Consider the following 166160-nt stretch of genomic DNA (forward strand, 5'->3'; position numbering starts at 1 on the left):
ATTGGAAAGAGCGACTGGCCGTTAATTGCTAACTCCCAATCAGCCAATAGATCTTCGCGGCGAATTTCGATCCATGCCTGAACTAGACGTACTTTAGATATAGGAATTTCTCCACTGAGGACGGAGCCATCGAGAATAGAGAATGAGGCTGTTTGCCCCTGATATTTTGCATGAATATGGGGTAAATTATGACGCTCATTATCATAAAAATACAGGCTTATGATAATTCCATAAAACATACTGATGGTGGGCATAAGCAATACCCAGTGAATAAAAGTATGTAGAGCCATGTTGGGTTACGCAGTCATCCAACATGGCCCACACAGATAGCACACCATCAAAAAACTGCCACATCCCCGCAAAACGGTAAAGCCCTTATGGCCGAATTATTTCGGCTTGCGTGCAACCCGAGCTGCGCGGGTGCGGCAGAACCAGCAGGGGCGTTAGGGCAATTCAAAAGTCAAGCCTAAAGCGGCAGGCTAGACGTTAGTTCTTTTTCCAAATAATACCCATGTTTTTGAAGGCACCATCGGCCCCCATATAACCGAAGTACAACTCTGCATTAAAGTATTCAGCAATGGCTTGGGGTAAGCCGGTAGGAATACGGAAAGAAGTTTCCGCCGTGGTGGGGGTTTGGTTAATTTTGTAGGCCACCGATAGAGGATTGGGTGAATTTTGCTGCATCCATCCAGTGGGTGTGAAAAAGAACCACTCCTCTTCATCATTCATATAAGGAAAGCTGGTCTTAGGCAGCAAAGCAGCAATCCAGAAATTGGTTTTGTTGGTAGCTACCAATTCAGTGTCAGGGCGCTTCAGTTTGAAGTTGATGACCAAATTTCCAGCGGTATCGGCACTGGGCACATTGTCTAAGATTTGTGCAGCATTGGGATCGGCTGGCTGCAAGGTGAGAGTCTCTTCTTTATCACCACAGGTAATCTTGACTGGGGTTTCGGTAGCAACGGTGCCTGTAACACTAAATTTAGCCGTTTGGCCATCGGAGGGCTGTGACAGGGTGACCAAGGGGCTATTGCTGCTGCAATTGGCAGGCAAGGCGGGGTTGTTGGTGCCCACTGGAGTGACGGTAATTGACCCACTGTTAGTGCCAATTTTCCAAGTGCTGGGAGACAGCATAATAGCTGTGAGTGTAGGCCCTACAGGTATAGTGCCTTCCTCCACGGGATCACCGTCGGCCCCAAAACTTGGGGTTAAAGCATTATAAGCAGTTCTATATTGATCGTGATTCACCTCATAAATAGCACCAAGATTTTTCACAGAGGCTTGATTGATAGCACGAATATATAACCACTTCCCCGTAGTTAGTGGAGAGCTAAGTCGAGCGATTCCTGATAAACTAATAGCTCCACTTCCGTCATGAACAAAAATTTTTTCTTGGCCCGCTAAAAGCAAATTGAAATCTGTAAATCTATTTTGGGTGCTTTTGTTGGTTTGATACTCTTCTGCCGTAAGGGCTGTAGTTCTAGTCGGAGGGCTACCAAGCTTTACTGCGACAGCATATTCCGCTGATTGGGGAAGATAACCAGAAGCACCAAAAAATGTAGTGCCAGCAGGGATATAAATTTTGAATTCTGGATACGAACTATATCCATTTATAATAAATCCAGCACCCCCGTCAACTGTTTGGCACTTATCACGAAATTCTGGATACCCCATAACACATGGAATCACCCCTCCAGCACCAGTTGCAGTAGGATTATATTGATCTTTAAAACCAATCAACGGGCTCGTTGTTCTAAAAACCAATTGTCCACTAGCATCTAAAGAAGATCCGATGTTGTAAACTAAGGGAAATTGGTGAAGCGATAAAAATTCAGCATGTGCTAAACCTGTAGCAGTCAACCCAGCTGCTAACGAGATTTTTAATAAATATTTATTAATTTTTTTCATCAAAATCACTCCAAAAAAAAGCGAGGACAGTTTAAACTATCCTCGCTCTTACATTTACATCAAATCAGCAATCAACGTGCGCTGGTGGCGTAAGCCCAAGTGAACTTGTTAGCAGTTTCATCTTTTTGCATATAAGTAGCAATGGCAGGAACACCAAGGCGTCCTACGTTAGTGCTATCTGCAGGTGTTACAACTTGCGCTACAGCAGCAGTGGCAGCATCAAATGTCAGGCGTGCCCAACCTTCGGTGAAGTGATTAACCCCATTGTCGGTAAGAATATCAGAACCAAAGACCAACCATTGGAACTCTTTCAAGCACTTGTTGGCAGGCAGAGGCGAAAGATTGATAGGCAGGGACTCTTCAGAGTTATTGAAAACTTCAGCACTGACGTTAGTGCAAGAATTCTTCCAGTTGTCGGCAGGAGATTCTCTGAAGGCGTACTGGCCGTCTTGACGGTTGTTGTAAGTCAGCTTGGTGGGGAAGGTGAAAGTTACCAACGACAGCTTGTTATCGCCCACAACGTAAGGCACAGCGATGTTGTTAGTCCACAGAGCTTCCTCTACATCAGCGATAGGGGTGCGCTGGGTAGGCAAGTCAAAACCAGAAACGTTACCAACAGCAATTTTGTTGTTGTTGTTGTAATCAGCCAAGGCCAGCAAAGGCAAAGTAGCGGCACCCATGCCAGGGGCGTGGGCAGTCACAGAACCTGTCAGCACGTTGGGAGTTGCATTGACGGCAACCAGTTCAGCAGCAGCTTCGTGTGCGAGAACGATATTTTCTTTCTTGACACCCGGCTTGAAGGGGGTCACATCGTAAGCGCTACCCATCAGTACTTCAACGTAACCTTGGTTAGGCAAGGGTTGACGGCCAGTGGTAGCCAACTCATTGACAATCTCGACAGGGTTAGTGGCCGAGGCAAAAGTGTTGCTGTTGACCAACTGGATGCTGTCATCAGCACTGGTGATCACAGACTTAACGCAGGTACCTGCTGCATCTGCTGTTTCGCACGACATAGTGCCAGTCCAGACATCGCTAGGGGACAGATAAATCAAAAAGTCCAGCAACTCGGCAGAACTGGTTTGATCACGGAAAACCACTTTGGCAACTACAGACTGAGTCTTGCTGGTGTTAACAACCTTCAGGTCGGTGGTCATACCGCCACCGATAAAGTAAGCGGGGGCAATCAGCAAGTCGCCTGTGCCGTCGCGGCTGACTTCAACTGCATGGGCTGCACCAGCCATAGCCAAGGCGCAGGCAGCGGCAGCAACAACTCGTTTTTTAAACATTCGTTTCTCCAATGAAAAAATTAAACACCACCACGTGGCAATGACCCAAACAGGCCCACAACCCCGAGCATCACTTGAGGATTCGGGTTGTTTTAATAGTAGCAGAGAACACTTCCAGCGCCCCTACCCTAGCAAGTGGACAGGCTTCTGAATGCTAAGAAATCAGCAATTTGTTGCACCCATGCCACAACCTCTGTTCGTTCCGGGCCAGATGGTACCCGATTGTGGTCGTTTAGCATAGCCAATTGTCTTAATTCTCCAACGCTACCAAGGGAGCTGGATGCCGAAACAAGACTTCGGGTATGTGGGCATGGGCCAAGCCTGACAGGGATGCTGGTGCAGTCTCTGCCCACTCGGCTTCTACACGATGAAGTACATAGAACTGCTGCGCCAGCTCCGGCAGGGGCACAGGTGGCGCAGGGTTGGCATAGCAGCGCATAGACGGTGCGGTTTCTGCCAGGCTACGCTCAAAATCAGCGGTCAAAATTTGAGCCTGTGGGTGTTCGCGTGCTACGGTGAACAGCGTTTGCACCGCTCGGAATGCCAGCACTGCACCTTCAGGGAGGTGCAAATGGTAGCGCGCACGGGTGGCAGGCCGTTGGCCAGGGCTGCACAGGGCTTCAACTTCAGCCAGTGGAACCGTGCGTACCCGTTCGTCTAACTGCTGAAAATCGCTCATCGCTTGGCGTAATGCCACCGACGGTTGGGGCGTTTCCAGCAGCACCAGCTCCCAGCCAGCATAAGTTTGCCGCACCAAAGAGAAAAAAGTATCCGTCAGGGCAGATACATTGCGCGGAGCCAACACCACCGAGACAAATGGGGCTTCACGGGCTGGCGTGGCCAGCGTCCGAACTTCGCTAGAGCTTGGCATCTCATCTGGTACTGGTACTGGTACTGGTACTGGTACTGGTACTGGTACTGGTACTGGTACTGGTTCAGGTTCAACAACCATCGGCAGGGATGGTGGGACAGCGGCAGTAGCAGCATCTGCCTGTGCACCATAGCGCAAACGCCGCAGTGCTTGCCACACCGAGGTGGGCAACACGGTACGCGACAAGCCAGTAACACTCAACCAAAGATGGGTTTGCCAACTTAGTGGCGGTGGCGGTGGCGGTGGCGGTGGCGGTGGCGGTGGCGGTGGCGGAGGTTCCGGAATAGTTTGAGGGTAAAACTGGGCAAAATAGCGTGAGCGGTCTTGTGCCACCACATGCTGCTCTAACATCGCAGCAAGGCGCTCGCGCAATTCGGCATTTTCTTCTTTCGCTGCCAGCAGTTTGCGCTGGTCGTCATGACCTGCTGCACTACGGCCAGTGCCATTGGCAGCCATCCCGACAGTGCTGGTCTTGGGCGGATTGATGACAGCCACCGACACACCAGCGGCCAAGGTGCGTAGTTCGTGCGCTGGTAAGGCATCCAGCGCTGCCAAAATAGCGGCATCGCCTGCGTCGGGCTGCCCTTGGCTACTGCGTAGCAAAGCGGCCAGCACGTCCCCCAAGGGGGTCTGTTGTAACAGCACACGATGCTCAGGCGCTATGCGGTCTAAATACACACTTAAGAACCAGCTCAATGACCATTTGGGGTGCTGGTAAGCCTCTACACCGCTCCATTGGATGTCAAAATCACGGAACCAATGGCGCAGACCGGTTTCGGTGGCGTTGTAAAAGTGGTGTGGATAGCCATGTTCGGGTTGCAAAAAAGCGGTGTCGATTTTGGCGATGCCGCCCGGTTGCAGCACGCGGCGGATTTCTGCGGCGGCCCATTCGGGGTATTGCAGATGCTCAAACACGGCTTGGCTGATCACGGCCTGAAAGGCATTGTCGCGGAAAGGCAGCCGGTCTGCCGTGCAGACCACATCGGTCATGGGAAAGCGGAAGATGTCAATCTGGATGACGTTGTCCCAGCGTTGGTGCTTGCCACCAGCGCCCAAATCCAGTACCCAGCCGTCACGGTGGGTTTCGATGATTTCTAACGCCGCTGGGCTGTAAGGATGGCGCGAGACCGGGTCGTCGGCGGAGACCGTGCCCACCCCCGGCTCTTGCATACTCTCGGGCAGCAAAATAGGCACACCAGCGCGCACTGGATAGACGGCAGCGCAGCCACTGCATTGCAGCGTTTGGGCTACTGGGGTTTGGGCGCTCAGTTGTAAGCCACTGCCACAACGCGGGCAGGCCAGCAGAGGCAAAAGAGCGGCCAAACGGGCGGGTGGCGGATGCAGTGCAGTAGGGTCGTCAGTGGTCGTCATGGGATGGCGATGGGTTCAGGGTTGCAGGCGTGCCGCGCCACGTGGCGGCCAGGCCAGCGAGAAGTCTTCGGCATCCATCGTGAGGTTGGGGTTGTAGCAGGGGTCGTGCGCCAACAAATGCGGCCAGCGCGCTTGCAGGGTGTCAATCTCGCGCTTAAAGCGTTGTTGCTTTTCGGGGGTGTCTTCGTAGCCACGCGAGACCGATTCGTGGTGAATCAGCTCGGCATAGGGGGTCCAGTGGTTGCGGTAACCAGCTTCATGCACCCGCAGGCAGAAATCCACATCGTTAAAGGCGACGGCCAAGCTTTCGTCCAAGCCGCCCACTTCTTCATAAATGCTGCGCCGCACCAACAGGCACGCCGCCGTAACAGCCACAAACTCTTGTGCCAGCACGGCCCGGCCCATATAGCCATGCTGGCCGCGTGGCAGGTATTTGTGCGCGTGTCCGGCCACACCGCACACCAACACCACGCCGCCATGTTGCAAGCGACCATCGGGGTACCAAAGGCGCGCACCGACGCAACCCACGCCGGGTTCCATCGCTGGGCCGACCATTTCATCGAGCCATTCTGGATGGGTGATTTCAATATCGTTGTTCATCATCAGGATGAACTCACCTTGGGCCGCTTGGCGAATGCCGTGGTTGTTGATGGCCGAGAAGTTAAACGGACTGTCGTCACGGAAGACGCGGATTTGGCCGATTGTTTCCCGCTCGGCAAAGAAGGCCAGCGCATCCGGGTCATCGCTGCCGTTGTCCACCAAAATGACTTCGTAGCGCGGATAGCTGGTCTGGCGCAGGCTATCCAAGCACTGGCGCACCAAGGCTTGGCCATTGCGCGTCGGGATGATGATGCTGACCAAAGGCGGGTTGCTGGGCCGTTGCCAGCGGATGCGGTACATGCCGCCCGCTTCGGGGGCTTCTGCTACGCTGCCTTGTAAGCCCCGGCGCTGCAAATGTTCGGTCAAGGCTTTTTGTCCGGCCAAGAAGGCATAGGATTTGTTGCCGTGACCCGAGGCGGTGCTACCAACGGCGGTGCGCCAGTGGTACAAAATTTGTGGGATATGCACCACGGCGCCGGGACAATCGCGCAGGGCATCGACGGCGCGCAGGGCTTGGTCGTAGTCTTGTGCGCCTTCAAAGCTGGGGCGCGGGCCACCGATTTGGTTTAAGAAGGCACGCTCATAGACGGCAAAGTGGCACATGTAGTTGTGCGAGCGCAGTAGCCCCAAGTTGAAGTCGGGCTTAAAGTAGGGGTCAAAGCGGTTGCCAGCTTCGTCAATTTTGTCTTCGTCAGAGTAGAGGACTTTGGCTTGTGGATGGCTGGCAAAAGCCTCTACGGCACACAGCAGGGCGTGGGGGCGCAGTTCGTCGTCGTGGTCTAAAAAGCCAACATACTGCCCTCGGGCCAAGGCAATGGCGGTGTTGGTAGCGTGCGAAATATGCTGGTTCTGGGCATGGAAGGCCAGTTTGATGCGCGGCTCGGCGGCGGCAGTGGCTTCTAATAAAGAGCGCGTGGTGGCATTGCTGGAAGCATCATCACAAATGCACAACTCCCAATGCGGATAGAGCTGGGCTTGCACCGAGGCAATGGCACGTTGCAAGTCACGCGCCACCGGGTTATAGACCGGCATCACCAAGGAGACCAAGGGCGTGGCCGATAGCTGGGCTACGCGCTGGCGCAGGTTTTCTAGGGCGGCAGCATCCAGGGTGTCGTATTGCTGCACCCAGCGGGCATAGTTGCGCTCGTTGCTGGGGGCTGCTGGGGGGATAAGGCTTGTCTCGGTGGTGGTGGCCGCAGATTCTGGCGCGGCGGCGGGTGCATAAGACGGTGTCTGTAGCAAACGCCCCGCGCGCTGGCGCACGCCCGCCAGCCCCTCGCGCTGATAGACCTCGGCGGTACGGCGTAGCACTTGGCCTATGCCCATGCCGCGCTGGCGCGCTACCCCTAAGGCCGCCCAAGTACGGCGCACGTCGCGTACCAGCTTACCTGCTACGCGCACCGGCTTGGACACTTGCCACGAAGTGCTGGACAAAATGGCCTGCACATCGTTGCGGCTGGCATCCCAAGAGCGTTGCAGGTGGGCGGCGTGGTTGTACGTCAGTTGCAGCTCGGTTTGCAGGCGGGCTACTTCTTGCGCCAATTGGCCGGTGGTGGCTTGGGCTTGGGTAAGCTCTTGCTCGGTACGGGCGTGGGCTTGTTCGATATGGGCGCGCTGCTGCTCGGTGTGTAACAGGGTTTGGGCTTGGGTGTTGAGCTGCTGTTGCAAGCGCTGGCGTTCTTGTACCAATTGGTCGTGCAGTTGCTGTAGGTGGTCGCGTTGCTGTTCGACTTGTTGGTGTGAGTGTTGCAACACGCTTTGCTCTTGCTGCAGTTGGGCGCATTGCTGCTGTGCTTGATCGCGTTGCTGCTCGACTTGCTGGTGTGAGTGTTGCAACACATCGCGGTGTTGTTGCACTTGGTCGCGGTGGGCGCAGGCTTGTTCGTGCGCTTGGCGCAGGTGGTGCGCTTCTTGGCGTGCTTGGTCGGCAGCTTGCAAAGCGGCCAAGGCTTGTTGTTGCTCGGCTTGCAGGGCTTGGTTGAGGCTGTGGGCCTCTTGGCCTAGGCGCTGGCACGTTTGCTGCCAATGTGCGGCTGCTTGAGCTTGGTAGGTCAGTTGGCGTTGGAGGCGGCGGCGCTCGACGGCGCGCCCAATCAAATCTAAAAAACCCGACTCGGAGAGTTGTACGCCCCATTTGGCATACAAACGCGCTGTTGCTTGGCGTGATTTTTCTGGTTCTACCTGCACCCCGGCACCGGCAGTGGCATGGATACGGTAGGCCGCCGAGACTCCCGGCACAAAAATAAACGGCGTGTGGCGCTCTAGTTGTAACCAAAAATCCCAGTCTTCGTACAGGTCAAAACTCTCATCGAGCAGGCAACCGGCTTGCACCAAGGAGCGCGCAAACAGCACGGCGTGGATGGGCATAAAGTTGCCATAACACAGCTCGCGCGGGGCATAGGCAAAGTCAAACACCTCGCCAGCGGGTTCGCCTTGGTCATTGACGCACTCTACTGCCGTGTGCGCGGCTTGGGCCGTGCTGCTTTGGCGCAGGCATTGCACCAGTTTGGCGATATGGTCGGGGTAGAGCCAATCGTCATCGTCCAAAAACAGCAGGTACTGGCCGGTGGCTGCTTGCAGGCCCACGTTGGCAGCGCGGGTGCGTTGCAGCCGCTGCCCTTGCGAGACCACGCGCACCGCCAAACCTTGGGTTTCGGGCGGCAAGGTGGGCAGCCCAGTACCAGCGGCATCTACCAACAAAACCTCTAAGTGGCGGTAGGTTTGCAGTTGCAAAGAGTGCAAAGCCTTGCCCAAGGTGCTGCGCCCCAAAGTACGCACTATCACCGAGACCAAAGGCATATCTTGCGGCAGCACTGCGATGGCTTGGGAGAGCAGGCGCAGGCGCTCCGAGCCAATCATCAACGGGCCACCGGCGCGCAAATCCGTTGCGTTGTAGGCTTCAAAGGCTTCGGCCACTTGGGTGTGGGGCTGCAAAGTCAGGGTACGCAGGTGGTTGAGGGCCGCGATGAAACTGCCATAGGGCAGCTTGGCTTCTTGGCTGGCAAAGGCCGCCATCGCTTGCTGCTTGAGAGGCCACACCGCAGCAATGTCCAGTAGCCGATTGGGGCGCAAGGCGGCGCTTACTTCGTACAGGTACAGGGCGCAAGGCTGGTTTTGCAGACGGCGCACGGCTTCTAGCGCGGCCATCGACGTGGCCACATGGTCGGGGTGCAGCTCCCACGGCGACGGGGCATAGACCAAATCGGCCTGCCAAGTTTGTATCGCCTCTAGCATTTGCGCGATGAGGGGTTCGCCATACACCACGCCCCGGTCGGGCAGGTACCAGCATTGCGGCGCTGGCAAACCCAGCACGCCCGCCGCCGCTGCCGATTCTTGCAGGCGGTTTTGGCTATAACTGCCTTGTGGCCCCTGTGCATCGCCGTGGTCGCCTGCCGTGAGCAAAATCACTTGGACTTGGTGCCCCGCTTGCACATGCAGGGCGATAGCACCGCCACAGCCAAAGACTTCATCGTCGGGGTGCGGTGCCAGTACCAGCACCTTGCGTACATCAGGCAGGGGGGAGGCGCTGTAAGGGATTAGGGTGGCCTCGCTGGGATGTATGCTCACACTCATAAGAAATCAGGCCGGGGAGGGCGAAGGGTCAATGGCGCGCAGGGCGGAAAAAAGCCGCCAAGGGGTGGCGGCAGTGCGGGTGTCACGGTCGGTGGCGTGGGGCCAATTCTATCGCTTAGGGCCACCGAGAGTTTAGGCGGCTTGGTGCAGAAACAGGGCTTGCAAATCGCTTAAAAAATCAAAGCCGCGCTCGGTGGGGCGCACGCGCAACAAATCGCGCTCAATCAGGCCCTTGCTTTCTGCTTGCGCTAGGCCACGGGCAATGGCGGTCAGGGGCAGGCCAGTGCGCTCGATAAAATCTTGCAACGCAAAGCCTTCGCGCAGGCGCAGGGCGTTGAGCATGTATTCAAACGGCAAGTCGGCGCGGCGCACTTCGTCGTCTTGGGTGATGGCTTGGCCCGCCAAAGCCTGCTGCATATACAGCTGTGGCTCCCGAAAGCGCACTTGGCGCACGATGCGGTGGGCAAAACTCAGTTTGCTGTGGGCACCGGCACCAATGCCCAAATAATCGCCAAACTGCCAATAGTTGGTGTTGTGAAAACAGGCATGGTCGGCGCGTGCATAGGCGGACACCTCGTAGCGCTGCAAGCCGTTTTGCCCGGTCAGTTCGGTGATGCGGTCGAGCATGGCATAGGCATCGTCGTCTTCGGGCAGCGTGGGCGGGTGCTTGGCAAACCAAGTGTTCGGCTCAATGGTTAGGTGGTAGATGGACAGGTGCGGCGGTGCCAGCGCCAGCGCGGTGTTTACATCTTCGTCCAACTCGGCCATGCTTTGCCCCGGCAGGGCATACATCACATCGAGGTTAAAGGTGTCAAAGGCTTGTGCGGCTTCTTCTACTGCTGCCAAGGCTTGGGCGCGGTTGTGGACTCGGCCCAAAGCTTGCAGATGGCGGTCGTTAAAACTTTGCACCCCTATGGATAAGCGCGTGACCCCAGCGGCACGAAAGGCGCGGAAACGGTCTCTCTCAAAAGTGCCGGGGTTGGCCTCTAGGGTGATTTCGCAGCCCGGCTCTAGCCGCAGGCGGGCGCGGATAGCGCCCAATAAGTGGTCAATCGCCTCTGGCGAGAACAAACTGGGGGTGCCACCGCCGATAAAAATGCTGTGGACTTGTCGCCCCCAAATCAGCGGCAAAGCCGCTTCTAAGTCGGCCATCAGGGCCGCTATATAACGCTGCTCGGGTAGCGCGCCTTGGCCCTGCGCCCAAGCGTGCGAGTTGAAATCGCAGTAGGGGCATTTTTTCAGGCACCACGGCAGATGCACATAGAGTGACAAGGGCGGCAAGCTGCTCAGTTGCAGCAAGCCGGGGCGCATGTAATGCTGAATATCGCGCTGCACCGCCGCTTCAGCGGGCGCGGCTGAAGCCACAGGAATTACGACCGCCATCGCTTACAACCAGCGCTCGCGCAGCAAAGCCAGCATCTGCTGGGTGGCACGGCCCCGGTGGCTGTGGGCATTTTTGACCTCTAGCGGCAATTCGGCAAAGGTTTTGCCAAATTCTGGCAGGTACATCACCGGGTCAAAACCAAAACCATTGCTGCCTTGCGCTTGCTGGGTGATTTGGCCGACTACGCGGCCCACGGCAATCAAAGGCTCAGGGTCTTGCGGGCTACGCACCGCCACCAGCGTGCTGACCATCGCGGCGCGGCGGTTGGCTTGTCCTTGCAGTTGCTCCAGCAGGGCGCGTACATTGTTGGCATCGCTTTTGTCGTAGCCAAATTGGGTACAGTAGTGGGCGGTATCCACCCCCGGCAGGCCGCCAAAGGCATCCACGCACAAACCCGCATCATCGGCCAGCGCGGGCAAGCCGGTATGGGCCGCCGCAAAACGGGCTTTGGCCAGTGCATTTTCGACAAAGGTGCAATGAGGCTCCTCGGCTTCACCCACACCCAAATCGGCTTGGCGCAGCAGCTCTACCCCCAGCGGGGCCAACATGGCTTGCAATTCGGCCAGTTTGCCTTGGTTATTTGAGGCCAGAACAATTTTCATAAAACAACAAAAAAGATAAAAAACTACGCCTTGCGCGCTGCCGAGCGCCGAATGGCCTCGTTGATTTCGGCGATGGAGCGCTCAATCGCTTCTTCGTCCAAATCATCCACGGTACTCTCAAAATTATTGAACGGGCCAGCTTGGATGGTCGAGGCAAACATATCATCGCCAATGCTATCGGTAGAGATGCCTTGGGTGGATTGGAAGCTATCCGGCGTTTCCCACTCCATCGCGACCACCGTCACGTTGTCGCTGCTGGCACCGGCTTTACGCAGAGCAGCTTCTACCAAATCGGGCACAGCCTGCGATACCGGCGCACTGCCCAATTGGCGCGTAATCTCGGCATCTTCGATGCTGCCCCAGAGGCCATCAGAACACAACAAAAGGCGGTCGCCTTGTTCTAGGGGCACTGGGCCAGTCATGTCATAAATCGGCTTGGTGGGAGAGCCTAAACAGGTAAACAGCACGTTGCGGTTAAAGCGCTCGCCCGCAGAGGGGGGCGCGCGGCCCAGTTCAGAAAAAGAATGGTCGCGGGTGCGTGTCAGCAACTCGCGCGCGCGCACCATGTACAGGCGCGAATCGCCACAGTGAATCCAAGTAGCGCCACCGTTTTGCAGCACCGCCGCCACCAAAGTGGTGCGCGGCGAATCCAGCATCGCCTTGTCGCTGGCATACCGCAAAATTTGGTGGTGCGCCGCCAAAAGGGCCGAAGTCAGGAACAGCTGCGGGTCGGGCACGGTAGGCTTGGCTTGGGCTTGAAACTGGGCTGACACGGTTTGCAAGGCAATTTGTGCCGCCACTTCGCCTTCGGGGTGCCCGCCCATGCCATCGGCCAGCACAAACAAGCTGGCCTCGCGCGTGTAGCAATAGCCCATGCGGTCTTCGTTTTTTTCGCGACCACCGCGTCGGCTGATTTGAAAAACAGAAAACTTCATGAGGGCTTGGCTCCAATGCCGGTGGGTGCAGCCGCAATTTTTTGTACGTTTTTGCGCGTATCCGACACCAAAGAATCAATCTGCATCCGCATTTTTTCGGCCACTGTCAGCTTGGTGTAGCGGCGCTCGCCCTCGCGGCTGAGTTCTTTTTGCAAGGCAAACACCGATTGCGGGCGCGACAACGGGTCTAGCGCCATGCACCACTCCACCACCTCAATCAGGTTGTCGGAATAGACACCGCGCAGTTTGCCCAGCGCCAGCGTCAGGCGGTCTTTGTCTTGGCGTTGCGGCGCTTCGGTGGGCGGAAAACCCTGCATACAGGCGTACATGCAGGCCCCAATGGCGTAAATATCCGTCCACGGCCCCATCGACGAATCGCGCCGGTACATCTCGGGGGCGGCAAAGCCGGGCGTGTACATGGGGCGGATAAAGTTGCCTTCTTTGGATAACACCTCGCGCGCGGCACCAAAATCAATCAGCACGGCGCGGTTATCGTCGGTGACGAAAATGTTGGCGGGCTTGATGTCCAAGTGCAGCATTTTGTGCTGGTGCACGATACGCAGGCCGCGCAAAATTTCGTCAAACAAGGAGCGGATGGTGGACTCGCGAAACACCTTTTCGCGCTTGAGGTCGCGCGCCGTGACAATGAAATCCTGCAAGGATGCGCCTTCCAGGTAGTTCATCACCATATAGACGGTCTCGTTCTCCCGGAAGAAATTGAGCACACTCACCACCGACGGGTGCGAGATTTGCGCCAGTGCGCGCCCCTCTTCAAAAAAGCTTTTCAGCCCCAAACGGTAGAGCGAGAGCTTTTCGGGCGGAACCTTGGGCGTAAGCTCGCCCGGTGCGCGTGCGGCCAGAGACGAGGGCAGGTACTCTTTGATAGCCACCTTTTGCCCATCGCCATCAATGGCTAGATAGACCACCCCAAAGCCACCGGCGGCCAAACGGCGTATCACACGGTAGCCACCCAAGGGGGTATCGGGCGATAAGGGCGCTGGTTTGATTTTGGACATATTTTTTGCAGAAAACGGGCCAGTCTGTACATAAGCCGGATAATCCCGTGCATTGCAAGCAACCCACCAAAAGCCTGATGCCAGTTTATAGCATGACCGGATACGCCAGCGCACAGCTGGGTTCCCCCCAAGGCCACAGCGCCACCGAGTCGGTAGCAGCAACGCCCAGCCGCCGCTTGGGTTTAGAAGTTCGCTCAGTCAACAGCCGTTTTCTCGATTTATCCTTGCGCCTGCCCGACGAGCTGCGCGCCCTAGAGCCGGTGCTACGCACCTTGGTCACGCAAAAAATCAAGCGTGGCAAGGTCGAAGTGCGGGCATGGCTAGAGCAAACCGACACCGCTGCCCTGCCCGATGTAAACCCCCGGCTGTTACAGCGTTTGGGCAGTTTGCAAGATGCCGTGCAGTCTTGGATGCCACAAGCGCGCGCCTTGTCGGTGGCCGAAGTCTTGCGCTTTTCTACCGGCCCCAGCGCTGCCCCAGAGGACTGGAGCGGCCCCATCACCACGCTGGCCCAACAAGCCTTGGCCGCCCTGCTGCAAGCACGCGCCCAAGAGGGTGCCCGTTTGGCCACCATGCTGCACGAGCGGGTAGGACAACTGCGCGCACTGGCCTTGCAAGCCGTGCCCTTGGTGCCGCGCTTGGTAGAGCAACAACGCCAGCGTTTTATGGAACGCTGGAAAGAAGCAATGGGCTTGGCCGAAGGCAGCGCCACCCCCGAGGCCGCCCAAGACCGCGCTCTGTCCGAAGCCACCGCCTTTGCCATTCGGATTGACGTGGCCGAAGAAGTCACGCGGCTGCAATCGCACCTGGACGAAATTGAACGCCTGTTGCAACAAGGCGGCGACATCGGCAAACGGCTAGACTTTTTGATACAAGAGTTACACCGTGAAGCCAATACGTTTGGCTCCAAATCCGCCGCGCTAGAGCTAACGCGCATCAGTGTCGATATGAAGGTGCTGATTGAGCAAATGCGCGAGCAGGTACAAAACATCGAATAACCGCACCCCCTTCTGTTTATGGATTACCCCGGAAACCTGTTTGTGATTGCCGCCCCCAGTGGGGCAGGCAAATCGAGTTTGGTCAAAGCCCTGCTGGCCCAAGATGGGCAATTGCGCCTGTCGATTTCGCACACCACACGCGCCCCACGCGGCCAAGAGCAGCATGGGCGCGAATACTTTTTTGCCTCGCCCGCCGAGTTTGATACCTTGGTGGCACAAGATGCCTTTGTCGAGTGGGCGCATGTGCATGGGCAGCGCTACGGCACCTCTAAGCAAGGCATTGAGGCGCGCATGGCCCAAGGCAGCGATGTGCTGCTAGAAATTGACTACCAAGGTGCGCTGCAAGTGCGCCAAACGTTCCCCAATGCGGTGCTGATTTTTATCCTGCCTCCCAGCTGGGAGGCTTTGCGCGCCCGCCTGCAAGGCCGGGGCGAAGACAGCCCCGAAGTCATGGCCCTGCGGATGCACAACGCCCGCACAGAAATGGCCCAAGCCCCACAATTTGACTTCGTTATAATCAACGATTCTTTTGACCGGGCAGTGCAAGACCTTAGCACCATCGTCCATGCCCAGCGCCTGCGCTACGCCGCGCAACGACGCGCCCAAGCCGCCACCTTCGCGGCACTCGACATCCTCTAAAGCATTCATCCCCCCTTTTCCCCCGGAGAAATCATGGCCCGCATCACCGTAGAAGATTGCCTAGAGAAAATCCCCAACCGCTTCCAACTGGTGTTGGCGGCCACCTACCGCGCCCGTATGCTCAGCCAAGGCCATGCGCCGCGCATTGACAGCAAAAACAAGCCCGGCGTTACCGCCCTGCGTGAGATTGCCGCTGGCAAGGTAGGGCTAGAAATGCTAAAGAAAGTGCCTAACTGAATTGCTGGCCAGAGATAGCCTGCACCCGTGCGGCATGAATTGCTGCACCCACCGCTTGGCCCTGCTGGCCGCGTGCCGCTGCCAAAGCAGCGACCTCTGCGGTGGGCACTGATAACGCCGCTTGCAGCACGGCATGGAGCCGCTGGCGTTGCGGGTAGGCGGTTTCGGTAAACCCCAAACGGCCACGGGCATCGCATTCGCAGGCTTGCAAAATTTCATCGAAGCGGGCTGGTTTGCGGATAGCATCACAGCGCTCTAGCAAGCGCAGCAGGGCAGCAGCAGCCAAATTTTCACTGCGATGGATGTTGCCATGCTCGCGCGCCACCACGTCGGCCAGCTCTTTGCAGTCGGTGGGCACGCGCAAACGCTGGCACAAGCCTTTGAGCAATTGGGCGCTGCGCTGCTCATGGCCGATATGGCGCGGCAGCATATCGGCGGGTGTCGTGCCTTTGCCCACATCGTGCGTTAGGCAGGCAAAGCGCACCGCCAACGGCGCTTGCAGGCGCGCTGCCATGTCCAGCACCATCATCAAATGCACGCCGGTATCCACCTCGGGGTGGTATTCGGCCCGTTGCGGCACGCCCCACAGACAATCTACCTCGGGCAATACCACACGCAGCGCGCCACACTGGCGCAACACCTCGAACATGCGCGACGGCTGTGGCTCCATCAGCCCCCGGCTGATTTCTTGCCAGACACGCTCGGCCACCAAATGGTCGGCTTCGCCATGTTCTACCATCGAGCGCATCAGCGCCAGCGTCTCTGGCGCTACCGAAAAATCGGTAAAGCGGGCCGCAAAACGGGCCACGCGCAAAATACGCACCGGGTCATCGTGGAAGGCATCGGTCACATGGCGCAACACCTTGTCGCGCAGGTCTTGCACGCCACCATAGGGGTCTATGAGGCTTTCCGGGGTGATGGGGTCTGTGAGCGAGGCAATCGCATTGATGGTCAAATCGCGCCGCGACAGGTCTTCTTCTAAGGTCACATCCGGCGAGGTTTGCACCACAAAGCCCCGATAACCGCGCCCACTTTTGCGCTCGGTGCGCGCTAGGGCGTATTCTTCGCGCGTGTGCGGGTGCAAAAACACCGGAAAATCCCGCCCCACCGCCAAAAAGCCTTGGGCGACCATTTGCGCGGGCGTAGCCCCCACCACCACCCAATCGTGGTCATTGACCGGGCGGCCCAACAGGCGGTCACGCACTGCGCCGCCGACCATGTAAATTTTCATGCCCGCAAGTGTAGAGCGTCCCCTGTCGCCATGCACCGTCGCACAGGCTTTATATTGGCAGATAAATTTTAAATGGCACTGATATGGCAAAAACAAAAAAATCTTCTGCACAAGCGACTTTAATCCCTGAAGCTCCCGCAGCACCCAACGAGGGCCTGACCCAGCTCAAGGTGCAAAAAGCTGGCGCGCACCAGCTCACCCCCGCACAGAAACGCTTTAACAAGCTGCTGGCACAGGTGGAAAAATTCAACCAGCAAGTGCAGCACATCGAGCGCTTAGAGCTAGAGGTACGCACGCCGCATTTAACGCGCATGGCGGCACTGCACCAGCAGGCCGACCAAGCCCAATCAGAAATGTTATTTTTTCTGCACGAGCGCTTGCAACACAAGGGCCTGACCGCCACGCAACAAGCCACCGCGCGCGAGATTGTCAGCAGCTTGGTAGAAACCTTAGGCCGGGACAAGGAAGACCCAGAGTGGGAACAGCTGCGCGCCGAGTACCTGTCAGTGCCACCAGAAGATGCCGAATCCTTGGACGACATCAAGCGGGCGATGCTCAAAGACTTGGAAGACACCTTGGGCACCAAGCTGGATATGGGTGATGCAACCCAGTTTGCAACCCCAGAAGAAATGCTGGCCGCCGCCATGCACCACCTCCAAGAACGCCACCAAGCCGAGCAAGCTGAACAAGCGGCACAAAAGGCCCAGCAGCCCCTGTCCGACAAGCAACGCAAAGTGCAAGTGCAGGAACAAGATGCCAAAACGGCCCTGCGTACCATTTACCGCCAACTGGCCAGCGCCCTGCACCCCGACCGCGAAACCGACCCGACCGAACACGCCCGCAAAAGCGCGCTGATGAGCCAAGCCAACACCGCCTACGAGCGCGGCGACCTGAGTACCTTGCTGCGCTTGCAGCTGCAAGAGCAACAGCTAGACCCGGCCAGCATTGCCAAAATGGCCGATGAGCGCCTCGCGGCGCTGTCTTTGCTGCTCCAAAACCAGATAGCCACGCTACAACAAGAGGTTTTTCAGGCCGAAATGCGCCTGAGCCACGAACTGGATGTGCCTGTGCGTGCCACCATCAAAGCGCCACAGTTAAACCGGCTGCTGCGCGAGGAAGAGCAAGAGTTCGCCGCACTGGTCAAAACCCTGCAACAGGACTTAAAACGGGTGCGCCACGACGATGCCGGACTCAAACGCTGGCTACGCGAGCAAGCCACGCTGAACCAACAACAAGCGCAGTTCGAAGCGGAAATGGCCAAGCTGCATAAGCAGCAGTTTGGTGCCCATTTTGAATAAAACCTCTTACACCGGCCAAACCACGCCATTGTCGTTCAGGATGGCATCCAATGGCAGGTCGTGTGCCTCTGGCTCAAAATCATCGACATAAGCATGGGTATAGCCCAAGCCTACCGTAGTCGGGCGTGGCTGCAAGGTGGCCAGCGTGCGGTCGTAAAAGCCGCCGCCATAGCCCAATCGGTAGCCACCGGGGCCATAGCCCACGCAGGGCACGAACAGCAGCGTGGGCACAATCAACTCGGTGTCCTTGGGCTTGGGAATGCCGTAGGCATCTTCTTCCATCGGACAGCCGGGGTACCAGGCATGGAAGGTCAGGGTTTTGTGTTCCTTGTTGATGACGGGCAGGCCAATGCGGCGGCGCTGGGGCTGCTCTAGCAGCTCGCCATCTTCTTTCCAGCGGTGCAGTGCTGGCAGCGGGTCAAACTCGCCCTTGATGGGCCAATAGGCTCCAATCACCGTATCGGGCTGCTCTAGCAACCAAATACGCATCACCTGCTGGAGCTGGTCGGCACGTTGTAGGCGATTGGGTAGATTCAGGCGCTCGGCAATTAGAGCGCGACGCAGGGCTACTTTGTCCATCAGCAGATAATTCCTCTATGCAATTGCCCAAGATTTTGACACCCTTCGCTGCCAGCGCCCTGTTGGCCTGTACCACACCGCTGGCCAGCACCCCCACCGACGCTGGCCCCATCCGTGTTGCCAGTGCCTTGAACAGCATCGAGCAGCCTAGCACAAGCAGCGCCAGCGGCGACGAAGTTTTGCGCCAGATGCAGCAAGCCTTTCGCAAAAATGAGCGCAAAAAATTAACCCAGCTGCTGCCCGCCACACGCGGCCATATCCTAGAGCCTTGGGCGGCCTATTGGGAGCTGCGCGCCCGCTTGGACGAAGCCAGCACCGAAGAAATTACCGCCTTTTTGCAACGCTGGGCGGGCACCTACCAAGAAGACCGCTTACGCAACGACTGGCTGCTGCTGCTGGGCCAACGGCGCGACTGGACGCGTTTTGCCCAAGAGCATCCCCATTACCGCATGTCCGATGACCGCGAAGTGCGTTGCTACGCCTTGACGGTAGATTTACTGCGTGCCAGCCAAGCACCGGCAGCCATTGCCGCAGAAGTGCGCCAACATTGGCACAACGCCCGCGATGCCGATGACGGCTGCACCTACGCCGCCAGCGAGTTGTTTGCCGCGCGCCAATTGCCCGCCTTGGATGTCTGGCGCGAAGCACGCCTGAGCATGGATGCCAACCGCCTGCGTGCGGTACGCAATGCCGTCCTTATCGTGGCCCCCGAAGCCGTCGGCCAGCTCAACGCCCTGTACGACAAACCAGCCCAATTCCTGCAAAGCCGTGCCACCGCTGCGGGCCGCCTGCGCCAAGAGCTGGTGGTGCTGGCGCTGATTCGCTTGGCCGCCAGCAACCCCGACAGCGCTGCCGAACAACTAGAAAACAAATGGAGCGTCCACCTCAGTGCCGAGGAGCGCCATTGGGTTTGGGGCGTGATTGGCAAGCAAGCCGCTTTTCGGCTTTCACCCCAAGCGCCAAGCTACTTTGACAAAGTGGGCCGCCACCAAGACCTGAACGACGATTTACTGGCTTGGAAAGCGCGCACCGCCCTGCGTGCTGGCCAATGGAAAGCTGTGCGCCACGCCATCGAGGCCATGAGCGCCGAAGCACGCCAAGACAGCACCTGGGTTTATTGGCAAGCCCGCGCCCTGCTGGCAGGCAAACCCACCGAGGCCGAACGCAGCCAAGCGCGCAGCCTGTTAGAGAGCATCGCCAGCACGCGCGGCTTTTATGAGCAACTGGCCAGCGAAGACTTGGGCCGCCCCATTAGCGTGCCGCCCGCCCCCCAAGCACCCACGCCCGAAGAAAAAGCCGCTGCCCGTGCCAACCCCGGCTTGCAACGCGCCCTGTACGCCATCCAAATCGGCCTGCGCCCCGAAGGCACGCGCGAGTGGAACTACAGCACCAACCTGCACCAACCCGGCGGCATGAGCGACCGCCAATTGCTGGCCGCTGCCGATTTAGCCTGCCAACGCCAAGTGTGGGACCGCTGCATCAACACCAGCGAGCGCACACGCAGTTTTATGGATTACAGCCAGCGCTACCCGATGCCCTTCCAAAGCAGCGTGATAGCCCGTAGCCAAGGCATTGGCCTAGACCCGGCTTATGTCTATGGATTGATTCGGCAAGAAAGCCGCTTTATCATGGATGCGCGCTCGGGCGTGGGTGCCTCAGGGCTGATGCAAGTCATGCCCGCCACGGCACGCTGGACGGCCAAAAAAATCGGCCTAGAAGGCTTCACGCCCGAGCAAATCAACGACCGCGACACCAACATCACCATCGGCACCGCCTACCTCAAATTAGCGCTGGACGATTTTGCTGGCTCGATGCCGCTGGCAGCTGCGGCCTACAACGCCGGGCCGGGTCGGCCGCGCAGTTGGCGCAACGGCCCGGTATTGGATGCCGCCATCTGGGCCGAAAACGTCCCCTTCACCGAAACCCGCGACTACGTGAAGAAAGTATTGGCCAACACCACCAACTACGCCGCCCTGATTACCGGCCAGCCGCAATCACTCAAGAGCCGCTTGGGCACCGTGGGGCCACGCGAAAGCGCCACCCCTGCGCCCAATAAGGACCTGCCTTAAATGGCGGCTTAAATACCTTAAATGCGGTGGTGCGCCCGGTCTGTGCTACCGCGCAAACGTGTAATCAATGCGGGCGCAATTTGGTTCAGGGGCAAGACCTCGTCCGCTGCCCCCTTGGCAATCGCCTCGCGCGGCATACCAAACACAATGCAGCTGGCTTCGTCTTGCACATAGTTATAGCTGCCCGCATCGCGCATCTCGCGCATCGCGCTGGCCCCATCGGCCCCCATACCCGTCAGCATAATGCCAAAAGCATTGCGTCCCACCACGGCTGCCGCAGACTTAAATAAAACCTCCACCGAGGGTTTATGCCGATTTACCGGTGGGCCATCATCGACCACCGCCACATAATTGGCCCCACTGCGCTGAATAGAAAACTGCTTGCCGCCCGGTGCAATATACGCATGGCCGGGCAAAATACGCTCGCCATGCACCGCCTCTTTTACGGTAATTTGGCACAAACCATTCAAGCGCGCGGCAAAACTGGTGGTAAAACCGGGTGGCATATGCTGGGTAATCACAATCGCCGGACAATCTGCGGGCAATTGCACCAAAATTTCTTTAATTGCCTCGGTGCCGCCAGTCGAGGCACCAATAAAAATGAGTTTCTCGGTCGATAAGCGCCCCAATAAACTGGTAGCAGCAGCTGGAGCTGGGGCAGCACCCGCTTTACTGGAAGCACTGACCGGGCGCTGCATACGATGCACATGGGCCACTGCCGCTACACGGATTTTATCTACAATCTGACCGGCCAAATCCTGCAAACCACTGGCCAGCCCGACACGGGGTTTGGCGACAAAATCAACCGCGCCCAACTCTAGCGCCTTCATGGTTACTTCGGCACCGCGTTCGGTCAGGGTAGAAACCATCACCACCGGCATCGGGCGCAAACGCATCAAACGCCCCAGAAAATCAATACCATCCATGCGTGGCATTTCGACATCCAGCGTAATCACGTCAGGATTCATTTCTCGAATCATTTCACGGGCAATCAGGGGGTCATGGGCCGTGCCAATACATTCCATGTCATGTTGGCGATTGATAATTTCTGCCAGCAAACTACGCACCAACGCAGAATCATCGACCACAATCACCCGAATCTTTTTGCTCATCAGCCAGCTTTCTTATTTTCAAAATAAATCAACAGAGCCACCCGCCGTTTTTTTGACCACCGTAGCCACATTGCCACGTTTTTCTTGCGCCAAAATATCTGGATGGGCATGGGCCAAGCGCTTGACCATCGCTTTACCCGTCACAGGAAAAAAAACCACTTTACGCGGATAAATATCCAATACGTCTTCAGAAACAATCGGAATGCGCTCGGTGCGTAAATAATTAATGACAAATTGGGTATTGCGTTCACCCACATTCATGGTAGTGAAATTACGCATCACTTGGCCGCCACCAAAAATTTTGGCCTGCATGGTTTCACGCCTTGCTCCCATTTTTTGCATCTCATTGATCAGCAATTCCATCGCATAAGAGCCATAGCGCCCCGAAACATCAGCGGCATCGCCCTCGGGCAGCATAAAATGGTTCATGCCACCCACTTGCATTCGGCTATCCCACAAACAGGCCGCAATGCAAGAGCCTAGCACCGTCATGATGATAATTTTTTTATCCGAAACAAAATATTCACCGGGCAAGACCTTCACCGCATTGTGCTGAAAATGCTGGTCAAAGAAAAAGAAGTTGGCCTGCCCCGGTCGGCGCGCTTGCAGTTTCAGGGCCTCTAAAGACACTTCGCGCCCCGTATCATGCGCCGCGAACACCCCTGCGGCTGAGGTTCTGGCCACCACAGAAGCAGGGTAAGGGCTAGAAGAGAAAGTAGCCATGCATTAATCTATTTTATCAGCGGCGCTCGTACACCGTTTTACCTCGCAAGGTAAATAAATCGCGTGATTCGCTAAAATTCTCTGCGTGCCCCACAAACAATAAACCACCCGGCTTGAGTACCCTATAGATGCGTTCTAACACGCTGCGTTGGGTACTGGCATCAAAATAAATCATGACATTGCGGCAAAAAACGGCATCAAACGATTCACGGAACGGCCAATCATCGCGTATCAGATTGACAATCATAAATTCTATCATTTGGCGTAATTCTGGTTTGGCACGCAACAAACCGGCATTGCTGGATTTTCCACGCAAAAAGAAGCGCTGCAAATGCTCTTGGCGCAAGCCTTTGGTGGCTTCCATGCGGTAAATTCCTTGGCCAGCAGTCGCCAATACGCGCGAGTCAATATCGCTGGCCGTGAGCTTAAAATTGGCCCGCTGGCCCAAAGTTTCTAGGGCGGTAATAACGATAGAATAGGGTTCTTCGCCGGTAGAAGCCGCACTACACCAAACCCGCCACGGGTGTCCAGCGGGTTTAGAACGCAAATATTCCGCCAGAATCTCAAAATGGTGCTGCTCCCGAAAGAAAGCCGTTAAATTGGTGGTCAGGGCATTGATAAACTCTTGCCACTCTGCCCCATCGTGTTTTTCTAGCCAATCAAGGTATTCTTTGAAGCTGGTATGTCCGGTTTCGCGCAAGCGCCGCGATAAACGGCTGTACACCATCGCGTGCTTGCCGTCGTGCAAACTAATACCAGCACGCTGGTAAATCAGGGCCTGCACGCGTGAAAAATCCGCATTCGACCAAGCAAATTCACGCCCTTGTTCTAAAGGCCCAGTCGTGTCTAGCGTGGCCGATAAATAGGCATCGCCAGCGGCCACAGGGTTAGAGGCAGAAGATGGTTTGGTGTGGCGCATAGAATATCAAGAGAAAATCATTTTATTTTTCAAGGCCACACCCTCTGCACCCGCCAGTCTGGCAAAAAAATCCACTGAATTAATCACCCATAGAAACCAAACCCATGTCGGTACTGGACATCAATTTTTCAATATCCAGCAAAATGAGCATACGGTCACCCACGGAACCCAATCCTAAAATGCAGCTATTGTCAATCACGCTGTCAATATCAGGGGCGGGGCGAATGCTTTCGGACGATAATTCCATCACATCACTGACCGAGTCCACCACAATACCCACCACCCGATGGCGTAGATTAAGAATAATCACCACGGTAAAGGTATTGTATTCTGCCTGCGAGCAATTAAACTTGAGCCGCATATCCACAATGGGAACAATGGTGCCGCGCAAGTTTACTACGCCTTTGATAAAATCGGGGGCATTGGCAATGCGCGTGGGGGCTTCGTAGCCGCGTATTTCTTGCACCTTCAAAATATCAATACCGTACTCTTCTTGGTCTAACCGAAATGTGAGATATTCACGCGCCCCAGACAGCTTACCTTCCGCCGATTTCCCCATTACGCTCATGGTCAATTTCCTTTTATGACATACTAAACTGGCACGCGGCAATAACGCGCACCTGTGTATTAATCAATAGCGCGCCCGGCGAACCAGACCACCAATATCTAAAATCAGGGCTACTTTGCCATCGCCTAAAATGGTGGCTCCAGACACATTGGGCACCTTGCGATAATTGCTTTCGAGGTTTTTGACCACCACTTGGTGCTGCCCCAACAATTCATCTACCAACAAAGCCACACGCGAACCATCGGCTTCTACCACCACCATAATGGTGCTGGTTTTCTCTTGGTTATCGCGCGGCACTTGGAAGGTGCGCTCCAGGGCTATGACGGGCATGTATTCGTCACGCACTTTGACCAGTTGTGCGCCTTGGGCTACGGTACTGACATCATCGCGGTTGACTTGAAAAGATTCGACCACCGAAGACAAAGGCAGAATATAAACCTCATCGCCTACCCCTACCGACATACCATCCATAATGGCCAGCGTGAGCGGTAGGCGCACCGACACTTTCATGCCTTGGCCTTCAAAGGATTCAATTTCTACCGTACCATTGAGTTCGGCAATATTGCGCTTGACCACGTCTAAGCCCACGCCACGGCCTGAAATATCGGTAATTACGTCAGCGGTAGAGAAACCGGGGGCAAAAATCAACATCCAGACTTCTTCGTCGGGCATGTTGTCATTGACATCCAAGCCGCGCTCGTGCGCTTTGCTCAAAATCTTTTCACGCGATAGGCCCTTGCCATCGTCGCGCACTTCAATCACGATAGAGCCGCCTTGGTGCGATGCCGACAAAACGATGGTGCCGTTTTCGGGCTTGCCCTTGGCCAAACGCTCGGCGGGCATTTCAATGCCGTGGTCACAGCTGTTGCGTACCAAGTGGGTGAGCGGGTCAGTGATTTTCTCTACCAGCCCTTTGTCCAATTCGGTGGCTTCGCCGTGCGTGACAAAATCGACCTTCTTGCCCAGCTTTTGCGCCAAATCGCGCAACATGCGTGGAAAGCGGCTAAACACCACCGACATCGGAATCATGCGAATCGACATCACCGACTCTTGCAAGTCGCGCGTGTTGCGGTCCAAATCGGCCAAACCGGCCAGCAGTTGCTGGTACAGCGCGGCATCCAAGCCCCGGCTGTTTTGCGCCAACATGGCTTGGGTAATCACCAGTTCGCCCACCAAGTTGATGAGCTGGTCCACCTTGTTGACCGCCACGCGGATGGTAGTGGACTCCATCTGCGCTTGGCTGCTGATTCTGGGGGCGCTGCTGGCAGCAACTGGCGCGGGTGCTGGTACAGGGGCGGCCACCGGCGCAGGGGCGGGCACAGGGGCCGCAACGGGTGCAGGCGCGGGTGCTGGGGCAGCGGCTGATTCGGTAAATAAACCATAGGGGTTTTCTGCACCAGCAGCGGGGCTGGGTGCAGTATCTGCCGAAGTGGCTCCAGCGGGCTGTATTTGCACCTGCTCTTTCGAGACATGGAAGGCAAATAAATCGAGCAAATCATCGTTGGTGGACGATGTTTCTACCGCAAATAAACGGGTATCCGATTGATTGCAGGGCAAATCGCTGATGGTGCCCAAGCCCGGAATATCGCGGAACAGCTCTTTGACCGCATCGGCCTGCTCGACCACCGCCAGCGGGCCAATGCGAATTTCTAGGCGGCGCACACCGGGCGGCAAAGGCTCGGCAGCTACCGCCGCAGGTGCTGGGGCAGGTGCCGCTGGAGGAGGCGGCGGTGGTGGCACGGGTGCTGCGGGTGCCACGCCCGAGACCAACTGGCGAATGCGCGCTACCAAATCGGAGGTAGATAATGCCTCGCCTTGGCCACCCGCTTGGTGCCGTGCCAACAGACTGCGCGAGGCATCGGCAGACTCTAGCAGCACGTCAATCATGGGCGGGATGAGTTGCAACTCGTGCCGACGCAGCTTATCGAGCAGCGATTCCATCTGGTGCGTCAGTTCGGCCACATCGGCAAAACCAAAAGTGGCTGCACCGCCCTTGATGGAGTGCGCGCAACGGAAGATACCATTCAGGTCTTCATCACTGACGGCGGCGATGTCTAGCGCCAGCAGGATGCGCTCCATCAAGTCGAGGTTCTCGCCGGCTTCCTCGAAAAAGATTTGGTAAAACTGGGTAAGGTCAAAATCTGCCCCTGACCCTGTGCCTTCTTGATAACTTTCACCCATGCGGGGCTCCTGTGTACGTGCGGTAGCGGTGCATCACGATTAACGAATGACTTTGCGGATCACTTCAATGAGCCGGTTGGGGTCAAAGGGCTTGACCAGCCAGCCCGTGGCCCCAGCACTGCGCCCGGCTTGCTTCATCTGGTCACTCGATTCCGTCGTCAAAATTAAAATGGGCGTGGTTTTGAACTGGGGTAGTTCGCGCAATTTGCGTGTCAAGCCCAAACCATCGAGGCGGGGCATATTCTGGTCCGCCAAGACCAAAGCGATGTCTTGCTCTTGGGCTTTTTCGTAGGCATCTTGGCCGTCCACCGCCTCTACTACATGGTAGCCCGCCCCAGTCAGGGTGAAAGCCACCATTTTTCGCATAGATGGCGAGTCATCAACGGCCAGAATCGATTGCATGTAAAGCTCCCACAGTATTTCAGAATGTTCGTGAATAGATTGAATCGCTTAGATTGTGCCGTTCAAAAGCGCTTAAAACAGCTCTACTGAACCAGCATCCATCTCGCTTTGCGTAACGGGGTTAGGGCGTTCAGGCTCTAGCCCAGCAAACGAGGCGGCTTCTTCGCCTTCCTCATCGCCCATCGTCTCGGCAGCCAGCCGAAACGCGCAGGCTTGCAGCACCTTGGTGGTGTGCCCAATCAGTTGCGAGGCCATGTCCTGAAACTGTAACTCAGTCACAGCCCGGCGCAAGGCAGTACGCGCTTGCGTTACCTCTTCGGACTCGCCCAAGGCGGGGTCATTGAGGGCATCATTGGCTTGGCTAAAATTTTCGAGCAGCTTGTCTGCCGCATGGCTGAGCAAGCCCTCTAGGCGGTGCAAATCGTGCATTACCACCATCAGGGAGTCTTGCAGATCGGCAGCCACCATCACAGGCACTTGCACGCCAGGCACTCCGGTTTTTGTGAGGGTCGATTGCATGATTTCTCCGTGGCGGCCTTGGATGGTTGTATTGCACCTGCGCTGCACTATCCTATAGTGGTATGACACCTGTTTATCACTATTGCAGCACACTTTTGGCTGTTTAAATTGCGTCCTATGATAGCGTTACCTACGGCCAACCACGATGGCGAGCCACAAGCCCTGTGCATTTTGCACCTAGAAGACTCTCTGGCCGACCACCGTTTAGCGCTCCTGACACTGCGCCGCGCCGGCTTGGTGTTTACCATGCACCATGCCGATTCGCTAGAGGGGTTTGCCGCACTCATGGCCACAATACCCGCAGTGGATGTGATTTTGGCCGATTACCAACTGCCCGGTTTTACCGCGATGGACGCTTGGCAATGGTTACAGCAGCAAGCCCAGCAACCGCCGTTTATTTTGCTCTCGGGGGCAATTGGCGAGACCGCAGCGGTGGACGCTATCCGTTTGGGCGTGGCCGACTACGTACTCAAAGACGACATGGCGCGCCTGCCCCATGTGATGCAGCGGGCTTGCGAGGTGCATGAATCGCGGCGCTTGCGCGAACAGGCGGTGCAAGAGTTGGCCGCCTCCCAAAAACGCTTGGCTGAATTGACCGAGCATTTGCAAAGCTCGATTGAGCAAGAGCGCGCTGCCATTTCCCGAGAAATTCACGATGACATTGGTGGAGCCTTAACCGCCATCCGCTTTGATTTGGCCTGGATAGGCCGCCACAGCAGCCAAGACGGTGTGCGCGAACACGCCCAAGCGGCCACCAGCATGTTGCAACATGCCATTGGGGCCAGCCAACGCATCATGATGAACCTGCGCCCGCCCATTTTGGACCAAGGCTTGGTCGCTGCGGTGCAGTGGCTGGCCGAAGATTTTGAGCGCCGCACCAATGTGCCGGTGCGTATGTTGGCCAGCGCCCCCAGCATCGTGTTAAGCGATGCGGTGCAATTGGTAGCCTACCGCACCGCCCAAGAAGCCCTGACCAATATCTCCAAATACGCGGCCCCCACCCAAGTACGCATTGATCTGTCAGACTCCGAGGGTATGCTGACCTTAGAAGTCAGTGACAACGGCAAGGGTTTCAACCCGCAAACCCTCGAAAAGCCCAAGGCTTTTGGCCTGAGGGGTTTACAAGAACGGGCCAAAATGGTCGATGGCTGGCTAGACATCAGCAGCCGCCCCGGACAAGGCACCTCGCTGATTTTGTCGGTGCCGCTGGCACTCCCAATTCCCCCTGCACAGGAGACAAGCAAAGATGATCCATGTGGTACTGTGTGATGACCATGCCGTGGTGCGCCGTGGTATTCGCGATACCTTGGCCGAAGCCGCAGACATCCAAATTAGCGGCGAAGCTGGCAGTTACCCCGAGTTGCGCGAAGTGCTGCGCGCCACCCCTTGTGATGTGCTGCTGCTAGACATGAACCTACCGGGGCGCAGTGGGCTAGAGGTACTCAGCAGCCTGAAAGAAACCGACTCGCACATCAAGGTGCTGGTGGTATCCATGTACCCCGAAGACCAGTATGCCGTGCGCTGCCTGCGTGCCGGTGCCCAAGGTTACGCCAACAAGGCCGCAGACCCGATGGCGCTGATTGATGCGGTACGCACTATTTTTCAGGGGCGCAAATACCTCACGCCCGAAGTGGCGCAAATGCTGGCCGAGAGCGTCTCGGAGCGCACGCCCGAGGCACCCCACACTGCCCTGTCAGAGCGCGAATTGCAAACCATGCTCAAAATTGCCAGCGGCAAACGCTTGTCAGAAATTGCCGAAGAACTCACGTTAAGCCCTAAAACCGTGAGCGTCTATCGCTCCAGAGTATTAGAAAAGCTAGGACTCTCCAACAATGCCGAACTGACGGTGTATGCCATCCGCAACCAGCTGGTTTAGGGCCGAAGGCGGCTGTATGGCATAGCGCTAGGCTAAGGCTAATGCTGCACAAATTGCATCTCGGTGCCTGCCAACTCTAGCAGGTCGCCGTGGTGCAAAGGTACTGGGTCGGTGCCAATATGCGCCCCATTGTGCATGGGGGTGTCAGGGCCTTCTACATGCGCCAGCACATAGCCATGTTGGCGCCGGGTAATAGAAGCTACGGCAAAACCGGGCTTGCCGATGGTGGTGACCACTTTGGTCAGTGGCACTTCGCGCCCTACGGCAGCACCCGATAGCACCCGAATACAGGCATTGCTCAAATCAGGGCCGGTAGGGGCATGGTAGCCACTATGACCGGCCACAGGGGAGGGCGCATGGGTGGCGGCGGATGAGGTACTAGGCGGACGGGCCGTGCGTGCGGGCAAGGCCGGGGGCACCATGCCGGGCTTGAAGACCATCGTTTTGGCGTAATCTTCGGCCTCGTTTTCGTCTAGAAAACGAATTTTGTATTTGCCCAACTCAATCACGTCGCCACCGTGCAGCCATTGGCGCTGCACCGCCTTGCCATTGACAAAGGTGCCGTTGGTGCTGTCCAGGTCTTCTACCTCGACTCCACTGGGGTGCATGTGCAACACGGCATGTTCGCCACTGATGGCCAAATTATCAATCACAATGTCATTGTAGGGGCGGCGTCCCAGTGCAGTACGATCTTTGGTCAGCTGCAATTCTTTAATGACTACGCCGTCGATCGAGACGATCAGTTTGGGCATGGCCTGTTCCTGCGGTTGGTAATGGATGGTTGTAGGTTAATTGAGAAAAATGTCACGTCTTTGGGCGGACGGCGCACGGTTCTAATCTGCATCAGCTGCCTAGCAAACGAGAGACCAAGCTGCGCTTGCGCTGGGCGGTCGGGCCATCGGCATACACCAAGGCCACCGTGATATTGTCACGGCCACCGTGGGCGTTGGCGGTATCGACCAACTCTTGGGCCTTGGCTTCTAGCGTGGTTTCGGTGCTGAGCAGATTCAACAAGTCTTGCTCACTGACCATCTCGCTCAGACCATCTGAACACAGAAGGTACAGGTCTTGTGCTTCCACTACAAATTCATTGCTTTCTACCTGCACCAGCTCTTCTACGCCCAAAGCACGGGTAACTAGGTTGCGCTGCCCCGATTGTGCCGCCTGTTGGGGTGTAATCAAGCCCGCATCCATCTGCTCTTGCAGCCAAGAGTGGTCGCGCGTGAGTTGCAACAACTGGCCCGCGCGCAAACGGTAGCAGCGCGAATCGCCCACATGGGCCAGCATCAGTTTGTCCTCCCACCAGACCCCGGCCACCACAGTGGTGCCCATGCCCGAGTATTGCGGATTGGTATGCGCGGCATGAAAGATGGCTTGATTGGCGTTTTCGACGCAAGACTCAAAAACCAAACGCATCTGTGAACTGGGTGGAGGCTGGCGCGTTTGCGCCAGCCAACGGGCCATTTCGGTGCGAATCAACTCGGTGGCCATGTGGCTGGCCACCTCGCCAGCGTTGTAGCCGCCCATGCCATCGGCCAGCACGACGACTTGGGCTTGGTGGTCGATACTGACGGCATCTTCATTGTTGCTACGCACTCGACCTTGGTCGGTGCAGGCACTGAACGCATATTTCATCTTGTCTGCTGGTAGGGTATTGCCCAAGGTTCAGGCGAAGCCGAAGCGGTTGGTGTAAGAACACAAGGGGCTTAATGATAGTCCAAGCGGACCAGCATTTAAGCGCTCGAACCCGCAGAAACAACAAAGCGCCTGAGGCACGCAGACCGCAGGCGCTTGGAGGGTGCAGCCACCGGCACTAGGCTAGGCCGGTAGCTATCAACAGGGCGCAGCTTACTTCAGTTGTGCCTTGAGCAGTTTGCCCAGTTCAGAGGGGTTGCGGGTAATGACGAAGCCGCATTCTTCCATGATGGCCAGTTTGGCATCGGCGGTGTCGGCACCGCCAGAAATCAAAGCACCTGCATGGCCCATGCGCTTGCCGGGAGGTGCCGTCACGCCAGCGATAAAGCCAACGATAGGCTTTTTCATGTTGGCTTTGCACCAGCGGGCGGCTTCGGCCTCGTCGGGGCCACCAATTTCACCAATCATGATGACGGCATCGGTGTCGGGGTCGTCGTTGAAAGCCTGCATCACGTCGATGTGCTTGAGGCCGTTGATCGGGTCACCACCGATACCCACGGCGGTCGATTGGCCCAGACCGACTTCGGTCAGCATAGCCACGGCTTCATAGGTCAGGGTGCCGGAGCGCGACACCACACCAATGCGGCCCTTGCGGTGGATGTGACCGGGCATGATACCGATCTTGATTTCATCGGGGGTGATGATGCCGGGGCAGTTGGGGCCAAGCAGCAAGGTCTTCTTGCCACCAGCGGCTTCCTTGGCCTTCATCTTGTTGCGCACTTCCAGCATGTCCTTGACCGGAATGCCTTCGGTGATACAGATGGCCAAGTCCAAATCGGCCTCTACGGCTTCCCAGATGGCCGCCGCAGCACCCGCTGGGGGCACGTAAATCACCGACACGGTAGCGCCGGTTTGGGTAGCGGCTTCTTTGACCGAAGCGTAAATTGGGATGTTGAAGATGGACTCGCCAGCCTTCTTGGGATTCACACCGGCGACGAAGCAATTTTGGCCGTTGGCGTATTCTTGGCACTTTTCAGTGTGGAACTGGCCAGTCTTGCCCGTGATACCTTGGGTGATGACCTTGGTGTCTTTGTTGATATAGATCGACATATTGTTTCCTCTGCGGGCTTACTTAACGGCGGCCACGATGGCGGTTGCGGCTTCGGCCATGGTGTCGGCAGAAATGATAGGCAGACCCGAGTCGGCCAGCATCTTCTTGCCCAGCTCGTCGTTGGTGCCCTTCATGCGTACCACCAGTGGCACAGACAGGTTCACGGCCTTGCAAGCGCTAATCACGCCGCTGGCGATGGTGTCGCACTTCATGATGCCGCCGAAGATGTTGACCAAAATGCCCTTGACGTTTTCGTTCTTGAGCATGATTTTGAAGGCTTCGGTGACCTTCTCGGCGGTAGCGCCACCGCCCACGTCCAAAAAGTTGGCTGGCTCGCCGCCAAACAGCTTGATGGTGTCCATAGTGGCCATCGCCAAACCAGCGCCGTTGACCAAGCAGCCGATGTTGCCATCGAGGCTGATGTAGGCCAAATCGAACTTGGAGGCTTCGACTTCGGCTGGGTCTTCTTCGTCCAAATCGCGGAAGGCCACGATTTCGGGGTGGCGGAACAGCGCGTTGGCATCAAAGTTGAACTTAGCGTCCAAGGCGATGAGGTTGTTTTTGCTGTCGCGGTTGAGCGGGTTGATTTCGACCAAGGACGCATCGGTGTCCATGTAGCACTTGTAGAGCTTTTGGAAGATGTCAACTGCTTGGGCGGTGGATTCGGCGGGCAGGCCGATGCCGTTGGCAATCTTGGTGGCTTGCTCTTCGCCCAGACCGGTCAGCGGGTCAATGAACTCGGTGACGATTTTTTCGGGGGTGGAGTGGGCTACTTCCTCGATGTCCATGCCGCCTTCGCTGGAGGCGATGAACGCCAGCTTTTGCGTGGCGCGGTCGGTCACGATGGAAACGTAGTATTCCTTCTGGATGTCGGCACCGTCTTCGATGTAGAGGCGACGCACCTTTTGGCCTTCGGGGCCGGTTTGGTGGGTCTTGAGCTGCATACCCAAGATTTCGCCAGCAATGCGCTTGACATCATCAATGGTTTTGGCAACCTTAACGCCGCCACCCTTACCACGGCCACCGGCGTGGATTTGGGCCTTGACCACCCACACGGGGCCGCCCAATTTTTGTGCCGCTTCGACGGCCTCTTGTACGGTGAATGCAGGAATGCCACGGGGAACGGGCACACCAAATTGACGCAAGATTTCCTTGCCTTGGTATTCGTGAATCTTCATGAGGTCTCGTCTCTCTCAGGAAAGGGATTTCACCCGCTTGCCGGGCGGTATGTCTGGCGGCGGGCTGGGGACATTTCAATTGCCAAATGTATCATGCTGTGGGGTCTCATATCTTATGGCGAACTTACAACTAAACGATAGTGTGTAGGGCAGCCCATCATTTTTTGCAGGAGCATGACGATGTCTAGCGTTTTTATTGATGGCGAAGCAGGAACCACAGGGTTACAAATTCGCGAGCGTTTGCAGGGTTTGACGCAGGTCCAGTTGGTCAGCATTGACCCACAACGGCGCAAAGACCCCGCTGCCAAACGCGAATTAATCGCCGGGGTGGATTTGGTGGTGTTGTGCCTGCACGACGATGCCGCGCGCGAGACCGTGGCGATGGTCGATGCGATTACGGCAGAGACTGGGCGCAGCATCAAAATGGTGGATGCCTCTACCGCGCACCGCACCACATCGGGCTGGGTGTATGGTTTTCCGGAATTGTGCGTGGGCCAAGCCGATGCCGTGCGCGCATCCAACCGGGTGAGCAATCCGGGTTGCTATGCCACTGGGGCGATTGCCTTGTTGCGCCCACTGGTCGATGCCGGGCTGCTGCCCAAGGATTTTCCGCTGGCGCTGCCCTCGGTCAGTGGGTATAGCGGGGGCGGTCGCCCGATGATGGAAGCCTACGAGGCCAGTAAAGCGCCCCCTTACGAAGCCTATGCGCTGGGTTTGGCGCACAAGCACATCCCCGAAATTTTGCATTACACCGGCATGACACGCCGCCCGGTGTTTATCCCAGCGGTGGGCAATTTTGCCCAAGGGATGTTGGTGCAGTTGCCGCTGCATTTGGATGAGTTGCCCGGTGCGCCCACAGCAGCGGACTTGCACGATGCCTTGGCCGCCCACTATGCGCGCACCAACACGCCCGAGCAGTGGGTCAAGGTGTTGCCCCCCACCGAAGATTTGAAGCTGGCTGCGGATACTCTGGCGGGCACCAATCAACTGGAATTGCGCGTGTTTGCCAACGAGCAGCACCGCCAAGCGGTGTTAATTGCACGCCTAGACAACTTGGGCAAGGGGGCCAGCGGCGCGGCGGTGCAAAACATGGGGCTGATGCTGGGCTGGTAGAGAACGCTTTACGGTTGGGGGGATACGACCTGTTCATCCAGTCTTAAGCTGGGGTTTGCAAGATGCAGGGCATCGAGAGATGCCCATACCGCAGGGCTTTTTGCGGACACCCCCAGGAGAACCCCCCATGTCCCGTAACGATAGCTACGACAACGATAACGACAACCGCCGCTCTGACCGCAGCCAAGACCAAGACCAGTACCGCTTTGACATCCGTGATGGCTTGGTGGTAGGGGTGCAAGAATGGGACGATGGCCGCTGGAAAAATGAGCGCATCGATGCCGATGAAACCTACACCCTCGATGGCCGGGATGTGCTAAAAACCGAGTGGGAGCATGGCTATAACGAAATCACCCGTTACAGCGACCCCGAAAACGATGGCCTGTACGTCGAAGTGTCTGAAACCAGAGTCAACCCAAACACCAACACCAACACCAACCCACGCCCGCCATCACACGACACAGACGACAATACCAGCTATGGCAGTTATGGCAATGAGCGGATTGAAGTTCACGCGAACCAAGCGCCGGTTTTTGGCGGTGCAGGGGCCGACACCTTTGTGGTGCGCGATTTAGGCCATGTGGTGATTGGTGATTTTCACCACAACCAAAATGACCGTTTGGTGTTTGACACCAACACCGGCATCCATTCTTTGCAAGCCTTGGCGCAGCGCCTGACCGATTTGCGCTGGCAAGGCGACGACCTGGTGATTGAGCTGGGTGAACAAGCCTCGGTGACGCTGCTGGGTGTGCGTATCAACGGTATCGGTTTGGAAGATATCGACACCCTGAGTTAATCAACGCGCCTCTGGCTTAAGCGCAAAGCGAAAGCTCAAACGAGGCATCTTCGGTGCTGGGTTGCAAGGATTGCCCATCGGGCTGCCATTGCAACATCCGCACCGACACCCGCAGCCGGTTGCCACTGATTTCTGGCACCAACCCCGAGGCGCGGTCCAGCGCCAAGCGCATCAACTGAAAATTACGCCCTTGGGGCAAGTTTTGCAAAAAATTGCCTTGCAGCGCCATCATTTTTTGCGGCACGCCGGTATCGCGCAACAATTGCATCAGCAAATAAATGGATTCGGCCAAGGGGGCCAAGGTAGCCGTCCATTCTTGCAATGCCTTTTGGCGCACGCTGGGCTCGGTGCATTGCCAAGCGTGGTAGCTGGGCAAATCAAAATCACTGGTGCCGCCCGGAATACCCATGCGGCTACGCAAAGTCATCAGCCAGTCGTTGTCCATTAGCAGTTGCCCGGTACGGCCCGTTTGGACGTTCAGGGCGGTAAAACAGCGTTCTAACTGCCCCAACACGACATCGAGGGCTTTTTCTGAAATAGCCGGATTGCCCCGGTAGCTTTCGAGTAATTGCTTTTGCTTCTCAATATCTTTCAGAATATCGGTTTTAAGGTCGGAGCGCGCGCCCACCTCCATGATTTCAAAAATGGTGGATAAAGCAAAATGGTGATCGAGCGCATGGCTACGCGGAATCAGCTCGCCCAAACGGCGAAAAAGCTGCTCCAGCCGCAGATAGGTGCGAATGCGTTCGTTGAAGGGATATTCGTAGAGAATCACGCTGCCGGTTTTTTCGGAGAAAGGACGCGCATACCACCTGTGCAGCCCTAAGGCAATACAAGGCTAACTTTTTGTCATCAGCCCAAGGCGATTGGCCAGAGCATAGACTTTTTGTTGCAGTGCAGCAAGCGAAAGGCCGTCATTGTAGAGCACCATATCGGCGTGGGCCAATCGCTGTACCCGGCTGGCTTGGGTGGTCAAAATACGCTCGATGGCAGCGCGCTCTAAACCATTCCGTGCCATCACCCGGTTAATCTGGGTTTCTGGGGTGCAATCGACCACTAACACCGCATCCAGCTGGGCTGGCCAGTGGCCAGACTCTACCAACAAGGGAATATCCAACACCACCAAGGCCGCCGCGTCGGCCAGTGCGGCTTGGGTGCGCTGGCGCATGGTGCTGCCCACCAGCGGATGGATGATGGCTTCGAGCTGCTGGCGCGCTGCGGGCTGGGCAAAGGCGTGGGCGCGCATTTTGTCGCGGTGCAGTGCGCCTTGGGCATCGACAAAATCAGCACCAAACTGCTGGACAATGGCGGGCATGGCCGCCCCGCCCGGTGCCGTGAGGCTGCGCGCGATTTGGTCGGCATCAATCAGCACAGCACCACATTGGGCCAGCAGCTGCCCAACGGTACTTTTACCGCTACCGATGCCACCCGTGAGGCCCCAACGTCTGCCTTGCTGGCCGGAGGGTTGGCGATTCATCAGGCCAAGCCCAAGGTGGCAAAAATCGTTTGCAGCACCACTTGCGGCCCCCAAATCAAACCAATCAGGCCAGCGCCGACCAAAAACGGCCCAAACGGCACATAACCCCCTTCGCGCAAGGAGCTGGCGAACTTCATGCCAATACCCACCACGGCCCCGACCACCGAGGCCAGCAAAATCAGCGGCACCAAGGCTTGCCAGCCAAACCAAGCGCCCAAGGCGGCAAACAGTTTGAAATCACCGTAGCCCATGCCCTCTTTGCCGGTGGCCAACTTAAAGCCCCAATACACCGACCACAAGGACAAATAACCGGCCACTGCCCCCAGCACGCTATCGAACAATGGCAGCGCCAGCCATTGCAGCGCCGAGGCCAATAAACCCGCCCAGAGCAAGGGCAAGGTTAAATCATCGGGCAGCAGGGTGGTGTCCCAGTCGATAAAGGCCAACGCCACCAAGATGGCCGAGAAACCACACCACGCCAAACCGGTGGGCGTGAGGCCCCAGCGTTGGGCGCAAAAGAAGAACAAGCCCGCCGTGAGCAGCTCCACCAGCGGGTAGCGCACGCTGATACCGGTTTTGCAGCCAGAGCAGCGCCCGCGCAGGGCCAAATAGCTTAGCACTGGGATGTTTTCGTACCACTGCACCTGGTGCCCACAAGAGGGGCAGCGCGAGCGTGGTGTCCAGAGATTGAACTTGGCGGGCGCGGGTGCCGCCGCAGTGGCCGCTGCACCCACCGCACCCGCTGCGGGTGACAAGCTGGCCGCATAGTCGGCGCATTCTGCCGCCCATTGCTGCTCCATCATTTTGGGCAGGCGGTGAATCACTACATTGAGGAAACTACCCACCAACAAGCCAAGCAAGCCGAGCAAAGCGGCATCTAACCACGGTTCGAACCCCATTAGACCACCTGTCCCAATTTGAAAATAGGCAGGTACATCGACACCACGATGCCACCAATCAGGCCGCCCAAAAACACGATGATGATAGGCTCCATCAGGCTAGACAGGCCGGCCACCATTTCATCGACTTCTTCTTCGTAAAAGTCAGCGGCTTTGCCCAACATGTGGTCAATCGAGCCAGATTCTTCACCAATCGCGCACATTTGTATCACCATCGATGGGAAGATATTGGCATTGGCCATCGCCGCAGTGAGGCTGGTGCCGGTGGAGACTTCTTGTTGGATTTTGTCGGTCGCCATCGCATAGACCGAGTTACCCGCCGCACCGCCCACTGAGTCCAGCGCCTCGACCAGTGGCACACCGGCTGCAAACATGGTGGACAGGGTGCGCGTCCAGCGCGCTACGGCAGATTTTTCAATCAAGATGCCAAAAATCGGCATTTTAAGCATGGCGCGGTCCATGAACATTTGCACCGCTTCGCTGCGCTGCCAAGCCTGCATGAAAAAGTAAAAACTACCGCCAATCACGCCAAAAATCAGCCACCACCATTTGACAAAAATCTCGCTGATGGCCATCACGAACAGCGTAGGCGCAGGCAAATCGGCCCCAAACGAGGTAAAAACCTCTTTAAAAGCTGGAATCACAAAAATCATAATCACCGTGACCACGACAAAAGCCACAATCACCACCGAAATCGGGTACATCAGCGCTGATTTGATTTTGCCCTTGATGGCCTCGGTTTTTTCCATGTACATGGCCAAGCGGTCGAGCAGGGCTTCCAAAATACCAGCTGCCTCGCCAGCCTCGACCAAGTTGCAATACAGGCTGTCAAAGTAGAGCGGGTATTTGCGAAACGCCGCATTGAGCGAGGTGCCGGTTTCGACATCGGCACGAATATCATTGAGCAGCTTACCGACGCTGGGGTTGGTGTTGCCGCGCCCGACAATGTCAAACGCTTGTAGCAGCGGTACGCCAGCCTTCATCATGGTGGCCATTTGGCGCGTAAACAGGGCGATGTCTTTGGGCTTGATTTTTTTGCCCGAACTCATGCGCCGTTTTTTGATTTTGCTGGGCAAAACCCCTTGGCGGCGCAGCATGGCTTGCACCTGGTTTTCGCCAGAGGCACGGGTCTCGCCGCGCACGATTTTGCCGTGGCGGTCTTTACCCTCCCATTCAAAAACGAAGTCTTTGATTCCTTGTGATGCAGCAGTCGCCATGGCGCTCCCTTGCTTGTGCAGTGTTTTACAGGTTGGTGACGGCCAGCACCTCTTCTAGTGAGGTCAGCCCCACTTTGACTTTGTGCAGCCCGGATTCCCGCAAAGAGCGCACCCCTTCGAGCTTGGCTTGGGCCGCAATGTCCATCGCGCTGCCGTCGCGCAGGATGATGCGCTGAATTTCTTCAGAAATGGGCATCACTTGGTAGATACCTACCCGTCCTTTGTAACCGTTGTTGCAAGCTGAACAACCCACGGGCTTGTACGGTGCCCAAGAACCGTCTAAATCTTCATCGCTAAAACCGGCTTCGAGCAGGGCTTCGTGCGGGATGTCGGCGGGTGCTTTGCATTGCGGGCACAAGCGCCGCGCCAAGCGCTGGGCGGTAATCAAGATGACGCTGGAGGCGATGTTAAATGGGGCAATGCCCATGTTACGCATCCGCGTCAGGGTGGTGGGTGCATCGTTGGTGTGTAGGGTAGAGAGTACCAAGTGGCCGGTTTGGGCTGCTTTAATCGAGATGTCTGCCGTCTCCAAGTCACGAATTTCACCCACCATAATGATGTCGGGGTCTTGACGCAAGAAAGATTTGAGCGCAGCGGCAAAGGTCAGGCCGGCTTTTTCGTTCACGTTGACCTGATTCACGCCCGGCAAGTTGATTTCGGACGGGTCTTCGGCGGTGGCGATGTTGACACCCGGCTGGTTGAGCAAGTTGAGGCAGGTGTAAAGCGAGACGGTTTTACCCGAGCCAGTAGGCCCAGTGACCAAAATCATGCCGTAAGGGCGGCCAATGGCGTGCATTAAGCGCGCCTTTTCTTCTGGGTCATAGCCCAGCGCGTCAATCCCCATTTTGGCACTGCTGGGGTCCAAAATACGAATCACGATTTTTTCGCCAAACAAGGTGGGCAAGGTACTGACCCGGAAGTCAATGACACGGTCTGGCCCGACTTTGAGCTTCATGCGGCCATCTTGCGGAATGCGTTTTTCCGAGATGTCTAGGCGCGAGATGACTTTGATGCGCGAGGCCAGCTTGTCTTTGATGGCAATGGGTGGCGAGGCGATTTCGCGCAATTCGCCGTCAATCCGAAAACGCACGCGGTAGGTGTGTTCGTAGGGTTCAAAATGCAAATCGGAAGCGCGCATGTTGAAGGCGTCGATGAGCATTTTGTGCAAAAACTTGACGATGGGCGCGTCTTCGACTTCAGCGCCGGTGTTTTCTTGGTTTTCGGGTGCGGCTTCTACCGGAACATCGTCAAATTCAAAATCACCGCCGCCGCTCATGGCATCGAGGGTTTCGGCAGCGCTTTTGCTGCCCGCATCGACCATCGCGCTGAGTTTGTCGTATTCGGCAATCACCCAGTCCACGCCCATTTGCGTGGTGAACTTGATTTTTTCTGCGGCTTCTTGGTCGGTCGGGTCGGCCGAGGCAATGATGAGCCGGTTGCTGCGCTTGGCCAACACCACCACCCGGTAGGCGCTGCAAATTTTGGCATCGAGCAGGTCTTTGGGCAGGCGCAGGCGGTCGATGGCGTTGAGGTCTAACAAGGGCGCGCCAAATACCGAAGACACCGCATGGGCCAAATCGGCCGCAGAAATAGCGCCCGAGCCAGTCAGTTCAGCGATGAAGCTGGTACGGCTGGCTTGTGACTTGCGATAGATGTCTTCAGCTACTTTTTGCGTCAGCTTGCCCGCAGAAATCAATGCCCGGCCCAAGCCTGGCAGGGCAACGGTTGCCGGGTCTTTGAGGGGGGTGTCAACAGCAGCCATGAGAAAAACCGAAGGGTGGTGAAGCGTAAGCAGTCATGGTAGCACTGGCTTGTTGGGGCAATGGAGCAATCAAGGGGGTGGGGGTGGGGCTTTTGGAGGCTCTTTTTTGCTTTGCACTGGGACAAGGTAGCACAGCTGGTTGGGTTGCCCCGGAGGCAGCAGCTGAAAATACTGCGCGTAGCGAGCGAAAAATGTTTGTGTTTTGGTGTTTTTGCCAAGAATGCCCGCCTGGCGCAACAACGGGACAGACTGGGACAAAAGCTGCGGCCCTTGGTGCAGCGCGGGCACGGCCTGCAAAACGCGCACCACATCTTCTGGCAGTGGCTCAGGGCGTTTTGCTGGGGGCGGTGGCTGTGGTGGCGGTGCAACTTTGGTCGCTGGGCTGCTCTGGGGGACTGGGTTTGCTGGTGCAGTAAATAGAGCTAACTGGGTCACGGGGGGCTGGGTGGCCGGTGCAGTGCTGGGGGACTTCGCCACGGACGGTTTTACAGGCGCGGCTGTGCTGGCAGTGGACTGCTTGACGGTTGCAGCGGGTACAGGTGCCGGTATAGATGCCGGTTTTGGTACTGCAATGCCTACTGGTGGCGAAGTTGGCGTTGGCGTTGGCGCAAACGTGACTACACGGTCATAGTAAGCACGCGCCCCAGCAAACAAAATGCCTTCTATCGAAAAGCACCAGACTTCGCAGCCCCATTCGCGCAGGCGCACCGCCAAAGGGGCAAAATCAGCATCGCCCGACGCGATGGCAAACAGGCGTGTGCCGTGCTGAAAATGCAGGGCCACGGCATCGGCAATTAACGCGGCATCGGTGGTGTTTTTGTCGATAAACAAATTGGGAAAGGTGCGCGCCCCCAAGGTGCGCCATACCGTGGCCATAGACTGCAAACGCGCAGAGCTGCCATAGGCGCGGCAAACTCCCACCCGTCCAGCGCGGGCTTTGAGTTGCGCCCAAGCCGCATCAATCGCCACCGCATCGGCAAAATTATCTGCATCTATCAACAGAGCGGCCTGCAAGCCACTCTGCGGAAGTGTGCTGTCTAAGCCCATCACGTTGTGGTTGCAATCAGCCGCCATGCCAGCGCCTCGCCCGCGCGCAGGGGCTTGAGTTGGGCCTCGCCGAAAGCAAAACTTTCGGGCGTTGTCCAGCTTTCGCGTTGCAGGGTGATAGTGCCTTGGTTGGGCGGCAAACCATAGAAGGCTGGGCCGTGGAGGCTGGCAAAGCCTTCGAGCTTGTCGATAGCACCCGCGTTGTCAAATGCCTCGGCATACAGCTCCATCGCGGCATGGGCGGTGTAGCAACCAGCGCAGCCGCTGGCATGTTCTTTCAGGTGGGCTGGATGGGGAGCGCTGTCGGTGCCTAAGAAAAATTGGGGCTGGCCGCTGGTGGCCGCTTGCACCAAGGCCAGGCGGTGGGTTTCGCGCTTGAGTACCGGCAGGCAGTAGTAATGCGGACGAATGCCACCGGTAAAAATGGCGTTGCGGTTGTAGAGCAGGTGGTGCGCGGTGATGGTGGCAGCGGTGTAGGGGCCGGCTTCGGGCACGTACTGGGCGGCTTCTTGGGTGGTGATGTGTTCCATCACGATTTTTAGCGCGGGAAAATCGCGGCGCAAGGGGATGAGTTGCGTGTCGATGAACACGGCTTCGCGGTCAAACAGGTCAATGTCAGGGCTGGTGACTTCGCCATGCACCAGCAGCGGCATTCCGGCGCGCTGCATGGCTTCGAGGGTGGGATAAATGTTGCGTAAATCGGTCACCCCCGCATCGCTGTTGGTGGTGGCCCCTGCGGGGTAGAGTTTGCAAGCTACCACGCCAGCTTCTTGGGCGCGGACAATTTCATCTGGGGGCAGATTGTCGGTCAGGTAGAGCGTCATGAGTGGCTCAAACTGCACGCCAGCGGGCACGGCAGCCAGAATGCGCTGTTTGTAAGCCAGTGCCTGCGCTGCCGTGGTCACGGGCGGCTTGAGGTTGGGCATGATGATGGCACGGCCAAACTGGGCAGCGGTGTGCGGCACCACCGTGTGCAAAGCAGCGCCATCGCGCACATGTAAATGCCAGTCGTCGGGGCGGGTCAGGGTGATAAGGGTAGGGGCAGTGGTAGTCATGCTGCCATTTTCCCATTGATAGGATGGACCAAAAAGCCAGCTTATTGCCGCCAATACCCAGCGATTAAAAATCGTGCTTTCGCTTATCGTTGCATGGGTACATGACGGGAGACGCGCAATGCACAAAAAATTCCAAGCTGGGTGGCTGGCGCTGGCCTTGGCCCTAACGGCTGGAGGCATGGCCCCTGCACAAGCTACCACCCTATTGGCCGAGCCTACGGCGGCCATTCAACCCGATACCGCTCTAAGCGATGGGCCATCGGCCCTCTCTACCCTGCGCGCCTATGCCGAAATGGGCCATATTTTGGCGCAATACCAATTAGCCCAGCGCCACTACAGCGGCGATGGCGTGCCGCGTGACTTGGCCTTGGCGGCCATGTGGTATCAACGTGCTGCCGATGCAGGCGAGCCACGCTCCCAATTGGCACTGGCACAGCTGTATGCCAAAGGCGAAGGCGTGGCCCGCAGCGAGCGTTGGGCCGCCTATTGGATACGCCAAGCCGCAGAAAGTGGCTTCCGCGAGGCCCAATTGCAACTGGGTCGCCTGTACGAGCGCGGCCAAGGCGTGAGCAAAGACGAAGCCGAAGCCTATTTTTGGTATTGTTTGGCCAGCGATGGCGGCTGGAGTGGCGACGATGCCCTGCGCGAGCGCGAACGCCTAGGCCCCCAACTGACGCATGTGCAGCGCACTTCGGCGCGCTATGCGGCCTTCCATTGGCGGCCACGCAACAGCACTGGTACACATTGATACGGTAGCTAACGCCTATCGGCGCTTGAACGGCCATTTTCTGGTGCCACAATGGCGGCATGAGCCAAAAAACCGTCCCCCAGACTTCCGCCGACCGTCCCGCCGCCGCTGCTGGCGTGGACGCGCCTCCTGTTCCACCCACGGCCACGGCAGCCACCAAGCCCGCGCACGCCAGCAAAACCACCCGCTCGCGTGCCGCCAAGCAAGGCGACACCGTGCCCACCTTAGAGACTGCCGCCGTAGCGCACTATGTGTCGCAAGAAGCCACTTTAGCCGCCCAAGACCAGCAACAGGTAGCCTTGGCCGATTTACTCGCCAATGACAAACTAACCGCCAAGCAACGGGCCGCCGGGCTGCGTGCCACGCTAGAGGGTGCTTCAGAAGATGATTTGGCCGTATTGCGCCAAATGCTGCTCAGTAGCACCGCACCGGCCAGCAGCGTCGTCACCAAAGGCCATCCTGATGACCAATTAGCCGCCGATTGGCGCGAAGGCGGTTATCCTTACAAAAACTTGATGCGCCGCTCTACCTACGAGGCGCAAAAATACCAATTACAGGTCGAGATGCTCAAGCTGCAAGCCTGGGTGAAAGAGACCGGCCAGCGTGTGGTAGTGATTTTTGAGGGGCGCGACGCCGCAGGCAAGGGCGGTGCCATCAAGCGCTTTATGGAACACCTCAACCCGCGTGGTGCCCACGTGGTAGCCCTGGAAAAACCCAGCGAAGTCGAGCGCGGCCAGTGGTATTTTCAGCGTTACATCAAGCACCTGCCCACCGCTGGCGAGATGGTGTTGTTTGACCGCAGTTGGTACAACCGCGCGGGCGTAGAGCATGTGATGGGCTTTTGCTCCGATGCCGAATACCACGAGTTCATGCGCCAAGTGCCCGAATTTGAGCGCACCTTGGTACGCAGTGGCATCCATTTGGTCAAATTTTGGTTTTCGGTCAGCCAAGCCGAGCAGCGCCGCCGCTTCAAAGAGCGCGAAGTGCATCCACTCAAGCAATGGAAGCTCAGCCCGATTGACTTGGCCAGCTTAGACAAGTGGGACGAATACACCCTCGCTAAAGAGGCCATGTTCTTTGGCACCGATACCGCCGATTCGCCTTGGACGGTGGTCAAAAGCGATTGCAAAAAGCGCGCACGCCTCAATGCCATGCGCTACGTGTTGCACAAGCTGCCCTATACCAACAAAGATGTCAACGCCATTGGCAAGCTAGACCCGCTGATTGTGGGCCGCGCCCATGTGGTCTATGAACGCGGCGAGCAGCCGGGTTCCTTGTTGTGAGTGCAGCGCAGCGCGGCCACACAGCGGCAGCTTTGGCCTGCCCCTGTGGGCAGGTGTCGCCACGCGGCCAGCCAGTCGCCTATGCGGATTGTTGTGGGCGCTATGTTGACTATTTTGCAACAGTAGCCGCCCCCGATGCCGAGCGTTTGATGCGTTCGCGCTACAGTGCTTTTGTGCGTGGGCAGGTGGCTTATCTGCTGGCCACTTGGCACAGCAGCCAGCGCCCGGCTACGTTAGCGTTAGACAGCAAAGCGCATTGGCTAGGGCTAGAGGTGCGCCAGCACCAGCTTACCGATGCCCACCATGCCGAGGTGGAGTTTGTCGCCCGCTACCGAGTAGCCGGACGCGCCGTGCGCCTGCACGAGCGCAGCCGCTTTGTGCGCGAAGAAGATCGTTGGTATTACGTCGATGGCGATCAGTATTGAATCCTGTTGTTAAAAAATTTTGAATTCACAGCCATGACGTTTGAAGCCGTTTTATTCGATTGCGATGGCGTGTTGGTCGATAGCGAACCCATCACCAACGGCGTACTGTGCCAAATGCTCAACGAAGCCGGTTGGACGCTCAGCGCGCAAGAATGTATGCGGATTTTTTTAGGCAAAACCGTTCGCAGCGAGGCCGCACGCATCCAAGCCCACACGGGCCGCCCACTCACCGATGAATGGATGGCCACGTTTTACGAGCGGCGCAACGCCAAGCTCAAGGCGCAGCTCAAACCCATCGCTGGTGCCGTAGCCGCCGTGCAGGCAGTGCATGGCTTGCTGCAAGGGCGCATTGCCTGCGCCTCGGGCGCCGACCGCTTCAAGGTAGAGATGCAGCTGGCCCAAGTCGGGCTGATGCAGTATTTTGAAGGGCGCATTTTTAGCGGCCACGAAATGCCCGCCACCAAGCCAGCCCCCGATGTCTATTTGGCAGCGGCGGCCGCGCTGAATGTGCCACCGGCACGCTGTCTGGTGATTGAAGACACCGTTACCGGCGTGACCGCTGGCGTAGCCGCCGGGGCCACCGTGATTGGCTACAGCCCAGCTGGCCCCGGCCACAGCAGCGCTGTGGCTTTACGTGGTGCGGGTGCGGTCGAGGTCCTGACCCAGCTGGCTGATTTACCCGCACTGCTGGGCGATTGAGCTTTTCCGCCATTTGAACCACAGGTTTTTCCTTGGAAGCCGAGTTACACCACGTTATTTACGCCCTGTCCGATGCACTGGATTTGGTGGGCGTAGATGACGTTGCCCACGGCAAACGGGTAGGCGTTATGGCCTCGGCCTGCGCCCAAGCCTTGGGCTGGCCCGAAGCAGGCTGTGACTTCATGTTTGAGTTGGGCATGTTGCACGATATTGGCGTGTCCTCGACCCGAATGCACCAACAGCTGGTGGCCGAGTTTGACGGCGAAGGCGTACACCTGCACGCCATTTTGGGACAACAATTGCTGCTGGGTTTTGCGCCACTGGCCAAGATGGCCTGGCCGATACGCTACCACCACACCCACTGGCAACAGTTACAAACCTTGGCCTTGCCGCAAGATGTGGCCCTGCAAGCCAACCTCATCTACCTGACCGACCGTGTCGATACCTTGACCGCGCCCTACTACGCCAGCAACACGGTACTGTTCCATCTGGACAGCATTCGCGCCGAAATCGCCCGCCGGGCCGAGAGCTACTTTGCGCCGCAGCTTGTGCGTGCCTTTATGGAGATTTCGGACACCGAAGCCTTTTGGCTACGGCTAGAGCCTCGGGCGCTAGAGCAGTGCTTGCAGCAGCAATTGGCCCATGCCCAACCGATTCCAGCGTCGGGGTATGAGATTCGCCAAGTGGCCGATTTGTTTGCGCGCATTGTGGATGCCAAAAGCCCCTTTACCGCCGAGCATTCGCATGGCGTAGCGCGGCTATCGCGCTTGCTGGCCCAACACATGGGTCTGACAGCAGCGCAATGCGACAAAATTGAAATAGCCGGTTTGTTGCACGATTTGGGCAAACTGCGCGTGCCCGACGAAATTTTAGAGAAACCCGGTGCCCTGAGCGCCCAAGAGCGCCAAATTATCCACACGCACAGTTTTGAAACCTTCCAGATTTTGCGTAGCATTTTGGGCTTTGAAGAAGTCGCCCTGTGGGCCGCCTACCACCACGAGGAGCCGGGCGGCAGCGGTTACCCGTTCCATATTGATGGCGATACCTTGCCCCTAGAGGCGCGTATTTTGCGTGTGGCGGATATTTTTCAGGCGATGGTGCAAAACCGCCCTTATCGCACAGGATTGACGGGTGCCCAAGCGCTCCATTTCATGCGTGGCTTGCAAGCGCAAGGGCGCATGGAAGCGCAAATTTTGGATGTGCTAGAACGCTATTTAGATGAAGCGATGGTTGCCGCGCACGGCTAAAAAAACCGAAGAAGCCCTTTTTAACCCCCTTGGCGCGCACTGCGCCGAAACTCAGCAGGTGATTGGCCCGTCCAGACTTTAAAGGCACGAATAAAACTCTTGTCATTGCTAAAGCCACTCTCGTGGGCCACCTGTTTGATGGGCCGCTGGGTACGGTGTAGCAGGCTAATAGCGCGCTCGCGCCGCGCTTCGTCTTTCAGGGCCTGCAAGGAGGCCCCTTCTTCTTTCAACTGCCGGTGCAAAGTGCGCGGTGACAGGTGCAAACGCAGCGCCAGCGCCTCGGCGCTGTGGTGGGCCGCTGGGTCTGCGGCCAGCACTTGGCGCACCCGTTGCACCAACAAGCGGTCGCGCCGGTATTGCAGCACTGTCAGCGGTAGGGCGCGTTGCAGCATTTGGCGCAAGGCGGCCTCATCGCGCGCCAAAGGCAAATTGAGGTAACGGGCATCAAAGCGCAAGCAAGCCGGACTACTGCCCCAATGCACCGGCCCCGGAAACAACAGCGGATACACCTCTTGGTGTGCTGGGGCGGCCAACGGAAACTGCACCCCCTGCAAGGGAATGCGCGAATCAATCAACCAACAGGCCACGCCGTGGGCATTGCGTAGCACCGAGACCAAACAAAACTCGCGCAGCAGGCCCAAATCTTGCCGCTCCGTGAGGGACAAGCTGGCCAGCCCATCGCGGGTTTCTAACTTCAGAGCGATAGCCTCGGTCAGTAAGTTATGGTGGCGACACCAACGTTGCAAGGCTACCCCCAAGGTGGGCGAACTGATGGAAGCGCGCGCCAACATGCCATAGCTGCCCCAAGGCAGGCGGCGCTCAAACCAGCCCAAAGCTTCATCGTCCAAAGCACGCATCGCCAAATCGGACAGGCGCTCAAACTGCCAAGCGGTGATGCGAGCATCAGGGTTTTCCAGTTGGCTTGGCGCAATTTGTGCCTGTTGCAGTAGCGGAATAGGGTCTAGTTTGGCCTGTTGACAGGCATAAACAATCGCTTGCACAAAGGCTATTGGCGTAGCGGCAGGCCCGCTATGTAGCGACAAGGGCGAGGCAGCAACAGCAGCGGAGCAAATCAAAGGTTTCACGCCTGCCAGTGTGGCCTAGCATGGCGCAATTTGCAACCCTGCTGGCAACCGTAGCACCGATAGAGGGCGTATTCTTGCCAGCTATACCGTTTCCTTTTTCGCCCGGAAAGACCTCCATGCCCGTTTTGCAGAGTCAACTCAACGCCCGCTCGGCCGACTTCCAGACCAATGCCCACGCTATGCGCGCGCTGGTGGCCGACCTGAACGCGCAAATTGCCAAAATTTTTGCCGGTGGTGGCGAAGCGGCGCGCGCCAAACACACCGCCCGTGGCAAGCTGCTGCCGCGCGAGCGCGTGCAAATGCTGCTTGACCCCGGCACCCCGTTTTTAGAGCTGGCCCCCTTGGCCGCGCTGAACATGTACAACAACGATGCCCCCGGCGCTGGTGTGATTGCGGGCATTGGGCGCGTCAGCGGCATTGATTGCATGATTGTGTGCAACGATGCCACCGTGAAGGGCGGCACTTACTACCCCCTTAGCGTGAAAAAACACCTGCGCGCGCAAGAAGTGGCGGCACAAAACCACCTGCCCTGCATTTACTTGGTGGACTCGGGTGGTGCTAATTTGCCCAACCAAGACGAAGTGTTCCCCGACCGCGACCACTTTGGCCGCATCTTCTACAACCAAGCCACCATGAGCGCTGCTGGCATCGCGCAAATTGCCGTGGTCATGGGCAGTTGTACCGCCGGTGGTGCTTATGTGCCCGCCATGAGCGATGAATCCATCATTGTGAAAAACCAAGGCACCATCTTTTTGGGCGGCCCGCCCTTGGTGAAAGCCGCTACCGGCGAAGTAGTGACTGCCGAAGACTTGGGCGGTGGCGATGTGCATACGCGCCTGTCCGGCGTGGCCGACCATTTGGCACAAAACGACATGCACGCGCTGGCCTTGGCCCGCAATGCAGTGCGCAACCTCAACCGCAGTAAAACCCCCCATCCAGCCGATACCGCTCCGGTTCCACCTTTGTTTGAGGCAGAGGAGCTGTATGGCGTGATTCCAGCAGATACGCGCAAACCGTTTGATGTGCGCGAAATCATCGCCCGCATTGTGGATGGCAGCGAGTTTGACGAATTCAAAGCCCGCTACGGCACCACCTTGGTCACGGGCTTTGCCCGCATCGAAGGGATGCAAGTGGGCATCATTGCCAACAACGGCATCTTGTTTTCCGAGTCGGCCCTCAAAGGCGCACACTTTATCGAGCTGTGCTGCCAGCGCAAAATTCCGCTGGTGTTCTTGCAAAACATCACCGGCTTTATGGTGGGCCGCAAGTACGAAAACGAAGGCATCGCGCGCAACGGGGCCAAGATGGTGACGGCGGTAGCCACGGCCAGCGTGCCCAAGTTCACTATCATCATCGGTGGTAGCTTTGGCGCAGGCAACTACGGCATGTGTGGCCGCGCTTACAGCCCACGCTTTTTGTGGATGTGGCCCAATGCGCGCATCAGCGTGATGGGGGGCGACCAAGCCGCAGGCGTGCTGGCGACCGTCAAGCGCGATGGCATCGAGGCCAAGGGCGGCACTTGGAGCATGGAAGAAGAAGAAGCCTTCAAAGCCCCGATTCGCCGCCAATACGAAGACCAAGGCCACCCCTACTACGCCAGCGCCCGCCTGTGGGACGATGGCGTGATTGACCCCGCCGACACGCGCCGCGTGCTGGCGCTGGGCCTATCGGCCACGCGCAACGCACCGATAGAAGACACCAAGTTTGGCATCTTCCGCATGTGATAGGGGGGATTGAACATGAGCGCCCTCTCTATCACCTACGACGGCCCCCGTGCCACCATCACCCTGACCCAGCCCGAAGTCCGCAACGCCTTCAGCGATGAAGTGATTGCCGACATCACCGCCGCCTTCACCGAAGTAGGCCGCCGTGACGAGGTACGCGTGGTGGTGCTGGCCGCCGAAGGCCCGGCCTTTTGTGCCGGGGCCAATCTCAATTGGATGCGCCGCATGGCCGACTACACCCGTGGCGAAAACCTGCAAGATGCAGGCAAACTGGCCCAAATGCTGCGTGTGATTTACGAATGCCCCAAACCCACCATTGCGCGTGTGCAGGGCGATGTCTATGCCGGTGGCATGGGCTTGGTAGCGGCCTGCGACATGGCCGTGAGTGTCGATAGCGCCGGTTTTTGCCTGAGCGAAGTCAAGCTCGGCCTGATTCCGGCCACCATCAGCCCCTATGTGATTCGCTCTATGGGACCACGCGCGGCGCACCGCTACTTCCTGACTGCCGAGCGCTTTGACGCTGCCGAGGCGCTGCGTATTGGTTTTGTCCACGCCGTGGTGGCCGCTGAGGGCTTGGATGCCAAAGTGGATGAACTGGCCAAGGCCATCACCGTAGCCAGCCCGAATGCCGTGCAAGCCTGTAAAAAATTGCTGCAAGACGTGGCCGAACGCGATATCAACACTGAACTGATTGCCGCCACCGTAGAAAGCATCGCCGACATCCGCGCCAGCAGCGAAGGCAAAGAGGGCGTGCAATCCTTCTTACAAAAACGCAAACCCCGCTGGTTGGCCTGACTTGTTGAAAGAACACCCATGTTTAAGAAAATCCTGATTGCTAACCGTGGCGAAAACGGCTGCGTAGCAGACGTTTCATCAAATTGCATGGCACGCGTAGCGTGTGCAGGCGATTTCAACGCGGAGAACACCCATGTTTAAGAAAATCCTGATTGCTAACCGCGGTGAAATCGCCTGCCGCGTGGCTGCCACTGCCCACCGTTTGGGCGTTAAAACCGTGGCCGTGTATTCCGATGCCGATGCCCATGCCAAGCATGTGGCCGCTTGCGACGAAGCCGTGCATATCGGTGGCAGCGCCCCCAAAGACAGCTACCTGCGCTGGGAGCGCATCATCGAAGCGGCCAAAGCCACGGGCGCACAGGCCATCCACCCCGGTTATGGCTTCTTGAGCGAGAACGAAGAATTTGCCCAAGCCTGCGCTCATGCCGGTTTGGTCTTCATTGGCCCGCCCGCCTCGGCCATCCAAGCGATGGGCTTGAAGGCCGAATCCAAGCAATTGATGGAAAAAGCCGGTGTGCCCTTGGTGCCCGGCTACCACGGGGCCAACCAAGACCCAGCCCTGCTGCAAGCCGAAGCCGACCGCATTGGCTACCCGGTGCTGATTAAAGCCAGCGCCGGTGGTGGCGGCAAAGGGATGCGCGTAGTCGAGCAAAGCCAAGACTTTGCCGCCGCATTGGCTTCCTGCCAGCGCGAAGCCATCAACAGCTTTGGCGATGATGCCGTGCTGATTGAAAAATATGTGCAGCGCCCACGCCACATTGAAATCCAAGTATTTGGCGACACGCACGGCAACTACGTCTACCTGTTTGAGCGCGATTGCTCGGTACAGCGCCGCCACCAAAAGGTACTGGAAGAAGCCCCTGCCCCCGGCATGAGCGCCGAAATGCGCGCCCAAATGGGCTTGGCCGCCGTATCGGCAGCCCGTGCCGTCAATTATGTGGGTGCGGGTACGGTGGAGTTCATCGTCGAGCAGCGCCCCGATGGCAGCATGGCCTTCTTCTTTATGGAGATGAACACCCGCTTGCAGGTAGAGCACCCCGTCACCGAAGCCATCACCGGCCAAGACTTGGTGGAATGGCAATTGCGCGTGGCCGCTGGCGAGCCACTGCCGCTGTTGCAAGAGCAACTGCAAATCAGCGGCCACGCCATTGAGGCCCGTATCTGTGCCGAAAACCCCGAAAACCAGTTCTTGCCCGCCACTGGCACACTGGCCGTGTACCGCAAACCCGCTTGCACCAGCTTTAGCCGGGGCGAGGTGCGCTTTGACGATGGCGTGCGCGAAGGCGACACCATCAGCCCGTTCTACGACCCGATGATTGCCAAACTCATCGTGCATGGCGACACACGCGAGCAAGCCTTGGCCCGTCTGGACGAAGCATTGGCCCAAACCCACATCGTCGGGCTGGCGAACAACGTGCAGTTTTTGCGCTTGGTGGCACGCAGCCCGTCGTTTGCCACAGCGCAACTCGATACCGCTTTGATTCCACGCGAAGCCGCCGTCTTGTTCGGCCAAGAAACCGTGGGCCTGCCGCTGGCTGCCGCTGCTGCCGTGGCCCAAACCCTGCTGGCCGAACGAACCCTAGAGGGCACCGACCCGTTTAGCCGCCGCGATGGTTGGCGCTCGCATGGCCGCACCCAGCGCAGCTTTGCCTTTGAGTTTGGCGGCGCACCGGCCAGCGCCCAACTCACTTACTTGGGGGGTGGTGCATTGCAATTGGCGGTACAACCCGGCCAAGGCAGCAGCGCCAGTGCCGCCAGCGGTGCTTTGAGCTTCCAAGCGCTGGGCAACGGCCAGATTGAATTGCAGTTTGCCGAAGAACGTGCTTTGGTCAACGTGTATGCCCAAGGCGAAACCCTGCAAGTGTTTGCCGCACGCGGGGCCACGCAGATTGTCGAAATCGACCTGCTGGCCCATGCGGGCGAAACCCAGGCTGAAGGCGGCCGCCTGACGGCCCCGATGCCGGGCAAGGTGGTCTCGTTTGCTGTGCAAGCGGGCGACAAAGTGAGCAAAGGCCAACCCTTGGCGGTGATGGAAGCCATGAAAATGGAACACACCATTGCTGCCCCTGCCGATGGCGTGGTGCTGGAGCTGCTCTATGCACCGGGCGACCAAGTGAGCGAAGGCGCAGAACTGTTGCAATTGCAAGTCGCCGAGGCCGCCGCATGAGCCTGCACCAACTCCCCAGCCGCGTGCGGCTGATTGATGTCGGGCCACGTGATGGCCTGCAAAACGAAAAAACCCCGGTGCCTGCCGACATCAAAATCGGCTTGGTACAACGTCTGCAAGCCGCAGGACTGCAAGAGATTGAAGTCACCAGCTTTGTCAGCCCCAAATGGGTGCCACAAATGGCCGACAACGCGCAGGTCATGGCGGGCATCCAACGCCAGCCGGGGGTGCGTTATTCCGTCCTTACGCCCAATCTGCAGGGCTACCAAGCGGCGCTGGCCTCGCAACCGGACGAAATCGTCGTTTTTGGTGCGGCCAGCGAAGCCTTTAGCCAGAAAAACATCAATTGCAGTATTGCCGAAAGCATCGAGCGCTTTGCGCCGGTCGTACAAGCCGCTTTGGCGGCGGGCATTGGCGTGCGTGCCGCCATGAGCTGCACCGTGGGTTGCCCCTACGAGGGCGAGATTGCCCCCGAGCGGGTCGGCTATCTGGCAGGTTTGCTCAAGCAAATCGGCGTGCAGCGCGTGGATGTGGCCGACACCATTGGCGTGGGCACACCGCGCAAGGTGCAGGCCGCCATTGAGGCCACTTTGCAGCACTACGCTATCGACGACATCTCGGGCCACTTCCACGACACCTACGGCCAAGCCCTGTCCAATACGTTGGCGGCGCTGGAAATGGGGGTGTGGAACTTCCAATCCTCGGTGGCTGGTTTGGGCGGTTGCCCCTACGCCAAGGGGGCCACGGGCAATGTGGCGACCGAAGATGTGGTCTATATGCTGCACGGCATGGGCATAGACACCGGCATCGACTTGGACAAGCTGATTGACGCAGGCAGCTACATCAGCGATTTTCTGGGGCGCAAATCGCATTCGCGCGTGGCGGTGGCGCTGCTCAATCGCCGGGCGGGATAGGGCGCATAAGCACTGAGGGTGCCAGAGGGTTCTGGCCTCTAGGAAAATTTAGGTTGTGCTAAATGAAAAACTATCGTTTTTCTCTAGGTTGCGGTAGCATGGTGCGTTTTTATACGACGGCCAGCTAGGATGGGGCTGTCGTCTAATCCTAGTTAGATGCTTTGCTGTGCGCACAAATTTCGTGCCAGAAACAAGACTGTTTGTTTTCTTAAATCGAACCTAAAATTTCTTTGCGGAACTCCATGGAGGAATATTTTGAAAAATTGGTTATTTCTGGCTACGGCCATTATTTTTGAGGTCATTGCAACCTCTGCGCTCAAGTCTAGTGAGGGCTTTACTAGGTTAGTACCGTCTTTTATCGTCGTAGCGGGATACGCTGCTGCTTTTTATTTCCTGTCGCTGACACTCAAATCGATTCCTGTTGGAATCGCCTACGCAGTTTGGTCGGGCCTCGGGATCGTCTTGGTCACTGCGATTGCATGGGTTTTGCATGGTCAAAAAATAGATATGTGGGGATTTGTTGGTGTCGGCTTCATTATCAGCGGCGTTGCTGTGCTCAACTTGCTATCTAAGGCAAGTGTTCACTAAAACGGTCGCATCTAACCATTCCGTCGAGAGGTACCGCCCACAAGCTGCGCTTGCGGGTTCCCTTCGCGGCTTCGCCGCTACGGTGGCCCCTCACGTCAAACGTTAGAAGGCTTAAGGAAATGAGCAGCTTCAAGCATCACAGCGCATTCCCCAAAGAAAAGAACATTCAGTCCTTTCTTTTTCCATTTGCCTGTTTCAATTGCAATAAATCCTTCAAGAAACCGCACTCCGAAGAGCCGAGAAAGTGCCCCAAGTGCCACTCGGAAATGACCAGATCGAGCAGAAAATTTAAGCCGCCTAAAAAAGCCTCGTAGGTTGGGTTGCACGCAACCCAACATCACCATAACAGGTACACAATTTTGTTACGGTAGGTAGGTGTTGGTCTTGAAGATGTTGGGTTACATCCGTAACCCAACCTACGCTCTACGCCATCCCATTACACACAAGAAGCCTTTGGGAAAAAAACACCTCTTGCGTTAAATATTGTAGGTGCTTTATTAAGTACCTGAATCCGTGACCCAAAAAGCACCTCCCGGCCACCCCGGCCTCAGCCGATTTTTTCTGCAAATATGCACCCGCATTGCACCCTGATGCCCTCCTGCGCCGCTGTTCGCGTGCTTTTTGTCGCTCCAATCGCACCACAAAGCGGGTATTTTGGCTGTCTAGGGCGCAAGCGGGCAGGCGACCCCCTCGGAGAGGCTCTCCGCTTTGCATCGGTGTTTGATTGAATACATTGTTTACTTGCTTGCTCCCTCCATCGGTGGGACTGGCTTACGCCGTGTCGTCCAGTTGCCGCCAGTGGCGCTCAAACACCGTAAAGGCCGCGTCGTTTTTACCCAGCCTCGTAGCACGCAACCCAACATCACCATAACAGGTACACAATTTTGTTACGGTAGGTAGGTGTTGGTCTTGAAGATGTTGGGTTGCATCCGTAACCCAACCTACGCTCTTCATTGAGTAAGTCAGGAAAAATCGGAAATCAGATTGCAATTATTTCCATACTGGCTGTTAAAAAGCAGCCAAACTCAAGCCTGCATAGCTTGCTGTGCTGCCTTAGCCAAAAAACCCGAACGTGTCATATGGCGGGCATTTGCCCAAGCATCAATCTGCTGCACCAGATTGGAGGGCAGGCTGATGTTCAGACGTACTGGCTTGGTTTCGATACGGCTTAGATCAATGTCGGCCAACAGCCAAATACCACCTTGATAATCAGGACTATTGACGAGCTGATCCAATGGGGTAGGGGCGGGCACCGCATCAGGCTCACCGTGAAAGTGCGCCTCGACAGCTTCCTGAATGGCTCCGGGCAAACTAGCCCAGTCATCAGCCGCCGAAAAACAGCCGGGGAAATCGGGAAAAACAACGCCGTGGGCTTGCTGCTCATTACCCACATGTACATAAACGGGATACAGCATAGTTGCGCTCCAAAGGGCCCTTAGAGGCCCGCTTGCTTGAGGATGCTGCGCACGGTGGCAATCAGCAGGTCTTTCTTGGGATGAGGCACCGTCACCTTACCGGGCTTGCTGGGGTGCTTGAACTGGTGATGTGAGCCAACCACATGCACCAGATACCAGCCATCAGCCTTGAGTTGTTGGATGACTTCGATGCTTTTCATTTCGAAATTATACACATGACTACACAAAACAACAGTGCAAAAAATTGGGGTCAGATTATCATGGCACAAAGATAAGCCCCGAGGCAAGAATTTGAAGGTGGGCTGACACCCAGTACGGTGGTAGGCTGAAGTTGCAAAACCAAACAGCAAACCACCAAGGAGTCAGCCCGCATGAAGGATAACCAATCTAAGCATTTTGATGAGGCGCATTTGCTGCGCCAGCAGTTTACCCAGTACCCTGGCGGTGCCTTCGAGCAAGCACTCAGCGCCGAGCAAATTTGCTCTGTTGTCGAGCAACACTGCCTAGCCACCGTGCGCCAACGCCAGTATCCGCCGCTCAAGACCTTGCGCCTGTTTGTCGGGCAAGCACTGGGCAGCGATGGCTCGTGCCAGAATGTCGTCGTGCGCCAGCTGGCCCAGCGCCTGAGTGCAGGATTGAGCGCCGCCTCGCCCAACTCGTAAGCCTCGTAGGTTGGGTTGCACGCAACCCAACATCACCATAGCAGGTACACAATTTTGTTACGGTAGGTAGGTGTTGGTCTTGAAGATGTTGGGTTGCATCCGTAACCCAACCTACGTTCTACGTTCTAACTAACGTTTCCTCTCTCACCACATCTGAATTTAGCCACATAAATAGCATGAATCAAGTTCCGCAATACGATCTTCTTATCAACCCGCTGTTTCAAGCGCTCAAACAGCTTGGCGGATCTGGTTCGATTGAAGAGATTTATGCTAAAGTCACGGAAAACTTGAATCTTCCCGAAGAATTTTTGAACATTCCGCACAATCCTGACAAAAGCAATCAAACGGAAGTGGAATATCGACTTGCATGGGCGCGTACTTATTTGAAAAAATACGGTGTTTTAGAAAATTCAAGTCGCGGAATTTGGGCTATCGTGCCCGAGAAACGGCACATTGAAAAAATTGACCCTCGTGAAGTTATTCGCGTTGTACGCGAAATAGTAAAAAAAGAAAAACCTAATCGAAAACCAAAAGAAACGAACGGTGGCATCAATGATGAAGAGTTGCCGGAAGAAGCGCGCACTTGGAGAGAACATCTTCACCACATCCTGACGCAGGAGATGGATCCCTCTGCATTTGAGCGTCTTGTAAAGCGACTCCTGCGTGAATCTGGTTTCGTGCAGGTTGAGGTAACTGGCAGAAGTGGCGACGGCGGCATTGACGGCAAAGGTATCGCCCGGATTAATGGATTATTAAGCTTTCATGTAATTTTTCAGTGCAAAAAGTACCAAGGTTCCGTTTCATCCAGCGATATACGCGATTTTCGTGGAGCTATGGTTGGCCGTGCCGACAAAGGATTATTTGTCACAACAGGAACATTCACGAGAGATGCCGTAAAAGAGGCTATTCGTGATGGCGCTCCACCGATTGATTTAGTGGATGGTGACCAGCTCGCAGACAAATTAAAAGAATTGGGGCTGGGCATTACGACAAAAGTCGTCGAGGAGATCAGCGTTGATCCAAGTTGGTACAAAACCTTATGAGGAAAAAACTCAAACAAGCGCCAAGAAAAACCAAGGTTAGATTTTAATTATTTCAACCAGACACCCCCAAGCGCTGGCTAATTTCTTTTTACCCCCATTTCCACGACAATCCCAACCATGAGCCAAACCTACCGTATTGCCCCCTCCATCCTCTCCGCCGACTTTGCCCGCTTGGGCGAAGAGGTGCGTAACGTCATTGCTGCCGGTGCTGACTGGATTCACTTTGACGTGATGGACAACCACTATGTGCCCAACCTGACCTTTGGGCCGATGGTGTGCCAAGCCCTCAAGCCCCATGCTGTCACCCCGGCGGGCGTTGCCGTGCCGGTGGATGTGCATCTGATGATTCAGCCGGTGGATGCGCTGGCCGCTGCTTTTGCCCAAGCCGGGGCGGATTTCATCAGTTTTCACCCCGATGCCTCTGGCCACGTACACCGCAGCATTCAAGCCATTCAAGCCCAAGGCGTCAAGGCCGGGCTGGCGTTCAACCCCGCCGAGCCGCTGGACGTGCTGGACTGGGTGATTGACGATATTGATTTAATTCTCATCATGAGCGTCAACCCCGGTTTTGGCGGCCAGAGTTTTATTGATTCGGCCCTGCGGAAGATAGAAGCCGCCCGCAAACGCATTCAGGCCAGCGGCAAAGATATTCGCCTCGAAGTGGATGGTGGTATCAAGGCCGACAACATTCGCTGCGTGGCCGATGCTGGTGCCGATACGTTTGTCGCGGGCAGCGCCATTTTTGGCAAGCCCGACTACCGCAGCGTCATCGACGCGATGCGTGCCGCCTTGGCTTGAGCAGGTAGCACCGATGTTGCACTTGCCTTTGCAGCCGGGGGCTTTCGATGCCGCGATAGTTGACTTGGATGGCACGATGGTGGACACCTTGGGCGATTTTGTCGAGGTATTGCGCCGCATGTTGGCCGATGTGGGCCTGCCGCCAGTCACTGCCACCGAGGTAGAGCGCATGGTGGGCAAAGGCACCGAGCATCTGATTGCCTCGGTACTGCACCACGTATTGGCCGTGCAGCAGCCCGAGCCAGCAGTCCGGCAAAGCGCAGTGGATGTTTTATTCCCCCGTGCTTGGGACAGCTACCAGCAGCATTACCCCCCAGTCAACGGACAGTTCTCGCGCGTCTATCCGGGGGTGTTAGAGGGCTTGCAGGCTCTGCGCGGCTTGGGGCTGCCACTGGCCTGCCTGACCAACAAGCCGACCGCCTTTGCCGTGGCCCTGTTGCAAGCCAAAGGCTTAGAGGGCTACTTTGCCCAGGTGTTTGGTGGTGATGCCTTTGCCCGCAAAAAGCCCGACCCGCTGCCGCTGCTGCAAACCTGTGCCGCTTTAGGTACTGCGCCAGCGCGCACCCTGATGCTAGGCGACTCCAGCAACGATGCCCAAGCCGCGCGCGCCGCTGCTTGCCCGGTGTTGCTGGTCACTTATGGCTACAACCACGGCCAGCCGGTGCAACAAGTCGATGCCGATGGCTGGCTAGACAGCTTGGCGGCTCTGGGGGCCGTGCTTTAACGGGCTAAACGCAAAGCCCGGCTGTTGTGGGATGATGGTGCAGTCTGGGCGCGCTGCTGCCCTTGCAGCTTAAACACCGACACCACTTGCACCAAATCTTCGGCCTGGGCGTGCAGGCTGTTGGCAGCAGCGGCCATTTCCTCCACCAAGGCGGCGTTTTGTTGTGTCGCTTGGTCCATGTGGGCTACGCCCTCGGCCACATGGGCCACACCAGTCGATTGCTCGTGGCTGGCAGCGCTGATTTCGCCCATGATGTCGGTCACGCGGCGGATGCTATCGACCACCTCGTTCATGGTGGCCCCCGCTTGATCGACCAGTGCCGTACCCTGCTCTACCCGCTCCACGCTGGCATTGATCAGGGTTTTTATCTCTTTGGCTGCTTCGGCACTGCGCCCGGCCAAACTGCGTACCTCGGAGGCCACCACGGCAAAGCCGCGCCCTTGTTCGCCTGCGCGTGCCGCCTCAACCGCTGCATTCAGGGCCAAAATATTGGTTTGGAAGGCAATGCCATCAATCACGCTGATGATGTCAGAGATTTTGCGCGAGCTTTGGTTAATTCCTTTCATGGTCTCGACCACTTCAGAGACTACCTCGCCACCACGCACCGCCACGCTAGAGGCACTCAAGGCCAACTGATTGGCTTGGCGTGCGTTGTCGGCATTTTGCTGCACGGTGCTGCCCAATTGGGCCATCGAGCCGGAGGCTTGGTTGAGGGCGCTGGCTTGGGTTTCGGTGCGGCCTGATAAATCACTGTTGCCGCTGGCAATTTGCGCGCTGGCGCTGGCCACTGCACTGGCCCCTTGGTGAACTTGGCCCACCATCAGGGCGATTTTGTCGCGCATGGCCTCAATGGCGTGCAGCAAATTGGGCTGGCTGGTATCCCGGATTTGGATAGGCACCGACAAATCGCCCTCGGCCAAACGGTGGGCAATTTGGGCTGCATAGGCAGGCTCCCCCCCCAATTGGCCCAAAATGCTGCGGCTGATAAACCAACCCAGCAAAATCAGCAGACCCGCCAGCAACAAGGCCCCTACAGAAAACGATACCATGCGCTCTTGCACCAGCGTTTGCACGGTGTCTATATAAACCCCTGAGCCAATAATCCAGCCCCAAGGGGCAAAGCCTTTGACATACGATATTTTGGGCACTGGATCATCTTGGCCGGGTTTGGGCCACATATAATCGACAAAGCCTGCGCCATCGGCTTTGACTTTACTGACCATTTCTTGAAAGAATAACTTGCCCGTAGGGTCTTTAAATTCGGATAAGCGCTGACCGTCTAAAGCTGGTTTGAATGGATGCATCACCATCGTGGTATCCATGTCATTAATCCAGAAATATTCATCGTGGCTATAACGCAAAGCCTTGAGTGCGGCCATAGCTTGTTTTTTGGCCTCGGCCTCTGATAGATTGCTGTTGATTAAGCCGTGGTAATAATTTAACAAGCTGTGGGCAGTTTCTACCGTTTGACGCACGCCATTTTGGCGCTCTTGCATAATCAAACGATTTTCCGAAAATAAAAACACCGTTGCCAAAGACAAAATGCCCAAGGCTGCTGCAAATATCAGGGCCAGTAAACGCCTAGAAACGGTATAAGAAGACAATTGAAACATAGTGGCCACCCCTGACTGAAAATTACGCTACCCACCGCAGCAACGCGGAACCCAGCTGTGCAGCCTGCCCATGCTACGTATTCTGAGCGGTTTCTTTTTGTTACACATTAGGGTTTTTGCTAGGAAACTCAAAATTACACGGCCATCTTATCGCCAGCTTGGCAGTAAAACCGGCATTTGCTACGGTTCGTATTTGTAACAAAAAAAACCAAGCCGTGCGGCGTGGCTAGTCTGGTTTGCTACACTTTGCCCATGTTCATCCACCGCGTGTTCATCGCAGGTCAGTCTGACCGAGGGGCCTGGCCCTGGCGTCGCTCTGTTGACTACCGCGCCTGATGCGTGCGGGTATGGCCTTGCGCGCCCTCCGTGGCCTCCCCTTGTCCCCTGGTGGGGGCCGATTGCCTGAACACTGCGGCACGGCGTTTTTTTACGCCAAACCATGCCGCCCCAGCAGGGATTTACCCCCGTGATTACAGAACTTGAATTTAACCAGCTGGCCCAACAGGGCTACAACCGCATTCCGCTCATGGCGCAAGCCTTTGCGGACTTGGAAACCCCGCTGTCGCTCTACCTGAAGTTGGCGCACAGCCAAGCGGGCGGGCAGCACAGCTTTTTGCTCGAATCCGTCGTGGGCGGTGAGCGCTTTGGCCGTTATAGCTTCATTGGTCTGCCCGCACGCACTCTGTTGCGCGCCAGTGGCTTTGGCCATGCGACCAAAACCGAGGTGCTGACCGATGGCGTGGTGGTAGAAAGCGCCACGGGCAACCCGCTGGACTTCATCGCCCACTACCAGCAACGCTTCAAGGTGGCGCTGCTGCCGGGCTTGCCACGTTTTTGTGGTGGCTTGGCGGGCTATTTTGGCTACGATGCCGTGCGCTATATCGAGAAAAAACTCCAAGCCAGTTGCCCCCCCGACACTTTGGGTTGCCCCGACATTTTATTGTTGCAATGCGAAGAATTGGCGGTGATTGACAACCTATCGGGCAAGCTGTCCTTGATTGTCTATGCCGACCCCACCCAGCCCCAAGCCTACGCTCAAGCCCAGCAACGCTTGTTGCAGCTCAAACAGCGCTTGCAAGCGCCCGTCGTGGCCCCGGTGGTACACGCCAGCACCAGCCATCCGGCCCAGCGCAGTTTTGCCAAAGACGACTACTTGGCCGCTGTGGCCCATGCCAAAGAGTTGATTGCCGCAGGCGACTTTATGCAGGTGCAAGTGGGCCAGCGCATCCACAAAACCTACACCGAATCGCCCTTGAGCCTGTACCGCGCGCTGCGTTCGCTCAACCCATCGCCCTATATGTATTTTTACAATTTTGGCGATTTTCAGGTGGTGGGTTCGTCGCCCGAGATTTTGGTGCGCCAAGAGCAAACCCCCGAGGGGCAAAAAGTCACCATCCGCCCCTTGGCCGGCACGCGCCCACGCGGGGCCACACCCGAGCAAGACAAAGCCGCCGAAGTCGAACTCATCAACGACCCCAAAGAGCGCGCCGAACACGTCATGCTGATTGACTTGGCACGCAACGATATTGGCCGCATCGCCCACATTGGCAGCGTCAAAGTGACCGAAGCCTTTGTGGTAGAGCGTTACAGCCATGTGATGCACATTGTGAGCAACGTGGAAGGCATCCTCAACGAAGGCATGACCAGCATGGATGTACTCAAAGCCACCTTCCCCGCAGGCACACTGACGGGCGCACCCAAAGTCCATGCGATGGAGCTGATTGACCAGTTGGAACCGAGCAAACGTGGCATCTATGGCGGTGCCTGTGGCTACCTGAGTTATGCGGGCAATATGGATTTGGCGATTGCCATCCGCACCGGCATCATCAAAGATGGCACGCTGTATGTGCAAGCCGCTGCCGGTGTGGTGGCCGACTCGGTGCCCGAATTAGAGTGGAAAGAAACCGAACACAAGGCCCGCGCCCTGTTGCGCGCGGCAGAACTGGTAGAGGAAGGCTTGGAATAATAATGACCCGCGCCATCGACAACGTGCAGCACTGCACCACCATGCAGGACGTGCGCCGCCATATAGATGCTTTAGACGATGTGCTGGTGCCCTTGCTGGTACAACGCACCGGCTACATGACCCAAGCCGCGCGCATCAAGCAAGACCCTGCCCAAGTGCGCGACGAAGCGCGCATCGAGGCCATTGTGGCGCGTGTGCGGGCCAGCGCTGCCCTGCATGGCGGTGTGCCCGACATGATAGAGGCCATTTACCGCAACGTCATGGAACATTCCATCGCCCACGAACACCAAGAATTTGCCCGCCTGCGTGCGCCCCAAGGAACGCAAACCGATGCTTAAAAACACCACCACCATCGTCAATAAACTGGGCCTGCACGCCCGCGCTTCGGCCAAACTGACCAAACTGGCTGGCAGCTTCCCGTGTGAAGTTTGGATGAGCCGGGGCAGCCGCCGTATCAACGCCAAAAGTATCATGGGCGTGATGATGTTGGCCGCCGGTATTGGCTCCGAAGTAGAACTAGAAACCAACGGCGAACGCGAACAAGAGGCGATGGATGCCTTGCTGGCGCTGATTGCTGATAAATTTGGCGAAGGCCAATAAAGCGGTTGTAACCCCAGTGCCACCCGCATAGCGGCCTGTGCCAAGACCAGAGAGGCAGATTTTTCATGACATTTTCCGTTCCGGGCTTGGTGGTGGCGCGTGGCATTGCCATTGGGCGTGCTGTGCTGGTGGGTTCTAGCCGCGTCGAAGTCGCGCACTACTTTATCGAGCCAGCGCAAATTGAGTCCGAAATCGCCCGCGTGCGCCAAGGCCGCGATAGCGTGGCCGAAGAATTGCAACGCTTACTCGACACCATGCCCGCCGATGCGCCGCACGAGCTGGCCGCCTTGCTAGAGGTGCATTTGTTGCTGCTCAACGACGAAATTTTGAGCAGCGGTGTCAAGCACTGGGTGACCGAGCGCCTCTACAACGCCGAATGGGCGCTGACCACGCAGCTAGAAGTCATCTGCCGCCAGTTTGACGAAATGGAAGACCCCTACCTGCGCGAGCGCAAAGCCGATTTAGAGCAAGTGGTAGAGCGCATTTTGCGTACCATGCAGGGCGTAGCCCAGCCCGTAGTGCCGCCCATAGCGGGCACCTCGCGGCGCAAAACCCAGCAAGATTTGTTGCTGGACGATGGCATGGATGTGCCCTTGGTGCTGGTGGCGCATGATTTGTCGCCCGCCGATATGCTGCAATTCAAAACCAGTGTGTTTGCCGGTTTTGTGACCGATGTGGGCGGCAAAACCTCGCACACCGCCATTGTGGCGCGTAGCATGGATATTCCGGCGGTGGTCGGTGCGCGCATGGTCAGTCAGTTGGTGCGCCAAGACGACTGGGTGATTATTGATGGCGATGCGGGGGTCGTCATAGTGGACCCCTCGCCCATCATCTTGGCTGAATACGGTTACCGCCAGCGCCAGCTGGAGCTAGAGCGCGAGCGCTTATCCCGGCTACGGCATACACCGTCTGTCACGCTAGATGGGCAAAAAATCGAGCTGCTGGCCAACATCGAACAACCCACCGATGCCGCTGCGGCTGTGCGCGCTGGTTCGGTAGGCGTGGGGCTGTTTCGTACCGAATTTTTGTTCATGGGCCGCTATGGCAACCTGCCCGACGAGGAAGAACAGTTCCAAGCCTACCGCACCGCCGTCGATGGAATGCAGGGCCTGCCGGTGACCATCCGCACCATTGATGTCGGGGCCGACAAGCCCTTAGACAAAGCGCACAAAGACGACCACCTCAATCCAGCTTTGGGCTTGCGCGCCATCCGCTGGAGTCTGGCCGACCCGGTGATGTTCCGGGTGCAATTGCGCGCACTGTTGCGTGCCGCAGCGCACGGCAAAATCAACCTGCTGTTTCCCATGCTGGGCCATGTGACAGAAATTCGCCAAACTTTGGCCCAAGTCGCGCTGGCCAAAGCGGAACTCGATGCGCGTGGCCAAGCCTATGGCCCGGTGCGTTTGGGGGCGATGGTCGAAGTGCCAGCGGCGGCGCTGATGGTGCGTACCTTTTTGCGCTATTTTGACTTTCTGTCCATCGGCACCAATGATTTAATCCAATACACCTTGGCGATTGACCGCGCGGATGAATCCGTCTCGCACCTCTATGACCCGCTACACCCGGCTGTGTTGCGTTTGGTGGCCGAGGTGATTGCCGAATGCCAAGCCCAAGGCAAAAGTGTCTCGGTGTGTGGAGAGACGGCGGGTGATGTGGGCATGACGCGCTTGTTGTTGGGCTTGGGGTTACGCAGTTTTTCGATGCACCCAGCACAAATTTTGGCGGTCAAGCAAGAAATTTTGCGTGCCGATACCCGCAAACTGGTGCCGTGGGCGCAGCAGGTGCTAGAAGCTGAGGAACCCGAGCTGCTCTTAGGCCACTAAGCCCGTTGGGGCTGTCAATACGCCCATAGAAAAGACACTTCACTATGCAACCACACTCGACTATCACGCTTCGTATCTGGGATTTGCCCACCCGTCTGTTCCACTGGCTGTTGGCCGCTTGCACCATCGGTTTGGTGGTGAGTGCCAAGGTGGGCGGCAACGCGATGGTCTGGCATTTTCGGCTGGGCTATGTGGTGCTGGCGCTGTTGTTGTTTCGGCTGGTGTGGGGCTTTGTGGGCGGCTATTGGTCGCGCTTTAGCTCCTTTTTTTACTCCCCGGCGCGGATTTTGCGTTACATGCGCGGCCAAGGCGAGGCACAAGACCACGTTGGCCACAATCCACTGGGGGCGTTGTCGGTGTTTGGCCTGCTGGGGATGCTGGTGTTGCAGGTGCTGACCGGCCTGTTCAGCGATGATGAAATCGCCTTTGCTGGCCCCCTGACCCGTTTTGTCTCTGGTGATTGGGTCAGTTGGGCCACGGGCTTGCACAAAGAGGTCGGCCAGTATTTAGTGATGGCGCTGGTGGCTTTGCATGTATTGGCGATTGTGTTTTACACCGTCGTAAAAAAAGAATCCTTGGTCGGCCCGATGATTAGCGGCGATAAAACCCTGACCACGCCAGTGCCTGCTGCGCGCGATGATGCCGCCGCGCGCGTGGGCGCTTTGGTGGTGCTGCTGCTGTGCAGCGCACTGGTGGCTTGGATTGCCAGTTTGGGAGGGTAAATACGATGGAGATAGAGGACGACGACAGCTTAGAGTTTCGCCCCTGTGTCATGCTGTCAGAGCTTGGCACGGCCCCACACGAGCTAGAGGGTGCCCGTGCTTTGTTGCAAGAGTATGCCGCCAGCTTGGACATTGATTTGTGTTTTCAAGATTTTGCGGCGGAGCTGCAAAGCCTGCCCGGTGATTACGCCCCACCACGCGGGGGCTTGTTGCTGGCATGGGTAGATGGTGCCTTGGCCGGTTGTTGCGCCCTGCGCCCGCTGGATGCAGCCGATTACCCCAATGCCGCCGAAATGAAGCGCCTGTATGTTCGCAAGGCGTTTCGCGGGTTTGGGCTGGGCCGCCAGCTGACCGAAGGCATTTTGGATGTAGCACGCCAAGCCGGTTATGCCTGCGTGCTGCTCGATACCTTGGACGAGATGGAATCGGCGCGCGCCCTTTATACCGATTTGGGGTTTGAGGAGATTCCTCCTTATTACCACAACCCGATTGCTGGGTCACACTACCTCAAAGTGAACATCTGAGGGCCAGAAAGGCTGCTGGTTGGTGAGTAGTTCTGTACAACCGATAGGGATTTTTTGCCGCTTTCCTAGTCTATCCTTTTGTAGCAAATTCCACGGCGATTACGCGCATTTACTTAATTTCTTCCAGTAATTCTGGGTGTTTGTTCAGCAATTTGAACAGCATCACCATCGCCTTATGTGGCTGCGTTTTGTTGCGCTCATACTCAGAAAATGCCGATGCACCGCCACCAAACAGCCGTCCTGCTTCTGCTTGGCGTAGGCCCAACTTTTTGCGTGTGGCGCGTATGGCGGCAGCACGTTGCTCATTGGCTTTGACCCGCAGGGCAGCCAATGCCTGAGCATACCGTGTGCCTTCACCGGCATCAAACTCGCACTCCCCGCACACCGGGCAATGCCAGCCGCTCACTTGTGCCACGTTGTCCACATACTCATCGGCATGGATGCGTAAATCGCGCCGCTCATGCACTAGCAGCGTGCCATCGTCGCATTGCAAACAGAAATGCTTCGTTGTCATGTTATTTCTCCTTGAACTGAATCACGGTAGAGCCAGCCTGAAGCGTGACCTTGATGTAGGCCATCTTTCCATTAGGACAGGGGGCGTGGTACACATCCTGCCAAACACGATGATCTGCATGGGTAGTCATGCTTTTGACCAGCCTGCGCCGATTTAGTCCCAACACCATATTCACGGCTTCGTTGAGGGATAGCCCCATCTCACCCATGCCATGCAGCGCGGTACGGGTGAAGGCATCAGCCCCACGCGCTGCCACATCGGCTTTGATGTCTTGCAATGGGTAATGGGGTGAATTTTTCTCCATTGCTAAAATTATATGGAATCCATAAATTAAAGGATCCTCCGGTGAGGCAAAAACCGTTTATTTTTGCAAGTAACGCGCCACGTCGCGGGCAAAGTAAGTCAGCACGCCATCGGCACCAGCGCGCTTAAAGGCCAGCATGGCCTCCATCATCACGGCATCGTGGTCTAGCCAACCGTGCGCGGCCGCCGCCTTGAGCATGGCGTATTCGCCCGAGACTTGGTAAGCAAAGGTGGGCACCCGAAACTCGTCTTTGACGCGGCGCACAATGTCCAAATACGGCATACCGGGCTTGACCATCACCATATCCGCGCCTTCGGCAATATCGAGTGCCACTTCGCGCAGGGCTTCATCGCTGTTGCCGGGGTCCATCTGATAGACGTTTTTGTCTGCCTTGCCCAGTGCGCCACGGGTGCCGACGGCATCGCGGAAGGGGCCGTAAAAGGCGCTGGCGTATTTGGCACTGTAAGCCATGATGCGGGTGTGGATGTGGCCTTGGGCTTCTAGGGCTTGGCGCACCGCACCGATGCGCCCGTCCATCATGTCGCTCGGGGCCACAATGTCCACACCGGCTTCGGCATGGGCCAAGGCTTGTTGCGTCAAAATTTTGACGGTGGCATCGTTGATGATGTAGCCGGTCTCGTCCAACACGCCATCTTGGCCGTGGCTGGTGTAGGGGTCTAGGGCGACATCGGTCATCACGCCCAATTGCGGAAACTCTTGCTTGAGGGCGCGCACCACGCGCGGAATCAAACCATCGGGGTTGCTGGCTTCTTGGCCGTCGGGGGTTTTGAGGGCCGGGTCAATCGCCGGAAACAGCGCCAGCAGCGGGATGCCCAGCTTGACGCAATCTTCGGCCACCGGCAGCAACAAATCCAAACTGAGCCTATCGACACCGGGCATGGACGGCACTGCCTGATGCACGCGCTGGCCCTCATGCACAAACACGGGGTAGATTAAATCATGCACGCTCACGGCGTGTTCACGCACCAAATTGCGCGTAAAACTGTCGCGGCGCAGGCGCCGGGGCCGATTGGCCGGGAAGGGGGTAGGGCTAGAAAGATGCATAGGGAAAATTGTGCCCCATTAAACTGCCACCATGCTTTGGATTAAATCTTTTCACATCATCTTTGTGGCCAGCTGGTTTGCCGGTCTGTTCTACCTGCCACGCATTTTTGTCAATCTGGCCATGATTACGCCCGGTTCGGTGGCCGAGCGCGAGCGTTTGCTGCTCATGGCGCGCAAGTTGCTGCGCTTTACCACGCTGCTGGCGGTGCCAGCGGTGGGCTTGGGTGTCTGGCTGTGGATGGGCTATGGCATAGGTTGGGGACCGGGCAATGGCTGGATGCACGCTAAATTGACTTTGGTGGTTTTGGCCTTGGGCTACCACCATGCTTGCGCCGTGCTGCTACGCAAGCTGATAGCCAACACCTGCCAGCGTAGCCACCGGTGGTTCCGCTGGTTTAACGAGATTCCGGTGCTGCTACTCACGGCCATTGTGGTGCTGGTGGTGGTCAAGCCGTTCTAGGTTGGCTGTGACCGTATCCGCCGCACATAAAACGGTGGCCTGGCCACTGGCGCAGGTGTATGCGGCGCTGATTGTCTTTGCCAGCTTGTTTCCGTTTAGTGGCTGGCGCGCCCAAGGCATCGCCCCCGAAGTGTTTTTGTGGGCGCGCTTGCCGCCGCCCTACTGGACGCGCTTTGACGTGGCCATCAATGTGGCGGGCTATGCGCCGCTGGGTTTTTTGCTGGCGCTGGCGCTCTTGCGTACCGGCTGGCCCCGTGGTGCCTTGCCGCTGGCGGCGCTGGGCGGCGGCTTGCTGTCGTTGCTGATGGAGTTTTTGCAGATTTACCTGCCCGAGCGCGTGCCGTCTAATCTGGATTTGCTGCTCAATGCAGGTGGGGCCTTGGTGGGGGCTTTGTTGGCCACGCTGATGGAGCGCCTCGGGGCCATTGACCGCTGGGGGCGTTTTCGGGCGCGCTGGTTTGTGCCAGATGCCCGTGGCGGCTTGGTGCTGCTGGCGCTGTGGCCTTGGGCGTTGTTGTTTCCAGCGGCTGAACCGTTTGGGTTGGGCCAAGTGTTAGAGCGCCTAGAGGCGGTTGCGGTGCAAGCGTTAGAAGACTCTGCCTTTCGCGATTGGCTGCCCGAGCGGCTGGAGCCGCTGCAAGCGCTGTCGCCTGCCGGAGAGCTACTCTGCGTGGCCTTGGGCTTGTTGGTGCCGTGTTTGCTGGCCTACTGCGTTATTTTGCACCGAGGGCGCAGAGCAGTGGCTGCGCTGCTGGGTGCGCTGGTAGGGGTGGGCATCACCGCACTATCGGCCGCCCTGAGCTACGGCCCCACCCATGCGTGGGAGTGGCTCAACACCCCGGTAGTGGCGGGGATTGGGTCGGGTTTGGTCTTGGCGGTGGTTTTGTTGTGGCTGCCCCGGCGCGTCTGTGCGGTGGTGTTGTTATTGGTGCTGACCTTGCACCTGAGTTTGCTCAACCATGCGCCCACCAGTGCCTACTTTGCCCAAACCTTGCAAACCTGGGAGCAAGGGCGTTTTATTCGGTTTTTTGGTTTAGGCCAATGGCTGGGCTGGCTCTGGCCTTATGTCACACTGGTGTATGTGTTATTGCAAGCGGCACGCAAAGACAGCAGTTCCTAAAATGCGTGCATGAGTACCTCCATGATGCCCTCCAGGCCCGGCTATTTTGCCCGGCATATCTTTTTTTGCTTGAACGAGCGCGACAACGGCCAAGCCTGCTGCGCCCAGCACGGCGCGCAGGCCGCATTTGAGCATTGCAAAGCCTTGGTCAAGCAGGCCGGTTTGGCTGGCCCCGGCCAAGTGCGCGTCAACAAAGCCGGTTGCCTAGACCGCTGCGCCGCTGGCCCGGTGGCGGTGGTCTATCCTGAAGGCACTTGGTACAGCTATATTGACAACAGTGATATTGAGGAAATTGTCGAATCGCACCTGAAAAACGGCAAAGTGGTCGAGCGCCTGCTGGTTCCGGCAGAACTGGGGCGCTGATAGCTTGGGCCGCATGAAATGCGTGGACGTGTTTGCCGGTTGCGGTGGTCTTTCCTTGGGCTTTGAAAAAGCAGGCTTCGAGGTGGCCGCCGCCTTTGAATACTGGCAGCCCGCCATCGAGGTGTATCGGCAAAATTTTGCCCACCCGATTTTTCAGCAAGACCTGTCCAACGAGGCAGAAGCTATCGACAAGATTCGAGCTTACCAGCCAAACCTCATCATGGGTGGCCCGCCTTGCCAAGATTTTTCTAGTGCCGGAAAACGTGATATTACCCAAGGGCGGGCAGATTTAACCTACCATTTTGCCAACATCGTTTGTGCCACCCAGCCCGAATGGTTTGTGATGGAAAATATAGAGCAAATCAAAAAAAGCCATATCCTTGCCGAAGTGGTTGAACAATTTAAACAATCGGGCTATGGATTAACGGCGGTTATTTTGAACGCCTCTTTTTGTGGCGTACCGCAATCCAGAACCCGTTTTTTCTTGATTGGCCAACTGCACGCCGCGCACCAGCAGCTCCACGGCATTTTGCAGCAAAATTTAGCCAACCAGCCCATGACCATCCGAGATTATTTGGGCGATAGTTTGGGGCTAGAATTTTATTATCGCCATCCCAGAAATTACAACCGACGCGGAATTTTTACCATTGATGAGCCTAGCCCTACGGTGCGCGGTGTCAATCGGCCTATTCCAAAGGGTTATAAAATCAACAGTTGCGATCCAAAAAACATTGATTTGAATCAAGTGCGGCCTTTAACTACCATTGAGCGCAGCTATCTGCAAACCTTCCCCCCAAATTTTCAATTTTCAGGCACCAAAACCAATTTGGAACAGATGATTGGCAATGCGGTTCCAGTCAATTTGGGAACTTTTATCGCCCAAGCCATCCAAGAGTATGGCAAAAATGGCTCCGTCAAAACATCGCTGTTTGATGAATCCTTGCCTTTCCAGTTACCCGATAGAGTACTTAGCCGAACCGATTCCAAATGAACGCCCATACTGAACGCCTGACCCTGCAAGGCACAGCCGGTGCCATCCAAGCCCTGCGTGACCCTGCCCACCTGGCCGCCGGACAAACCCCGCGCGGCGTGGCCATCATCGCGCACCCGCACCCGCTGTTTGGCGGCACGATGGACAACAAAGTGGTGCAAACGCTGGCGCGCGCCTTTGTGCATTGCGGCTGGACGGCGGTGCGCTTTAACTTTCGGGGAGTGGGCCAAAGCGCTGGCACGCATGACCACGGCGACGCCGAAGCGCAAGATTTTCTCGCCGTGGTGCAGCAAGTCGCCCCCGATGGCCCCATCGCCTTGGCTGGGTTTTCTTTTGGCGCTTTTGTCACCAGCCATGCCTTGGCGGCTTTGTGGCCGCAGCGCCCAATTGAGCAAATTGTGTTGGTGGGCACCGCCACCAGCCGCTTTGCCGTGGCCCCAATTGCGCCAGAAGCCCATGCGCGCACCCTGATTGTTCACGGTGAACGTGACGATACCGTGCCCCTGTCCACGGTGATGGACTGGGCGCGCCCCCAAACCTTGCCCGTCACGGTGGTGCCGGGTGGCGGTCATTTCTTTCACGGACAATTGGGGCTGTTAAAAAACTTGGTGGTACGCCACCTGCACAGCCACCCCTGAGGACGCTGCCCGCGCTGGCTTGGTTTGGCCCGCCTTGGCGTGGGCCATTTTTCTTTGAATTTCCCCACCCGCCTTATGAAACCCTTGCTCAATACACTGCGCTCTTTGGCCTTGGCCGCTGCGCTGGCCCCCGTCGCGCTGCTGGCACAAATCCCCACCCCACAACCGCCCGAAATTGCCGCGCGCAACTACATGCTGGTCGATGTCACCTCCAACCAAGTGCTGGCGGCCAAAGACGTGGACGCACAAATCGAGCAAGCCTCCCTCACCAAGCTCATGACGGCTTATTTGGTGTTTGATGCCCTGCGCGCCAAAAAAATTACCTTGCAACAAAAATTGCCGGTGAGTGAGCGCGCTTGGAAAATGCCCGGCTCACGCATGTTCATTGACCCCAAAATGCAGGTGCCGGTCGATGATTTACTCAAAGGCATGATTATCCAATCGGGCAACGATGCCACGATGGCACTGGCCGAAGGCGTAGGCGGCACGGCAGAAAATTTTGTACGCTTGATGAATGAACAGGCCAAAGCCCTGGGCATGAACAACACCAGCTACAAAAACCCCGAGGGCCTGACCGAACCCGGCCACTTAACCACCGCGCGTGACCTGAGCATCCTGGCCACGCGCCTGATGGGCGACTTCCCCGAGCATCTGCATTACTACTCCACCAAACAGTACCGCTACGAAGGCACGCCCGCCTCCAACAGCAACAACCGCAACCTGTTGCTGTTCCGTGACCCGACTGTCGATGGCCTGAAAACCGGCCACACCAACGCCGCCGGTTACTGCTTGGTGGCTACCGCCAAGCGCGATTTTCCCAACGTCGGCCAGCGCCGCTTTGTCTCTATCGTTTTGGGCACCAGCAGCGAAAACGCGCGCGCCAACGAAAGCCAAAAGCTGCTCAACTGGGGTTACACCGCCTACGATGCTGTAAAACTGTTTGACGCTAACCAGGCCGTGGCCACACCCACCGTCTGGAAAGGCACGAGCAACAGCGTCAAGATGGGCCGCCCTGAAGGCATTGTGGTGGCGGTACCTTCGGGCAACTCTGGCAAAATCAGTACCCAAATTTCGCACCAAGACCGCCTGATGGCCCCACTGAGCAAAGGCCAAGAAGTAGGCACCCTCAAAGTCTTGCTAGGCGAGCAAACCGTGCGCGAAGTACCGCTGCTGGCCCTCGATGGCGTAGAGCAAGCTGGCGTGCTGGGGCGTGCTTGGGATGCCATCCGTCTGTGGATTAAATAAGCAGCGGCCAGCAGTGGGCAAGGTTTTTTGCTTGCCTTCTGGGCGCGAGGCTGCTACATTGGAAGGCTTTTCGGAAATTCCGAAGGGATTCACGTTTTCGTTTTACGTTTAGGGACGACATTCATGCCAACGATTAACCAGCTCGTGCGTCACGGGCGCGAGGTCGAACAGACCAAATCCAAGAGCCCGGCGATGGAAAACTCGCCACAACGTCGCGGTGTTTGCACTCGTGTGTACACCACGACCCCCAAGAAGCCTAACTCCGCTTTGCGTAAGGTTGCCAAGGTGCGCCTGACCAACGGTTTTGAGGTCATCTCCTACATCGGCGGTGAAGGCCACAACCTGCAAGAGCACAGCGTGGTGCTGGTGCGCGGCGGTCGTGTCAAGGACTTGCCCGGTGTGCGTTACCACATCGTGCGCGGTTCGCTCGACTTGCAAGGCGTGAAAGACCGCAAGCAATCGCGCTCCAAGTACGGTGCCAAGAAGCCTAAGGCCAAATAAGCCTGGCCCTTGCCAAAAACAATCGGTGTTTGTGCGTCTGGCAGACGTCCAAACAGAGTGACCCCAAGCGCAAATGTTTTGCGTGGGTCGAGTAAGTGGGAGTCCTGATTGGCTCTCGCGGTATCTGAAAAGATGCCAACTGAAGCAAATTTAGAGGTGCAAAATGCCACGTCGTCGCGAAGTCCCCAAACGTGAAATTCTGCCGGATCCAAAGTTCGGTAATGTAGAGCTGTCCAAATTCATGAACGTGATCATGGAAGGCGGCAAAAAGGCAGTTGCTGAGCGCATCATTTATGGTGCCCTGGAACTGATCGAGAAGAAGAACCCCGACAAAGACCCGCTGGAAGCCTTCGTGGTTGCCATCAACAACGTCAAGCCGCTGGTCGAAGTCAAATCCCGCCGCGTCGGTGGTGCCAACTACCAAGTTCCAGTCGAAGTGCGTCCCGTACGCCGTCTGGCCCTGTCGATGCGCTGGATCAAAGAAGCGGCCCGCAAGCGTGGTGAAAAGTCGATGGCCCAACGTCTGGCCAACGAACTGCTCGAAGCCACCGAAGGCCGTGGCGGTGCCATGAAAAAGCGTGACGAAGTTCACCGCATGGCCGAAGCCAACAAGGCTTTCAGCCACTTCCGCTTCTAAACCATTGACCTGACGTCTCGGTCAACACACAAGGCTGCTGGCATTTTTGTCCGCAGCCTTGTTCTGGTTGAGGCAGTCACAAAATTTTCGGGCTGCGATGCAACCATGTGTGGCCTGATTTCCCTGTAAAAACGTCCCCATCAAGGATTCATCATGGCTCGCAAGACCCCTATTGAGCGCTACCGCAACATCGGTATCTCGGCCCACATTGACGCCGGTAAAACCACCACCTCCGAACGTATCCTGTTCTACACCGGCGTGACCCACAAGCTGGGCGAAGTGCATGACGGCGCCGCCACCACCGACTGGATGGAACAAGAGCAAGAGCGTGGCATCACCATCACCTCCTCGGCAGTGACCTGCTTCTGGAAAGGCATGGACCTGTCGCGCCCTGAACACCGCATCAACATCATTGACACCCCCGGCCACGTGGACTTCACCATCGAGGTGGAGCGCTCCATGCGCGTGCTGGACGGCGCCGTGATGGTGTACTGCGCTGTGGGTGGCGTGCAGCCCCAATCCGAAACCGTGTGGCGCCAAGCCAACAAGCACAAAGTGCCGCGTCTGGCCTTTGTCAACAAGATGGACCGCACCGGTGCCAACTTCTTCAAGGTTGTCGAAGGCATGAAGCTGCGCCTGAAGGCCAGCCCGGTGCCTATCGTGGTGCCGATTGGCTCTGAAGACAAGTTCGAAGGCGTGGTCGATTTGATCAAGATGAAGGCCATCTACTGGGACGAAGCCTCGCAAGGCATGAAGTTCGAGTACCGCGACATTCCCGCCGACTTGGTGGATGTCTGCAACGAGTGGCATGAAAAGATGGTGGAAGCCGCTGCCGAATCTTCCGAAGAGCTGATGAACAAGTACCTCGAAGAAGGCAGCTTGTCCGAAGCAGAAATCATCAGTGGTATCCGTCAGCGCACCATCGCCTGCGAAATCCAGCCCATGCTGTGCGGCACCGCGTTCAAGAACAAGGGTGTGCAGCGCATGTTGGATGCCGTGCTGGACTTCCTGCCCGCGCCCACCGACATCCCTGATGTAGCTGGTACCGACGAAGACGAAGCCCCCATCACCCGCAAGGCCGATGATGGCGAGAAGTTCTCCGCCTTGGCCTTCAAGCTCATGACCGACCCCTTCGTCGGCCAGCTGACTTTTGTGCGCGTTTATTCCGGTGTCCTGACCAAGGGCGATACCGTGTATAACTCGGTCAAGGGCAAGAAAGAGCGTATTGGCCGTATCGTGCAGATGCATGCCAACGAGCGCCAGGAAGTTGAAGAAATCCGCGCCGGTGACATCGCCGCTTGCGTGGGCCTGAAAGATGTCACCACCGGCGAAACCCTGTGCGACATCGGCTCGCCCATCGTGCTGGAGCGCATGGTGTTCCCCGAGCCGGTGATTTCGCAGGCTGTCGAACCCAAGACCAAGGCCGACCAAGAAAAAATGGGCATCGCCCTGCAACGCTTGGCCGCTGAAGACCCCTCCTTCCGCGTGCGTACCGACGAAGAATCGGGCCAAACCATCATTTCCGGCATGGGCGAGCTGCACTTGGAAATCATCGTGGACCGCATGAAGCGCGAGTTCGGCGTAGAAGCCAACGTCGGCAAGCCGCAAGTGGCCTACCGCGAAACCATCCGCAAGACCATCGAAGAAGCCGAAGGCAAGTTCGTGCGCCAGTCCGGTGGTAAGGGCCAGTACGGTCACGTCGTGCTCAAGATTGAACCCAATGAACCCGGCAAGGGCATTGAGTTCATCGACGCCATCAAGGGTGGTGTGGTGCCCCGCGAATTCATCCCAGCGGTGGAAAAGGGTATCAACGAAGCCGTCACGCAAGGCGTGTTGGCCAACTACCCCGTGGTCGATGTCAAGGTCACGCTGCACTTCGGTTCGTACCACGATGTGGACTCGAACGAACTGGCGTTCAAGATGGCCGCCATCTTCGGCTTCAAGGAAGGTTGCCGCAAGGCCAACCCTGTCATCTTGGAACCCATGATGGCCGTGGAAGTGGAAACCCCCGAAGACTACGCCGGCAACGTGATGGGCGACTTGTCCAGCCGTCGCGGTATGGTGCAAGGCATGGACGACATCCCGGGCGGCGGCAAAGCCATCCGTGCTGAAGTTCCGCTGTCCGAAATGTTCGGCTACTCCACCACGCTGCGCTCGGCGACCCAAGGCCGCGCCACCTACTCGATGGAATTCAAGCACTACAGCGAAGCACCGCGCAACGTGTCTGAAGCCATCATGGCTGCCCGCTCTAAATAAGCCCTTGGGGACGGGGCCAGCTTGGCTGCTCTGTCCCCTCTGAACAAGCTCCGCAAAGTTTTTTGCAATCTGCGATTCGATGCCCTCCCGTTGTCCTGTGCGGGAAGATTCAGCAATCGGATGCAGACGTTAAACCCGCACACAGGCATTGCTCTTTGGAGAATTGAAAAATGGCAAAAGGTAAGTTTGAACGCACCAAGCCCCACGTCAACGTGGGCACCATCGGTCACGTGGACCACGGCAAGACAACCCTGACGGCAGCCATTGCTACCGTGTTGTCGGCCAAGTTTGGCGGCGAAGCCAAGGCTTACGACCAAATCGACGCAGCCCCCGAAGAAAAGGCACGCGGCATCACCATCAACACCGCCCACGTTGAGTACGAAACCTCTGGCCGCCACTACGCCCACGTGGACTGCCCCGGTCACGCCGACTACGTCAAGAACATGATTACCGGCGCAGCCCAAATGGACGGCGCTATCTTGGTTTGTTCCGCCGCTGACGGCCCCATGCCCCAAACCCGCGAACACATCCTGTTGGCCCGCCAAGTGGGCGTGCCTTACATCATCGTCTTCCTGAACAAGTGCGACATGGTAGACGACGAAGAGTTGCTCGAACTGGTCGAAATGGAAGTGCGCGAGTTGTTGGACAAATACAACTTCCCCGGCGACGATACCCCCATCATCCGTGGTTCCGCCAAGCTGGCCTTGGAAGGCGACAAGGGTCCTCTGGGTGAAGAAGCCATCATGAAGCTGGCCGAAGCCCTGGACACCTACATCCCCACGCCCGAGCGCGCTGTCGATGGCGCTTTCCTGATGCCCGTAGAAGACGTGTTCTCCATCTCTGGCCGTGGCACCGTGGTGACTGGCCGTATCGAGCGCGGCGTGGTGAAAGTCGGCGAAGAAATCGAAATCGTGGGTATCCGCGACACCGTCAAGACCACCTGCACCGGCGTGGAAATGTTCCGCAAGCTGCTCGACCAAGGTCAAGCAGGCGACAACGTTGGTTTGTTGCTGCGCGGCACCAAGCGCGAAGATGTCGAGCGCGGCCAAGTGCTGTGCAAGCCCGGTTCTATCAAGCCCCACACCCACTTCACCGCTGAAGTGTACGTGTTGAGCAAGGACGAAGGCGGCCGCCACACCCCCTTCTTCAACAACTACCGTCCCCAGTTCTACTTCCGTACCACGGACGTGACCGGTGCCATCGAACTGCCCGAAGGCAAAGAAATGGTGATGCCTGGCGATAACGTGTCGATCACCGTCAAGCTGATCAACCCCATCGCGATGGAAGAAGGTCTGCGTTTCGCTATCCGCGAAGGTGGCCGTACCGTCGGTGCTGGCGTGGTTGCCAAAATCATTGCCTAATCATTGCAAGCACAAGGAAAATAACCATGTCCAAGCAAAAGATTCGTATCCGCCTGAAGGCTTTCGATTACAAACTGATCGACCAGTCTGCCGCCGAAATCGTTGACACCGCCAAGCGCACCGGTGCTATCGTCAAGGGCCCCGTGCCTCTGCCGACACGCATGAAGCGTTTCGACATTCTGCGTTCGCCCCACGTCAACAAGACCAGCCGCGACCAGTTTGAAATCCGCACCCACCAACGCCTGATGGACATTGTCGATCCTACCGACAAGACCGTGGACGCGCTGATGAAGCTCGACCTGCCCGCTGGCGTGGATGTCGAAATCAAGCTGCAATAAGCCCTTTATCTTGGGTGCCACACGCACCAAATAGGTAAAACCCCAACGCGAACTTGCTTGCAAAGGCAGTTCGCGCTATACTTTATGGCTTCGCCCTTGGCATTGCGCTAAGGGCGGAGTTTTATCAACCGTCTTTCATGCACTTGTGTGCAACGCCCTGGCCAATTGAAGTCGCGGCGGTGGAAGTTTTGGAGAAACAAATGAGTCTGAGCAACTCCCTGGGGTTGCTGGGCCGCAAGGTGGGCATGATGCGTCTGTTCACTGATGATGGGGACGCAGTGCCCGTCACAGTGGTAGATGTGTCTAACAACCGCGTGACCCAGGTTAAAACCCAAGAGAACGATGGCTATGTGGCTTTGCAAGTCACTTTCGGCGCGCGTAAAGCTTCGCGTGTCACCAAGCCAGAAGCTGGCCACTTGGCCAAAGCCGGTGTCGAAGCCGGTGAAATCATCAAAGAATTCCGCGTTACCGCTGAAACCGCTGGCAAGTATGCCGCCGGTGTCGCTGTGCCGGTCACTGATGTGTTTACCGTAGGCCAGAAAGTGGACGTGCAAGGCACTTCCATTGGTAAGGGCTACGCCGGTACCATCAAGCGCCACAACATGGCCTCGCAACGCGCGTCGCACGGTAACAGCCGTTCGCACAACGTGCCTGGTTCTATCGGTATGGCACAAGACCCCGGTCGCGTGTTCCCCGGTAAGCGCATGACCGGTCACCTCGGTGATGTCACCAAAACCACGCAAAACCTCGATGTCATCCGCATCGACGAAGCGCGTCAATTGCTCTTGATCAAGGGCGCTATCCCCGGCTCTAAGGGTGGGTTCGTGACTGTGCGTCCCGCTGTCAAGGCCACCGCTGCCAAAGGAGCGAACTAATGCAGCTCGAACTCCTGAATGACCAAGGCCAAGGCGCATCCAAGCTGGATGTCCCCGAGACCGTATTTGATCGTCCGTACAACGAAGATCTGGTACACCAAATTGTCGTGGCTTATCGTGCCAATGGCCGTCAGGGCACCCGCGCCCAAAAAGACCGCCAACAGGTGCGCCACTCCACCAAGAAGCCCTTTAAGCAAAAGGGCACTGGCAACGCGCGTGCCGGTATGACATCCTCGCCGCTGTGGCGTGGGGGCGGTCGGATTTTCCCGAACATGCCCGACGAAAACTTCACCCAGAAAATCAACAAGAAGATGTACCGCGTGGGCATGGCCACCATCTTCTCGCAGTTGGCCCGCGAAGGCCGTCTGGCTGTGGTGGACTCGCTCAAGCTCGAATCACCCAAGACCAAGGTGCTGGCCGACAAGTTCAAGGCCATGAACCTGCAATCCGTGATGGTGATTGCCGAGGAAGTGGACGAAAACCTGTATCTGGCTTCGCGCAATCTGGTCAACGTGCTCGTGGTCGAGCCGCGTTACGCCGATCCCGTGTCGCTGGTGCACTACAAGAAGGTCATCGTCACCAAGGGCGCCATCGAAAAACTCCAGGAGATGTTCGCATGAGTAGCCCCAAGTTTGACGAAGGTCGTCTGATGCAGGTGCTGGTTGCTCCCATCGTGTCCGAAAAGGCCACTATGGTTGCAGAAAAGTCCAATGCTGTGACGTTCAAGGTGCTGCAAACCGCCACCAAGACTGAAATCAAGGCCGCTGTGGAATTGATGTTCAAGGTCGAGGTCAAGGGCGTGTCTGTGGTCAATACCAAAGGCAAGACCAAGCGTTTTGGCAAAACCGTAGGCCGCCGTGACAACGTGCGTAAAGCCTATGTGACGCTCAAGCCCGGTCAAGAGCTGAACCTGTCCGGGGAGGCCGCTTAATCATGGCAGTCATTAAAATGAAACCCACCTCGCCCGGCCAACGTGCTGTGGTGAAGGTTACCCGTGACCACCTGCACAAGGGTGAGGGCTACGCCCCCCTGTTGGAACCCCAGCACCAAAAAGCTGGCCGTAACAACAATGGTCACATCACGACACGCCACAAGGGCGGTGGTCACAAGCACCACTACCGCGTGGTGGACTTCAAGCGCAACAAAGACGGCATTGCCGCCAAGGTCGAGCGCATCGAGTACGACCCCAACCGCACGGCCCACATCGCTTTGGTGTGCTATGCCGACGGCGAACGTCGTTACATCATCGCCCCGCGTGGCCTGGAAGTCGGCAGCACGCTGATGTCCGGTTCCGAAGCGCCTATCCGCGCTGGCAACACCCTGCCCATCCGCAACATCCCCGTCGGTTCGACCATCCACTGCATCGAGCTCAAGCCCGGTGCTGGTGCCCAAATCGCCCGTTCGGCTGGTGCCTCCGCTACCCTGCTGGCGCGCGAAACCACCTATGCCCAAGTGCGTATGCGCTCGGGTGAGGTACGCAAAATTCACATCGAATGCCGCGCTACCATTGGTGAAGTGGCCAACGAAGAACACAGCCTGCGCCAACTGGGCAAAGCCGGTGTCAAGCGCTGGATGGGCATTCGCCCAACCGTGCGTGGCGTGGCCATGAACCCGGTCGATCACCCCCACGGTGGTGGTGAAGGCCGTACCGGTGAAGGCCGTCATGCTGTCGATCCTTGGGGTAATCTGACCAAGGGTTATCGCACCCGCAACAACAAGCGCACACAAGGCATGATTGTGTCGCGTCGTAAGAAGTAAGGGGTAGCAAATGACTCGCTCTCTCAAAAAGGGTCCGTTTGTTGACCATCATTTGTTGGCCAAGGTTGAAAAAGCCATTGCCACCAAAGACAAGAAGCCAGTGAAGACCTGGTCGCGTCGTTCTATGGTTTTGCCCGATTTCATCGGTCTGACCATTGCCGTACACAACGGCAAACAACACGTGCCGGTCTATGTTACCGACCAGATGGTGGGCCACAAGCTGGGCGAATTCGCCCTGACGCGCACCTTCAAGGGTCACCCCGCTGATAAAAAAGCGAAGAAGTAAGGAACGACCATGTCTGAAACACGTGCAGTCCTCCGGGGCGTTCGTCTGTCGGTTGACAAAGGCCGCCTGGTCGCCGATCTGATTCGTGGCAAAAAAGTAGATCAAGCCCTGAACATCCTGACATTTACGCAGAAAAAAGCTGCTGGCATTGTCAAGAAGGTGCTGGAATCGGCTATCGCCAATGCAGAACACAACGATGGCGCTGACATCGACGAATTGAAGGTAAAAACCATCTACGTCGAACAAGGCACCACGCTCAAGCGCTTTACCGCGCGCGCCAAAGGCCGCGGCAACCGCATCAGCAAACCCACGTGCCATGTGTACGTGACGGTTGGCAACTGAGGCCAAGGAAGACTATGGGACAGAAAATCCATCCTACCGGCTTCCGCTTGGCGGTCAGCCGTAACTGGGCAAGCCGCTGGTACGCCAGCAACCGTGACTTCGCCGGTATGCTGGCCGAAGACATCAAGGTGCGCGAGTACCTCAAGGCCAAGCTCAAAAACGCGTCGGTTTCGCGCATCCTGATCGAGCGCCCTGCCAAAAATGCCCGCATCACCATTTACTCGGCACGTCCGGGCGTGGTCATCGGCAAGAAGGGCGAAGACATCGAGAACCTGAAGAAGGAACTCGCCGTTCGCTTGGGCGTGCCAGTGGCAGTCAACATCGAAGAAGTGCGTAAGCCCGAAATCGATGCCAAACTGATTGCTGACAGCATCACCCAGCAGCTCGAAAAGCGTATCATGTTCCGCCGTGCCATGAAGCGCGCCATGCAAAACGCGATGCGTTTGGGCGCTCTGGGCATCAAGATCATGTCGTCGGGCCGTCTCAACGGTATCGAAATCGCCCGTTGCGAATGGTACCGTGAAGGCCGTGTGCCACTGCACACCCTGCGCGCCGATATTGATTACGGCACTTCGGAAGCCAAAACCACCTACGGTATCATTGGTGTGAAAGTCTGGGTCTATAAGGGTGATACCTTGGGCCGCAACGATCTGCCCGCCGTAGAAACCCCGCGCCCCGACGAAGAGCGCCGCCCACGTGGTCCCCGCCGTGATGGCCGCCCCGGTGGCGACCGTGCCGGTGCAGGCCGTGGTGGCCGCCGCCCTACCGGTAGCAATGCCGCCCCTGCCGATGGCAGCGACAAACCCGCCGGTGCTGGTGCCGATGCCGTTAAGCGCGTTCGTAAAGCAGACGCGCCCGCTACAGCAGCGGACGGAAAAGGAGAATAAAACATGCTGCAACCTGCTCGCCGCAAATACCGCAAGGAGCAAAAAGGCCGTAACACGGGTGTAGCCACCCGTGGTAACAGCGTCGCCTTTGGCGACTTCGGCCTCAAGTGTACCGACCGTGGCCGCCTGACCGCGCGCCAACTGGAAGCTGCACGCCGTGCGATTTCCCGCCACGTCAAGCGTGGTGGCCGCATCTGGATTCGCGTGTTTCCAGACAAGCCCATTTCCACCAAGCCCGCCGAAGTGCGTATGGGTAACGGTAAGGGCAACCCTGAGTACTACGTGGCCGAAATCCAGCCCGGCAAGATTGTGTTCGAGATCGTCGGTGTGCCCGAAGAACTCGCCCGCGAAGCCTTCCGTCTGGCAGCTGCCAAGCTGCCCTTGCGTACCACGTTTGTGGCACGCATGGTTGGCCAGTGATTTCAGGAGAAACTGATATGAATACTGCTGAACTGCGCCAAAAAGACGTCGCCGGCATCAAGGAAGAAATCAAGGCTTTGCAAAAAGCCCATTTCGGCCTGCGTATGCAAAAGGCCACCCAACAGCTGGGCAACACAGGCACCCTGAGCGTTACACGCCGTGCCATCGCCCGCGCCAAAACCATTCTTGCTGAAAAGCAAGCCGCCAAGTAAGGAGCCCACATGACGGAAGCTAAAACATCCATCAAGCGCACCTTGGTTGGCAAGGTGGTCAGCGACAAGCGTACCAAGACCGTGACCGTATTGGTAGAACGTGCTGTCAAGCATGAGCTGTACGGCAAAATCGTGACCAAATCGAGCAAGTACCACGCCCATGATGAGAACGGTGAGTACAAGCTGGGCGACGTGATTGAAATCACCGAAAGCCGTCCACTGTCTAAGACCAAGAACTGGGTTGCTACCCGCTTGGTGAAAAAGGCTGGTTTGCTGTAAGCCTAAGCGCCCACCAGCCAGCATAGCTGCCCAAAACGACCCACAATGTGGGTCGTTTTTCTTTTTTTGGAGCATTGCATGATTAAAGTTGGAGACACCCTGCCCGCCGCCACCCTGATGGAATTCATCGAAGTGGAAGGCAACGGCTGTAGCCTCGGCCCCAACCCCGTGGAGGTGCAACCAGCCACCACCGGCAAGACGATTGCCATTTTTGCCGTGCCCGGTGCTTTTACCCCCACCTGTTCGGCGCAGCATGTGCCCGGTTTTGTCGCCCATGCGGCAGACTTCAAAGCCGCTGGCGTGGATGAAATTTGGTGCGTGGCCGTCAACGATGCCTTTGTCATGGGCGCTTGGGCGCGTGAGCAAAAAACCGCTGGTGCCGTGCGGATGCTGGCCGATGGCGATGCCACCTTTGCCAAAGCCACCGGCCTGACGCTGGATTTGACTGGCAAGGGCTTGGGCCTGCGTAGCAACCGCTACTCGATGCTGGTCAAGGACGGCAAGGTAGTGCAGCTGAATGTAGAAGAAGGTGGCAAACTGGCCGTCAGTGATGCCGCCACTTTGTTGGCCCAAGCGCGCGGCTGATTCTTCCTTTTTTTGCTATCCCATGTCCCTGCTGCCTTTGGCGCGCAGGGGCATTTGTTTTTTTAGGCCAAATGCTGGCTGAAAAAAGTTAAGGTGCGGTTGCGTGCTGCCACGGCAGCGGCTTCGTCATAGGCACTGCGCTGGTCACAGTTAAAGCCATGCTGGGCATCATAGACATGCGATTGCACCTCGGGATGGGCGGCGGCAAAGGCTTGCACCCCCTCCATCGGAATCCAGTGGTCTTGGCGCGCAAAATGGGCCAGTACCGGACAATGGGGTTGGCGTGCCATTTCTGCCGAAGTAGTGATACCGCCACCGTAATAACTGACCGCCGCCGATAGTCCCTGCAATTGAGCAGCAGCCTGCCACGCCATCAACCCACCCCAGCAAAAACCCACCACCCCCACCTTGCGCCCACTGTGGGCGGCGGCATGGTCAATGGCGGCTTGGATGTCGACCAAAATGCCCGTGCCGGGCAGTTGCTCGGCTGCCGTTTTCAGGGCTATGCCGGTTTGCATGTCGGTGGGGCTATAGCCTAAATCGACATCGGCTTGCACACGAGCAAACAATGCAGGTGCTATGGCTAAATAACCTCGGGCCGCAAAACGTTCAGTGACAGCGCGGATATGGGGGTTCACGCCAAAAATTTCTTGCAACACTACTACCGCAGCATGGGGGGTGCCGGTGGGCTTGGCCTGCCAAGCGGGGCAGTGGAACCCGTTGGCTGCTTCTAAGCTAATCCATTCACTGTGCATAAATAGAGACTTTCTGTTCTAAGTCAAAAAAACAATAAAAAATTCCAACATACCGATGCCCCAATCCAAGATACTGATAGGTTGCACTATGTTTTATAAAAGCAGCATGTTGCTCTCTAAGCTTGCGCTTCCACGGCTCCAGAATGGAGCAATCCCGCCCTGTCAGGAGCGCACATGGATTTGAAGCCACTTTTTACCCTGTTGTTTGTGGTCAATCCCTTGGCTATCGTGCCATTCTTTATCCACTACACCCACGGGTTTTCAGTATCACAGCGCAAGCGTACCATTCAGGTGGCGGCATTCAGTGTATTTTGCGTGATTGCAACTTGCGCTTTGTTGGGACTCCAAATTCTGGAGTTTTTCAGCATCTCGTTGCAAAGCTTTCAGGTAGGCGGTGGTTTGTTGTTGTTGAGCAGTGCCATGAACATGCTCAATGCCCAACCTGCCGAGGCCAAACCCCATGCCAATGAATTGGAGGCCGGGGCAGAAAAGGCAGCCGCTGGGGCCAGCATTGCGGTAGTGCCACTGACCATTCCGTTGCTCACTGGGCCTGCCACGATGTCCACTGTGGTGATTTATGCCGACCGGGCACAAACGCTCTGGCAACACGCGGCCTTGGTAGCTTACGGTGTGGTGATTGCTGCCGCCACCTATGTATGCTTCTCGCTGGCACAACCGATTGCCAGAGTTTTGGGGCAAACCGGCATCAATGTAATGACGCGCATCATGGGCCTGATTTTGGCGGCATTGTCGGTAGAGGTAATGGCCTTGGGTTTGGTAAAACTGTTTCCGGTGTTGGCGCGGTGATGGGTATGGGTATGCAGGGCCATATTTATTTGGTAGATGACGATGTGGCGGTGCGGGCCTCGCTATCGCGCATGTTGGAGTATCTGGGTTATACCGTAGAGTCCTACCCTTCGCCGCATACCTTTTTAGAGCAGTCGCTACCGATTGCTCCGGCGGTGCTGCTGCTGGATATGCGTATGCCCCACATGAATGGCTTGGCGTTGCAACAAGAGTTGCTGCGGCTGGGGCGGGCCACCCCGATTGTGTTCATCTCGGGCGAGAGCCAGACTCAAGAAGTGATTGATGCTTTTAAGGGTGGTGCGATTGATTTTTTGCTCAAGCCCTTCAACATAGAAGACCTGCTGCGCGCACTGCACCAAGCAATGGCCCGTGACCGCGAACAACTCAAAAGCGTGCGCGATGCGATGGATGTGCAACGTGGCTACGACAGCCTAACCCCACGCGAGCGCCAAATCTGCCAAATGGTGGTCAATGGCTTAATGAACAAAGAAATTGCCGACCACTTTGCGTGCAGCCTGAAAACCGTGAAGGTGCATCGCGCCCGCGTCATGGAAAAAATGGGCGCTACCACGCTACTAGAGCTGGCCGAAAAAATGCGCGAGTTGTCCAAGCCAAACCTGTAAGCGCAGCAGCGGCACATGTTCAGTCTGCCAACCGCCTACCTGATTGTGGGTGTGATGTATTTGGTCATGCCTACGGTGGCTTGGGCGGTGTTGTCGGGCCTGCGTTCACGCTCGGCCTTGTTGTGGTGTGCTGGCAGTGGCTTATTTGGGATTGGGGTGGTGTTGTTGGGCTTGCGGCCACACATTGCAGAATGGGCGGCTTACCCAGTGGCCAATGGCCTGATGCTATTGGCCAATTTGGTGCGCGTTCAGGCACTGCAACATGAATTACAGCGCCCGGCGTGGCCGCAAAAAAGGCTCCTCTGGTTAGGGATAGGCTTTGTGTTGGGTTATGAATACCTGCGGCTAGGCTTAGACCAAGCCAACTTGCGCTTTCTTTGGTCCTCCTCGACATTGGCAGCCAGTTTTTTGTATATCAGTCGATTGGCTTGGCAGCTGGGACAGCGAGAGGATTCACGCAGCGCCTATTGGGTCGCTGGGGCTTATTTGGCCGTGGGCAGCATGCTGGTACTGCGGACGATAGCGGTAGCGAGTGGCTTTTCTCAGCCCAACGCCTTGTTTGGCGGCTGGGACAGTGTGTTGAGCGTGGGGTCGGCGCTCATCAGCTCGGTGGTGGGCAGCGTTGGCTTTATTGGTATTTTTTTAGAGCGCGCTCGGCACAATGATTTGTTGGCAGCAGCAGCGCGCGCCCAGCAGGAAGAACGCGATCGGCTAGGGATGCAAATTGCCCAGTTAGACCGCCAGCGCTGCCTGGGTGAGATGTCGGCCTCTTTGGGGCACGAGTTGAACCAGCCCCTGACCGCTATTTTGCTCGATGCCCAGATGGGCCAACATGGTTTAACCCAAAATCGCTTAGATACGGCCCAGCTGCAAGAATTACTGCACGATATCGAAAGCAACACGCAGCGCGCCAGCCAAATTATTGAACGCATCCGCAGTTTTATCCGACCCATGCCAGAGCGACACCAACCGGTCGAGTTGGGCCAGCTGGTGCAAGAGGTGGCACAACTGCTGGCTTGCGAGGCGCGCCGTTGCAAGGTTGCATTTGTTTTTGAGCTGCCACCGGAGCCGGTATGGGTACAAGGGGATGCGATACAACTGTCGCAAATTGTGCTCAATGTGTATCGCAATGCCATCCAAGCCATGACAGACCAACCCCAGCCACGCCAACTGCGCGTAGCCATTGCCACTGGGCCGGATGTGGTGTTGTTGCGTATCTGCGACAACGGCCCCGGTTTAACGCACGAGGCACTAACGCAAGCAGGTCAAGCTTTTTTTAGCACTAAGCCTGATGGCTTGGGCTTAGGGCTGTCGATTTCGCGCGCCATTGCCCAGCGCCACGGGGGCAGGTTAGAGATTGCTAACCATCCTCAGGGGGGCGCTGTGGTTCAACTTAGCTTGCCTGCACCAAACCGCCTTTAGCCTTACAGCTTAGGGTCATTGCCCCTAGGGGCAATAGTGTTTCAAACTGTTTTGCTATTTACTTATGTGCTGTAGCCATTAGCCAAGCGATAGTCCAAGAATGCGTACCAATTTACCCGTAACAAACCAAGAGTTTGATTACCCCAGTGACGAATTTTTGATGTCCACCACCGACCAGCAAGGGCGGTTGACGCACTGCAACGCCGCTTTTGCGCGCGTCAGTGGCTTTACGATGGAGGAGCTGATGGGCCAGCCGCACAACATTGTGCGCCACCCCGATATGCCACCCGAAGCCTTTGAAGACATGTGGAAAACCATCGGGCATGGCCGCAGTTGGATTGGCATGGTCAAAAATCGGCGCAAGGATGGGAGCTTTTACTGGGTGCGCGCCCACGTTACACCGCTGATGCAAAACGGTAAACCGATTGGGTATATGTCGGTACGCATGAAGCCCACGCGCGCAGAGGTGCAAAAGGCCCACGCTTTGTATCAAAAAGTGCGCCAAGAACGCGAATCAGGCCGCCATACCTTTCGGCTGCATTCGGGCCATGTGCGCTACAACGGTTGGCGCGATTGGATCGGGCGCTTACAGCGCGCCAGCTTTACCCAGCGCTTGGCCGCCATGCTGACCGTGCCAGTCTTGGCGGTGCCCCTGTTGCCTTGGGCTTTGGATTTGCATGGCTTAGAGGCTGTGGCGCTGCAAAGTGGGTTAGGGCTGGTCTTGGCAGGCTGGATACTGTGGCGCTTTCATCGGCGCATTACCAAGGGGCTGGGCGATGCCCAACGCTTGGCCAACGAAATTGCCGGTTGTGGTTTATCCACGCCCTACCGCCGCATTGATGGCCGCCACCCGGTGGCCTTGCTGATGGAGCGCTTGCAGCAAATCCAAGTCAACCTGCGCGCCGTGGTGGGTGATGCCCAAGCCGAAATTGATGGCTTTGGGGATATTGCCAGCCATGTCGCTGATGGGGGTCAAGAGCTGGCCCGGCGCACCGAGTCGCAGGCCAGCAGCTTAGAAGAAACCGCTGCCACGATGGAAGAGCTGTCTAGCACCGTGCGCCAAGCGGCACAAACCGTGCAGCAGGTACTCAAAGAAAGCGAAAACAGCGCCGCTTTGGCGCGCCACGGTGGCGATGCTGTCAATGAAATCAGCAATGTGGTGCAAGCAATTGCCCAATCCTCGCAAAAAATGGGGCAAATCATTGCCACCATCGAGGGCATAGCTTTCCAGACCAATATTTTGGCCCTCAATGCTGCCGTAGAGGCCGCACGCGCTGGCGAGCAAGGTCGGGGTTTTGCGGTGGTGGCCTCCGAGGTGCGCGCGCTGGCCCAGCGCAGTGCCACTGCCGCCCGAGAAATCCGCGATTTAATCAGCGAATCCTCCACCCAAACCCTGCGCGGGGCCGAAAAAATGCAATCGGCCAGCCAAACCATTGACCAAGTCGTGCAGTCGGTGGCCCATGTCAATACCTTGGTCAACGAGATGGGCGTAGCCGCCGAAGAGCAAGCGCTGGGCATTTCGCAAGTCAATGAAGCAGTGACCGACCTAGACCGTGTGACGCAACAAAATGCCGCTTTGGTGGAAGAATCTGCCGATGCCGCCCAAGCCATGAGCCAAAACACCGGCGTACTGGGGCGCACGCTGGCGGTGTTTCGGCTGCGATAAACAAGCCGCAGACAAGGGCAGCACGAAGCAGGGACAATCGGCAATTACTGATTTTTTTGTTTCTACCTGCCCATGCAAGCCCCCCACTACACCCGCGCCGCCCAGCTTCCTGCCATTTTGGCCCAACGCATTGTCATTTTGGATGGTGCGATGGGCACCATGATTCAACGTTTTAAGCTGGGCGAGGCCCAATACCGGGGTGAAGGTTACAACGGCCCCGAAGGTGCCGGGGAGCGCTTCAAAGATTTTCCACGCGATGTCAAAGGCAACAACGAGCTGCTCTCGCTCACGCGCCCGGATGTCATCCGCGACATCCACGAACGCTACTTGGCCGCCGGTGCCGATTTGATTGAAACCAACACCTTTGGTGCCACCACCATCGCCCAAGAAGACTACGGCATGGCCGATTTGGCCTATGAGATGAATTTGCGTTCAGCCCAACTGGCGCGCGCTGCCTGCAATCAATTTTCTACCCCCGAGCATCCACGCTTTGTTGCTGGTGCCCTTGGCCCTACCCCCAAAACGGCCAGCATCAGCCCCGATGTGAACGACCCCGGCGCACGCAATATTGATTTTGAGCAGCTGCGCGCTGCCTACCACGCGCAAACCTTGGCGCTGATGCAAGGCGGTGCCGATGTGCTACTGGTCGAGACCATTTTTGACACCCTCAATGCCAAAGCAGCACTGTTTGCGATTGAAGAAGTGTTTGAGCAAACCGGCGAGCGCCTGCCGCTCATCATCAGCGGCACCGTGACCGATGCCTCGGGGCGTATTTTGTCCGGCCAAACCGTGACAGCGTTTTGGCACAGTGTGCGCCACGCGCAACCGTTGGCCGTGGGCCTGAACTGCGCCTTGGGGGCCGCGCTGATGCGTCCTTATATCCAAGAACTCAACCGCGCTGCCCCAGACACCTTTATCAGCTGCTACCCCAATGCGGGCCTGCCCAATCCCATGAGTGACACCGGCTTTGACGAAACACCTGAAGTCACGAGCCGCTTAGTGCATGAGTTTGCCGCCGAAGGGCTGGTCAACATTCTGGGCGGTTGCTGTGGCACCACCCCCGACCATATCGGCGCGATTGTCAAGGCGGTGGCCTCAGTGCCCACGCGCAAGATGTTTTATTCGGCACAGACCTAAGCCGAAGCCGTGCAGCGGCGGCTGCACTGTCTATACTGAAAACATTCGTTCCTTTGTTGGAGTCTGTCATGCAACGTCGCCAAAGTTTAGTCTTGCTGGGGGCTAGTTTGTGGGTTGGTTGGGGTGCTGTGGCCCATGCCTATCGTCCGCCCCCTGCGCGCTACCGCAACGCTTTGGCAGCAGCCAGCGGACAGTTGTTATCGGTAGAGGTGCTTAGCCAGCAGCGCCACCAGCAGCAGTTGCCTATTTTTCAAAAAAATGGCCGCTGGTATGTGGGCGGTGAGCATGGCCAGCCTTATCGGCTGCTGCTACGCAACCAAAGCGCTGGGCGCTTGCTGGTCGTGGCCTCGGTGGATGGCGTGAACGTCCTTAACGGCGAGCCAGCCGCCGCCGACCAGCCCGGCTATATCATCGCGCCGTATGGCAGCCTGACGATTGATGGCTGGCGCAAATCAAGCGATAGCGTAGCCGAATTTGTCTTGACCGCCCCAGAAGACTCTTATGCCGAGCGCACCGGCCAAGGTGGCAATACCGGCATACTCGGCTTTGCAGTGTTTGAAGAAGCGCCGCCCCCACCCCCGCCACCCCGGTTCCCACCCCCTGCGGCAATCGAAGAAGGCTACCACCGGCGCGAAAGTTCCAAATCCATACCAGCAACACCGTCAGCGGGTGGACGTTCGTTAGACCACGACAACGCCCCTGTGGCGGCCAAGGCCCCAGCAGCTGCCGAGCGCTCAGATTTAGGCACCGGCCACGGCGAGCGCGTCCATTCTCCGGTGCGCGAAGTGCGCTTTCAGCGTGCCAGTCGGCGCCCTGCCGAAACCCTGCGTATCCAATACGCCAGTTTGGCCCAACTAGAGCGCCGCCGCATTGCCCTGCGCGAGCGCTGGCCAGAGCGGCAACCGCCTGACAACGGACCAGACCCTTTCCCCGGTGAAGGGCGCTTTGTCCCTGACCCGCCTCCCAGGCGCTAAAAGAAAAGGCGCTTCATCAGGTTGCGCTGCTTGCTTTATACGCCTGCTGCGTGTGCCTGCTGGTCGGCGTGGTAGCTAGAACGCACCATCGCCCCCACCGCCGCATGGCTAAAGCCCATTTGGTAGGCTTCCTGCTCGAACATCTTGAAAGTGTCTGGGTGTACGTAACGGCGCACCGGCAAATGGCTGTTGCTGGGGGCCAAATACTGACCAATTGTTAGCATGTCGATGTCGTGCGCGCGCATATCGCGCATCACTTGCAAAATCTCTTCATCGGTCTCACCCAGCCCGACCATGATGCCGCTCTTGGTGGGGACGTTGGGGTGCAGGGCCTTAAATTTCTTCAGTAGATTCAGGCTAAATTGGTAGTCCGAGCCAGGGCGCGCTTCTTTGTACAGGCGTGCGGTGGTTTCTAAGTTGTGGTTCATCACATCGGGCGGTGCGGCGCGCAAAATTTCTAAGGCGCGGTCATCGCGGCCCCGAAAATCGGGCACCAAAATCTCAATCTGGGTTTGCGGTGACAACTGGCGAATGTGCTGAATGCACTCGACAAAATGGCCGCTGCCGCCATCGCGCAAATCATCGCGGTCCACACTGGTGATAACGACGTACTTCAGCTTCAAGGCAGCAATGGTTTTGGCCAGATTGAGTGGTTCGTCTTTGTCCAGTGGGTCGGGTCTGCCGTGGCCCACATCACAGAACGGGCAGCGGCGCGTGCATTTGTCGCCCATGATCATGAAGGTGGCCGTGCCCTTGCCAAAACACTCGCCAATGTTGGGGCAACTGGCTTCTTCACACACGGTGTGCAATTTGTGTTCACGCAACACATCTTTAATTTCGTAAAAGCGGCTGCTGGCCGAGCCTGCTTTCACTCGAATCCACTCTGGCTTTTTCAGTACCTCGGCCTGCTCTACCTTGATAGGGATGCGCGATAGCTTGGCCGCCGCTTTTTGTTTGGCCAAGGGGTTGTAGTTTTCGGCGGATTGTGCTTCACGCACGACTTCAGGAGTGCTCATGGCAGGAGATGGCTGGTGATAGTCTGATAGACGGGATTCAGGGGGCCAGCCGGACGCTGAGCTGATAGCCCAAGACCTGCGCGGCTTCTTCCCAAGTGGTATGAACGCCGATTGTAGAAAGATCAACTGTTTGCAAACCTGCATAGCCACAGGGGTTGATACGTGCAAAGGGACTCAAATCCATCGCGACATTCAGCGCTACACCGTGGTAGGTGCAATGCCGACTGACTTTGATACCCAAAGCGGCAATTTTGCCCAGCCCGGTAAAGTCGGGCGCAGGGGCGCTACTGCCCTCTGTGCGCTTTTGTGGCCGCTGCGGCAGCAGGGCGTGGCTGTGAGGGTCATCCAAGCGCACATAAATGCCAGGCGCACCAGCTACGCGGTGGCCAGTAATACCAAAATACGCCAGGGTGCGAATTACCGCTTCTTCCACCCGATAGACATACTCTTTCACGTAATAGCCCGCCCGTTGCAAATTCAGCAGCGGATAGGCCACCACTTGGCCAGGGCCATGAAAAGTCACCTGCCCGCCTCGGTTGGTACTGACGACTGGAATATCTCCGGCAGCCAGCACATGCCCAGCTTGTCCAGCCAGCCCTTGGGTAAAAGTGGCAGGATGTTCGCACAGCCAAATTTCATCCTGCTGCTCCGGGGTGCGTGCCGCTGTGAACTCCTGCATCGCCTGATAGCTATCCAGATAGGGTATTTGGCCCAGCCAGCGCAGACCGATAGCAGCGTTTGGGATGGCCGACATCTCAAAGTACCACTTTTACCAGCGGGTGGGCGGTCAGGGCGTGGTACAAACCATCGAGTTGTTCCCGGCTGGTCGCCGTAATACTCAACGTAATGCCCAAGTATTTGCCGCCACTGCTTTCGCGCAGTTCCACCGCAGCAGCATCAAAAAAAGGGTCAAATTGGCGTGCCAGCGCCGTCACAGCAGGCAACAAAGCCTCCACTTTCAGCCCCATCACCTTGATAGGAAAGATGCTAGGGTACTCAATCAGCGAGTCTTTGCGCGGGTCGGTGCCTGTGGCAGCGGGCTGCAAGCCAGAAGTAATAGTCATGAAGTAACCTTAGGATGTAGCTTTCAAGTGGTGTGCAGACACAGCAAAGCCACTGTCGCAACAGATAATTTGCCGCAGACAGGGGTTTTTACTTATAATTAGTGGCTTTGCGAAGGTTTCAGTCTGTAACGTTAGGAGCAAAACGATGAAAACAATCGCTCCGCTCGATACAGAAGCTGAGGCCGAAGAATCCGACTTCAAGCCCCTCAGTGCAGAAGAAGCGCAGGCATGGCGCAAATCCCACCGGGCGGTGTCCGTGTGGCGTGTTCTGGCCATGCAGGTGTTGGCAGGTGTTTTAGTGGTGTTGTTGGCTTGGCTGGTCACTGGCAAAGCAAGCATCGCTTGGTCAGCTGCCTATGGTGTGTTAGCGGTGTTAATCCCTGCGTTGCTGTTTGCGCGTGGGTTGCAGCGCCAACAATTTGCCAAATCCGCCAGTGCAGCCATGCTAGGGTTCTTTGTCTGGGAGCTGCTCAAAATTGTGCTCACGGTGGCCATCTTGGCTGCTGCACCTAAGGTGGTAGCACAGTTGAGCTGGCTGGCCTTGTTGGCTGGCATGGTGGTAACGATGAAAACGTACTGGATTGCGCTCTTGGTGCAGTCCAGTGTCCGAAAAACCGATTGATTAAGAGAAGAGTTGTCCGATGGCCGCAGATGCGCACGCTCCCACAGCAAGTGAATACATCGTTCACCACTTGCAGCACCTTCAAAATATCAAGCAAAAGTCCATCATTGATTTTTCGGTAGTCAACTACGACTCCGTTATCGTCAGTGTCACCATTGGTGCGCTGGGACTTTTCCTTTTATGGCTGGGGGCACGTGCCGCGACTTCGGGCATCCCCGGTCGTTTCCAAGCCGCCGTCGAGTTGTTGGTCGAAATGGTGGACAACCAAGCCAAGGCCAACATCCACAACGCCGAAAGCCGCAAATTCATTGCTCCATTGGCCCTAACGGTGTTTGTCTGGATTTTCCTCATGAACGCAATGGACTTGCTGCCGGTTGACTTGCTGCCCGTCATTTGGGCACAAATTTATGGTGCGGCGGGTCATGACCCCCACCACGCTTATCTGCGTGTCGTGCCTACTGCCGATTTGTCCACCACGCTGGGTCTGTCCTCTGCCGTGCTGGTGCTGTGCCTAATTTACAGCGTCAAAATCAAAGGCTTGGGTGGTTGGGCGCACGAATTGGTGACGGCTCCTTTCGGCACCAGCAAAAATCCTGTCTTCGCCCTGATTTTGGGCGTGGTCAATCTGCTGATGCAGATCATTGAATACGTTGCCAAAACAGTTTCGCACGGTATGCGGTTGTTTGGCAACATGTACGCTGGTGAGTTGGTGTTCATGCTGATTGCCCTGATGGGTGGTGCGGCGGCCATGTCGCTTTCCGGTGTGTTGCTCCCCGTGGGGCACATCATTGCAGGTTCGATCTGGGCCATCTTCCACATCCTGATCATTACCCTGCAAGCCTTCATTTTCATGATGCTGACGCTGATTTACCTCGGCCAAGCGCATGAAGCCCACTGACCATTTCCCTTTCCTTTCTTAACCTTTCTTTTTTACATCAGGAGTCATCATGGAAAACATTCTCGGTCTCGTCGCTCTGGCTTGTGGTCTGATCGTTGGTTTGGGCGCTATCGGCGCTTCCATCGGTATCGCTTTGATGGGCGGCAAGTTCCTAGAAGCTTCGGCACGTCAACCTGAGCTGATCAACGAACTGCAAACCAAAATGTTCATTTTGGCTGGTCTGATTGACGCGGCCTTCCTGATCGGCGTGGCTATTGCTCTGCTGTTCGCTTTCGCCAACCCCTTCGTTCTGGCCTAATCTCCGATCAACGCCCAAATAGAAAGGTGTTGCCGTGAGTATCAACGCGACCCTGTTCGTTCAGGCCATCGTCTTCTTGATTCTGGTGCTGTTCACGATGAAATTCGTGTGGCCCCCGATTGTCAAGGCGCTGGACGAACGAGCCCAGAAAATCGCCGATGGTCTCGCTGCTGCCGACCGTGCCAAGTCCGAATTGAGTGCTGCCAATCAGCGCGTCGAGAAGGAATTGTCGCAAACGCGCAATGAGACGGCTGCCCGTCTGGCTGATGCCGATCGCCGTGCCCAGGCCATCGTCGAAGAAGCCAAGGCCCGCGCCAGCGAAGAAGCCCAAAAAATTATTGCTGCTGCACAGGCCGAGGCCAAGCAACAGGTGGTGCAGGCCCGTGAAGCGCTGCGTGAGCAGGTGGCTGTGCTGGCTGTCAAGGGTGCCGAGCAGATTCTCCGCAAGGAAGTCAACGCCGGTGTTCATGCAGATCTGCTGAACCGCCTCAAGACTGAACTGTAAGGGACGCATTCATGGCCGAAATCGCCACCATTGCCCGCCCTTACGCCGATGCCTTGTTCAAAGCCTGCACGGCGGGTGCAGGCGTCGATCTGGGCAGTGCCACCGCTTGGGTTGAGGAGCTGGCGGTGATTGCCGCCGATCCGCAATTGCGCCAGTTGTCCGACAACCCCAAGGTCAGTCCAGACCAGTTGTTTGACCTGATTGCTGGCTTGACCCGTTATGCTCTGCCTGACATGGGGCGCAATTTTTTGCGTACCATGATTGAAAACGGGCGTCTGGATGCCCTGCCCGAAGCTGCTGTGCAATTTCGTACTCTGGTCAATCGCAGCAGCGGTTCGTCAGATGCCGTGGTTTACAGCGCCTTCCCTATCGACAGCAGTGCGCTGGCCGATTTGGGCGCATCGCTCGAAAAGCGCTTTGGCCGCAAGCTTAATCTCACCATGCAGCAGGATGAGTCCCTGATCGGTGGGATTCGGGTCGTGGTAGGAGATGAAGTGCTCGACACTTCGGTCAAGGCACGTTTAGAACAAATGAAAGCGGCCCTCACTGCGTAACGCGCGGCTTGAGGTTTCGGCTAAACAAAGAAAGAAGGAAAGAGTCATGCAACTCAATCCCGCAGAAATTTCTGAACTCATCAAGAGCCGCATCGAGGGGCTGGCAGCCAGCAGCGATATCCGTAACCAAGGCACCGTGGTGTCGGTGTCCGACGGTATCGTGCGCGTTCATGGCCTGTCGGACGTGATGCAAGGCGAAATGTTGGAGTTCCCCGCCTCGGCAGACGGTACCCCCTCCTTTGGTCTGGCACTGAACTTGGAGCGTGACTCCGTCGGTGCTGTGATTTTGGGCGAGTACGAGCATATCTCCGAAGGCGACACCGTCAAATGTACCGGTCGCATTTTGGAAGTGCCCGTCGGCCCCGAGTTGGTCGGTCGTGTGGTCAACGCTTTGGGTCAACCCATTGACGGCAAAGGCCCCATCAACGCCAAAATGACCGACGTGATCGAAAAGGTCGCTCCCGGCGTTATCGCGCGTAAATCGGTGGACCAGCCACTGCAAACCGGTCTCAAGTCCATCGACTCGATGGTGCCGATTGGCCGTGGTCAGCGCGAACTGATCATTGGTGACCGCCAAACCGGTAAAACCGCTGTGGCGATTGATGCTATCTTGGCCCAAAAAGGCCAAGGTGTTATCTGTATCTACGTGGCTATCGGTCAAAAAGCCTCCTCCATCAAAAACGTGGTGCGCTCCTTAGAGCAAGGCGGCGCGATGGACTACACCATCGTCGTGGCTGCTTCGGCTTCTGAGTCTGCTGCCATGCAATACGTGTCGGCCTACTCTGGCTGCACGATGGGCGAATACTTCCGCGACCGTGGTGAAGATGCCCTGATCGTTTATGACGATTTGTCCAAGCAAGCCGTGGCTTATCGCCAAGTGTCGCTGCTGTTGCGCCGTCCTCCAGGCCGTGAAGCCTACCCCGGCGACGTGTTCTATCTCCACAGCCGTCTGTTGGAGCGTGCTGCCCGTGTGAATGCCGACTACGTCGAAGCCTTCACCAAGGGTGCCGTCAAGGGCAAGACTGGTTCGCTCACCGCGCTGCCAATCATCGAAACCCAAGCCGGTGACGTTTCCGCCTTCGTGCCGACCAACGTGATTTCGATTACTGATGGTCAGATCTTCTTGGAAACCAGCCTGTTCAACGCTGGTGTGCGTCCCGCTATTAACGCCGGTATTTCCGTGTCGCGTGTGGGTGGTGCAGCGCAAACCAAGCTGGTGAAGGGTCTGTCCGGTGGTATCCGTACCGACTTGGCACAATACCGCGAACTAGCTGCGTTCGCGCAGTTTGCTTCCGACTTGGACGATGCCACGCGCAAGCAACTCGATCGCGGTGCCCGCGTCACTGAGCTGCTCAAGCAAGCCCAATACAGCCCTTTGCCTATCTCTTTGATGGGTGCCACGCTGTTTGCGGTCAACAAGGGCTTCATGGACGACATCGACGTCAAGAAAATCTTGGCCTTCGAAAGCGGTTTGCACCAGTTCCTCAAGACCAGCCACGCTGCCTTGTTGGACAAGCTGGAAAAAGACCGTGCTATGGACAAGGATGCCGAAGCCGCCCTGACCGCTGCTATCACAGCGTTCAAGAAGTCGTTCGCTTAAACCGGACGAGGAACCATCATGGCAGCAGGCAAGGAAATACGCGGCAAGATCAAGTCGGTAGAAAATACCAAAAAGATCACCAAAGCGATGGAAATGGTGGCAGCATCCAAAATGCGTAAAGCGCAAGAACGGATGCGTGCAGCCCGCCCCTATAGCGAAAAAATCCGCAATATTGCAGCCCATCTCAGCCAAGCCAACCCAGAGTACACGCACCCGTTCATGCAAGTGAACGATGCGAAGGTGGCCGGTTTGATTGTCGTCACCACCGACAAAGGTTTGTGTGGCGGCATGAACACCAACGTGCTGCGTGCAGTCACCAACAAGCTGCGCGATATGCAGACTGCGGGTGTTTCTGCCGAAGCCGTGGCTATCGGCAACAAAGGGCTGGGCTTTCTGAACCGTGTCGGTGCCAAGGTGGTTTCTCAGGCTATCGGTTTGGGAGACACACCTCACCTCGACAAGCTGATTGGCCCCATCAAGGTGCTGCTCGACGCATACGCTGAAGGCAAGATCAACGCGGTGTACCTGTGCTACACCAAGTTCATCAACACCATGAAGCAAGAGTCGATTGTGGAGCAGTTGCTACCTTTGTCGTCCGAATCTATTCAGACAGAGGGCAAGGCAGCCAGCGCCCACGGTTGGGATTACATCTACGAACCCGATGCACAGAGCGTCATTGACGATCTGCTGGTTCGCTATGTGGAGTCGTTGATCTACCAAGCCGTAGCCGAGAACATGGCATCCGAGCAATCGGCGCGCATGGTGGCCATGAAGGCAGCTACAGACAACGCTGGCACCGTCATTAATGACTTGAAGCTGGTCTATAACAAAACGCGTCAAGCAGCGATCACCAAGGAATTGTCCGAGATCGTTGCCGGTGCGGCTGCCGTCTGATCCGCGACGCCGTCACGGTTTAAAAATTTTTGGAGCAAAAAATGGCTCAAGTTCAAGGAAAAATCGTTCAGTGTATCGGCGCGGTGGTCGACGTTGAGTTCCCCCGTGACCGTATGCCCAAGGTCTACGACGCGCTCAAGCTCGAAGGCTCTGCACTGACTCTGGAAGTTCAGCAACAATTGGGCGATGGCATCGTCCGTACCATTGCGTTGGGTTCATCCGATGGTTTGCGCCGTGGCCTGATGGTCAGCAACACCGCTGCCCCCATCACCGTGCCTGTGGGCAAGGCCACTTTGGGTCGTATCATGGACGTGCTGGGCACGCCGATTGACGAGCGCGGTCCGGTCAGCCAAGAGCTGACGGCCTCCATCCACCGCAAGGCTCCTGCTTACGACGAACTGTCACCCTCGCAAGAGCTACTGGAAACCGGTATCAAGGTGATTGACTTGGTTTGCCCGTTTGCTAAGGGCGGTAAGGTCGGTCTGTTCGGTGGTGCCGGTGTGGGCAAGACCGTGAACATGATGGAACTCATCAACAACATCGCCAAGGCCCACAGTGGTCTGTCGGTGTTCGCTGGTGTGGGCGAGCGTACCCGCGAAGGGAACGATTTCTACCACGAAATGGCCGATTCTGGCGTGGTGAACCTGGAAAACTTGGGTGAATCCAAGGTTGCTATGGTGTACGGCCAGATGAACGAGCCTCCAGGCAACCGTTTGCGCGTCGCTCTGACCGGTCTGACCATCGCCGAATCCTTCCGTGACGAAGGCCGTGACGTGCTGTTCTTCGTGGACAACATCTACCGTTACACCTTGGCCGGTACCGAAGTATCCGCGCTGCTGGGTCGTATGCCTTCTGCTGTGGGTTACCAACCTACGCTGGCCGAAGAAATGGGCCGCCTGCAAGAGCGCATCACCTCCACCAAGGTCGGCTCCATCACGTCCATTCAGGCCGTGTACGTGCCAGCGGATGACTTGACTGACCCCTCGCCTGCTACCACCTTCGCCCACTTGGATTCCACCGTGGTGCTGTCGCGTGATATTGCTGCGCTGGGTATCTACCCCGCCGTGGATCCGCTGGACTCTACTAGCCGTCAGTTGGACCCCCAAGTGGTGGGTGAAGAGCACTATACTGTGGCCCGTGGCGTGCAAAACACGCTGCAACGCTACAAGGAATTGCGCGACATCATCGCCATTCTGGGTATGGACGAACTGGCCCCTGAAGACAAGCTCACAGTGGCCCGTGCGCGTAAAATCCAGCGTTTCCTGTCGCAACCGTTCCACGTGGCCGAAGTGTTTACCGGTTCGCCCGGCAAGTACGTTTCGCTGGCCGAAACCATCCGTGGTTTCAAGATGATTGTCAATGGCGAGTGCGATCACCTGCCCGAACAAGCCTTCTACATGGTCGGTACCATCGACGAAGCCTTCGAGAAAGCCAAGAAGATGGCCTAAAGTGGTTTGCTGGGCAAGCACTTGCCCGGCGCTCACCGCTTAAAAGCCCTTTTTGCAGACTTCCAAAGGAATCCAGATGGCCAACACCCTACATGTCGACGTTGTCAGTGCCGAAGAGTCCATCTTTTCCGGACAGGCACTTTTTGTCGCATTGCCCGGCGAAGCTGGCGAATTGGGCGTTTATCCACGCCATACGCCGCTGATTACCCGCATCAAGCCTGGTTCGGTGCGTATTGAGATGGCCGATGGCAGCGAAGAATTTGTCTTTGTCGCCGGTGGCATCCTCGAAATCCAACCCGATCGCGTCACGGTGCTATCCGACACCGCAGTACGTGGCAAAGACCTTGACGACGAAAAAGCCAACGAGGCCAAAGCAGCCGCTGAAGAAGCACTGAAAAACGCCAAGAGCGAAATTGATTTGGCACGCGCCCAGTCTGAGCTGGCCATCATGGCAGCGCAGATTGCCGCTTTGCGTAAATTCCGCGAAAAGCGTTGATGTTTATAGGTCTTTCGGCCTGTACGCACCTCCCCAAAGCCGCCTATTCAGGCGGTTTTTTTATGATTTTTCTAAATTTGCGATTAAGTTGGCAGATGGCGAAAAAAAGCTGTGCTACAATTCGAGTCTCTACGGAGGAGTGCCCGAGTGGCTAAAGGGGGCAGACTGTAAATCTGTTGGCTTACGCCTACGCTGGTTCGAATCCAGCCTCCTCCACCAAATATACGCTAGACCGCTAGTGCGGTTGTGCGGGAGTAGTTCAATGGTAGAACCCTAGCCTTCCAAGCTAATGACGCGGGTTCGATTCCCGTCTCCCGCTCCATGTGTTGTGTTAGATAATAAAGCAAAGTTTCAGGCTTTGTTTGCCCTTGTGGCTCAGTGGTAGAGCACTCCCTTGGTAAGGGAGAGGTCGCGGGTCCGATTCCCGCCAAGGGCACCAAATTCTTGGTGTATTCGTACATCATATAAAAATCCTGTCGTGTTGTTGTAATTTTTTTCGGAGTCGAAAAAATGGCAAAAGGTAAGTTTGAACGCACCAAGCCCCACGTCAACGTGGGCACCATCGGTCACGTGGACCACGGCAAGACAACCCTGACGGCAGCCATTGCTACCGTGTTGTCGGCCAAGTTTGGCGGCGAAGCCAAGGCTTACGACCAAATCGACGCAGCCCCCGAAGAAAAGGCACGCGGCATCACCATCAACACCGCCCACGTTGAGTACGAAACCTCTGGCCGCCACTACGCCCACGTGGACTGCCCCGGTCACGCCGACTACGTCAAGAACATGATTACCGGCGCAGCCCAAATGGACGGCGCTATCTTGGTTTGTTCCGCCGCTGACGGCCCCATGCCCCAAACCCGCGAACACATCCTGTTGGCCCGCCAAGTGGGCGTGCCTTACATCATCGTCTTCCTGAACAAGTGCGACATGGTAGACGACGAAGAGTTGCTCGAACTGGTCGAAATGGAAGTGCGCGAGTTGTTGGACAAATACAACTTCCCCGGCGACGATACCCCCATCATCCGTGGTTCCGCCAAGCTGGCCTTGGAAGGCGACAAGGGTCCTCTGGGTGAAGAAGCCATCATGAAGCTGGCCGAAGCCCTGGACACCTACATCCCCACGCCCGAGCGCGCTGTCGATGGCGCTTTCCTGATGCCCGTAGAAGACGTGTTCTCCATCTCTGGCCGTGGCACCGTGGTGACTGGCCGTATCGAGCGCGGCGTGGTGAAAGTCGGCGAAGAAATCGAAATCGTGGGTATCCGCGACACCGTCAAGACCACCTGCACCGGCGTGGAAATGTTCCGCAAGCTGCTCGACCAAGGTCAAGCAGGCGACAACGTTGGTTTGTTGCTGCGCGGCACCAAGCGCGAAGATGTCGAGCGCGGCCAAGTGCTGTGCAAGCCCGGTTCTATCAAGCCCCACACCCACTTCACCGCTGAAGTGTACGTGTTGAGCAAGGACGAAGGCGGCCGCCACACCCCCTTCTTCAACAACTACCGTCCCCAGTTCTACTTCCGTACCACGGACGTGACCGGTGCCATCGAACTGCCCGAAGGCAAAGAAATGGTGATGCCTGGCGATAACGTGTCGATCACCGTCAAGCTGATCAACCCCATCGCGATGGAAGAAGGTCTGCGTTTCGCTATCCGCGAAGGTGGCCGTACCGTCGGTGCTGGCGTGGTTGCCAAAATCATTGCCTAATTTTCTTTAAAGGGGTATAGCTCAATTGGCAGAGCGTCGGTCTCCAAAACCGAAGGTTGTAGGTTCGATTCCTACTGCCCCTGCCACCTAAGAATGGCAAAAATCAAGCCCGCCAGTCTCTGGCGGGCTTCGCTGTCTGCAATGGCGTAGCGATACAGGACAAAGAATGACTACTTCGCAGGTTGAAACAGTGAACACCGGTGCAGACAAGGCCAAACTGGCTGCTGTGGCTGTATTGGTGGTTGCCGCTGTGGCTGCTTTTTACGCCTTGGGTAAGCAAGGCCCGTTGGTGCAGTGGGCCGCCTTGTTGGTCGGTTTGGTGGCTGCCGTGGCTGTGTTTTTGATTTCGGAGCCTGGACGTCAATTTACCGCCTTTGGGCGTGACGCTTGGCGTGAAGCCAAAAAAGTGGTTTGGCCCTCCCGCAAGGAGGCCGTGCAAATGACCCTGTATGTGTTTGGTTTTGTGGTAGTCATGGCACTGTTTTTGTGGCTGACGGACAAAACTTTGGAATGGGTGTTTTATGACCTTATTCTTGGTTGGAGAAAGTAAATGACAGCTTCCGTTGAAGTGGAACCCTCGGCTGCGTCGGCTGTTGCTTCGTCCCAGCACCCTGATTTGCGTTGGTATATTGTCCATGCCTACTCGGGCATGGAAAAGGCCGTAGAGCGCAACATTGCTGAACGTGTGGTGCGTTCTGGCATGACAGCTAAGTTTGGCCGGGTGTTGGTTCCGACCGAAGAAGTCGTCGAAATGAAGAACGGCCAGCGCAAAACCACTGAGCGCCGTCTTTTTCCGGGCTATGTCTTTGTTGAGATGGTCATGGACGACGAAACTTGGCATTTGGTCAAACATACCAGCAAAGTCACTGGCTTTGTCGGTGGGGCCAAAAATCGCCCTGCGCCCATTTCTGAAGACGAAGTGCAAAAAATCGTCAATCAAATGCAAGAAGGTACTGACAAGCCACGCCACAAAGTCGAATTTATGGTGGGCGAGTTGGTGCGCGTCAAAGAAGGTCCGTTCACCGATTTCAATGGCTCGGTGGAAGATGTCAATTACGAGAAGAGTCGTGTCCGGGTATCGGTCATGATTTTTGGTCGCTCTACCCCGGTGGAGTTGGAATTTAGCCAAGTAGAAAAGACCTGATCTTTTTTTCTGGCGTGGTTGTTGGCACTTCCCGACTCAGTGCCTGGTTGATAAATCGAGTCGTTAACCCCGGGGAGCCTGCGTCATTCGCTGGGCGTTTACCCGCAAGGAGTCATCATGGCGAAAAAAATCGTCGGCTTCATCAAGCTGCAAGTGCCAGCTGGTAAAGCCAATCCATCCCCACCCATTGGTCCCGCTTTGGGCCAACGCGGTCTCAACATCATGGAATTCTGCAAGGCATTTAATGCCCAGACCCAAGGTGTAGAGCCAGGTCTGCCACTGCCCGTGGTGATTACCGCCTTTGCTGACAAGAGCTTCACCTTCATCATCAAGACGCCTCCAGCGACTGTGTTGATCAAGAAAGCCATCAAGCTGGACAAGGGTTCGCCCAATCCTCTGAGCACCAAGGTCGGCAAGATTACCCGCGAACAGCTGGAAGAAATCGCCAAGACCAAGATGAAAGACATGAACGCCGCCAGCTTGGATGCTGCTGTGCGTACAATTGCTGGTTCTGCTCGCTCGATGGGCGTGGCTGTGGAGGGTGTGTAAATGGCCAAGTTGACCAAGAAACAAAAAGCCCTGCAAGGCAAGGTTGATAGCACCAAGCTGTATCCTATCGCTGAAGCGCTGGTGATTGTCAAAGAAGCTGCCACAGCCAAGTTCGATGAGTCCATCGACGTGGCCGTGCAACTGGGCGTAGATGCCAAAAAATCGGACCAAGTGGTGCGTGGCGCTGTCGTGCTGCCCAATGGTACTGGCAAGACCACCCGCGTGGCCGTGTTTGCCCAAGGTGCCAAGGCTGAAGAAGCCAAGGCCGCTGGTGCAGATATCGTTGGTATGGACGACTTGGCCGCGATGGTCAAGGCCGGTGATATGCCTTTCGACATCGTGATTGCTGCCCCCGACGCGATGCGTGTGGTCGGTACTTTGGGTCAAATTTTGGGCCCACGTGGCCTGATGCCTAACCCCAAGGTTGGCACCGTGACGCCCGATGTAGCCACTGCCGTGAAAAACGCCAAGGCTGGTCAGGTGCAGTTCCGTGTGGACAAGGCCGGTATTATCCACAGCACCATTGGTCGTCGTTCGTTTGGCGATGACAAGCTGCAAGGCAACTTGGCTGCCCTGATTGAAGCGCTGAACAAGGCCAAGCCTGCTACCAGCAAGGGCTTGTACCTGCGTAAGGTGGCTGTGTCTTCCACGATGGGCTTGGGTGTCCGCGTGGATACGCAATCCATCGCAGCGTAATTGCAAAAAATCGTTGGGCTGCTTGCAAAGGCAGCCTGATGTGGTGGGCTGTGGTTTGGCAACAAGCCGCAGGCTATCCAAGACCGTTGGTGTGTCTGTCACAGGGCACTTAAATCCATAAGCCAACGCAGATGGCGATCCCGCTGCAGATGGAATTTTTCCGAAACAGTTGGTCGCTGCAACAAGAGCGTGGGTTAGGGCCTTGTGTCCGAACCCCACAATTTAAGGAGTAGACCTTGAGTCTTAATCGCAGTGAGAAAGAAGCGGTCATCAACGAAGTGACCAGCCTCGCCGCTAAAGCTCAAACGCTGGTGATTGCGGAATACCGTGGCATCACGGTGGCTGACATGACCAAACTGCGCGTCGATGCCCGCAGCAAAGGCGTGACCCTGAATGTTCTGAAGAACACTCTGGCTCGCCGTGCTGTGGCCGGTAGCGGTTTTGACGTGCTGGCTGACCAGATGACTGGTCCGCTGATCTATGGCTTCTCTGAAGACGCAGTGGCTGCCGCCAAGGTGGTGGCCGACTTCGCGAAAACCAATGACAAGTTGGTGATTCGCGGTGGCGCGTTTGCAGGCAAGGCCCTGGATGTCAACGGTGTGAAGCAACTGGCCAACATCCCTTCCAAGGAAGTGTTGCTGGCACAGCTGTTGGGCTTGATGCAATCCCCCATCTCCCGTACAGCCCGCGTGTTGGCTGCACTGGCAGAGCAACGTGGCGCTGGCGCAGCAGAAGCTGCACCCGCAGAGGCAGAGGCTGTGGCAGCGTAATTGCGGCCAGCCTGTAGTAAGCAATATTGTTAGGAAATCAAAATGGCATTCGATAAAGACGCATTTTTGACCGCGCTGGACAGCATGACGGTTCTGGAACTCAATGACCTGGTCAAGGCCATTGAAGAGAAGTTTGGCGTGAGCGCTGCCGCTATGGCCGCTCCTGCTGCTGGCGGCGGTGCCGCTGCTGCTGCCGTTGAAGAGCAAACCGAATTCAACGTCATCCTGCTTGAAGCTGGTGCCAACAAGGTGTCCGTGATCAAGGCCGTGCGTGAAATCACCGGTCTGGGTCTGAAGGAAGCCAAGGACGTCGTGGACGGCGCTCCTAAGGCGGTCAAGGAAGGCCTGTCTAAGGCTGACGCTGAAGCCGCTAAGAAGAAGCTGGAAGAAGCTGGCGCTAAGGTTGAACTGAAGTAATTCAGGTGCTTTCTGGGCTGGGGCTCTCGTGCAGAGGCCCCAGCCTTTGGTGCTTATGGAGTTCTCTTCAGAGAACACCAAAAAATAGCCAAAAATAGCTATTTTTTAGTGTCTTCTGACCACCCGACCGCAGAAGATGCCTTGGTGCGGGCGATGTGCAAGGCATCGCCGTCCGCCATGGTTGGTAGTGGCCAACCGCCAAGCCCGCAGGGTGTGCTGCCCACGGGTCCGTCGTCGCAGACCCTGGACTCAAGTTTTTTCCCGGAGATCTCATGGCCTATTCCTACACCGAACGCAAGCGAATTCGCAAAAGTTTCGGCAGCCGCGACAGCGTGCTGGAGGTTCCTTATTTGCTACAAATGCAAAAAGATGCGTACACCGCCTTTTTGCAAGCAGATGTGCCGCCCAAAAAGCGTACCACCGAAGGGCTGCAGGCAGCATTCAATGCCGCTTTCCCGATTGTGTCGCACAATGGTTTTGTCGAGATGAAATTTCTCGAATACAACCTGGCCAAACCGGCCTTTGATGTGCGCGAATGCCAGACCCGTGGTTTGACTTTTGCCTCGGCTGTGCGCGCCAAAGTGCAGCTCATCATTTATGACCGCGAGTCTTCGACTTCCCAGTCGAAAGTGGTCAAGGAAGTGAAAGAGCAAGAAGTGTATATGGGCGAAGTGCCGCTCATGACCACCAAAGGCTCGTTCATTATCAACGGCACGGAGCGCGTGATTGTGTCGCAGTTGCACCGCTCGCCCGGTGTGTTCTTTGAACACGACAAGGGCAAGACGCACAGCTCGGGCAAGCTGCTGTTCTCGGCCCGCATTATTCCTTACCGTGGTTCGTGGCTCGATTTTGAGTTTGACCCGAAAGACATTCTCTATTTCCGCGTGGACCGTCGCCGCAAGATGCCGGTCACGACGCTGCTCAAGGCGATTGGCCTGAATCCTGAGTCGATTTTGGCCAACTTCTTTGTCAACGACAACTTCCGTCTGATGGACAACGGTGCCCAGATGGAATACGTGGCCGAACGCCTGCGTGGCGAAGTGGCCCGTTTTGACATCACCGACAAATCTGGCAAGGTGGTGGTGGCCAAAGACAAGCGCGTCACGGCTCGCCATACGCGCGATTTAGAGCAATCGGGCACGACCCACATCACCGTACCCGAAGATTTCTTGTTGGGCCGCGTGGTAGCCCGTGCGGTGGTGGACCCAGACACCGGCGAAATTCTGGCCAAGGCCAACGAAGAGCTGACCGAAGCCTTGCTGAAGAAGCTGCGCTCCTCGGGGGTGCGCGATTTGCAGTGCATCTATACCAACGAGCTAGACCAAGGCGCTTACATCAGCCAGACTCTGCGGATTGATGAAACCACCGACGAGTTCCAAGCCCGTGTCGCCATTTACCGCATGATGCGCCCCGGCGAGCCGCCGACGGAAGATGCGGTGCAAGCCTTGTTCCAGCGTTTGTTCTACAACCCCGACACTTACGATTTGTCGCGCGTTGGCCGTATGAAGTTCAATGCCAAGGTAGGCATGGAAGGCTCTACCGGCCCGATGGTCTTGACCAACGAGGACATCTTGGCTGTGGTCAAGATTTTGGTGGACTTGCGTAATGGCAAGGGCGAAGTGGACGATATTGACCACTTGGGCAACCGCCGCGTGCGTTGCGTGGGTGAACTGGCCGAGAACCAGTACCGCACCGGCTTGGCGCGCATTGAGAAGGCCGTGAAGGAGCGTTTGGGTCAAGCGGAGCAAGACCCGCTGATGCCGCACGACCTGATTAACTCCAAGCCGATTTCTGCCGCGCTGAAAGAGTTCTTCGGTGCTTCGCAGTTGTCGCAGTTCATGGACCAAACCAACCCGCTGGCCGAAATCACGCACAAGCGCCGCGTTTCGGCCCTTGGCCCGGGTGGTTTGACGCGCGAGCGGGCGGGCTTTGAAGTGCGTGACGTGCACGTGACCCACTACGGTCGTGTTTGCCCTATTGAAACGCCTGAAGGCCCGAACATTGGTCTGATTAACTCGCTGGCCTTGTACGCCCGCTTGAACGAATACGGCTTTATCGAAACCCCCTACCGCCGCGTGGTCGATGGTAAGGTAACGATGGACATCGACTACCTGTCTGCCATTGAAGAAGGCAAGTACGTCATCGCCCAAGCCAACGCCACTCTCGACAAAGAAGGTCGCCTGACCGGTGAGCTGGTGTCGGCGCGTGAAAAGGGTGAATCCATCCTTTGCGGTGCCGAGCGCATCCAGTACATGGACGTGTCGCCCGCGCAGATTGTGTCGGTGGCGGCCTCTTTGGTGCCGTTCCTAGAGCACGATGATGCCAACCGCGCTTTGATGGGTGCCAACATGTCGCGCCAAGCGGTGCCGGTGTTGCGCCCAGAAAAACCAATGGTCGGTACCGGCATTGAACGCGTGGCTGCGGTCGATTCGGGCACCGTGGTGACGGCCAGCCGGGGCGGTGTGGTGGACTATGTCGATGCAACCCGCATTGTGATTCGCGTCAACGACGATGAAGCCGTGGCCGGTGAAGTGGGTGTGGATATCTACAACCTCATCAAGTACCAGCGTTCCAACCAAAACACCAACATCCACCAACGCCCCATCGTCAAGCGTGGTGATGTGTTGGCCAAGGGTGATGTGATTGCCGACGGCGCTTCTACCGATTTGGGCGAAATCGCCATCGGCCAGAACATGCTGATTGCCTTCATGCCCTGGAACGGCTACAACTTCGAAGACTCGATTTTGATTTCTGAGCGCGTAGTGGCCGAAGACCGCTACACCTCGATTCACATCGAAGAACTGGTGGTGATGGCGCGCGATACCAAGTTGGGCGCAGAAGAAATCACCCGCGACATTCCGAACCTGTCGGAACAGCAACTGAACCGTTTGGACGAGTCTGGCATCATCTACGTGGGTGCCGAAGTGCAGCCCGGCGATACGCTGGTCGGTAAGGTGACACCCAAGGGTGAAACCACGCTCACGCCCGAAGAAAAGCTGTTGCGCGCCATCTTTGGCGAAAAAGCCAGCGACGTGAAAGACACTTCGCTGCGCGTTAGCCAAGGCTCGCAGGGTGTGGTGATTGACGTGCAAGTCTTCACCCGCGAAGGCATCCAACGCGACAAGCGGGCGCAACAAATTATTGACGATGAACTCAAGCGCTACCGTCTGGACTTGAATGACCAGTTGCGTATCGTGGAAGCCGATGCCTTTGACCGTATCGAAAAACTGCTCGATGGCAAGGTCGCCAACGGCGGCCCACAAAAGCTGGCCAAGGGTACCAAAATCGACAAGGCTTATTTGAACTCGGTGGACAAGTTCCACTGGTTTGATATTCGTCCGGCCGATGAAAACGTGGCCGGACAGCTCGAAAGCATCAAGAATGCCTTGGAGCAAACCCGCCACAGCTTCGATTTGTCGTTTGAAGAAAAGCGCAAGAAACTGACCCAAGGCGATGAGCTGCCCGCTGGTGTGCTGAAGATGGTCAAGGTTTATCTGGCTGTTAAGCGCCGCTTGCAGCCCGGTGACAAGATGGCCGGTCGCCACGGTAACAAGGGGGTGGTGTCGAAGATTGTGCCGGTGGAAGACATGCCGCACATGGCCGACGGTACGCCGGTGGACATCGTGCTGAACCCGTTGGGCGTGCCTTCGCGCATGAACATTGGGCAGGTGCTAGAGGTTCACTTGGGCTGGGCTGGTAAGGGCATTGGTCAACGCATTGACGAAATGCTGCGCCAAGATGCCAAGGCCACCGAGATGCGTAAATTTCTCGAAGAGGTTTATAACTCGCGTGGTCGCCAAGAAGATTTGTCGCAACTGACGGATGAACAAATTTTGGCGATGGCAGGCAACCTGACCAGCGGCGTGCCTTATGCCACGCCGGTGTTTGACGGTGCCAACGAGCAGGAAATCAAAGACATGCTCAAGCTGGCCTACCCTGACGAGTTGAAGGCCCGCAAGGGCCTGACCGATGCGCGCACCCAGGCTTACCTGATTGATGGCCGCACGGGCGAGCAATTTGAGCGTCCTACCACCATCGGCTACATGCACTACCTCAAGCTGCACCACTTGGTCGATGACAAGATGCACGCCCGCTCCACTGGCCCGTACTCGCTGGTGACGCAACAGCCCTTGGGCGGTAAGGCCCAGTTTGGTGGTCAGCGTTTTGGTGAAATGGAAGTGTGGGCGCTGGAAGCCTATGGCGCTTCTTATGTGCTGCAAGAAATGCTCACCGTCAAATCCGATGACGTGGTGGGCCGCACCAAGGTGTACGAGAGCATCGTCAAGGGCGAACACGCCATCGAAGCCGGTATGCCCGAATCGTTCAATGTGCTGGTCAAGGAAATTCGTTCCTTGGGCTTGGACATCGAACTGGAACGCTCCTAATTTGAAAGGGAAAGAGTCTTATGAAATCCTTACTCGACCTGTTCAAGCAATTTACACCCGATGAGCATTTCGATGCCATTCGCATCGGCATGGCTTCGCCCGAAAAGATTCGTTCGTGGTCTTTTGGCGAGGTAAAAAAGCCCGAAACCATCAACTACCGCACCTTCAAGCCCGAGCGCGATGGTCTGTTCTGCGCCAAAATTTTTGGCCCGATTAAGGACTATGAATGCCTGTGCGGCAAGTACAAGCGCCTCAAGCACCGTGGCGTGATTTGCGAGAAGTGCGGCGTAGAAGTCACGCAAACCAAGGTGCGCCGCGAGCGCATGGGCCACATTGATTTGGCCGCACCTTGCGCGCATATCTGGTTCCTCAAGTCCTTGCCTTCGCGCTTGGGTATGGTGCTGGACATGACGCTGCGCGACATTGAGCGCGTGCTGTATTTTGAAGCCTATGTCGTCACGGACCCCGGCATGACCCCGCTGAAAAAGTTCAGCATCATGACCGAAGACGACTACGATGCCAAGGTGAAAGAATACGGCGATGAGTTCGTCGCCAAAATGGGCGCCGAAGGCATCAAAGACCTGCTGGAATCCATCGACATCGAAAGCGAAACCGAGCGCCTGCGTGGCGACTTGACCGGCTCCGAAGTCAAGGTGAAAAAGAACGCCAAGCGCCTCAAAGTGCTGGAAGCGTTCAAAAAATCCGGTATTAAGCCCGAGTGGATGGTGCTAGAAGTGCTGCCCGTGCTGCCACCGGACTTGCGTCCGCTGGTGCCACTGGATGGTGGTCGCTTTGCCACCTCCGACTTGAATGATTTGTACCGCCGCGTCATTAACCGCAACAGCCGTCTGCGCCGCCTGCTGGAGCTGAAGGCTCCAGAAATCATCGCGCGCAACGAAAAGCGCATGTTGCAAGAAGCCGTGGACAGCTTGCTGGACAATGGCCGCCGTGGCAAGGCCATGACCGGTGCCAACAAGCGCGCCCTCAAGTCCTTGGCCGACATGATCAAGGGCAAGAGCGGTCGTTTCCGTCAGAACTTGCTGGGTAAGCGCGTGGACTACTCGGGCCGTTCGGTGATTACCGTCGGCCCTACGCTCAAGCTGCACCAGTGCGGCCTGCCCAAGCTGATGGCTTTGGAACTGTTCAAGCCCTTCATTTTTGCCCAGTTGGAGCAGCGTGGCATTGCCACCACCATCAAGGCGGCCAAGAAAGAAGTGGAATCGGGCACACCCGTGGTCTGGGACATCTTGGAAGAGGTGATTAAAGAACACCCCGTAATGCTCAACCGTGCGCCTACGCTGCACCGTTTGGGTATCCAAGCCTTTGAGCCTATCTTGATTGAAGGCAAGGCCATTCAGTTGCACCCGCTGGTCTGCTCGGCTTTTAACGCCGACTTTGACGGTGACCAAATGGCGGTCCACGTACCGTTGTCGGTAGAAGCACAAATGGAAGCCCGCACGCTGATGCTGGCCTCGAACAACGTGCTGTTCCCGGCTTCGGGCGAACCTTCCATTGTGCCCTCGCAAGACGTGGTGCTGGGCCTGTACCACGCCACGCGCGACAAAATCAATGGCAAGGGCGAAGGTTTGGTGTTTGCCGATACCGGCGAAGTACAGCGCGCTTTGGATGCCAGCGAAGTAGAACTCAACACCAAAGTGACGGTGCGCCTGACCCAGTGGACGAAAGACAAAGTCACGGGCGAGTTTGTACCTGCTACCTCTTTGGTGCCTACTACCGTGGGGCGTGCCTTGTTGTCGGAAATTCTGCCCAAGGGTTTGCCGTTTGAGAACATCAACAAGGCGCTGAAGAAGAAAGAAATCTCCAAGCTCATCAACGTCTCGTTCCGCAAGTGCGGCTTGAAAGAAACCGTGGTGTTTGCCGACAAGCTGTTGCAAAACGGTTTCCGCTTGGCCACGCGCGCGGGTATCTCGATTGCGATTGACGACATGTTGGTGCCTGCCGAGAAGTCCAAAATCATCACCCGTGCCGAGGCTGAGGTCAAAGAGATTGCCCAGCAATACGCTTCGGGTTTGGTGACTTCGGGCGAGCGCTACAACAAGGTGGTGGACATCTGGGGCAAGGCCGGTGACGACATCTCCAAGGTGATGATGGACAACCTGAAAAAGGAAAAAACCATCGACCGCCACGGCAACCAAGTCGATCAAGAATCGTTCAACTCGATTTACATGATGGCCGACTCGGGTGCGCGCGGTTCCGCCGCCCAGATTCGCCAGCTCTCGGGTATGCGCGGCCTGATGGCCAAGCCCGATGGCTCCATCATTGAGACCCCTATCACGGCCAACTTCCGTGAAGGGCTGAACGTGTTGCAGTACTTTATCTCCACCCACGGTGCGCGTAAGGGTCTGGCGGATACGGCGCTCAAGACAGCCAACTCGGGTTACCTGACGCGCCGTTTGGTGGACGTAACCCAAGATTTGGTCGTGACCGAAGAGGATTGCGGCACTGCCAATGGCGCTTTGATGCGCGCTATTGTTGAAGGCGGTGAAGTGATTGAATCGCTGCGCGAGCGTATTTTGGGCCGCACCGCCGCTGAAGAAGTGCTGCACCCCGAAACCCGCGCCGTGCTGGTACAACCCGGCCAGATGCTAGAAGAAGACCTGATCGAAGAGCTGGAAGCCGCCGGTGTCGATGAAGTCAAGGTACGCACCGCACTGAACTGCGAAACCCGCTTTGGTCTGTGCGCCAAGTGCTATGGCCGCGATTTGGGCCGTGGTGGCCTGATTAACTTGGGCGAAGCCGTGGGCGTGATTGCCGCCCAGTCTATCGGTGAACCGGGCACGCAGTTGACCATGCGTACCTTCCACATTGGTGGTGCGGCCTCGCGTGCGGCGATTGCCTCCAGCGTCGAAGCCAAGTCCAACGGTATCATTGGCTTTAATGCCACGATGCGCTACGTGACCAACACCAAGGGCGAGTTGGTGGTGATTTCCCGCTCCGGTGAAATCATCATCCAAGACGAACATGGCCGCGAGCGCGAGCGCCACAAGGTGCCTTACGGTGCGATTTTGAGCATCAAGCCGGACCAAACCATCAAGGCCGGCACCATTCTGGCCAATTGGGACCCACTGACCCGCCCCATCATTACCGAGTTTGCCGGTCAAGCCAAGTTCGAGAACGTGGAAGAGGGCCTGACGGTGGCCAAGCAGGTGGACGATGTCACCGGCCTGAGTACGCTGGTGGTGATTGACCCCAAACGCCGTGGCTCCACCAAGGTGGTCAAGCCCCAAGTCAAGCTGATTGATGGCAATGGCAACGAAGTCAAGATTCCGGGCACCGACCACTCCGTGACGATTGGCTTCCAAGTGGGCGCGCTGATTCAGGTGCGCGATGGCCAAGACGTAGGCCCCGGCGAAGTGCTGGCACGTATCCCCATTGAAGGCCAAAAAACCCGCGACATTACCGGCGGTTTGCCACGTGTGGCCGAGTTGTTTGAGGCCCGCACGCCCAAAGACAAGGGTACGCTGGCCGAAGCCACCGGTACCATCTCGTTTGGTAAGGAGACCAAGGGCAAGATTCGCCTGCAAATCACCGACCCAGACGGTAAGGTGTGGGAAGAGCTGATTCCCAAGGAAAAGAACATCTTGGTGCACGAAGGCCAAGTGGTCAACAAGGGCGAGCATATCGTCGATGGCCCGGCCGACCCACAAGATATTTTGCGCCTGCTGGGGATTGAAGAACTCTCGCGCTACATTGTGGATGAAGTGCAGGACGTGTACCGCTTGCAGGGCGTGAAAATCAACGACAAGCACATCGAAGTGATTGTGCGTCAGATGCTGCGCCGCGTGGTAGTCGAGAACTCGGGCGACTCCAACTACATTGCAGGTGAGCAGGTCGAGCGCTCTGAAATTCTCAACACCAATGATGCGCTACAAGCCGAAGGCAAGCTGCCATCGACTTACAGCAATTTGCTGCTGGGTATTACCAAGGCATCGCTGTCCACTGATTCGTTCATCTCGGCGGCTTCTTTCCAAGAAACCACCCGTGTGCTGACCGAAGCGGCCATTATGGGCAAGCGCGACGAGTTGCGCGGCCTGAAAGAAAACGTGATTGTGGGGCGTTTGATTCCTGCGGGTACCGGCATGGCTTACCACCAAGCCCGCAAGGAAAAGGACAAGATGGACGATGCCGAGCGTCGCGCCATTGCCGAAGCCGAAGCGGCAGAAATGGCCAGCTTAGGCATGTCGGACAGTGTCGCCGATACCCATGATGCTGCTGCCGATTAAGCGCTGGCTGTAATCTATAGCGTGTAAAACGGGTTCCCGGTCTGTTGCTTTGGCGACAGACCGGGATTTTTTTCTGGTGCCAAGCTAATGGATGGGCAATGTTGTCTTCGTCGGTTTTTTGGGCTGTTCTAGCAGTTTTGTTGTTCTGGGCCGTGGGGGCTTACCATCGCATCGTGCGCCTGCGTTCCGCCGCCTTGCAGGCTTTTGGGGGCTTGGATGCCCATTGGGTGCGTATGTTGGCCATGTTAAGCGAGTGCGATGCCGCCCAAGTGACGGCAGGGCGGGTGATGGTGGCTGGGCGGCCTGAGTGGCTGGCGGCCATGAACCGTTTTTCGGCCTGTTTGGCATTGGCACGGGCGCGGCCTTTGCAGCCCGAAGTGGCCACAGAATTGCTGGCCGCACGCCAAGCCCTGGAGGCGGCTTGGGCCGCTTTGCTGGCGGGGCCGGATGTGGCCCCAGAGGTGTGGGCACCTTGGGTGCAGCGTTGGCAGCAGCACGTGGTGCAAAATGCCTTGGCGATTGAGCAATTTAACCATGCAGTGGCGCAATACAACGCGGCCATTGCCCAATTTCCGGCTTGGGTGTTGGCCCGTTCTTTTGGTTTTCGGGCGGCCACTGTTTTATGAAAAAATCAGCTTCTTCTACTTCGATGCCAGCGCCAGCGGTGGCGATGGCAGGTGTGGCCTTATCGCGCCAGTTGCGTGCAGTCGCGCAGGCTTGGCAGGGGATTGGCCAAGGGCGTTCGGGCACGGCGGTGCTGGAGTTGGTGCCTGCGGCTTTGCGTCCGGGGGTGCAGGCTTTGCTGTTCCAAGCGCTGCGCCAGCGCGGCCTTGCCCAAGCCTTGGCGCGGCAGTTGGCACCGCGCAAGCCAGCGCCAGCGGTCGATGCTTTGTTGTGTGTGGCCTTGGCGCTGTGTGCTGACCCCGAGCAGCCCCTGTACGAGCCTTTCACTTTGGTCAACCAAACGGTGGAAGCGGCCAAGCAAGAGGCCAGCACGCGCGCCCAAGCTGGATTTTTAAATGCCTGCTTGCGCCGCTTTCTGCGTGAATCGGCCACCTTGCTGGCACAGGTGCAGCACGATGAACAAGCGCGCTGGAACCATCCGCCGTGGTGGGTGCAGCGTCTGCGCCAAGACCACCCCACGCAGTGGCAAGCCATTTTGCAAGCCAACGGCCAGCAAGCGCCGATGGTGTTGCGCGTGAACGTACAAAAAACCACCGTAGCCGCTTATTTGCAGGCATTGGAAGTGGCCGGCATTGCCGCATCGCCAGTGGGCGAGGTGGGCTTGGTTTTGCAGCGTGCCGTGCCGGTGCAACAGCTGCCCGGCTTTGAGCAGGGCTGGGTGTCGGTGCAAGATGCGGCGGCCCAGCTGGCAGCTCCCTTGCTGTTGGCTGGCTTGGATGTATCACAGCCCTTGCGCGTGTTGGATGCCTGCGCCGCGCCCGGTGGCAAAACTGCCCATTTACTCGAATATGCTGGGGCGCAGTCGCCCTTGAAAGTCACGGCACTAGAGATTGACCCGCAACGCGCCCAGCGTATTGGCGGCACACTAGCGCGGCTGGGTGTGCAGGCCCAAGCCCAAGTGGTGGTGGCCGATGCCAGTCGTCCGCAAGATTGGTGGCAGCAGCACTGCGCTGGGGCCTTGTTTGATGCTATTTTGCTGGATGCGCCTTGTACGGCCTCGGGCATTGTGCGCCGCCATCCGGATGTGCCTTGGTTGCGCCGCGAGAGTGATATTGCCCAATTAGCGCACATTCAGGCGCGCTTGCTCGATACCCTGTGGCCGCTGTTGCAACCGGGTGGGCGTTTGCTGTATTGCACCTGCTCGGTGTTTAAGGCGGAGGGCGCAGGGCAGGTGCAGGCGTTTCTTGCACGCCACAGTGATGCCTGCCATTGGCCATCGCCCGGCCATTTATTGCCCGGTATTGCACCTGTGGGGGCCAACCTCCAAAACAACCAAGACCATACAGCCGGTGAACACGACGGATTTTTTTACGCCCTGCTGCAAAAAGCCAGTGTCTAAGGGCGCTGCGTGGCTGCCGTGGCACCAAAGCCTTGGCGGGCTGTGGTGGCTCGCGCTGTGCGCTGCACTGCTGCTTACAGCACCTGCACGGGCGCGGGCGCAACCGGCCACCGAGGCAACCGCGCTGGCGCTGAATGTCGATAGCAGTGCCGAGGGCTTGTACCTGAGTGCCGTGCTGCCGCTAGAGTTGCCCGTGGCGTTGCAAGATGCTTTGTTGCAGGGGATTCCGTTGTTCTTTATGGCTGAGGCCCAAGTGCTGCGCGAACGCTGGTACTGGGCCGCGCAAACCGTGGCACAAACCCAGCGCTATATGCGCCTAAGTTACCAACCCCTCACGCGGCGCTGGCGGTTGGCGGTCTCGCCTATGCCGATTGACCGCAGTGGTTTGGGTGTGGCCGTGCCGGGCAAGCAGCACGAAAGTCTGCCCGAAGCTTTGGCAGCCATGACGCGCATTGCCCACTGGAAAATCGCCGATGCCCCCGTCTTAGAAGCGGGCACTTCGTACAACGTGCAACTGCATTTTCGTTTAGACAGCGCACAACTGCCGCGTACCTTGCAGGTGGGGCTGTGGGGGCGCTCAGGTTGGAATTTAACCTTGCAGGGCAACCAAGCCGTGCAGTGGATGCCTACTGCGCCATGAACACCAGCTTCCATCTCGACCCAAACACCAAATCGCGCGCGGTGCGCTGGGTGCTGGGCGTGGGCACCGTCGTCATGGTGGGTATTGGTTTATTGCTGTTGTTTTTGCTACTGCTGGCCACCAACAACCGCATTTTGTACGAGCGCAACTACCTTTGGCTGTTTGCCACCAACGTAGCCGTCGCGGTATTTCTGCTGGGTTTGTTGGTGTGGGTGGTTTGGCGTTTGGTGGTGCGCTTGCGCCGAGGACGTTTTGGTAGCCGGCTGCTGGTCAAACTGGCGGCCATTTTTGCCTTGGTGGGGCTGGCACCGGGGGTGCTGATTTACGTGGTCTCGTACCAATTTGTGTCACGCTCGATAGAGAGCTGGTTTGATGTCAAAGTCGAGGGCGCACTGGCGGCGGGGGTCAGTTTGGCCAGAGCCACACTCGATACCCAAGTGACCGAAGCCGCCGCGCGCGTGCGCCAAGCCAGTAGCCAAGTGGCCGAAGTACCAGCCGCCACCGCTGGCTTGGCCTTAGAGCGCATCCGTGACGAGCTAGGCGCTACCGATGTTTTACTCTGGAGCGCCTCTGGCCAACTGCTGGCCAGTGCCGGGCCGGCCAGTTTTCAGCTACACCCCGAGCGGCCATCAGCACAGCAATTACGCACGGTGCGCGAGCAACGGGTGCTGGCACAGATTGAAGGACTCGATGAGTTCCTCGAACCTTCGGCTTTGCGTAATGTAGTACACATCAAGGCAGTGGCTTTGGTGCAAAACGCCCGCGTGGGCTTGCTGACGGAACAGCGCTTTCTGCAAGTGACCTTGCCGTTGGCCCCAGTGCTACTGGCCAATGCCTTGGCCGTGCAAAACGCCAACCGTGAATACCAAGAGCGCGCCTTGGCGCGCGAGGGCTTGCGCCGTATGTACATCGGCACCCTGACCCTGAGTTTATTTTTGGCGGTGTTTACCGCGCTGTTATTGGCCATTTTGCTGGGCAACCAATTGGCGCGCCCCTTGCTGGTGCTGGCCGAAGGCGTGCGCGAAGTGGCAGCGGGCAACCTCAGCCCCAAAGCCGTTTTGCAAGGCAACGATGAACTCGATGGCCTGACGCGCTCTTTTGCCCTGATGACGCAGCAATTGGCCGATGCCCGCGAAACCGCCGAGCGCAGTATGGGCGCACTCGATACCGCACGCGCCCGCTTACAGACGATTTTGGACAACTTAACCGCTGGTGTGGTGGTACTGGATGAGCAGGGCAGCATTCGCTCTTCTAACCCCAGTGCCACACGCATTTTGCGCGCACCGCTGGCCGCCTACCGTGAGCAGCCCTTGGCCCAAGTGCCGGGATTAGAAAGCTTTGCCGCTGAAGTGCAGCAACAATTTACGGCCTTTTTAGAGCAGCGCGATGGCCACGGCCCTGAGCATTGGCAACATGCTTTTGAACTGCACGCAGCCGCCACCAGCACCGGCCACCATGCCACCAGCTTGGTGGCGCGCGGGGCGCAATTGCCCGATGCCGCACGCTTGTTGGTGTTTGATGATATTTCAGAGATTGTCTCGGCCCAGCGCGTGCAGGCTTGGGGCGATGTCGCGCGGCGCTTGGCGCATGAAATCAAAAACCCGCTCACCCCCATCCAGCTATCGGCTGAGCGGCTAGAGATGAAACTGTCGGGCAAATTGCCAGCGACCGAGCAGGCGCTGCTGACCAAATCGGTTCGCACCATCGTGCAGCAAGTCGATGCCATGCAGCGCTTGGTGAATGAGTTTCGTGACTACGCCCGTCTGCCCGCCGCCGAATTGCAGCCCTTGCAGCTCAATGCCTTGGTCACCGATGTATTGCATCTGTATGAATCCGACCAAGCCAGAGTGCCCGTGCAAGTGCAATTGGATGCACAATGCCCACCCATTGCGGGCGATGCCCAGCAACTGCGCCAAGTGATTCACAATCTGCTGCAAAATGCCCAAGATGCCACCGAACAGGCACGCAGCGAGCCAACAGATGCCCTGCCAGCAGTCTCTATCAGTACCCACTGGAGCCGAACCGCTCGGCGGGTACGCTTGGTGGTTAGCGACTGTGGCGCTGGCTTTCCAGCGCATATTTTGCAGCGCGCCTTTGAGCCTTACGTCACTACCAAAGCCCGAGGCACCGGTCTGGGGTTGGCGGTGGTGAAAAAAATTGCCGACGAACACGGTGCCCGCATTGAACTGGTCAATCGCCTTGAAGATGGCAAGGTGTTGGGTGCCCAAGTATCGCTATCATTCAGTACCGAGCACGCGCAGGTCGCCTAAGGGCCACGCATGTACCGCAGTTGGAAAGCACTTCACAGACATGGCAAATATTTTGGTGGTCGATGACGAGCACGGCATCCGTGATTTGCTGTCAGAAATCCTCAACGACGAGGGGCACAGCGTGGATTTGGCCGAAAACGCCACCCAAGCCCGAGCGGCACGCTTGGCCGGGCCTTACGATTTGGTGTTGTTGGACATTTGGATGCCCGACACCGATGGCGTAACCTTGCTCAAAGAATGGGCGGCCAATAGCTTATTGAATATGCCGGTCATCATGATGAGCGGCCACGCCACCATTGAAACGGCTGTCGAGGCCACGCGCATTGGAGCCTTCTCTTTTTTAGAAAAGCCCATCACGCTGCAAAAGCTGCTCAAAGCAGTAGAAGCTGGCCTAGCGCGCAACCAAGCCCGCACCGCTGCACCTGCTGCGGCCACCCCTTTGGCCACCGTGGCTGGGCAGTCGGTAGCGGCCAGTGGTACTGCGGTGGGTGTCGCCACCGAGGACCTGACGGCCAACTTGTCACCCTACCAAGATTTTGATTTAGACCGTCCCTTGCGCGAGGCCCGCGACGGCTTTGAGAAAGCCTATTTTGAGTTCCATCTGGCGCGCGAGGGCGGCTCCATGACCAAAGTGGCCGAAAAAACCGGCCTAGAGCGCACCCACCTCTATCGCAAGCTGCGCCAGCTGGGTGTGGACTTGGGACGCGGCAAACGGCATTAAATTTGCAAAAAATTGGCAGTCGGTAGAAATTTGCTGCTATAATTCAAGGCTTAGGCCCGGTAGCTCAGTCGGTAGAGCAGAGGATTGAAAATCCTTGTGTCGGCGGTTCGATTCCGTCCCAGGCCACCAATCAAAACAACAACTTAGCCACTTCTTACCGGGGTGGCTTTTTTGTTGCCCGTCAGGATGTAAGACGATTTCGGAAATTTGGCACTTTGGGGTCTGCTGCTCGGCGCAAGTCTGGCGCTTCGGTCGGATTGCAGCCCTTCCTAGCTGGTGGCACAACTGGTCAGGCGTGGGCGCTTATACCCGTGGCTGATTGACTGCTCGGCGCACCATGTCCGTTACATCGTGGTTCATCCTGATAGGGATAAGGTCAATCTCTGGGTGTTCTGTGGCAAAGACGCGGAATATCTGATCTGCAAATGCCTGCCCCACTTCCTCCACTCCGGCAAAGTCAAACACTACCGTCCTGAATAATTCAACCCGTGCCAGTAGTCGCTTGGCTTGTGAGCGTGAAACCAATTCATCCGAACCATATTTAGCCAACTGCACCGGAACCACGGTCTTGGTAAATCCGTAATCATCACCAGAGGAGTATTCGTCAAAAATCTTCTTGGTCGTTTGTGCGGTATGGTTGCTCAATTCCATCAGCACCGTAGTGCCTTCGGTGTTGGCCTTTTGCTCTCCAAGCCAGTCCATGCCATCACCACGGACGTGCTGAAATAACAGTTCGCCAGAAGCAATAGAAAACCGGTCACACATGCGCGATGTAAAGAAAATACCTTGTCCAGAATGGTTGCGCGGGTCGGTGGTGAGTTTTCCCTTGGACAATTCAAAGATGGCATGACGCTCGTCCAGCAGCCCCATAGCGGCTTGGATTTTCTTAAAGATACCAACGCCATTGTCGGCAATGCGGATGGCTGTGGTGACGGCGGTCTTGGTCACGCTGACACGGATGGCACTGCCGCCAGAGTGATCAATAGCGTTGTTGAACATCTCGGTAAAGGCGTAAGACCACAGCCGAAGAACATTCTCTGGAAGGTTGTGAATCAGACTGCGAATGTCCTGTTCCCACACCAAATCTTCCGCCAAATGGGGTTCAATGCGGTAGCTGAACTCTTGGCACTCCAGTTGCGCCAGCTTGAAAATACGGCTGCGGCCAGAGATTCCTGCGGGAACAATGAACCCCTGCTCTGTCAGTTTGGCTAGGTGGCGGTTGACGGCCTGCCGGGTGATGCCGAACTGCTCCATGACCATATGGCACAAGCTCGCCCCAGCAACTTCGGCCTTGTCCATGATGAACTGGCGCACCTGCTCGCCCTTGAGTCTCACTTTTCCTGTCATGTTGGCCCCATTTGGAAACTTATGTAGTTGATTTTGGAAACTTATTTTATCCGTATCAACAACATTCAACACATAGGGCCACTAATGACTACACCACGGCGCGCAACTTGCCGGGTTCGATGCTGCTATCGAATGACACGGCGGCCTGCTCTAACATCCATGCCTCGATGCGCTCATGTTGACATCCTCTCCGGGCTAAACCCCGGAGATTCCTACTGCTAGACGACGATGGCCCGCCGCGAGAATGTTCCGTGCTGCATTCACGTCGCGGTCGTGTGCCGCCCCGCAATCGCTGCACGTCCATGCTCTTATTCCAAGTCCTGCCCTACCTTTCGGACTGCTGGCGGGAATGCTCCCGCAGCACGAGCAAGTCTGGGTTGAATACGCTTCGTTCACTTCCATAAAAACGATACCGGCCTGATGGCTCTTGTATTCCAACATCGTCTTCAGTGATGACCAGCCCGCATCCAGCGTGGACTTGGCCATCTTGGTTTTGACCAGTTTGGCACTGACCACGTCGCCCACGAAGATGGCGGCATTTTTTCGCACCAGCGTTGTGCTGAACTGGTGCATATCGTCTTTGCGCTGGTTTTTTATCTTGGCGTGCTTGTCTTTGATGCGGAGCTGAAGGGTTCTGGTACTCACAATGGACATCATCATAGGCGATGCAGCGCAAAAGAACCACAGGCCGTACCGGCCTGTTCGCTCGAACCTCGGGCGCAACCCCGAGGCTTGCCGCGAAGATTCCGGTCAATCTGGCTTATGGTCTTTATGGTCGCAGTTACCATTGTCCTATGCCAAACTACCAATTTCAGGCGGAAGTCACCCCGCACTACCTGCCACAGCAATCCTCGCCCGAGGCTGGGGTGTTCAGCTTTTCTTACACCATCACCATCCACAACACGGGCGACATGGCGGCGCAGTTGGTATCGCGCCATTGGTTTATCAGCGATGCACTGGGGCGCACGCAAGAAGTGCAGGGCCTAGGTGTGGTGGGCGAGCAGCCTTGGCTACGCCCCGGCGAGTCGTTTCAATACAGCAGTGGCTGCCAATTGCGTACCCCCAGCGGCACCATGCACGGCAGTTACCATTGCCTGGCCGAAGACGACACCCCGTTTGATTGCGACATTCCGCTGTTTGTGCTGGAGGCGATGCACCCCGGTAGCGATGGCCGCCCCTTGAGTGCCAGGGTGCTGCACTGATGCGCCCACGCCACGATTTACACAGCCTGTTGGCGCAAATAGACCCACAGGCCGATTTAGCGCAACGCCATTTGTGGCTGATTGGGTTGCTGGGCTGGCTGCGCGGTGCGGGCGATTCCGTGCCGGATACCTTGAGTCGCCTGACCTTGCTACTCGATGCGGTACAAGCCCAACCAGAGACACAAGCGCGCCTGCAAGCGTGGTGGCAAACCTTGGTCGATACGGTGGACATCACCCTGCTGCTGGCCGATTTTGGGTTTGCGCCACGCACCGCGCTGCTCAGTGAGCTGGCCGAACGCCTGCGCCTGAAAATTTTGCCCGGCACTCCTGAAACCATCGACGCCACCGAGCTGTTTACCTTGGCCCTGCCCACAGCCTTTGATGCCCAATGGTTGGCCGCCTTGCCGGTAGAGTTGCTAGAGCGCCTGATGCGGGTGCTGTGCGCTGACAACGGCCACTGCACGCGCTGGCAGCGCGCGCTGCTCGATGCCATGACTTACTGTGCCGGACAAATTTTATCCACCGGCTTTGCGCCCGAGTTGCGCTTGCGTATGCCACCCGAAGCGCGCGCCGCGCAACCCTTCCATGCCCTGATTCGGGATGTAGAAAGCCTGCGCGTGGAGGTGCTGCACGGCCTACGCACCCCCGACCGGCTACAAGAAGCTGCCCAACGCCTGCGCGAACGGCTGGACGCTTGTCGCAGTGCCGCCACCAGCGTTTACAGCCATTTTGAAGACAACGGCATCTCCGTCGGGTTGGTGTTTCGCTTGCGCCAATTGCGCGCCCGCGTGGTGCGGATGCGCGAGTTGCTCGAATGCGTGCTTTCACCCACACCCGCCTTGCACGGTGCGCGTTTGTTGGGCCATTTGGTGCAAGTGACACAAGAGCGGCGCAGTGTGCGTGCCGTGTTTCGGGCCAATTCTTCTTTGTTGGCCGCCAAGGTGGCCGAGCGCAGTGCCGAAACCGGCGAGCATTACATCACCCGCACTTCGGCAGAATACAACGCCATGCTGGGCCATGCAGCAGGTGGTGGGGCCGTCATGGCTTTTACTACGCTGATGAAGTTTGCCCTCGGCACGCTGGCCCTATCGGCCTTTTGGGCCGGTTTTTGGGCAGGCATGAACTATGCCATCAGCTTTGTGTTGGTGCAATTGTTGCACTTTACCGTCGCCACCAAGCAACCCGCCATGACCGCCCCAGCGATGGCGGCCAAGCTCAAAGAGCTAGGCTCGGGCGAGGCCGTCAATGCCTTTGTCGATGAGGTGGTGCATTTGGTGCGCTCGCAGGTGGCTGCCGTATTGGGCAACGTGTTGGTGGTGTTTCCGGGCGTGCTGTTGCTGTGCGCGGGCTGGCAGCTGTGGTTTGATGCGCCGTTTTTATCTGACAAACAAGTCCATTACAGCTTGCAATCGCTGCACCTGCTCGGGCCATCGGTGTTGTATGCCGCTTTTACCGGGGTGCTATTGTTTGCTTCCAGCATTATGGCCGGTTGGGCCGAAAATTGGTTCGTGCTTTATCGCCTTGATTCGGTGCTGCGCTACAACCCGCGCATCACCGCCTTGCTGGGCCAATCGCGTGCGGCGCGATGGGCGCAATTTTTGCGCCACAACATCTCAGGCTTGGCAGCTAATATATCGCTGGGCTTTATGCTCGGCTTGGTGCCGGTGTTTGCTACCTTTTTTGGCTTGGGGCTGGATATTCGCCATGTTACCCTGGCCGCTGGCCAAATTGCAGCAGCGGGTATGGGGCTGGGCTTGGCAGAAGCGTTGCAACTGCCCGCATTTTGGTGGGCGCTCATCACCTTGCCATTTTTGGCCGCACTGAATGTAGGGGTTAGTTTTTATTTGGCTTTTCGTGTTGCCTTGAGCGCACAAAACGTCAGTGGTGTCGAGCGCTCGCGCATTTATGCGGCTATTCGGGCGCGGCTACGCACCCAGCCGCTGGATTTTTTCCGTCCACGCCCACCCAAATAGAGTATTTTCATGAAAGCCATCATCCTTGCCGGGGGCCTAGGCACCCGTATTTCTGAAGAATCGCACCTGCGCCCCAAACCGATGATTGAAATTGGGGGGCGGCCTATTTTGTGGCACATCATGAAGCTGTATGCTGCCCACGGCGTGAATGATTTTATCATCTGCCTAGGCTACAAAGGCTATGTGATTAAGGAGTATTTTGCCAATTATTTTCTGCACATGTCGGATGTCACCTTTGATATGGCCAACAACCAAATGGAAGTGCATCGTCGCCATGCCGAGCCTTGGCGCGTTACTTTGGTCGATACCGGCGATAACACCATGACGGGTGGCCGCTTGCGCCGGGTGCGCGATTATTTGCAACCCGGCGAAACTTTCGCCTTTACCTACGGCGATGGCGTGGCCGATATTGATTTAACGGCAGAATTTGCCTTTCACCATGCCCACGGCAAACTAGCCACCGTAGCGGCGGTATTACCACCAGGCCGTTATGGCGCTTTACAACTAGAAGGCAAGCGCGTCGCCGCCTTTGCCGAAAAACCCCGAGGCGATGGTGGCCTGATTAATGGGGGTTTTTTTGTTTTGCAACCCGAAGCCATCGACCTGATTGATAATGACCAAACCAGCTGGGAGCTAGAGCCTATGAATGCCTTGGCCGCCCAAGGCCAATTGCATGCCTTTGAACACAGCGGCTTTTGGCAACCGATGGACACCCTGCGCGAGAAAAATCTGCTCGAAGAACTCTGGCAATCAGGCCAAGCACCGTGGAAACAATGGTGAGCAGTATGTCTATGCAAACAAACCCTGATTTTTGGCGCGGTAAACGGGTATTGCTCACCGGTCATACCGGTTTCAAAGGGGCTTGGTTGGCGCTGTGGCTGCAACGCTTAGGTGCCCACGTGACAGGCTTGGCCCTGCCCCCGACAACGACACCCGCCTTGTTTACTTTGGCGCAGGTAGCGCAGGGCATGGACAGCCATTTCATGGATATTCGCGATGCCGCCGCTGTGGCCGCACGGGTGCAGACGACGCAACCAGACATCGTGCTGCATTTGGCGGCCCAAGCACTGGTGCGCCCCAGCTATGCAGCACCACTGGAAACCTACGCCACCAACGTCATGGGCACGGCCCATGTATTGGATGCCCTGCGTGGATTGAACCGCGTGCGCGTAGCGCTGGTGATTACCACCGACAAGGTGTATCGCAACCACGAATGGGCCTACCCCTACCGCGAGAGTGACCCTTTGGGCGGCCACGACCCTTACAGCGCCAGCAAAGCCGCCGCCGAGTTAGTGACGGCCAGCTACCGCGATGCCTTTCTGCAAGCGCAGGGCGTAGCCGTGGCCACCGCACGGGCCGGCAATGTGATGGGTGGCGGCGATTGGTCCCCAGAACGGTTGTTGCCCGATGCGGTACGCGCTTGGCAACAGGGCGACAGCTTGCACATCCGCCAGCCCCAAGCCACCCGGCCTTGGCAACATGTCCTAGAGCCACTGGCCGCTTATTTGCTGCTGGCAGAGAAACTTTGGCAACAACCCGCACTGGCAGCGGCCTACAACTTTGGCCCGCTACCGCACGAAGCAGCCACCGTACAAACGGTGATAGAGCTGGCCGCCCGTGCCTACCCCCATGCCAGCGTGCGTTATGACGACCCACAGCAAGGCCCGCACGAAGCGCGTTGGTTGGCGTTAGAAACCGCCCAAGCGCGCAGCGTGTTGGGTGTGCAACCGTGCTGGCCTTTGGCCACAGCGGTAGAACGCAGCATGGCGTGGTATCGTGCCCAGCAACAGGGGGCCGATGCGCGTTCCCTCTGTGAGGCAGACATAGATTGCTATGGGGAAGAGTTTTTGGCATGAGTCGCTTTATCGTCACGGCTACGCCGCTGCCCGGCGTAATGCAAATACAGCGCCAGCCTTTGGTCGATGCACGCGGCGCGCTCACCCGCTTGTTCTGCGCCCAAGAACTGGCCGTTGCTGGCTGGCATGGGCCTATCGCCCAAATCAACCACACCCATACCGTGCAACGCGGCACCGTGCGTGGCCTGCATTACCAGCGGCCACCGGTTGCCGAGGCCAAATTGATCAGCTGCCTGCGCGGGGCGGTGTGGGATGTGGTGGTGGATTTGCGCGCTGGCTCGCCCAGCTTTTTACGCTGGTACGCTACGGAGCTATCTGCCGACAACCACACCGCGCTACTCATTCCGCCCGGCTGCGCCCACGGCTTCCAAACCTTGCAAGACGATACCGAACTGCTCTATCTGCATTCGGCCCTCTACTGCCCAGATTATGAAGCTGCTGTGCATGTCAGTGAGCCACGGCTGGCTATTGCGTGGCCCCTGCCGATTGCCAACCTGTCCACCCGCGATGCTGCCCATACGCTGCTGCCCCCTGAATTTGCAGGTATTGCCCTATAAAGTTTTCCTCCATGAAATGTCGTCACTGCGCCGCACCTGTCACCCTGTCCTTGGTCGATCTGGGCACCGCACCGCCTTCCAATGCCTATTTAGATGCCCAAGCTCTGCATGGCCCCGAGCGCTGGTATCCGCTGCGGGTGTTGGTGTGCGAACAATGTTGGTTGGCCCAAACTGAAGACTTTGCCCAAGCCGACGAGCTGTTTTCTGCCAATTACGCCTATTTCAGCTCTTACTCCAGCACTTGGCTGGCCCATGCCCAATCCTATGTCGAGGCGATGGTGCAGCGCTGGGGGTTAAACGAACGCAGCAAAGTGGTAGAAATTGCCGCCAACGATGGCTACCTGTTGCAATATGTGGCCCAACGCGGCATCCCCTGCTTGGGGGTAGAGCCTACCGCCAGCACTGCCGCTGCCGCGCGGGCCAAAGGCATCCCCATCGTAGAAGAGTTTTTTGGCACAGTGTTAGCGCAAAAACTGCTGGCCCAAGACCATAGCGCCGACCTGATGGCAGCCAACAACGTGCTGGCCCATGTGCCCGACATCAATGATTTTGTGGCTGGCTTTGCTACCTTGCTTAAACCAACTGGTGTGGCCACGTTTGAGTTTCCGCACCTGCTGCAATTGGTAGCGCAGTGCCAATTCGACACCATCTACCACGAACATTTCTCTTACCTGTCACTCACGGCGGTACAACGCATTTTTGCGGCCAACGGCCTGACGGTGTTTGATGTGCAAGAACTGCCCACCCACGGTGGCAGTTTGCGCGTGTTTGCGCGGCGCACCAATGGCCTAGAGCGCCCAGTCACACCCGCCGTAGCCGCCCTGCTAGAGCAGGAAGCCAGCGCTGGCATGGGCCATGCCGCGTTTTACCAAGGCTTGCAACCCCAAGCACTGCGTATTAAACGCGAACTACTCACCTTCCTGCTGCAAGCACAGGCCCAAGGGCGTAAGGTGGCTGCCTACGGTGCGGCAGCCAAGGGCAACACCCTACTCAACTTTGCTGGCGTGCGCTCGGATTTATTACCCTATGTCGTCGATAAAAATCCGGCCAAGCAAGGCCAATTTTTGCCCGGCAGTCGCATCCCCGTTGTGGATGAAAACCACTTGCGTGCCCATCGCCCCGACATCGTGCTCATCCTGCCTTGGAACCTACAAGCAGAAGTAGTACAGCAACTAGCCTACATCCACGAATGGGGTGGGCAGTTGGCGGTGGCCGTGCCCCAGTTCACCCTGCTGCATCAGGCCAGTACATGAGAGTACTGCTGACCGGTAGTAGTGGCTTTTTGGGCCGCTATGTGCTGCAATGCCTGCACCAGCAAGGTATCGAGACGGTATTGTTAGGCCGCCAGCCCTCACCCAACGCCCAAACCAGCCAGTGGATAGCCGCCGATTTGTTGGGCCATCCTGATTTTGCTGCGCTGGCGCAGCAAGCACAAGCTACCCACCTGCTGCACTTGGCTTGGTATGCTGAGCATGGCCAGTACTGGAATTCTCCGCTCAATCTGCGCTGGGTCGAGGCCACTACGCGCCTGACCGAAGCCTTTTGCCAAGCCGGTGGCCAGCGGGTGGTGGTGGCTGGTACCTGTGCCGAATACGACTGGTCGCATGGTTATTGCCGCGAAGAAAGCACACCGTTGCACCCAACCACCCTGTATGGCGTAGCCAAAGATGCTACCCGGCGTCTGGTGATGGCCGTGTGCGAACAACACCAAGTGCCTTGCGCTTGGGGCCGGGTTTTTCTGCCCTTTGGTGCCGGCGAATCCTCCCAGCGCCTCATCCCCTCACTACTGGCCACACTTCAAGGTCAACGCGCACCTTTTGGTGTCCATGCCAATGCCTACCGGGATTTTCTACACGCCTCGGATGTGGCCGCCGGGCTGGTGACTCTGTTACAGCCTACCGCTTCTGGGGCGTACAACATCAGTTCAGGTCAACCAGTGCAACTGAAAACCATCGTGTGCCATTTGGCAAAGTTACTCGACGCAGACCCCGCGCCTGTTTTAGCCCTGGGCAGTGAACGCGCTGGAGAGCCTGCCTTGCTGGTGGGAGAAGCACAGCGGCTGCACGCTTTGGGCTGGCGCCCGACACTAAGCCTAGAACAGGCGCTGCACAAAGCAGCACGCGAGTCTCATCCCAGCAACTAGCAACTAGCAACTACGACCCTCATTTTTAATTTCTCTTACGCTCCTAGACTGAAAAAATTCATGAAACTCACCCTAGACACCCAAGCCCAAACCCTGACGATACAAGACACCGGCCAGCCCGAAACCCTGCCGCTGTATTCCAAACAGGCTTTTGAAATCCTCTCGCAGCACTGGGTGCGGGTAGGCTGGAACCAGAAATACCCATACACCTTCAGCTGGATGGGCCGCCCGGTTATCCAGCTGCCCGAAGACATGCTGCGGATGCAAGAAGTGATTTTCAGCATCCAGCCCGATGTGATTATCGAAACTGGCGTGGCCCACGGCGGCTCCTTGATTTTTTACTCCAGCCTGTGCAAAGCGATGGAGCAAGGCCGGGTGATTGGTATCGACATCGAAATCCGCCCGCACAATCGCCAAGCCATTGAGGCCCACCCCTTGAATGACCGCATCACCCTGATAGAGGGCAGCTCCACCGCCCCCGACATCGTGGCCCAAGTCAAGGCGCTGGTGCAACCGGGCGAGAAAGTGCTGGTGATTTTGGACTCCAACCACACTTACGCCCACGTTCTGGCCGAATTAGAGGCTTATGCCGATGTGGTCACACCCGGCTCGTACATTGTGGCCACCGATGGCATCATGCAAGACTTGGCCGACGTGCCGCGTGGCAGCCCTAGCTGGGCGACCGACAACCCCAGCTGCGCCGCGCGCGATTTTGCCGCCCAACACCCCGAATTTAAAATTGAGCAACCGCGCTGGCCTTTCAACGAGAGCGAACTCGACCAAAACATCACCCATTGGCCCGGTGCTTGGTTACGACGCCTGTCCTCCTCTTAATTTGCTTCCTCTGCACCATGCACCCTGTTTTTTGCATCACCCACCAACCCAGCATCACCATTGACCTGGACCCCAACGCCACTGTGGTTTGGTTGGGAGCAGCAGGACAAGCACCGCAAACCCCGCAAGCGCTGTTGGACGTACACCAAGCCTACCCCGATTTGATGGCTTGGCACCCATTTTTGACCGGTGCCGCAGGGGCCTTTGCCATTCGGCGCTGGTTGCGCGACCAGCAGCCCGAGTTTTCTGACTTTGACCTCATCACCCTGACGCAATACCGCAAATTTATTTCGCTGCAAGCCTTTGGACGCACCACCAGCAGCTTTCCGACCATGCGCTTTATCAACCAAGCGGCGCAGGTGCCCAGTTATGGCACATGGTTTTCTGAACCCGCGCAGTATTTCTGTATTGCCAGCCCGCGCAACATTGGCAACACCTTTCAGCAATACGCCCATGTGCATCAGGCCCCGGATTTTTTGCGCTACTTGGCCACAGCGGTAGAGTTAGAAGTCATCACCGCGCAAGAGTGCTTTGAGCTAATCAACCATGCCACCATCATTCCCGGTGGTATCGAAGTGGGCACCTTTCCCATCAATATCTTTCTGGCCATCACCGAACAGCTGGAGGCCGTATGCTTGCATTTTTTAGAGCGCCACCGGCCCGTCAAACTCGATGCCTACCACCGCCGGGCGCTGGCTTTTTGCAATGAACGCTTGGGCAGCTACTTGCTACAAAAAGTGCTGCACGAGATTTTTGACAACACCATCCCAGACAATATCGTCGGCTACATGCACACGATAGATATTGGTGCCACCGAATACCGCGCCGGAACCTGAACCCATTTTTTCCCCAGCATGAACACCACCGCCAGCGGCAGCCGCTCTAAACTGTCCCACATTACGCAAAAGCTCAAAGCACAAATCGGCCCAGTCCTCGCCCAAGCCCGCACGGACGAGAAGCAGCAGGCTTATGCCAACTGGCTGGCAGATTTTCGTGCCAGCAGCGCACAATGCACGCCGGTGCCAGAGTCGTCCCGCTTGCATCTGAGCGTGCTGCTGTGCTGCCCGCCCAGCACCAACGCGGCTTTGTTGGAGCGCACCCAGCAAAGTTTGGCCGCGCAAACCCGCCCGGCAGACTGGGTAGAAATCACCCACGATGCCCCAACCCGGTGGTGGCAACAGGCCCCAGCACCGGGCTGGACCTTGCTGCTGCACGCCGGTGACACGCTAGAGCCACAAGCGCTGTTCATGCTAGAGCGCACCTTGGTGGACCATGCCACGCCCGATAGCGTGCTGCTGTACTGTGACCACGACGACCACAGCGAACCTGAAGGCCAGCCGCAGCACCCCCGTCTCAAGCCTGCACTCAATCTCGATTTACTGCGTAGCCTGCCCTATATGGGCCGGGCCTTGGTCTTGCAAAACGCTTGGGGGCAGCGCCAACTGGGCGCGCAGCAAGGCTTGCCAGACTTGGCCGCTGCCTACCACTGCGCCCTAGAGGCCAGCGTACTGCCTGGCAAGGCCGTCTTGCACCTGCCGCTGGTGTTGCTGCATTTATCGCCCACGACAGACAGCCTCTTAAGCACCACCTCGGAGATGTGGCAACGCCTGGCCCAAGTGCTAGAAAGCCATTTGCAAGCCCCAGCGCCCGATGCCCAAGTAATGGAAGGGCCGGGGCCGGGCACCTTCCATGTTATCTATCCGCTAGCGCAAACACCGCTGGTCAGCATCATCATCCCCACCAAGGACTTGCTGCCCTTTCTGAGCCGCTGCATAGACTCGCTGCTGTCGCAAACCGATTACCCCGCCTTTGAGATTTTGCTGGTCGATAACGATAGCCAAACCCCCGAGGCGCGCGAGTTTCTCTCGGGCCTGTCGGCCTTGGGCAGCGAGCAGATTCGGGTGCTTTCGGCACCGGGGCCATTCAGTTTGGCACGGCTGAACAATTTGGCGGTAGCGCAAGCACGCGGCGAGTTCGTTCTACTGCTCAACAACGATACCGCCGTCTTGCAAGCCGACTGGCTCAGCCACCTGCTGCGCCACGGCCTGCGCGAGGGCGTAGGCGCAGTGGGCGCACGCTTGCTTTACCCCGATGGCACGCTGCAACACGCAGGTGTCGTGATGGGCTTGGGTGGCCCAGCAGACCACCCGCTGCTCGGTTTAGACAAGCACGCGCCCGGCTATATGTTCCGCGCCCAAGTGGCGCAAAACTTCTCTGCGCTGGCTGGGGCTTGTTTGTTAGTACGCAAAGCCGTCTATGAGGCTGTGGGCGGCATGGACGAAGCCACCTTTGGTGTTTCGTACAGCAGCATGGACTTGTGCTTACGCATAGGCCAAAGCGGCCAGCGCATCGTTTGGACACCCTTGGCCACCCTGCTGCACGAGAGCGGGGCCAGCCAAAAGGCCGGGCTAGAAACCATCAGCCCAGAGCAAAAATTACAGCGCTTTCAGCGTGAACAAGCCGCGATGTACCAACGCTGGCCCGCCATCATCGCCAATGACCCCGCCTACAACCCCAACCTCTCGTTGATTGGCACCGGCTACGAATTCGAGTCCAACCCTCTGCTGCGTTTTGACCATTTTCCGCAGCCCCTGCAACACAAAATTGCCGCCTTCCATGCCGATGTGCAAGGCTGTGGCCATTACCGCATCATCCAACCCATGCAGGCCATGCTAGAGGCTGGGCTGTGCCGAGGCGGGGCCTCGTTGGATATTTTTAGCCCCAATCTGGCCCTACGCAGTGGGGCCGATGTGTTGGTGTTTCAGCGGCCCAATACCGAAATCATGCTCGGGCACCTCAAAGCCCTGACAGGGTTAAAGAATGTACGCAAAATCTACGAAATCGATGACCAATTGAGCAAAGTGCCGCTCAAAAGCGCCCACTACGACCACATGCCCAAAGACCTGCGCGGCAAAATGCTCAAAGCGATTGGTCTGTGCGACCGGCTGGTAGTCTCCACCGAAGCCTTGGCGCACGAGTTGGGCGGTTACAGCGACGACGTGCGCGTGGTACACAACCGCTTGGCCCCCGCCATGTGGGGGGCCGTACCACCCCAACGCCCCAGCACAGCACAGCGCCCCGCCGGAAAAAAACCACGCATCGGTTGGGCCGGTGGCATCAGCCACCAAGGCGACTTGGAAATGGTGGCCGCCGTGATTAAAGACTTGGCTGACCAAGTGGACTGGGTTTTTATGGGCATGTGCCCAGACAGCATCCGCCCCTATATCCAAGAATTTGTGCCCGGCGTACCTACCTTACAATACCCGGCCCAACTCATGGCTTTAAGCCAAAATTGGGATTTGGCCATTGCCCCCGTAGAAAGCAATGCTTTTAACGATTGCAAATCCAACCTCAAGCTGCTCGAATACGGTTGGTGCGGTGTGCCGGTGCTATGTTCTGACGTTACGCCCTACCAAGGCAATTTACCAGCTACACGGGTCAAAAACCGCTACAAAGACTGGCGTGATGCCATCTTAGAGCGGGTGTCCGATTTGGACGCTTGCCAGCGCGATGGTCTAGCGCTACAAGCGCAAGTAGCCCGCGATTGGACACTCACTGGCCAGAACCTGCAACGCTGGTACGAAGCTTGGACGGGACAATAAACCCCGATTTAACCCGGTTTTTGCCGCAACAGTGTGCCTCCGAAGTCAAACGCTTCCGGTACATTACCAACCATCAGCGCTTGATGCTGCCCTGATCTTCTTCTGATCGCCCCTGTCACAGCCACCTTTCATCCAGCATGCCCATCATCATTGGTTACCTTGTCAGCTTGGTCTGCGTCTTTGGTGTGTTCATTCTGCACGGCGGCAATATTGGCGTGGTGCTCAAGGCGCTACCGTTTGAAATGGCCACCATTGGCGGCGCCGCCTTAGGCGCGTTCGTCATCAACAACCAACCCAAGGTTCTCAAGGCCACCATGAAGGGCTTGAGTGGGCTTTTTAAGGGCTCCAAATACACCAAGGCGCGTTACCTAGAGCTGATGGCCATGCTCTACGAGATTTTGCAAAAAGCGCGTAAAGAGGGCCTGATGGCGATTGAAGGCGATGTCGAAGCCCCGCACGAATCCGAGTTGTTCAAAAAATTCCCCAACGTAGGCACTGACCACCATGTGGTCGAATTCACCACCGATTACCTGCGGATGATGGTCTCGGGCAACCTCAATGCCCACGAAATCGAAGCCCTGATGGACAACGAAATCGAAACCCACCACCAAGAGGCCCATGCCCCCGTGGCCGCGATGGCGCGGCTGGCCGGTGGCCTGCCCGCCTTTGGTATCGTGGCGGCGGTGTTGGGTGTGGTCAACACGATGGGCTCGGTGGGCCAACCACCAGCGGTGCTGGGCGGCATGGTCGGTTCGGCCTTGGTGGGTACGTTTTTGGGTATTTTGTTGGCCTATGCGTTTGTCGAACCTTTGGGTGGCCTGATGGAACAAAAAGCCGATGATGCTGCCAAAGAGTTGCTGTGCATCAAATGCACCTTGCTGGCCAGTATGCAAGGCTACAACCCCGCCACCGCGATTGAATTTGGCCGCAAGGTCTTGTTCTCGACCGAGCGCCCCAGCTTTTTGGAGCTGGAAGAATACGTGCGTAAGAAGTAAGCCACCGTATGGCCACCGAAAAAAAACTTCAGCCCATCATCGTCAAGCGCATCAAAAAGGGCGGCCATGCCGTGCATGGTGGCGCTTGGAAGATTGCCTACGCCGACTTTATGACGGCCATGATGGCCTTCTTCTTGCTGATGTGGTTGTTGGGCTCCACGGCGCAAGGGCAGTTGCAAGGCATTGCCGATTATTTTAATTCGCCGCTCAAAGTGGCGATGGCCGGCGGCGATGGCGCGGGCAACAGCACCAGTATTTTGCCCGGTGGCGGCAACGATTTGGCCAAAGTGCATGGCCAAGTCAAGCGCTCGGATGCCCAAGACAAAACCGAACTGGCCAAAGCCCAGCAAGCGCAACAAGATGCCCAGCGCATTAAATCTTTGCGCGCCAAAATTGACGCCATCATCACGCAAAATGCGCGCCTGAACGAGTATAAATCGCAAATTCGCATTGACGTGACCCCCGATGGCCTGCAAATTCAGATTGTCGATGACCAAAACCGCCCGATGTTTGACAGCGGCAGCGCGCTGGTCAAACCCTATATGCGCGACATTTTGCAAGCCATTGGCTCCTCGCTGGCCGATGTCGAAAGCCGCATCAGTTTGGCCGGGCATACCGATGCGGTACCCTACGGTGCTGGCCAGCGTGGCTACAGCAACTGGGAGTTGTCGGCCGACCGGGCCAATGCCTCGCGGCGCGAACTGGTCAGTGCGGGTATGCCCGATAACAAACTGGCGCGCGTGGTAGGTTTGGCCAGCAGTGATTTGCTGCAACCCGATGACCCGCGCGCACCGGCCAACCGACGTATTACCATCACGGTCTTAACGCGCGAAGCGGAGGAAAGATTGCTCAGCAAAAGCGCCTTGACTCTTCCAGGAGTCTCACCCTCGAATGAAAAGCAAGAAAATACCCCTGCCAGTAGCGCCAAACCATAGATTGACGCTATCGACTATGCTTCCCATGACAACACATACTGCAATTCCGACCGAAAGGGTCCCACGTGTCTGACCTTCGCTTTCTGATCGTTGATGACTTCTCTACGATGCGCCGCATCGTCCGTAACCTGCTCAAGGAGAGCGGATTTTCCGATGCCGACGAGGCCGAAGATGGTGTAGCGGCACTGCACAAACTGCGCGCCAGCAAGTTTGACTTTGTCGTCACCGACATCAACATGCCCAACATGAATGGCTTTCAGCTGCTGGCCGAAGTCAAGGCTGACGAAAAACTCAAGCACCTGCCGGTGCTGATGGTGACAGCCGAAGCCCGCAAAGAAGACATTGTGGCCGCTGCCCAAGCCGGTGCGGCGGGTTACATTGTCAAACCCTTTACCAAGGCCACCCTGGAAGAAAAGGTCAATTTGATCATCAAAAAGCAGGGGCTGTAAGCCATCGCTATGGACACCAGCAACACCCCCCCTGCGGCCACCAGCCCTGCGGCTGTTGATGTACACCAGCGGATTGGTATCCTGACGCGCCAGTTACACGACTCGCTCAATGAGCTGGGCTATGCCAAAAAGCTACGCAGCAGCATGAGCGAGCTGCCCGATGCTCAAAGCCGCCTGTCGTACATCGCGCGGCTCACGGGCGAAGCCGCAGAGAAGGTGCTGGGGCGCGTAGAGCAGGCCAAAGCGCAAAACGATTTGCTGGCCGAAGAAACCCGGCGCGTCACGACGGCCTTGGTCAAAGACCCGGTAGCGGCCGTGGCCAAGGGCGAAGTCATGAATTTTCTCAACGATATAGAGAAAATTTCGCGCACCACCGATGAGCACCTGACCGAAATCATGATGGCGCAAGACTTCCATGACCTGACCGGTCAAGTCATTGCCCGTGTGGTGTCTTTGGCGGCCACGATTGAAGAGCAACTGCTGCAATTGGTGATTGATACCGCACCGCCCGGCGTGGTGGCCCCCATGCCGGTGGAGCCAGTACACGAGCATTTGGCCGGCCCCGTGGTGGACCCAGAAAATACGCCCGATGTGGTGACCGACCAATCCGAGGTCGATGATTTATTGGCCAGCTTAGGCTTTTAACGCGCACTGCGCTGCCTCTACAGCCCGAATAAGCGGGGCCACTGGCCCGTTTATCGGGCTTTAGCTTTGGCCGCTGCTGACGACAATGGCGTGACTATCCCTGTCATGCCATCATGGAATCGAGCCAAGACCGCAACCTTCCCGCGACCGAGCGCAAGCTCCAGAAGGCCCGCACCGACGGGCAGGCGGCGCGTTCGCGCGATTTATCGCATTTGGCCATTTTGGGCATGGGCGCGGCCAGCATGTTGATGCTGGCTCCCATGCTGATGGAGCGGATGCAGCTGGAGATGAGCCACCAGTTTGTGTTTGATGCCACCACAGTACGCACGCCCGCACAGATGCTAGAGCGCTTGCAACAGATGGTGATTGTGGGCGTGGTGGCCAGCATTGTTTTTTCTTTATTGACCAGCGCCGCAACCCTACTCAGTGCCGTGGCCTCGGGCGGCTGGGTCTGGAGCTTTAAGCCCATTACGCCGCAATTTAACCGGCTCAATCCCATTTCTGGCATTGGCAATTTGTTTTCTAAACAGCAAATGACCAACGTCGCCAAGATGGTGCTAATGACGGCCATTCTCACCTTTGTGGCCTGGAAATACATGGGCAACAGCATCGAGGAGATGGCCGCCCTGATTTTGCAGCCTTCGGCAGACTCGATTGGCTATGTGGCCCGTTGGCTGACGGGTGGCATGTCGATGCTGCTGTTGGTGGTGTTTCTGACCGCCATGATTGACGTGCCGCTGCAAATTTTCTTCTTCAAAGACCGGCTGAAGATGTCGCACCAAGAAGTCAAGCAAGAGCATAAAGAGTCCGAGGGCAGCCCCGAAACCAAAGGCCGCCAGCGCCAGCGCCAGCGCGAAATTGCCGATGGGGCCAGCGTGGGGGCCGTGCCCAAGGCCGATTTTGTCGTGATGAACCCCACCCACTACGCCGTGGCCCTGAAGTACGACAGCGGCATGATGGCCCCCCAAGTGATTTCTAAGGGCACCGACCTGATTGCCATGACGATTCGTGATGTCGCCAAAGCGCACAGCATTCCGGTCTTGCAATCGCCCATGTTGGCGCGCGCCCTGTATGCCCACGCCGAGATAGACCAACCCATTCCGCACACCCTGTACACCGCCGTGGCCCAGGTGCTGGCTTATGTGTATCGCCTCAAAGCTGCCTTGCGCGGCGAAGGCCCGATGCCCGACGAGCTGCCCGAACTGCCGGTGCCCCCCGAACTCGATCCGCTGAACCGCAAGACCCAGCAAGGAGCAACCCCATGAGCCTTTCTGTGAATTCTGCCCGCCAATGGGCGGGCAACAGTGCCGCCGCTGCCCAAGGCATGGCGGCCCCACTGTTGGTGGTGGCCATTTTGGCGCTGATGGTGTTGCCCATTCCGGCTTGGATGCTGGATGTGTTTTTTACCATCAACATTGCCGTAGCGCTGATGGTGATGATGGTGGCAGCCTACATGCTCAAGCCGCTGGATTTTGCGGCCTTTCCGTCGGTGCTGTTGCTCTCGACGCTGATGCGCTTGTCGCTCAACGTAGCCTCCACCCGCGTGGTGCTGCTAGAAGGCCACACCGGCCCCGGCGCCGCTGGTGCGGTGATTGAAGCCTTTGGCCACTTTTTGATTGGTGGCAATTTTGCCGTCGGCCTGATTGTGTTTGCGATTTTGGTGGTGATTAACTTTATCGTGATTACCAAAGGGGCCGAGCGCATTGCCGAAGTGTCGGCGCGCTTTACCTTGGATGCCATGCCCGGCAAGCAAATGGCGGTGGATGCCGACTTGAACGCTGGCCTGATTGACGAAAAAGAGGCCAAGCGCCGCCGTGCCGAAGTGGGTGAAGAAGCCAACTTTTTTGGCTCGATGGATGGTGCCTCTAAGTTTGTGCGCGGCGATGCCGTGGCCGGTATCCTGATTTTGTTCATCAACATCATCGGTGGCTTTGCCATTGGTATGTTGCAACACGGCCTATCGGCTGGCAAGGCAGCGGATACCTACATTTTGATGGCCGTCGGTGATGCGCTGGTGGCACAGATTCCGGGTTTGTTGATTTCGGTGGCCGCCGCAATGGTGATTTCGCGCGTGGGCAAAGACACCGACATGGGCCAACAAATTGTGCACCAGATGTTTACCTCGCCGCGCGTATTGGGCATTACGGCGGGCATTTTGATTTTGCTGGGCGTGATTCCCGGTATGCCGCACTTGGTATTTTTGGGTGTCGGCTCGGCAATGGGTTATTGGGCTTGGGTGCTGCTGCAACGCGCCAAAGCGCCGCCCCCCGCCGAAGCACCCGCTGCTGCGGCCACACCGGCAGAAACCGATGCCACTTGGGACGATTTACAACCGGTCGATTTGCTCGGCTTGGAGCTGGGCTACCGCCTGATTGCCCTGGTGGACAAAAACCGCCAAGGCGATTTGCTCACGCGCATCAAAGGCGTGCGGCGCAAGTTTGCCCAAGAGGTCGGCTTCTTGCCGCCGCCCGTGCATGTGCGCGACAACCTCGAACTCAAGCCCAGCGCCTACCGTTTGACTTTGCGCGGCGTGGTGGTGGGCGAGGGCGAAGCCTTCCCCGGCATGTTCTTGGCCATCAACCCCGGCGGCATTACCACACCCCTGATTGGCACCCCCACCACCGACCCGGCTTTTGGTTTGCCCGCGCACTGGATCGACGATCAGCAAAAGGAAGCGGCACAAATGGCAGGCTTTACCGTGGTTGATTCGGAAACCGTGATGGCGACACATTTGTCACACTTGATGCAAGTTCAAGCCGCCAAATTGCTCAGCCGCACAGAGACGCAGCAATTGGTGGAACATGTTGCCAAGCTGGCCCCCAAATTGATAGAAGAGGTGATCCCGAAAATGGTTTCGATCACAACGTTCCAAAAGGTGTTGCAATTGTTACTCGAAGAATCGGTGCATATCCGCGACATCCGCACCATCATCGAAACACTGGCCGAACACGCCGGCAGCATCAGCGATCCGCAAGAGCTGGCGCGACGGGTGCGTATTGCCCTGTCGCCCGCCATCGTGCAACAAATTTATGGCCCTACACGCGAATTGAGCGTGATTGCCATCGAACCCGGTTTAGAGCGTCTGTTGGTACAAGCCTTGGCCAACGCCAATGGCCCCTCCTTGGACCCCGGTGTGGCTGACATCCTGACGCAGCGTGCTGCTGAAGTGGCCCTCAAGCAAGAAGAAATCGGTTTGCCTGCCTGCCTGTTGGTGCCCGACACCATCCGCAGCGCTATTTCCCGTTTGGTACGGCGCGTGGCCCCACGCCTACAAGTGCTGGCACACAGCGAAATCCCTGAAACCCACACCATTCGTATTGGGCCCATTCTCAAAGGAGCATCGGCATGAACATCAAACGCTTTTACGCAGCCACGGCACGCGAAGCACTGGCCAAGGCCCGCATGACCTTTGGAGATGCCACGGTCATTTTGTCCAACCGCAGCACCCCCGACGGGGTGGAAGTAGTGGCCACGGCAGAAGAATCTTTAACCTCCTTAGAGCAGCAAGCCACTGAACCGGCAGAATCGCCCCGTGCGGCTCCTGCGGCCACCGCCCCCCTGAGGCCAGTGCCCCCACTGCGCCCGGCGGCCAACAGCGCAGCACAGCAGCCCGCCATGCCGCGTGAGCCGGTGTTAGAGCGCAACCCCATTCACGAAGACACCGAGCAGCTGGCCATGAGCACCCTGTCTTTCCAAGACTACGTGCGCGAACGCATGTTGCGCCGCCGCCACGAAGCCCTGCAAGGCCACGACAGCGCTTTGGATGAGGATGACGACGATATGCTGTCCGCCGCAGTGCCGCCCCCAGTGGCCATGCGCCGCCCCGAGCCTGCCCCCGTCCGCAGCAACCCCGCCTACGAGCAGCGCAGCGCCCCCCCCATGCCAGCGGCACCAGCACCCACAGCAGCAACCCCCTTTTATCCGCCAGCGTTTGATGCCATCGCACCAGAGCCAGCACCGCTGGCCCGTGTCGCCCAGCCGATTGCCACCCGGCGCAACCCTGAGCCTAGCGCCCCTGCCAAAGTAGCACCGCCCCCGATGCGCCAAGAAGGCGTGATGGCCGAGCTGCAATCCATGAAGGATTTGATTGAGGAGCGCTTCAATACCCTGTCTTGGTTGGGCCAAGCCAAACAGAACCCCATCCAATCGAACTTGATGCTCAAATTGATTGGTGCCGGTTACTCGCCCACCTTGGCGCGTGCCGTGCTAGAGCGCCTGCCCGAAAACTTTAACGCGGGCGATGCCGTGCGTTGGTTAATGGAAGTGCTAGAGCGCAACCTGAAAACCGATGCCGAAACCGAAAGCCTGCCGCAAGAAGGTGGTATCTATGCTTTGGTCGGTACTACCGGTGTGGGTAAAACTACCACCAGCGCCAAACTGGCCGCCCAATGTGCGCGCATGTACGGCGCTGCCAGTGTGGGCCTGATCACCCTGGACACCTACCGCATTGGTGCCCACGAGCAACTGCGCTCCTATGGCCGCATGTTGGGTGTCGTGGCCCACTTGGCCCACGACCAAGCCGCACTGCAAGACTTGCTCGGCTTGCTCAGTGGAAAAAAATTGGTGCTGATTGACACCACCGGCGTAGCCGCCCGTGACCCACGCAAGCGCGACATGCTCGATGTGCTGGATTTGCCCGACATCAAGCGCCTGTTGGTGGTCAATGCCAGCAGCCACGGCGATACCTTGGACGATGTGTTTGCCTCGTTCAAGAGCCGGGGGCCACAGCAGGCCATCTTGTCCAAAGTGGATGAGGCCGTCAAACTCGGCCCACCACTGGATGCCCTGATTCGCAACCGCATGGTGCTGCGCGGCGTCACCAACGGCCAGCGCGTGCCCGAAGACTGGGAAGCCGCCGATGCCAAAAAATTGGTAGCTTTGTCGATGCGCGCCACCAACCGCTCGGCCTTTGAGCCTAAAGTGGCTGATTTAAACTTCTTCTTTACCCGGCCTACCGCCTCGTTTGCCCAAGAAGGAATGGCCGGCCATGCTTGACACCCATTTCCACCAAGGTATGGGTTTGCAATGCCAGCAGCCCCAAGACGAACTGCGCCTGCTGGTCGTGACCAGCCAAGACGATGGCGGCAAAACACTGGCCACCCTGTGGCAATTGTGCGGCCATATGCAACGCCTAGGCTATCCGGTCGTGGTACTCGATGCCACCGCTATCGAGACCGACCGCGCCCCCGGCCTGCTGCAACTGCTCACCCATGCGCCGTGGGCCGATGCCAGCGTGCATGGTGTCCATGCCGATGCCTCGGCCTTGGCCGTGGTGCCAGCAGCGCTCGGCCTGCTCACTTTGGCCAATACGGCCCAACGCAAAGGCGAAGCGGCACAAACTTTGGCCCAGTTAGAGCCCATTTTTCGGCGCTATGCGGTAGTCGTACTCTATGCCCCGATTGAGCTGATGAGCACCCCCCTGCTGGCAGGCAGCAACACCATCCCGCTGCTGATTACCAAAGCAGGTAAAAATGCCCTGATGGAGTGCTACCGCCAAATCAAACACTTGGCTTTGCACGCTAACTTGCCCAGCATGGTGGCTTACCTTAGCCCGCACGCCAGTGGCAAAAAAGCCGAACAAGCGCGCACCAGCCTAGAAGCGCTGGAGCGTTGCGTAGCGCACCATTTAGGCCAACGCTTGCGCGGCACCCTGCTGCCAGAAAACAGCGCTGCCGATATGCAACGCTTAGCCCTGTTGCTGCTCGACAGCGCCAGCACCATCAGCACACCCAGTGCGCTGGCTTGGCACAGCGGCCAATGGGCCACCCATTCGGCTGCCTCGCACCTGTTCCAAAGCCACTGACCTTGACCCGCAGTGATGTACACCGCCAAAGGCCAGCTTGACCGCGAGGCCCTGATTCGCCAATACCTGCCTTTGGTGCGACGGCTGGCCAGTCACATGCTGGCCAAGCTGCCGCCCAATGTAGAACTCGATGATTTGGTGCAGGTGGGCATGATTGGCCTGACCGAGGCACTCTCGCGCTACGAAGCCAGCCAAGGCGTGCAATTTGAAACCTTTGCCACCCAGCGCATCCGTGGGGCCATGCTCGATGAGCTACGCAGTGGCGATTGGATGTCGCGCGGCGCACGCAAGGGCCAAAAAGACATCGAACGGGCAATACACCGACTAGAGCAAAGCTTAGGCCGCGCGCCGCTGGAATCAGAAATAGCGCAGGAGATGGGCATGGAACTGCAAGAATACCAACAGCTGCTGGGCAAAGTGCGCGGCACCCAGTTGCTCTACCTCGAAGACCTGAGCCGGGGCCAAGGCCGTGCCAGCGACGGCGATGATTTTTTAGACCGCTACTTGGTTGACCAGCAGGCCGACCCCGCCAGCCTGTTGCGTAGCCAGCGCCTGCGCGGTGCTTTGGTACAAGCGATTGAACAACTGCCCGAGCGCGAGCAGCAAATGATGGGCATGTACTACGAACACGACATGAATCTGAAAGAGATTGCCGCCGTGTTGGGCGTGACCGAATCGCGCATTTGCCAATTGCACAGCCAAGCCATTGCCCGCCTGCGCGCCAAAATGCGCGCCCACTGAAAAAATCAAACGCGCCTGTTTCAGCCCCTCAACCGGCAGCGCTGTAAATACGTGCCGCTCCATTGGTAGCGGGGCCGTAGGTATGCGTAGGATGCGCTGGCGGCAACAACACTGCCGCTTGCCGATCGGCCAAGGCCGCCAAACGCGCCAGACTATCGCGCTGCAATGACAAGGTAGCATGAATTTGCCGGATGCGCTCTTCTAGCCCTTGCGTCACTTCAACCACCCGCAAGCCCTCTAGGGCTTTAATAAAATCCACCGACACTTGGCGCATCCGCTCGCTGCAATTTTGCAGTGCCTGCGGGTCTGGTGCCAACAGTGCAGCCGACAAGGCTTGCAATTGCAGCTCTACCGTCTGCAAAGCCGATTCAAGAAGGGGGTGGGGAGAAGCAGTCATGGCAGTAGTAGGCTATGAGTAAAAAGATAAAAACAACACCGGGCAGACACAGCAACCCGGCCCTTAGCCTTGGTATGCAGGTGGCAAAGCCAGCGCATCTTGGGCATCAGACAGCAACCGGTCGGCAATCGCTCCGGCATTGATTTGAAACCTACCATCGGCAATCGCTGCACGCATCGCCTTGACGCGCTCGGTATCAAACTCTGTGGCCGCACGCCCGGCAAACTCCAACTCGCGGGCACCACGCGACAGACTGACCGTAGCTGGCATACCCGCCGTTTGCGCTGCTGCGGCACCTTTGGTCACCCCTTCGGCGACCGGCGCTGCCCGCGCCTGTGCCACGGCACTGGGCAACTCCGCTTGCTGTCCTATCTTCATGTTGTTTTCTCCACAGGCCCCTTGCCATTGCTGGGGCATAGTGCAGCTGTTATCGGCGCATGGGGCTGATACTTTAGCCAGCTGGGCACTCAGGGGCACAAAATGGGTACAAAACAGCAGCGACTCAAAATTGCGTCTCGACCATGCCCTCTGCATTGACGGTGCCAGTAATGATTTTGCCATTGGGCATACGCACGCGCACCGAGTCTCCGGCACCGCCGGGTGTCATGGCTTGGCCACTGCCACTGATGGCAAAACCGCCCCCTTGCGACACCACGCGCACCTGCGCCCCGGCCTGAAACAAACGTGGTGCGCGCAGCATCGATTGGCGCAGTGCTTGCCCTGCGCCCAAAGAGCGCGCTGCCACCTTGCCCACCCATTGGTCTGGCTCAGCCAGCACGCTATCGGCAGCGGCGGCCCAGTCCACCTCAGAGGGCATGGCATCGGTGGCCGACAAGGTAGCCCCCATAGCGACTGGGCCGGTCAGTACCCAAGCGGGGCCATAGGCTTTGATGGTGATGGGTAAAAACACGTTCCAGCGGCTTGGGCCGACGGCACAGCGCAACCCCAAACGGCTACGCCCCCACAGGCGCGTGCCGGTGGGCAAATAAGGCTCGATGCGCTCACAAGGGGCCAAGCGCAGGCGCGGGTCCAGCTGACCTACTTCCACTTCCATACGCAAAGCGGCTGCCACACCGGTGCTGGCTTGGCCATTGCGCTGCAAGGTTTGCTCTATCCACTGGCGCATGGTCTCTTCGATGTTGCCCGGTGCTTGCGCGTGCGCCAGCGGTAGCGCGGCCGCATAGCCTACACAAGCCCAGCACAGCCAGCGGCGCACCTGCGTGGCCAGCAGAGAAATAAGCATCAGCATCTACTTTCTTGGGATTTTGGGGATGGTTGGGTGCCATGAATGGCCACTATCGCTGTTTTGCCAGCATGCAATCGCCCAAACTGCCCAAACAAACCCGCTTTCTTTGCTGCTTCAGCGTTGGGCGCTCTTTTCATAATTGCTGCACGCCCAAGCCCCTTTTGCGTGGCAGTGGCGCACTAGGCAAACGCACTAGGCCAATTTAGGTCAACCACACGGCAAAACGGCAACGGCAAAGGGCACCGCCATGATCAACAAACTAACTGGGCAACTTCAATTTCAGGGCAACGCGCTGCTGCTGCGCGCCGAGCGCCAGCGCACCATTGCCAGCAATATTGCCAATGCCGATACCCCCGGCTACGTAGGCCGTGATTTTGATTTTGCCAGCACCTTGCAAGAGTCTTTGCGCTCGGGCAAGGTTTTGGGCCAGCAAACCCCAGTGCCTAAAGCGCCGGTATACCACAGCGCCCATGTGGCCCTGCCCACGGTGCAAATGGACTCAGCACGCATCGGCCCAGACCCAGCCGCCTTGGGCTACACCGTACAAACCCAGCCCAGTGTGGACAACAACACCGTCGATTTGGACCGCGAACGTGCCAACTTTGTCGATAACTCGGTGCGCTACGAGGCCACGCTGCGCTTTATCAACGGTAGCGCGAAAACCCTGCTCAGTGCCATCCAAGGCCAGTGAACTGGATAAAGGATTCCTCGTATGTCGATGTTCTCCATCTTTAACGTCTCGGGCAGTGCCATCAGCGCCCAATCGCAACGCCTGAACGTAGTAGCCAGTAACTTGGCCAACGTCGAGGCGGTAGCTGGCCCCGACGGCAAAGCCTACAAAGCGCGCCAAGTGGTGTTCCAAACCGCCCCGATGGGGCCGGACAGCTCGGCGGGCGTGCGCGTCAAGGCGATTGAAGAAAGCGATGCCCCCGGCAAGCGCATCCACGACCCCAGCCACCCATTGGCCGATGCCGAAGGTTATGTCAACCACTCCAACGTGAATGCAGTGGAAGAGATGGTGAACATGATTTCAGCCTCGCGCTCGTACCAAAACAACGTCGAAGTCATGAACACAGCCAAATCGCTGCTGCTCAAAACCTTGCAAATGGGCCAATAAGCCGCCCTGCCCCTCGTCTGAAGAAAGCGCCCCGCCATGAGCACCACCATCAACTCGACCACGGCCAGCACAGCAGCCAGCGGTGTCGGCAGCACCAACAGCGTCAATGTCAACAGCGCCAATGACCAACAAGACCGCTTCTTAAAGCTGCTGGTGGCGCAAATGAACAACCAAGACCCAATGAACCCATTGGACAACGCGCAGATGACCTCGCAAATCGCGCAAATCAACACCGTGACCGGCATTGAAAAGCTCAACACCACCGTCGAAAGTTTGGCCGGCCAGTTTGCCAGCCAGCAACTGATGCAAGGCACAGCGATGGTGGGCCGCAGTGTGCTGGTGGCAGGCAACCAACTGGCGCTCAACAGCGAATCGAAACAAGGCTTTGGTGCGGTGGAGTTGGAGGGGTCGGCCAGCAGCGTCAAGGTGCAAGTACTGGATGCTGGTAACCAAGAAGTGGGTACGGTGGACTTGGGTGCCTTGCCCGCAGGCCAGCACAACTTTAGCTGGAACGCCGCCGCCTACGAAGGCAGCGGCCCCTTGCGCTTTAAGGTGCTGGCCGCCAATGGCGAAACAGCCGTCAATAGCACCGCCCTGAATTTGGACCAAGTCTCTGCCGTCAGTTTAAGCAATGGGGCCTTGCAATTGGAGCTGGCCCGTGGCGGCAGCACCACGCAATCGGCACTGAAAGCTATTCTTTAATTTTATCGACCTGCTTACCGCAGTCATAGGAGCATATCATGGGTTTTCAACATGGTCTTTCGGGCTTGAATGCAGCCAAGCAAAACTTAGATGTGATTGGCCACAATATTGCCAACGCCAACACTACCGGATTTAAGGGTTCACGGGCTGAATTTGCTGCCATTATTGCTGGGGCGATGGGTGTCAGCAACAGCGGTAATGCAGACGGTGTGCAAACTGCAGTAGTTGCACAGCAGTTTAGGGCAGGGGCCATTACCAGAACGGGCAACAACTCGGGTAATAATTTTGACTTGGCTATCAGTGGCAACGGTTTTTTTATTGTACGCCAAGCGGATGGCACCAATGCCTACACCCGCGCGGGTGATTTTAAGCTGTACGATGGCAATTTAATGACCAATGACAGGTCTCATGTCATGGGGTATAAAATAAATCCCGACGGCACTGGAACTAACGTCCCAGAACCTCTGGTTTTTCCTGTGGGTACGGCCATTCCAGCAAAATCTACTACTGAAATTACCGCAGCTTTTAACCTTGATGCCCGCGCTACCAATGCTGCTGGTACACCTGCTATTCCAGCCGATCCAGCCGCAGTCCCCCCGACGGCTGCAGTGCCAGCAGTTCCCCCTACGCCACGCAACACCTACGGAACCTCTGTAGAGGTTTACGATAGCCAAGGAGTGGCTACACCATTAGATTTGTATTTTGAAAAAACAGCCACCCCCAATACGTGGAATGTCTATACCTCTCTGGATGCAGGCGCACCTATTGCAACCACCATTAGTTTTGATGCAGAAGGTAAAATAATTACCGATCCTGCAACCCCAATTACCATATCTGTCACTCCAACCAGCAACCCGAACACAGGGGCACCTGCACCGTTTAACGTTACCTTGGATTTAAGTAAAGTCACCCAATATGGCAATGAATTTGCTATCTCTGATTTAAAACAAGACGGCTATGCGGCAGGCCTGCTGCTGGGCGTGAGTGTGGACAATTTAGGGCAAGTGCAAGCCAGTTATTCCAATGGCATTAAACGGGTAGAAGGCCAAGTAGCTTTGGCTACCTTCCGTAACGTACAGGGTTTAGCCCCGATTGGTGGCAATGCCTGGGTAGAAACTGGTGTTTCGGGCGAGCCGATGTTTGGCAAACCCAACACCGGAAACTTTGGCAGTATTGATGCTGGGGCATTGGAAGAATCCAACGTGGACTTGACCGGCGAACTGGTCAACATGATGACCGCCCAGCGCGCCTACCAAGCCAACGCCCAAACCATTAAAACGCAAGACCAAGCGATGTCCACCATCGTCAACCTGCGTTAATTGCTTTAGCCCGCTTGCCCTGATTACTGAGAAACGCCATGGACCGCATCATTTACACCTCCATGACCGGCGCCAACGCTGCCGCCCACCGGCAGGCGGTGCTGTCGCACAACCTGGCCAACGTCTCTACCCAGGGCTTTCGGGCCGAGATGTCCACCTTCCGCTCGGTACCCATCCAAGGCGAAGGCTCGGGCACACGCGTGTTTGCCCTAGAGGCCACCTCCGGCCATGTAGAAACCCCCGGCCCCGTACAGCGCACCGGACGCAACTTGGATGCAATGGCCGTGGGCAATGCCTGGTTTGCCGTGCAGGGCTTGGATGGCACCGAAGCCTACACGCGCAACGGCAGCTTTGAAGTCACTCCCGCCGGGCAGCTGGTCACCAGCACCGGCTTGGCCGTGCTGTCCGATGGCGGTGGCCCGATTGACGTGCCCCAAGGGGCCGAAGTCTCGCTAGGCTCGGATGGCACCCTGACCGCCAAAACCGGCAACCAACCCCCTGCCGCCATTGGCCGTATCAAACTGGCCACGCCAGCCGCCGATGACCCCCTCAAACGCGGCAACGATGGCCTGTTCCGTCCCGTCTCGGGCGACCCCCTGCCCAACGATGCCAACGCGCGCCTGCTGTCCGGGGCCACCGAAGGCTCTAACGTGAATGCGGTGGAAAGCATGGTGGGCTTGATTGCCGCCTCGCGCCAGTTTGAGCAACAAATGCGCCTGCTGCAAACCGCCGAAACCAACGACAAAACCGCCAGCCAACTGCTGAGCATCAACGGCTAAGCCCAAGGCCAAAAGGAAAACGCCATGATCAACTCCCTGTGGATTGCCAAGACCGGCATGGAAGCCCAGCAGACCCAGCTGGATGTCATCTCGCACAACCTGGCCAACGTCTCGACCAACGGCTTCAAACGCAACAATGCGGTGTTTGAAGACCTGATTTACCAAAACCTGCGCCAAGTCGGGGCCAACACCACCGAGCAAAACCAGTTGCCCACCGGCCTGCACTTGGGCTTGGGCGTGCGTACCGTGGCCACCAGCCGCAACTTTACCCAAGGCCCGTTGCAACAATCGAACAATAATCTGGATGTGGCTATCAGTGGCAGTGGTTTTTTGAGCGTTACCATGCCCGACGGCACCTTGGGCTACACGCGCGATGGTTCGTTCCAATTGGATGCCCAAGGGCGCTTGGTCACCTCCAGCGGCCTGCCGGTGGCCAACGGCATCACCATCCCACCCGGTGCCACCAGTGTCGCTATCGATGCCACTGGCCAAGTGTCGGCCTTGATGCCGGGCAACCCACAGCCGCAGCCTATGGGCCAGCTGGCCATGTCTAACTTTATCAACCCCGCCGGGCTAGAGCCACTGGGACAAAACCTGTTCCGCGAGTCGGCGGCCTCGGGGCAACCGCAAGAAGGCCAACCCGGTACCAATGGCCTGGGCATCATCAAGCAAGGCTTTTTAGAAACCTCCAACGTGAATGTGGTGCAAGAGTTGGTCACCATGATTCAAACCCAGCGCGCCTACGAGATGAACTCCAAGGCCATCTCCACCTCGGACCAAATGCTGGCCAAACTCAACCAACTGTAAGGACATTGCCATGCGCCCCACTGCCATCACCCTGCCCGGTAGCGCGTTGGCGCTGTTACTGAGCGGCTGCGCCAGCTTGTCGCCACCGCCACCCGTGGATGTGCTGCCCACCACCGCCCCCGTCGTCAGTGCGCCCGCGTTTCGTAGCCATGCTGCACCGGTAACGGGTGGGCTGTTTCACAGTGCCAGCTACCGCCCAGCGTTTGAAGACCGGCGCGCACGTTTGGTGGGCGATGTGGTGACGGTGCAAATTACCGAAAACATCACCGCGCGGCAAACCTCTTCCTCTACCGTGGACCGCGAGGGCAGCATCAGCGGTGGCATTAGCGCCCTGCCGTTTATCAATGCTGCCAAGCTGGCCAAAACCAAAATCGGTGCCGAGTCCACCAACAACTTTACGGGCAAGGGCGGCACCGAAAGCGCCAACACCTTTACCGGCTCTATCACGGCCAGCGTGATAGAAGTATTGCCCAATGGCCATTTGGTGATTGCAGGCGAGAAGCAAATTGGCGTCAATCAAAACGTGGATGTGCTGCGCTTTTCCGGCACGGTGGACCCGCGCTCTTTGCAGCCGGGCAGCATCGTGACCTCAACCCAAGTGGCCAATGTCCGCATTGAATCGCGCGGTCGTGGTGCCCAAGCCGAGGTACAAGCAATGGGCTGGCTGGGGCGATTTTTTAACAGCATTTCGCCGTTCTGATTCTTGGCGTACAGCGGCCAAAGTGGCCTCTCTGCACTGGTGATCTGGTGCTAAAGTAGCATGGCACAAAAATAAGCCCCGAGGCAAGAATTTGAATGTGGGCAGACATCCAGCATGCACATGCGCGAGAGCCAAATCAATAGCCGGATACTGATCAGTACCATGCGCCAGCCCAGCTATACCAGCGCCAAAGCACTCAATCAATTGTAGTACGCCATACGCTGGAACATTGAGGTCGATTTTCGGGTGATCAAGGCGCCGCTAGGGATGGATGTGCTGCGCTGGTGCAGGCACTGCTGCAAAACATAGGCAAGCTGCACCTGCGAGCGCGCCCTGGACGCATCGAGCCTCGGGCTAAGAAGCGAAGACCGATTTGGAGGGATGCCTTAAAGTCGCTTGTTTTTGTCCATGAAACTATTGCGTTCTACACGCTGGCACACCGAATGGGCACCTAACGGCATTCCACGCGAATTGTTGGCCGGGGCCGTGGCCACTTTTGCCCTCATCCCCGAGGTTATCGCTTTTTCTTTTGTCGCCGGGGTAGCCCCTTCGGTGGGCTTGTTCGCCTCGTTTGTCATCAGTGTGGTGATTGCCTTTTTTGGTGGCCGTCCGGCCATGGTGTCGGCGGCAGCGGGTTCGGTGGCGTTGGTGGCAGCTCCGCTGATGCAGTCGCATGGCTTGGGCTATTTACTGGCGGCTGGGCTATTGGCCGGGCTGGTGCAGGTGCTGTTTGGCTGGCTCAAGCTGGGGGTGCTGATGCGCTTTGTCTCTAGCTCGGTACGCACCGGCTTTGTCAATGCGCTGGCGGTATTGATTTTTGCGGCACAGTGGCCCCATTTGGGTGGAGCCAACACTGCTACCTTGGCGATGCTGGCCCTAGGCTTGCTGCTGATTTATGGCTTGCCGCGCTTGGCGGCTTGGCTCGGCTGGCGGGCCTTGACGCTCATTCCGCCGCCTTTGGTGTGTGTCTTGCTGCTGACTGGGTTGTCTAGCACGCTGGGCCTGCCCTCGGCCACGGTGGCCGATTTGGGCCAACTGCCCGAAAGCCTGCCTTTCTTCGCCCTGCCCCAAGTGCCGTGGGATTGGCAAACGCTACGCATTATTGCCCTGCCTGCTTTGGCGATTGCCTTTGTTGGCTTGCTTGAATCGGTGCTGACCGCTGCCGTGGTCGATGAACTGACCGATACCCCCAGCAACAAAAACCGCGAATGCACCGGCTTGGGGCTGGCCAATATCGCCGCCAGTTGCTTTGGTGGCATTGCTGGCTGCGGCATGATTGGTCAGGCGGTGGGCAACGTCAAGTATGGTGGCCGTGGGCGGCTTTCTACCCTGTTTGCCGGGGTGTTTTTGCTGATTTTGATGGTGCTGCTCAAGCCTTGGGTGTCACAGGTGCCGGTGATTGCTCTGGTGGCCATCATGGTGATGGTGTCGGTCGAGACGTTTGATTGGAAATCTCTGGGCGCTTTGTTGCACCACCCGCGCCTGTCCAGTGCGGTGATGTTGGCCACGGTAGTGGTGACGATTGGCACGCACAATCTGGCCGCTGGGGTGGCGGTGGGCGTGCTGCTCAGTGGGGTGTTTTTTGCTTTTAAGGTCTCGCGCATGTTGCAAGTGCAGTGCAGCGATGACGCGGCCACGGGTACGCGCACGTGGCTGGTGACAGGACAGGTGTTTTTTGCCTCGGCCGATGCGTTTATCGAGGCGTTTGATATTCGTGGTGCCCAACAGCGCCCAGTGTATATTGATGTCTCAAGGGCGCATTTTTGGGACATCACCGCACTGGCAGCGCTGGACAAAGTGGTCGAGCGCCTGCGCCACCACGGCAGCAGCGTCGAAGTGCGGGGCCTGCACCAGGCCGGTGCCGTGCTGATAGATATGCCGCGCCCCGAGCGCCCCGATGTTTTGCCCAAATAAGGCCGGGCGTTTAAGCCGCCGAAGCCACATTGCGCCGCAACACCACCGGCTTGCCGCCCAAGCGTTTTTGGCACATCCAATGGGATAAGGCCGAGTCTAAATAATCGGCATGGCCCGGAAACCAGCGCGCCAGCTCGTCGGCCAGTTCACGGCAAATAGTGCTGTTGCCTTGGGCCAATAGGCCACGCACTTCTAGCACCGAATTCATGACGGCTGCATGTTCGTCGATGTGGCAATCGCGCGCCGGAAAATCGGTCTCTACCATCCAGGCTTTTTCTTCGTCAAAATGCTTTTGTGCGTGGACGATAAAGGCTTCTAACAAGGCAGGCAATTGTGCCTCGGGGGCGGTTTGCAATTGGCCTACCAATTCAACAAACTCGTGGTGAATGTCGTCCATCGGCGCAAAACCCAGCAAAAACGCATCGCTCCATTGCAGGGTTTCAGATTCAGAGGTGGCAGGAATAGGAGGTGTGGACATACGCAAAAGAACAAGCAGAGTTTTGAAAAAGCCTCACAGGCATGGGCTGGGCAGAATTAGCCGCCGTGGATGGCCGCCGCCACAATGATGCTAATGCCCAAACACATGGCCGCGACGACCAGCGCCAGCGCCTTGTTGTGTTTTTCGACAATCTCGCCCCACAAATCGTAGGGCGTGAGCTTGTCGATGATGATAAAGCTGATCCAAAACACCAGCACACCAATCAAGGCAAACAGTATCGAGCCTAAAAACGCGGCTGGGCGTAGCCATTCAAGTCCCATCATGGTGATGTTCTCCGGGTAAAAGTTTATTTATGACCGCCGCCGGTAGAAAAGCCACCAAACGAGCCGCCTGAACTGCGGTAACTGCCACCGCCCCCCGAACCACCACTGGAATTGTTCGAGCAGGTACTCAGCAGCACCAAAATAATCAAAATCACAAAGGCTATCAAAATCAGGGTGCCACAGCCGATGCCCGAACTGCTCGACAGCGGCGCGGCATCTTGGCGCTTGAACAGGTTTTTGTTGGCATCGAGCTTAAAAGCCGCCGCTACCTTGTCGCTGGTGATTTTTTCACCGTGCGACCACGTCACTTCTTGCGGCGTTTGCTCCATCGACAGCAAGCCCTTGGGGCCAGCAAAATCACGGTTAAAGGTTTTTTGGCCGCGCTCTACTGGCCAGTAGAACTCGCCCAGCACATAGGTGGTTTCGGCCTTGTAGCTGTATTGCAGTTGGTAGCTTTGGCCCAAATAGCTGGCGGTTTTGCCACCACCGGCCAGTTTGGGTGCGCCGGTGGTGGGGCGCACCAAGCTCCAGCCATCTTCGGCATCCACCAGAAAGCAAAAACCCCGTTTGCGATGGAACAGCAGGTATTCGCTCCAGCCAAACTGCTCATCGTCGCCGGGTTCTTGGCCCATGCGGTGCTGAAAGCCTACCACCTGCCACTGCACGCCCTCTAATTGGCCCAAGCTGCCCAAGGGAATCAGCGGTTGCACCGGCTCCTGTTGCAGGGCATGGCGCAACTCGCCGCCCACGCCGCTGTCCAAGGTGATGATGCTGGCGCACGAGGGGCAGGTCAGGCTTTTGGTGCTGCTGAGTTTGACCGTGACCGGCGCGCCGCAGTGCGGGCAATTGAATTGGCGGCCTTTTTCTTCTTTGACCGATTCTTCTTTCAGGCCCTGCAAATGCAGGTCTTCTAACTGAATGGCCCGGCCCCGCTCTACCTTGGGTGGTGTGCTGCCGTAGTCAATCGACAGCACTTCGCCATCTTCGCTACGCAACTCCACCATGCTGAATTTTTCGCCCAGCGCGGGCAGTTTGGGCAACTCGCCTTGGGCCGACATCAACGCCGCCTGCACATTGGCGGCCACGCTGTACGGTTTGCCATTGATGGCGGTGGTGATGCCAATGCGAAATTGGCTGGCCGCTGGCAATTGGCGGCCCGCATCCACCGACCGGGTAAAGACGTAAGCGCCGTTGTCTTCGCCCAAGGTGGCCATGCTGCCATCTTGCAAAAAGGCCACCCACTCGGTCCAAGTGCCGGTTTCGGCTTTGTATTGCAAACGGCCAATCAGCGTGAAGGGCAGATTTTGGCCATCCAAGGCAATGCGCCCACTGGCATTCAGCTGCAAGGGGCTGTGGTCGTCAAACAGCTCGGCCATTTTGCCCAAGCGCTGCAACACCTCGCCATTGCGTACTACCGTGCTTTGGCAGTAGCCGCACACGGCGTGCGTGGATTGGGCGCTCTTAAACTCTACCGGCGCACCACAGCCGGGGCAGGGCGCACGGTAGCTGCGCTGGGGGGTGTCGGTGGCCATCCTCCGGGCCGCTTAGACCAGTTTTTTCAGCAGCTCGGCCTTTTTGGCATCGAACTCTTCTTGTGTCAGGATACCCTTGGCCTTGAGGTCGGCCAGTTTTTCCAGCGTGGACATGACCTCATCGGGCGAGATACCCACTGGGGCCACGGCAGGGGCCAGTGCTGCGGCCACTGGAGCTACTGGGGCCGCAGCTGGGGGAGCAGCGTGTGCGCCACCCAAGCCTGCTTGCATGGTCTGCGCCATCATCTGGCCCATCGCCATGCCTGCACCCAAGCCCATCGCATCACCGGCAATGCTGCCCCCGCCACCACCAGCTTGCCCAGCTGCTGCGGCAAACTGCGGAATGGCCTGTGCCGTTTGGTACTGCATGAACTTGCCCATGTCGTTGCCAATCATGCCCATGCCAATTTTTTGGTCGAGCAGCTTTTGCAGTTCTTCGGGCAGCGACAGGTTTTGTACCGTCAGGGTTTCTAGTTTGAGGCCAATTTTGGCAAAGGCCGGCTCCAGCTCTTTGGACAGGGCGTTGGCAAACATCAGCTGGTTGGCGGCCAAGTCTAAAAATGGTACGCCGCTGCTGGCAATGGCGTTGCTGATGTTTTGCAGCACCAAGCCGCGCAGCTGGCCATCGACTTCGGCCACGGTGTAAGCGGCGCGCGTGCCCGAGATTTCGGTGTGGAACAGTTTAGGGTCGGCCACGCGGTAGGCGTAGTTGCCAAAGGCGCGCAGGCGCACAGCACCAAAATCTTTATCGCGGATGGTGATGGGCTGTGGCGTGCCCCATTTTTGGTCAATTTGCTGGCGTGTGCTGAAAAAATAGACATCGCTCTTGAAGGGCGATTGGAACAGCTTGTCCCAGTTTTTCAGGTAAGTGAGTACCGGCAGGGTTTGCGTGGTCAGTTTGTAGGTGCCGGGGCCAAACACATCGGCCACCTGCCCTTCGTTGACGAACACCGCCATTTGCGACTCGCGCACCACCAGTGTGCCACCGTTCTGGATTTCCATGTCCAGCATCGGATAGCGCCAAGCCAGCGTGCCGTCGCTGTCTTCGGTCCATTGCAGGATGTCAATGAATTGTTTCTTGACAAAATCGCTCTTAAAAACGTCGAAGAAGGAGGCCATGCTTGCTCCCGAGGGACTCAAAGGGTGGAAAAGAGAGAAAACGAGTAGCCCGCATCATAGCGCCCGAGGGTGCTGGTGGGCGCTCAGGCTGGGCGCTCAGTCCAGGTCTATCTCGGCATAGAGCGTTTCGGCATCTAGCGTTACATCGACACTGGCCAAGACCACAGATTCTGCCGACTCAAACGGGTGCAACACCCACAGCCCATCGGGCTGCTTGCGAAACACATCCACCCGGCGGCGTTCTATATCCACCAGCGCATACTCGGCCAAGCTGGGCATTTGGCGGTAACGCTGAAATTTCTCGCCCCGGTCGTAGGCTTCGGTGCCGGGCGATAACACTTCGACAATCAGCAACGGCTCGCGCTTGATTTGGCGGCTTTGGGCATCGGCTGCACTGCAAGTGACGACGATGTCGGGGTAAAAGTAACTGCTGGCAGCATCGGCTTGCACCTTCATATCGGCCATGAAAGTACGGCAGGGCGTGCCGCGCAAATGCTGGCGCAAGGCCATATAGACATTTCCAGTGACCGTGACATGCCGGTCTTCGGCACCGGCCATCGCAAAAATTTCGCCATCGACAAACTCATGGCGCTCGGGCTGGGTAGCCTCCCAGGCCAAATAATCATCGGCGCTGAAGCTGGCTTTGGTTTGCGGCAAGGCGGACATGGTGGCACTCCCAAGGAACTTAAAAGCTAAGCGGCCATGATAGCGCCCGAGGGGGTTGCGCTGCGCTTAGGCGCGCTCGTCAAGCAGCGTGCCCATCATGCGGCTTTCGGTTTCGACCGACAGCAGATTGGCAGCAAATGAATAGGTGGCCGAAATTTGCTCCACCGCCTCTTTTTCTAGCCGCACTTGCTCGTTGCTTTGGCGCTCCATGCGCGCACGGGTGCCCGCGTTGTCGGGGGCAGCTTCTTGCTTTACGGCTACGCGCTTGTAGTTGGGGGTGTCGGCATTGGCCACATTGTTGGCCGATGCATCCAAGCGCATTTGTGCCGCCTGCATACCAGAACTGCCGATGGAACCAAGAGAGGCCATGATAGGAACCTTTGAAAGTGGAGCTAAAAACAGAAATGGATTAGATACCAGATGCTGGGATTCTCTACCGGAGCGCTAGTTCCGTAAGTAACTGGCAACCACGGGGCGCAACAAGTTAGGTACTTCGGTAGCGCGAAAAAGCAGGAAGCTCAACAAAAATTGCTTTCATCAGAGCAGTGTACGTTACTTGCGTAAGTTAGCACGGACAACAAAAAACGCGCCCGAAGGCGCGTTGTTACAGGCTGAGGCAACAGCTGGTTTACTTAGAAACCACGCGCACCATTTCCAAACACTTGTTCGAATAACCCCATTCGTTGTCGTACCAGCTGACTACCTTGACGAAAGTGCCATCCAGCGCGATACCAGCGTCGGCATCAAAGATGGAAGTGCGGGTGCCGCCACGGAAGTCGGTGGCTACCACCTTGTCTTCGGTGTAGCCCAGCACGCCCTTGAGTGCGCCTTCGGATTGGGCCTTCATTTCGGCCTTGATTTCTTCGTAAGAAGCGGCGTTTTCCAGCTCCACGGTCAAATCGACCGCGGACACGTCCGAGGTGGGCACGCGGAAGGACATGCCGGTCAGCTTCTTGTTCAGCGATGGAATCACCACGCCCACAGCCTTGGCAGCGCCAGTGCTAGAGGGAATGATGTTTTCCAAGATGCCACGGCCACCGCGCCAGTCTTTGTTGGAGGGGCCATCGACGGTTTTTTGTGTGGCAGTCGCTGCGTGTACGGTAGTCATCAGGCCGCGCTTGATGCCCCACTTGTCGTGCAGCACCTTGGCCACAGGGGCCAAGCAGTTGGTGGTGCAAGAAGCGTTGGAGATGATGGCCTCGCCCTGGTAGGTGTCGTGGTTCACGCCAAACACAAACTAAAATATGCCACTTAGTGGCATACTATACACATGAATCGAGTTTTCAAAACGCGGTACTTTGCCCGCTGGATGCGTAAAACCGACCTCACCGATCAGGCATTGTGTGCAGCCGTGGCAGAAATGTCGCAAGGCTTGATCGATGCTGATCTGGGCGGCGGGGTCGTGAAAAAACGAGTCGGCCTTGCTGGGCGTGGCAAACGCGGCGGAGCCAGAACTTTGGTTGCCACCAACAAAGGTAATCGCTGGTTTTTCGTGTTCGGGTTTGAGAAAAGCGAGCGGGCTAATATATCGAATGATGAATTAGCCGCGTTGCAGGATATTGCTGCTGACCTGCTGGGGCACACCGCGATTGCGTTGGATATCGCCGTTCAAGACGGTGCTTTACAGGAAATTTGCCATGACCACAAAAGCTAAGCCCAAAAGCCTTATTTTTGAGGCAGTCCATGAAACTGCCACAGATTTGCATCGTCTGGGGTTCATTGACAAGCGCAAGATGTTGAAATATGACGCGCTGTGTCTTGCACCAGTGCCACCGTACCACAGTGAACAAATCCGGGCCTTGCGCGAAAGGTTCAAGCTCAGCCAATCGGTGTTGGCCGCAGTGCTTAACATCAGCCTATCGACCGTGCGCAAATGGGAAATAGGTGATAAACACCCCAGTGGCCCCTCTTTGAAACTCCTCCATTTGCTGGAGCGCAAGGGTTTGGATGGCTTACTCTGAACGTATAAGGTAAGCGGCAGGTGCAAGCTGTCCACTTGAGCACCGGGTTAGCGCCAACGCCAAAAATAATTCGACCTTGGCCCCTTTATTCTTAATGCTATTTCGATTTCAGTTTGTTTTTAATTGAACTGTGTAGTTAAATGTTTCACCTGTCTCAAGAATAGTAAAAGAGTAGGTCAAATTTGCATATTGCCCACCAGTAAAAGGGGAGTGCAAACTGAAAGAAACAGATTGGCCATCATCTATTTTTTGATTATTTACTAGGCCATCAAAAAATGGCGTAATGGGCAAAAATGAATTATTATTAATGGCTTGTAAGTTGACTATCGTAAAGCTTTGCCCGGATGCTTTCAGCTTAAATTCACCAACTTTATAAGTTGATGCACATCCGCTACCAATACAATTTACACTAGCACTCATCATTGATGAAGTAGAATATGGAAGGGATAGCAATGTGTCACTGCAGTCATTAGAAAAAAATCCACACCCCCCTCCAAATCCTCCAAATAATGTTTCAGGAGTTTTGAATAGGCTCAATATTCCCGGCGGTCGATCAACAAGCTTTCCAATTTGGACATAAGTGCCGTTTTCAACCATCGACTCTACTGTCGATCCATATCCTACATACACCAAAGTACCAATAGCAGATCGAATATCTAATCCCGTTAATGAAAATGACTCAGTTGAAGAAACAGCTTTTCTTACGAATGGCACCGTTGCTTGGCCTGAATATGGAACGAAACCAGTAGATTCACTCCAAAAATAAAAATAATTATTTAAAAGGAAAGCCAAATAAATATTAGCATTACCAACTCTTTCTTCAGGAACCAAAACAGTCGTACTATAGGTTGTTGATTGCGATTGGCCTATTTGACTTCCTACTGCTGTAATTTGCGCACTTGAAATTGAATGCGCTAAAAACATTAAAATTGGAAAAATGAATTTGTAATATTTTTTTGTGGATTTCATTTGTTGATCTTTCTCTATAAAAATGTTTTATTAAACTACTGCTTCAAAAATAATATACTATGGAATACTAGGTAAATCCTAGACTTCAAAATTGGCAAACAACAATTTAACGATCTGACGGATTGAAATATTAGGTTGCATTAGGTTGCATTTCTCGGTTTCTCACTGTTAGCTAGGCGTTTAATCACTCGCTCAACTATCTTTGCTTCGATTTCTGTAAACTGAGCTTCTTTATTGTTCGCAGTGCCCGCGATCTTTTTTTTCAACTTGAAGAGTCGATAAGCACCATAGCCAAGTCCAGCTGCGCCGCCAATAGCCGCACTTCCAACTACGATGGGAACCCAGATGGGGGTAGAAGAAATGATCCCGGCTGACATCAGCGCGCCTTTAACTCCAGTTGCTCCGACAGTTGTTCCAAATGCTCCAGCACTACCGACAACGCTACCCGCGACACCGGAGAGATATAAAGCACCAGCTCCAAGAGTAGTAGAAGCTGCAGCAAGCAGGCTCCCAATAGCTGCGGTACTTAGATACGTACCAGCGACATACCCACCAACGGCCGATGTGACAATCATGCCACCAGCGGCATGTGGAACTAGAGTTCCGCCAGCAATAAGTGCGGAAATAATGGGGATAAGTGGCAGCGGCATATATAATCTGTCCTCTGATTTATTTTTTATGCCTAGCTACTCACCTCAAGTAAGTTTAAAAGACACTTGGTTCAAAAATTTTATCTTGGTTTATAAGAAGGTTACCACATAAAGTTCCCCCTCCCTACAAGGGCTTGGGAACAAAGGGGCCAGGCTCAGTTTTCCAAAACCACATTGGCGTGTGTCGATGTAGCCGTAAACGTCACGCCCAACGCACGGGTGACCCGCAAGATGGTATCAAAGCACGGCTTAGAGCCGGGGGCCAGCGCCTTGTAAAGGCTTTCGCGCCCTAGTCCGGCATCCTTGGCGACTTGGGCCATGCCCTTGGCTTTGGCAATGTGGCCAATGGCACAGAGCAACTCGTCAGCGTCGCCGTCTGCCAGCACTTGGGTCAGGTACTCGGCAATCGCCTCCTCGCTGTCAAGGTAGCGGGCGATATCAAAGGGAACCCGTTTTTCTGTCATCCCAAAACTCCTTGGCCAGCCACTTAAAAAAAACGCGCCCGAAGGCGCGTTGTTGCAGGCTACAGCGGCAGGCAGTTTACTTAGAAACCACGCGCACCATTTCCAAACACTTGTTCGAATAACCCCATTCGTTGTCGTACCAGCTCACGATTTTGACGAAGGTACCATCCAGCGCGATACCAGCGTCGGCATCAAAGATGGAAGTGCGGGTGTCGCCACGGAAGTCCGTCGCCACCACCTTGTCTTCGGTGTAACCCAGCACGCCCTTGAGCGCGCCTTCGGACTGGGCCTTCATTTCGGCCTTGATTTCTTCGTAGGAGGCGGCGTTTTCCAGCTCCACGGTCAAATCGACCACCGACACGTCCGACGTGGGCACGCGGAACGACATACCGGTCAGCTTCTTGTTCAGCGATGGAATCACCACGCCCACGGCCTTGGCAGCGCCGGTGCTAGAGGGGATGATGTTTTCCAAGATGCCACGGCCACCGCGCCAGTCTTTGTTGGAGGGGCCATCGACGGTTTTTTGCGTCGCAGTAGCGGCGTGTACGGTAGTCATCAGGCCGCGCTTGATGCCCCACTTGTCGTGCAGCACCTTGGCCACGGGGGCCAAGCAGTTGGTGGTGCAAGAAGCGTTGGAGATGATGGCTTCGCCCTGGTAGGTGTCGTGGTTCACGCCAAACACAAACATCGGGGTGTCGTCCTTGGAAGGAGCAGACAAAATCACCTTCTTCGCGCCTGCATCAATGTGCTTTTGCGCCGTGACCTTGTCCAAGAACAGGCCGGTCGATTCAATGACGACATCGGCACCGACTTCGTTCCACTTCAGGTTGGCCGGGTCGCGCTCTTGCGTCAGGCGGATTTTTTTGCCGTTGACGATGAGGTTGGAGCCTTCCACCGACACTTCACCCTTGAAGCGGCCATGCACGCTGTCGTATTGCAGCATATAGGCCAGATATTCGGGTTCCAACAGGTCGTTGATACCGACGACTTCGATGTCTTGGAAGTTTTGCAGCGCCGAGCGCAGTACGTTGCGGCCAATGCGGCCAAAGCCGTTGATGCCAATCTTGATGGTCATGGTTTTTTCTCCAGAGTTGCTTGCCAAAATCGAAAAAATTATTTGCGCTTGAGGGCAGCCTGCACGGTGGCGGCGACGTTCTCGGCGGTAAAGCCAAAATGCTCAAACAGTACCGGGGCGGGTGCCGATTCGCCGTAGGTGTCGATGCCAATCACGGCAGCGCAGCCGTACTTCCACCAGAAGTCCGTCACGCCCATTTCTACGGCAATGCGTGGCAAACCGGCGGGCAGCATGGCTTTTTTGTACTTCACGTCTTGCTGGTCAAAGGTGGTGGTGCTGGGCATAGACACTACGCGCACGGCAATCTTTTTCTCGGCCAGCAGGCGCTGTGCCTTGAGTGCCAATTGCACTTCAGAGCCAGTAGCGATGATGACGGCTTGGGCCTTGTCTTTCAGGCCCACATCGCGCGGCTCGGACAGCACATAAGCGCCCCGGCTGATGTCGCCCAAATCACGCTTGGGGGCGTAAGGCAGGTTTTGGCGGCTGAGTAGCAGCGCGGTGGGCTTGTTGCGATTGGAGATGGCTACGCTCCACGCCACAGCGGTTTCTGCCGTGTCGGCGGGACGCCACACATCCAGATTGGGAATCAGGCGCAGGCTGGCGGCGTGTTCGATGGATTGGTGCGTCGGGCCATCTTCGCCCAGCCCGATGGAGTCGTGGGTAAAGACGTGTACCACGCGCAGCTTCATCAGCGCGGCCATGCGGATGGCGTTGCGGCTGTAATCCGAGAAGGTCAGGAAAGTACCGCCGTAGGGGATAAAGCCACCGTGCAGGGCCACACCGTTCATGATGGCGGCCATGCCGAACTCGCGCACACCGTAGTTGATGTGGCGGCCACCGACCAGTTGGCCGTTGATTTCAGTTTGCACCACATCACCGGCAGCGTCAAAGCGCAAGTTGGGCGTGCTCTTGGTGTTGGTCAGGTTGGAGCCGGTCAGGTCGGCACTGCCGCCGAGCAGTTCAGGCAGGGCGGCGGTAAAGGCTTCCAGTGCCAACTGGCTGGCCTTGCGGCTGGCCACGGTCTCACCATTGCGATGCGCGTGGACCACGGTATCCACGGCCACTTGGGCAAAGCTAGGGGGCAGGTCGCCATTCATGCGGCGGGTGAACTCGGCAGCCAACTCTGGGAAGGCTTTGCTGTAGGCGGCAAAGCGCTTGTTCCAGTCGGCTTCCAATTTGGCACCGGCCTTGGTGGCGTTCCAGTCGGCAGCCACGTCCTTAGGAATCACAAACGGTGCGTGTTCCCAGCCCAGCTCTTTGCGCGTCAGGGCGATTTCTTCGGCACCCAGTGGCTCGCCGTGCGCTTTGGCGGTGTTGGCGCGGTTGGGGCTGCCCTTGCCGATATGGGTCTTGCAGACGATCAGCGTGGGCTTGTCGCTGCTTTGCTTGGCTTGGGCGATGGCGGCATCGACTGCATCGGCATCGTGGCCGTCGATGGGGCCAATCACATTCCAGCCGCAGGCGGTAAAGCGCTGGGGGGTGTTGTCGATGAACCAAGGGGCGACTTGGCCGTCAATGCTGATGCCGTTGTCGTCGTACAGAGCGATCAGCTTGTTCAGCTTCCAAGCACCGGCCAAGGCTACGGCTTCGTGGCTGATGCCTTCCATCAGGCAGCCATCGCCCAAAAAGACGTAGGTGTGGTGATCCACAATGGTGTGGTTGACCTTGCCCGCCTTGCGGTTGAACTCTTTAGCCAACAGCTTTTCTGCCAGTGCAAAACCCACGGCATTGGTAATGCCTTGGCCCAGTGGGCCAGTGGTGGTTTCGACACCGGGGGTCACGCCGACTTCGGGGTGGCCAGCGGTTTTGCTGTGCAGTTTACGGAAGTCCTTCAGCTCTTGCATCGGCAGGTCGTAGCCGGTCAGGTGCAACAGCGCGTACAGCAGCATGGAGCCGTGGCCGTTGGACAGCACAAAGCGGTCGCGGTCGGCCCATTGGGGGTTGGCGGGGTTGTGCTGGAGGTGGCGGCCCCACAATGCCACGGCCATATCGGCCATGCCCATAGGGGCGCCGGGGTGACCGGAGTTGGCTTGTTGAACGGCATCCATTGCGAGTGCGCGGATTGCATTCGCCATTTGTTGAGAGTTGGCCATGGGGCAGGTCCGGAGGGTGGGAACGGTGGAAAGTTGCGGATTTTACCGAGAGGCGCAAGGTGTCTCGAATCTAGCTTCTATGGTGGCCTATGCTGCTGTAGGGATTGGATACCGCTAACGCGACCTAAACCGTAGATTCATCGCGGCTGCTGTGCGCCTCTAGGTGTTGCGTATCCGCCCAACCGACCAGCGTCAGCCCCTCTGGTGTCCAGAGTAGGCGGTTGATGGCAGCGTTGGTCAACATCCAGGTGCGCGGTGCTTGCAGGCTTTGGCCGGTGGCGAGGCGGTACAAAATATCCATCACCCCCCCGTGGGCTACCAGCACCACCAAGCCGCCAAGGTGTTGTTGGGCCAACCGGCTGGTCGTGGCTGCGATACGGTCGCGCAATTGCAACAGGCTTTCGCCCCCATCAGCTGCAAAATGTGGGTCGCGTTCGCGCCAGCGCCGCGCTTGCTCGGGGTGGCTGATTTCTACTTCGGCAAAGGTGCTGCCTTCCATATCGCCAAAGCAGCGCTCACGCAGGCCCGGCTCTGGGGTTAAAGGCGCGCCGGTGGTGTCGGCCAAGGCTTGGGCGGTGGCTTGGGCGCGTTGCAAATCACTGGCATAAATCGCTGTGATAGGCTCGTCGGCCAGCGCGCGTGCTACCTGCTGGGCCTGCCAGTGGCCGATGTCATTGAGCGGAATGTCCAAATGACCTTGGATGCGCGCATCGACATTCCAAGCGGTTTCGCCGTGGCGAATGGCAATCAATCGGGTGGCTTGCATGGGATTTAGATTTAACCGGTTCAACCTATCTGCACCACTTGCACCCCCGGCAAGCTGGAGGGGGCAGAGAACTCTTCGGTATCAAAGGCTTTGTCGCCGTTGTCGTCGGCGATGCCAGTGGCTTGGGCGTTGGCAAAGTCAAACAGGCGGCCATCCAACAAGTGGCTGGGCACGACGTTTTGCAGCGCGTTGAACATGTTTTCGATGCGGCCCGGAAAGCGTTTTTCCCAATCGCGCAGCATCTCGCCCACCTGTTTGCGTTGCAGGTTTTCTTGGCTGCCACACAGGTTGCACGGGATGATAGGGAAGTTGCGGTGCGCGGCCCAGCGCGTGGTGTCTTTTTCGGCCACAAACGCCAAAGGCCGGATAACCACATGTTTGCCATCGTCACTGACCAGCTTAGGCGGCATCGATTTGAGCTTGCCACCAAAAAACATGTTCAGCAGCAGGGTTTGCAAAATGTCGTCGCGGTGGTGGCCCAAGGCAATTTTGGTCGCACCCAGCTCATCGGCCACGCGGTACAAAATGCCCCGGCGCAGCCGACTGCACAGGCTGCAAGTGGTTTTGCCTTCGGGAATGATGCGCTTGACGATGCTGTAGGTATCTTCGTTCTCGATATGGAACGGCACGCCGGTGCTTTTGAGGTAGTCGGGCAGCACATGCTCCGGAAAGCCGGGTTGCTTTTGGTCTAAGTTGACGGCCACCAAGTCAAAGTGAATCGGGGCGCGCGCCTTGAGTTTGAGCAGGATGTCCAGCAGGGTGTAGCTGTCTTTGCCGCCCGACATGCACACCATGACCTTGTCGCCCTCTTCAATCATGTTGTATTGCACGATGGCGCGGCCCGCTTCGCGGCACAGGCGCTTTTCCAGCTTGTGGGTTTCGCGTTCTATTTTGAAGCTTTTGTCTGGCGTGGACGTGGCGGCTTCTTCAGCCGTCCAACTGGGGGGATTACTTGCGTTCATAAAAAAAGGGGAGGGATTCGAGCAGATTTACCACTGTCCGGTTTCGACACGAATCGCCACTTCGCAGTCATCAAAAATTTCGAGTTTGGCAATTTTGACGCGCACGCCCAACACACCGGGCAGCAGCATGAGGCGGTGCGCCAATTTGCCAATCAGGCTTTCTAACAAGTTGACGTGTTCGGCGGTGCATTCATCAATGATGATTTGGCGCACCTTGCGGTAATCCAGCACATGGGCGATGTCGTCATCACGTGGGCGCAAGGGCTGCGTGCCCAAGTTGAGTTCCGCATCCACTTGAATGGGCTGGGGGGCGGTTTTTTCGTGGTCTAGGATGCCCAAATTGGCATTAAAACGCAAACCAATCAGCGTTAGGATATGGGTGCCTGCGGCGTTGTACATAAAAAATCAGGGCGTGCGCCGCAAGGTTACATCAGCGAAAAATCGCGCTCAAACTTCAGCAAATGCTGGCCGCCATCCACCAGCAAGGTGGTGCCGGTGATGGAGCGGTTTTGCAACGCAAACTGTACCGTGGCAGCTACATCTTCCGCCGTGGAGGAACGCCCCAGCGGACTTAAAGCGTGCAATTGCTGGAATTTTTCTGCGGTTAAAAACGGGCTGGTCAGGGTCAGGCCGGGCGCTACCCCGACCACGCGCAGACGTGGGGCCAAGGCCAGCGCCAGCATGGTGTTGGCCGCTTCTAAGGCGGCCTTGGACAGGGTGTAACTCAAAAAATCGGGGTTTTGGTTCCAGAGTTTTTGGTCTAGCAAATTGACCACGGCGCCTTGCACGTGGGCCTCGCCCGCAGCGGCGCGTGCCTCTAGGTGCTGGTGCAGGGCTTGCGCCAGAATAATCGGGGCGGCGGTGTTGCTACGCAGGTGTTTTTCTAAGCTGGCAAAGCCCAAGCTGGCCGCATCATCGTGTTCAAACAAAGAGGCGCTGTTGACCACTGCATCCACCGTACCAAAATGCGCCAGCACTTGGGGCAGCAAAGCGCGGACAGCGGCTTCATCGTCAAAGTTGGCAGCAAAGCAGGCGCTGACTGCGCCCAAGGCTTGGCAGTCTGCCACGGTGGCTTGTGCCTCGGGGGCCGAGTGGCGGTAATGCACGGCCACCTGCCAACCGGCAGCGGCCAGTGTCAGGGCGATTTGGCGGCCCAAACGCCGGGCAGCGCCAGTGACCAAGACAGTACGGGAACGGGGAGAGGTAGACATCCAAAGACCACGCAGGCCGTGCAAAGACAGAAGGCCCAAGTTTAACGACTGGCCTGCACCAGCAGGTCGGGCGGCATTGCATCAAAAAAGTGGGATTGCTAATTTGTAAACAAGTGATTACGATGATTCCATGTAAACCATCAGGAAAGTCTAAGAGTTGACAACGAGCGCAACAACCAAGCTTGCCGAGCTATCTACCTTCGACGTGGCACAGGCCGTTCTGCAATACCTACGCAAATCTAATCATTTCTGATTAAATCTACCGCTTGCTTCCTGCTTCACAGAGGCCGGTTTCACTCGGGTCTTACGACCCAAGCCAGCGCCTTCCTCTCCACAGGCTGT

Annotated in this window: 168 protein-coding genes, 5 tRNA genes and 2 pseudogenes (1 of these 175 only partly in view); 114 read left to right on the forward strand and 61 right to left on the reverse strand. The window is 57.1% G+C overall.

Annotated elements, in window-relative coordinates; all coding sequences use genetic code 11:
- The 9 genes from PHX60_RS00505 to PHX60_RS00545 form a co-directional block, all read right to left on the reverse strand.
- Positions 1-254 carry the 5' portion of a DUF4160 domain-containing protein gene (locus tag PHX60_RS00505; RefSeq protein ID WP_300073093.1) on the reverse strand. It extends 16 nt beyond the left edge of the window, so 254 of the gene's 270 nt are visible here — the first part of the coding sequence; the start codon lies at positions 252-254; its stop codon lies beyond the left edge, outside the window.
- 232 nt (positions 255-486) lie between these two features.
- Positions 487-1905 (reverse strand): hypothetical protein, encoded by a 1419-nt coding sequence (locus PHX60_RS00510; RefSeq protein WP_300073095.1) that lies wholly within the window; start codon positions 1903-1905, stop codon positions 487-489.
- Positions 1906-1976: 71 nt separating this feature from the next.
- Positions 1977-3191 (reverse strand): hypothetical protein, encoded by a 1215-nt coding sequence (locus tag PHX60_RS00515; protein WP_300073098.1) that lies wholly within the window; start codon positions 3189-3191, stop codon positions 1977-1979.
- 250 nt (positions 3192-3441) lie between these two features.
- Entirely contained in the window at positions 3442-5433 is a 1992-nt protein-coding gene (locus PHX60_RS00520; RefSeq protein ID WP_300073100.1) for a class I SAM-dependent methyltransferase, read from the reverse strand.
- Positions 5434-5448: 15 nt separating this feature from the next.
- Positions 5449-9600: a glycosyltransferase gene (locus PHX60_RS00525; RefSeq protein WP_300073103.1), complete on the reverse strand. Its 4152-nt coding sequence runs from the start codon at positions 9598-9600 to the stop codon at positions 5449-5451.
- Positions 9601-9738: 138 nt separating this feature from the next.
- Entirely contained in the window at positions 9739-10989 is a 1251-nt protein-coding gene (hemW, locus tag PHX60_RS00530; RefSeq protein ID WP_300073106.1) for a radical SAM family heme chaperone HemW, read from the reverse strand.
- A gap of 3 nt (positions 10990-10992) precedes the next feature.
- Positions 10993-11592, reverse strand: a complete 600-nt coding sequence (gene rdgB, locus PHX60_RS00535) for an RdgB/HAM1 family non-canonical purine NTP pyrophosphatase (protein ID WP_300073109.1) — start codon at positions 11590-11592, stop codon at positions 10993-10995.
- A gap of 23 nt (positions 11593-11615) precedes the next feature.
- Entirely contained in the window at positions 11616-12527 is a 912-nt protein-coding gene (locus PHX60_RS00540; RefSeq protein ID WP_300073112.1) for a PP2C family serine/threonine-protein phosphatase, read from the reverse strand.
- Positions 12524-13543, reverse strand: coding sequence for a serine/threonine-protein kinase (locus PHX60_RS00545; protein WP_300073115.1), 1020 nt, complete (start codon positions 13541-13543; stop codon positions 12524-12526). Before PHX60_RS00545 ends, PHX60_RS00540 begins: the two co-directional genes overlap by 4 nt.
- Before the next feature lie 77 nt (positions 13544-13620).
- Here PHX60_RS00545 and PHX60_RS00550 point away from each other — a divergent pair, with 77 nt between their 5' ends.
- From PHX60_RS00550 to rpoZ, 3 genes are read left to right on the forward strand one after another with little or no spacing between them, the layout of a single operon-like run.
- Positions 13621-14541, forward strand: coding sequence for a YicC/YloC family endoribonuclease (locus PHX60_RS00550; protein WP_300073118.1), 921 nt, complete (start codon positions 13621-13623; stop codon positions 14539-14541).
- Positions 14542-14559: 18 nt separating this feature from the next.
- On the forward strand, positions 14560-15180 hold the full coding sequence (gene gmk, locus PHX60_RS00555; RefSeq protein ID WP_300073122.1) for a guanylate kinase: 621 nt from the start codon (positions 14560-14562) through the stop codon (positions 15178-15180).
- A 33-nt stretch (positions 15181-15213) separates the two neighbouring features.
- On the forward strand, positions 15214-15417 hold the full coding sequence (gene rpoZ, locus PHX60_RS00560) for a DNA-directed RNA polymerase subunit omega (RefSeq protein WP_300073125.1): 204 nt from the start codon (positions 15214-15216) through the stop codon (positions 15415-15417).
- On the opposite strand, the gene PHX60_RS00565 is transcribed toward rpoZ, so the two are convergent.
- Complete coding sequence (locus tag PHX60_RS00565; RefSeq protein ID WP_300073127.1) at positions 15410-16648, reverse strand: multifunctional CCA addition/repair protein; 1239 nt, start codon at positions 16646-16648, stop codon at positions 15410-15412. The two genes, rpoZ and PHX60_RS00565, sit on opposite strands and share 8 nt — an antisense overlap.
- Before the next feature lie 83 nt (positions 16649-16731).
- Between PHX60_RS00565 and PHX60_RS00570 the strand changes: the two genes are divergently transcribed.
- Positions 16732-17946: a hypothetical protein gene (locus PHX60_RS00570; protein ID WP_300073130.1), complete on the forward strand. Its 1215-nt coding sequence runs from the start codon at positions 16732-16734 to the stop codon at positions 17944-17946.
- Positions 17947-17952: 6 nt separating this feature from the next.
- On the opposite strand, the gene PHX60_RS00575 is transcribed toward PHX60_RS00570, so the two are convergent.
- Entirely contained in the window at positions 17953-18525 is a 573-nt protein-coding gene (locus PHX60_RS00575; RefSeq protein ID WP_300073134.1) for a 5-formyltetrahydrofolate cyclo-ligase, read from the reverse strand.
- 17 nt (positions 18526-18542) lie between these two features.
- On the opposite strand from PHX60_RS00575, the gene PHX60_RS00580 reads away from it, so the two are divergent.
- Positions 18543-20594 carry a lytic transglycosylase domain-containing protein gene (locus PHX60_RS00580; RefSeq protein ID WP_300073137.1) on the forward strand — a complete coding sequence of 684 codons (2052 nt, stop codon included), beginning with the start codon at positions 18543-18545 and terminating at the stop codon, positions 20592-20594.
- A 17-nt stretch (positions 20595-20611) separates the two neighbouring features.
- Here PHX60_RS00580 and PHX60_RS00585 read toward each other — a convergent pair whose 3' ends face one another.
- The 7 genes from PHX60_RS00585 to PHX60_RS00615 form a co-directional block, all read right to left on the reverse strand.
- Positions 20612-21706: a chemotaxis response regulator protein-glutamate methylesterase gene (locus tag PHX60_RS00585; protein WP_300073140.1), complete on the reverse strand. Its 1095-nt coding sequence runs from the start codon at positions 21704-21706 to the stop codon at positions 20612-20614.
- A gap of 18 nt (positions 21707-21724) precedes the next feature.
- Positions 21725-22429, reverse strand: coding sequence for a chemoreceptor glutamine deamidase CheD (cheD, locus tag PHX60_RS00590; protein WP_300073143.1), 705 nt, complete (start codon positions 22427-22429; stop codon positions 21725-21727).
- Positions 22430-22445: 16 nt separating this feature from the next.
- On the reverse strand, positions 22446-23348 hold the full coding sequence (locus PHX60_RS00595) for a CheR family methyltransferase (protein WP_300073146.1): 903 nt from the start codon (positions 23346-23348) through the stop codon (positions 22446-22448).
- Positions 23349-23427: 79 nt separating this feature from the next.
- Complete coding sequence (locus PHX60_RS00600; RefSeq protein WP_300073149.1) at positions 23428-23916, reverse strand: chemotaxis protein CheW; 489 nt, start codon at positions 23914-23916, stop codon at positions 23428-23430.
- A 63-nt stretch (positions 23917-23979) separates the two neighbouring features.
- Complete coding sequence (locus PHX60_RS00605) at positions 23980-26097, reverse strand: chemotaxis protein CheW (protein ID WP_300073152.1); 2118 nt, start codon at positions 26095-26097, stop codon at positions 23980-23982.
- A 39-nt stretch (positions 26098-26136) separates the two neighbouring features.
- Positions 26137-26499, reverse strand: a complete 363-nt coding sequence (locus PHX60_RS00610) for a response regulator (protein WP_300073154.1) — start codon at positions 26497-26499, stop codon at positions 26137-26139.
- A 72-nt stretch (positions 26500-26571) separates the two neighbouring features.
- On the reverse strand, positions 26572-27018 hold the full coding sequence (locus PHX60_RS00615; protein WP_300073158.1) for a hypothetical protein: 447 nt from the start codon (positions 27016-27018) through the stop codon (positions 26572-26574).
- Positions 27019-27135: 117 nt separating this feature from the next.
- Here PHX60_RS00615 and PHX60_RS00620 point away from each other — a divergent pair, with 117 nt between their 5' ends.
- Positions 27136-28287 carry an ATP-binding protein gene (locus PHX60_RS00620; protein WP_300073161.1) on the forward strand — a complete coding sequence of 384 codons (1152 nt, stop codon included), beginning with the start codon at positions 27136-27138 and terminating at the stop codon, positions 28285-28287.
- A complete protein-coding gene (locus tag PHX60_RS00625; RefSeq protein ID WP_300073164.1) occupies positions 28265-28894 on the forward strand; it encodes a response regulator transcription factor in 630 nt (209 codons plus the stop codon). The genes PHX60_RS00620 and PHX60_RS00625 overlap by 23 nt, the downstream gene beginning before the upstream one ends.
- Positions 28895-28932: 38 nt before the next feature.
- Here PHX60_RS00625 and PHX60_RS00630 read toward each other — a convergent pair whose 3' ends face one another.
- The 4 genes from PHX60_RS00630 to sucC form a co-directional block, all read right to left on the reverse strand.
- Positions 28933-29646, reverse strand: coding sequence for an FHA domain-containing protein (locus tag PHX60_RS00630; RefSeq protein ID WP_300073167.1), 714 nt, complete (start codon positions 29644-29646; stop codon positions 28933-28935).
- 91 nt (positions 29647-29737) lie between these two features.
- Positions 29738-30529 carry a Stp1/IreP family PP2C-type Ser/Thr phosphatase gene (locus PHX60_RS00635; protein WP_300073170.1) on the reverse strand — a complete coding sequence of 264 codons (792 nt, stop codon included), beginning with the start codon at positions 30527-30529 and terminating at the stop codon, positions 29738-29740.
- 213 nt (positions 30530-30742) lie between these two features.
- Complete coding sequence (gene sucD / locus PHX60_RS00640; RefSeq protein WP_300073174.1) at positions 30743-31639, reverse strand: succinate--CoA ligase subunit alpha; 897 nt, start codon at positions 31637-31639, stop codon at positions 30743-30745.
- An 18-nt stretch (positions 31640-31657) separates the two neighbouring features.
- Positions 31658-32818 (reverse strand): ADP-forming succinate--CoA ligase subunit beta, encoded by a 1161-nt coding sequence (gene sucC / locus PHX60_RS00645; protein WP_300073177.1) that lies wholly within the window; start codon positions 32816-32818, stop codon positions 31658-31660.
- Between the two features lie 180 nt (positions 32819-32998).
- Here sucC and argC point away from each other — a divergent pair, with 180 nt between their 5' ends.
- Both argC and PHX60_RS00655 read left to right on the forward strand, forming a co-directional pair.
- Entirely contained in the window at positions 32999-33931 is a 933-nt protein-coding gene (gene argC, locus PHX60_RS00650) for an N-acetyl-gamma-glutamyl-phosphate reductase (RefSeq protein WP_300073180.1), read from the forward strand.
- A 127-nt stretch (positions 33932-34058) separates the two neighbouring features.
- Positions 34059-34727 (forward strand): hypothetical protein, encoded by a 669-nt coding sequence (locus PHX60_RS00655; RefSeq protein WP_300073183.1) that lies wholly within the window; start codon positions 34059-34061, stop codon positions 34725-34727.
- A gap of 16 nt (positions 34728-34743) precedes the next feature.
- Here PHX60_RS00655 and zapD read toward each other — a convergent pair whose 3' ends face one another.
- The 7 genes from zapD to pyrC form a co-directional block, all read right to left on the reverse strand.
- Entirely contained in the window at positions 34744-35502 is a 759-nt protein-coding gene (zapD, locus tag PHX60_RS00660; RefSeq protein WP_300073186.1) for a cell division protein ZapD, read from the reverse strand.
- 63 nt (positions 35503-35565) lie between these two features.
- Positions 35566-36204, reverse strand: coding sequence for a dephospho-CoA kinase (gene coaE, locus PHX60_RS00665; RefSeq protein WP_300073189.1), 639 nt, complete (start codon positions 36202-36204; stop codon positions 35566-35568).
- Positions 36204-37103: an A24 family peptidase gene (locus tag PHX60_RS00670; RefSeq protein WP_300073192.1), complete on the reverse strand. Its 900-nt coding sequence runs from the start codon at positions 37101-37103 to the stop codon at positions 36204-36206. The genes coaE and PHX60_RS00670 overlap by 1 nt, the downstream gene beginning before the upstream one ends.
- Entirely contained in the window at positions 37103-38320 is a 1218-nt protein-coding gene (locus tag PHX60_RS00675; RefSeq protein WP_300073196.1) for a type II secretion system F family protein, read from the reverse strand. The genes PHX60_RS00670 and PHX60_RS00675 overlap by 1 nt, the downstream gene beginning before the upstream one ends.
- A gap of 25 nt (positions 38321-38345) precedes the next feature.
- Positions 38346-40082 carry a type IV-A pilus assembly ATPase PilB gene (gene pilB, locus PHX60_RS00680; protein WP_300073199.1) on the reverse strand — a complete coding sequence of 579 codons (1737 nt, stop codon included), beginning with the start codon at positions 40080-40082 and terminating at the stop codon, positions 38346-38348.
- 69 nt (positions 40083-40151) lie between these two features.
- Positions 40152-41156 carry an NYN domain-containing protein gene (locus PHX60_RS00685; protein WP_300073202.1) on the reverse strand — a complete coding sequence of 335 codons (1005 nt, stop codon included), beginning with the start codon at positions 41154-41156 and terminating at the stop codon, positions 40152-40154.
- Positions 41129-42184, reverse strand: coding sequence for a dihydroorotase (pyrC, locus tag PHX60_RS00690; protein ID WP_300073204.1), 1056 nt, complete (start codon positions 42182-42184; stop codon positions 41129-41131). The genes PHX60_RS00685 and pyrC overlap by 28 nt, the downstream gene beginning before the upstream one ends.
- 118 nt (positions 42185-42302) lie before the next feature.
- Here pyrC and PHX60_RS00695 point away from each other — a divergent pair, with 118 nt between their 5' ends.
- Genes PHX60_RS00695 through PHX60_RS00715 form a run of 5 tightly spaced genes read left to right on the forward strand, consistent with a single transcriptional unit; the run spans position 42303 to position 46586 of the window.
- Complete coding sequence (locus tag PHX60_RS00695; protein WP_300073207.1) at positions 42303-42932, forward strand: tetratricopeptide repeat protein; 630 nt, start codon at positions 42303-42305, stop codon at positions 42930-42932.
- A gap of 59 nt (positions 42933-42991) precedes the next feature.
- Complete coding sequence (gene ppk2, locus PHX60_RS00700) at positions 42992-44215, forward strand: polyphosphate kinase 2 (RefSeq protein ID WP_300073210.1); 1224 nt, start codon at positions 42992-42994, stop codon at positions 44213-44215.
- Positions 44212-44640 carry a YchJ family metal-binding protein gene (locus tag PHX60_RS00705; RefSeq protein ID WP_300073212.1) on the forward strand — a complete coding sequence of 143 codons (429 nt, stop codon included), beginning with the start codon at positions 44212-44214 and terminating at the stop codon, positions 44638-44640. Before ppk2 ends, PHX60_RS00705 begins: the two co-directional genes overlap by 4 nt.
- A gap of 33 nt (positions 44641-44673) precedes the next feature.
- Positions 44674-45339 carry an HAD family phosphatase gene (locus PHX60_RS00710; RefSeq protein ID WP_300073215.1) on the forward strand — a complete coding sequence of 222 codons (666 nt, stop codon included), beginning with the start codon at positions 44674-44676 and terminating at the stop codon, positions 45337-45339.
- Positions 45340-45371: 32 nt separating this feature from the next.
- Entirely contained in the window at positions 45372-46586 is a 1215-nt protein-coding gene (locus PHX60_RS00715) for an HD domain-containing phosphohydrolase (protein ID WP_300073218.1), read from the forward strand.
- Positions 46587-46606: 20 nt separating this feature from the next.
- Here PHX60_RS00715 and PHX60_RS00720 read toward each other — a convergent pair whose 3' ends face one another.
- Positions 46607-47629, reverse strand: coding sequence for an AraC family transcriptional regulator (locus tag PHX60_RS00720; protein WP_300073221.1), 1023 nt, complete (start codon positions 47627-47629; stop codon positions 46607-46609).
- A gap of 158 nt (positions 47630-47787) precedes the next feature.
- On the opposite strand from PHX60_RS00720, the gene PHX60_RS00725 reads away from it, so the two are divergent.
- The 5 genes from PHX60_RS00725 to qacG2 all read left to right on the forward strand — a co-directional run bounded on the left by PHX60_RS00725 (position 47788) and on the right by qacG2 (position 53859).
- The gene (locus PHX60_RS00725) at positions 47788-49395 is read left to right on the forward strand and encodes a carboxyl transferase domain-containing protein (protein ID WP_300073224.1); all 1608 of its coding nucleotides are present in this window, start codon (positions 47788-47790) and stop codon (positions 49393-49395) included.
- Between the two features lie 15 nt (positions 49396-49410).
- Positions 49411-50190: an enoyl-CoA hydratase/isomerase family protein gene (locus PHX60_RS00730; RefSeq protein ID WP_300073227.1), complete on the forward strand. Its 780-nt coding sequence runs from the start codon at positions 49411-49413 to the stop codon at positions 50188-50190.
- A 133-nt stretch (positions 50191-50323) separates the two neighbouring features.
- On the forward strand, positions 50324-52357 hold the full coding sequence (locus tag PHX60_RS00735; RefSeq protein ID WP_300073231.1) for an acetyl/propionyl/methylcrotonyl-CoA carboxylase subunit alpha: 2034 nt from the start codon (positions 50324-50326) through the stop codon (positions 52355-52357).
- Positions 52354-53271: a hydroxymethylglutaryl-CoA lyase gene (locus tag PHX60_RS00740; RefSeq protein ID WP_300073234.1), complete on the forward strand. Its 918-nt coding sequence runs from the start codon at positions 52354-52356 to the stop codon at positions 53269-53271. The genes PHX60_RS00735 and PHX60_RS00740 overlap by 4 nt, the downstream gene beginning before the upstream one ends.
- A gap of 255 nt (positions 53272-53526) precedes the next feature.
- On the forward strand, positions 53527-53859 hold the full coding sequence (gene qacG2, locus PHX60_RS00745) for a quaternary ammonium compound efflux SMR transporter QacG2 (RefSeq protein WP_300073237.1): 333 nt from the start codon (positions 53527-53529) through the stop codon (positions 53857-53859).
- Between the two features lie 1025 nt (positions 53860-54884).
- On the opposite strand, the gene PHX60_RS00750 is transcribed toward qacG2, so the two are convergent.
- Together PHX60_RS00750 and PHX60_RS00755 are read right to left on the reverse strand one after the other, a co-directional pair.
- Positions 54885-55274 (reverse strand): type II toxin-antitoxin system HicB family antitoxin, encoded by a 390-nt coding sequence (locus PHX60_RS00750; RefSeq protein WP_300073268.1) that lies wholly within the window; start codon positions 55272-55274, stop codon positions 54885-54887.
- A 20-nt stretch (positions 55275-55294) separates the two neighbouring features.
- The gene (locus PHX60_RS00755; protein WP_300073271.1) at positions 55295-55474 is read right to left on the reverse strand and encodes a type II toxin-antitoxin system HicA family toxin; all 180 of its coding nucleotides are present in this window, start codon (positions 55472-55474) and stop codon (positions 55295-55297) included.
- 171 nt (positions 55475-55645) lie between these two features.
- On the opposite strand from PHX60_RS00755, the gene PHX60_RS00760 reads away from it, so the two are divergent.
- The 4 genes from PHX60_RS00760 to gph all read left to right on the forward strand — a co-directional run bounded on the left by PHX60_RS00760 (position 55646) and on the right by gph (position 58501).
- A complete protein-coding gene (locus PHX60_RS00760; protein ID WP_300073274.1) occupies positions 55646-55936 on the forward strand; it encodes a hypothetical protein in 291 nt (96 codons plus the stop codon).
- A 176-nt stretch (positions 55937-56112) separates the two neighbouring features.
- A complete protein-coding gene (locus tag PHX60_RS00765; RefSeq protein ID WP_300073277.1) occupies positions 56113-56979 on the forward strand; it encodes a restriction endonuclease in 867 nt (288 codons plus the stop codon).
- Between the two features lie 117 nt (positions 56980-57096).
- Complete coding sequence (rpe, locus tag PHX60_RS00770; RefSeq protein ID WP_300073280.1) at positions 57097-57777, forward strand: ribulose-phosphate 3-epimerase; 681 nt, start codon at positions 57097-57099, stop codon at positions 57775-57777.
- 13 nt (positions 57778-57790) lie between these two features.
- Positions 57791-58501 carry a phosphoglycolate phosphatase gene (gph, locus tag PHX60_RS00775; protein ID WP_300073283.1) on the forward strand — a complete coding sequence of 237 codons (711 nt, stop codon included), beginning with the start codon at positions 57791-57793 and terminating at the stop codon, positions 58499-58501.
- Here the strand turns inward: gph and PHX60_RS00780 are convergent.
- Positions 58498-60114, reverse strand: coding sequence for a methyl-accepting chemotaxis protein (locus PHX60_RS00780; protein ID WP_300073286.1), 1617 nt, complete (start codon positions 60112-60114; stop codon positions 58498-58500). The two genes, gph and PHX60_RS00780, sit on opposite strands and share 4 nt — an antisense overlap.
- 466 nt (positions 60115-60580) lie before the next feature.
- Between PHX60_RS00780 and trpE the strand changes: the two genes are divergently transcribed.
- The 6 genes from trpE (at position 60581) to PHX60_RS00810 (ending at position 65749) form a co-directional block, all read left to right on the forward strand.
- Positions 60581-62080 carry an anthranilate synthase component I gene (gene trpE / locus PHX60_RS00785; protein ID WP_300073289.1) on the forward strand — a complete coding sequence of 500 codons (1500 nt, stop codon included), beginning with the start codon at positions 60581-60583 and terminating at the stop codon, positions 62078-62080.
- Positions 62081-62082: 2 nt separating this feature from the next.
- Positions 62083-62418: a chorismate mutase gene (locus tag PHX60_RS00790; protein ID WP_300073292.1), complete on the forward strand. Its 336-nt coding sequence runs from the start codon at positions 62083-62085 to the stop codon at positions 62416-62418.
- The gene (locus PHX60_RS00795; RefSeq protein WP_300073295.1) at positions 62411-62680 is read left to right on the forward strand and encodes an HPr family phosphocarrier protein; all 270 of its coding nucleotides are present in this window, start codon (positions 62411-62413) and stop codon (positions 62678-62680) included. Before PHX60_RS00790 ends, PHX60_RS00795 begins: the two co-directional genes overlap by 8 nt.
- 65 nt (positions 62681-62745) lie before the next feature.
- A complete protein-coding gene (gene ptsP / locus PHX60_RS00800; protein WP_300073298.1) occupies positions 62746-64503 on the forward strand; it encodes a phosphoenolpyruvate--protein phosphotransferase in 1758 nt (585 codons plus the stop codon).
- A gap of 44 nt (positions 64504-64547) precedes the next feature.
- Positions 64548-65225, forward strand: coding sequence for a cytochrome b/b6 domain-containing protein (locus PHX60_RS00805; RefSeq protein WP_300073301.1), 678 nt, complete (start codon positions 64548-64550; stop codon positions 65223-65225).
- A gap of 50 nt (positions 65226-65275) precedes the next feature.
- On the forward strand, positions 65276-65749 hold the full coding sequence (locus PHX60_RS00810; RefSeq protein ID WP_300073615.1) for a GNAT family N-acetyltransferase: 474 nt from the start codon (positions 65276-65278) through the stop codon (positions 65747-65749).
- 109 nt (positions 65750-65858) lie between these two features.
- On the opposite strand, the gene PHX60_RS00815 is transcribed toward PHX60_RS00810, so the two are convergent.
- From PHX60_RS00815 to hemB, 3 genes are read right to left on the reverse strand one after another with little or no spacing between them, the layout of a single operon-like run.
- Positions 65859-66263: a type II toxin-antitoxin system MqsA family antitoxin gene (locus PHX60_RS00815; protein WP_300073304.1), complete on the reverse strand. Its 405-nt coding sequence runs from the start codon at positions 66261-66263 to the stop codon at positions 65859-65861.
- A 1-nt stretch (position 66264) separates the two neighbouring features.
- Entirely contained in the window at positions 66265-66567 is a 303-nt protein-coding gene (locus PHX60_RS00820) for a type II toxin-antitoxin system MqsR family toxin (protein WP_300073307.1), read from the reverse strand.
- Between the two features lie 57 nt (positions 66568-66624).
- Positions 66625-67632 (reverse strand): porphobilinogen synthase, encoded by a 1008-nt coding sequence (hemB, locus tag PHX60_RS00825; protein ID WP_300073310.1) that lies wholly within the window; start codon positions 67630-67632, stop codon positions 66625-66627.
- Between the two features lie 31 nt (positions 67633-67663).
- Here hemB and PHX60_RS00830 point away from each other — a divergent pair, with 31 nt between their 5' ends.
- The 22 genes from PHX60_RS00830 to PHX60_RS00935 all read left to right on the forward strand — a co-directional run bounded on the left by PHX60_RS00830 (position 67664) and on the right by PHX60_RS00935 (position 83186).
- On the forward strand, positions 67664-68092 hold the full coding sequence (locus PHX60_RS00830) for a CopD family protein (protein ID WP_300073313.1): 429 nt from the start codon (positions 67664-67666) through the stop codon (positions 68090-68092).
- 7 nt (positions 68093-68099) lie between these two features.
- Positions 68100-69212, forward strand: coding sequence for a VanZ family protein (locus PHX60_RS00835; protein ID WP_300073316.1), 1113 nt, complete (start codon positions 68100-68102; stop codon positions 69210-69212).
- Between the two features lie 9 nt (positions 69213-69221).
- Positions 69222-69575, forward strand: a complete 354-nt coding sequence (locus PHX60_RS00840; RefSeq protein WP_300073319.1) for a (2Fe-2S) ferredoxin domain-containing protein — start codon at positions 69222-69224, stop codon at positions 69573-69575.
- 13 nt (positions 69576-69588) lie between these two features.
- Complete coding sequence (locus tag PHX60_RS00845) at positions 69589-70566, forward strand: DNA cytosine methyltransferase (protein ID WP_300073322.1); 978 nt, start codon at positions 69589-69591, stop codon at positions 70564-70566.
- Positions 70563-71204, forward strand: a complete 642-nt coding sequence (locus PHX60_RS00850) for an alpha/beta fold hydrolase (protein ID WP_300073325.1) — start codon at positions 70563-70565, stop codon at positions 71202-71204. Before PHX60_RS00845 ends, PHX60_RS00850 begins: the two co-directional genes overlap by 4 nt.
- Positions 71205-71279: 75 nt before the next feature.
- Positions 71280-72449 (forward strand): D-alanyl-D-alanine carboxypeptidase family protein, encoded by a 1170-nt coding sequence (locus tag PHX60_RS00855; RefSeq protein ID WP_300073328.1) that lies wholly within the window; start codon positions 71280-71282, stop codon positions 72447-72449.
- Between the two features lie 123 nt (positions 72450-72572).
- A complete protein-coding gene (gene rpsL, locus PHX60_RS00860; RefSeq protein ID WP_291065059.1) occupies positions 72573-72950 on the forward strand; it encodes a 30S ribosomal protein S12 in 378 nt (125 codons plus the stop codon).
- Between the two features lie 163 nt (positions 72951-73113).
- A complete protein-coding gene (gene rpsG, locus PHX60_RS00865) occupies positions 73114-73587 on the forward strand; it encodes a 30S ribosomal protein S7 (RefSeq protein WP_091458297.1) in 474 nt (157 codons plus the stop codon).
- A 153-nt stretch (positions 73588-73740) separates the two neighbouring features.
- Positions 73741-75843 (forward strand): elongation factor G, encoded by a 2103-nt coding sequence (gene fusA, locus PHX60_RS00870; protein WP_300073336.1) that lies wholly within the window; start codon positions 73741-73743, stop codon positions 75841-75843.
- Positions 75844-76013: 170 nt separating this feature from the next.
- On the forward strand, positions 76014-77204 hold the full coding sequence (gene tuf / locus PHX60_RS00875; RefSeq protein WP_300073339.1) for an elongation factor Tu: 1191 nt from the start codon (positions 76014-76016) through the stop codon (positions 77202-77204).
- A gap of 26 nt (positions 77205-77230) precedes the next feature.
- The gene (rpsJ, locus tag PHX60_RS00880; RefSeq protein WP_003059431.1) at positions 77231-77542 is read left to right on the forward strand and encodes a 30S ribosomal protein S10; all 312 of its coding nucleotides are present in this window, start codon (positions 77231-77233) and stop codon (positions 77540-77542) included.
- A 200-nt stretch (positions 77543-77742) separates the two neighbouring features.
- Positions 77743-78417 (forward strand): 50S ribosomal protein L3, encoded by a 675-nt coding sequence (gene rplC / locus PHX60_RS00885; RefSeq protein ID WP_300073352.1) that lies wholly within the window; start codon positions 77743-77745, stop codon positions 78415-78417.
- Positions 78417-79037 (forward strand): 50S ribosomal protein L4, encoded by a 621-nt coding sequence (gene rplD / locus PHX60_RS00890; RefSeq protein WP_300073355.1) that lies wholly within the window; start codon positions 78417-78419, stop codon positions 79035-79037. The genes rplC and rplD overlap by 1 nt, the downstream gene beginning before the upstream one ends.
- Positions 79034-79348 carry a 50S ribosomal protein L23 gene (gene rplW / locus PHX60_RS00895; protein ID WP_300073358.1) on the forward strand — a complete coding sequence of 105 codons (315 nt, stop codon included), beginning with the start codon at positions 79034-79036 and terminating at the stop codon, positions 79346-79348. Before rplD ends, rplW begins: the two co-directional genes overlap by 4 nt.
- 2 nt (positions 79349-79350) lie before the next feature.
- Positions 79351-80175 carry a 50S ribosomal protein L2 gene (rplB, locus tag PHX60_RS00900; RefSeq protein WP_091459081.1) on the forward strand — a complete coding sequence of 275 codons (825 nt, stop codon included), beginning with the start codon at positions 79351-79353 and terminating at the stop codon, positions 80173-80175.
- 10 nt (positions 80176-80185) lie between these two features.
- On the forward strand, positions 80186-80461 hold the full coding sequence (gene rpsS, locus PHX60_RS00905; protein ID WP_024001800.1) for a 30S ribosomal protein S19: 276 nt from the start codon (positions 80186-80188) through the stop codon (positions 80459-80461).
- 9 nt (positions 80462-80470) lie between these two features.
- Entirely contained in the window at positions 80471-80803 is a 333-nt protein-coding gene (gene rplV, locus PHX60_RS00910; protein WP_005796970.1) for a 50S ribosomal protein L22, read from the forward strand.
- A gap of 14 nt (positions 80804-80817) precedes the next feature.
- Positions 80818-81690, forward strand: a complete 873-nt coding sequence (rpsC, locus tag PHX60_RS00915; protein ID WP_300073368.1) for a 30S ribosomal protein S3 — start codon at positions 80818-80820, stop codon at positions 81688-81690.
- A 3-nt stretch (positions 81691-81693) separates the two neighbouring features.
- Positions 81694-82110 (forward strand): 50S ribosomal protein L16, encoded by a 417-nt coding sequence (gene rplP, locus PHX60_RS00920; RefSeq protein ID WP_091459085.1) that lies wholly within the window; start codon positions 81694-81696, stop codon positions 82108-82110.
- A 17-nt stretch (positions 82111-82127) separates the two neighbouring features.
- Positions 82128-82322, forward strand: coding sequence for a 50S ribosomal protein L29 (gene rpmC / locus PHX60_RS00925; protein WP_091459087.1), 195 nt, complete (start codon positions 82128-82130; stop codon positions 82320-82322).
- A gap of 9 nt (positions 82323-82331) precedes the next feature.
- Positions 82332-82601, forward strand: coding sequence for a 30S ribosomal protein S17 (gene rpsQ / locus PHX60_RS00930; protein WP_300073374.1), 270 nt, complete (start codon positions 82332-82334; stop codon positions 82599-82601).
- A gap of 78 nt (positions 82602-82679) precedes the next feature.
- Positions 82680-83186, forward strand: coding sequence for a peroxiredoxin (locus tag PHX60_RS00935; RefSeq protein WP_300073377.1), 507 nt, complete (start codon positions 82680-82682; stop codon positions 83184-83186).
- A 62-nt stretch (positions 83187-83248) separates the two neighbouring features.
- Here PHX60_RS00935 and PHX60_RS00940 read toward each other — a convergent pair whose 3' ends face one another.
- Positions 83249-83941 (reverse strand): dienelactone hydrolase family protein, encoded by a 693-nt coding sequence (locus PHX60_RS00940; RefSeq protein ID WP_300073380.1) that lies wholly within the window; start codon positions 83939-83941, stop codon positions 83249-83251.
- A gap of 174 nt (positions 83942-84115) precedes the next feature.
- Between PHX60_RS00940 and PHX60_RS00945 the strand changes: the two genes are divergently transcribed.
- From PHX60_RS00945 to PHX60_RS00970, 6 genes are all read left to right on the forward strand, one after another.
- Positions 84116-84748, forward strand: a complete 633-nt coding sequence (locus tag PHX60_RS00945; protein WP_300073383.1) for a MarC family protein — start codon at positions 84116-84118, stop codon at positions 84746-84748.
- Positions 84749-84759: 11 nt separating this feature from the next.
- Positions 84760-85371, forward strand: a complete 612-nt coding sequence (locus PHX60_RS00950) for a response regulator (protein ID WP_300073386.1) — start codon at positions 84760-84762, stop codon at positions 85369-85371.
- 15 nt (positions 85372-85386) lie between these two features.
- Positions 85387-86793, forward strand: a complete 1407-nt coding sequence (locus PHX60_RS00955; RefSeq protein WP_300073389.1) for an ATP-binding protein — start codon at positions 85387-85389, stop codon at positions 86791-86793.
- A 100-nt stretch (positions 86794-86893) separates the two neighbouring features.
- Positions 86894-88459, forward strand: a complete 1566-nt coding sequence (locus PHX60_RS00960; RefSeq protein ID WP_300073393.1) for a PAS domain-containing methyl-accepting chemotaxis protein — start codon at positions 86894-86896, stop codon at positions 88457-88459.
- Positions 88460-88531: 72 nt separating this feature from the next.
- Positions 88532-89596, forward strand: coding sequence for a homocysteine S-methyltransferase family protein (locus PHX60_RS00965; RefSeq protein ID WP_300073396.1), 1065 nt, complete (start codon positions 88532-88534; stop codon positions 89594-89596).
- A gap of 68 nt (positions 89597-89664) precedes the next feature.
- Positions 89665-90570: a hypothetical protein gene (locus PHX60_RS00970; protein ID WP_300073399.1), complete on the forward strand. Its 906-nt coding sequence runs from the start codon at positions 89665-89667 to the stop codon at positions 90568-90570.
- A 35-nt stretch (positions 90571-90605) separates the two neighbouring features.
- Here the strand turns inward: PHX60_RS00970 and lipA are convergent, their stop codons facing one another.
- Genes lipA through PHX60_RS00985 form a run of 3 tightly spaced genes read right to left on the reverse strand, consistent with a single transcriptional unit; the run spans position 90606 to position 92650 of the window.
- A complete protein-coding gene (gene lipA / locus PHX60_RS00975) occupies positions 90606-91586 on the reverse strand; it encodes a lipoyl synthase (protein WP_300073401.1) in 981 nt (326 codons plus the stop codon).
- A 37-nt stretch (positions 91587-91623) separates the two neighbouring features.
- Positions 91624-92340, reverse strand: a complete 717-nt coding sequence (gene lipB / locus PHX60_RS00980) for a lipoyl(octanoyl) transferase LipB (RefSeq protein WP_300073404.1) — start codon at positions 92338-92340, stop codon at positions 91624-91626.
- A 1-nt stretch (position 92341) separates the two neighbouring features.
- Entirely contained in the window at positions 92342-92650 is a 309-nt protein-coding gene (locus PHX60_RS00985; RefSeq protein WP_300073407.1) for a DUF493 family protein, read from the reverse strand.
- Between the two features lie 145 nt (positions 92651-92795).
- Between PHX60_RS00985 and PHX60_RS00990 the strand changes: the two genes are divergently transcribed.
- The 28 genes from PHX60_RS00990 to PHX60_RS01125 all read left to right on the forward strand — a co-directional run bounded on the left by PHX60_RS00990 (position 92796) and on the right by PHX60_RS01125 (position 119654).
- The gene (locus PHX60_RS00990; protein WP_300073409.1) at positions 92796-93272 is read left to right on the forward strand and encodes an ATP synthase subunit I; all 477 of its coding nucleotides are present in this window, start codon (positions 92796-92798) and stop codon (positions 93270-93272) included.
- Positions 93273-93291: 19 nt separating this feature from the next.
- Complete coding sequence (gene atpB / locus PHX60_RS00995) at positions 93292-94170, forward strand: F0F1 ATP synthase subunit A (protein WP_300073412.1); 879 nt, start codon at positions 93292-93294, stop codon at positions 94168-94170.
- Positions 94171-94219: 49 nt separating this feature from the next.
- Entirely contained in the window at positions 94220-94468 is a 249-nt protein-coding gene (atpE, locus tag PHX60_RS01000) for a F0F1 ATP synthase subunit C (RefSeq protein WP_091458130.1), read from the forward strand.
- A 34-nt stretch (positions 94469-94502) separates the two neighbouring features.
- Complete coding sequence (locus PHX60_RS01005) at positions 94503-94973, forward strand: F0F1 ATP synthase subunit B (RefSeq protein WP_300073417.1); 471 nt, start codon at positions 94503-94505, stop codon at positions 94971-94973.
- Positions 94974-94984: 11 nt separating this feature from the next.
- The gene (locus PHX60_RS01010) at positions 94985-95527 is read left to right on the forward strand and encodes a F0F1 ATP synthase subunit delta (protein WP_300073420.1); all 543 of its coding nucleotides are present in this window, start codon (positions 94985-94987) and stop codon (positions 95525-95527) included.
- Positions 95528-95573: 46 nt separating this feature from the next.
- Positions 95574-97127 (forward strand): F0F1 ATP synthase subunit alpha, encoded by a 1554-nt coding sequence (gene atpA, locus PHX60_RS01015; protein WP_300073422.1) that lies wholly within the window; start codon positions 95574-95576, stop codon positions 97125-97127.
- An 18-nt stretch (positions 97128-97145) separates the two neighbouring features.
- Positions 97146-98021, forward strand: coding sequence for a F0F1 ATP synthase subunit gamma (gene atpG, locus PHX60_RS01020; protein ID WP_300073425.1), 876 nt, complete (start codon positions 97146-97148; stop codon positions 98019-98021).
- 41 nt (positions 98022-98062) lie between these two features.
- Positions 98063-99469: a F0F1 ATP synthase subunit beta gene (gene atpD, locus PHX60_RS01025; RefSeq protein ID WP_300073428.1), complete on the forward strand. Its 1407-nt coding sequence runs from the start codon at positions 98063-98065 to the stop codon at positions 99467-99469.
- Positions 99470-99545: 76 nt separating this feature from the next.
- Positions 99546-99965 (forward strand): F0F1 ATP synthase subunit epsilon, encoded by a 420-nt coding sequence (locus tag PHX60_RS01030; RefSeq protein ID WP_300073430.1) that lies wholly within the window; start codon positions 99546-99548, stop codon positions 99963-99965.
- Between the two features lie 133 nt (positions 99966-100098).
- Positions 100099-100184, forward strand: a tRNA-Tyr gene (locus tag PHX60_RS01035).
- A 29-nt stretch (positions 100185-100213) separates the two neighbouring features.
- Positions 100214-100287 (forward strand) — tRNA-Gly (locus PHX60_RS01040).
- A 42-nt stretch (positions 100288-100329) separates the two neighbouring features.
- Positions 100330-100404, forward strand: a tRNA-Thr gene (locus PHX60_RS01045).
- 71 nt (positions 100405-100475) lie between these two features.
- Positions 100476-101666 carry an elongation factor Tu gene (gene tuf, locus PHX60_RS01050; protein ID WP_300073339.1) on the forward strand — a complete coding sequence of 397 codons (1191 nt, stop codon included), beginning with the start codon at positions 100476-100478 and terminating at the stop codon, positions 101664-101666.
- A gap of 10 nt (positions 101667-101676) precedes the next feature.
- Positions 101677-101752: transfer RNA gene (locus PHX60_RS01055), tRNA-Trp, on the forward strand.
- A gap of 80 nt (positions 101753-101832) precedes the next feature.
- On the forward strand, positions 101833-102216 hold the full coding sequence (gene secE, locus PHX60_RS01060; RefSeq protein WP_300073432.1) for a preprotein translocase subunit SecE: 384 nt from the start codon (positions 101833-101835) through the stop codon (positions 102214-102216).
- Positions 102217-102810 (forward strand): transcription termination/antitermination protein NusG, encoded by a 594-nt coding sequence (gene nusG, locus PHX60_RS01065; RefSeq protein WP_300073435.1) that lies wholly within the window; start codon positions 102217-102219, stop codon positions 102808-102810.
- A 117-nt stretch (positions 102811-102927) separates the two neighbouring features.
- On the forward strand, positions 102928-103359 hold the full coding sequence (gene rplK / locus PHX60_RS01070; RefSeq protein ID WP_300073438.1) for a 50S ribosomal protein L11: 432 nt from the start codon (positions 102928-102930) through the stop codon (positions 103357-103359).
- Entirely contained in the window at positions 103360-104055 is a 696-nt protein-coding gene (gene rplA, locus PHX60_RS01075) for a 50S ribosomal protein L1 (RefSeq protein WP_300073441.1), read from the forward strand.
- Between the two features lie 236 nt (positions 104056-104291).
- Positions 104292-104825: a 50S ribosomal protein L10 gene (gene rplJ / locus PHX60_RS01080; protein WP_300073444.1), complete on the forward strand. Its 534-nt coding sequence runs from the start codon at positions 104292-104294 to the stop codon at positions 104823-104825.
- 42 nt (positions 104826-104867) lie between these two features.
- Positions 104868-105242 (forward strand): 50S ribosomal protein L7/L12, encoded by a 375-nt coding sequence (gene rplL, locus PHX60_RS01085; RefSeq protein ID WP_300073447.1) that lies wholly within the window; start codon positions 104868-104870, stop codon positions 105240-105242.
- 272 nt (positions 105243-105514) lie between these two features.
- Entirely contained in the window at positions 105515-109627 is a 4113-nt protein-coding gene (gene rpoB, locus PHX60_RS01090) for a DNA-directed RNA polymerase subunit beta (RefSeq protein WP_300073450.1), read from the forward strand.
- A gap of 20 nt (positions 109628-109647) precedes the next feature.
- Positions 109648-113871 (forward strand): DNA-directed RNA polymerase subunit beta', encoded by a 4224-nt coding sequence (gene rpoC, locus PHX60_RS01095; RefSeq protein ID WP_300073454.1) that lies wholly within the window; start codon positions 109648-109650, stop codon positions 113869-113871.
- A gap of 152 nt (positions 113872-114023) precedes the next feature.
- Positions 114024-114497, forward strand: a complete 474-nt coding sequence (locus tag PHX60_RS01100) for a LemA family protein (RefSeq protein WP_366144324.1) — start codon at positions 114024-114026, stop codon at positions 114495-114497.
- The gene (rsmB, locus tag PHX60_RS01105) at positions 114494-115894 is read left to right on the forward strand and encodes a 16S rRNA (cytosine(967)-C(5))-methyltransferase RsmB (RefSeq protein ID WP_300073459.1); all 1401 of its coding nucleotides are present in this window, start codon (positions 114494-114496) and stop codon (positions 115892-115894) included. The genes PHX60_RS01100 and rsmB overlap by 4 nt, the downstream gene beginning before the upstream one ends.
- On the forward strand, positions 115887-116534 hold the full coding sequence (locus PHX60_RS01110) for a DUF4390 domain-containing protein (protein WP_300073461.1): 648 nt from the start codon (positions 115887-115889) through the stop codon (positions 116532-116534). Before rsmB ends, PHX60_RS01110 begins: the two co-directional genes overlap by 8 nt.
- Positions 116531-118804 carry an ATP-binding protein gene (locus PHX60_RS01115; RefSeq protein ID WP_300073464.1) on the forward strand — a complete coding sequence of 758 codons (2274 nt, stop codon included), beginning with the start codon at positions 116531-116533 and terminating at the stop codon, positions 118802-118804. The genes PHX60_RS01110 and PHX60_RS01115 overlap by 4 nt, the downstream gene beginning before the upstream one ends.
- 40 nt (positions 118805-118844) lie before the next feature.
- Complete coding sequence (locus PHX60_RS01120; protein WP_300073467.1) at positions 118845-119525, forward strand: response regulator; 681 nt, start codon at positions 118845-118847, stop codon at positions 119523-119525.
- Positions 119526-119578: 53 nt separating this feature from the next.
- Positions 119579-119654: transfer RNA gene (locus PHX60_RS01125), tRNA-Phe, on the forward strand.
- A gap of 174 nt (positions 119655-119828) precedes the next feature.
- Here PHX60_RS01125 and PHX60_RS01130 read toward each other — a convergent pair.
- Together PHX60_RS01130 and PHX60_RS01135 are read right to left on the reverse strand one after the other, a co-directional pair.
- Positions 119829-120944 carry a DUF4325 domain-containing protein gene (locus PHX60_RS01130; protein WP_300073470.1) on the reverse strand — a complete coding sequence of 372 codons (1116 nt, stop codon included), beginning with the start codon at positions 120942-120944 and terminating at the stop codon, positions 119829-119831.
- Between the two features lie 123 nt (positions 120945-121067).
- Positions 121068-121532 carry a transposase gene (locus PHX60_RS01135; protein WP_300073473.1) on the reverse strand — a complete coding sequence of 155 codons (465 nt, stop codon included), beginning with the start codon at positions 121530-121532 and terminating at the stop codon, positions 121068-121070.
- Between the two features lie 134 nt (positions 121533-121666).
- Between PHX60_RS01135 and apaG the strand changes: the two genes are divergently transcribed.
- From apaG to PHX60_RS01230, 19 genes are all read left to right on the forward strand, one after another.
- Positions 121667-122074, forward strand: a complete 408-nt coding sequence (gene apaG, locus PHX60_RS01140; RefSeq protein ID WP_300073476.1) for a Co2+/Mg2+ efflux protein ApaG — start codon at positions 121667-121669, stop codon at positions 122072-122074.
- Positions 122074-124047: a site-specific recombinase gene (locus PHX60_RS01145; RefSeq protein WP_300073479.1), complete on the forward strand. Its 1974-nt coding sequence runs from the start codon at positions 122074-122076 to the stop codon at positions 124045-124047. The genes apaG and PHX60_RS01145 overlap by 1 nt, the downstream gene beginning before the upstream one ends.
- Positions 124048-124056: 9 nt before the next feature.
- On the forward strand, positions 124057-124827 hold the full coding sequence (gene rfbF, locus PHX60_RS01150) for a glucose-1-phosphate cytidylyltransferase (protein WP_300073482.1): 771 nt from the start codon (positions 124057-124059) through the stop codon (positions 124825-124827).
- Between the two features lie 11 nt (positions 124828-124838).
- On the forward strand, positions 124839-125903 hold the full coding sequence (rfbG, locus tag PHX60_RS01155) for a CDP-glucose 4,6-dehydratase (protein WP_300073485.1): 1065 nt from the start codon (positions 124839-124841) through the stop codon (positions 125901-125903).
- Positions 125900-126460 carry a dTDP-4-dehydrorhamnose 3,5-epimerase family protein gene (locus PHX60_RS01160; RefSeq protein ID WP_300073487.1) on the forward strand — a complete coding sequence of 187 codons (561 nt, stop codon included), beginning with the start codon at positions 125900-125902 and terminating at the stop codon, positions 126458-126460. Before rfbG ends, PHX60_RS01160 begins: the two co-directional genes overlap by 4 nt.
- An 11-nt stretch (positions 126461-126471) precedes the next feature.
- A complete protein-coding gene (locus tag PHX60_RS01165; RefSeq protein WP_300073490.1) occupies positions 126472-127713 on the forward strand; it encodes a class I SAM-dependent methyltransferase in 1242 nt (413 codons plus the stop codon).
- Positions 127710-128603 (forward strand): NAD(P)-dependent oxidoreductase, encoded by an 894-nt coding sequence (locus tag PHX60_RS01170; RefSeq protein WP_300073493.1) that lies wholly within the window; start codon positions 127710-127712, stop codon positions 128601-128603. The genes PHX60_RS01165 and PHX60_RS01170 overlap by 4 nt, the downstream gene beginning before the upstream one ends.
- A gap of 60 nt (positions 128604-128663) precedes the next feature.
- On the forward strand, positions 128664-129437 hold the full coding sequence (locus PHX60_RS01175) for a cephalosporin hydroxylase family protein (protein WP_300073495.1): 774 nt from the start codon (positions 128664-128666) through the stop codon (positions 129435-129437).
- Between the two features lie 17 nt (positions 129438-129454).
- Positions 129455-130273 (forward strand): hypothetical protein, encoded by an 819-nt coding sequence (locus tag PHX60_RS01180; RefSeq protein WP_300073498.1) that lies wholly within the window; start codon positions 129455-129457, stop codon positions 130271-130273.
- A gap of 18 nt (positions 130274-130291) precedes the next feature.
- Positions 130292-133039: a glycosyltransferase gene (locus PHX60_RS01185; RefSeq protein ID WP_300073500.1), complete on the forward strand. Its 2748-nt coding sequence runs from the start codon at positions 130292-130294 to the stop codon at positions 133037-133039.
- 137 nt (positions 133040-133176) lie between these two features.
- Positions 133177-134034, forward strand: a complete 858-nt coding sequence (gene motA, locus PHX60_RS01190) for a flagellar motor stator protein MotA (RefSeq protein WP_300073502.1) — start codon at positions 133177-133179, stop codon at positions 134032-134034.
- 8 nt (positions 134035-134042) lie between these two features.
- Positions 134043-134969: a flagellar motor protein MotB gene (gene motB, locus PHX60_RS01195; protein ID WP_300073505.1), complete on the forward strand. Its 927-nt coding sequence runs from the start codon at positions 134043-134045 to the stop codon at positions 134967-134969.
- Between the two features lie 65 nt (positions 134970-135034).
- The gene (gene cheY, locus PHX60_RS01200) at positions 135035-135418 is read left to right on the forward strand and encodes a chemotaxis response regulator CheY (RefSeq protein ID WP_300073510.1); all 384 of its coding nucleotides are present in this window, start codon (positions 135035-135037) and stop codon (positions 135416-135418) included.
- Between the two features lie 9 nt (positions 135419-135427).
- Positions 135428-136063, forward strand: coding sequence for a protein phosphatase CheZ (locus PHX60_RS01205; RefSeq protein ID WP_300073513.1), 636 nt, complete (start codon positions 135428-135430; stop codon positions 136061-136063).
- 113 nt (positions 136064-136176) lie between these two features.
- Positions 136177-137328 carry an EscU/YscU/HrcU family type III secretion system export apparatus switch protein gene (locus PHX60_RS01210; RefSeq protein ID WP_300073516.1) on the forward strand — a complete coding sequence of 384 codons (1152 nt, stop codon included), beginning with the start codon at positions 136177-136179 and terminating at the stop codon, positions 137326-137328.
- Complete coding sequence (flhA, locus tag PHX60_RS01215; RefSeq protein WP_300073518.1) at positions 137325-139412, forward strand: flagellar biosynthesis protein FlhA; 2088 nt, start codon at positions 137325-137327, stop codon at positions 139410-139412. Before PHX60_RS01210 ends, flhA begins: the two co-directional genes overlap by 4 nt.
- Positions 139409-141058, forward strand: a complete 1650-nt coding sequence (gene flhF, locus PHX60_RS01220) for a flagellar biosynthesis protein FlhF (protein ID WP_300073521.1) — start codon at positions 139409-139411, stop codon at positions 141056-141058. Before flhA ends, flhF begins: the two co-directional genes overlap by 4 nt.
- Positions 141051-141866 (forward strand): hypothetical protein, encoded by an 816-nt coding sequence (locus PHX60_RS01225; RefSeq protein WP_300073524.1) that lies wholly within the window; start codon positions 141051-141053, stop codon positions 141864-141866. The genes flhF and PHX60_RS01225 overlap by 8 nt, the downstream gene beginning before the upstream one ends.
- Positions 141867-141881: 15 nt before the next feature.
- Entirely contained in the window at positions 141882-142607 is a 726-nt protein-coding gene (locus tag PHX60_RS01230) for an RNA polymerase sigma factor FliA (RefSeq protein WP_300073618.1), read from the forward strand.
- Between the two features lie 28 nt (positions 142608-142635).
- On the opposite strand, the gene PHX60_RS01235 is transcribed toward PHX60_RS01230, so the two are convergent.
- The 3 genes from PHX60_RS01235 to flgA all read right to left on the reverse strand — a co-directional run bounded on the left by PHX60_RS01235 (position 142636) and on the right by flgA (position 144247).
- Complete coding sequence (locus PHX60_RS01235; protein WP_300073527.1) at positions 142636-143004, reverse strand: hypothetical protein; 369 nt, start codon at positions 143002-143004, stop codon at positions 142636-142638.
- Positions 143005-143067: 63 nt separating this feature from the next.
- The gene (gene flgM, locus PHX60_RS01240) at positions 143068-143421 is read right to left on the reverse strand and encodes a flagellar biosynthesis anti-sigma factor FlgM (protein ID WP_300073530.1); all 354 of its coding nucleotides are present in this window, start codon (positions 143419-143421) and stop codon (positions 143068-143070) included.
- A gap of 85 nt (positions 143422-143506) precedes the next feature.
- Positions 143507-144247, reverse strand: a complete 741-nt coding sequence (gene flgA, locus PHX60_RS01245) for a flagellar basal body P-ring formation chaperone FlgA (RefSeq protein WP_300073533.1) — start codon at positions 144245-144247, stop codon at positions 143507-143509.
- 250 nt (positions 144248-144497) lie between these two features.
- Between flgA and flgB the strand changes: the two genes are divergently transcribed.
- From flgB to PHX60_RS01285, 8 genes are all read left to right on the forward strand, one after another.
- A complete protein-coding gene (gene flgB, locus PHX60_RS01250) occupies positions 144498-144941 on the forward strand; it encodes a flagellar basal body rod protein FlgB (RefSeq protein ID WP_300073535.1) in 444 nt (147 codons plus the stop codon).
- Between the two features lie 21 nt (positions 144942-144962).
- On the forward strand, positions 144963-145367 hold the full coding sequence (gene flgC / locus PHX60_RS01255) for a flagellar basal body rod protein FlgC (protein ID WP_300073537.1): 405 nt from the start codon (positions 144963-144965) through the stop codon (positions 145365-145367).
- A 36-nt stretch (positions 145368-145403) separates the two neighbouring features.
- Positions 145404-146069, forward strand: a complete 666-nt coding sequence (locus PHX60_RS01260; RefSeq protein ID WP_300073540.1) for a flagellar hook capping FlgD N-terminal domain-containing protein — start codon at positions 145404-145406, stop codon at positions 146067-146069.
- 38 nt (positions 146070-146107) lie between these two features.
- Positions 146108-147388, forward strand: a complete 1281-nt coding sequence (gene flgE / locus PHX60_RS01265) for a flagellar hook protein FlgE (protein ID WP_300073542.1) — start codon at positions 146108-146110, stop codon at positions 147386-147388.
- A gap of 38 nt (positions 147389-147426) precedes the next feature.
- Positions 147427-148167, forward strand: a complete 741-nt coding sequence (locus PHX60_RS01270; protein ID WP_300073545.1) for a flagellar basal body rod protein FlgF — start codon at positions 147427-147429, stop codon at positions 148165-148167.
- A 24-nt stretch (positions 148168-148191) separates the two neighbouring features.
- Positions 148192-148974, forward strand: a complete 783-nt coding sequence (flgG, locus tag PHX60_RS01275; RefSeq protein ID WP_300073548.1) for a flagellar basal-body rod protein FlgG — start codon at positions 148192-148194, stop codon at positions 148972-148974.
- Positions 148975-148984: 10 nt separating this feature from the next.
- Positions 148985-149674: a flagellar basal body L-ring protein FlgH gene (locus tag PHX60_RS01280; RefSeq protein WP_300073551.1), complete on the forward strand. Its 690-nt coding sequence runs from the start codon at positions 148985-148987 to the stop codon at positions 149672-149674.
- A gap of 408 nt (positions 149675-150082) precedes the next feature.
- Complete coding sequence (locus tag PHX60_RS01285; RefSeq protein ID WP_300073554.1) at positions 150083-151588, forward strand: SulP family inorganic anion transporter; 1506 nt, start codon at positions 150083-150085, stop codon at positions 151586-151588.
- 10 nt (positions 151589-151598) lie between these two features.
- On the opposite strand, the gene PHX60_RS01290 is transcribed toward PHX60_RS01285, so the two are convergent.
- From PHX60_RS01290 to PHX60_RS01320, 7 genes and pseudogenes are all read right to left on the reverse strand, one after another.
- On the reverse strand, positions 151599-152066 hold the full coding sequence (locus PHX60_RS01290; RefSeq protein ID WP_300073556.1) for a hemerythrin domain-containing protein: 468 nt from the start codon (positions 152064-152066) through the stop codon (positions 151599-151601).
- Positions 152067-152122: 56 nt separating this feature from the next.
- Positions 152123-152350, reverse strand: a complete 228-nt coding sequence (locus PHX60_RS01295) for a DUF350 domain-containing protein (RefSeq protein ID WP_300073559.1) — start codon at positions 152348-152350, stop codon at positions 152123-152125.
- A gap of 23 nt (positions 152351-152373) precedes the next feature.
- Complete coding sequence (locus tag PHX60_RS01300; protein ID WP_300073561.1) at positions 152374-153882, reverse strand: DUF4178 domain-containing protein; 1509 nt, start codon at positions 153880-153882, stop codon at positions 152374-152376.
- 12 nt (positions 153883-153894) lie between these two features.
- Positions 153895-155001 (reverse strand): SPFH domain-containing protein, encoded by a 1107-nt coding sequence (locus PHX60_RS01305; protein ID WP_300073564.1) that lies wholly within the window; start codon positions 154999-155001, stop codon positions 153895-153897.
- A 96-nt stretch (positions 155002-155097) separates the two neighbouring features.
- Positions 155098-155667 (reverse strand): Uma2 family endonuclease, encoded by a 570-nt coding sequence (locus tag PHX60_RS01310; protein WP_300073567.1) that lies wholly within the window; start codon positions 155665-155667, stop codon positions 155098-155100.
- Positions 155668-155733: 66 nt separating this feature from the next.
- Entirely contained in the window at positions 155734-156036 is a 303-nt protein-coding gene (locus PHX60_RS01315; protein WP_300073571.1) for a flagellar basal body protein, read from the reverse strand.
- Between the two features lie 259 nt (positions 156037-156295).
- Positions 156296-156904, reverse strand: a pseudogene (locus tag PHX60_RS01320) (type I glyceraldehyde-3-phosphate dehydrogenase); the annotation flags it as partial.
- 33 nt (positions 156905-156937) lie between these two features.
- Between PHX60_RS01320 and PHX60_RS01325 the strand changes: the two are divergent.
- A complete protein-coding gene (locus tag PHX60_RS01325) occupies positions 156938-157321 on the forward strand; it encodes a type II toxin-antitoxin system RelE/ParE family toxin (protein WP_300073573.1) in 384 nt (127 codons plus the stop codon).
- Complete coding sequence (locus tag PHX60_RS01330) at positions 157305-157628, forward strand: DNA-binding transcriptional regulator (RefSeq protein ID WP_300073575.1); 324 nt, start codon at positions 157305-157307, stop codon at positions 157626-157628. The genes PHX60_RS01325 and PHX60_RS01330 overlap by 17 nt, the downstream gene beginning before the upstream one ends.
- 108 nt (positions 157629-157736) lie before the next feature.
- On the opposite strand, the gene PHX60_RS01335 is transcribed toward PHX60_RS01330, so the two are convergent.
- The 9 genes and pseudogenes from PHX60_RS01335 to PHX60_RS01375 all read right to left on the reverse strand — a co-directional run bounded on the left by PHX60_RS01335 (position 157737) and on the right by PHX60_RS01375 (position 165818).
- A complete protein-coding gene (locus PHX60_RS01335; protein ID WP_300073578.1) occupies positions 157737-158597 on the reverse strand; it encodes a hypothetical protein in 861 nt (286 codons plus the stop codon).
- A gap of 140 nt (positions 158598-158737) precedes the next feature.
- Entirely contained in the window at positions 158738-159247 is a 510-nt protein-coding gene (locus PHX60_RS01340; protein WP_300073581.1) for a hypothetical protein, read from the reverse strand.
- Positions 159248-159402: 155 nt separating this feature from the next.
- Positions 159403-159711: an addiction module antidote protein gene (locus tag PHX60_RS01345; RefSeq protein ID WP_300073584.1), complete on the reverse strand. Its 309-nt coding sequence runs from the start codon at positions 159709-159711 to the stop codon at positions 159403-159405.
- A 76-nt stretch (positions 159712-159787) separates the two neighbouring features.
- A complete protein-coding gene (gap, locus tag PHX60_RS01350; RefSeq protein ID WP_300073586.1) occupies positions 159788-160786 on the reverse strand; it encodes a type I glyceraldehyde-3-phosphate dehydrogenase in 999 nt (332 codons plus the stop codon).
- A 38-nt stretch (positions 160787-160824) separates the two neighbouring features.
- Positions 160825-162894: pseudogene (gene tkt / locus PHX60_RS01355) on the reverse strand (transketolase); the annotation flags it as partial.
- A 109-nt stretch (positions 162895-163003) separates the two neighbouring features.
- Entirely contained in the window at positions 163004-163645 is a 642-nt protein-coding gene (locus tag PHX60_RS01360) for a histidine phosphatase family protein (protein ID WP_300073589.1), read from the reverse strand.
- Positions 163646-163665: 20 nt separating this feature from the next.
- Positions 163666-164607, reverse strand: coding sequence for a tRNA 2-thiocytidine(32) synthetase TtcA (gene ttcA / locus PHX60_RS01365; protein ID WP_300073591.1), 942 nt, complete (start codon positions 164605-164607; stop codon positions 163666-163668).
- Between the two features lie 27 nt (positions 164608-164634).
- Positions 164635-165006 carry a dihydroneopterin aldolase gene (locus PHX60_RS01370; RefSeq protein WP_300073594.1) on the reverse strand — a complete coding sequence of 124 codons (372 nt, stop codon included), beginning with the start codon at positions 165004-165006 and terminating at the stop codon, positions 164635-164637.
- A 26-nt stretch (positions 165007-165032) separates the two neighbouring features.
- Positions 165033-165818, reverse strand: a complete 786-nt coding sequence (locus PHX60_RS01375; protein ID WP_300073597.1) for an SDR family oxidoreductase — start codon at positions 165816-165818, stop codon at positions 165033-165035.
- Positions 165819-166160: the final 342 nt, after the last annotated feature.

Source organism: Giesbergeria sp. (assembly GCF_028686475.1).
Lineage (GTDB): Bacteria > Pseudomonadota > Gammaproteobacteria > Burkholderiales > Burkholderiaceae_C > Simplicispira.

What these genes read in the sequence shown, in the direction of transcription:
- PHX60_RS00510 (WP_300073095.1), bottom strand. Translation starts at nt 1,905, where the DNA reads ATGAAAAAAATTAATAAATATTTATTAAAAATCTCGTTAGCAGCTGGG.
- PHX60_RS00515 (WP_300073098.1), bottom strand. Translation starts at nt 3,191, where the DNA reads ATGTTTAAAAAACGAGTTGTTGCTGCCGCTGCCTGCGCCTTGGCTATG.
- PHX60_RS00520 (WP_300073100.1), bottom strand. Translation starts at nt 5,433, where the DNA reads ATGACGACCACTGACGACCCTACTGCACTGCATCCGCCACCCGCCCGT.
- hemW (WP_300073106.1), bottom strand. Translation starts at nt 10,989, where the DNA reads ATGGCGGTCGTAATTCCTGTGGCTTCAGCCGCGCCCGCTGAAGCGGCG.
- rdgB (WP_300073109.1), bottom strand. Translation starts at nt 11,592, where the DNA reads ATGAAAATTGTTCTGGCCTCAAATAACCAAGGCAAACTGGCCGAATTG.
- PHX60_RS00540 (WP_300073112.1), bottom strand. Translation starts at nt 12,527, where the DNA reads ATGAAGTTTTCTGTTTTTCAAATCAGCCGACGCGGTGGTCGCGAAAAA.
- PHX60_RS00545 (WP_300073115.1), bottom strand. Translation starts at nt 13,543, where the DNA reads ATGTCCAAAATCAAACCAGCGCCCTTATCGCCCGATACCCCCTTGGGT.
- PHX60_RS00550 (WP_300073118.1), top strand. Translation starts at nt 13,621, where the DNA reads ATGCCAGTTTATAGCATGACCGGATACGCCAGCGCACAGCTGGGTTCC.
- gmk (WP_300073122.1), top strand. Translation starts at nt 14,560, where the DNA reads ATGGATTACCCCGGAAACCTGTTTGTGATTGCCGCCCCCAGTGGGGCA.
- rpoZ (WP_300073125.1), top strand. Translation starts at nt 15,214, where the DNA reads ATGGCCCGCATCACCGTAGAAGATTGCCTAGAGAAAATCCCCAACCGC.
- PHX60_RS00565 (WP_300073127.1), bottom strand. Translation starts at nt 16,648, where the DNA reads ATGAAAATTTACATGGTCGGCGGCGCAGTGCGTGACCGCCTGTTGGGC.
- PHX60_RS00570 (WP_300073130.1), top strand. Translation starts at nt 16,732, where the DNA reads ATGGCAAAAACAAAAAAATCTTCTGCACAAGCGACTTTAATCCCTGAA.
- PHX60_RS00575 (WP_300073134.1), bottom strand. Translation starts at nt 18,525, where the DNA reads ATGGACAAAGTAGCCCTGCGTCGCGCTCTAATTGCCGAGCGCCTGAAT.
- PHX60_RS00580 (WP_300073137.1), top strand. Translation starts at nt 18,543, where the DNA reads ATGCAATTGCCCAAGATTTTGACACCCTTCGCTGCCAGCGCCCTGTTG.
- PHX60_RS00585 (WP_300073140.1), bottom strand. Translation starts at nt 21,706, where the DNA reads ATGAGCAAAAAGATTCGGGTGATTGTGGTCGATGATTCTGCGTTGGTG.
- cheD (WP_300073143.1), bottom strand. Translation starts at nt 22,429, where the DNA reads ATGGCTACTTTCTCTTCTAGCCCTTACCCTGCTTCTGTGGTGGCCAGA.
- PHX60_RS00595 (WP_300073146.1), bottom strand. Translation starts at nt 23,348, where the DNA reads ATGCGCCACACCAAACCATCTTCTGCCTCTAACCCTGTGGCCGCTGGC.
- PHX60_RS00600 (WP_300073149.1), bottom strand. Translation starts at nt 23,916, where the DNA reads ATGAGCGTAATGGGGAAATCGGCGGAAGGTAAGCTGTCTGGGGCGCGT.
- PHX60_RS00605 (WP_300073152.1), bottom strand. Translation starts at nt 26,097, where the DNA reads ATGGGTGAAAGTTATCAAGAAGGCACAGGGTCAGGGGCAGATTTTGAC.
- PHX60_RS00610 (WP_300073154.1), bottom strand. Translation starts at nt 26,499, where the DNA reads ATGCAATCGATTCTGGCCGTTGATGACTCGCCATCTATGCGAAAAATG.
- PHX60_RS00615 (WP_300073158.1), bottom strand. Translation starts at nt 27,018, where the DNA reads ATGCAATCGACCCTCACAAAAACCGGAGTGCCTGGCGTGCAAGTGCCT.
- PHX60_RS00620 (WP_300073161.1), top strand. Translation starts at nt 27,136, where the DNA reads ATGATAGCGTTACCTACGGCCAACCACGATGGCGAGCCACAAGCCCTG.
- PHX60_RS00625 (WP_300073164.1), top strand. Translation starts at nt 28,265, where the DNA reads ATGATCCATGTGGTACTGTGTGATGACCATGCCGTGGTGCGCCGTGGT.
- PHX60_RS00630 (WP_300073167.1), bottom strand. Translation starts at nt 29,646, where the DNA reads ATGCCCAAACTGATCGTCTCGATCGACGGCGTAGTCATTAAAGAATTG.
- PHX60_RS00635 (WP_300073170.1), bottom strand. Translation starts at nt 30,529, where the DNA reads ATGAAATATGCGTTCAGTGCCTGCACCGACCAAGGTCGAGTGCGTAGC.
- sucD (WP_300073174.1), bottom strand. Translation starts at nt 31,639, where the DNA reads ATGTCGATCTATATCAACAAAGACACCAAGGTCATCACCCAAGGTATC.
- sucC (WP_300073177.1), bottom strand. Translation starts at nt 32,818, where the DNA reads ATGAAGATTCACGAATACCAAGGCAAGGAAATCTTGCGTCAATTTGGT.
- argC (WP_300073180.1), top strand. Translation starts at nt 32,999, where the DNA reads ATGTCTAGCGTTTTTATTGATGGCGAAGCAGGAACCACAGGGTTACAA.
- PHX60_RS00655 (WP_300073183.1), top strand. Translation starts at nt 34,059, where the DNA reads ATGTCCCGTAACGATAGCTACGACAACGATAACGACAACCGCCGCTCT.
- coaE (WP_300073189.1), bottom strand. Translation starts at nt 36,204, where the DNA reads ATGAATCGCCAACCCTCCGGCCAGCAAGGCAGACGTTGGGGCCTCACG.
- PHX60_RS00670 (WP_300073192.1), bottom strand. Translation starts at nt 37,103, where the DNA reads ATGGGGTTCGAACCGTGGTTAGATGCCGCTTTGCTCGGCTTGCTTGGC.
- PHX60_RS00675 (WP_300073196.1), bottom strand. Translation starts at nt 38,320, where the DNA reads ATGGCGACTGCTGCATCACAAGGAATCAAAGACTTCGTTTTTGAATGG.
- pilB (WP_300073199.1), bottom strand. Translation starts at nt 40,082, where the DNA reads ATGGCTGCTGTTGACACCCCCCTCAAAGACCCGGCAACCGTTGCCCTG.
- PHX60_RS00685 (WP_300073202.1), bottom strand. Translation starts at nt 41,156, where the DNA reads ATGGCGGCTGATTGCAACCACAACGTGATGGGCTTAGACAGCACACTT.
- pyrC (WP_300073204.1), bottom strand. Translation starts at nt 42,184, where the DNA reads ATGACTACCACTGCCCCTACCCTTATCACCCTGACCCGCCCCGACGAC.
- PHX60_RS00695 (WP_300073207.1), top strand. Translation starts at nt 42,303, where the DNA reads ATGCACAAAAAATTCCAAGCTGGGTGGCTGGCGCTGGCCTTGGCCCTA.
- ppk2 (WP_300073210.1), top strand. Translation starts at nt 42,992, where the DNA reads ATGAGCCAAAAAACCGTCCCCCAGACTTCCGCCGACCGTCCCGCCGCC.
- PHX60_RS00710 (WP_300073215.1), top strand. Translation starts at nt 44,674, where the DNA reads ATGACGTTTGAAGCCGTTTTATTCGATTGCGATGGCGTGTTGGTCGAT.
- PHX60_RS00725 (WP_300073224.1), top strand. Translation starts at nt 47,788, where the DNA reads ATGCCCGTTTTGCAGAGTCAACTCAACGCCCGCTCGGCCGACTTCCAG.
- PHX60_RS00730 (WP_300073227.1), top strand. Translation starts at nt 49,411, where the DNA reads ATGAGCGCCCTCTCTATCACCTACGACGGCCCCCGTGCCACCATCACC.
- PHX60_RS00735 (WP_300073231.1), top strand. Translation starts at nt 50,324, where the DNA reads ATGTTTAAGAAAATCCTGATTGCTAACCGCGGTGAAATCGCCTGCCGC.
- PHX60_RS00740 (WP_300073234.1), top strand. Translation starts at nt 52,354, where the DNA reads ATGAGCCTGCACCAACTCCCCAGCCGCGTGCGGCTGATTGATGTCGGG.
- PHX60_RS00750 (WP_300073268.1), bottom strand. Translation starts at nt 55,274, where the DNA reads ATGCTGTATCCCGTTTATGTACATGTGGGTAATGAGCAGCAAGCCCAC.
- PHX60_RS00755 (WP_300073271.1), bottom strand. Translation starts at nt 55,474, where the DNA reads ATGAAAAGCATCGAAGTCATCCAACAACTCAAGGCTGATGGCTGGTAT.
- PHX60_RS00760 (WP_300073274.1), top strand. Translation starts at nt 55,646, where the DNA reads ATGAAGGATAACCAATCTAAGCATTTTGATGAGGCGCATTTGCTGCGC.
- PHX60_RS00765 (WP_300073277.1), top strand. Translation starts at nt 56,113, where the DNA reads ATGAATCAAGTTCCGCAATACGATCTTCTTATCAACCCGCTGTTTCAA.
- rpe (WP_300073280.1), top strand. Translation starts at nt 57,097, where the DNA reads ATGAGCCAAACCTACCGTATTGCCCCCTCCATCCTCTCCGCCGACTTT.
- gph (WP_300073283.1), top strand. Translation starts at nt 57,791, where the DNA reads ATGTTGCACTTGCCTTTGCAGCCGGGGGCTTTCGATGCCGCGATAGTT.
- PHX60_RS00780 (WP_300073286.1), bottom strand. Translation starts at nt 60,114, where the DNA reads ATGTTTCAATTGTCTTCTTATACCGTTTCTAGGCGTTTACTGGCCCTG.
- PHX60_RS00790 (WP_300073292.1), top strand. Translation starts at nt 62,083, where the DNA reads ATGACCCGCGCCATCGACAACGTGCAGCACTGCACCACCATGCAGGAC.
- PHX60_RS00795 (WP_300073295.1), top strand. Translation starts at nt 62,411, where the DNA reads ATGCTTAAAAACACCACCACCATCGTCAATAAACTGGGCCTGCACGCC.
- ptsP (WP_300073298.1), top strand. Translation starts at nt 62,746, where the DNA reads ATGACATTTTCCGTTCCGGGCTTGGTGGTGGCGCGTGGCATTGCCATT.
- PHX60_RS00805 (WP_300073301.1), top strand. Translation starts at nt 64,548, where the DNA reads ATGCAACCACACTCGACTATCACGCTTCGTATCTGGGATTTGCCCACC.
- PHX60_RS00810 (WP_300073615.1), top strand. Translation starts at nt 65,276, where the DNA reads ATGCTGTCAGAGCTTGGCACGGCCCCACACGAGCTAGAGGGTGCCCGT.
- PHX60_RS00815 (WP_300073304.1), bottom strand. Translation starts at nt 66,263, where the DNA reads ATGACAACGAAGCATTTCTGTTTGCAATGCGACGATGGCACGCTGCTA.
- PHX60_RS00820 (WP_300073307.1), bottom strand. Translation starts at nt 66,567, where the DNA reads ATGGAGAAAAATTCACCCCATTACCCATTGCAAGACATCAAAGCCGAT.
- hemB (WP_300073310.1), bottom strand. Translation starts at nt 67,632, where the DNA reads ATGCATCTTTCTAGCCCTACCCCCTTCCCGGCCAATCGGCCCCGGCGC.
- PHX60_RS00830 (WP_300073313.1), top strand. Translation starts at nt 67,664, where the DNA reads ATGCTTTGGATTAAATCTTTTCACATCATCTTTGTGGCCAGCTGGTTT.
- PHX60_RS00840 (WP_300073319.1), top strand. Translation starts at nt 69,222, where the DNA reads ATGAGTACCTCCATGATGCCCTCCAGGCCCGGCTATTTTGCCCGGCAT.
- PHX60_RS00845 (WP_300073322.1), top strand. Translation starts at nt 69,589, where the DNA reads ATGAAATGCGTGGACGTGTTTGCCGGTTGCGGTGGTCTTTCCTTGGGC.
- PHX60_RS00850 (WP_300073325.1), top strand. Translation starts at nt 70,563, where the DNA reads ATGAACGCCCATACTGAACGCCTGACCCTGCAAGGCACAGCCGGTGCC.
- PHX60_RS00855 (WP_300073328.1), top strand. Translation starts at nt 71,280, where the DNA reads ATGAAACCCTTGCTCAATACACTGCGCTCTTTGGCCTTGGCCGCTGCG.
- rpsL (WP_291065059.1), top strand. Translation starts at nt 72,573, where the DNA reads ATGCCAACGATTAACCAGCTCGTGCGTCACGGGCGCGAGGTCGAACAG.
- rpsG (WP_091458297.1), top strand. Translation starts at nt 73,114, where the DNA reads ATGCCACGTCGTCGCGAAGTCCCCAAACGTGAAATTCTGCCGGATCCA.
- fusA (WP_300073336.1), top strand. Translation starts at nt 73,741, where the DNA reads ATGGCTCGCAAGACCCCTATTGAGCGCTACCGCAACATCGGTATCTCG.
- tuf (WP_300073339.1), top strand. Translation starts at nt 76,014, where the DNA reads ATGGCAAAAGGTAAGTTTGAACGCACCAAGCCCCACGTCAACGTGGGC.
- rpsJ (WP_003059431.1), top strand. Translation starts at nt 77,231, where the DNA reads ATGTCCAAGCAAAAGATTCGTATCCGCCTGAAGGCTTTCGATTACAAA.
- rplC (WP_300073352.1), top strand. Translation starts at nt 77,743, where the DNA reads ATGAGTCTGAGCAACTCCCTGGGGTTGCTGGGCCGCAAGGTGGGCATG.
- rplD (WP_300073355.1), top strand. Translation starts at nt 78,417, where the DNA reads ATGCAGCTCGAACTCCTGAATGACCAAGGCCAAGGCGCATCCAAGCTG.
- rplW (WP_300073358.1), top strand. Translation starts at nt 79,034, where the DNA reads ATGAGTAGCCCCAAGTTTGACGAAGGTCGTCTGATGCAGGTGCTGGTT.
- rplB (WP_091459081.1), top strand. Translation starts at nt 79,351, where the DNA reads ATGGCAGTCATTAAAATGAAACCCACCTCGCCCGGCCAACGTGCTGTG.
- rpsS (WP_024001800.1), top strand. Translation starts at nt 80,186, where the DNA reads ATGACTCGCTCTCTCAAAAAGGGTCCGTTTGTTGACCATCATTTGTTG.
- rplV (WP_005796970.1), top strand. Translation starts at nt 80,471, where the DNA reads ATGTCTGAAACACGTGCAGTCCTCCGGGGCGTTCGTCTGTCGGTTGAC.
- rpsC (WP_300073368.1), top strand. Translation starts at nt 80,818, where the DNA reads ATGGGACAGAAAATCCATCCTACCGGCTTCCGCTTGGCGGTCAGCCGT.
- rplP (WP_091459085.1), top strand. Translation starts at nt 81,694, where the DNA reads ATGCTGCAACCTGCTCGCCGCAAATACCGCAAGGAGCAAAAAGGCCGT.
- rpmC (WP_091459087.1), top strand. Translation starts at nt 82,128, where the DNA reads ATGAATACTGCTGAACTGCGCCAAAAAGACGTCGCCGGCATCAAGGAA.
- rpsQ (WP_300073374.1), top strand. Translation starts at nt 82,332, where the DNA reads ATGACGGAAGCTAAAACATCCATCAAGCGCACCTTGGTTGGCAAGGTG.
- PHX60_RS00935 (WP_300073377.1), top strand. Translation starts at nt 82,680, where the DNA reads ATGATTAAAGTTGGAGACACCCTGCCCGCCGCCACCCTGATGGAATTC.
- PHX60_RS00940 (WP_300073380.1), bottom strand. Translation starts at nt 83,941, where the DNA reads ATGCACAGTGAATGGATTAGCTTAGAAGCAGCCAACGGGTTCCACTGC.
- PHX60_RS00945 (WP_300073383.1), top strand. Translation starts at nt 84,116, where the DNA reads ATGGATTTGAAGCCACTTTTTACCCTGTTGTTTGTGGTCAATCCCTTG.
- PHX60_RS00950 (WP_300073386.1), top strand. Translation starts at nt 84,760, where the DNA reads ATGCAGGGCCATATTTATTTGGTAGATGACGATGTGGCGGTGCGGGCC.
- PHX60_RS00955 (WP_300073389.1), top strand. Translation starts at nt 85,387, where the DNA reads ATGTTCAGTCTGCCAACCGCCTACCTGATTGTGGGTGTGATGTATTTG.
- PHX60_RS00960 (WP_300073393.1), top strand. Translation starts at nt 86,894, where the DNA reads ATGCGTACCAATTTACCCGTAACAAACCAAGAGTTTGATTACCCCAGT.
- PHX60_RS00965 (WP_300073396.1), top strand. Translation starts at nt 88,532, where the DNA reads ATGCAAGCCCCCCACTACACCCGCGCCGCCCAGCTTCCTGCCATTTTG.
- PHX60_RS00970 (WP_300073399.1), top strand. Translation starts at nt 89,665, where the DNA reads ATGCAACGTCGCCAAAGTTTAGTCTTGCTGGGGGCTAGTTTGTGGGTT.
- lipA (WP_300073401.1), bottom strand. Translation starts at nt 91,586, where the DNA reads ATGAGCACTCCTGAAGTCGTGCGTGAAGCACAATCCGCCGAAAACTAC.
- lipB (WP_300073404.1), bottom strand. Translation starts at nt 92,340, where the DNA reads ATGTCGGCCATCCCAAACGCTGCTATCGGTCTGCGCTGGCTGGGCCAA.
- PHX60_RS00985 (WP_300073407.1), bottom strand. Translation starts at nt 92,650, where the DNA reads ATGACTATTACTTCTGGCTTGCAGCCCGCTGCCACAGGCACCGACCCG.
- PHX60_RS00990 (WP_300073409.1), top strand. Translation starts at nt 92,796, where the DNA reads ATGAAAACAATCGCTCCGCTCGATACAGAAGCTGAGGCCGAAGAATCC.
- atpB (WP_300073412.1), top strand. Translation starts at nt 93,292, where the DNA reads ATGGCCGCAGATGCGCACGCTCCCACAGCAAGTGAATACATCGTTCAC.
- atpE (WP_091458130.1), top strand. Translation starts at nt 94,220, where the DNA reads ATGGAAAACATTCTCGGTCTCGTCGCTCTGGCTTGTGGTCTGATCGTT.
- PHX60_RS01010 (WP_300073420.1), top strand. Translation starts at nt 94,985, where the DNA reads ATGGCCGAAATCGCCACCATTGCCCGCCCTTACGCCGATGCCTTGTTC.
- atpA (WP_300073422.1), top strand. Translation starts at nt 95,574, where the DNA reads ATGCAACTCAATCCCGCAGAAATTTCTGAACTCATCAAGAGCCGCATC.
- atpG (WP_300073425.1), top strand. Translation starts at nt 97,146, where the DNA reads ATGGCAGCAGGCAAGGAAATACGCGGCAAGATCAAGTCGGTAGAAAAT.
- atpD (WP_300073428.1), top strand. Translation starts at nt 98,063, where the DNA reads ATGGCTCAAGTTCAAGGAAAAATCGTTCAGTGTATCGGCGCGGTGGTC.
- PHX60_RS01030 (WP_300073430.1), top strand. Translation starts at nt 99,546, where the DNA reads ATGGCCAACACCCTACATGTCGACGTTGTCAGTGCCGAAGAGTCCATC.
- tuf (WP_300073339.1), top strand. Translation starts at nt 100,476, where the DNA reads ATGGCAAAAGGTAAGTTTGAACGCACCAAGCCCCACGTCAACGTGGGC.
- secE (WP_300073432.1), top strand. Translation starts at nt 101,833, where the DNA reads ATGACTACTTCGCAGGTTGAAACAGTGAACACCGGTGCAGACAAGGCC.
- nusG (WP_300073435.1), top strand. Translation starts at nt 102,217, where the DNA reads ATGACAGCTTCCGTTGAAGTGGAACCCTCGGCTGCGTCGGCTGTTGCT.
- rplK (WP_300073438.1), top strand. Translation starts at nt 102,928, where the DNA reads ATGGCGAAAAAAATCGTCGGCTTCATCAAGCTGCAAGTGCCAGCTGGT.
- rplA (WP_300073441.1), top strand. Translation starts at nt 103,360, where the DNA reads ATGGCCAAGTTGACCAAGAAACAAAAAGCCCTGCAAGGCAAGGTTGAT.
- rplL (WP_300073447.1), top strand. Translation starts at nt 104,868, where the DNA reads ATGGCATTCGATAAAGACGCATTTTTGACCGCGCTGGACAGCATGACG.
- rpoB (WP_300073450.1), top strand. Translation starts at nt 105,515, where the DNA reads ATGGCCTATTCCTACACCGAACGCAAGCGAATTCGCAAAAGTTTCGGC.
- rpoC (WP_300073454.1), top strand. Translation starts at nt 109,648, where the DNA reads ATGAAATCCTTACTCGACCTGTTCAAGCAATTTACACCCGATGAGCAT.
- rsmB (WP_300073459.1), top strand. Translation starts at nt 114,494, where the DNA reads ATGAAAAAATCAGCTTCTTCTACTTCGATGCCAGCGCCAGCGGTGGCG.
- PHX60_RS01115 (WP_300073464.1), top strand. Translation starts at nt 116,531, where the DNA reads ATGAACACCAGCTTCCATCTCGACCCAAACACCAAATCGCGCGCGGTG.
- PHX60_RS01120 (WP_300073467.1), top strand. Translation starts at nt 118,845, where the DNA reads ATGGCAAATATTTTGGTGGTCGATGACGAGCACGGCATCCGTGATTTG.
- PHX60_RS01135 (WP_300073473.1), bottom strand. Translation starts at nt 121,532, where the DNA reads ATGATGATGTCCATTGTGAGTACCAGAACCCTTCAGCTCCGCATCAAA.
- apaG (WP_300073476.1), top strand. Translation starts at nt 121,667, where the DNA reads ATGCCAAACTACCAATTTCAGGCGGAAGTCACCCCGCACTACCTGCCA.
- PHX60_RS01145 (WP_300073479.1), top strand. Translation starts at nt 122,074, where the DNA reads ATGCGCCCACGCCACGATTTACACAGCCTGTTGGCGCAAATAGACCCA.
- rfbF (WP_300073482.1), top strand. Translation starts at nt 124,057, where the DNA reads ATGAAAGCCATCATCCTTGCCGGGGGCCTAGGCACCCGTATTTCTGAA.
- rfbG (WP_300073485.1), top strand. Translation starts at nt 124,839, where the DNA reads ATGCAAACAAACCCTGATTTTTGGCGCGGTAAACGGGTATTGCTCACC.
- PHX60_RS01160 (WP_300073487.1), top strand. Translation starts at nt 125,900, where the DNA reads ATGAGTCGCTTTATCGTCACGGCTACGCCGCTGCCCGGCGTAATGCAA.
- PHX60_RS01165 (WP_300073490.1), top strand. Translation starts at nt 126,472, where the DNA reads ATGAAATGTCGTCACTGCGCCGCACCTGTCACCCTGTCCTTGGTCGAT.
- PHX60_RS01170 (WP_300073493.1), top strand. Translation starts at nt 127,710, where the DNA reads ATGAGAGTACTGCTGACCGGTAGTAGTGGCTTTTTGGGCCGCTATGTG.
- PHX60_RS01175 (WP_300073495.1), top strand. Translation starts at nt 128,664, where the DNA reads ATGAAACTCACCCTAGACACCCAAGCCCAAACCCTGACGATACAAGAC.
- PHX60_RS01180 (WP_300073498.1), top strand. Translation starts at nt 129,455, where the DNA reads ATGCACCCTGTTTTTTGCATCACCCACCAACCCAGCATCACCATTGAC.
- PHX60_RS01185 (WP_300073500.1), top strand. Translation starts at nt 130,292, where the DNA reads ATGAACACCACCGCCAGCGGCAGCCGCTCTAAACTGTCCCACATTACG.
- motA (WP_300073502.1), top strand. Translation starts at nt 133,177, where the DNA reads ATGCCCATCATCATTGGTTACCTTGTCAGCTTGGTCTGCGTCTTTGGT.
- motB (WP_300073505.1), top strand. Translation starts at nt 134,043, where the DNA reads ATGGCCACCGAAAAAAAACTTCAGCCCATCATCGTCAAGCGCATCAAA.
- PHX60_RS01205 (WP_300073513.1), top strand. Translation starts at nt 135,428, where the DNA reads ATGGACACCAGCAACACCCCCCCTGCGGCCACCAGCCCTGCGGCTGTT.
- PHX60_RS01210 (WP_300073516.1), top strand. Translation starts at nt 136,177, where the DNA reads ATGGAATCGAGCCAAGACCGCAACCTTCCCGCGACCGAGCGCAAGCTC.
- flhA (WP_300073518.1), top strand. Translation starts at nt 137,325, where the DNA reads ATGAGCCTTTCTGTGAATTCTGCCCGCCAATGGGCGGGCAACAGTGCC.
- flhF (WP_300073521.1), top strand. Translation starts at nt 139,409, where the DNA reads ATGAACATCAAACGCTTTTACGCAGCCACGGCACGCGAAGCACTGGCC.
- PHX60_RS01225 (WP_300073524.1), top strand. Translation starts at nt 141,051, where the DNA reads ATGCTTGACACCCATTTCCACCAAGGTATGGGTTTGCAATGCCAGCAG.
- PHX60_RS01230 (WP_300073618.1), top strand. Translation starts at nt 141,882, where the DNA reads ATGTACACCGCCAAAGGCCAGCTTGACCGCGAGGCCCTGATTCGCCAA.
- PHX60_RS01235 (WP_300073527.1), bottom strand. Translation starts at nt 143,004, where the DNA reads ATGACTGCTTCTCCCCACCCCCTTCTTGAATCGGCTTTGCAGACGGTA.
- flgM (WP_300073530.1), bottom strand. Translation starts at nt 143,421, where the DNA reads ATGCCCCAGCAATGGCAAGGGGCCTGTGGAGAAAACAACATGAAGATA.
- flgA (WP_300073533.1), bottom strand. Translation starts at nt 144,247, where the DNA reads ATGCTTATTTCTCTGCTGGCCACGCAGGTGCGCCGCTGGCTGTGCTGG.
- flgB (WP_300073535.1), top strand. Translation starts at nt 144,498, where the DNA reads ATGATCAACAAACTAACTGGGCAACTTCAATTTCAGGGCAACGCGCTG.
- flgC (WP_300073537.1), top strand. Translation starts at nt 144,963, where the DNA reads ATGTCGATGTTCTCCATCTTTAACGTCTCGGGCAGTGCCATCAGCGCC.
- PHX60_RS01260 (WP_300073540.1), top strand. Translation starts at nt 145,404, where the DNA reads ATGAGCACCACCATCAACTCGACCACGGCCAGCACAGCAGCCAGCGGT.
- flgE (WP_300073542.1), top strand. Translation starts at nt 146,108, where the DNA reads ATGGGTTTTCAACATGGTCTTTCGGGCTTGAATGCAGCCAAGCAAAAC.
- PHX60_RS01270 (WP_300073545.1), top strand. Translation starts at nt 147,427, where the DNA reads ATGGACCGCATCATTTACACCTCCATGACCGGCGCCAACGCTGCCGCC.
- flgG (WP_300073548.1), top strand. Translation starts at nt 148,192, where the DNA reads ATGATCAACTCCCTGTGGATTGCCAAGACCGGCATGGAAGCCCAGCAG.
- PHX60_RS01280 (WP_300073551.1), top strand. Translation starts at nt 148,985, where the DNA reads ATGCGCCCCACTGCCATCACCCTGCCCGGTAGCGCGTTGGCGCTGTTA.
- PHX60_RS01285 (WP_300073554.1), top strand. Translation starts at nt 150,083, where the DNA reads ATGAAACTATTGCGTTCTACACGCTGGCACACCGAATGGGCACCTAAC.
- PHX60_RS01290 (WP_300073556.1), bottom strand. Translation starts at nt 152,066, where the DNA reads ATGTCCACACCTCCTATTCCTGCCACCTCTGAATCTGAAACCCTGCAA.
- PHX60_RS01295 (WP_300073559.1), bottom strand. Translation starts at nt 152,350, where the DNA reads ATGATGGGACTTGAATGGCTACGCCCAGCCGCGTTTTTAGGCTCGATA.
- PHX60_RS01300 (WP_300073561.1), bottom strand. Translation starts at nt 153,882, where the DNA reads ATGGCCACCGACACCCCCCAGCGCAGCTACCGTGCGCCCTGCCCCGGC.
- PHX60_RS01305 (WP_300073564.1), bottom strand. Translation starts at nt 155,001, where the DNA reads ATGGCCTCCTTCTTCGACGTTTTTAAGAGCGATTTTGTCAAGAAACAA.
- PHX60_RS01310 (WP_300073567.1), bottom strand. Translation starts at nt 155,667, where the DNA reads ATGTCCGCCTTGCCGCAAACCAAAGCCAGCTTCAGCGCCGATGATTAT.
- PHX60_RS01315 (WP_300073571.1), bottom strand. Translation starts at nt 156,036, where the DNA reads ATGGCCTCTCTTGGTTCCATCGGCAGTTCTGGTATGCAGGCGGCACAA.
- PHX60_RS01325 (WP_300073573.1), top strand. Translation starts at nt 156,938, where the DNA reads ATGAATCGAGTTTTCAAAACGCGGTACTTTGCCCGCTGGATGCGTAAA.
- PHX60_RS01330 (WP_300073575.1), top strand. Translation starts at nt 157,305, where the DNA reads ATGACCACAAAAGCTAAGCCCAAAAGCCTTATTTTTGAGGCAGTCCAT.
- PHX60_RS01335 (WP_300073578.1), bottom strand. Translation starts at nt 158,597, where the DNA reads ATGAAATCCACAAAAAAATATTACAAATTCATTTTTCCAATTTTAATG.
- PHX60_RS01340 (WP_300073581.1), bottom strand. Translation starts at nt 159,247, where the DNA reads ATGCCGCTGCCACTTATCCCCATTATTTCCGCACTTATTGCTGGCGGA.
- PHX60_RS01345 (WP_300073584.1), bottom strand. Translation starts at nt 159,711, where the DNA reads ATGACAGAAAAACGGGTTCCCTTTGATATCGCCCGCTACCTTGACAGC.
- gap (WP_300073586.1), bottom strand. Translation starts at nt 160,786, where the DNA reads ATGACCATCAAGATTGGCATCAACGGCTTTGGCCGCATTGGCCGCAAC.
- PHX60_RS01360 (WP_300073589.1), bottom strand. Translation starts at nt 163,645, where the DNA reads ATGCAAGCCACCCGATTGATTGCCATTCGCCACGGCGAAACCGCTTGG.
- ttcA (WP_300073591.1), bottom strand. Translation starts at nt 164,607, where the DNA reads ATGAACGCAAGTAATCCCCCCAGTTGGACGGCTGAAGAAGCCGCCACG.
- PHX60_RS01370 (WP_300073594.1), bottom strand. Translation starts at nt 165,006, where the DNA reads ATGTACAACGCCGCAGGCACCCATATCCTAACGCTGATTGGTTTGCGT.
- PHX60_RS01375 (WP_300073597.1), bottom strand. Translation starts at nt 165,818, where the DNA reads ATGTCTACCTCTCCCCGTTCCCGTACTGTCTTGGTCACTGGCGCTGCC.